Below are 230,686 nucleotides of genomic sequence, written 5' to 3' on the forward strand. Positions count from 1 at the left end.
AGGACCACAAAACGAAGTAACAATGGGTATGCTTTTAAAATATCGAATGAAAGAAGAATCAAAGTATACCGGAATAAAAAAAGGAATGGCGATATCTGTTGGTTGTGCTTATCGATACAGAGATGCAGTTATTCCTTATTTGCAATATGAATTAGCACGGTATGCCATCGGGATTTCCTACGATGTTAATCTTTCTGGATTACAAAAAGCAACTACCGGTCGTGGTGGCTTGGAAGTAACACTGCGTTTCTTTAACCCGGTTCCATTCTTATTCCAAAAGAAAGTAAAAGCCAGCTTCAGTTAGTTTCCACTAAATCACAAAACCAAAATCCTTTTGTTAAAGAATTAGAAATTTCTTCGTCCGATTTTTTTATTTCCAAAGGGCGGTATACTTTTTCACCAAATGAAAACAATTACTGGTTGTTTAAATAAAGGGCCATCGTAACAAAAGGTATGGTATTCCCCATTCTCACCGCAAGGATCAACGTCTGACGGAAGTGCATTTATAAATCCGGTATCTATTTCAACTCCCACATGCTGTTCTTTCAAAAGTGAATCATTGACACAACATGTGATCGTTTTAAAATTTAGGAAAAGGAATTCTTTGATTAACTCAGATGTATTTTTTTTCCACAAAGGAAACAAAGCTTTCAATCCCACTTTGGATAAGTTATTTTCACGATAACTTCTTAAATCTTCTAAAAAAATATCTCCAAAAATAACAGTGGTAACCCCCATTGCTTTGTATTTTAGTAGAACCGTTTCCATTTCTTTTTCATACTCCGAATTTGTACCTTCATTCACATACATCTTAACCAATGGTAAACCGATTGATGCTGCTTGCTCTTCCAACAGCGCTTCACGCACTCCATGCATCGAAATGCGTTTAAAGGTTTCATTGAGGGTGGTCAGCAATACAACCACTTCATACTTCTGTTCTAATCGAACTTTGTACAAAGCCAGAGCAGAGTCTTTCCCTCCGCTCCAGCAAAAGATGGCTTTTTCTTTTTTAGACAATTTTTAATGGTTTTTTATGTTCATCAATGGCGACAAAAGTAAAATCACCGGTAATGGCCTTTTCGCGAACATCCGAATACATTTGCTCCACAAATATTTCCACTTTTACTTTTAAGCTGGTATTGCCTAAGTAACTCACTTTTCCAATCAATTCAACAATTGTTCCCCCTGGAATCGGTTTTTTGAAATCGATTTTATCACTTGAAACCGTTACCATTTTCATTCGACTGAATCGAGTGGCTGTTATAAATGCAACCTCATCCATCATGTGCATGGCGGTACCACCAAACAAGGTATCGTAATGATTGGTCGTGTTCGGAAAAACAGCTTTAAAAATATGTGTCTCCGATTTTCTGATGCGTTCTTCTAAGTCTATCATTTGAAAAAGAAATTACCAGGGATTACTCCAACAGCAAAACTATCCAATAACGTAGCTGATGCATTGTATCGAATTACTTTTCCATTGCTTAAAAAATCTACTGCATCCGAGCCATAAAAATAATCCGTTGTTGGATCGATTCCAAAACCATAAAAACTTCTATTGATGATAGCGGTTGCTACTAGTGTTGAAGCGGAAGAGGGATGAGGAAAAACACTACCGTTATACGAATAATACAATACAGTTTTCGCATTATTGATTACCAGGTTAGAAGGTTGTGAGGTGGTGGATGCAAATGGCAAAGATAAATCAACAGCATTGGTAGCAGTATCAATTCTAACCAGCTTGCCCGGACTCATTAAAAAAGTATAGGTAGGATCCCACTTTCCACTGCATAACACCCATACTTTTCCGGATGCATCCATTTTAATACTTTTCGGATTTGCACCAACGTTAATATTAGAAGTGGCAGTATTTGTATTTGAATTAATAACCGTTACTACACTGTCGTTATCAAAACCGCCTCCACATGCAACATATACTTTGCTTCCCGCCAGCAACATTCCCTCTGCACCTTTTCCGGTTGGGATGGTTCCAGTGATTGTTTTTGTAGATAGGTCTACAATTTTAACCGCTCCGGCTACTCCACCGGATCCCCATTCAGAAACATATCCGTTGTTCGAATTAATTCCTAAAAAATAACGCGGATAAGTAAAACCGGAAACGACACCATTGGCTGCGAATGTTGTTCCATCTGCCACTTCAATTTTGCCGGCATTATTTACAACAATGTAGGCTTTCCCATTATAAATTTCCATCGATTGAACAATGTTTCCTAAAGGATAACTATTTTTTGCTTCAAAAATATCGTTTGAAACGGCTCCACTACTTCTGTTATAAAAACTAATTGTTCCTGTTCCACTTCCAAACGGACCTTCATTGGTTATAAAAACACCATTATTATAAGTTGTTTCAGCGGTTGTTGAATTCGTTGGTTCCGGCTCCGGATCGTCTTTTTTACAACCGGTAAATGCAATTGCTGTTGTGAATACACCGACATAAAAAAACAGTTTCGTTTTGTTCATCATTTTCATTTTTAAGGTTTGGTATTGATAAGTTGTTGCGTTCATTCTTATTCTTTGTTAGGTTGATTAAATTGCAAGGATAATCCTACTTGAAAATTAAATAAAGGCATTGCCCTGTATGCTAATATTTGATAGGTTTCTTGCCAAACATTATTTAATTGAGCATATATTTTTATTTTAGAGTTTGTCAATAAAAATGTTTGAGAAATAGAAACATTAGCAATTGTATAAGGCTGTAAATATTTAGAATTATCAGATAAGATATAACGATAACCGGTATAGAGTTGTGTATAGGTAAGCGAAGTGCCTTTATAACCAATTGTTACATTGCCTTGCGCATTTTGTATAGGAACATAAATAAGTTGTTTTCCTAGGCTTTCATCAACAGTCGAAGCAGCCTTTTCGTTGGTTGAAAGGACATAATTATAAAGTCCACCCATTTGAAAATTGAATTTATTCTTTTTGATATTGAGTTTTACTTTGTACTCTAATCCTCTCGACCAAACCTGCATTATGTTTTCGGGCGACCAGATACCATACATATTTGGCAACCAAATAATCCAATTCTCAATATTACGATTGAAGGCTGTAGCGCTTAATTCCCATGAAATAATTTTTGCTGCATAGATATGTTCCAACGTTGCTTCTTCACTCCATCCATTTTCAGCTTGCAGGTTCGGATTACCTCCTTGTGCCCAATACAAATCATTAAATGTTGGTATTCGATAGTGTTTTCCAGCATTTGCTTTGATATAAAAATATTTTAAGAACCGGCCTTTAAATCCAATGGATGGAGCAAATGGAATGTTTTTGTTTTCAACAAACTCCTGACGAGCACTCAGCACCACATTCCAAGAATTATTTTTTGTGTGGAGTTTGTAGCTGGCAAATACCGCTGAACGATTTTGGTGTGGATTGGCAATGTACTCTTCAGTAAATGCTTCACTGTATGCATTCGTAAGACCAATATTTAATAAATCAAATTTTGTAATGCTAAATCGTGCTTCTGCTTCTGTAATAAAATTTTTCGATCGGCTTTTCGAATCAACATCGATCGATGAGTCGGTAAAAAACAAATATTCATCAAAATAAGCTGCCCGTGCGAGAACTGTCAATTCATCGGTTGTTCTTTGCCAGTCGGCTGTAACTCGATAAAACTCATCTCTCTGATTCGACACATTGATATTTTGTGTCATCGATGGAGGTATATTTCGATCGTTGTTTTGATACCAAAAGTGAGTAGTGATTTTTTGTTTTTCGTTTATTTTAAAATAATTTTCTTGTAAAAAGCCGTATTCTTTCAACTCCGCATTACTTTGTTTTTGTTCAGGTTTGCCATATTGAGCAATATTGATAAATGGAAAATCATTTTTTGCATCATGGTTGAAAATCTTAATCGAAGCAATGAGTCGCTTTTTACTGACTTCAATATTCGCTTGTTGCTGTTTATCTGAAAAGCTACCAAAAGAAGTATTGGTAGAAACAGAAAGGCCTCTATTGAATTCGGAGCTACTGTTTACGTGTATACTTCCGCCAACGGCTCCGCTTCCCCACAATGCTCCTGCTCCGCCATATTGAATTTTGATGTCGCTGATAAAGTTTGTAGGAATGAGCGAGAGATCAATAATACCATTCATCGGGCTTTGCAAATTAAATCCATTCCAGAGCACAGCTGTATGACTCGCCCCTGAACCTCTAAAAGACGTGGTAGCTAAGCTTCCTAATCCATACGATTTAATAAAGAGTTGACTTTCGTTTGTAAGGAGGTCGGCTAAATTACTTGTGGAGTAGCGACTTAAAAAAGTGCTATCAAAGGTTTCTGTTTTGTTTGCATCTGCGAAAATAGTGATGCGGGAAGCCGACACCTCCACCACATTCAATTGCTTGGAAGTATCAACAGGGGTTTCTTGCGCATATCCGGCAAAGGATTGTGCAAGGAGTAACAACAGACAATTGATCTTAATTAAATTCATTATTAACGATTTATCCGCTTCAGGCGGATGATTATCGATAACAAACGGTAAAATTGTAAGGATAGAAAAATGTGAAATTATTCGTCTATTCTTCGCCTTTTCTCCGAAAGCTACAAATGTTATTTACTTTTTGGCAGGTCTCCTGACTCACTCTTTGTGCACCTTCCCATTCGCTTCATCGAACAGTGGTTTGTAGAACACGTTTTCCTTTCGGAAAGAGCTTACAGTTGCGGGAACAGTCCTTGATTTTAACAAGGTTCCCTTTTAATCCCCCGAATGCTCGAGGGAACCAAAAGTGATGCAAATGTAAAAAATAATTGGTACGAATAACGAATAAAACGAAAATAACAAATGGGTATTGGAAAAAAAAATTCATTCAATGATTAATTCAAAACCAACATTGTACAGTACATCTTTTTTGATAATGATAAAAACGAACAACAGAAATGCTAAATAAAAAATACCTTTGCTTTAAATTATGGAACATCACTTTATATACATCGCTTACAATAAACCTGCAGGAATTGTTTGTACCACTGAAAAAATAGAAGGCAATATCATTGATGCCATCAAGCACAAAGAAAATATTCTTCCTGTTGGTCGATTGGACAAAGACTCGGAAGGGTTAATATTGTTGACAAACAACGGAGCGATTATCAATAAAATAATCCATCCGGATTTTGAACATGAAAAAGAATATGTGGTAACGTTAAACATGCCATTGCGAAATCAGTTTTTAAAAGACATGGCTTCAGGAGTAACTATTGGAGAAGAAAAAACAAAGCCTTGCAAAATTAAAGCTGAACCAAACACAAAAAGAGTTTTTAGAATTGTATTAAAACAAGGCTTAAATCGACAAATCAGAAGAATGTGTAATGTATTCGACTACCAAGTAATAAAGTTGCAGAGAGTGCGGATAATGAATATAAAATTAGGAAAATTAAAAGTGGGTGAATGGCGTGAGTTGACAGAAGATGAAGTGAATGATTTATTTTTACAATTACATCCATAAGTTTATAAAAACAAAAACCCCTCTGAGAAAACTCAGAGGGGTTTTTGTTTAATTTATTTTCAACTTACTAGAAGTGGAAAGTAACTTTTAATGAAGCGTTACCAGTGTTTGAACCTTTGAAACCAAAAATGTTACCTTGGTTTAAGTCAGTATCAAAACCAAATTTAGAAGATCCAGAAGTTTCTGTTTCTACTTCACCTGTTGTAGGAGTTCCAGTTCCACCAGTAGTTTCAACTACTGATTTTCCTTTTCCTGTCATTTGGTAACCAATTCCCCAACCGTATTCAGCACCGATTGCAATTTTTGGGAAAATAAAATACTCAGCTCCGATGAAACCACGAACACCTAAACCGAAAGTCATTCCAGATTTAGTTGAAAGTTCACGAGAACCATCAGCAATAGCAGGGCCACTTAAAGCACCAGTTGTAGTATTCCATTGTGAAGAAGTTGGAGTTGCAGTTTGTCCAGCAGCTGTTGGATTTCCTGTCATTGTATTTCCGTACTCATATTTGTTAGATGAGCTAGAAATCCAAATCATCGCATCAGCACCATAGTACCCTTGCAAACGAGTTTTTCCTCTTCTCATTTCTTTACCAACACCAATTCCGATGTTTGTGTTTCTCATTTTAAACTTATCTTCTACCATTGGAGCAGTAGCAGGGAAAACTGGTGCAGTTGTATTTGCATCATCGTTAACCATGTTTTTGTAAGTTTGGTTAGTGAAACCTAAACGTACTAATACTCTGTATGCATTTTTATCATCGATGAATTTTTTTCCGATGATAGTTTGGTTACCATTTAACCAATTTACTCCTGGAGCAGCATTCGCTGTGTTTCCGTTGAATGCATTTCCTACAAATGTAAAGATAGGAGCTGCATCTAAAGAGATAGCCCAATCTTCTGCCTCAGGCAACATTGGTTCACCTTTTTTTGATGTTAAGTCTTGCGCAAAAGCACCTGTTACGCCAAGTGCTAAAGCAACCACTAGTACTGATTTTTTCATAGTTTTTGTTGTTTAGTTAAATTAAATTAGTTGATTTCAATTTTAAAATTCAGTGATACAAAGGTAAACATTATTTTTAATTCAACAACTTATTAACAATATCTTTGTTTTAAACACCAAATTGTTAATAAACCTAATCCCCCCATTCTTTATCTTCCAGTAATGGAACGAACTTAAACTCGCCATATTCAACCTTTTCAAAGGTTTTCGGACCCGTTTTTTTAATAAAAGTCATAATCTGCACCTTATCCCCCAAAGGAATAACCATAATCCCTCCTACCTTTAATTGATCCAACAGGGCATCCGGAATAATTGGCGCCCCGGCCGTAATGATAATCTTATCAAATGGGGCAAATATTGGCAATCCTTTATACCCATCTCCATAAAAGAACTTGGGATTATAACCAATAGTCGGCAAAAATGTTTTGGTGGTATCAAAAAGTGCTTTCTGACGCTCTATCGTATACACTTTTACTCCCATTTCCATCAAAACGCTGGTTTGATAGCCGGAGCCTGTTCCAATTTCCAACACCTTCTCCCCTTTCTTTAAATCCAACAACTCGGTTTGAAACGCTACAGTATGCGGGCGAGATATGGTTTGCCCGGAGCCTATCGGAAATGCAATGTCTTCATAAACACGTTCAATAAAAGAACTGTTTAAGAATAAATGTCGCGGAACAGCTTCAATTGCCTTTAACACCTCCGCATCTTCAATTCCTTTTTCTTTTAGAAGACTCGCCAACTGTCTTCTTAGTCCCTTATGCCTATATGTATCGTTTGTCATAATTATATCTAGGGCACGAAATTAACAATAGTCTACTTATAATTAAGAGTAATTTTTCAAGATGCAATTGTGGAAAAAAGTATTTTTGCCGTAAATCAAGGCATAAATGATAAAAATAGGCGTTTTAGGAGCGGGTCACCTCGGCAAAATACATATCCGATTATTAAAAGAAATAAACAGATTTGAACTGATTGGCTTTTATGATGCCAATCCTGAAGCAGCAAAAGAGGTCGAAAAAGAATTTGGAGTCAAAGCATTTCCTTCCATTGAAAGCTTGGTGGAACAGGTGGATGCACTCGATATTGTTACTCCTACCATTACCCATTACGATTGTGCTTCTAAAGCCATCAAAAACTCAAAACATATTTTTATAGAAAAGCCGGTAACCAACACCATTGAAGAGGCTAAGAGTTTAAAAGGATTAGCCAAAGAAGCGAATGTTCATGTTCAAGTAGGACATGTGGAGCGTTTCAACCCAGCCTTTATTGCAGCACGTGATTTTTGCTCCAACCCAATGTTTATTGAAACACATCGGTTGGCACAATTTAATCCGCGAGGAACGGATGTTTCGGTAGTACTCGATTTGATGATTCACGACATTGATATTATTTTAAGTGTTGTAAAATCCAATATCAAACGTATCAGCGCAAGCGGTGTAGCGGTAGTGAGTGAAAGTCCGGATATCGCCAATGCACGCATCGAATTTGACAATGGATGTGTTGCGAACCTTACCTCTAGCCGCATTTCATTGAAAAATATGCGCAAATCCCGCTTCTTTCAAAAAGATGCCTATATTTCAGTCGATTTTCTAGACAAAAAAGTAGATATTATTCGATTAAATGATGTAGAAGGTGAAGTTGATCCCTTGGCAGTAACCATCGATTTGGGCAAAGGCAAAGGATCCAAACAAATTCACTTCGAAAATCCAACTATTTTGCCAACCAACGCAATAAAAATGGAATTGGAAGCGTTTGCTGATTCAATAATCAGCAACACTACTCCGCTGGTGAGTATTGATGATGGTTATAAAGCCTTAGATGTTGCTTATAAAATCATCGAAAAAATGAAGTTAACAGCTAATTTTGTTGACGGACAGGGAGTACAAAATAATTAACGTATGAAATTACCTTACAAAGTTTCTTTTCCTATTTGCATTTCTGCGCTTTTGCTAATCAGCTCCTGCGAGCTATACAATCCATCAGAGCCGGTACCCGCATATATTCATATCGAGAGATTTACCCTAACTACCGATGAGTTTACCCAAGGCAGTAATTCGCATAAAATAACCGATGCTTGGGTGTATGTGGATGATCAACCCATCGGCTGTTTTGAACTTCCTGCGACCTTCCCGGTAATCTCCGAAGGGGTTCACAAAGTAAAGGTGATTCCGGGTATAAAAGTAAATGGTATTTCTGCCAGCAGAGCACAATATCCATTTTATAATAGATTCGAACAAGATGTTGATTTTAAAGTTGGTACAACAATCAATTTAAGCCCTACTACAACTTATAATGCATCCACTGATTTTGCATTTATAGAAGAATTTGAAGCAGGGGTCACTATTTCTGCATCCTCCAATTCGGATACGAATATGTACGATATTTCAGATGCTAATGTTTTTGAAGGGGCAAAATCCGGAATCGGCTATATTGACAACACCCGAACCTTTTTCGAATGTGTTACCAACAGCCCTTATGTATTGCCACACGGAAGCTCTCCTGTATTTTTAGAGTTCAATTACAAATCTAATTTCCAATTCACCGTAAGTGTTATTGCCATCGGAAGTGCTGGCCAAGCCATCTACCCGGTTCTTCATATTAATCCTACAACGGATTGGAATAAAATTTATGTTCATTTAACCCCTGTTGTCAGCGGTACCTATACCGCAGATAATTATAAAATTGTGTGGGGAATGGTGAACAATGTCGGACTCGATAGCGCTGCAGTAGTGCTTGATAACATAAAACTGATTTATTAGCAGAACGATTGTAAAGAGGACGTTTTATGAATAAAAAGCTACAAGTACTTAAATACCTTATTGCCGATATCTCAGCAGCCATGCTCGCATGGGCGCTGTTCTTTACATTCCGGAAAATTTACATTGAAACAGCCAAATTCGGCAAACCGGTTCCGCTCATTTACGATGAACAATATTATTGGGGACTCCTTTTCATTCCAGCTTTTTGGGTACTAATGTACTACCTTACAGGCACCTACAAAGAGATTTATCGCAAGTCGCGCTTAAAAGAAATCGGACAAACCTTTCTATTATCCATTATCGGGGTTTTAATCATCTTTTTTGCCCTACTATTGGATGATGCTATCGTTTCTTATAAAAACTATTATCAAAGCATTATCACACTCTTCCTACTTCATTTTGGCTTTACCGCCTTTTTTAGAGTTATTCTGTCCAGCATCACCAACTATCGAATCCATCACCGTATTATTGGCTTTAATACCTTGTTGGTTGGTAGCAACGAAAATGCACTGAAGCTTTTCAATGAAATGCAAAGCCAGTCCAAATCCTCCGGCTATAAATTTATTGGATTTGTGCATATTGATAACAAAAACGGCTTCTCGCAAGAGCTAAAAAAGACTTTACCTCACCTAGGCGAACTATCTGATTTAAAAAGAATTATAACCGACCACAAGATTGAAGAAGTGATTATCGCCATTGAATCTTTCGAACATGATAACATCGGTAAAATTATGAATGAATTGGATTATCAGGGACTCATCATAAAAGTGATTCCGGACATGTATGATATCCTTTCCGGTTCTGTAAAAATGACCTCCATTTTCGGAGCTCCCTTGATTGAAATTTCCCGTGAGATTATGCCAACCTGGGAGCAATCCTTAAAACGGATTATGGACATCACCATTTCATTGATTGTATTAACACTTTTCAGCTGGGTATACATTATTGTTGCCATTGCAGTGAAACTCTCATCTAAGGGTCCTATTTTTTATAGTCATGAGCGCATCGGATGGCATGGCAAACCCTTCCTTATTCACAAGTTCCGTTCCATGTATACGGATGCCGAAAAAGCAGGTCCGGCATTATCTAGTAAACTAGATCCACGGATAACTCCACTTGGCCGTTTTCTTCGAAAAGTACGTTTAGACGAAATCCCTCAGTTCTACAATGTTTTAATTGGCGAAATGAGTATTGTCGGGCCTCGCCCGGAACGCCAATTCTTTATCGACCAAATTGTTCAAAAAGCACCTCATTATAAGCATCTGCATAAAGTGCGTCCGGGAATTACTTCATGGGGACAAGTGAAGTACGGTTATGCCGAAAACGTGGATGAAATGGTGCAACGCTTAAAATACGACATCATCTACATCGAAAACATGTCGCTGGCCGTGGATTTAAAAATTCTAATCTATACAGCGCTAATCGTAATTCAAGGACGCGGGAAGTAATCAACTCCACCGAAATACGAATCTTTACGAAAAATACGAATTACTAAAGGTGAATAATTACTAAATTCGCGATGAATTCGCATTTCGTATTTTTCGTTTTTAAAATTCGAAAATCGTTGAAGTAATAATTAAAATTAGAAGCTATGAAGAACATCGCAGTAATCGGATCAGGAACAATGGGCAACGGGATTGCTCATACATTTGCACAATTTGGCTACAATGTAGCGTTGATTGATATTTCACAACCGGCATTGGACAAAGCAATGGCTACCATCGCTAAAAACTTAGACCGAATTGTTGCGAAAGGAACTATCACGGAAACAGACAAAGCCAACACCTTAAAGAACATTACCACCTTCACCGTTATGGCGGATGGTGTAAAAAGTGCTGATTTGGTTGTAGAAGCTGCTACCGAGAATGTAGAAATCAAATTAAATATTTTCCGTGAGTTGGATAAAATTTGTCCATCGAATACGATTTTAGCAAGTAATACCTCTTCTATCTCCATCACCAAGATTGGAGCTGTAACAAAACGTGCTGATAAAGTAATTGGGATGCATTTTATGAACCCCGTTCCGGTGATGAAATTGGTGGAGGTGATTCGTGGCTACTCTACTTCCGATGCTGTGACTTCACTCATCATGGAAACATCTAAAAAATTAAACAAAATACCTACCGAGGTAAACGATTATCCCGGCTTTGTAGCCAATAAAATATTAATGCCAATGATTAATGAAGCGATTATTACACTTCATGAAGGAACAGCTGGCGTTGAAGAAATTGACACCGTTATGAAATTAGGAATGGCTCATCCAATGGGGCCTTTGCAATTAGCTGATTTTATCGGATTGGATGTTTGTTTGTCTATCCTTAAAGTATTGCAAGATGGATATGGTAATCCGAAATATGCTCCTTGTCCGCTATTAGTAAACATGGTAACAGCAGGACATTTAGGAGTGAAATCCGGACAAGGTTTTTATTCTTGGGGACACGGCACCAAAGATTTGATTGTGGCTGATGGATTTAAGAAAAAAGAAATGGCTTAAGGGATTTTGATTGCGAAGCGTCATTGCGAGGAACGAAGCAATCTTGTCATATAGTTATTCGATTCAAAGTTTATTTCGAGAGAGATTGCTTCGTTCCTCGCAATGACGTAACAAACCTAAATTTAAAATCTACCTTACTAACTGTATAAACCCTTTTTTATCAATCGTTTTATTGATAAACTCGGAATAGTGAAATACGTAATAATAAACTCCTTCGGCACAATCGTTCCCTTTCAAATCTTTTCCATCCCATTTTGTTATATTGAAACTGGATTGAAACACCTTGGTTCCCCAACGATTATAGATGTCTACAATTTCCTCTACCAAATTTAAATTCGAGAGGTCAATGTAATCGTTTTGGTTGTCGCTGTTGGGAGAAAAGATGTTGGGAATGGTTGTATGATTCTGACTAATGGATTTCATTGTCAGAAAAATAAAGAAAGAGACAAGCGATATGTAAATATTTTTTTTCAATTACTTATTTATACTCGTCATGCCTAATTTTAGTTCGCATAAAAAAACCTCTGATTTTCATAAGAGGTCGTTCTCAAAAAATAAAATCCGTGAAAATCCGATTTTTCCGTGTCTCCCGATAGCTATCGGGATGCGTTCCATCTTAAAACTGCCCATCCTCAATCAGTTTAATGGCCATTTCAATATTTTTTTCGTCTCCATCAGCATCATAGTCGGATTTTAAACTGGAGTTAAAAACAAGTGCTACACCTTGCCACATGGCAGCAGAAAAGGAGCCACGCATGCATTTCACAATATCGTAGGTTGTTTTACCGGTTTCTCTGTCAATCAGCTTAATCAAAATTCTCCCTTGAGTGACGGTTAAGTTTTTGAGTTCGTCTTGAAATTCATTTTTCAAGTCTTTTTCCGCTTGTTTCATAAACGCCTTTCTACCGCTTTCGGTAGGAATGGTCGCCATCACTCTATCGTAATCTTTCAATTTAGCGGAGGCTAAAATAGCATACGGATACACTTTCTTGACATTGTATTTCAAGCGATCCCAGGCAGCTCTTTGTTTATAGTTTTTAAACACACGGTCGGCACTGCAAGTAACAACAGGCAATTTCCCATAAGGAATGGTGTCCCCATCATAATAAACGGTTTCTACTAAAACCCCTTTAATTTCCGGACTTGTTGATTTTGTTGGAAGCGTTGTTTGTGTCATCCCGATAAACGGGATAAAAAACAATAGAAAAAGTATAGAAACTTTTGTTGCCATCTGGCCTGTATTTGTTCTTATAACGAGTTCGTGAGTGAAAAGTTGCTTGTAATTTGTAAATAATTGTTAACTATTCTGCTCCCTATTATCAACAAATCGGCTAAACCTTAATAGCTCTATAGAACAAAACTATCGATTCGTTTTCCACTTCGAAACGCTCTTTTCTCCAGTGGTTTGTTGAGCTACAGATTTCACTGTACTCATCAATTTCGCTCCGAATAAGGCTGCAACAATTGCTTCATCTTCCTTTGTTTCCGAAAGCATTTCCGGAGAATAATGGTGCTTGATAAAATGTGTATCAAAATTACCGGACGTAAATGCCTTGTGCTTTAGAACAAATTTACAAAAACTCAAAGTGGTTTCAACACCGGTTATTTGATAATCATCAATGGCACGAATCATTCGATTAATGGCTTCTTCACGATCTTTTCCAAAGGTGACCAATTTTGCAATCATCGGGTCATAATAAATTGGAATATCCATTCCTTCTTCAAAACCATCATCCACACGCACACCCAATCCTTGCGGACGTTTATACGTAACCAATTTTCCGATATCCGGCAAAAAGTTGTTGGTTGGATCTTCAGCGTAAACGCGCACTTCAACGCTATGACCGGTTATTTTTAAATCTTCTTGCTTGAAAGATAATTTCTCACCACGAGCTACTTTAATTTGTTCTTTCACCAAATCCAGTCCGGTAATCATTTCAGTAACCGGATGTTCTACTTGTAAACGGGTATTCATCTCTAGGAAATAGAAATTTTTATTTTCATCCAATAAAAACTCTACTGTTCCGGCACCTACATAATCACAAGCTTTTCCAACATTCACCGCACATTCGCCCATGGCTTTGCGAATTTCAGGTGTCAATACCGAAGAAGGAGCTTCTTCAATCACTTTTTGATGACGTCTTTGAATAGAACATTCGCGTTCAAATAAATAAACGATATTTCCGTGTGTATCCCCTAAGATTTGAATTTCGATGTGACGTGGGCCGGCAACATAACGTTCAATGAATACAGAACCATCGCCAAAAGCGGAAGTTGCTTCACTCACGGCCAACTTCATTTGTTCTTCAAATTCTTCCACATTTTCAACAATGCGCATTCCTTTTCCACCACCACCGGCACTTGCTTTAATTAATAACGGGAAACCGGTTGCTACTGCCACTTCTTTTCCTTCTTTTACGCTAGTAATTGCTCCTTCAGAACCCGGTACCATCGGTATTTTATATTTTTTTGCTGCTGCTTTCGCAGAGAGTTTATCCCCCATGATGTTCATTGCTTCGGGTGACGGACCGATAAAGGTAATCCCGGCTTTTTTTACTTTTGCCGCAAACTCAGCGTTTTCTGAAAGAAAACCATATCCCGGATGAATACCATCCACGTTCAGTTGTTTGCAGATTTCGATAATTTTATCCCCTAACAAATAGGATTGATTGGAAGGAGGTGGACCAACGCATACGGCTTCATCCGCATATTTCACAAAAGGCGCATTTCTATCCGCTTCCGAAAAGATTGCAACTGTTTGAATACCCATTTCTTTGCAAGAACGCATCACACGCAATGCAATCTCTCCTCTGTTGGCTACTAATATTTTGTTCATAAAATGTTGATTAATAAATCGATGCTTTACCTGTCAAAAAAATATATTTGTGAAAGGCGATTGCTTCCATATTGAAGCAGTACAAACCTAATAAAAAAGTTTTTATTGCGCTGGAATATTTAAACTCAATATTAACAAAATATCATCCCCTAAATAACCGAATATGCTTAAAAAATCTACGCTTATTTTATTCATTGTTTTCGCTACTTTCAATGGTTTCGGACAAAAAAAAGGCACAAAACCTTCCTCAGCATCTAGTTTTGATACAAAAGCTGCTGAAATCGCGCTGGTAAAAGCCTTAAACAAAGTTCGCATTGAAAACAAACTGGATACCATTGAATATCATCCGGTATTAGGACAAGCAGCCGCTATTCAAAGTGCCGATATGGCAAAAAATGGAAAGGCACAATTGGAAAACAGTAAAGGAAAGTATAAAACTACAGCAAAACGTGTAACTGCTGTTGGAGGAACCAATAAAGCGCAAGAACTTGTGTTGGGAACAAGTATTGTTAAAGGAAAAACGTCCATGACCGCTCAGGAACTTGCGGATGCAGCCTTTTATAAATGGCGTGTTGGAAAACAAAATCAAGCAATTATCAAAAATGCCGACTTTATTTATGCCAGTCCATCTGTTACAATTGACGAATCCGGTAAAAAAGCTTACATCTCCATCGTTTTTGGAAGTTTCAACTCTTTTAATACCGGTGCGGATAAGAAAAAAGAACTGGCAGTTCCCTACTCTTCCAAAACTAAAAAGCTAAAAGAGCCGGAAGATAGAAGTTGCAACGCATGCAAAAAATTTAAAGACTGGGAAGGACTCGCTTCTGGATTGTATGTAGAGAACGGAAAAATCTATATCAAATATGCAAACCTGAAAGCACTTTCGAAATTCATCCGTAAATCAAAAGACGGCTTAGCTGTGGATATTGTGCAACGTTCACAATATGAAAACCCGGACTACAACATTGTTGACAACAACTTAATTTCAAAAGGAGTGCTTTTGAAAACGGTTACGATGAGCAAACTATACAGCAAAAACCGCGTGAAGGCTGTAAAAAAAGGAAACAGAGTAATCAAAGCAACAAAGCTGGATGTGCAATTGGGTGAATTGCCAAAGAAAATTACCGGTCCATACGAACTCAACTTGCTCATTGTGCAAGATGGAAAACTGTGCAAAGTGATTATGCCTTCCAAAATTGAAGCGGGTGATCAAGAATCCAATTCGCCATTAACCATGCTGTTAATGCCGGACAGTGCCGCTTATTTTAAGCCACCGTTTGAACCAAAATCAGAATCAACTTTGCTTACGTTTACTGTTCCGTTTGAAAAAAATAAATCGGATTACAAAGAAACCGATATGGAACCATTTTTATCAGCATTACAGGAACCCGACTTTTTAATTGAAGGTTTATATATCACCGCCTACTCTTCCATTGAAGGAGATGCCAAATCAAACGAAAAGCTTCAGAAAAAACGTGCTGAAAGTATTGTCAAAGCATTGTCGAAAATGCAAAAAGCTGGTGTAGTCACCAATGTAAAAACAACCGATTCGTGGAACCTTTTCCAAATGGAAGCCGAAGATGGGAAATACGACTATCTGGCTAAAATGACCAAAGAAAAAGCGATTGCTGAAATTAACGGGAAAGGTTTATCTGCAGAATTAGAGCCTATTTTAAGCAAGGAACGTTTTGCTCAAATCATTATGGATGTTACTTATGATATTACGGGAAATAAAGAAGAGAAATTTTCGGTAAGTAAGTTCAACCAATCCATGAAAAAGAATGATTTGAAACAATGTTTAAAAATTCAATATTACATCGGTAAACAAATGCGTCTTCAGAAATATTCGGCTGAAGCACCTTCTAAAATGAATATTCCGGTGGAAGCTAAAAATTCAGGTTTATTGAACAATCAAGTGGTATTGCGTTATATGTATAACAACAATGTTGCAACGGACGAAGACTATGTGGACATGAAAAAATTATCGACTTTGGATCCGAGCAACAATTACATCACCTTTAATACCATTTATTGTGCTGTGATGCTGGATAGCACCATTGGAGATACCAAAGCGCAAAATGAAATGCAAAAACGTATTGATGCCATGTATAAAACCGATGTGCCAAAAAAATATGTGGATGCATTAAACATCGAATGGCAATTCAAAATCATTGAAGCGATGGATTCTGCTGAAAACAGTGAATTGGTAACACAAGCATGTATTGAGAAAATCAAACAATTTTACAACATCAAAGAATCGTCATGGCAAAACAATTTGAAACTGGCGTATGTTTTTGCACGTTTCAAAGATTATAAATTTGCGGCTAGCTTATTGGCACCATTTATAGCAGAAGAAAGTGTAAACGAAAATGTATTGTTTGCTTATGCTTCTATCTGTGCTAAAATGCCTGAGTTGTATAAATCCAGAACATTTGTGCTGGCATTACAAAAAGCAGAAAAGAAAAATCACGACAGGTATTGTAAATTATTCGGAGCACCGAATATGACATTCCAGGTATTTGACAATCCGTTTGTAAAAGCAGATTACAAAAAGGCTGCATGCACGAAATAGACCAACAACCGGATTCACAATTACTATTGCAACTGGTAAGCATGAAAATGCCTTTTGGTAGATACAAGCATACTATTTTATGTGATTTGCCCGTTTCCTATTTGGAGTGGTTTCAACGCAAAGGTTTCCCGGAAGGTAAATTGGGAATGCTGTTGCAAACCATCTATGAAATCAAACTAAATGGCTTGGAAGGTTTACTAAAGCCGTTAAAGAATAAAAAACACTAACTTTATAGCATGAATAAGCGAATAAGTTTCTTTTTGGCAAGTGTATTTCTGGCAACGGCCACTTTAAGTGCGCAAGAAATGACAGAGGGTGAGCAACCGGATTCGTCTCAAAAGCAGCGTTCATTCAAAGTGGGACTTTACATCGGTTCGTATTTCGCCAATAAATATACAGCAGGAGCTTACGATGGATATGGCTTCGACTTGGAAGGAAAACGAATCAACGTTTTTGAAAACAGCTTGATGTACCAAAAAATAGTGATGCAATATGGCGGTGGATATGGACAAATTGATCAGATAGCACAAGCTTTGGGTGTTAACTCAACTGCCGACTGGTCGTTCACCAAAGATGATATGCCTACCAATATGCGTTACACTCCGTCTTTTTTATTGGGACTTCAATGTCGTTATTCGGTGGATAAAAAAAATGCCATCTCGCTTAATCTGAATGCAGCAAAACTAACCCTCTCTGGAAATTTTACAATTACAACACGTCCGCCATCCGGTTCTTCACAAATCAACAACAGTATTCAAACATTCGGGATCAAAGGCGGAGAACAACGATTGATGATTCAGATTGGATACAATCGTATTTTTGGCGACAATGAACGCGCTAATTTTTTTGCAGAAGGCGGCATCAACATGACGTATTCACAATTTGATAAAAATGAAATTCTAATCAATAATTTATACATCGATTTATTAGAATTTTACGACTATCAAGGTGTTCAAGCAGGATACATGCGTTTGCCAAGAGGAATGGGATTTGGTGCTTATGCTGGCATGGGAATAAATATCACCATGAGTGAAAAATTCACCATTCAATTAATGTATAGCCCATCGTACGAAGGAATTCGAATCGGAGATAATCCTAAATTAAAATGGCAGCATTCTGTTGGATTGCGTGCGTATTATAATTTCTAAAGTTTTTCCAAATATTTTTTTGATTTCACTTTGAAGAATTCATCTTCAATCATAAAATCTTTTCGACACGGAAGTTTAATGGCCAATTCAAAATAAATTTTTGCAAGCTTCTTCTGATCATTCTCATACAAGGCTTCCGCATAATAAAAATTAGCACCGACATCCGCAGGAAAATACTTTAATGTTTTTTTCATTATCAGCACCGCTTTGTCTTTATCGGGCCAAGTAAGGACTAATGGAATGTAGGGCGTTTTGTAATTCAAGCCGGCATCAAATTTCCAACCGCCACCATTGTTGTACATCGAATCGGTTTCAATCAACATTTTAGTATGGTACAACAGTTTTGCCATCACCCCATCATCTAAACTTTTAACAACGCCATTTATTTCGGCAGAAAGGGCAATTGCAGAAGTAAGTTCAAATCGAATTTTTCCATCTTTCGGAAATTTCTTCACCAATTCGTTTCCGAGCACAATTGTTTTTGCATAGGCCGATTTTTTTTCAGAATCACTGATATACACAAACCGTCCTTTAAAATTATAGCATTGCAAACAATATCCACCGGCAACTTGAAGGTGTTTGTTTTGTTTCACAAGCGATTCAAAAATAACAATCGCTTTATCAACATTAATTGAATTGGCCTGCAAACCTTTCGCATTCTCCGAGCGTGCATTAAAATAATGTATCCCTGTTTGCAGGTCATCCGTTGCTAATATAGCGACAAAGAGAACAACGAATAATTTCGGCATAAATAAAGGTGTTAATCCCAATTGGTTAAATAGTTCTTTGCTTTCTCTTTTTGATTTTCGTCTTCCAAATAAAACTCCTTTCGAGAAGGAAGTTTTGTTACCAATTGAAAGTATATTTTAGCATCAGCCTTCTCCCCATTTTCCAGTAATGCTTCTGCATAATAAAAATTATTTGAAATATCTGCAGGGTAATATTTCAAAGCATTCTGAAGTAATTTCTTGGCTTTGTCTTTATTGGGCCAAGAAAGTACCAAAGGTATATAAGGTGTTTTGTAGTGTAATATAGACATTACTTTCCATCCGGCACAACATCGGTACATCGAATCGGTTTGAATGAGCATATTGGTATGAAACAACATTTGGTTCAGCACCCCATTTTCCGCACTTTTGATGGCGCCTTCACTTTCCGCTAATAAGCCAATAGAAGTTATTAATTCGAAACGAATGCCGGCATTCTTCGGAAAAAGTTTTACTAGTTCCTTCCCTTTATTCACAGCGAGTTTATAAACTGCTTTTTTATCCGTTTCTTTTACATAAACGAACTGCCCTTTAAAATTCAATGATGCTAAGTAATAATAACCTGCCTTTTCCTTATCCGCACCCTTTTGTAAAGCTTGTTCAAAAATCGAAAGTGCTTTATCAATATTGTATGTATATGCTTGTAAACCGGATGCTTGTTCCGAACGAGCATTAAAATAGTCGATTCCTGTCTGAAGCGAAGGATCAGATACTGGGATGAAATAAAATAATATTGAAATTAGTTGCAACAAAATCGGAAATCGTTATGTGTTATTCGTAAATTGTTTTACTGTTTATAGTACATTTTATCTAGTAAAACTGCTTCGCCCATTGTCGGTACTTCCCGATTGGTCCATCGCCTTTTGCCAACGCTGGATAATCCATATATACTTTGTTCTCCCATATTTTAAAATCTTGCCCAACATCGTTCGCATAGCCTGAAAATGCTTTATTTAACAAAATTTTTGTCAACATTTTCTTCGGCAATAAAGCCAAAACAGGATGAATTTTTGAAGGTTTGAATTTTTTATTGACACTCATTCCTATTTTCAAATTAATGGTATGTTCATCAATCGGCATTGGAAAAACATATTGACGAGTTTTTAATTCCATTTCAGGTAAATCCACTTCTACAAATGAATAACCCAAGCCATGTACATGAATGTTTATTTCTGCTTTAATACCTTGCGTCCCTTTCCCGATAAACCCTTCAGGTGCGCGGTTAAATCCGTAGCTTGCATTGAGGTAAGCACCATCATCTTTTAATTCTTTGATGGTTGTAATGTTGCTGTATTTGTGTACAACTGAAAAATGACCAACATCTACACTATTTTCTGTCGTTTCTTGGGGATGAGATTTTAATATAAAATCGGTAGTTTTTATCTCTGTCCAATCTTCATCACTTACCACTGGAACTTCCCAAGCAGGAACTGCAGCTTGCTCGTGATGCCAATAAATAATAAAACCATTTTTTTCCTGAATGGGATATGTTTTTAAAATCGCTTTGGGAGGAGGCTTGGTTCCATAACCTGTTTTTGTGCATGTTCCTTTTGTATCAAAACAAAAATAGTGAAACGGGCAAACAATGGTTTCTCCTTCCACATGACCACCATGGGCAAAATGTCCACCTAGGTGCGGACAATATGCATCTACCAAACAGGCCTCACCGGTTTCTGTCCGAAACAAAACTAAATCTTTCCCGGCAATTTTTTTATTGATTAATTGCTTCGGAAGTAAATTGGTTGAATTTTCAATCACATACCAACTGTTCGGGTAAGGGAATAATTTTGCAGGCGTAGGCATTTGTTCCATAAACACTTATTTTAAGAAGTAGCTAAAATAAGAAATTTGCGGGATTAAAGCATTTTCATCAAATGGGCTGCAGACTAACGATAAATTATTTAGTTTGTTTTGAATATTTGGCTTTGTGCAAATCCAGTGCTTCTTCAATGGAATGAGAAACAGAAAGTTTTTTTCTTTTTTTGCCATATCCGCCAGCGTGCGATAATAGGAACTCAAAATTTCCAGTTCATCTTCTGATAAACCTTCCGCATCAATCAAACGGTTACTTGGTCCATCCAATGCTGCAACCAATTCATTCAACTTCAGGTGGATCGCTTTGGAATCTTTATTCTGCGTCCGTTGAATCAGAAATACCATCAAAAATGTAACGATGGTGGTGCCTGTATTGATAACCAATTGCCATGTATCGGAAAAATTAAAATACGGCCCAGTAATAATCCAGATTAAAATTATAGACAAAGCACCTAAAAATGCATAGGTGGAGCCACTGAATACAGATGCAAAATGCGCTATTTTTTCGAATATGCTGCTGTTTTTTTTTCGTTTCCATTGCTTCTATAATTATTATTTTGTTGCAGTTGTTTTCTTTTGTTTTCTATAATATTTTTTGAATGGCCATGAATATTTCAACGCTTCCATGTTCTGGTCAAAATTTCCCGCAGCACTTTCAATGCTTTTCACACTTTGATTTAGATTGTGGACGAGTGTTGTGTCATTCAACAAAACACCCATCGAACCTTTTCCTTGCTTTAGATTTTTTACCAATTCGGAAATATCTCCGGAGATAATGGCTGCAGTATCACTAGACATTTGCAATTTCACAATGGTTTGATTTACACGGGAAGAAAGCGTTGTATCCGTGATGAGAGCACCAATTGCCCCTTTACCATTTTTTATATCTGCTGTGATGCCAGATAGATTTCCGGTGATGGCAACACCTTGATTGCTCATCAGCTTAATATTTACAATTGCAGATTTTACATTTTCAGCAACCACTGTATCCATCAATACACTCCATAAACTATTTTTATTATTGATTTTATCAGTAATCGAACGAAGGTTACCGGAAATTACTTTGATGTTTTCGTTGGTAACATTTAGTGTTCGCATCATTTCATCCATCTCCAAGGGTTTCAGTGTTTTTAACACATCACCATCTTCTATTACTCCCGCTTCTTCTTTCACAGAGATGATGTTCACTAATTTATTTCCCATTAATCCATCTGTTCCCACACTTGCCAATGCATTCTTTTTGATAAATTGTTGTACATCGTCTTCAATCACCATCACCACATTTACAGAGGTATCCGTTATGATTTCAACTGACTCAACAGTACCCACATCAATACCACCAAAGCGTACATTGTTTCCTTTCATCAATCCGTTTACGTCATGAAACTGAGCGCTTACTCTGAATGTGGAACCAAACAGATTTTGTTTATTGCCAATCAAGTATAAAGCGGTTACCAATAAAGCAGTACCTGCAATTATAAATACACCCAAACGTACGTTTCTTAAATTCTCTGCTCCCATTATTCAAAAAAGTTTTTTATTTTTTTATCTGAAGATTTACTCAATGATTCATATGTTCCTTCGGAATAACAAACACCATCAATTAACATAACGATCCGATCCGCAACTACTTTCACACAATTCATATCGTGTGAGATAACAATAGAGGAAGTATTGTATTTTTTTGCCAGTTCACGCATCAAACTGCTAATTTCTCTCCCTGTTATCGGATCCAAACCGGTGGTTGGTTCATCGTATAAAATAATTTCCGGTTTTAAGATTAGCGTTCGTGCCAAGGCAATCCGTTTTCTCATCCCACCGGAAAGTTCTGATGGTCGCATATCAACTGTATGCGCTAATCCAACATTGGTCAATGCTTCCACGACTAACTCCTGTACCTGTTGTTTGGTTAAATTTTTTAGGTGGCGTCTCAAAGGGAATTCAAGATTTTCTCTAACTGTCATAGAATCGTACAACGCATTACTCTGAAACAAAAAACCAATTTTAACACGAATTTCATCCAATTCGGACTGACTTAATTTCGGAATACTTTTTCCCAATACATCGATTGATCCGGAATTTGGCTGAATCAATCCTATAATACATTTTATTAATACGGATTTTCCTGAACCGGATTTTCCAAGCACAACTACATTCTCACCCTTTTTCAACGTTAAATTAAAATCTTTGAGAACATGATTTTCGCCAAACGACTTAAAAAGATGATCCACAACAATAACAGCATCCTTCTCAGAAGAAGGTGTTATTGGTGCATCGTTTATTTTAGTCTCCGTCATTATGTTAAACTTAATAAATCGGTTATTTGAACTGCTAGTAAGTCGATTATAAAAACGAGCAAGGAAGAGATAACCACAGCAGCGTTTGCCGAACGCCCGACACCTTCTGTACCTTTATCCGAATAATAGCCTTTATAGCAACCGATTATTCCAATGGCAAATCCAAAGAAAAATGTTTTCGTAATGGATGGAATAATATCTCCGTAAGTAAGTGTATCAAACACTTGATTCCAATATAAATCCCAGCTTACAACACCATGAATGTTTGTTCCTAAATATCCGCCATATAAAGAAACCGCATCCGCCAAAATTCCAAGAATGGGTATCATAAACGTAGTTGCCATCACTCTTGTCGCAATCAAATATTTAAATGGGTTTGTGCCCGACACTTCCATTGCATCAATTTGTTCTGTTACCTTCATGGAGCCCAACTCCGCTCCTATTCCCGATCCAATTTTACCGGCACAAATCAATGCTGTTATTACAGGAGCAATTTCGCGAACCAGGGAAACAGATACCATTTTCGGAAGCCAACCTTCTGCACCAAATTCAACTAAAGTCGGCCGCGATTGAATCGTAATGACCAAGCCCATAATAAATGCGGTGATGGCGACTAAGGGCAACGACTTATAACCAATATAAAAACATTGGCGCAACAATTCGGCAAATTCATATCGGGGTTTAAATGCTTCGGCAAAAAACCGAAATATAAAACGTCCGATATCACCTACTTCATTAAAAAAACGTGTTATTGTTTTCGATTTCATCCTTAATCAATATCCAGTAAAATTAGGCTTTTTATATCCGTGAGCGAAATAAACAACCTTTACTTTTATATTTAAATGAAAAACCCAATCCTAAAAACGGATTGGGTAATAATTTCACAAAAAAAATATTTTATTATGCAATAACGAAGCAATTTTATTCATTATTAAGAAGCAATTTTACTCAAGCTTTCACCTTGGCTATTCTGTTCTTCCAGCGACCAACTTTCAGTAAAACTTGTTTCCAACCAACCTTTACCAGATTTTCTGAATAGTTGAACAGATAGACCATACACCGTTCGGAAATTATTTTCCAAATCAGCCACAGTCATTCTCGGAGTAATCGTTACCACTCCGGAATTCTGAATCGTTCTACACTCTCCCAATGTTCTCCCTGCATTTTGAATCATTTTATTGGTAGAAATGCCCGAAGAATTAATTGATTTAGTAAAAAACTCAAGTTTCAAATACGGGAACATCGAATGAAACGCTTCCTGTATAGACCCTATTTTACTATTATCGTTAATGATCATATTTATTTATTAAAAAGCGATTACTAAAATATCCACAATAATTGCAATCACTGCTGAATAAACGATTGCTTTCATCGGTGATACTGACAAAATAAGTGCTAAACAAATTGTTGACGGAAATACAACGGCAGCCAATTCTACCCAGCTATTTAAAATTCCAGATGCTGCAGCAATACCACCAAAAATGGACATTACCAATAAAACCATTGGAGTAATTCCAAAACGGTTAAATTCTGCTTTTTTCCAAAAATCGGAAGTGGATACATTTGTTGTTGATACTTCTTTTTTTAAAGAAATGTTCGACTGAGATGTTTTGTAGGTTGATTCCATAATTTTCTGTTTTTAAATGTTTATAATTTATCAGTTATCATTACGAGACAAAATTAGATGAACACGATTTTAAACTAAATGAGAGCCGTCAGATTCGGATATGATTATCGTCAGCATCCGAAATTCACCTGTTTAATGTGTATATTTACGGCAATAAATGAGCGAGTTGATGTCGAATGAAGCAAAAGCAATAAAAACAACGTATTTCAGCATTGTTGGAAATACCTTGTTGGCCATTATTAAATGGCTTACCGGCTATTTTGGGAACTCCTACGCCCTTATTGCTGATGCAATTGAATCAACAACCGACATTTTCTCTTCTATTTTGGTATTATTCGGTATCAAATATTCGAGTCGACCGGCAGACGAGAATCATCCCTATGGACATGGACGAATTGAACCCTTGATTACCTTTTTAGTGGTTGTATTCTTAATTACCTCCGCCAGCATCATTGCACATGATAGTATTTTAAATATTCAAACGCCACATGACCCACCTAAAGCATACACGTTAATTGTATTGGGCGTCATCATCATCTGGAAAGAAATTTCGTATCGTTTTGTGATTCAAAAAAGTAAGGAAACCAAAAGCTCCTCCTTAAAAGCCGATGCATGGCATCACCGGAGCGATGCGATTACCTCATTGGCTGCCTTTGTTGGGATTCTAGTTGCATTGCTACTTGGTAAAGGATATGAATCTGCAGATGATTGGGCGGCATTGCTCGCTTCCGGATTTATCTATTACAATAGTTATTTAATTTTCCGACCGGCATTGGGAGAAATAATGGATGAACATCAATACGATGATATACGGAACGATATCAAACTGGCCTCTCAGAAAGTTGCCGGAGTAATCGATATCGAAAAATGTTATGTCAGAAAAATAGGTATGAAGTTCTTCATTGACATCCACTTAACTGTTGATGGAAGTATTTCGGTAAAAGAAGGACATGCGATCTCACATGTATTAAAAGATCATTTAAAGTCAGAATTTCCTGAAATAGCGGATATTTTGATTCACATCGAACCCAACGATCACTAATTTCTCATATTGGCAAGTCGATCGTAATTCAGGATTGTGATCTTACCTCCTGATACTTCGATGTATTTTTCTTCTTTAAAATCGCTCAAAGTACGGATTACTGTTTCGGTTGCAGTACCTACTAAGTTTGCCAAATCTTCACGAGACACATTCATACTAAACACTTGCTCCCCTTCTTTTTTGTATTTATCGGATAATTTAACCAATGCTTCCGCCACACGTTTTCTTACAGAATTGTAAGCCAATTTCACCAGTTGCTTTTCGTTTTCACGTAAATTATTTGATAAAATTTCAATGAACCTGCGCGATACTTCAGCATTCTTATAAATCAATGCAAAAAAATCTTCTTTTGGAATCATGTACACTTCCGAATCTTCCAAAGCAGATGCGGATCCCGAATATTTCTCATCCTGCAGAAGTGATAAGTAACCAAAAAACTCGCCTTCTTTATGCAATTCAGTGATGAGTTCTTTCCCAAACTCGTTTGTTTGGTAGGTTTTCACTTTTCCTTTATTCACAAAATAAACGCCTTTCGGATAATTTCCTTCTTTGTAAATCTCATCCTTCTTTTTATAAATCCTTACATCTCTAGCTTCCGAGAGTTTTTTTAGAGAATCAATGCCTTTCGCTTCATTCATAAACTCATTGATTCCTTCAATATTTTTAGAAAACTCCTTTTTCAGAATTTCATTTTTTCTCAAACGGCTTTCAATGGCATTCATTAACTCCACATCGTCAAAAGGTTTTGTTAAATAATCATCTGCACCCATTTCCATTCCTTTTCTAAAATCGCTGCGTTCCGCTTTTGCTGTTAAAAAAATGAATGGGATACTAGCTGTTTCTTCGTTTTTCGACAACATGTGCAATGCGCCATGCCCATCCAAAACAGGCATCATAATATCACAAATAATTAAATCAGGCTTTTCCTTTTGTGCCAGCTCTACTCCTTCTTTTCCATTTTTAGCGGTAATCACATTGTATTTCGCCAGGGTAAGAATTTCGGCTGTGTTTTCACGAACATCGTTATTGTCCTCTATCAAAAGAATTTTTTTCTTTTCCATACTATTTAATTGTTTTCGTAAAATAATTTTATTGTAAAGATGGTCCCTTTATTTTCTTCACTCTCTATGGCGACTGAACCGTTCATTAATTGAGCGTATCTGGCGACAATACTTAACCCAAGACCTGTACCTTGTATATGGGTTGCATTATGCCCTCTAAAAAAACGTTCGAACAAATGTTTTTGATCTTCTTTGGAAATTCCTATTCCGGAATCCTGAACAGAAATAGCAATGGTAGCAGAATCGACAATGGATTTAATAGCAATTTCACCTCCTGAGGGTGAAAATTTAATCGCATTGGAAATCAAATTAAACATCACATTTTTCAACAATTTGCGATCTACCGAAACGAGTTCATTTCCATCATGCGCAAGTGTGATCACTTGACCATCTAATGCCATCACTTTCATTTCCGAAACAATTTCATCCAAAAACTGTCGCAAATTGGTTTCTTCCGGCATATTGTCTACCTTGCCTTCCTCCAGCTTGCTAAGCGAAAGAAAATCATTGAGAATATCCGTAAGATTATTGATGGAGTTTTTTATTTTAGAAACATGCTTTATCTGATTCTCTTTATCGTTTTGTTCGCCATATTTGGTAACAAGCGACAACGAAGACATCATTGTAGTTAAAGGTGTTCTAAATTCATGAGAAGCCATCGCCACAAAACGAGATTTTAATTCGTTCAACTCCCTTTCCTTTTCGAGGGCTGAATGCAAATCCTTTTTTGTTTTTTCTAACTCATGGATGGCTTCCTCTAAAATCAAGGTTCTGCTTTTTACTTGTTTTTCAAGTTCAACCGAATAGTTTTTAAGTTTATCTTCTGCTTGTCTTCTGGCGGTTATATCAATAATAAAAGCGATAACAAAACGACCTTCGGTGGATGTATACGGACTTAAACTAATCTGAATCGGAAATTCCGACCCATCTTTTTTTAAACCAAACAACTGCATATCCGCTCCCATAGACCGTGCATGAGGCTTTTCACTGTATTTATCTCGGTGTGCTTCGTGTTTGGAGGTTAAACTCCTGGGTACCAGCACTTCTATTTTTTTGCCAATCAGCTCGTCTTTTTCATACCCAAAAAGCGACTCAGCACTTGGGTTACAACGCGTAATCTCACCTTTATCATTCGCTACAATAATACCCTCGGTAGCGTATAAAAAAAGTGCTTCTATGCCTTCTTTCTCTTGCATTTTATTTATCTTCTCAGTTTGCATACTAAGTTACGGATTTTGGCGAAAACAAATGTAAAATCTTCACCAATGACAAAATATGACGAATGTCATATTCGACTCTGACCCGACTCAGTGGATTCAGGTTCATTTCATCTGAACTTTGTAGAATAAATTAATAAACGTAAAATGATGACACCAGAACAGAACCTTCACAATGCGATTGGGGAACTTGCTTATGCGATAGCAAAAGCAGATGGAGCCATTCAGAAAGAAGAAGCAAAGAAATTTCACGATATCGTTGCGGCTGAGTTACGTTGCAAAGACTACGATTTTGATGTCTCTGACATTATTTTTCAGATTTTACAAAAAGATAAATTTATTAGTTCAGAAACCGCCTATAACTGGGCGATAAAAGAAATAAAGCTCAACAGTCATTATTTAAGCCCTGAAATGAAAGAAACCTTCATCAAAGTAATTGAAAAGGTTGCAAAGGCATTTCCTCCGGTAACAAAAGACGAACAGAAAATAGTTGAACGATTTAAATTAGACATTGCACCGATTCAAGGTGATCCAGTATACTACAAAAAATAAAAAACAATGGACGCACTTACTATCAAACGGATTCTTATCCCTACAGACTTTTCTAAAACGGGTCTACTGGCTGTTGAACATGCTGCATTTATGGCGCGTATATACAAAGCAGAGCTGTATTTGATGCATGCTATTGAACTGTCAGAATCCGCTTTCAGCATTTATAACCCTGCCATTATCATTCGCGACATCACTGAAATTGAACGAATTGCGAATGACCAACTCAAGCGTTTGGCTGATAAATTAAAAAAAGAATATGCGATTAAAGTCAATACGACCTGCATCACCGGAAAACTAGTGACCGAAGTAGCAACCTTCATAAAAAAGAAAAAAATTGACATACTAGTAATGGGAACACATGGTGCCAGCGGGTTTAATGAGTTTTTTGTTGGAAGCAACACACATAAAATCGTTACCTTATCTACCTGTCCGGTTATCAGTGTTCAAACACATGCTAAGAAATTAGGATTTACAAAAATTTTGCTACCCATTGATGATGCATTTAAATCCAGACAAAAGGTAGATGCTACCATTTCTTTGGCTAAAAAATATGCTGCGAAGATTTACATCCTCGGATTATTGGATAAAGAGGGCGATGTTGATCCGAAAAAATTCAAAATTAAACTAGAAGCCATTGAGAAAAATATTGAAAAAGCGGGGCTTCCTTATGAAACAAAAATCACAAAAGGCGATAATTTAGCGGAAGCAGCCTTGAAACACTCGAAAAAGATCAAAGCCGATTTAATTATCGTTTTAAATGACCATGAATCACGAATCAATGGAAGATTCTTAGGAGTATTTGCAAAACAAATCGTGAACCATTCTAGAGTTCCCGTTTTGAGCTTATTACCACATTAATTTAGTATTACATCCTTATTACAAAATCGAATGACACAACAATCGTCTATATTTTTAGCTACCGATTATTCGGAGCAAGTAATAAGTGCAGAACACTATGCATTTGAATTTGCCAAAGAAACCAATTCTTTACTCACCATTATTCACGTCTATGATTTACCATTCAGCTTACCTTCAGAAGCTAACGCATACGTAAAGGAAACCGAACGAATCCGTAAACACGAATTACAAAAATTAAAATTGCATTGTGAAAAAATAATGCATGATATTGATATCAAACTAAATGAGGTAAAATGGGAATGTCTTGTTTTGGAAGGTGCAATTGGAAAAGAAATTTCAAAAGAAACAGAAAGAAGCAAGCCTGATTTGATTATTACCGGAACTCATGAAACAAAAGGCTTCATCTCATTTTTCGAAAACAGTCATACCTGGGAAATTATCAAAAAAACGAATGTTCCGATTTTGTCGGTTCCCCCCAAACACCCGATCAAAGAAATAAAAAAAATAGTGTTTGCAACGGAATTCAAAGATGGAGAAATACCAGGACTCAGCTATTTGGTAGATTTTGCAAGAGAATTTAATGCTGAAATTATTGTATTGCATATCAGCAATCATACAATTACGGATGAGTTTGAAAAAAACATCTTTGAACAATTCAGAACAGAAATATTTGAGGCGCTTGATTACGATAAATTATATTTACGCTTAATCCATTCAGATGATATTGTTGGAGGAATCAATGATTACTGCGATTCGGTGCAAGCGGATTGGTTGGCCATGTCGCATTCTAAACCGGCATTATTAAAACGATTATTTTTAGCAAAAAAAAGTGTTACAAAAGAATTGGTGTTACAATCCCATATACCACTTTTATCTTTACCAGACAGTTTCATTTCAGAGCAAGAAAAGACGATTGATTCAGTTATTGAAACGATTACATTTAATAAAAATACAGCTCAATAACATGGTTTGTTGTTAAGAAAATGAAAGAGAAGTTACTTTCGCTCATCGAAATCTCCAATTCAGTATGAAAAAACTTCCGATTATTATTTTATATGTTTCAGACCAAAGTATCAGTTCACAATTCTATCAGAAGATTTTGAATTGTGAACCGGTTTTAAATGTGCCGGGTATGACGGAGTTTATGCTAAATAATTCTATGAAACTGGGAATCATGCCGGAAAATGGAATCGCAAAGATTATTTGTCCCACCACACCACATCCTAAACGAGGAAATGGTATTCCACGTTGCGAACTCTATCTAATTGTAGAAAATCCTGAAGAAGCGCAGGAAAATGCCATCCGTTTTGGAGCCCGTGAAATTAGTAAAGCCTAACCAAGAGAATGGGGAGATGTTGTTGCCTACTGCTCCGACCCCGATGGTCACATTATTGCGTTTGCAAAATAATGTTGCCTAGATAAAAGGCAATTAAATGACTTGTATCATATCCATTAATGATATTCACCATATCATTTTTTGGTACGATGCACCATCTTTGCTACAAACAATAATGATATTCAATTATGGAAATACGTATAGATGACAGCATCAAGTTGTCCGAAATTCAAACTGAATTTAATAAGCACTTTCCTTTTCTAAAACTTGAATTTTTTGAGTACGACCCCACCGGGAAAGCGGTTTTCACGAAAGAAAACCTAATTAATGATACGCAACAGGCATTGAGTAAAATACGACACATTCATACTCCTGGACATATCAGCTTAAATGGGCATCAAAAAGTAAGCACCTTTGAACAACATTTCAGAGAAAATTTGGGTGTGAACATTCAGGTTTTTAGAAAATCTGCGAATGCATGGTTGCAAACCACTTCTACTGATGATTGGACGTTGGCGGAACAAAATAAAAAAGGAGAAGAAATGAATCATCCGGTTGACAATGCTACGCCAGAAGACTTTGAAGAGTATAATGAAATGAGATAATCAAAAAGTAAAAAACATTCTTCCCATGAAAACAATTCTTGTTCCAACTGATTTTTCAGATGCTGCCACCAACGCAGCTGAATATGCGGTAAATCTTGCGAAAGAAATCAATGCAAAAATTCTACTGTTGCACGTTTATCATGTTCCTGTTCCCATCACCGAATCTCCGATTATTGTTTTAACAGATGAGGAAATGCAGAAAGACAATGAGCGAACCTTAAAAAAACTGGCTTCTCATTTAAAAGGGCATTCCAAAGTGGAAATCACCTATAAAGCGGTAATGGGAATGGCTGTAGAAGAAATCGCTGAAGAAGAAAAAAATGCCAATCTCATTGTAATGGGCATGAAAGGTGCCGGAAAATTGAGTGAAATAGTTTTGGGAAGTATTGCCACAGCAACCTTGCGAAAAGCAAAAATCCCGACACTCATTATCCCTGAGCATACTAAATTCAGGGTGCCAAAAAGAATTGTGTTTGCATGCGATTACAGCTCAAAAACGGATTACAATACCATTGAACCGTTAAAAGAACTCGTAAAAAAGTTTGATTCAAAATTATTTGTGCTGAATGTAAAAAGCAATAAAGATGTAATTTCTGCTGATGAAGCAGGTGCAGGATTACGATTAGAAAACAAGCTGAATGAAACCAATCACATCTACCATTGTTCAGAGAATGAAAATTTAATTGATGGAATAAATGAATTCGTAAAGGAGAAAAAAGCTGAAATGATTGTCACCATTCCACATCGTCACAACCTATTAGAACGTTTATTTCACAAAAGCATCAGCAAAGAGATTGCATTTCATACGCATGTTCCATTGCTCACACTACCGGACAATCACCAATCCATGCCTGCTTATTTTTTATAATCGTCTAAAAAAAATTCATGAAAACAATCCTTGTACCAGTTGATTTTTCAGATAATTCAAAAAATGCCTTGGATTATGCCATCCCTTTAGCCAAAAAGCTAAACATGAAAATAATTTTACTGCATGCCTTTCATCCTTCCATGATGGAAGCATTGAAAGATTCATTAAAAGTAATTAATCATGAAGATATCATCGGGACGCCTGCGGATATGAAGCAGCTTCTAAACAATTGGAAGGAAGCTGTTTCCAAATCTGAACCCGGATTGAAATGCGAATCCATTTTTTTAGAAAGCAATCTTACTGATGAACTCAATGATTTGATTGATGATTATGCCATTGATTTTATTATTATGGGAACGAAAGGGGCTACAGGATTAAAATCGGTTTTTATTGGAAGCAATGCATTAAAAATTATTGACACCGCTATTTGTCCGGTTATGGCCATTCCTACTGATTTTAAATTTAAAGAATATACAACCATCGCTTTCGCGAGTGATTATCACGATAGCGACAAATTTTCAGTTCAGTTTATAGCCGAAATAGCGAAACCTTTTAATGCTTCATTGGAAGTGGTGCACATCGCGAATGAAGACATCAAGCCTCGTTTTGAAGAAGATTTACTCAGTAATTTTATGAGTGGAATTAAGAAAGAAGTTCGTTATGAGAAAATGAACTTTCATTTGATTGAAGGCGAAGAGGATATTAACACAGCTTTGAATGAATTTGTCTCTAAAAATGCAGTAGAGTTGCTTGCTGTTTCCACAGTGGATCGGTTGTTACATGGACCTTTATTTAACAGAGGGGTGGCTACCAATTTAGCGCATCACATACAAGTGCCATTATTGGTATTTCATGCGTTTGATGATGGAGATATCGATTTATTCGATTAATCTTCACTACATCATTCGTGTACGCTTCAACAAATACGGCATGAGCACTTGATCAAAGCCCAAGTTAATGTCGGCTTCTACAAAATCGATTTTGTATTGACCGCATTTCAGCATCAATTCCTTTTTGTATTCCGCCATTTGACTTAGGTAGGAGTCTTTAATTTCGTTGGGATGTAATTTAATTTCTTCACCGGTTTCCATATCCACAAAACGATACGGACGATTATCAAAATCAAATTCCATTTCTTTCTTTTTATCCACCACATGAAATAAAATGACTTCATGCTTTTTGTGTTTTAAATGTTGAAGTGCAGAAAACAATTCATCGGAATTTGCTTTCGAATCCATCATATCACTAAAAATCATTACTAAGGAGCGTTTGTGAATCCCTTCCGCTATTTCATGCAATGCATTTATTGCAGATGTTTTTTTATGAATATGAACATCATGCGGCTGGATTCTTTTCTCCAATTCGTGATACAACATCTTATGGTGCAAAGAGCTGGATTTTGCAGGAGTATGTACTTCTACCGTTTCCGAGAAAACGCTTAACCCAACAGCATCACGCTGTCGTTTCAACAATTCAATCATCGCAGAAGCACAATACACAGAAAAAGTAATTTTGTTTTGCTTCACCTCTTTTCCATCGGGAAGAGGAAAATACATGGAAGATGAATCATCAATGATTAGTTGACAACGTAAATTGGTTTCTTCTTCGTAACGTTTAATAAACAGTTTATCCGTCCGACCATATAATTTCCAATCGATATGTTTGGTGGACTCACCTTTATTGTATAAACGATGTTCGGCAAACTCAACACTAAAACCATGAAATGGACTTTTATGCAACCCTGTAATAAAACCTTCCACCACCTGTTTCGCAATGAGCTCCAGTTGGGTAAACGGACGGATGGGTTGTTGGTCTATTGAGTTCAAAGTGAAAAGTTAAGAGATTGGAAGGTTTAAAAGTTTGAAGGTTAAATTACGCTTAAAGTAAAACAGTAGGCTTATTACCTACTGTTAACTTTAAAACTATCTAAACGTATTAACTTAGAACTAAAGCAAAGCTTTCAACTTCGCATCCAAAACTGATTTTGGAACTGCTCCAACTTGTTTGTCAACAACTTCACCACCTTTAAAGAAAAGGATAGTAGGGATATTGCGGATACCAAACATTGCAGAAATGTTTGCGTTATTATCTACATTTACTTTACCAACTACTGCTGTATCAGCGTAGTCTTTTGATAATTCTTCAACTACAGGTCCTACCATACGGCATGGTCCACACCATTCTGCCCAAAAGTCTAATAATACCGGTTTTGTTGATTTTGCTACTAACTCCTCAAAGTTAGCGTCTGTGATTTCTAATGCCATCTTTTTATTATTTATTTGATTGATTAATGAATTACTTTCAATTGAACCCTAAAGATAAAATTGTATTTCTACATAGACAAACGATTTGCCAATTTGTTTTCTATGACAGGTTGTCATTTTGTTAATTTATGCAAAAAAGGTATCTTTAGGGAATAAATAAAAGCCACCATTCGTTAACTTCAACGTCTGGTATATAAACAATAGTATTCGTATATGACAATTGCTCCGAATTATAGAACATATCTCTTCCTTTTTTGTTTCCTTTCCTCTTTATTTGTTCATCAAGCCATACAGGCGCAGGCAAGAATTGAAGGTACCGTTACACACAATGGTAAACCACTTTCTGGAGCGGATGTAGTGATTATTAACAGTGCGGGGACCGAAAAAGCCTTTGTCACCAATTCAGCAGGAGCCTTCAGCTACAACTTCCCTCCAAACGAAGAATACGACATCTCCATTACAAAAGTAGGATTCACTGAATTTCAGATCATCTATTCCACGATGGGGCTAGACGGTGATGAAGCCAAAAAATTCAAGAGCTTATCAAAACCGGTTGCTGAATTATTTGAACTTCCAGCAGACCAAGCGAGCATTTCTAAATTGAATGCAATACTGAATAAGCCATTGTTAAGCTATTACTATAATTCAGAAGAAAAAAAGATGGACTCGGATGCGATTTTAGAGCAATCCTTATCCGAGAGTTTAACAAAAGTTGCAAAATTAGTTGGGACACAGTCGTCAACCATTGAAACGAATTATAAAAACGCGATTGCGAAAGGCGATGCCGCTGTTTTATCCAAAAACTACGAACTCGCAAAATCTTCCTATAACGAAGCGATTGCAGCAAAGCCAAGCGAGCAATACCCTAAAAACAAACTGACAGAAATTGACAAATTGATTGCGGATGCAGAAGCAAAAGGAAAAGCAGATGCTGCCGAGAAAGAACGTTTAGCAAAAGAAAAAGAATTAGCAGCTGCTGCAGCCAAGGAAAAAGCTGCAAAAGACAAAGCACTTGCGGAAGCTGCCGCCAAAGAAAAGGCGGAGAAAGACAAAGCACTTGCTGCTGAACAAACCGCTAAATTGGCTGCTGAACAAGCTGAAAAAGACCGCATTGCGAAAGAAAAAGCCGCTGCTGCAAAAGCAACGGCCGATGCCGCTGAAGCGGAACGTTTAGCGAAGGAAAAAGAAAAAGCAGATGCACTTGCGAAAGCAAAAGCGGAACAAGACAAAGCTGCGGCTGAACAAGCTGCGAAATTAGCTGCTGAGCAAGCTGAAAAAGACCGCATTGCGAAAGAAAAAGCCGCTGCTGCAAAAGCAACGGCCGATGCCGCTGAAGCGGAACGTTTAGCAAAGGAAAAAGAAAAAGCAGATGCTCTTGCCAAGGCAAAAGCGGAACAAGACAAAGCTGCGGCTGAACAAGCTGCGAAGTTAGCCGCTGAGCAAGCTGAAAAAGACCGATTAGCTAAAGAAAAAGCATTGGCGGATAAAGCCGCTGCGGATAAAGTGGAAGCAGAGCGATTAGCAATGGAAAAAGAAAAAGCAGATGCACTTGCCAAAGTAAAAGCGGAACAAGATAAAGCTGCGGCTGATCAAGCTGCGAAATTAGCAGCCGAACAAGCTGAAAAAGATCGATTGGCGAAAGAAAAAGCATTAGCTGAAAAAGCGGCTGCGGATAAAGCGGAAGCTGAACGTTTAGCAAAAGAAAAAGAAAAAGCGGATGCCATTGCGAAAGCAAAAGCGGATGCAGAAAAAGCAGCTGCAGACTTAGCAGAAAAAGAAAGATTGGCGAAGGAAGCCGAACTAAAAGCACTTCAAGCAAAATATGAGAGCGCATTGGCGAAAGGAGATTCTTGTGTAAAAGCGAAAAATTACGAATTGGCTAAAACAGCATATTTGAATGCGGGATCATTAAAACCAAAAGAGGAGACACCCGGAAATAAACTGAAAGAATTAGATGCGTTGATGGAGACAGAAAAACGCTCTCAATACACTAACGAATTGGCAAAAAAATATCCGCAAGGTGTAACTGAAGAAGTGAGTAAAGAAGGAAATGCGAAAGTGACTACACGCATAGTTGTAAAAGGTAATACAGGTGATAAATACGTAAGGAAAGAAACGAGTTTCGGAGCAGTGTATTATTTTAAAAATGATGTTACTATTACGGAAGCAGAGTATTTAAAAAATACAGAAGGGAAGAAATAGATTTTCTTAACGGTTTGCTCCTTTAATCTCAACACTCTTACTAAGCTGTCATCCCGTGCCACGACACGGGATCTCATGTCGCTACTTCTCCGTTATTTCAAATGACCAGTCAACTGCTAAATCTAGCAACTCGGAGTTCATTGTTTTAATTAGCTCAAACTTCCACTCTCGTTTCCATTCTTTTAATTGCTTTTCTCTTTTTATAGCGTCTATAATCTTATCAAATACTTCATAATATAAAAGTTCAGAAATATTATACTTCTTGGTAAAAGCTGAACCAGTTCCACTTTTGTGTTCAGCCATTCTTCTCTCTAAATCATTTGTTATACCAATGTATAAGACTGTTCTATTTTTGTTTGATAGTATATAAACGTATGCATTGTTAAGATTCATATTGATTTACTAATTGGCAGATCCCGTGTCGTGGCACGGGATGACGATTAGGAGAAAGAGTCTTCTCCGATAATAACAATTATGCTAATTCAACTTATACTCCAACCCATTCTCTTTCAACAAGTCCAGTAGATCGTTATTCGGATTGACTTTTATCTTTTTGGCCGGCATCACCACAGCAATATTTTCTTCGGTATCAAACACTCTGAATTGAAGTGTGCAATTGCGATTTTCCACAACACTGTTCTTCGCAATAATCTCATTTATTTTATTCATGAACTCTTCGTTCAATTCTTTTAATGAAACATTCACAGTTAAACTTCTCGCCATCTTATCACGCAACTCTGATAACAATTGAATGTTGCTTACTTTATATTCAAAGTTTCCTGAATTGCGGAAGCGTTCCGAAATTTTTCCTTTTACATACAGAAACAATCCGTTAACCATGTATTGTTTAAACTTCACATAATCCTCACCAAAAAAGGCCATTTCCGCTGATTCATTATAATCTTCAATCGTAATTTTCCCCCAAGGATTTCCGGTTTTAGTAACACCATTGTGAACATTAGTAACAATACCACCCAGCGTTAATTCCTTGTTTTTATTTTCTTCGATTTTTTTAATGTCGGCTAAGGTATGAGGACAAAAATTATCCATTTCTAACTTATAGGTATCCAAAGGATGTCCAGAAATAAAGAAACCCACAACATCCTTTTCATTTTTTAATTGTTCGAGGTTACTCCAGGCTTCACATACTGGAATCTTTGGTTCCGGCATATCTATCGCTGAGTCTTCGCCAAACAAGGATACTTGAGCAGAATTTTCTCCATCCTGATGTGAACTTCCGTAACGAATTACTTTCTCCAAGAAATTTCCATTGTCGTTTCCTTCCACATGAAAATAAGTTGCACGATGAATTCCGAATGAATCCAAACCACCTGCATTCGCTAAACTTTCAAATGTTTTTTTATTGGCTGCACGTAAATTGATTCTTCGCACAAAATCAAATACAGATTTGTAAGGACCATTTGCATTTCGTTCTTCCACAATCGAAATAACTGCTGCCTCCCCTACTCCTTTCACAGCGCCCATTCCAAAACGAATTTGTCCGCTCTTATTTACCGCAAACGCATACGCACTTTCATTCACATCCGGACCGAGAACAGGAACACCCATTCTGCGACACTCATCCATGAAGAAGGTGATTTTATCAATGTTGCTTAAGTTATGTGTTAAGACAGACGACATATACTCGCCTGGATAATGTGCTTTTAAATATGCTGTTTGAAATGCAACGAGTGCATAACAAGTAGAATGCGATTTATTGAAGGCGTATTGTGCAAACTTTTCCCAATCCACCCAAATTTTCTCTAGCTTATCAGCAGGCAAACCTTTTTCGGTTGCGCCATCCATAAACTTGCTCTTCATTTTATTGAGAGTGTAGATATCTTTCTTTCCCATTGCCTTTCGCAACACATCCGCATCACCTTTGGAAAAGCCTGCGAGTTTTTGCGAGAGCAACATTACTTGCTCTTGGTAAACGGTAATACCATACGTATCTGCAAGATATTCTTCCATCTCCGGTAAATCGTACGAGATGGTTTCTCTACCGTGCTTACGAGCAATGAAGTTCGGAATGTATTCAATCGGACCTGGACGATACAAAGCGTTCATGGCAATCAAATCCGCAAACTTATCAGGTTTTAAATTGATCAAATGTTTTTGCATTCCGGCACTTTCAAACTGGAATGTACCGTTGGTATCGCCACGTTGGTAAAGCTCTAAGGTTTTTACATCATCCAACGGAATGGAATCAATATCAATGGAAACGCCATGATTTTCTTTGATTAGTTTGAGTGCATCACGAATAATCGTCAATGTTTTTAAACCCAAGAAGTCCATTTTAATTACACCGGCATCTTCAATAACTCTTCCATCGTATTGTGTGATTAACAAATTCGATTCTTTAGAAGTGGAAACAGGAATAAGATCGGTTAAATCCATCGGAGCGATGATGATTCCCGCTGCGTGAATACCGGTACCACGCACAGAGCCTTCCAGAATCAATGCTTCTTTCAAAACTTTGGCTTGCATGTCGTCACCGGCAAGAATCGCACGTAATTTTTTTACGTCTTCTAAATCTTCCTTGGTGAGTCCTTCTTTTTCTTCTAAACTTGCTTCACCTGTCATCGGTGCTCTCAACACGCGTTTCAATTCGATGCCCGGTTTATCCGGAACCATTTTCGCAAGCATGTTTGATTCTTGTAATGGTAAATCCAATACACGTGCAACGTCTTTGATACTCATCTTCGCAGCCATTGTACCATAGGTTACAATTTGTGCTACTTGATTTTTTCCATATTTATCTACCACATAATCGATTACTTTTTGGCGACCTTCATCATCAAAATCTGTATCAATATCGGGCATCGACTTACGATCCGGATTTAAGAAACGCTCAAACAGTAAATTGTATTTAATAGGATCGATGTTGGTGATACCGATGCAAAAAGCAACAGCAGAGCCGGCAGCAGAACCACGGCCCGGACCAATCAATACTCCGATATCTCTTCCTGCTTTAATGAAATCGGCAACAATTAAGAAGTAACCTGCAAATCCCATCGTTTTGATGGTAAACAATTCGAAGTTCAAACGTTCTTCTACTTCAGGTGTAATATCGATGTACCGATTTTTTGCACCCATAAAAGTGATGTGATGCAAATAATCATCTTGTGTAGCAAACCCTTCCGGGATAACATAATTCGGAAGCATAATGTCTTGCTTCAATTTGAGCGGAGTAATTTTATCGACAATGTCGTTTGTATTATCAATCGCTTCGGGCAAGTCTGTAAACAGCTGCGTCATTTCAGCAGTTGTTTTAAAATAAAACTGATCGTTATAAAAAGCAAATCGTTTTCCTTTGAAGGAGTTGGAATCATCATCACCAAAATCCTTCATGGTAGGTGTACTTTGCTTTTCTCCGGTATTGATACACAATAAAATATCGTGGGCGTTCGAATCTTGTTGATCTACATAATGCGAATCGTTGGATGCAATAATTTTCACATTGTATTTTTTCGACCAACGCACAAGCACTTCATTTACTTTGTCTTGTTCCGGAATGCCGTGTCGTTGCAATTCGATATAATAATCTTCACCAAAAATATCGAACCACCATTTGAATTCTTTTTCCGCTTCATCTTCGCCCAGCTTCATAATTGCTTTCGGAACAGAGGCGCCTAAACAGCAGGTAGTCGCGATTAATCCTTTGTGGTATTGTAAAATTAATTCTTTATCGATGCGCGGATATTTTCCATACAACCCTTCCATATAGCCCAATGAGCAAAGCTTCACCAGATTTTTATATCCTTCTGCATTCTTGGCTAAAAACAACTGATGGTATCGAACATCTTTATCTTCCTTTGTAAATTGGCGTTTGTGGCGGTTTTCCACCACATAAAATTCGCAACCAACAATGGGTTTTATTTTATTTGGATTTTCGGGAGTATTGTGTTTGCCGGCTTCCGCAACAAATTTAAAAACACCAAACATGTTTCCATGATCGGTGATTGCTAGTGCACGCATGTTGTCGTTCACTGCTTTTTTATACATTGTTGAAATATCAGCAGCACCGTCTAGCAGCGAAAATTGAGTATGTACGTGTAAATGAGAAAAATTCATTTTATTGATTCAGTCGTTAACGAGTTAATGCGTTTTTTTGAAAACGTCCACTTATTTTTTGCATCAAAATGGGATTGTAAATTTACTCATTAAAAGAGTAAATTTCAGGAGGTGTTAATAAGATTGGAAAAGAAATGAACGTTTCAAAATTTCGAGCGAATTTCAGCTTCTTTTCGTTCTTCTTTTGTTTTCCTTTTAAAGAATTGTTTCCTTTTCAGAGAAGTGCATTTGCTGCAGGTATAAAGAAATACAAACTTATTCGGCCTCACACTGCATCCTCCACATTCTTGTCGCCTCGCATTTGGAAAGGCAGCCGCACCAACGCCCAGGTGCGTTCGCAGTGAGCAAAAATAGCCATAAGAAATACGCACCAACGATTTGTGCAATGTTAGCTGATGGAGTTCGCATTTTTTTCCTTGATCACTCTTCCAGTGAATTGGAATTTTGCAGGAAGAAAAAGCAATCGCTATCGTACAAATAAAAATTCGCAACATACAGAAATGGAGCAATCTAATTTTCTTTGATAACTTTCAACACCCTTGATTCACCTTTTTTAGTTATCAAGTGAACAAAATAAATTCCATTCGCACCATCGATGGAGATGTCCATTTTGCTAGTGGATTGGTATTTTTGTGTTTGAAGAGTTTGCCCCACTATATTGTGCACTTGTACCGTAACATCTTCCACAAACCGGCCCAATTCAATGGTCACATTTCCGATGGAAGGATTTGGATAATAACGTACCTGTTCAAAAGGATTATCTTCAGAAATTCCAACATTGTTGTAGATGCAGGCGCTCGGAATTTTGGCTACATAGATATCTTTTCTGCCTTCCGCAGTAATGGCTGACGAACCAAACGTGGCTGTTAACTCATAATATCCTGTTGTATAAATATTGCAATTTTCATCGATGGCAATTCCATTTCCTCGATCTTCAATAGAGCTTCCCGCCTGAATGCCCCATTGCCATTTACCGGTGGTATCAATTGCGGCTACATAAATCTGAACACTATCAGCAACATTGATGAGTGTATCCGCTGCCCCAAAACTGGCATCTCCTTTAAACTGGCCGGTTACAAAAAGTAAATCTTGTTTATTGGCAATGATTCTATTTCCTCGATCGGAGCCATTGGTAGAGCCGGCCTTTTTAGCCCAAACCCAGCTGCCAGCAGGAGTTAGTTTTGCAACAAAGATATCTCTCCCGTTTGGTCCACCATTATTGTTCACCGTATCTGTCCCAAACACCACAATATCGCGGAGCTCACCGGTAATATACACATCCTGATGTGCATCGATGGCAACCGAATTACCGCGATCATCCAGCAATCCACCGGCAGTGCGCAACCAAAGCAGGTTTCCACTGCTATCATATTTAATCACAAAGATATCACGACCACCATTGCTCGTTCCGGTGAAAGTTCCAAAAGGTTTTACACCGCGGAAACCACCGGTTACATAAAGATTTCCGGTAGTATCAATAGCAATTCGATTATCACGTTCACCATCTGTTGCTTCAAATGTTTTTACCCATTGAAAAATTCCTGCAGGAGAAACTTTTGCAACAAAACCTAAAGAGTCGTAAGGAGTAATGGGAACATTGATGGTTCCAAAAGTACCGACACCCATTCCAGCCGAATAAGGATTACTGATAAATCCGGTTAAATACACATTTCCTAATTTATCTGTCACCACATCGTACCCATGATCATCACTGCTGCTTCCAGCACCAATTAACCATTGACAGGTTCCATTCAAATCAAATTTCCCTAAAAATATTTCATCGCCACTACCTGGGAATGTGGCTCCTGTGCAGCTTCCAAAGCCGGTATTGTACCAGCAGGTTCCGGTCACATAAACAAAATCGTTTACATTATCTACACACATTCCGAGTGCACGTTCGTCCCATCCACCCATTGCACCTCTTACCCATTGCCAGGTTCCATTGCTATCAATTTTTGCTAAAAAACCTTCTTTTCCAAAATCCAACGGAGCAGCTTGAGCACCGAAACTAACATCACCGGACGATGTTCCACTGTTATAATATCCACAAACATATTGATTGCCATATCGGTCGATGTCAATATCCAACCTTTATCGGATCCGACTCCACCGGCACTGGAAACCCAGTCCCAATTTTGAGCAAAAGAGAGCTGTGATACAAGAAAAAATGCCAGAAATGCAAGTTTAAAAACTCGATGGCTTCTAAAAGCGATAGCGTAATTTTTTGTCATGGAGTAAATGTTTAGTGTTACCTATAAATCAAATTTAACAATTAAATAACACAAAACAAAAAGCCTCCAAACTTTCGTCAGGAGGCTTAATAAGGTTTTCGTTATCAGATTAGTACGGATTAAATACCGTAGTATCTTTACGTTCCATAGGGCGGAAACTTAAAACAGGGATATCGCTTTCGTTGATGATACGTTGTGCAACCGTTCCGATGAAAAATTCTTTCATACTCAACTCTGCTTTGGTCATAATCAAAATTAAATCCGCTTCTACTTCGTGTCCATAATCCATAATCATTTGAGGAATGTCAGAACCGCGTAATGTTTTGATTGTACAACGAACATCTTGATCCTTAACGTATTTCCAAACTTGGTTCGAATAAGAGATTAATTTATTCTCTGCTTCTTCATCTGTTTGTGTTAAAATGGAGATGATGCGGATATCTGCATTGAACAACTTCGCCAATTCAATCGCTTTATTTACTTTTTCACGTGTTTCTTTGGTTAAATCCAAAGGCAATAAAATGGTTTTGCAACCGTCACGGTGAACTTTACCGCGGATGGTAATTACAGGGTGTTTTGATTCACGCACCATTTTAAATGCGTTTTTACCGATAATTTTGCTTAATGATATTTTGGAAGATAACCCAATCATTACAAACATCGGGTTTAATACGTCTGCTACTTTATTGATTTCCTCGTACACATTGCCTTTACGAATCATCGCTTCTACGGGTTGTCCGGATTTTGCTGAAGCCTCTTTTGCTAACTCATCCAATTTTTTTGCACCAAAGGAGGATTTCCTTCATCAACACTCAACAATACAATTTTAGAGTTGGTTAATCGAGCTAAATTGTAGGTTTGGCCTAAGGCAATAATGGTTTGTTCTGTGGAATCAATTGGTACTAAAATGGAATTTGCAGGTGCAGACATGGTAGATTTTATTTTTTAATTTAGTTTGCAAAAGTACACAATTTACCCGAAGAATGAAATTTTAACCTTAAAATTATGGTTTTCATCTTCGTTTTTTGATAATCAATAGAATGGAAACGAGCATCTTGCGCATAAATCAAAAAAAAATTAAACACATAGACACATCGGAAAATAGGGAGCTAAAGCTCTACATGAGAGACACATATACTCTCTGTCCAAAGCTTGCTTGGGCTATCCAAATAAGCAGACTCCAACCCTATAAAAACTATGTATCTACGTGTTAAAACCTTTTTAGAAGGTTATATTTGAAGCCGAAAAGCCAAAAAAGTGCCCAATTTGTTTGTCAATTAAAGAAAAGTGTGTACTTTCGCCTTCCCAAAAATAGGTTTGGGAAATAATTATTAATAAAACTTAAAAAAATGCCAGCAAAAATTAGATTACAAAGACATGGTAAAAAAGCTGCGGCTTATTTCCACATTGTAATTGCGGATGGTCGTGCACCTCGAGACGGAAAGTTTATTGAGAAAATTGGTACGTACAACCCAACTACAAATCCAGCAACTATTAACCTTGACAATGCAAAAGCATTAGAGTGGTTAAACAAAGGTGCTCAACCAACAGATACATGTCGTGCTATCCTTTCTTACAAAGGTGTATTGTACATGAACCACTTAATGGGTGGAATTGCAAAAGGTGCATTAACGCAAGAACAAGCAGATGCAAAATATGCAAAATGGATTGCAGAAAAAGAATCAAAAGTGATTGGTAAAGTTGACAAATTAGCAAATGCTAAGAAAGATGCTTACAAAAACCGTATGATTGCTGAAGCTGCTTCTAAAGAAGCGAAAGCAGTTAAAATCGTAGCAAAAAACACTCCTGCAGTTGAAGAAGCAGCTCCAGCTGTTGAAGCAACTCCTGAAGCAGAAACGCCTCAAGCAGAAGCATAATTTTGATTTAAAATTATTAGAAAGTCCCTTGTTTCTCGACTTCGCTCGAAATGACAAGGGGCTTTTTCGTTGATTACAATCAAAAAAAATAAACACATAGAAACATAGAAAAAGAGAAGCTAAAGCTTTTGATAGAAACACATATCATCTATGTCCGAAGCTTGCTTCGGCTATACTATAAGTAAAACTTAAGCTTTAAAAACTATGTGTCTATGTGTTAAAAATTCATACAGCATAAGTTTCATTAGAATCTGATTCACCAAATGAGCGACAAAAACACCTACCCCATCGGAAAATTCGAATACGGCAAAACCTATTCAACATCCGACACAAAAAGCAATATCGAAGCAATCGAAGCGCTTCCAGCTTTGTTGAATAGCATTTCGAAACAATTGAAACCGGAACACTTAAAGAAAAGTTACCGTGAAGGTGGATGGAATGCACAACAGATCATTCATCACATTGCTGATAGTCATTCCAATGCTTTGATTCGTGTTAAACTGGCACTAACAGAGCATAACCCTGTTATCAAACCTTACAATCAAGATGCTTGGGCATTGCTTGCAGATGTGGAAAATACGCCTATTGACGTTTCGTTAAAAATGACGGAAGCGATTCATGCGCGATGGACAGCCATTTTGAAGTCGATGACGGAAGCTGATTTCAAGAAAAAATACATTCACCCCGAATACAATAAAGAATTTCAGTTGGATGAATTTGTTGCATTATATGCTTGGCATGGCAAACACCATTGTGGACAATTAAATGTAATTTTGAATCATGAATAAAAACGATTGTTTTAATTTGGGATATATTGCCAGAAGAGTTGGTAACCACGGAGAACTAGGCTTTGTATTGGATGTAGACGATACCAACCGATATAAAAAACTGGAATCTGTTTTTATTGAACTGAACAATTCGCTTGTCCCATTTTTCATCAAAAAAATTCAAATCAAAGGAAACAATGCAACCGTTTCGTTGGAAGGAATTGAGTCCATTGAACGTGCTGAAGAATTATTAAAAAAATCATTGTACTTACCATTAAGTGCCTTGCCTCCATTAAAAGGAAAAAAGTTTTATATCCATGAATTGGCCGGATATACTGCCATAGATAAAACTTTCGGAGAAATTGGAATCATTACGGAGGTTTTGGATTTTCCACATCAAACCATTTTACAAATCCGTCATGGAGAAAACGATATCTTAATTCCTGCCAAGGAAGAGTTTATCATCTCCATTCATCGCGATACAAAAAGGATTGAACTGGATGCTCCGGAAGGATTAATCGACATTTATATTTCCCAAAAAGAGGTGAACGAGTCGGAAAAAGAGACAGACGAAGGAAGTGATGTATGATGTATAATGGAGAAGGGAAGATGTAGAGTAGCTGAAATAACATATCAATATTTACCATTTGCCATCACACATTTTCCATTATCCATTTACCATTCTACATTTTCCATACCTAATCTATTGTTTTTCCGAAAAATAGTTTAACTTTATATATAGTAATAGTAAACGTTGAGTTCATCAAAGTGTTTTCTACTCCTTTATGTCGAATCAAACATTCGCTTTTAAACAGTTCAAAATAGTACAAGACAAGTGTGCTATGAAAGTAGGCACAGATGCTGTTTTATTAGGCTCCTGGGTAAATGCTTCCAACGCAAAAACCATTTTAGATATTGGCACAGGAACGGGCATCATTGCCTTGATGCTGGCACAAAAATCGTCTGCACGTATTGATGCAATTGACATCGACTTAAATGCATACATTCAGGCAACCGAAAATGTAAACAATTGTAACTGGAAAGATCGGATTGAAGTACATCACATTTCTTTACAACAATTTGCGAAAGAAAGTGATCATAAATACGATTTGATTGTGAGCAATCCTCCTTACTTTGTTGATTCTTCAAAAGCTTCAGAAGAATCGCGCACCAATGCTCGCCATACCGACCAACTTCCTTTTAAAGATTTATTGGATGGCGTATTGAAGTTATTAAGTCCAACCGGAAAATTTTATGTAATCCTACCCACGAAAGAAAGTGAGTTATTCAAAGAAGCAGCGGAAAAAAACAAATTGTTTTTGACCAAAGCAACCCGCATTATTACCCGCACCGATAAACCTGAAAAGAGAATGATGATGCGCTTTGAATTTATTCAACGTGCCTTTTCAGAAGATTCCATTACCATCGAAAAAGATGAGAGACATTCGTATACGGATGAATACAAGGAATTAACGAAGGATTATTATTTGGCATTCTAATAGGTGACTAAGTGACTAGGTGACTAGGGAACTGAGTGACTAGGTGACTAGGTGACTAAGGGTGAAGGGAAAGGATATCCGATTATAAGTATTTATTTACCGGCTAGATGGGGCAAACCTTGGATACATTTGCCGAATGAGACCACACAATAATCTAATCGTTTGGCAAGAATCCCTTCATTTAGTTAAAAACATTTACTTGCTATGCGCGAGCATACCTGACTCTGAAAAATTTGGATTAATATCACAATTGAAACGCGCTTCTGTTTCGGTTCCTGCTAATATTTCAGAAGGTGCTGCAAGAAACAGCAAAAAAGAATTCATTCAATTTCTCTATATTTCTTCTGGCTCATTAAGTGAAGTCGAAACGTTAACTACCATCGCAGTTGAGTTGAATTATATAAATGCAAAAGAGTTTGATAAAATAGAAAAACAAATGAATAAAATAAGCGCTCTTCTACAAGGTCTTATTAATAAATTAAAATCCGATACGCCCCCCAAAACCACCTAGTCACCTAGTTACCTAGTCACCTAGTCACTTTATACTTCTTTCTCCACAAACGTTACTCCCAGTGTTTCCAATTCTGCCAACACCGGTTCGTAAATTTCTTTTGAAGTAGGAATCGTTACTCCTCTTGCTTTTATTTTTCCTTGTAAAATTAGTTTTGATACAATTGCTAATGGCAAGCCTACCGTTTTTGCCATCGCAGTATAAGTTTGGTCTTCTCCTTTTACAACCAATGACGATGTAATTTTTTTAGTTTGTCCTTTCAATGAATATTCAAACTCATGTTGCATCACAATCATGTCTTTGTCGTTTTCCTTCAACAACCACTTTTCTTCCAATAAATCTTGTAAAATTTGAGCAGGAGTTGCATCCTTCAATCGAATTTTTCTATCTGTCATAATTTCCAACCATTCGATTTTTTTCAACGCTTCTGCATCCATTTCATTCCCCATAAAAGCAATCAACTTTTCTTTTACAGATTGTTTCCCTTGCGGTAAAAATGCTTCTAACAATTGTTTGTACGTCAACGAATCAGATGCTTCAATTTTATACGTATCATCTGTCAAGCCTAACTTAACAAATACATTCCACGCTTTGCAATACCCCGGCATCCGCAATGTTCCACGCAGCATAGTTGGAATATTTTCAATGTTATACAGTTTTCGATACGACAAAGAATCGCGATTCGCATACGCATCAAAATTTCCAAAACCTTCTACTACAACCGGACAAATTTGTGTAAACAATCGGTTGTAAGGAATGTATTTATATTCTCCGTTTTCAATAAACTGTGCAGTACCTTGTCCGGCTAAAATGACATTGCGCGGATTCCACGAGAATTTATATCCCCACGGATTATCATTGCTCTCCGGAGCAACCAAACCACCACAAAACGATTGAAAAGAAGTCAATTCACCACCTTGGGCATGAATGTGATCAATCACCTTCATGGCAGACGCGTGATCAATGCCCGGATCCAAACCAATTTCATTCATCAAAATAATTCCGGTCTCTTTTGCTTCTGCATCCAACTCTTTCATTTCCTTAGAAACATAAGAAGCTGTTGCTAAATGCTTTTTAAATTTCACACAATCTTTTGCCACATTCATGTGCATAAATGCTGGCAACATCGAGATCACAATGTCTGCGCGTTTAATTTCTTCCTCGCGCTGTTGATCATTATTGATATCAAACTGAATAGCACGTGCATTCGTATGCCCTGCTGTTTTTTGTTTTACCAAATCCAGCGAAACATCGCCAACGGTTACATTCCAATTTTCATTTACCGAATGTGAAAGTAAATAATGAATGAGTGATGAAGCGGAACGACCTGCTCCTATGACTAAAATATTTTGCATAAAAGTTTAAAAATTTTGCCAAAGATAGTAATTAACATCTTACTTTCTTCTCAACTGTCATCCCGTGCTACGACACGGGATCTGCTTATTACAGGGAGATGCCGTGTCGTAGCACGGCATGACGTTACGAAGGATAATATCACCTCAACAAATACCGAACATGATTTTGTATCCAGTTTAAATGCATAAACTCTCCGGGGGTGGTTGCTTTGTGCTTGCGTTGCTGTGCTTTTTTTACTAATTCTTCGAGCAACCTATTTTTATCAGAAGGCTGTTGCAGCAACAGAATGAACTCTTGAAATAAATCCAGCACATGCGCTTGCGTTAATACGTTTACCACGATCTTATCTTCGAGCAAATTCGCAGCTTTGGCAAATTGTTTTTTAAGAATTAACCATTTTAATTTCAACACCAAGGTATCCTCTAACGATGCCAGCGCATTCTCCGTTTTTCTTACTTTCTTAATATATTCCTCCACCTGGTTCATTAAGAAATCAATGTCCATTTTAAAGGTTTGCGGAAATGTATCGGAGATGATACGCGCCTTTTGAACATAGGCAAAAGGAAGATTTTCCAATTGATTGTTTTCCTTCAAAAAGGTGATAAACAAATTGTTGGTGGCATTCGCTTCTGCAAAACGACCAGTCATGCATTGCGCTGTGGTCAAATTAAAATACAGCGTTTCTGTTTTGTATACTTTCAATACCGAATCATTGTTGTTTACCAATGCCCATGAATCGTTCATAAAATGATAGGCTTCTTCAAATTCACAACGGTTGAAATGAAAAAACATGGTGATGTTATTGAAATGAAAATGCTGAAACTTGGTATAATTCACTTTATAACTCAGTAATGGTGTTTCGGAGTGTTTGGCAAATAACTTTTTAAAGGCTGTTAAATGCCTACTCACCACTTGCTGATAATGCAAATAATCTTGTGAGCCTAACTTATAATACAAGGAAATGTGGTGATAGCACATTAAAAAACGAGGGTATGCTTTATGTTTCTCAGCAAAATCTTTTATAAGAGCGAGTTCCGCTTTTGCGGCTTTTATCCCTTTCACAAAATTAATTTCGTATATTTTTCGAGACAAAACAATACAGCGGTTCATATCGTTTTGCAATACTGCAGCCTTTTCTAAACGCTCAAACAAAGGTTTATTTCGTTCCAACCGATTGAAGGATTGATTTAAAAAGATGAGCTGATCTAAAATATCCGGCAAGAGTTCAAAAATATTTTTTCGCCAACATTCCTTTTCTAATTCCAGTAATTCCTTGTAGGCGCCTTCTTTGTTGGTGGCGGATGTAATGTTTTTATTGCGAAATAAAATCAACTGTTCCGGTGTTAGCAGTTCTCCCGATTGGTTGTCGGAAGTCGATTTTAACAATTCATCATGGATTTTTTTACGGAGTTTGAAATACCTGTTTTCTAAAACACCGTATTCTGATTTATCTTTAGAAGATCCATATACCGAAGCAACAGCATCTGAATTTTTAAAATTCCGATTGGTACATGCTTGCAAAAAATGTATGAGTTTCAATCCTACAGGCGAATCTTTAAACTTAAAACTAAGCTCAGAAGCTTCTGTTTCATTCAGTTTTTTAAAGTCATCGTACAGTTTTTTATTCATACTTAAAATATATGTTCTAAAAATAGAAAATTAGAATCATATCTAAAATTAATGCTTTGTTTTTTTCTTACATTTGTTGCATGCAAAAACGTTTTCTTTTATTCAGTGGGTTTTCAGGAGCAATTGGTGTTGCCTTGGGCGCCATGGCTGCGCATTTCTTAAAGTCGAAATTGGAAACCGGCTTAATTACCGAAGCCAATTTACAAGCGTTTGAAACAGCTGCAAGATATCAACTCTATCATAGTTTGGCACTTTTTGCCATTGCCATATTTGTGGAGAAATTCAACGATAAATTGATTGCCAAAGCAGGTTATTGTTTTATGGCCGGCATTGTTTTGTTCTCGGGTTCTCTTTATCTATTAACGACCGCTAAACTCATGGGCCTTGGCGATATGCGTTGGCTGGGTCCGATTACTCCTATCGGAGGTTTATTCTTTATTACCGGCTGGGTATTGATTGCTTTTGCCGGAATGAAGAAGAACAAATAACACTTAACAATTATTTTTCTATATGACGAATTACGCTAAATACAAAGGAATGATGCGTAAAATAGCCGACATTCAATATGCTTCTGCTGTTTTAAACTGGGATCAAGAAACATATATGCCTCCCAAAGGCGCCACATTTCGCGCACAACAACTTTCTACATTAGCAGGGATTGGTCATGAATTAGCGACTTCCAAAGAACTGGGGGAAATTTTAAATGCACTATCGGCTGATGCTTCTCTTTCTGAAAAAGAAAAAAGAAATATTAAGCAGTCGTTGAAAAATTATAACGACAACCTCAAATACACAACAGCATTTGTTCAGGAATTGAGTCAAACCATCTCAGAAACATTTCAAGCTTGGCAAAAGGCAAAAGAAGAAAACAACTTTGAATTGTATGCACCTCATCTTGAAAAACTCGTAAAACTAAAACGGGAAGAATGCAAGCTACTAGGAACCTTTGCACATCCGTATGATGCGTTGTTGAATCAATATGAACCGGGAGCAAAAACGGCCGACTTAGAAACACTCTTTTCCGATGTTAGAAGCCAACTGGTTGCTTTTGTTAAGAAGATTGCAGAGAAGCCACAAAACAACGATGCCTTTATGTTTTTGACGTACGATAAAACCAAACAATGGGACTTGGGATTGGACTTGTTAAAACAAATGGGGTATGATTTTGAGGCGGGTCGACAAGATGCCTCTTCTCATCCGTTTACAACCAACTTCAGTTCGCAAGATGTGCGCGTTACTACCCGCATAAACGAAAACGATTTGAATGAAATGATTTGGAGTTGCATTCATGAAGGTGGGCATGCGTTATACGAGCAAGGACTTCCTGCTGAAGAATACGGTTTACCGTCCGGAGAATATGTTTCTTTGGGCATTCACGAATCACAATCGCGTTTGTGGGAAAATAACGTGGGGAGAAGTTTAGGTTATTGGAAAAGCAACTTTTCAAAACTACAAACGGCTTTCCCGAACAATTTAAAAACAGTCACCTTTGAAGACTTTTACAAAGCGATGAACATTGTAAAACCTTCTTTGATTCGGACATCCGCAGATGAATTGACTTATCATTTTCATGTATTGATTCGTTTTGAAATAGAAAAAGCCTTGATTGAAGGCACGATTGAGGTGAAAGACTTGCCCAATTATTGGAATGCCAAGTACAAAGAGTATTTAGGACTGGACGTGCCAAGCGATTCAAAAGGCGTTTTGCAGGACATTCATTGGAGTCATGGTAGCTTTGGCTACTTCCCTACTTATTCATTGGGTAGTTTTTATGCCGCACAGTTTTATGCACAAGCAAAAAAAGAGCTGAAAGGTTTAGAAACAGAAATTGAAAAAGGGAATATGAAACCGCTATTAGAGTGGTTGCGAGAGAAGGTTCACCGCCATGGTAAGTTTTATTCAGCCGAAGAACTATGCATTGCAATCACCGGGGAGAAATTGAATTTCAAATATTTTATGGATTACGCCACCAATAAGTATACAGCGCTTTACAATTTGTAAAGGACTATAAGCTGGTAGCCCAACTATTTATCAACAGGTTTTTCGATATTTTAATTCATATAAATACCGCAACTATTTGTTTGTCAAGAATTTAACATAATACCACAACTCCCCCTTTTAAAGTTAAAAAATATAATTCTAGCGAAAAAATCCCCTTTCATTCCCTATTTTTCTTAATTTTGGGCTTTCATTTTTAAAAAAAACACTAACACTAAAAAATCAGAAATGAACGAATTTGGAATTAAGGGAAAGAACTCAAGTATCGCTAGTTTAGGACTTGAAAACGTATCCGCAGCGTATTGGAATTTAAATGCAGCTGAATTAGTAGAAGAAACGATTGTGCGTGGCGAAGGAATGCTCACCGACTCAGGAGCATTAGCAGTAGATACTGGTGAATTTACCGGACGCTCACCAAAGGATAAATTTATTGTAGAAGATTCAAAAACAAAAGACACCATTTGGTGGGGCGATGTCAACTTTAAATTTGATGCGGCTAAATTTGATTCCCTTTACAACCGCGTTTGTGCTTATTTATCAGGAAAAGAAGTGTATGTGCGTGATTCATACGCTTGCGCTGATCCGAAATACCGTTTAAACATTCGCGTTGTAACCGAGTATCCTTGGTCAAACTTATTTGCAAACAACTTATTCTTGCGTCCTACGCATGATGAGATCATGAACTTTGAAGCAGAATGGACCATCATTTGTGCTCCCGGCTTCAGAGCCAACCCTGCTATTGACGGAACACGTCAACACAACTTCACCATTTTAAACATGACGAAAAAAGTTATTTTAATTGGTGGTTCTGGTTATACAGGCGAAATCAAAAAAGGAATTTTCTCATTATTGAATTATATTTTACCTCACGAAAAAGGAGTTTTATCCATGCATTGCTCTGCAAACATTGGTAAAGATGGTGATACCGCTATCTTCTTTGGTTTGTCAGGTACTGGAAAAACAACCTTATCTGCTGATCCAAACCGTGGTTTGATTGGTGATGATGAGCATGGCTGGAGCAACGAAGGCGTTTTCAACTTCGAAGGTGGTTGTTATGCAAAATGTGTGGATTTAACAAAAGAGAAAGAGCCTGAAATTTTCGGTGCAGTGAAATTTGGTGCGTTGTTAGAAAACATCGAATACTACGAAAACACCTCCACCGTTGATTTCTCTAATATTTCAAAAACAGAAAACACCCGCGTTGGTTACCCAATCAACTTCATTCAAAATGCTGTTGAACCGTCTGTAGGGAATGTTCCAAAAAACATTTTCTTCTTAACCTGCGATGCGTATGGTGTTTTACCTCCAATTTCGAAACTAACAACCGGACAAGCAATGTACCACTTCATTTCTGGATATACGGCTAAAGTTGCCGGAACGGAAATGGGAATTACAGAGCCTACATTAACTTTCTCGGCTTGTTTCGGAAAAGTATTTTTACCGTTACACCCTACAAAATATGCAGAGTTAATGGGTAAAAAATTAAAAGAAAACAAAGTAAACGTTTGGTTAATTAACACAGGATGGTCAGGTGGTTCATTTGGTGTTGGTAGCCGTATGAAATTATCATACACCCGTTCAATGATTACTGCAGCGTTAACCGGCAAATTGGATAGCATTAAATACGAAACACTTCCTGTATTCGGTTTACAAGTGCCAACGGAATGTCCGGATGTTCCTGCTGATATCTTGAACCCTCGTAAAACTTGGAAAGATAAAGATGCTTACGATGCTACAGCAAATAAATTAGCTGCATCGTTCAACAAAAACTTTGAGCAATACGCAAGTGCTGCAAACGAAGAAATTTTAGCTGCTGCCCCAAAAGCTGCAGTGAATGCTTAATCAGATTTCGTTTTTATTAAAAAAACAAGACTGATACGTCCTGAGAAATACTGGACAGAATGAACTACTCTGGTTACATTTAAATTATTTATAGAAAAGCCTTTCCGAAATGGGAAGGCTTTTTTATTTCCGTTTCTCTTCCCCTAATCACTTAGTTACTTAGTTACCTAGTCACCTAGTCACTTAGTTACCTAGTCACTTAGTTACCTAGTCACGTAGTTACTTAGGGCCTTTTTTCCTACCTTTGCACCCATGCATTTATTCTACACCCCTGATATCACAACAGACACTTATACCCTCAACGAAGAGGAAAGTAAACACTGTGTTCGAGTTTTACGCTTAAACGAAGGCGATAAAATTCAATTGATTGATGGAACAGGCGGATTGTATGAAGCAGAAATCATTGATAGCAATCCGAAACGCTGCTCCGTAAAAATCATTGACACGAAAAAAGAAGTAGGTAAACGCAATTGGCAGTTGCACATTGCCATTGCTCCGACCAAAAGCATGGATCGCCTTGAATGGTTTGTGGAAAAAGCAACCGAAATGGGCATTGATGAAGTATCGTTAATAAACTCTATAAATTCGGAACGCAACATTGTAAAGACCGAACGCATTCAAAAAGTGGCCATTTCGGCCATTAAACAAAGTTTAAAAGCCTATCTCCCAAAAATCAACGAAGTGGTTAACTTGAAAATTTTAATCGCTCAAGCGAAGAATTTTAAAGGAGAGAAGTTTATTGCGCATTGTCAGTCGACAGGATTACCGCACATGAAAACACGTTACACTCCAAAACAAAATGCATTGGTATTAATCGGACCCGAAGGAGATTTTACGATTGAAGAAGTAAAATTGGCGTTGGACAATGGGTTTAAAGAAATCAGTTTAGGGGAAAGCCGATTGAGAACCGAAACTGCTGCGTTGTATGCCTGTGCCGCGCTGAATGTAATAAACGAATAGCATCCTATCACTTAGTTACCTAGTTACCTAGTCACAAAAAAAAGATTGCTTCAGTTGTAAAAACGCCTTCGCAATGACGCTCCGTAATTTACTCAGTCACTTAGTTACTTAATCACCTAGTCACCCAAAAAGAGATTGCTTCGGTTGTAAAAACACCCTCGCAATGACGCTCCGTAAGTCACACAGTTACTTAGTCACCTAGTTACTTAGTTACTTAGTTACTTAGTTACTTAGTCACTTAGTCACTTAGTCACCCAGTCACCTAGTCACCTAGTCACTTACTTACGTCTCCGAAACTCCGAACAAATTATCGAAGTGGCAATGGCTGCATTTAAAGACTCTGCTTCTCCACTACCCTGTTTATAATGCGAGAACGATGGAATACTGATTTTATCTGTGATTAATTTTTGAACGTCTTCTGAAATTCCACGGGATTCATTCCCAATTACAATCAATCCTTCTGAAGATAATTTTTCTGAATAAATATTTTTGCCTTCTAGCAATGCTCCATATACTGGTTGTTTGTTAGTGGTTGTTTGTTGTTGGAGGAATGCTACTAAATCAACATAATGCACTTTTATCCGAGCAATTGACCCCATTGTAGCCTGTACCACTTTCGGATTAAATGCATCCACCGTTTCGGAGCTGCAAATAATGTTTTCAATTCCAAACCAATCGGCAATGCGGATGATTGTTCCTAAATTTCCCGGATCTTTAATATCATCCAGCAACAAGGTTAATTTTCCTTTTAAATCTTCTGCATTTAAAACATAGTTGGGTGTTTCACAAACAGCCAATACTTCATTGGCTTTGGTTAATACCGAAATACGCTCCAACTCATTTTCTTTTATTTCGAAGCGTTCAACCGTTGCAGGGATGACATTGTTTCTTAAAAAATCGGAGGTCGCATATACCTGCTTAACAACGATAGCCGATTGCATCAATTCGGGCACAATTTTAGCCCCTTCTGCTATGAACAAGCGGTGCTCTTCCCTGTACTTTTTTTGTTTTAAGGAATTGATGAAACTGATTTGGCTTTTGGAAAGCATATTTTATAGTTCTAAATAAAAAAAATTAAACACATAGGCACATAGTTTTAAAACTTAAAATAAATTACATAGAGGAAGCAAGCTTCCTTGAGATAGAGCTATGTGCTTCTATATAAAGCTTTAGCTTCTTATTTTCTATGTGTCTATGTGTTAAAAAAATGCGAATCACTATTGTTACGGACAAATGTAGTAATTTAGTAGCCTGAGTACAGTACATTTTTATCATTGAGCGTGAGCAGAACAACTATTCATAAAAAATTTATACTCATCGGATTAATTCCTTTGCTATTGTTTGCTTGCCGACCGGCTCGTAAGTTGCAACAAGGTGAATACTTGCTCCAAAAAAATCATGTCATCGATAAAGATACCAAAGTCGACAAGAGTGAAATTGAAGCTTATATCAAGCAAAACCCAATCGTAAAATCTTATTAATCTTTCGTTTTCATCTTTGGCTGCACAATTTAGCGAATGAAGATAAGATTAAACGTAAGCGGATTGTTTACGATAAAAAAATAGAAAATCGGAATAACCGTAGAATCGCACGAGGAAAAAAAGCAAAAAAAAATGATCGGCAATTGTTTGGCGAATGGCTGTTGAATGTGAGTGAACCACCGGTCATCTATGATTCGTTGTTGGCGAAAAAATCAGCAAAACAAATCAAATTATTCTTAAACAACAAAGGCTATTTCATCAGTGAAGTGACCGACTCGGTGGTATTTCGTAGAAGAAAACGCGCGAGTGTTTATTTCAAAATAAAAGCACAACCACCTTATCTGATTAATCAAGTGGAATATAAAATTCCGGATGAACTCTTAAATTATTACATCACTTCCGACACAGCCAACTGTCTTTTAAAATAAGGTAAAAACTACGATGTGGATGTGATGCAAAAAGAACGTGAGCGCATTTCAAACGAATTGAGTAATAACGGATATTTTCTGTTCACCAAGGATTATGTGTATTACGAAGTGGACAGCACATTGCCCAACAACAAAGTAAACATCACCTTGGGCATCAAAAATTATGCATACAAGTTTTCCGACTATTCCGACTCCATTGTAGAGCGCCCGCATCAGCGTTTTTACATTCGCAACATTTATTTGCAGCCCGATTTTGTTTCCAAGAAAATGGATTATGTAAAAAAAGATACCATCCGGATTGAATCGGGAACGGGACAGGAAATCCCCGACTCCGTAAAAAACAAAGAGGTGGATTATTATGTTTTACATACCAATGAGTTGAAATACAAAACAAAAGTTTTGCTCAACTGCGTGTTTTTACGAAAAGGAGAATTGTATCAATTGCAAAACGTGGACGATACGTACAAACGATTGTCGGAATTAAAATCATTCAAAACCATTAATATCTTTTTCAAACCTGCAGGTGGCGATTTCCTCGATTGCCATATTCAATTGAGCCCGATTCCGAAACAATCCTTTACCCTTGAAACGGAAGGTACCAACACCGGAAATGGCAACTTGGGAATTTCAGGAAGTATTGTCTATCAAAATCGAAACTTGCTGAAAGGTGCCGAAGTGTTTGAATTGCGCTTAAAAGGTGGTATTGAAGCACAAAAAACAGCCAATAGTAATTCGGCAAACATCAGTCCGACTTCCCAATTCAACACCATTGAATTCGGACCGGAAATGAACATTTACATTCCACGCTTTTTAGTTCCTTTTAATATCAAGGCATCCAAACGTTCGAACCCGAAAACTATTTTTACCACATCGTTTAACTATCAACAACGTCCTGATTTCACGCGTTACATTTATAACTTATCGTTTTCCTACACGTGGAAAGAAACCGCTAAAAAACGACATACAATTAGTCCGGTGGTGATCAACTTTGTAAAGGTGGATTTACAAACCAATTTCCTCGACAACATCAATGATTTGTATCTGATCAATAGTTTTACCGATCACATGGCAACCAGCACCCGTTATACGTTTACTTACAATGAGCAAAACATCAAAAAAGAAGAAAACTTCTCTTTCTTTCGAGCAAATGCTGAATCATCCGGAAATATTTTAAGAGGAATTTACAACACCACCAATGCCATCAGACCAAATACTTTTGAGCAAAACGACCAAGGCAGCTATACTTTGTTTGATGTTGCGTATTCGCAATACCTGAGAGTGGATGGTGACTTTCGGTATTATTTTAATTCCAACGAAATCAATAAAGTGGTTTTCAGAATTGCTGCTGGTATTGGTAAACCCTTAGCCAATTTCAAGGCATTGCCTTTTGAGCGCAGCTTCTTCAGTGGTGGAGCAAATGGAATTCGTGCTTGGCAAGCGCGTACCCTTGGACCGGGTTCTTACAATGATGGAGAAGAAATATCGTTCGGACAGATTGGCGATGGACAGTTGGAAGCCAATTTGGAATACCGTTTTAAAATGTTCAAAATGCTAAAAGGTGCCATTTTCTGGGATGCCGGCAATACATGGCTACAGAAAAAGGAGGCCGGTCGCCCGGGTGGTGATTTTCAATTCGATCGTTTTGCAAAGGAAATTGCCATTGGAACAGGTGTAGGTATTCGTGCCGATTTTAACTTCTTCATCATCCGTTTTGATACCGGTTTAAAAGTGAGAGATCCGAAGTTTACCGAAAACAATCGATGGGTGATTAAAAACTTGTTTGATGCCGAATGGAAACGCGTTTACCGAATTGACCATAGCAATCATAAATACGATTTCTTTACCTTCAATTTAGGGATTGGATACCCATTCTAACCTCACCCCGGCCCTCTCCTAGAAATAAGGAGAGGGTGTGGCTTCGAAAGATTGTCTTCTCCATTTCAAGAAAATAGTTTCAAAATCAATCATTTAAGCTTTAAAAAAATCATTTTAATCAATTCGTAAAATTTCTTAGCTTTGCCTTCCTAAAAAACTGGTTAATCAAAAATTAGGTTAATCGTTAATTGGATCAAACCCATTAACCTTTATCTATTAACCAATAACTTTTAATTAAACATTATGGCAGCTAAGAAAATTGAAGAACTGTTGGGCGCAAATGCAAGCTTGTTAACCCACACCTGCAAAACCATTTCAAAAGATAACATTCATTTACCGGGCAACGATTTTGTAGATCGTATCTTCCAACAAACCAACCGCAGTCCGCAAGTATTGCGCAGCTTACAACAGTTGTACGGAACAGGCCGTTTAGCCAACACCGGCTACATGAGTATTTTACCGGTAGATCAAGGAATTGAGCACAGTGCAGGCGCTTCTTTTGCTCCCAATCCAATTTATTTTGATTCAGAAAATATCGTAAAACTTGCCATCGAAGGTGGTTGTAACGCTGTTGCTTCTACGTATGGCGTTTTGGCTTCGGTGTCGCGCAAATACGCACATAAAATTCCATTCATCGTTAAAATCAATCACAACGAGTTTTTAACCTACCCGAATAAATTTGATCAAATTATGTTCGGTACGGTTGAAGAAGCTTGGAACATGGGCGCTGTAGCCGTTGGTGCAACCATCTATTTTGGTTCGCCTGAATCGGGTCGCCAAATTGTAGAAGTAGCACAAGCCTTCGCTAGAGCGCATGAATTGGGTATGGCAACCGTTTTATGGTGCTATACACGTAACAATGCATTTAAAAAAGACGGAGTAGATTACCATACTGCTGCCGATTTATCGTCACAAGCAAATCACTTGGGAGTAACGATTCAAGCAGATATCATCAAACAAAAATTATCGGATAAAAATGGCGGATACACAGCTATTAACTTCGGTAAAACACATCCAAAAGTATATTCTGAATTAACAACCGATAACCCGATTGACCTTTGCCGTTACCAAGTAGCTAATTGTTACATGGGTAGAATGGGATTAATCAATTCCGGTGGAGAATCAAAAGGTGCTTCCGATTTAGCCGAAGCAGTAACTACAGCGGTGATTAATAAACGTGCAGGCGGACAAGGTTTAATTTCAGGTAGAAAAGCATTCCAAAAACCGGTTAAAGAAGGTGTTGAGTTGTTGAATACAATTCAAGACGTTTATTTAGATAAGACGATTACTATTGCATAAATCAGTTGTTTGTTGTTGGTTATTGGTTGTTTAGAACAACCCTTCTCTCCAACAACTGACAACCAACAACTAAGAACAAAAAAATGAGTTGGTTCAAACGTAAAAAAGAAGGTATCTCTACATCCACAAAGGAGAAAAAAGAAACTCCGGAAGGATTGTGGTACAAATGCCCTTCTTGCAAAAAAATAACAAACACCACAGAGCATGAATTAAACCTGTTTGTTTGTCCGAATGAAGAATGCCAATACCACGAAAAAATTGGTTCTGCCGAATATTTTAAAATCATATTCGACAACAACGAATTTGTGGAATTGAACGAAAATCTTACTGCGGGTGACCCATTGGGTTTTGTGGATACAAAAAAATACACCGACCGATTGGTGGATACCGCAAAAAAGACACATTTGAAAGATGCGTTGAGAAGTGCACATGGCAAGGTAGATGGTGAAGATTTGGTGATTGCGTGTATGGACTTTAGCTTTATTGGTGGTTCGATGGGTTCGGTAGTAGGTGAAAAAATTGCAAGAGCTTGTGATTATTGCATCGAGAAACGCATTCCATTGATGATTATCTCCAAATCAGGAGGAGCACGTATGATGGAAGCAGCCTTTTCATTGATGCAAATGGCAAAAACATCCGCGAAGCTATCCTTGATGGCAGAGGCAAAAGTGCCGTATATTTCATTCTTGACCGACCCGACAACGGGAGGCGTTACCGCTTCGTATGCCATGTTAGGGGATTTAAACATTGCCGAGCCGGGAGCATTAATCGGTTTTGCCGGTCCGCGTGTTGTAAAAGAAACCATTGGAAAAGACTTACCAAAAGGCTTCCAAACCTCCGAATTTGTGTTGGAGCATGGCTTTTTGGATAAAATCGTGAACCGCAAGGATTTGAAAGCAAAATTAGCGCAGTTGTTACGAATGTTTAAGAACTAGTTTTTAAAGTGACTAGGTGACTAAGTGACTAGGTGACTAAGTAGTCTGGATACCTAGTTTATTCTTTTCTCCCTAGTTACCTAGTCACCTAGTCACTTAGTCACCTAATAACATGTCAATTACTACCCTAACACATTTTTCTAAAAAAATGCTTGTTAATAACGAAAATTATATATCTTTGCATTCCTTAAAAATAAAAACAAAAGACGAATACAATGTATTTAACATCAGAAATTAAAAAAGACATTTTCAAAAAGCACGGAAAATCTGAAAAAGATACCGGATCATCTGAAGGACAAATCGCTTTGTTCTCTCACAGAATTGACCACTTAACCGAGCATTTGAAATCCAACAAAAAAGATTTTGGAACTCAAAAATCTCTTATCGCATTAGTAGCTAAAAGACGTAGTTTATTAGATTACGTAAAAGCAAACGACATCGAAAGATACCGTGCTATCGTTAAGAAACTTGAATTAAGAAAATAATTTGAATTCTTAAGATAACCTTACGAAAGGCATTCTACTTTATAGTAGAATGCTTTTTGTGTATATAAACAATTCGAATTTTAGTATCAATAAATAATAGGTAGGTAAGAAAACAATAAATTAAAAAACAAAAAAACATGTCACAAATTGGAATTACACACACGTTCGCATTAGCTGATGGACGTGAGATTACACTCGAAACAGGAAAATTAGCAAAACAAGCTGACGGCTCTGTGGTAGTGAAAATGGGCAACACCATGTTGCTTGCAACCATTGTATCTAACAAAGATGCAAAAGAAGGAACAGACTTTTTACCATTGTCTGTTGATTATCAAGAAAAATTCGCGGCAGCAGGCCGTTTCCCAGGAGGATTTTTTAAACGTGAAGCAAGAATATCTGATTACGAAGTATTGATTTGCCGTTTAGTGGATCGTGCATTACGCCCACTCTTCCCTGCAGATTACCACTCCGACACACAAGTATTGATTTCATTAATTTCCGGTGATGTAAACACCATGCCGGATGCATTGGCTTGTTTGGCTGCATCTGCTGCCATCTCCGTTTCTGATATTCCATTTGATGGACCGGTATCTGAAGTACGTGTTGGTAAAGTTGATGGCAAATTGGTGATCAACCCTTCTGTAGAAGACAACGCAAAATCTACATTGGATATGATTATCGCTGCTTCTGCTAAAGATATCATGATGGTGGAAGGTGAAATGGATGAGATTTCTGAAGCAGAAATGTTGGAAGCAATTAAATTCGGACACGAAGCTATCAAAATACAAATCAATGCCATTAAGGAATTGGTTGCTAAAGTAGAAGCTGTAAAAGGTAAAATTGTTAAACGTGAATATTGCCACGAAACAAATGATGCTGAATTGAAAGAACGTGTTTACAAAGCACTTTACGACAAAGCATACGCAGTTGCAAAATCACAAAACCCAAATAAAAAAGAACGTGGTGCTGCTTTCAAAGCAGTTGTTACTGAATTTATTGATTCATTACCGGAAGAAGAAAAAGCAACAATCAATCAATCATTGGTAAAAAAATATTACCACGATGTTGAATACGATGCTGTTCGTAGATTCGTATTGGATGAACGTGCTCGTTTGGATGGTCGTAAAACCAACCAAATCCGCCCTATCTGGAGCGAAGTCGGTTATTTGCCTTCTGCTCACGGTTCTGCAGTATTCACACGCGGTGAAACACAATCGTTAACCACTGTAACCTTAGGAACTAAATTGGATTTACAATCCATCGACAGAGCCTTGTACCAAGGACAAAATAACTTTATGTTGCATTACAACTTCCCTGCATTTTCTACAGGTGAAGTAAAACCAAACCGTGGTCCAGGTAGACGTGAAGTTGGTCATGGTAACTTAGCTGAACGTGCTTTGAGAAAAGTACTTTCTCCTGAAAACCCATACACTGTTCGTGTTGTTTCTGATATCTTAGAATCAAACGGTTCGTCTTCCATGGCAACAGTTTGTGCCGGAACATTGGCATTGATGGATGCCGGTGTGAAAATCACAAAACCGGTTTCTGGTATTGCAATGGGATTGATTACCGATGATAAAGGTAAATATGCAATTCTTTCCGACATCTTAGGTGATGAAGATCACTTGGGTGATATGGACTTTAAAGTAACCGGAACAAAAGACGGTATCACTGCTTGTCAAATGGATTTGAAAGTAGATGGTTTACCGTATGAAGTAATGGCTGAAGCCTTACAACAAGCGAAAGAAGGACGTTTACACATCCTTGGAGAAATGGCGAAAACCATTACTGCTCCTCGTGAAGATTATAAAGAACATGCTCCTCGTATTGTGAAAATGACTGTTCCGAAAGAATTTATCGGAGCAATCATCGGACCTGGAGGAAAAATTATTCAAGAAATGCAACGCGAAACGGGTGCGACCATTGTTATCGAAGAAAAAGATGGAATGGGTCATATCGATATCGTTGCAGTTGACAAAGCAAAAATTGATGCTGTATTAACTAAAATCAAAGGCATTGTTGCTCAACCAGAAGTGGGTGAAGTATACGAAGGAAAAGTAAAATCAATTATGGCATTTGGTGCTTTCGTTGAATTTATGCCGGGTAAAGATGGTTTGTTACACATTTCTGAAGTAAATCATACACGCCTAGAAAGCATGGATGGCGTTCTGAAAGAAGGCGAAAAAATACAAGTGAAATTAATTGGTGTTGATCCGAAAACGGGTAAATTCAAATTGTCTCGCAAAGTATTATTGCCAAAGCCTGAAGCGGCTACTAATTAATTTCGAATTTCTAATGATGAAAGAACTCCTGTTGAAAAGCAGGAGTTTTTTTTTGTTTAAAATTCGTTTCTTTTTTAGGAGCAACTTCTCCTCGCTTCGCAATCAGCATTCGTCCCGCTTTACGCTACAAGTCCTCATTCCGCTGCGCTTCACTCCGGGCTTTTTATGTCGAAGCTATCGGGGGCTAATAACATTGTTATTAGCCCCGATTGTAATGAAGCTCCGCGCATGCGAGCGAAATGAAAAGCGGGTGAATGTTTATTATGGAAACATATGTGAATGCTCCTAATTAAAATAATTTTCCAGGAGCAACTTCTCCTCGCTTCGCAATCAGTATTCGTCCCGCTTTACGCTACAAGTCCTCATTTCGCTGCGCTTCATTCCGGGCTTTTCGCTACTCCCGATCCCGATAGCTATCGGGACTATCGGGACGGGGCTAAAAACAATATTATTAGCCCCGATTGCAATGAAGCTCCGCGTATGCGAGCGAAATGAAAAGCGGGTGAATGTTTATTATGGAAACATATGTGAATGCTCCTAATTAATTACAATAATTAACCAGGGCGTCATTGCGAGCCCGAGTATTCGGGAGAAGCAATCTTTTTTCAAGTGACTAGGTGACTAGGTGACTAAGCATTCGTTTACGATTAAAAACAAAATAAAAAAGAGTTGATTGCTCAACTCTTTTTTATCAAACATACATTTGAACGAATTATTCAAGTATAATTTTTTTACTTGTTAATTTCCCTTCGGAAAGAACTTGAATAATATAAATTCCCTTATTAAAATCTGTTAAATCAATTACAGATTTTGAATCTGAGGATGGAATGGTTTTCACTTTTTTACCCAAAGCATCATACACTTCAATTAATTCAAAACTTTTCGTTGATTCAACTGTAAAAATTCCAGTTCCCGGATTCGGATATACATAAATTGCTCCATCAACAGATAAATCAGGAATGGCTGACAACAACTCTACTCCGCTTGGAAGTGCTTCCCCTTGAGCAACAGCCGTCATTGTAATTTCCCCTGAAATCATATTTCGAACTGGTGTAATAATGTAATAAGCTGATTGTTGCGGACAACTTTGATTCCAAGTGGTTCTGGTAATTTTATATGTATGACCGTATAAAAATGTTCCTACAGGAGGATGTGGATACGTCCACCAATTTATTTGCGAAAAACTACCCGGTGTGGATGTAAATCCTTTGAAATCGTTCATCGGAAAATACCACCATGCATCTGTTCCGGTATTTGCATAATAAGGTGTTCCGGATGTATTCAATTCCTCAATTTTAAATTCGTAATAAAAGCCGGGAACAGAATATGCCGCAGTATTGTTGGCTGTTGCTTCAACCGTGAAATAAGACGGGTTGGCTGCATTAATGTATAAGTTAAAAGATGGACTATTATTAATCACATTCACCGTAACCGCATCTGTACCCACACAACCTGTTGAAAAGTTTGTTACAGAGCTTATATAGGTTGTAGTTGTTTCCGGACATACTGTAGTTGTGGTTCCGAAACCCATACTTCCACTCGGACCAAACCATTCATAAATTGGTAATTTACCTGGAGCAGCAGAAGTTAGGGTAACACAAGACCCGCTGCAGATGGTCACATCCGGACCGGCATTTACAGAAGGTAAACAATTAATACGAATCACTTTTGTTGTTTCTCTCCAGCCCACACAATCATTTTGTACCGCTAATTTAATGCGGTAATATTTACCACAAATAATTCCGGGATTTGCTGGAAACGTATAAGTTCCCGGAGTACCCGCATACCAACTGCTCCATGAACGACCACCGGCAGCAGGTGTTCCTGAACTATTTGTTGCTTCTACAATTTCCCAAAAATAATTATTAGAAGTGGATACCCCATCACTACCTGCAAAGGTTAATGGTGCCCCTGCACAAAAATTTGTTCCTCCTGCAATCGAAGGAATTAAATTGGGATCATTTGCATAATTGATTGTTAAGCTACCACACATAAACACTGCCGTTACAATGCTATTATTATAAACATGTGCGATGATGGTATTCGTGCCCGCAACAAGTTGGCTTACAGGAATTGTCAAATTAAAAGACACCACACCAGAGCTCATAAAACCTATTCCCATTGCTGTAAGATTATAGGTATGACCATTGATTGTAATTGAATCCAAATTATTATCAGCACAAGCAGAAAGATTTAACGTTGCACTTGTGGCAACACAATTCAATTTAGGAAAATTCATTTTGTATTGATAGTTACCAAGGGGTGTATAATCAATATAATTCGGAAATCCACTCGTATTATAATTGATGTATCCAAAAGCCGTTCCGGGTGTAGTAACAGTAAAAGGAGAAATATATGCATTACCACATCCGCCCAATGAATCTGTATTTGGGAACGCAAATGTTAAAGGAGTGGTCATATTATAAATACCAATATTATTTGAAACACCGGCATTCACAAACGAGGACGTTCCCGGAATTTTAACAGTCCAGGTATCATCAATTGAACCCACAGGCGCATTTAATCCACTGCTATTCAACACCCCGGTGGATAAGTTAATCACTTGAGTTGTTTGTGCTTGCAATAGTGATCCACTCAGCATAAACATACTTGCAAAAAATTTAAATTTCATACTTTTTAATCCTTAGTTTTAATTGGCCTACTCTTGTTTTATAAGCTTTTCGGCATCCGCTTTAAAAATCTATTTAATTTTTTTGCAAACATAGATTCATAAAAACGTTTTGTTGATACCGCAGAATAGCTTTTTGGCACAACCCTAAAATTCGATTCAGAAACTGTTTTTTTCAACACTCCCCTAGTCACCTAGTTACCTAGTCACCTAGTCACTTAGTCACTTAAAAAAAATTGCTTCGTACGTAAAAACTCCCTCGCATTGACTCCCTGTAAGTTTCCTCCTCACCCAATCCCCTAGTCACCTAGTCTACTTAAAAAAAATTGCTTCGTACGTAAAAACTCCCTCGCAATGACGCTCCGTAAGTTTCCTCCTCACCCAATCCCCTAGTCACTTAGTTACCTAGTCACTTAGTCACTTAAAAAAGATTGCTTCGTTCGTAAAAACTCCCTCGCAATGACGCCCTGTAAGTTTCCTCGCCACCCAATCACTTAGTCACCTAGTTACCTAGTCACTTAGTTACTTAGTTACTTAGTCACCTAGTCACCTAGTCACTTCCGTCAGGAAACGCTCCCAATCAGCATTTTAGCAAAAAACCCATCCATCGGCAAAAAAACCTCTTTTATCTTAAAAAAAATGTATTTTAGTTGAAACTTTTAGGAAACATTCACGTATAGTTATAGGTTTTAAATTATACCCAATTTTATTTATGAGACAACTCAAGATATCCAAACAGGTTACCAACCGTGAAACAGCGTCCCTCGACAAATACTTGCAGGAGATAGGGAAAGTAGATTTAATTACAGCAGATGAAGAGGTTGAGTTAGCCCGTAAAATACGTGCCGGAGACCAAGCAGCACTTGAAAAATTGACAAAAGCCAACTTACGTTTCGTAGTATCCGTATCCAAACAATATCAAAACCAAGGACTTAGTTTACCCGATTTAATTAACGAAGGAAACTTAGGTTTGATTAAAGCAGCACAGCGTTTTGATGAAACCCGCGGTTTTAAATTCATTTCCTATGCCGTATGGTGGATTCGTCAATCCATTCTTCAAGCATTAGCAGAACAATCCCGTATTGTACGTTTACCTTTAAATAAAATTGGTTCCATCAACAAGATCAACAAAACCTTTTCCAAATTGGAGCAGGAATATGAGCGTGAACCGAGTCCGGCTGAAATTGCAGGAATGTTAGAGATTACCGAGCAAGAAGTAAAAGAGTCGATGAAAAACACCGGCCGCCATGTTTCCATGGATGCGCCATTAACGACAGGTGACGACAATGCCGGCAGCATGTACGATGTGATGCAAGCCGATGACAGCCCGAGCCCCGAAAATGGTTTATTAAACGAATCTTTACGCAGAGAAATTGAACGTGCCTTGCATACCTTAACTTCCCGCGAAGCAGATGTAGTGCGTTTGTATTTCGGATTAAGTGGAGAGCATGCCATGACCTTAGAAGAGATTGGTGAAAAGTTTGACCTGACCCGCGAACGAGTTCGTCAAATCAAAGAAAAAGCCATTCGTAGATTAAAACATACGTCCAGAAGCAAAATTTTGAAAACGTATTTAGGATAGTGATTTGTGATTGATTAAAATTTTAAAAAGAGAGTTCCGAAAGGGACTCTTTTTTTTGAAAAGAAGAAATTAATTTATACGAATAAAATGTTCGTATAACTTACCAAAATGGGGAAATTGGCGAATATTTAGTTCGTGTATATACAAGTTAGCGGTCATTGCGCTGGACAGAACCAAGTATATTAATAAAGACATAACCATGAAAACAATCTGTAAATTAATTGTGATGTTTTTATTTTTTACGACTCCGGTCGTAGCTCAAAATTTAATTCCTAACCCGAGTTTTGAAGACACGTTACGTTGCCCGACAAATATGGGATATCCTTGCCCAGCTACAAATTTAGGATCTTTTGATGCAATTTATTACTGGACAAATCCAGCTTGTATAAGCTCACCAGAAATATTCAATTCCTGCATAAATGACGGCTGGATTGGAGTGCCGAATAATTTTCCAGGATATCAGTTAGCCCGAACTGGAAATAGTTATGCGGGTTTATATGCAGGTTTATTTCCTTCTTCTTCTTATCCTTCGACTGCGGAATATATTTGTTCTCCGTTGACTTCTCCCCTTATTGCGGGCAATATTTACACGGTCAAGTTTTATGTTTCTTGCGGACGTTCGATGAATTTGCCAGCGACCGTTACAGGAACGAACGGCATAGGAGCATTTTTGTCCGAAGGTTTTCCCGACACCACGGGCTCAACAAATGCTACCAGACTTTATTTCCCAGCACAGATAAATAACCCAACGACCAACCAAATTACAGATACAATAAATTGGGTTTTAGTTTCCGATACAATGACAGCTGTTGGCGGAGAAGATCATATCACAATAGGTACTTTTTTGTCTGACTCTTTATTAAGTGGAGATGGTGCTTATCTGTATGTTGATGACGTTTCGGTTGAATCTGGAAATAGCTTGGGAATAAACAGCTACATGGGTCATAACCAAGACAAAGTATTTGTTAGTCCGAATCCTTCTCCAGGTTTGTTTGTATTCAAGAGCAAAACAGTCAGACTAAAAAATATTAAAGTTTATAATATTCTAGGAAAAATTATCTATCAAAGAGATGTTGATGGCTATGAAATTGAAATAGATTTAACAAATATCTCGCCTGGACTTTTTGAAGTTCAAATAACAAATGAAAATGAAACGACTATGACTGAAAAAATTATAGTACAATAACATATGACCAAGTAGGATAAACAACGAACCGCTAACACAGGCTACACGCAATGCGGAGTTTGTGCAAGTTGCAAATACAATTTTAAAGGTGCGCTTCGCGCAAATAGTTTTGTATTTGCAATATAGTTCAGTACATTTAATAAAGGTTTTCGCTCAAGACAGTTTTGTGGTTATTTATTCCGCACTGCGTGTAGCCTGAAAACGTTATAAACAATTGCCGCAGACAACCAAACAGACGAATAGTTTAGACAATGACAAAAATTAATTATTTCTTTATTATCTCCGTGACATTTTTGTTTGTTCATTGCGCCAATCCAACAACTAAAGAAGTTCAATCTGAAAAATCAAATATGACTGACACATTATTCTTTCATGAAGACGACTACGGCATGATTGAACTTACTCCAAAAGAGAATATTGAAGATTTAAAAAATGAGTCTGATACGATAAATGCCAAAGCTGAAAAGAATTTTGACGGCCATGGTTATAAGGACATTTATGTAATTAAAGACGATCGCGTTAAACTTGAGATTCGTAAAATTAACCCGGGCGACTTAGAGCAAATTATTAATAAAACTGGTTTTAAAAAGGCGAATGTTGTAACGACAGGTTATGGACAAACATATCGTGAAGTGCAAAAAAGTACCTTTGGTTTCGGCAGCGACTATTCAGTAATTTATTTTAGCGTAAAAGCCGGAAATGTTGACAAAATTTGGCTTACAAATCCAAATAGCATGAATAAGGAGAAAATCATTTCTTGTCTACAGGAAATCGGACAAAAATGGAATCTTGTTTTAATGGACTGGTTTCAGACAAGGATAGTTAATCTGGCCGACAAAAATGATATTGACAAATATCTTACCAGTCAAGAATAGCAAGACAAATATTAGTCAACTTTGAAATCAGGCTTCGCAATTATGAAAATCAAACGAGCGAAATGCGTGGGAACGTTATAACCATTTTATGAAGACAACAATTTACATCATTTTGGCAATTTTAATGACCAAAACTGTCTCAGGACAAACTGATCCGACATCGCTTTGGATATTTCGCATGGACCAAAATGCGACAGAAAATTTTCTTTATAATAAGTTCCAAGGCAATGATGAAGGGTTCCCTATTTCGACCGGACTTTTTTCAAAAAACGACACAATTAAATATCAATCGGGACAAATATTCAGGACATGCGAAGTAGTGGAAAATAAGTTAAGCGGACAGTATAAAGTTTATTATCCTTCAGGACAACTCTACTTGTTGAGTATTTATAAAAACAATATTCTCACAGATTCCAGCATTATATACAACGACAAGGGTAAAATAGAATCTATTATAAAATATATCTCGCCTACTATAGAACAACAAGTATACTTTGACAGCAATAATAAACAAAAGCGAATCGACAATATCGAAATCGTGCCCACAACGAGTGTGACATTTAAATCGGGTTATGTTCATACAAACACAGACAAATCAGTAAAGACAGAATATTTCAATCCCGAAGGACAAAAAATAACCAAGAAAGAGTACTTCAAATTATATCCAAACGAAAAGGAATAAAAACGGCTTATGGTAAAGGCTACACGCAATGCGGAGTTTGTGCATGTTGCAAATGCATTTTTTCAGCGGCAGAATATCATACATGAAAGCACCACTTTACATATTTAGTTTTTTGTTTATAATGCAAATTGTAAGCTGCGACTATTTAACTACAAAAATCTGTGGAGAACCGAAAGGGAAGAAAAAGGTTTTCATCGACTCCATAAATGTAATTTATAAGAATCGATTAGTCATTAAAGCTGTTCCATGCTATCCTGGCTATATTCAGGCAAACTTAAAGGCAGATGTTTCAAAAGAAACCTTAGACAGTATTCAAATTGTTTGCAGACCATATCAATGGAATGAATTTTTAGTGTATGATAAAAAAGGAAATCTTATTCGAGGAAATGTTACATCTATGTAAACATTTAACTAATTCCTTATCTTTATGAAGTGTCAAGGACTTTAAAATTCATTTTCTATCTCCTCTACCCCACAAAACTCCATTAACAAAAGTCTCAATAAAATGACTTGCTCTAACATCTAAATTCCCAGTCAGCTAGCTGTCCAACTAAGAATATAGGCAATTGACTTCGTTTTTAGTATCTTTACAAGTATAAGTCCTTAAGAAAATGAAAATTTACTTCGCTCTTCTAATTGCTTTCTTCATAAGTATTACTTCTGTTGAATGTAAAGCACAATGGCCATTGGTGTATCAGGACAATGCAGCTCAATTTTATGATGCAGCTTTTCCTACCGATTATACCGGTTATGTTGCCGCTGCAGATACTGGTGGAACCGTTATTTTGCGGACAAATGATGGTGGTGCTACCTGGAACAAAAGATATATTCCTGCTTTGGGATTTATTAATCGGATTGTAATGATTGACAGCCTCAAAGGTTATTTGATTAGAGGTGGTGTACCGGGAAAACTACTTAGAACAACAGATGGATTTACCACATTCACCGGAGCAAATCTGGATACTTCTTTTAGTGTGCAGTCACTTTGCCTTTTAAACGATTCTACCGGCTTTTACTTGAACAATGCTGCACGATTGCGGAGGTTTGAAAATTATGGCGCCTCCATTTTCCATATAATTGATACCTTAATTGATGGTCAAAATTTACAGTTTATGAGTCCGACTTTTGGTTTTATGGACACGGGAACTGGATTATTAAAAACCACGGATGCCGGAGCAACCTGGATTTTTGCAAATACCAATCTCGGTTTCTTTTGTTCCACGTTTAATTTTGCTGATACTTTAAAAGGATATTTTTCGGATGCCACTGCCATTTCAACAACCCATGATGGAGGACTTACATTTCCACTCAACTATAATTTCGCAAATGCTTATAACATCACATCGAACGGTAATTTTTGCATCGCAGCAAATGATACCGGTGCTGTTGCCTATACGCTCAATAGCGGTGCTACCTGGCAAATACAATCTACCGGAATTAACTTGGTAGTTGCAGAACCATATAAAGTGGTGATGACTCCAAGTAACCGTTGTTTTATATTCAGTCAGTTTTGTGGAGAAATCAGAAAACAAGGAGAAACATTCACATCGGGAATTAATGAAACAGATCAAAACAATATGGTTTCCATTTACCCGAATCCATTCAGTTCAGAAGCGACTATTTATTTTGAAAAACACCAAAAGAATACCACTATCAAAATTATTGATTTGCTTGGGAAAGAAATTCAAACACAAACCTTCACTGGAAAAGTGTTGAAAATAGACAGAGGAATGATGCAAGCAGGTATGTATTGTATTCAAATTACGGATGAGCATAAAAAGGTAATCAACAAAAAAATAATCCTGCAATAAACTATTTGTCGGGCAGATCTTGCAAATAACAATTGGTTTATGAAACGAATCATTTTCCTCCTCCTCTTCTCCAACACACTCCATGCGCAAAACGCGGAGGTTGATAAACTCATGGAAGGAGAATTGAAAATGACCTATCCCAGCATTTATTTTGTACACAACTCCACCGACTACGCAGCCATGCCCTACCCTGCTGATTCCTGTTTTAAATACATTGCCGGTCATATCAAATACCTCAACAGCATTGTGATTTGGAAGGATAGCAGTGAAACGGAATTTCTGACGGAATCCCGAATAAAAAAATTAAAACTGGATTTGAATAAATACACGGCTTATGGAAATGTGGACATTGTTTCAATGAAAAACGAACAAAAAATTTCTCAGCGGACCATCCGAAAGGCAGCTAACGAAAAACAAAAGCAACACCTCTTATCGTTTAACAGTGTGTTGGATGTGAGTGGCGCTATTCGTAAACGAAAAAGATGGAGACGCACCCATGTGGAAGGACGAATCTTTTGTTTGGAATGCTGGCAACGGGGCGTATTTTTTCGTAAAAAAGTAAAGAAGAAAGAATAGTCTACTTGCCTTACTTTATTGGCTTTACAATTACGGTATCTTTTTTTGCTGAATTCGAATGTCGCGGGTTTTTAGAATTATTGCGTGGCCATTCTTTGTCTACATTCCCACCGGTAACTAAATTAAAGCAGGAAGCAGTGCTCAACAAGAACAGTGCACATAAAATTACAACTCCCAACATTCCAACCGTTTTTATCATACACAAATATCGCTCGGTAAAATTTCAAACCTGTTTCATAATTAAAGAGATTGCTTGCATAATTCACACAAGAGGAATGCTGGTCTGCATCCCTTTTTTCCGTACTTTTAATCATCAATCCATCACTATGAAACGTTTATTTCTCATCCTTTTATTTATCGCAACATCCATTGGGGTATTCGCGCAAAAAATGGACTGTTCAAAATTCAGAGATGGGAAATTTAAAACGGAAGAAAAATATGGTCTGCCACAAACAACCATCATCCGAAAAGGAGAATTTCAAAAAGAAAAAGTAAAAGGCGAAAGAGGCTATTACGAGTTTATCGTAAAGTGGGTTGACGATTGCACGTATACGCTCACTCCTACTCCAAAAACATTGGCAAAAACACCTACTTCTCCAAAAGATGCGGTGCTCACAGTAACGATTATCGAAGTAAAAGAAAACTCCTATGTACAAACCACATCGTCCAACTACTCTACATTAAAATTGACCTTAGAAATTTTTAAAGTAAAATGAAAAAGCACCTCTATATTTTCGTATTGTTATTCGGATTTCTATCCGGAACGGCAAACGCTCAAACAATCGATACAATAATCAATGTTGGCAATGGACAACAAATGCATTTTACAATCATTAAAGGAACAAATCCTCCTATTCTCTTTGAATCCGGATTAGGCAATGGCGGGGATGTTTGGAAAGGTATTACCAAAGAGATTGCAGAAGTTACAGGTGCAACGGTCATTACCTATGATCGATTGAGTTATGGAGAAAAGCCTGAAAACTATCAGATTGGTTTTGAAAACGAACTAAAGGCATTGGAAACCGGACTTTCAAAACTGGGGTATGCAAATAAAAACATGATGTCGGTTTCACATTCGCTGGGTGGGATGTATCAATCCTATTATGCTTCCCGCCATCCGAAAGAAGTAAAAGCTGCGGTATTCATTGATGATGCGAATGTATGTTCATTAACCGCTTATTTTAAAATGATCAATACACCTCCAGCTAATGATGTCGACAAATACATTGCTGAAATTTTGGAAGTCGTTCGCAAGAACCCAATGCCGGTAAATATTCCATTAATCGATATTGTTGCTGTAGGACATACGGATGAAAATGGAGACATGGATACGGTTTGGCAAAACTGCCATGCACAATTTGTTGCTGCATCACCGGAGCGAAAACTACTATTAGCTTATGGTGTTGGACATGCCATATTTGTTGACAACCCAACACTTGTCATCAATGCCATTATTACGCAGTATGCAAATTATGTTGTCCCAAAACAAAAAGCAATTTTATTAGAAAGAGCAAATACGTTGGCGTTGAAGATGGCAAACGAAAACAAAAAGAATGAGATTAAATGTGGACAATCAGAAGATGATTTAACAACCTGGGGCTACTCCTTTCTTGAAAAGAATGAAACAGAAAAAGCCATTGAAGTCTTTAAATTAAATGTCCTTCTAAATCCCGAAGGCTGGAACACCTACGATTGTTTAGGTGAAGCGTATTTAAAGGCAGGAAAAAAGGATTTAGCCATCTTAAATTATAAAAAATCGCTGGAGCTTAATCCTAAAAATGAGAATGCAACAAAAGTATTGATGGAACTCCAAAAATAGGTTTTAGCACATTTCATTTACATTAGGAAACATCAGCTTTCTCGCTGCTACGACCACTGATGAATGTCAGTTCCCGCCATTCAGATTCTCCGATTTTTCAAACACATTTTTTCGTACTTTTGTACTCATAAAATTACATTTTCCATCAACCATTATACATATTACATTTCTATGAGCCATCTAATTGCCCCTTCCATTCTATCTGCCGATTTTGCCAACATCCAACGCGATGTGGAAATGATTAATAAAAGTGAAGCAGATTGGTTTCATGTGGACATTATGGATGGGATGTTTGTTCCGAACATTTCATTTGGCTTCCCGGTAATCAAAGCCATTAAAAAACATGCTACCAAACCGTTGGACGTGCATTTGATGATCAACGACCCTGACAGATATTTACAAACGTTTAAAGAAGCCGGAGCGGATGTTTTGACCGTTCATTTGGAAGCTTGTAACCATTTGCACAGAACAATTCAGGGGATTAAAGCGTTAGGTATGAAAGCCGGTGTTGCGATTAACCCGCATACCTCTGCTAATTTATTGATGGACATTATTGCAGATATTGATTTAGTATGTGTGATGAGTGTTAATCCAGGGTTTGGCGGACAGAAATTTATTGAAAATACGTATCATAAAATTCAAACATTAAAAGAAATGATTCGTGCCACCAAGTCGAAAGCCTTGATTGAAATTGATGGTGGTGTGGACATGAACAACTATAAAAAACTGATTGAATACGGTGCTGATGTGCTGGTAGCAGGAAATACAGTATTTTCATCGGCTGACCCAAGCAAAACTATTGGGGAGTTGAAGAAAGTATAATCGCCACAGACCTTGCCTACCGGCAGGCAGGTTCACGGATCAAAAATTTGAAAAAATGAATTCATCAGATTAAATCCGCGTAATGCGGATTTATTTTTAGAAAAAGAAACAATTAAATTATTACCCATAGTTTTCATTAAAAATCAGAGTAATTCTTTTAACAAATAAAAAATCTGTGAATCTGTGGCAAAAATTAACAATGTGTCAATAAAACCATTGCAGAATTGAAAAAAGGAGAATCGCCACAGATTCACAGATCAAAAATTAAAAAAATGAATTAATCAGATTAAATCCGCTTAAGCGAATTATTTATTGAAAAGAAATAAAAATAGATCCACCGATTTCATAAAAAAATCATAGAGCTTATTTTAATAAAAAATCTGTGAATCTGTGGCAAAAACCAACACCGTGTCAAAAAAAGTAATCGTAATAGGAGCCGGATTTGCCGGTTTATCAGCCGCCACCACCTTAGCACAACAAGGCTTCGATGTTACCCTTCTTGAAAAAAATAAAGAATTGGGTGGTCGTGCCCGCAAACTGGAAATAGACGGATTTACCTTTGATATGGGTCCAAGCTGGTATTGGATGCCCGATGTTTTTGAAAACTACTTTTCACAATTCAACACTACTGTTGCTCAACAGTACGATTTAATCCGATTAGACCCTTCGTATGCCGTATTCTTCAGCAAGGAAGAAGTGATGCGCATCCCTGCCAACCTCGATGAATTTTATCAACTGTTTGAAAAGCACGAACCGGGAAGCAGCATCCAGCTGAAAAAGTTTCTGGAGGAGGCCAAATACAAATACGAAGTGAGCATGAGCGACTTCGTTCACAAACCGAGCTTGAGTATTTTTGAATTTGTCGACTTACGCATTTTAAACGCTGCACTCAAAATGGATTTGTTTAAATCCATCAGCAAATACATTCACAAACATTTTAAAAATCAACAATTGATTCAATTGTTGGAATTCCCTGTTTTGTTTTTGGGCGCTAAACCCAACGAAACACCGGCTTTGTACAGCATGATGAATTATGCCGACATTGTTTTAGGAACTTGGTATCCAATGGGTGGCATGTTTAAAATTGTGGAAGCAATGGTGAATGTTGCAAAACAGCAAGGTGTGAAAATTAAATCAGGAGAAGTTGTTTCGAAAATAAATGTAGAAAACGGGCGTGCGAAAAGTGTTGTCTCCAATGGCATTACACACGAAGCCGATGTGGTTATTGCATCAGCCGATTATCACCACGTTGAACAAAAACTATTGGAAGAAAAATACCGTAATTACTCTGAGAGTTATTGGAAGTCGCGTAAAATGGCACCTTCCTGCCTGATGTATTATTTAGGCATTGATAAAAAAATTGAAGGATTGGAGCATCATAATTTATTTTTTGATACCCCTTTTGATTTGCATGCAGAAGAAATTTACGACCGACCACAATGGCCAACACAACCACTCTTCTACTCTACTTGCGCCTCCAAAACAGATCGCACGGTAGCACCCGAGGGAAAAGAAAATTTAGTACTTTTAATACCGATAGCAGTCGATATCGAAGATACCGAAGCCATTCGCGAAAAGTATTTTAATATCATGATGGACCGGTTGGAGCATTTAACCGGACAATCCATCAAACAACATGTGATTGTAAAAAAGAGTTATGCCATCAACGACTTTAAAGCAGATTACAACTCGTTTGGCGGTAATGCTTATGGATTGGCAAATATTTTAAAACAAACAGCGATTTTAAAACCATCGCTAAAGAATAAAAAGGTACAGAATTTGTATTACGCGGGGCAATTAACCGTTCCGGGGCCGGGAGTGCCACCGAGTATTATTTCGGGACAAGTGGCAGCGAGTGAAGTGATTAAGTTACTAGGTGACTAGGTGACTAGGTAACTAAGTGACTAAGTAATTAGGTGATTGTTCATTAGAAACGTCATTGCGAGTCACGCTTTTTAGCGTGATGTGGCAATCTCAATTAAAAAGGAAACTGGGTTAGATTGAAAGAAAAAAAGTAATAAAGAAAATGAATTTATACAACGAAGTCTCTTACAAATGCAGCAAGCTGGTTACCAACAGCTACAGCACTTCCTTTTCCTTAGGGGTAAGTTTGTTGCATAAAGATTTTGTGTTGCCGATACATGCCATTTATGGTTTTGTACGTTTTGCCGATGAAATTGTAGATAGTTTCCATACGAGCGACAAACGCGCTTTGCTCGATCGTTTTACGAAAGATACACACGATGCCATCAAGGACAAGATCAGCTTGAATCCGATTTTACAGAGCTTTCAGGATACCGTTAACAAATACAACATCGACATCGAACTTATCAATACATTTCTGAGAAGTATGGAAATGGATTTGGATAAAAACGCTTATAACCAAGCGGGTTATGAAGAATACATTTTAGGTTCAGCAGAAGTAGTTGGCTTGATGTGTTTGAAAATATTTGTAGAAGGAGACGAAAAAGAATACCAACGTTTAAAGCACGATGCGATGAAATTGGGTTCTGCATTTCAGAAAATCAATTTCCTGCGCGACTTAAAAGCCGATGTGCATACCTTGGGCAGAGCCTATTTCCCGGGATTCGACCCCAACAATTTTAATGCAGCAACTAAAAAAGAAATTGAAGCGGATATCCAAAAAGATTTCGATGCCGGCTTAAGAGGCATCAAAGAACTTCCGCGCAAAGCCCGATTGGGTGTTTATTTGGCGTACATCTATTACATCTCCTTATTCAAAAAAATACAAAATACACCACCCGAAAAAGTAATGCATTCTCGTATCCGTATTTCGGATTCAAAAAAATACATGCTGTTTATGGGCTCGTATTTTAAGCATCAACTCAACATCATTAAATAATGAAGCAGCTGATCTTTCTCTTTTTATTTTTTATTGGCACCACTACCTTCGCACAAACCATCACTACAGATGCGCTTAGAAGAAGTTACCAGCAAGTGAGCACCGACAGCGCAACCTGTGCTAAACTCTATAAAAAAATTTCCTCGTCTACCGATTCCGATAATATACAAATAGCCTATCGCGGAGCCATCACCGCCTCCATGGCCAATCATTCGAAAGATAAAAAGGAGAAACTAAATTTATTCAACACCGGCAAAAAGTTGTTAGAACAATCCATTGCGAGCGATAGCGCCAACATCGAAACGCGTTTTTTACGCTTCACCATTCAATGCAACGCTCCCAAAGCATTGAACTATAACAAGCAGTTGAAAGCCGACAAAGACTTTATTATAAAGCAGTATACAAACGTTAGCAACCTCGCTGTAAAACGCATGATTTCCTCTTTTGCCCAACAATGCAGTGCCTTATCTGAAACCGAAAAACAAAAACTGAAATAAATGACGAGCGAACAAAAAGATAAACGCCTTTTTGTAGCTACAATCATTCTTGTAGTTTTTCATGCTGTTGGAATTATCGGTATCCAGTCCGATTACAAAGCATTGTTTTTAATGTGTACGCCTTTCAACTTATTATTAAGCATTGGTTTGTTATTCTGGAACCATACCGACTACTCTAAATCGTTTTACATTTTTGTATTGCTCACCTTTTTAACCGGCTATTTTATTGAAGTAGCAGGAGTAAAAACCGGAATCATATTCGGACAGTATGCCTATGGCAAAACCTTAGGATTTAAACTCCTGGATGTGCCTATAATCATTGGCGTTAATTGGCTCATGCTCATTTACTGTATCGGTGTTATTTCCAACAAACTTCAGGTTTCGGCATTGGTAAAAAGTATTTTTGGAGCAGCGGCATTAACCACCCTCGACTTTTTTATTGAAGCGGTTGCCATCCGATACGATTTTTGGAAATGGGCGAACTACACACCACCCGTTCAAAATTTTGTTGCTTGGTTCATTGTTTCATTTGTATTGTTATTTCTATTTCATTCGCTTTCATTCAACAAAACAAACAAATTGGCGCAAGGATTATTTTTAATACAATTGGTCTTTTTTATCCTCTTATCGGTTTTGTAAATGCAGTATTACTACTTACTCATATTAGCCTTTACCCTCTCCTACCCGCTTTTCAAAAGTTTTGAAACGAAGATTCAATTCTACAAAAAGTGGTATGCGTTAATGCCGGCCATCACCATTGCAGCCGTACTATTTATTGCCTGGGACATTTGGTTTACAAGCATGGGCATGTGGTATTTCAACCACAACTATGTTACAGGAATGTTTCTTGTCAATCTTCCCATTGAAGAATGGTTGTTCTTTTTTATCACACCATTTTCTTGTGTATTTATTTATGAAGTATTGAACTATTTCATCAAACAAAATGTATTCGCCAAATCCTCCAAACTGATTTCGAGCATCCTGATTATTGGTTTGTTTGCCATTGCATTTTTGAACATCGAAAAAATGTATACCGCCTTTACATTTATCGCGTTGGCATCCTTTCTGATTTACCATCAATTCATTAATAAATCAGCGTATTTGCCACGATTTTACCTTACCTGGCTCATTTGTATGATTCCTTTCCTCATTGTGAATGGATTACTTACAGCAATTCCAATTATTACCTATAACAAACTGCACATCTTAAATATTCGTATATACACCATACCGATTGAAGACATGTTCTACGGAATGCTCAACATTCTTTTGGTGATTAGTATTTATGAATATTTAAAACAAAGAAAAAAATGAAATACGAAGTATTCACACATCCATTAAAAAGTCAATTCATCACGTGTAAACGAATTATCCCACTCTTTTTTTTAATTATAATGTCTAACCTACTCTTTTCTCAGGCTCCTACTTCCTCCGAACTTTACAATTTTAACGCATCCAGAAACAAAACAACCACCCGCGGCTTACAATTTTTAGGTGGGTTGGCTGTTGCAAACATGGGCGTGAGCGGTTATATGTATTACAACACCAAAGGCGTTGAAAAATCCTTCCACGAAATGAATGTGATGTGGAATGGGGTGAATACGGTTATCGCTGTTGTGAGTCTCTTGCCGAAAGATAGAAACGATTTGAATCTGGCAAAAACACTGAGCTGGCAAAGCAATACTGAAGCCACATACATTGGAGCAGCAGCATTGGACTTATTGTATTCAACAGCCGGACTCTATCTCACCGAACGCGCCAAGAATGATTTTGCGCAACACGACCGATTCAAAGGCTGGGGAAATTCATTGATATACAATGGTGGTGTATTATTTTTATTTGACACTGGCATGTATATTGCACATAAACGCAACGGAAAAAAATTAAATAAAATGATGGATAAAATTAATATTTCAACAGGTGGTGCAGGCATAAAACTCACCTTGCACATTTAGTTTTATTTAATATCTTTATTGTAAGAAACAAAAACAGAAAACAGCTTTCATATTTAACGCAATCAAATACAAAAACAAATGAATAAAAAAATCATCGGATTACTTGGATTAGCAATTGCTTTGAGCACAACAGCTGTTGCGCAAACAGCAACAACTGGAGCAGCAAAACCGAAAACTGCTGCAGCACCAAAATTAACAGACAAAGATATTTTGATGTGTGATAAAAACTGGCAAGTGGTATCCGTTGAAGAATGGGGTGTGGTAACAAAACCACCTGCAGAAATCAACAAAACCGACATGTTGAAATTAACACAAGATGGAAAGTTTGAGCTCATCATGTTTGGAAAGAAAAAATCGGGTACATGGACAAAATCCGGACAAAATATTTATTTCACGGATACTGAAACAAAAACAAAATTTTATTACAAAGTGATCGTTGCGGAAGCCGGGAAACTAAAAGTGGATCATTACAGCGATGAGCAAGGGCATTCGATATTTGAGTACGAGGTAAAATAAGTTCAACGTTGAAAAGTCCAAAGTTGGAAAGTTTTTAAGTTCAACTTTCAACGTTGGACTTTTTAACTTGGGACTAATCCCGTAGTAATCTTCGCACTCAACAAACACAGCGGAATACTTGGTCCGGGATGCACACTTCCACCGCAGAAATACAATCCTTTAATTTCTTTTGCAAAATTTGCATGACGCATAAATGCAGCGAACTTATTGTTGGATGCGTTTCCATAAATCGCTCCAAACGCACTTGATGTGCGAGCTTCCACCACACGCGGATCTAAAATCAACTCACACTCAATCATCGGACGAATATCTGTTTTCAACAAACGATTCACTTTTTTAATCATGGCCTCACGTGCTTGATTGACCAATGCATCCCAATCTTGTCCGCTATTGTTGGGTGTATTGATGAATGCAAACCAGTTTTCACAACACGGAGGCGCATCTGTAGGTGTATGTTTAGAAGTGATGTTCACATAAATAGTTGGATCGTCATACACCGTTTTTTTAGAAAAGATGGAATCAAATTCTTCTTCATAGTTTTTACCAAACAGAATGTTATGCAATCCCAATTCTTTAAAATTGTGTTTGATGCCCCAATAAAAGATAATGCCGGAAGAGGATTTCGGCTGATTTAATGTTTTGGCTGGCTTCTTGGCATTCGGTAAAAGTTTTTGATAACTGTTATACACATCCATGTTGCTGATCACCACATCAAAATTAAAATTACCGTTATCTGTTCTTACTCCTTTCACCTTTTGGTTCTCGGTAAGTATTTCACGAACCGGAGTTGAAAAATGAAAGGTGACACCAATATCCTTAGCGAGTTTCACGAGCGATTCGGTGATGCTATACATACCACCAATCGGATAAAACGCACCTTTTTCGATTTCCACATGCGAAATCACATTCAAGGTAGCAGGCGCCAAATAAGGGCTAGAGCCATTGTAAGTGGAATACCGATTTAAAATCTGCACCAATTTCGGATCTTTAAATGCTTTTTGATTCGCGCCATTCATCGTATCGAACGCACCAATTTTTCCGAAGTTCAACAAACCTTTCACCACTCTTTTGGTCATGAAATTTTTGAACTTATGTAAGGAATTATGAAGGAACACTTCCGCAGTCAACTCATACATCTCCTCCGTTTTATTCAAATACTTTAGAATATCATCTTTTGAATCGCTCATTTTTTCTGCCATCTTCTCGGCATACTTTTCTTTGCCATGATAACCATCTACAATGGTTCCATCTTCAAAAAAATAGCGGTAAACCGGATCTAACGGAATGTAATTAAAATGTTCGCGGGGATTTTTTCCGGAAAGTAAAAACAATTCATCCACGTATTCCGGCATGGTGAAAACAGAAGGTCCCATATCAAAACGATATCCTTTGTTGGATTCGGAAGATAATTTTCCACCCGGAAATGCATTTGCTTCATAAACGGTTACAGCAAATCCTTTGTTTCGCATGCGGATAGCAGCAGCAATGCCGGATATTCCGGCACCAATAACAGCACATGATTTTATTGTTTGATTCATTTAATTGAGCTTCAAAAGTACAGGATTTTTCTCTATGAACAATGATACATAGGAACGCAGATTTTTTATGATTTTTATGTTTTTAAAATTATGATTTAAAAAGGAAAAATTTTATGATATTTATCATTATGTCTAGTTACAAATAGATACAGCATAATTTATCTGCAAAACAATTCACAAAAAAATCATAATTTACCATAACCATCTTAATTAATCAGTGTTCCTAACTGGATGCCGATAAACATTCTCAATAAAACTTTGTATATAAGTTAGAAAGGACTATTTTTGCTTTCCTTTTTTTAAGGACAACTAATTTGCACTTAATCGAATATGATTCACATTGGAAAACAGCCGTTAACGGCAAACGATTTTTACAAAATACTATATACGGGAGAACAAATAGAACTTGATGCTGCAGCGCTTGCAAAAGTGAATGAAAGCCACGAATTCTTAAAATCATTTTCCAAAAACAAACTCATTTATGGGATCAATACCGGTTTTGGGCCCATGGCACAATACAAAATAAGTGAGCAAAATCAACTCGACCTGCAATACAACTTGATACGCAGTCACTGTACCGGTGCGGGGAACAAGCTTTCTGACATCAATGTAAAATCGGCTATGATTTGCCGATTGAGTTCCTTGATGCAAGGTTATTCCGGAATCAATTCGGAAGTCGTGATTTTATTAAAAGACCTCATCAACAAAAACGTTTATCCACAGATATTTGAACACGGTGGTGTGGGAGCCAGCGGAGATTTAGTGCAATTGGCACATTTGGCATTGAATTTAATCGGAGAAGGAGAAGTCACTTACAAAGGTGAATTGCGCCCTACGGCTGATGTTTACAAAGAAGTGGGTGTAAAACCCATCACCGTTCATTTGCGTGAAGGCTTGGCCTTGATTAACGGAACATCAGTAATGACAGGCATTGCAATGGTTAATTTATTGCATGCAAAACAATTATTAAACTGGGGTGTTTCTTCTTCCATGTTAATTATCGAAATGGTTGAATCGTATAGCGACCATTTTTCAAAAGAATTGCACAGCGTAAAACCACATATCGGACAACGTGCCATTGCCAATGCCATGAACAATGCCATGAGCAGCAGTTTGTTAATTCGCAAGCGTGAAGAACATTTGTTCGACAACGACAAACATGCGGAAGTAGATGTGTTTAAAGAAAAGGTACAAGAATATTATTCCATTCGTTGTGTTCCACAAATATTAGGTCCGGTTTGGGATACCATCATTTACAGTCAAACGGTTTTAGAGAATGAAGTCAATTCGGTAAACGACAATCCGATTATCGATAAAGCGAACAACAACATTTTTCATGGCGGAAATTTCCACGGTGATTATGTTGCGTTGGAAATGGATAAATTAAAAATTGCAATCACGAAGTTGACAATGCTTGCAGAGCGTCAGTTGAACTTTTTGATGAATGATAAATTGAATGGAAAATTGCCTCCGTTTGTGAATCTTGGAAAATTAGGATTGAATTTAGGAATGCAGGCCGCACAATTTACAGCGACATCCACCACTGCAGAAAATCAAATGTTGTCGAATCCGATGTATATTCATAGCATTCCAAACAACAACGACAATCAAGACATTGTAAGTATGGGAACCAATGCAGCAACCATTACAGCGAAAGTGATTGAAAATGCGTATCAAGTGTTGGCGATTGAATTATTGAGTGCTGTACAGGCAGTGGATGCATTAAAATTTGAGAAAAAATTATCGACTGAAGGACAAAACACTTACAAACAAATTCGTGCAATTGTTCCGCGTTTTGAAGATGATACGATTCTTTACAAGAAACTATTGAAAGTGAAAGAACATTTGCAAGCAACGAATACAGCATTGGTAAATTAAAATACGTCAGTTCGATTATTTCTGAAGCGAAAGCGAAAGAAATGGTTCGAGAACAGATTGTTTATATAACATTTCTCGATACATCACGCAAAAAGGCGTGACACTCGAAATGACAACAAAAAAAAAAAATCAACAACTAAAAAATTATGAAATACGCATTAGTAACAGGAGGTTCAAGAGGAATTGGTCGTGCAATTTGTGTAAAACTTGCAGAAGCAGGTCATTACGTAATTATTAACTACACCTCTAAGCAAGACGAAGCAGAAAACACATTAAAAATGGTTCGTGAAAAAGGTGCAGATGGAGAGATCATGAAATTTGATGTTGCTAATCAAGCAGATGTTGATGCTGTTTTAGGTGGATGGATTGAGAAAAACCCGGATAAAACAATCGAGATATTAGTAAACAATGCAGGTATCCGCAAAGATCAATTGTTGATGTGGATGAGCAATGCAGAATGGAATGGCGTAATGGACATCAGCCTAGGCGGCTGGTACAATGTTACCCGCTTAATCATCAAAGGGATGTTGGTAAAAAAATACGGACGCGTGGTGAGTGTTGTTTCTTTGTCCGGATTAAAAGGATTACCGGGTCAAACCAACTATTCTGCCGCAAAAGCAGCTGTAATTGGTGCAACTAAAGCATTATCTCAGGAAGTTGGAAGAAGAGGCGTAACGGCAAATTGTGTTGCTCCCGGATTCATCAAAACGGACATGACAGAAGGAATCAACGAAAAAGACTATAAACAATTAATTCCTTTAAATCGTTTTGGAACAGCTGAAGAAGTTGCCGATGCTGTTGACTTTTTAGCTTCTGAAAAGGCCTCCTATATCACCGGACAAGTTTTGTCCATCAATGGTGGTTTATACAGCTAAAATCAATTTTTTATTCCCATCCGTACCAGCACGGATAAACGTTACGCGGTAGCACTGATTTTTAAGCATTTGCCTAAAAATACATGTTGGTACATTCAAAAAATTGACTATTTTTGACTTCTTTTTTGAGAAAATATGAATAATAGAGTTGTTATTACGGGATTAGGAATTTGGAGTTGTTTAGGGACAACCCTGGACGAGGTAAAAGACTCCTTACGTGCCGGTAAATCAGGCATCGGAATGGACATGGAACGTAAAGCCTGGGGATATCGCTCCGGTCTAACCGGTATTGTGGCGAAACCCGAACTAAAAGGAATTCTTGACAGAAGAGCCCGTATTGGACTTTCTGAAGAAGCAGAATACGCGTACATGGCGACTTTGGAAGCCATGAAAAATGCGAAGATGGACATGAGCTGGGTGGAGAAAAATGAAGTGGGCATCCTTTACGGAAATGATAGTTCTGCTAAAGCAGTAAGTGAAGCAATCGATACCATTCGCATCAAAAAAGACACGACCTTATTGGGTTCCGGTTCCATCTTTCAATCGATGAACTGTACCGTAACCATGAACCTTTCAACGATTTTCAAACTCAAAGGAATCAACTTTACCATCAGTGCTGCTTGTGCAAGTGGCTCCCACTCTATCGGTTTGGGTTACCTGATGATTAAATGGGGATTACAAAAACATATTATTTGCGGTGGTGCACAAGAGGTAAATCCTTTTGCATTCGGCAGTTTTGACGGATTGAGTGCATTTTCTATCCGTGAAAATGAACCCTCCAAAGCATCTCGTCCGTTTGACAAAGACCGTGATGGTTTGATTCCAAGCGGTGGAGCAGCAACCTTAATTTTGGAAAGCTACGAAAGCGCCATGGAACGTGGTGCTCCGATTTTAGCAGAAGTAGTTGGTTATGGATTTTCTTCCAACGGAGAACATATCTCCAACTCCAACGTGGACGGGCAAGTACGCTCTTTAAACATGGCGTTGAATGATGCCGGATTAACTGCAAAAGACATTGATTACATCAACGCACATGCAACCTCAACCCCTGGTGGAGATTTAGCAGAAGCAACAGCCATTGATACCGTATTTGGAGAAAGCAAACCTTTGGTAAGTTCTACTAAATCGATGACTGGGCACGAATGTTGGATGGCTGGAGCCAGTGAAATTGTTTATTCCATGCTGATGATGCAAAATAACTTTGTTGCTCCCAACATCAACTTTGAAAACCCTGATGAGGCCTCAGCAAAATTAAATATTGCGAAAACCACTACAGAAAAAAATATTGATGTATTTTTGTCCAACTCGTTTGGATTTGGTGGTACGAACTCATCCTTAATCATTAAAAAAATTAAATAATTAAATATTACTCCTCAATGACACAAGCAGAAATTATAGAAAGAATTAACGCCTTTTTAGTGGACGAATTTGAAGTAGATGCTGACAAAATTAATCCGGATGCAAACCTTCGTGAAACATTAGGTTTGGATAGTTTAGATTATGTGGATTTAGTAGTTATTATCGAAAGTAATTTCGGATTTAAAGTAGTTGCAGAAGATTTTATCAATATCCATACATTCCAAAATTTTTACGATTACGTAAATCGTAAAGTGGCTGAAAAAGCAACAGCATAATAGTTGTTTGTCCCGATAGCTATCGGGATTTGTTGTTAGTTATTGGTAATTATCCTCTAACAACCAGCAACTAAAAACCAACAACCAACATGGCAAAGTGGGAAGGAAAATCCAAAGGAACAGTATTAGGCCATAAGATATTTGTATTTATTTTAAATCATTTAGGGCTTCGACTCGCGTACATCGTACTAAGGTTTGTAGCCCTTTATTATTTTCTGTTCGCCCGCAAATCCAACAAAAGCATCTTCTATTTTTACCACGATGTTTTAAAATACAAACGCTTTACCACCCGCTTAAAAATTTACAAAAATTATTATGTATTCGGACAAACCATTCTCGACAAAGTAGCTTTACTTGCCGGAGTGAAAACCAAATTCACCATCAACCACGATGGAGGCAAAAATCTAGATAAGATTGCAGAAATGGGCAAAGGTGGCATTTTAGTGAGTGCACATATCGGAAATTGGGAAATAGCCGGACAATTATTAAACCGCTTGAACACCACCTTTAACATTTTGATGTACGAAAACGAAAGTGCCAACATCAAAGAATACATGGATGGTGTTCAGAAAAAAAAGAATGTGAACATTATCGCCATCAAAGATGGCGAAATGGGACATTTGATTGAACTTCACAATGCGTTTAGCAAAAACGAATTGGTGGTGATGCATGGCGACCGTTTCCGCGATGGTGTACAAACCATTGAAGCCAACTTTTTAGGTAAAACAGCGAAGTTTCCTGCCGGTCCGTTCATCATGGCTGCCAAATTCGGAGTTCCGCTTTCAGTTGTATTTGCTGTAAAAGAAAGTGCTACCCACTATCACTTTTTTGCCTCCGACCCGATTCAAGTGAAACGCACCCGCGATCCCAAACAAACCGAATTAGCCGTTCAAGAATTACTTCGTAAGTATTTAGATGAAGTAGAAAAAATGGTGGTTCGCTACCCGGAACAATGGTTTAACTATTATGCTTTCTGGAAAGATCAGGAATAATTTTTTTTATTCGAAGAACAACTATCTCACCACAATCGCACCTTGCTCCGAAGAATTTGTGGAGTGATAATCACAATAAAAATAATAGGTTCCAACAGTATTGAACGTATACGTATACGAATTTCCACTGCTTATTTTTCCGCTGCTAAAAATACCACTGCTGGATGTTACCGAGTGATTTGAATTGTCTTTATTGATAAACGTAACTGTTGTGCCTGAATCCACTTGTAATTGCCCCGGATTATACGCTTTGTATTCCAACCAAATTTCATTCGGTCCGGGAGTTCCTTTTTCCTCTTTCTTGCAACTGATCCAGATGGTTAGAACCACTATTCCGATAAAAAGTAACCGTGTTTTCAATGTCGTATTTGTTTGAATATCCAAACAAATGTATGAAATATTTGTTCATGCTTATACGTGTAGAAATCAGCTTGTTTTATGGTTTTTTATGCCTGTAATTTTACTATTTTTACCATTCAACGAAAAAACCTATGCAAAAACAATACGATGTGATTATTGCAGGTGGTGGTCTGGCCGGACTTACACTATCTATCCAATTAAAACGAGCGAACCCTGATGTTTCCATTCTGATTATGGAATACCGTGATAGCATTGCTCCGGTTGCCGCACACAAAGTAGGTGAATCGACTGTTGAATTAGCAACTCACTATTTCCGTGAAGTACTGGGACTAAAAGACTATTTAGAAGAATTTGAATTACCGAAACACGGTCTACGCTTTTTCTTTCATACAGACGACAAACAAGATATTTCCGAACGTGTTGAATTGGGGCCTCGCTTAAAACTACCAACACCAAGCCATCAGCTGGATAGAGGAACCTTTGAAAACTATTTAGAAAAACACACCAAAGAACTGGGCACCGAATTTATGTTGAGTGCCCGCGTGAAAGATGTGGAATTTGATGAAGCTGGACATACTGTTATTTTCAATCACAACGAAGAGGAAAAGCGTTTAAAAGCACGCTGGGTAGTAGATGCAACCAGTCGTTTCAGCCTATTAAAACGAAAATTAAAATTTGAAAAAGAAGCACCTCATAATGTAAATGCCGTTTGGTATCGTGTGAAAGGGGTTGTGGATATTGATGATTGGAGTGAGAACAAAGAATGGAAAAACTTCTTAGCGCCTAAATTACGCTACTTGAGTACAGTGCATTTTATTGACAAAGGATATTGGTTATGGGTGATTCCATTGGGTTCAAAAAACACCAGCATTGGAATTGTGGCAGATGAAGATTTACATCCGTTCAACACCATCAACACATATGAAAAAGCGGTTGAATGGGTGAAGAAAAATGAGCCATTGGCTGCGAAATATGTTTGTCCGCCTAAAGAAGAACTCATGGACTTCCGCATCTTAAAGCATTTTGCACACAACAGCGGCAGAATGTATTCAAAAGAACGTTGGGCCTGCACCGGTGAAGCCGGAGCATTCTTAGATCCTTTCTATTCTCCCGGAAGTGATTTCATCTCCATGAACAATACTTGGTTGTCCGATTTAATTTTACGTGACAAAGCCGGTGAAGATATCTCCTTGCGTACCGAAGTCTATGAAACCATGCATTTAAGATGGTTTGAGAGCTGGCTTCCACTCTATCAGGATAAATATAAATTGATGGGAAATACTCAGATCATGGTTTTCAAAATTTTCTGGGATTGGGCGATTTACTGGTCGGTTCCTTGTGTTTTGTTTACCAACAAAGGGTACACCGATTTAAAAGTGTTGCGTGATTTGTTTGTTTCAGAAAACGGTATTGGAACAAAATTCCAGGCATTGAATAAAATCATGCAGGATTTATTTTTACAATGGTTGCCACATGAACATGCAACATTCACCAATCGTTACATCGACCCGTTTGATTTGATGTACATGCGTCAATTTCAGGAAGGAATCGAATTTCAACATGGAAGTCAAAAAGCATTGCTTGAAAAAATCACTTCAAACATGGGAATGATTGAAAAGATTGCAGCTGAAATGTTCCGACATATCAGTCACCAAGTGAAAGGAACACCGTTGGACATGAACGTAAATCCGTATACGATTAGTTTAACGAAAACGGTTGATACCACAAGCGAAATGGCCTTACCGGTAGATGCAGCAATCAAAAAAGATGTGAATGTGATGTGGTTTTACGATAAAAAATAAGACGTAGGCTCATGCAAAACGCTGTTTTAGAAAAGATGGAAAAGATTAAAACACTTTTTCAGGAATCAAAAGAACAGGCTTTACAAACAAATGACCTTGCGACTTTTATTATTGAACTGGACAAGGTTGAAAATGAATTTCGTTCGGTCGCTTATGAAGCAGCAGCAATGGCGTTTGCAGAACAGGATCTTCTTGCAGAGAACACGTTAACAAACTGGAACTTGTTTTGTAAAAAATCGGAAGCTACTTACGAAGTTCAATTGCATGTGGGGTTAGGTTGGGCATTGGCAAAGGAAAACAAAGAAACAAGTGCATTATTTAATTCTTTGGATCCGTTTATGGTTCCGCGTGTTTTAGATGGAATGGGTTATTATGATGGTGTTTTCAGACAAAGAGCAACCATCAAAAATTTGAAAAATTCTGATAAATTTGATTCATCAGATTTAAATCATTACGATCAAGGAGTAGGAAGAAGTATTTGGTATTTAGCGGCAGGAAATCCAACAAAATGCAGCGAAATTATCAATACCTTTCCGTCTGAACGGAGGGTTGATTTGTGGAGAGGAATTGGCATTGCAAGCGTATATGTGGGTGGATGTGAAGATGCCACACTGCTTGAACTAAAAAAAACAGCAAAGGAATATTCCATTGCATTAACAGTTGGAGCAGCATTGGCAATAAAAAGCAGAGTAGAATCCAATTCCGTTACAAATGATACAGAACGTGCTTGTAAATTGTTGCTTCAATCAAACGCGAACGAACTGGTAGACAAATTAAATACGATTAGAAAAGAAGCGCCAGGAATCGCATACAATAAGTGGTTAGCTACAATTGAACAACACTGCATTTGATTAAATAATTCTATATTCAGCACATGAAAAAAGAAGAACTTCCACAAGACGAATCAGCATTGGCTTCCATGACCAGGGAATTGATGTATGTGAAAGATAAAGAAGGAAAATACACCACCGATTTAAGTACCGGCTGGGAAGTAAAAAAACAAGCATTGGACAATGCCTGGGACGATATCAAAGAACGCACGGAAGAAGCTCGCTTGGCTGTAAAGAACGGAGAAAAGAGCCCGATTTATTATTTCATGGAATTGCGCATCATGGATTTTCCTGTATTAACAGGCTATACCGGCTTCTGGACATTCACCATAAAACGACACATGAAACCAAATGTCTTTAAATCGTTAAGTGAAAAAAAGTTAGCGATTTATGCTAAAGCATTTGAGATTACGGTGGAAGAATTGAAAAATTTTAAAGGGTAACTGGCAATTATATCAATAGGCAGTAAACAATTAACCAAATTTAAAAAGTAAAGAACATAATAACCGTCATTGCGAGGAACGAAGCAATCTTTCACAGATAGTTAATCAACTCCTATTCATCTAAGATTGCTTCGTCCCTCGCAATGACGTACCAAATAAAAGTTATAATCCCAAAAGGATTTGGAACGTAAAATTATGGAGAAAGAATTTAAACATATACAAGCAGCACATTGCGAAAATGGCGTAGCAACAAGTTTATTGCGTTATCATGGATTGGATTTCATGACTGAGCCTTTGGCATTCGGGATGGGCTCAGGAATATTTTATTTGCACATTCCTTTTTTAACCATCAGCAATGGTCCGGCAATCACTTACAGAAGTATGCCCGGCTGGATCTTCAGTCGCACCTGCAAATCCTTAGGTGTAAAAGTACATCGTGAAAAATTCAGTAGTGAAGAAGCGGCAGTAAAATTTTTAGATAAAAAAGTAAAGGAAGGCGTTCCTGTTGGTTGTCAGGTTGGTGTTTTCAACCTTCCCTATTTCCCACCGGAATATCGTTTCCATTTCAATGCACACAATTTAATTGTTTACGGAAAAGAAAACGGAAACTATTTAATCAGCGACCCGGTGATGGAAACCGTAACACACCTTTCAGAAGAGGATATGCTAAAAGTTCGTTTTGCAAAAGGTCCCTTGGCTCCGAAAGGACATGTGTACTTTCCCGAACAAGTAGGAATTGTTACAGAGGAAATGATTCGCAATGGCATTATCAAAGGCATCAAACGCAGTTCACGTGACATGCTGCATATCCCCGGAAATATTGGTGGTGTAGCGGGAATTAAATATACCGCAAAAAAAATCAGAATCTGGAGAGATAAGTTAGGCCCAAGAAAAGCGGGTTTGTATCTAGGACAAATTGTGCGTATGCAAGAAGAAATTGGTACCGGTGGCGGAGGCTTCCGCTTTTTGTTTGCTGCATTTTTAGAGCAAGCACATCAGTATGTGAAACAAGATCAATTGTTACAAATCTCAGAAGATTTCACCAAAGCAGGTGATTTATGGAGAGCAAGTGCTGTGAATATGGGACGTATCTACAAAGGAAGATTGAATGAACAAAAAGATTTTGAAGAAAGTGCAGATTTATTAATGCAGATTTCCGATATCGAAAAACAAGCGTTTATTAAGTTGTCGAAAATAAAATTGGATTAGATTCTTACTATGCTAAGTCTCTTCAATCAAATAAAAATTAGCCACAGATTCACAGATTTTAAAATAAAAATTTTGGCTGATTTTGTTGGTTAATAAAAACTGATTGTGGACATAAAAATCTGCCTAAATTATAAACACATATAAATAATCTGCGAATCTGTGGCAAAAAAGACAAAACAATATCGAGAACTAGACTTCTTATGAATTCACAAACAGCTAAAAACTTTTCAGTATTTAAAGGCATTACAAAGCAAAAAAGCAAAAAATTGATTTCGGATTACCTTTTTAAACCCTTATATCAATTTTAGATTCTTTTGTCTTTTCTATCTTTGGCAAAAGAATTGCAAACCCCAACCAAACCAAAAATAATAATTATGAAAAAAGTAGTATTCGCATTAATCGCAGTAACATGTATGTTGTCTGCAACTGCACAAAAAAAAAAAATACGATAAACTGTATTATAAAAACATCCTTCTGGAAACAAGCGAAGTAACTATTTCGGTTGACAATGCTGTTTCAACAGACGGAGAAACAAAATTCAAATTAAAAATTACCAACAAAACGGCTGATTACATCATGTTCAAACCGGAAGAATGTAAATTCGTTGTCAACGGTAAAGAATCCAAACCATCAGAAAAACCAAAAACAATTGAACCCAATTCATCCGATTGGTTGATTGTAAATTTGAAAGGTGCTGGCTACAACAATGTAAGAAATTACAGCTTTGAAATTGGTGGATTATACAAAGTATCGACCAATGGAACTGTTGTTCCTGCAGCAGATTTCAGACTACCTGCAACAAAGAATGATTTCAAAGCCGGAAATTTCAGTTTAAACATGTCGAAGCTGACAAAAGAATCCGGTAAAACAGAAGCGAAATTTGATTGTGCATACAATGGTGATAAAGTAGCGATTGTATTCCCAAGCAAAATTGGATTAAAAATGCCTGATGGCAACGAATATGCATCGGTACAACCGAAAGGATTACTTGCTAAAAAAGGTCCGATTTTGATGACCAAAGGACAAATCGAAACCATTTCTGGAAACTGGGAACGCATGGAAGGTGGAAAAGCCATGGACATGCAAAAAGTAGAAATGTTCATTAAATGGAATGAAACATTTACAGAAGTAAGTCCGGAAAAATTAAAAAATGAAACCTTAACGTTTGAATTTGACGAAGCATTGACAGAAGCAAAAAAATAAATTGATGTGATGTTATAAAAAAAGCAGCTCTGAATTTTCGGAGCTGCTTTTTTTATTGGACATGTTTGACATCGAATTAGAAAATGGCTTATTAAAAATTTAATGTTAATTTTGGTATCACAATTGTTAAAACAATCGATATGAAAAAACACATCCTTTCTATCTTACTCATTCTTTGCATTTCATCATCGGCTTTCTCTCAGAAAAAAGAAAAAGTAATTAAGTACGAGAAAACCTTTTACAAAGATCAAACGATTGAAAACATGGATGTAAAAATCACCATTGATGATGCGGTGGCTACTCCTACCGGTATAAAATTCAAGATTACAATCATCAACAAATCCGGTGATTACATTATCTTCAAACCTTCCGAATGTGAATTCAGTATCAAAGGCAGCAAAGTAAAACCCATTGAAAAATGGCTGGTGATTCGTCCGGGCGATAGAGACTGGAGAATTGTTGACATCAAAGGCAATTATGTGGTACCGGAAAATTTTGAATTCTTAATGGCTGGACTTTATAAAGTAACAATCGATGCAGCCGGCAATGTAACTCCGGATTTTAAATTACCTCCTGCCAACAATGAATTTAAAACAGGCGAATTTTCAGTTGTTTTGGATGGCTTTAAAAAGAGACCGCAAAGACAGATGCTAAATTTAAAGTGTCATACAACGGTGATAAAATTGGAATTATTGAAACCAATAAAATCGCTACAAAAATGCCGGACGGGAAAGAGTTTGCTAATTATTTAAACGACAAACCCATCATTTTCGACAAAGGAAATAAAGATGATTTTAAGGTAGCATGGAAAGATATTCCAATTGACTCGGGAGATATGCAAAAAGTAGATATGACCATTATTTGGCGAGAAGCATTTAAAGAAGTAACGCCTTTAAAAATTCCGACAATCAATTTAACCATCCTTTTTGATAAAGAAACGAGCATGGCGAAAGGCCGATAATTTGTATGAAAAAAATTCTAGTTGTTTATTATACTCAAACCGGTCAGCTTCATAAAGCTTTAAAATCAACACTTGCACCCTTAGAAAAAGAGGCTGTTTCCATTGATTACTTGCAAATTGAACCTACAAAAGCATATCCCTACCCATGGAGTTACATGGACTTTTTTGATGTTTTTCCAGAAACCGTTCATGGGATTCCCACCGAATTAAAACCCTTTTCCATTGATCCAACCATTCATTACGATTTAGTGGTTATTGCATATCAACCTTGGTTTTTATCCATTTGCATACCCATCAATACCTTTTTGCAAACCGAAGAAGCAAAAAAATTATTGAAGGACAAACCGGTTGTAACGGTTTTGGCTTGCAGAAATATGTGGCTAAACGGACAGGAGAAAATGAAAGTGCATTTGAAAAATTTAGAGGCAAAATTGGTGGGAAACATCACCTTTGTTGATAAAGCGTCTAATTTGGTGAGCTTAGTTACTGTTTTGGCCTTTGTTTTAGGCGGTGTAAAGGAAAAATACATGGGCATTTTTCCGAAATATGGCGTATCGGATAAAGATTTGGAGGAATTGGCCCCTAAATTCGGAGCAATCCTTTTAAAACACTTGAAAAGCGGAGACTATGAAACCCAACAACAAGAATTGGTTGATGCAGGTGCTATCAATATTAAATCGAATTTATTGCTGATGGAAGGGCGAGGAAGAGATTTATTCCCGCTCTACGCCAATTATATTTCTAAAAAAGGCACATCCGGAAGTGCCGCGAGAAGAACCAGAGTTCGGATATTCGGCATTGTGTTGCCGACAGCCATTTTACTTCTTTCGCCTATCATCACCATCATATCCCGATTGGCACCCATCCTATTTCCTCAAAAAATAAAAAAACAAGTCGATTACTACTCCCAAAACACACTCCGCTAGTCGTTTAGTTATTTTTTCTGATTATCCAACATCAGCAATTTTATTTGAAAATAATGGCTCAAAGTACCCTCTAAATTGATAAATTACCTTATTTTTGCGTTTGCACGAAATTTTGAACATTATAGGACTATTTCTGTTCATTACTATAAACTAAACAAACGCATTTAATACAATTTATGGATAGATCAGTTTACATTAATCGTATTGCCAAATTTCTACCCGGCAATCCGATTAGTAATGAAGAGATGGAAGATTACCTGGGTGTTGTGGATGGAAGAAAATCACGTTCGAAGGCGATTATTTTACGTAACAATAAAATAAAAACGCGTTACTATGCACGTGATAAGGAAGGCAATAGCACTCATACCAATGCCGAACTTACAGCAGAGGCGATTAAAGCATTATGCACCAATGGATTTACCTTGGATCAGATCGAACTGCTAACAAGCGGTACCACTTCACCCGACCAATTATTACCTGCTCACGGGGTAATGGTTCATGGTTTACTAAAAACAAAACCAATTGAAGCAATTTCATTTTCCGGCTCTTGTTGTTCGGGAATGAATGCCTTGAAATACGCATACATGTCGGTGTTAACCGGCAACTCCAACAATGCCGTTTCTACCGGATCTGAAAAACTATCGACTTGGATGTCGTCACAAACATTTGAAGAAGAAGCACAAAAATTAAAAGAAGTAGAAGAAAATCCAATCATTGCTTTTGAAAAAGAATTTTTACGTTGGATGCTTTCGGATGGTGCAGCAGCAACACTGCTGAGCAACAAACCCAATCCGGATGGATTGTCATTAAAAATTGAATGGATTGAAATCTGTTCATTTGCAAACGAAGTAGAAGCATGTATGTATGTGGGCGGAGAAAAAGATGCAGAAGGAAACCTACATGGTTATAGCGAATTTACACCCAAAGAATGGTTGGAAAAATCAATCTTTGCGATGAAACAAGATGCTCGTTTATTAGACAAACACATTGCACAGTTAGGAACAAAAAAATACGTTGAGCTATTCAAAAAACACAATGTGGATCCACAAAGCATTGACTGGTTTTTACCACATATTTCATCTGAATATTTCCGTTCAAAAGTAGATGATGAAATGAAAAAATACGGTGTGGAATTACCGCAAGAAAAATGGTTTGTTAATTTAACATCCGTTGGTAACATCGGTGCAGCATCCATTTTTATTGCTATTGAAGAATTAATGAATTCAGGAAAATTAAAAAAAGGACAAAAAATAGCGATTACTGTTCCTGAAAGTGCTCGCTTCTCATACGCTAACGCATTATTTACCGTAGTATAAATGACACAAGTAATCGAAACTCCAATTATTGAAGGCGCTGCAGTATCTGCACTACTACCTCAAAAACCACCCATGGAAATGGTGGATAAATTGTGGTTTCATGATGATACCTACTCCATTTCAGGATTATTAATCCGTGAAGACAATGTCTTCTGTAAAAACGGAGTATTGTGTGAACCGGGATTGATGGAAAACATCGCACAAACTGCCGGTTTACGATTAGGCTACATTTTTCAATTACTTCAAGCAAACGGTGAAGCCATTAAACCTCCTTTGGGATATATTGGTGGAATCAAAAACTTAGTGATTCATCAACTACCTCCTGTTGGTGCTGAATTAAAAACTGAAATATTTGTTCAAGCGGTTGTATTTGAAGTTACGCTCATCTCCGCAAAAAGCTCTGTCAATGGCGTTCCTGTTGCCAGCTGCGAAATGAAAATATTTTTGAAAAAAGATTAGTCATTCGCCTTCGCACAGGTCGACAAAAAATAAGTAATGGCTACCACTGCAGCAATTGAAGTATTCAATCTCCGAAAAACATACAAAGACGCTGCAATTCCTGCAGTCGATAATCTCACATTTTCAATTGAACAAGGAAGTATCTTCGGATTGCTGGGCCCAAACGGTGCAGGAAAAACAACTACCATTTCCATTCTTTGTGGATTAATAAAAGCCAGCAGCGGTGAAGCAACGGTTCTCGGTTTATCCTTAAACAAACAAATACAACAAATCAAACAAATCATTGGTGTCGTGCCGCAGGAAATCGCGCTCTATCCTACGCTAACTGCATACGAAAACTTACGGTATATTGGAAACATGTACGGTTTAAGTGGGAAAAACTTGCGCACTAAAATTCAAGAAAACCTCGAAGTAGTTGGATTAGCATCACATGCCAATCATCGCATCGAAACGTTTTCAGGTGGAATGAAACGCAGAATCAATTTAGTAGCCGGCATTTTGCATTCTCCAAAAATTTTATTTTTAGATGAACCTACCGTGGGTGTTGATGTGCAGTCGAGAAACTTAATTACCGAACATTTACACTTGTTAAATAAAAAGGGATGCACCATCATTTATACATCCCACTTGATGGAAGAAGCGGAAAATTTATGCTCCGAAATTGCCATTATTGATCACGGACAAATCATTGCCTCCGGAAAACCGAAAGCCGTGATTAAAGAACATGAAACAGAAAATTTAGAACAGTTGTTTTTAAAGTTGACAGGAAAAATGTTGCGCGATTAATGTTAAGACTCTATTCAACCATACAAAAAGAAATGTTAATCCTCCTGCGCGACAAAGGAGGCTTACTCATCATGTTTATTATGCCCATGGCCATGATTACGTTGATGGCGCTTATTCAGGATGCCCCTTTCCGCGACTATCAGGAAATGAAAATCCCTTTATTATTGGTGAATAACGACAAAGGAAACCTGGGAAGTACGATTGATAGCAATTTACGTGAATCCAAAATTTTTGAAATCACCAAACAAACGCTCACCACGGAAGAAGTAAAACAAAAAGTGAAAGCGGGTGATTTCAACATTGCGATTATTGTTCCTAATAAAGCAAGTGATTTACTCAATTCGAAAGTACAACACTTTGTTTCCACCAAATTAAACGAAGCCGGCTTAACCGACTCATCAGAAATAAATGCGGAGAACATTGCTGCAGAATTAAACCTAGAAATTTTATTTTCACCCGACACAAAAAAATCTTTCAAAGCTTCTATTTTAAGCACATTAAAGCAATCAACATCAAAAATTGAAACACAAACCTTACTCACCCTTTTTAACAAAGAATTGAAACAAGGAGTTGACGAAAACGGGAAGCAGGAAAAGATGAAAGACTTTGTCAGCTTTAAAGAAGTAAACACTGTTGAAACCAAAGAAGAAGAACTAAAACTGAATTCGGTACAGCACAATGTGCCGGCATGGACCATCTTCGGAATGTTTTTTATTGTGATTTCCATGTCGGGCAGCATTATTAAAGAACGTGACGAAGGAAGTTATACCCGAATCTTAACTATGCCGGGATCCTACATCACCGTATTAATTGGAAAAATCTGCGCCTACCTGCTTATTTGTTTGATTCAATGTGTATTGATGTTGATGGTTGGGTTATACATTCTTCCTCAATTAGGATTGCCGGTATTAATTATCGGCAATAGTATTTTTGCCATCACCATTGTTGCTATTTCGGCAGGCTTAGCAGCTACAGGCTATGGAATTTTAATCGGTACCATTTTTAAAACGCACCAGCAAGCATCCACTTTTGGAGCCGTATCCGTGGTTATTTTGGCCGCTTTGGGTGGCATATGGGTTCCAGTATTTGTAATGCCCGAATATCTTCGCTTGATGTCGGAATTTTCACCTTTGTACTGGGGATTAAGTGCATTTCATAAATTGTTCCTCAATGGTGGCGATGTTCAAAGCATTGTTCCACACGCAACCAAGCTCATTGTCTTCTGTTTTGCAACCCTCGGTATCGCTTATTTTTACAATAAGAATCATCATAAATAACACTAATATTTATCATGAAAACTTGCTCTACAAATTGATATATTTTTAATACATTCGCATTGATAAAAACAGATGGAAACCTTGTCACATAAGAAAAAAACAACTCCTCAACAACTCACCAATTCTACCATTGTTCCGGTACGATTTAGTGAAGTGGATGCCTTGGGAATTGTATGGCATGGTCATTACCTGAAATTTTTTGAAGATGGTAGAGAAGCATTTGGAAGACAATATGAATTAGGATATTTGGATGTTTACAAAAACAACTTTGCCACTCCGCTTGTTAAGATAAATGTAGATTTTAAAAAGATTGTGAAATATGGTGATCATGTAAAAATTGTTACCACATACATTCATTCTCCTGCAGCTAAAATCATTTTCAAGTATGCCATCTACCGTGAATCGGATGGTGAATTGGTAGCTACCGGTGAATCGACACAAGTTTTTATGAACCTGCAGCACGAATTACATATTGTAGTTCCCGAGTTTTTTGAGAATTGGAAACAGAAAAACTTGGAAATCGAATGATTACTATTCGCAAGATGTCCTCTCTTCCAATCCCGATAGCTATTGGGACGAAATGACAAACAAGGAAGCTTGTGATTGAAATGACAAAGTATTAAAAGAAGTAGAAATTGAAATTAGAATCTTACATAGTTGCCGATAATATCATTTCTCCTTTAGGCTTTACAAGTTCCGAAAATTTTGAACAACTGAAGCTAAAGAATACGGGTGTTCAACGCCTGGAAAACTCTGCGCTTTCTGCTGAACCTGTTTGTGCCGCAGTGATTGACACTCAGCAATTAAATTCGGAATTTCAAAAACTGAATACAAAAGCAGAATTCACCCGCTTGGAAAAAATGGTTTTGCTATCCATCAATGATTGCCTAAAACAAAATCCCAACATCGATATCACCAATAAAAAAACACTCCTCATCCTTTCAACTACCAAAGGGAATATCGACCTTTTAGATCCTTCACTCGCTTCTAAATTCGATAAAAAAAGAGTGTATCTCTGGGAAACAGCGAACGTTATTGCACACCACTTTAACAACCCGAATAAACCACTTATCGTTTCAAATGCTTGTATCTCCGGTGTATTGGCGATCATTTTAGGAAAACGATTATTGGAAACCAATCAATACGATACAATCATTGTGAGCGGGGTTGATATTTTAACACAGTTTGTTGTCTCCGGATTTCAATCCTTCAAAGCCATTAGCAATGAAGTTGCAAAACCATACGATGCAAAACGTGATGGAATTTCTCTTGGAGAAGGCTGCGGAACAGTTGTGCTTTCAAACACAACACCAACAACTAACAACCAACAACTAATAACAGTTTCAGGTGGCGCCAGCTCAAACGATGCAAATCACATTTCCGGACCATCACGCACTGGAGATGGATTGTTCATTGCCATTGATAAGACATTAAAAGAATCAAACATAAAAGCATCTGACGTGAGTTATATCTCCGGACACGGCACAGCAACACTTTACAACGATGATATGGAATCATTGGCCATCACCGATGCTGAATTGGCTAACGTTCCCATGAATAGCTTAAAAAGTTATTTTGGCCATACATTAGGTGCAGCAGGATTAATTGAATCCATTATCGGTATTCATTCGATGCGCGCAAATACCTTGATTGGCACGTATAACTTTTCTGAATTGGGTGTCACCAAACCAATTAACATTATTAAACACACAACTGCAGCCGAAATAAACAATTGTTTAAAAACCGCTGCGGGCTTTGGCGGATGCAATGCTGCCGTGTTTTTTCAAAAAGTACAAAACAACTAATGGAGCAAAAAAATTATATCACATCCTATTGTTCCATTAAAAACGGAAAGGTGAATGTAAACGGAAACGAAACATTTTCGGAAGCATCACTTCCTGCCGGAGAGTTTCTAAAAGCTGCCTACAAACATTTTCAACTCAATTATCCGAAGTTTTATAAAATGGATGCTTTGTGCAAATTGGCCTTTGTTGCTTCCGACATTTTGATAAAAGCGAACCCACTTGTTACAAAATACACTGCTGAAGATGTGTCCATTATCATCGCAAATGCGGCTTCTTCTTTGGAAATAGATACGGAGCACCAGCACACCATTTCCGACAAAAACAACTATTTCCCTAGTCCTGCTGTATTTGTATACACTTTACCCAATATTTTGATTGGAGAAATAGCCATAAGAAATTGCATAAAAGGAGAGAATACTTTCTTTATTTTTGATAAATTTGATGCCGATTTCATGAGTTCGTATACAAACACACTTTTGAATGGGAATAAAGCAAAATGTTGCATTACCGGCTGGGTCGATTTTTATGAAAACAGCTACGAAGCATTTTTATATACAATTGAAAAACAAGCAGACGGATTAAACATTGAACACAACTCAGTACAATTAAACAAATTATACAACAACTAAACAAAACAACTAAAATGGATGCATTAATTGATCAACTTAAAGGTGAAATTATTGAACAGTTAAATTTAGAAGATTTAAAAAAAGAAGACATCGATGCGGATGCTCCTCTTTTTGGAGAAGGACTTGGTTTGGATTCAATTGATGCTTTGGAGCTAATTGTACTTTTAGAAAAAAATCACGGAATTAAAGTTGCAAACCCTGCTGACGGAAAAAAGATTTTCCAATCGATCCGCACAATGGCGCAATTTATTCAAGACAATAAGAAGTAACTAGGTGACTAAGTGACTAGGTGACTAGGTGACTAGGTGATTAGGTGACTAGGTGACTAGGTGACTAGTTGACTAGTTGATTAGGTAACTAAGTGACTAGGTGATTAGGTGACTAGGTGATTAGGTGATTAGGTGATTTAGAAAGATACTGAAGTCATTTATTAGTTGTTAGGTTTTATTTGAATTTAAATATGTCTTCGAAAATCTACATTACAGGTATGGGGGTGATTTCTGCCATTGGAAACAATGTTGCGGAGTCGCTGGCTTCATTGGAGCAACTCAAATCCGGTATTGGAACATTGGAAAATGTGCGTTCGCGTCATAAAGACAATGTTCCGGTTGGAGAAGTTAAATCCACGAATGAACAACTTACAGCGATGGCGGGATTAACTCCCGACAAACAAAGTACTCGCACTGCCCTACTCGGCTTAATTGCAGCACAAGAAGCTGTACAATCTGCAGGAATAAAAAACATCAGAGAATTCAGAACCGGAATCATTTCTGCTACCAGTGTTGGTGGAATGGGAATGACCGAAGACTTATGGCTGGACTATTTGAATCCGGAAAAAACCGGTGACTGGCTTAAATACATTGAAGCACACGAATGTGGCGACAGTACCGAATTTATTGCTGACAACTTGGGCGTTAAAGATTATTTATCGACCATCTCTACTGCATGCTCCTCCTCTGCTAATTCCATCATGCTGGGTGCACGTTTAATTAAACATGGTTTACTTGATCGCGTTATCGTTGGTGGAACCGATTCTATGTCGCGCTTTACCATCAATGGTTTTATGACGTTGATGATTTTAGATAAAGAACACTGCAAACCTTTTGATGCCAACCGTCAAGGCTTAAACCTAGGCGAAGGTGCCGGATTCATTGTAATTGAATCTGAAAAAGCTGCTGCAGGAAAAGAAATTTTAGCTGAACTTTCCGGATACGGAAATTCAAACGATGCTTATCATCAAACCGCTTCTTCCCCTGATGGAGCAGGTGCTTACTTGGCGATGGAAAAAGCATTTAAAGTAAGCGGATTAAAACCAAGTGATATTGATTACATCAATGCACATGGTACCGGAACCGCAATCAATGACATGTCGGAAGGCACTGCCATCGACAGATTGTTTAATAAAAATGTGCCGAGCATCAGCTCCACAAAAGCATACACCGGACATACATTGGGCGCTTGCGCGGCCATAGAAGCCGTTTTTTCTGTTTTGGCAATCCAGCACAATGTGATTTTCCCGAACATGAATTACAAAACACCAATGGAAGAATTGAGTTTTAAACCAACAACTCAATTGGATAGAAGTAAAAAAATAACTCATGTTTTATCCAACTCTTTTGGATTTGGAGGAAACACATCCGCATTAATATTCTCGAGACATCAATAAAATGGAAGGATATATCAATGGCATGGGAATTATTTCTCCTCAAAAAACATTTGAGGCTACCGACTTTTTATCGGAAGTAGTGGAACATAATTCAAAATACCTTTCTTGTATCGAACCTTCTTACAAAGAATTTTTAAATCCTACGCTTGCACGAAGAATGGCACGCATCATCAAGATGAGTATTGCCGCTTCTACCGTTTGCTTTAAAGATGCGAAGGTTGAAATGCCGGATGCTATCATGACAGGAACAGCATTGGGATGTTTAGAAGATACCGAAAAGTTTTTATGGGCCATCATTCACAACGATGAACAATTCCTTACTCCTACCTCATTCATACAATCTACTCACAACACCGTAAGTGCTCAAATTGCATTGCAACTAAAATGCATGAACTACAATTTCACGTATGTGCACAAAGGATTTTCTTTTGAAAGTGCAGTTTTGGATGCATTGATGACATTGGCAGAAGGCGAAGCAAAAAATATTTTAATTGGCGGTCATGATGAAATGACCGAAAAATACTATCGTGTTTGTGATCGTATTGGATACTGGAAAAAAGAAGAATCGGTTCCGACCATGGAACTCATCAACAGCAAAACCAATGGCAGCATTGCCGGTGAAGGTGCTGCATTTTTTATTTTAAGCAAAGAACAATCAGAAACTTCGTATGCAAAGTTAAGAGGCATCAAAACCATTTACAAACCGGAAAACAATGAGGAAATTGAACAGAAAGTAACGGAGTTGTTGACTGCAAATGGTTTAACGGCAAACGATATTGATGTGGTAGTGTATGGCATTAACGGTGATGCTCGCTTTGATAAAACCTATTACCATCTGAAAGACAATTTATTCAAAAGCAGCACATCTACCTATTTCAAACACCTATGCGGTGAATACCAAACAGCAGGAAGTTTTGCAATGTGGCTGGCCTCAAAAATTATAAAAACACAATCCATTCCAAGTGCAACTTTAATTGGAGAAAACAAAACCAAACAAATTAAAAACGTACTTATCTACAATACATTCCTGGATGCCGATCATTCGGTGTATTTGCTTTCACAATGCTAAACTTTAAAATAGCGAGTCTTTGTTTTGTTATCGAATGTATAACAATCGGTTTGCTGTATTACTTCATAGGCATCAGTCTTTGGTGGTTTCTGCTTCCAATCTTCAGTTTTAAAGCATTGATTATTTATGGCTCGGCTACCATCCAATCCAATTTTTATACAAAAGCTCATTGCAACGCTGTTACGGATGAAAAATTAATCGCCTTGACTTTTGATGACGGTCCGAATGCCGTTTATACACCCAAAATTTTATCCATCTTAGAAGAGTTCAACGTTCCTGCTACCTTTTTTGTAATCGGAAAAAATATTCTCGGGAATGAAAGCATCATCAAAAAGATAGATGCAGCCGGACATACCATCGGGAACCACACCTTTTCACATTCCTTTTTTATTGATTTTAAAAGTAAAGCGGGATTTATAGATGAATTGAATACTACATCCGATGCGATTTACAACATCATCCGTAAACGAGTGAAGTTCTTTCGTCCGCCTTACGGAGTTACTACTCCCAATCTTGCACGAGCATCAAAAGCATTGAATTACGAAATTATCGGATGGAATATACGCTCCTTAGATACAACCAAGGATAGCGAAGAGATAATCGCGCAACGGGTGATTTCACAAGTTAAACCGGGCGCTATCATCCTGTTTCATGATACTTCGGAAAAAACAACCCAAGTATTAAAACAAACACTTAATTTTGCAAAAGAAAATGGCTTCAAAATTGTAAGTGTGGAGGAGCTTTTGAAACTTAAAGGGTATGGGTAATTAACAAATACACACCCCTGGCCCCTCTCAAGAGGGGATTTGATTTGAGTATTGAATATGAATTTTGCATTTAACTAGCTTTATAGTTAGATGAGAGAAACAAAAATATAAGCACAATGCATTCCCCTCTAGAGAGGGGTAAGGGGTGTGTCGCAAATGTAAATTGAAAATGAAAAACATATTACTAATACAATTCTTATTCATCACCTTCTTCGTTTCCGCACAAGTGCCTGCCGGCTATAAACCGGTGAAAGACACCACTGCATTCAAACAAAAAATGGAAGCGCAATCCAAATTGATTACGACTTTGGAAAGTGATTTTACGCAAGAAAAATATCTAAGTGTGATGTCCGAAAAAATCATCAGCAAAGGGCATTTTCATTTCAAAAAAGTGAACATGTTGCGCTGGGAATACAATGACCCGTACAAATATCTGATCGCCATCAATAAAGATAAAATGTTTATCAAGGACAATGGGAAAGTGAGTAAATACGACATCAATTCCAATAAAATGTTCAAGAGCATTAATGAAATGATGGTCAATACTGTTCAAGGAAACCTCTTAAACAACAAGGATTACAAAGCGAAATTTTATGAGAATGAAAAATTTTATCTTTTAGAATTATCCCCATTACAAAAAGGCGCAAAGGATTTTTTAAAAGTGATTCAATTGTACATCAACAAAACCGATTATGCGGTGGATAAAGTAAAAATGATTGAACCAAGTGACGATTATACCAGCATTGATTTTACCAATCGCAAAACCAACCAGCCGATAGCGGATGAAAAATTTAGTATTAAGTAGTTTCATCGCAGTTCTTTTTAGTGCTTGTCACTTTGGTCATTATGGGAAATTAAACGTCCTGGAAGACCGCAAGTGGAGAGTTGAAGATAAAAAATCAATTTTCGGAGACAATTTCAATTCCTTCCTTTTCAAAACCAATATCACTGTTTACGGCAAAGATTATAGTGGCTTGTTGGTTACAAAACAAATGTCGCCACAAGACTATCGCGTGATTTTCACTACAGAATTAGGAATGAAATTATTTGATTTTGAATTTAAGGATACTGCCTTTACGCTGCATTATTGTGTTCCGCAATTCAATAAACCAAAGCTGTTGAAAGTAATTCAAAAAGACATTGAAACATTACTCATGAATGAAAATGCGACAAAATCATATGTCCGATTGCGAGACCCGAAAAATAACAATAACGTATATAAATGTGCTCAAGAAAGCTTCCACAATTATTATTTTTATGAGGAAAATCCATCTCATTTAGTAAAAATCGAACATGCTAAAAAAAGAAGAAAAAAGACTACCTTTACACTCTCAAATTATCAAAACGATTTTCCTAATGCAATTGTGATTCAACATCACGATATAAAATTGAAAATCGAACTGAATTTGTTAAAGAAATAAACACGAAAATGCTACTAAACGACTTCTTTAAAATTAAGGATATACAAAATGGGGATAAATACATTATCAGCATTGAAATGAATCCGAAACACGACATTTACAATGGACATTTTCCGGGAAACCCTATTACACCCGGAGTATGTTTAACGCAAATGGTGAAAGAAACCGTGGAGCATATCACCAATAAAAAACTTCAAATGGTGAAAGGCGACAATCTGAAATTTACGGCCATTTTAAATCCGGAAGTAAATGGAAATGTCACCATGAGCTTAACCATCAAAACCAAAGAAGATGGGCTTTTGCAAGCCGATAGCCTTATTTCTGCCGAAACAACCAACTTCTTCACGTTTAAAGGTCATTTTAAGGAGATTTAAGCTTAAAATCATTCTATTTTACTGTCCCAAAAACCAATAAAAATGCTATTTTTGTAGCTTATAAAATTTGCCTCCTTTTGAGGCAATTTTTTTGTTTACACGCTATAAGAATTATGTCGGTTATAATTGATTACGAGTTATATAGAAAAAAGATAGATGCACTAAACTGTTGTGTGATTATCCCTACCTATAATAATCAACAAACCATCGCTCAAGTGATTACCGATGTGCTTAAATTCACGAACAACATCATTGTTGTGAATGACGGAGCAACGGATGCTACCCACGAACTATTAAAAGCATTTACCACCATTCAAATCATTTCCTATTCTCCGAACCGTGGAAAAGGAATTGCTCTGCGAACCGGTATTAAAGCTGCACAGGAAAAAAACTATCGGTATGCCATCACCATTGATAGTGACGGTCAACATTTTGCTGACGATATCCCCGTATTTATTGATAAGATTGAAGAAACACCCGATGCATTGTTAATTGGAGCGCGCAACCTGAATCAGGAAAACATGCCGAAAAAGAACACCTTCGGCAATAAGTTTTCTAATTTTTGGTTCATGCTTTTTACCGGCATCAATCTCCCGGATACTCAATCTGGATATCGCCTCTACCCTATTCAAAAAATGAAAGGTGCACGTTATTTCACTTCCAAATATGAATTTGAAATTGAAGTAAGTGTGAAAGCAGCCTGGCGTGGTATCCCAGTTTTGCCTGTTCCCATTAAAGTCTTTTATGCGGAAGGTGAAAAACGCATCAGTCATTTTCGACCTGGAAAAGATTTTACACGTATCAGCTTGCTGAATACGTATTTGTTTTTTCCGGCAATGCTCTGGTACAAACCCATTCGGATTATTAAGCATTTGAGCATCGCCAATATCAAAGCGGTCGTTAAAAAATATTTTCTCGACACCAACGAATCCGTGATGCGCAAATCTTTAGGTGTTGCATTTGGCGTGTTTATGGGAATTATACCTATTTGGGGATTTCAATTTGTAACAGCATTGGTATTGGCACATTTTATGAAACTCAACAAAGCCATAGTTGGATTGGCAGCACAAATTAGTGTGCCGCCCATGATTCCAATATTGTTGTTTGGTAGTTTGCGAACCGGACAATGGCTATTGGGAAGAGACATGAGTGAAACCATTGAAACCAATCAACTCACGCTTGAAACAACCAAACAATTGTTGCATGAATATTTATTCAGCGGAAAAGTATTGCAGCATTTGTACGAATACTTATTGGGAAGTATGGTGTTTGCAGTAATCATGGCTATTGCGTTTGGGCTGATTACGTATGTTTTATTGAAGATTTTTGGTAAAAAAGAATTAGCAGTAGAGAGTAAACAAAAATAAAACCAAAGTAGATTATAAACATCTCCCGATAGCAATCGGGAGCGAGGAACGAAGCAATCTTTCACGATGAGCAGAATGGCAACCGATCAAAAGAGATTGCTTCGTTCCTCGCAATGACGTACTAAAAAAAAGTTATTCGTTAAGAAGAAGAAACTAAATGGGAATTATATTTACATCCATCTATCGCTTGCTTAAAAAAAGAAGAATTCTTTTCTTCCTTTTATTATTTGGCGCGTTAGGGTTTGTAGGTTTCTTTGCTTCCAAAATAAAAATGGAAGAAGACATCACCAAGATGATGCCTACTGATGCCAAGATTGAACGCCTAAACACCTTCTTCAAAAACTCAAAATTTCTGGATCGATTAGTCGTTACTGTTTCCCTTTCCGATTCTACTGCAACTCCCAACCCTGATCGATTAATTGAATTCTCCGACAGCTTAATTGCATCGCTTCAAGGCATCGACTCTTCGCTCATCAAAGAAATTACCTATAAAGTGAACGATGATGTGATGTACGATGTCTACAATACCTTTATCGATAATCTGCCCATCTTCCTGGAAGAAAAGGATTATCAAACCTTAGATCATCTCATTACTTCTGAGAAACTGGACACGACCTTAGAAAGAAATTACAAAACCCTGCTTTCACCAACCAGCTTGGTGATGAAAAAAAACATTCTTAGAGATCCTATCGGAATAACTCCGTATGCTCTAAAACGGATGCAAACCTTGCAATTTGATGATAATTTTGAATTGGAAAACGGTTGCATCTTTACAAAAGATAAAAAGCATTTATTATTCTTTATCACTCCCACTCCTAAGTCGTCCGAAACAGCTAAAAACGCTATTCTTTTAGCGAAACTGGATACCGTGCTTGCCAACAACATTTCGAAATACAAAGGCTTGCATGCTGAATATTTTGGCGGTGTTGCTGTGGCTGTGGGCAATGCCAAACAAATCAAAAGTGATGTTATTCTTACTCTTTCCATCACGCTTGTCGGATTATTTCTGTTCATCAGTTTATTCTTCAAACGCATCGAAGTATTCTTTGTGATTTTTATTCCCGTTGCATTTGGTGGCGCATTCTCATTGGCAATGCTTTACCTTCTGAAAGGAGAAATTTCTGCCATTGCTTTGGGTGCCGGCTCCATCATTCTGGGAATAGCAATGGATTATACCATTCACTTCTATACCCATTTCAAACATCTCAACTCAGCCGAAGAAACCGTTAAAGACCTTTCTTTCCCGCTTACACTGGGAAGCACCACCACCATTGGAGCGTTGTTAAGTTTATATTTTGTAAAGTCGGAAGCCTTACAAGATTTTGGAATGTTTGCAGCCTTCAGCTTGATGGGTGCTGCTTTATTTACGCTTATCATCTTTCCGCATTTTATGCGAAAGAAGAAGGCATCCGCTTCTCCAGAAAATCACAAACCCAACTTCATCGAAAGAATTGCTGCCTATAAATTCGAGAACAACAAACTCTTAATCTGGTTCATCATCCTCGTTTCAGCAGTCTCTGTATATACTTCACAGCGTGTCAGTTTCGAAGGCGACATGATGAGCTTCAACTACATGGATCCTGAACTGGCAAAAGCGGAACAGAATTTAAATTCCATCAGCAATGTTTCCTTACGTAGCGTTTATCTCGTTTCCAGCGGAAAAAACTTAGACGAAGCATTAACACATAGCGAAAAAAACATCCCTCTTTTAAATCAACTGGAAAAAGAGAATATATTAAAAAAGTACTCAACCATTTCTACGATCTTGTTATCCAAACAAGAACAAGAAAAACGTATCAAACGCTGGAAAGACTATTGGACAAGCGACAAGAAAGAAAAGCTGAAAGCAGATTTAATCAGTAAAAGCGAAAAATATAAATTCAAAGAAAATGCATTCTCCGCTTTTTATGAAATGCTTAACAAAGACTTTTCCACCATTGATGCAAGTGCATTTAGTGGTTTAAAGTCGAGTATGCTCGATAACTACATCACTGAAAAACCGGATGAAACTACCGTTGTCACCGTTATTAAAACAACAGCAGAAAACGAAGATCAAGTGGTGAATGCGTTTAAAGAAACGGAACATCTAATTGTATTCGATAAAAAATTCCTGACAAATCGCTTCATCGAAATTATCAAAAACAACTTCAATCTGATTCTTACCATCTCATCACTGTTGGTATTAATCATGCTCATCATTTCCTACGGACGCTTTGAACTGGCATTGATTACTTACATCCCAATGGTGTTGAGCTGGCTCTGCATCCTTGGAATTATGGGTGCTTTTGATATTAAATTCAACATCATCAACATCATCATCTCTACTTTCATTTTTGGTTTGGGTGACGATTATGCCATCTTTATTACCGATGCGTTGATGAATGAATACAAAACCGGACAAAAAAATCTGGCATCGTATAAAACAGGAATTTTTATTTCTGCTACCACCACCATGATTGGAATTGGAGTGTTGATTTTTGCTTCTCATCCTGCTTTAAAATCCATCGGATTAATCACCATCATCGGAATGTTTTCGGTATTGATTATTTCGAATACCATCCAACCGGCTTTGTTTAAATTTTTAATTACAAATCGTACCGAACAAAAACGTGTGCCTTTCACTTTACTCAGTTTATTGCAATCTGTATTTGCATTTGCATGGTTCACCTTCGGCTGCTTTACACTCATCCCATTGGGATTCATCATCGTCAAACTATTGCCTATTCCAAAAAAGATTCGATTAAAGATTTTCCACAACTTACGATATGCCTATACCAAATCGATGATTTATGTAAACGTGCATGTTCGCAAACGCATCATCAACGACTTAAATGAAAAGCTCAACAAACCTGCAATCGTTATTGCTAACCACCATTCGGTGATTGATTCTTTGTTGATGCAATCGCTCAATCCAAAACTCATATTAATGGTGAACGATTGGGTATGGGATTCGCCATTCATGGGACCGATTGTTCGCTTGGGAGGTTTTATTCCAAAAGCTGCTGGCTACGAAGAAAACTTAGATAAAATAAGAGGTCTGATCAATGATGGATATTCTCTTGGAATTTTCCCGGAAGGCTCCCGCTCCGAAACAGTTAAAATCGGCCGATTCCATAAAGGTGCGTTTTACATTGCAGAAAAATTAAATGTCGATATTGTTCCGATTGTATTTCATGGCAATGCCTTTGTGCAAGGGAAAGACGATAGCTTTTTATTAAAACCGGGAACGGTTACTGTGAAATACCTGCCTCGTATTGATGCGAATGACAAATCGTTTGGTGATACCTACAGCGATAAAACAAAAAACATTAGCAAATACTTTAAAGCAGAATACGCTAAAATAAGAGCAGAGGTTGAAACGGTGGATTATTTCTTCAACCGATTAACGAAAAACTATATTTATAAAGGTCCGGTTTTAGAATGGTACATGCGTATCAAAGTAAAGTTGGAAGACAACTACCAATTGTTCGAATCCCTTTTACCAAAAAAAGGAACCATCACGGATATTGGCTGTGGCTATGGATTCTTGCCATACATGCTGGCCTACATGAGTGAAGATCGCGTGGTGATTGGAACGGATTACGATGAAGATAAAATCATTGTCGCCAACAATTGTTTTTCGAAAACAAAAAACATTTCCTTTTTTGCTGCCGATGCCACCGAATGTGAATTACCAAAAAGTGATGCATTTATTTTAAGTGATATCTTGCATTACCTTCCGGTAATTGAACAAGAAAAATTATTGATAAAATGTATGGATAGCTTGAATGCAGGCGGCATGATTTTATTACGGGATGCAGATTCCAGCTTAAAAGGCAGACATTGGGGCACGCGCTACACCGAGTTTGTTTCCACAAATGTGGGATTCAACAAAACAAAAAATAAATTAGAATTTGTATCTTCAAACTTTATTTTAGAAGTGGTAAAAAAACATGGTTTCAATTATCATAAAATTGATAACACCAAACTCACTTCGAACATAACCTACATTATTAAAAAATAACAGCAAATTATGTCACAATACGATGTTGTAATTATTGGCAGTGGATTAGGCGGACTGGAAAGTGCATTCATTCTTAGTAAAGAAGGATATAAAGTGTTGGTGCTGGAAAAAAACCGACAATTGGGAGGCAGCTTACAAATTTTTGTTCGCGATAAAGCCATCTTTGATACCGGCATCCACTACCTCGGTGGCTTGAATGACGGACAAAACTTAAATCAAAGTTTTAAATACTTTGACATCATGGACAAACTGCATCTCCAAAAAATGGACATGGATGGGTTTGATCGAATTAGTTTTGATGGCGACCCAACAGAATACAAACATGCACAAGGTTATGATAATTTTGTTGAACAACTTTCACAACAATTTCCGGGAGAAAGAGCAGCGCTGCAAAATTACGTTAAACAAATTCAGGAAGTATGCGATTACTTCCCGCTCTACCAGCTAAGAGCTGATGAAGCACCAATTATCGGTACCAAATACCTCGACATTAGCGCAAAAGGATTTATTGAAAGCATCACATCCAATACAAAACTTCAAAGTGTATTGGGAGGTTCTAACCCACTTTATGCCGGTGATGGCTCTAAAACGCCATTGTATGTGCATGCATTGGTGGTGAACACCTATATCGAAAGCTCTTATAAATGTGTGGATGGTGGTGCGCAAATTGAACGCCTGCTCACCAAAAATATCAAAGCAATGGGTGGCGAAATTCGGAATTATTCGGAAGTCGCTAAAATTGTTGAAAAAGATGGCGTGATTACCCACGTTGAATTAAAAGATGGTGAAAAAATTGAAGGAAAAAATTTCATTTCCAACATTCATCCCGCATCAACCATGGATATGCTGGAATCCGATAAAATAAAAAAAGCATACCGCAACCGAATCCAAGGATTAGAAAATTCTTCTTCCGCTTTTATCCTCGACATTGTTTTAAAACCAAATACGTTTGAGTATAAAAATCACAATTATTACCATTATAAAAGAAATGATGTTTGGACCGGAATGTACCAGGTGGGGGATGCTTGGCCGGATGGATATTGTGCATTTATACCCAAAACATCAAAATCAGACACATATGCAGATAGCATGACGCTATTGAGCTACATGCAATACGATGATGTTAAAAAATGGGCAAATACTTTTGCTACCATTCCGAAACACCGCGATAGCAGAGGACAAGAGTATGAAGATTTTAAAACACGTAAAGCTGAACAACTGATTGATGAAATAGCAAAAAAGTTTCCGAATATTCGAAGCTGCATTCATTCCTACACTTCTTCCACTCCACTCACGTACCGTGATTACATTGGTGCACGCGATGGTGGTTTGTATGGAATTGCAAAAGACTATCACGATCCAATCCGAACATTTATTTCGCCCATCACTAAAATTCCGAATTTGTTTTTTACCGGACAAAACTTAAACATGCATGGAGTATTAGGAGTAACAGTAGGCGCTATTCGCACCTGTGGTGTGTTTGTAGGTCAAGATTATTTATTAAACAAAATCAATAAAGCCTAACTAAACTTTAAACCGATGAAATTACTTTTTGTAAAATATGTATTTGCCCTTCTTCCATTCTTTTTTGTAATGGATAATACAGCATGGAAAGTAAAATCATCGTCTATCACCTTCAAAATTAAAAATGCCGGGGTGTCTGTTGATGGTTCATTTACAGGCTTAGTAGCAGATATAAAATTCAATCCTTTAAAACCGGAAGAAGCGGTAATCACTGCAAGTGTAAATTCAAAAACAATAAACACCGACAACAGCATGCGCGATGAACACCTTCGCAAAGCCGAATATTTTGATGTCGAAAAATTTCCAAAAATCACACTTCAATCTGTTAAAATTGAAAAAACAGGACCCATCACTTACAAAGGACTGTTTAAATTAACCATGAAAGGTGTCACCAAAGAAGTGATTATCCCGTTCAACTTTATGAAAATTCCTGAAAAAACCGAATTTAAAGGAAGCTTCTCCATCAACCGAAGAGACTATGGTGTTGGAGGAAATAGTATTTCGTTATCGGATAATGCAACCATCAACTTATCCATTATTGTAACAGAATAATTCTTAAAATCATTCAATAAAAACTTTACCTTTGTTCTATACTCGGGTGGCAAACCTGCCTACCGGCAGGCAGGACTGGCAGACATATAAATGATATAAATAAAATAATAATTTAAACTATACTTGGGTGGCGAAACTGGCAGACGTGTACGCTTGAGGGGCGTATGTCGAAAGACGTGGGGGTTCGACTCCCCTCCCAAGTACTTAATAAAAATCACAAGTGGTGAACCTTCCTGCCCACAAGTAGAACTGGCTGACGTGTACGCTTGAGAGGCGTACCTGCCTGCCGGCAAGGCAGGTGTCGAAAGACGTGGGGGTTCGACTCCCCTCCCGAGTACTTTTTTTTCTTCTCTCCTTTCTAATTTATCTTCTAAAATCAGCAATTCTTATTGGCGAATACATTCTTTATGTTTTTGTATTTTGATATAATTTTTGTCAAAAAAATGACTTCAAAATTTCAACGGCCAAAAAGTGGCCGTGAAGATATTTATAATTGCACATTCGATTAAAGCAGCAAATAGGGTAAAAATACCCTATTAAAAAAATGGGGTATTTATACCCTATAATTTGAATTTAATTTAGTTGATATTAGCACCCTTACAAATTTCCCAAAATCGATCATAAATAATTTTCAAAATATTCCTAAAATAAAAACAAATGAAAAAACTTGTATCCGTTTTCCTGGGACTGCTCATTAGCACTTCCATTTACTCACAGACAGGAACAACATGTACCACCTCTTTGACATTGCCTTATGAGGATCCATCTTCAGAAATATTATTAAGTCAACAGCAAATAAGCCAATGGTATTTATTCACTTCAGAAAACACCAAAGTAGGAATTGGTTTATTAAATAAAATAAATCCTACTTCTGACAAAGTAATTAAAATGACACTTTGGGGAGGAACTTGCGGAACCTTAACAATAGTCGGAAGCGATACACTTTCTGATCCAAGCGACTCAGTTTTAAGAATTACCGCTCCTTCTATACTTTCAAATACTGTTTATTATTTACAAATAAATAAAATATCGACTACAGATATAATTGAATATAAACTAGGTATAGACTTTTTACTAGCACCACCATTGTGTTCAAATTGCAATTTAGCCGTATTGAATTCCTGTGATATGATTTGTAATGGAAGCTTCGAAGCGTATTCACCAACATTTCCGCCTCAACATAGCACAACGACTTTAAATTACATGAGTTATGCTTGTGGCTGGGGAAACCCATCTTATGATCCATCAACCTTATCTTCTGGAAGTACACCAGATTATTTTACGACTTTATCACCCCCGCCCTCCACAAGTTTTGCTAATTCGGTACATGTGCCAAATAATCAATTTGGAACCGAAACTACATTTCAAGGTACAGCTTATGCCGGTTTTTTTGCGAAAGCTAATTCCATTTCAACAACTGATTTTTGGCATGAATACATTTATCAGACATTGCGTTGTCCGCTTGATAGCGGAGTAACCTACAATGTACGATTTTATGTTAGCTTATCTGATAATTCTCTTTTGGCAACTAATTCAATCGGAGCAGCCTTCGTAGATAATTTTAACATTACTGTCAACGCAGGGAATGCGGGATTATTATTAGATAATACAGGTGCAGCTCCACAACCCCCAAATATTGTAAATACTACCTTTATTTCGGATACAAGCACTTGGACACTGATAACAGGGACTTATACAGCTAATGGTACGGAGGAGAATATTGTAATTGGAAATTTCGGCAATACTTCGATCACTCTTGGTTCTGGCTCAAGCCCTTCAGCATATTATTATCTCGATTCGGTTTCGGTTATTCCTGTTGATAGTATTTTTTCACTTGTTTCTGATGCCGATTCTACAATTTGTGATGGGGAGTCCGTTACAATTCAATCCCAAGTATTAGATTCCTTGAATGTCGATTATTATTACTGGACTTCAATTCCTATTGATACAAGCTTGATTGGTCAGGATTCAATGAGTATAATAACAGTTTCTCCTCATGATACTACGATCTATTACTCTACGATTGTTGTCGGCTCTTGCGATTGTACATTTCATGATACGATTCAAATAAATGTTGTGCCTTTACCTTCAAAACCATTGATTGATGGCGATTCATTAGTTTGTGTAGCAAGTACTTCAATACCCTATACAATTACAAATTATGACAGTACTTTGACATATTCGGTCACTGTCATTCCCGTAGGTGCTGGAGGAACAGCCTCAGCTGTTGATAGTCTTGGAGTATTTACGGTCGTCTATAATGATTTGCTTGGTGATACTTTACTGATAACGGTTATGGATTCTATGGGGTGTGATAGTTTTGCAGTATTTATTGTTAAGCCATGTTGTGTGTATGGAGATACAACTTTTGTAAACGATTCCGCATCACACATGATTGCGTATTACGGAACCTCAGTAATTAGCAATCAAAGTTTTTCTATCAATGGAACATTTACAATTGATCAAAATATGACTTGGAGCACCGATAGCGTAAAACTTGGAATGGATGCTATTATTGATATCCTACCAGGCGATACGTTATACATAACTAACGCTTCATTATTGTCAGCATGCGATATCATGTGGGATAGAATTCGAGTTCAATTTGGTTCACTTTTGCGGGTAGACAAAAATTCAGTAATTGAAGATGCAAAAATTGCAATCTATTCTGTTGCAGGTGGAAGATATATTTTGAATGGAGCTAGATTAAACAGAAATTTGAAACACATGGAACTAACTCCCTATACTGCAGCATCTCATACGGGAACAATCAGAGACACAAAATTTACGTGTCAACCAATTATTGGCTCGATTGCAACATTAAATCCTCCATTCGCTGGCGATAGAACCCATACTGGAATTGAGATTAACAGCGTATTGAGTGTTCAAGTTGGTTTAATCGGTTCTTCAAACCTAAACACATTTAAAAATATGAATTTAGGAATTCTAGCAACAAAAAGTTCTGTTAAAGTTTTGAATAACGATTTCAAAGACATGAATTTAGGAACGGTTCCATACTCAGGTATCGCTGCTATTAAAGTTATTGGCTATCCTTTGTTTCCATATTTTCCAAGAACCTTAACTGTTGGTGATGGAACCAGCGCAGGCTTGAATACATTTAAAAATTGTCATAATGGTATTTTATCTGAACAAAACATGAACGTAGTAGTTGACAGCAATGATTTTAAGCAAATTACACAAAAATGTGTGTTTATTAAAAACAGCAGAAGAACGAATACAGTTATTATTAGAGAAAATGATTTTTCCTCCTCTTTAATAGGAATCCATTGCTTAACCAATACAATCTGTAATACAAGTATTCGCGATAATAAAATACACAATATGAATAATTTTTCGAGAGGTATTTGGATACAGGAAATAAGTTCTTCAGGTGTTGGGGCATTTTACAGCGTGTATCATAATACGATAAAAACTGTTGAATATGGAATACAAGCTGAGAATTTAAATAAAGTGAATATTGACATGAACGATATAGAAACGGAACCTTATGCTTTACCAATTCTCCGTTCTGTCGGGATTCAAGTTTCAGGAAGTTATGGTGCACGTATTACTTCCAATAAAGTGAAAATTGTTCCATTGTCGTATGCAACAAAAAATGGAGGAATTGAAGCAAACATATCTCCTTTAAGCTATATCTATTGCAATACAGTGAAAGACATGGGATTCGGGATTAAATGTTCTGGTACAATGCCAAGTGATGTTTTTAACAATATTATCAACAATGATTTTTATGGCTTATGGCTGGCGAATAGTGGGTTTATCGGAAAACAAGATAATCCAACTATTGCAGGGCAACCAAGCTATAACAGATGGTCAAATATTCCAGTGACAGGTTCTAGCACTACAAGTAAAAGAACTTTTACATCTTTAAGTTCAATAGGTGATACAATTATTTATCGAATTGGAGCTTTTCCAAGCAGCTTAAATGCCTTATACAATCCAAATCCCACACTGGCTATTGGAGCTACACCTTTTACTTTAACTCCTACAACAAGCGGAACGTCATTTGCCCCTGCCTGTCCGGCTTTTCTATCTGAGAAGTTATTAAAAAGAGCACAAGATATAGCAGTTGAAAACATTAGTTTTCCTGGTAATGATTTAAACAGCAAATGGTTGAGCAAGCATGGGTTACTTGTAAACATACAAAATGACAGCATAGATGTAAGCGCAGACCCTATTTTGCAATCATTTGTAAATTTGTCGGCAACAGAAAATTTAGGCAAACTAATTGAGCTCAATGCCACAATTAGTGATCCTGATAAATACAACACGGCAGATATGACTAGTGCTCAGGCTATCAGTAATAGCATTTCACCAACAAATGATATTGAAACTAATCAAAAATTAATCAACGATATTGTTATCAATAATTATTTGGATAACATTACATATACTGCGTCTCAAATAGGCGATTTAAGAGTCCTGGCTAACAAATGTCCGTTTACTGATGGTGTTGGTGTTTATCAAGCACGTGTTTTATTATCGGAAGTAGATTCATTGGGCACATTCTATTACAATCCTTGTGAAACAGGAGAAGAAGTAAGAACGATGTCCTTTGCAAACAATGATATGGTTTCAGATGAAAATACTTCTATATTGATTTATCCAAATCCCGCGTCAAATCAACTCACAATTAATTATAAAGTTGAAGATACTGATGAAGCAGTTTTTGAGATTTACAATTTAATCGGTGAAAAAGTAATGATTCAAGTATTGAATGCAAGCAAAAATGAACAAACAATATCCGTTTCGTTATTAAATTCGGGTGTTTATTTTTACAAATACAGTATTAATGGCAGAAATGTGAAGGCCAGTAAGCTTGTTATTGTTAAATAAGACCGCTTAATAAGTAATTTAAACCCTTTGCGCATTATTGCGTAAAGGGTTTTATCTTTGTATAAATGTCAGGAATTAGGTTATATATTGTTTTTGTATTGTTTTCTCTAAGAATGGTTTCTCAAGTGAATCTTGTGCCTAATCCATCTTTTGAAGATACACTTCTTTGTCCAACTTCCATAAGTCAAATATACAATTCTGCTGGATGGGTTAACCCATCCACTTCATTAAACTCAACACCTGATTATTTTAATATATGTAATACGACTATTGTTAGTGTTCCAACAAATGGATTTGGCTTTCAAAATGCAAAAAATGGAAATGCCTATGCAGGTTTTTACGCTTACAACAAAGGCTTTCCAAACACCTATGAGTATATTGAAACAATGTTGTCGGACACTTTAAAAAAGGATTCAACATATTGCGTTTCATTCTATCTCAGTTTATCAGAACCATCAGCTTATTGCACAAACAATATAGGCGTTTATTTTTCAAACACTTTGGTTACAACTCCAACGAATATAATATTGGCTTCGCCTCAATTAATAAATACTACGGTTACTTTAACAGATAAGATTGAATGGATGAAGGTTGAATGGCAGTATATTGCTATTGGTGGAGAAAAATATATTACAATTGGAAACTTCAATAGTACTTTTACATCTGACACAATAAATGTTGGTGGAGTATGGGATTTTGCCTCGTATTATTACATAGACGATGTTTTTATTGGTGATTGCCTAAATAATAATTCAACAGTTAATATCACAATTCCTAATGTATTTACTCCTAACAATGATGATGTTAATGATAATTTTCAAATAACATCATCTAATCTAAAAATATTAAATTGCAAAATTTATAATCGTTGGGGAATATTGGTAGGAGAACTAAAAGATATAAATGATATGTGGGACGGCAGAACAACAGCAGGCATAGAATGTTCCGATGGTGTATATTTTTACATTCTCACAGCTAAAGGCATAGATGACAAAGAGTACAACCAAAGAGGTTTTGTACAATTAATAAAATGAAATTATTGATTCCTTTCTAATTTATATTCTAAAATCAGCAACCCTTTCCTTTTCTTTTTGTTACTTTTATATACCAATAAAATAAATGATGGAATATAGAAGACTAGGAAAACTAGGGTTACAAGTAAGCGCCTTTTACAAAGGGCTCGCTTTATAAAGATAAAATGAAAAAAATAATTTTCACACTTCTGCTTTTTGCTTTCTGCTTGTATGCTGAATCTCAAAACTTAATTCCGAATCCCAGTTTCGAAATTTACGACACTTGTCCATACAACCCTAGCCAAATTAACTTTGCACCCCCCTGGTTTTCTGCAAACACTGGCACACCTGATTACTTTAATTCATGCAACTCAAGCTTTTTTAATGTACCAAATAACTTCCTAGGCTACCAAACAGCGAAAAGTGGATTAGGTTATTGTGGATTAACATTCTATAACAATACAACGGCTGCTAATTTAAGAGAGTATATTGAAATCCAACTAAGTGACACACTTATTACTGGTGTTACTTATTGTGTAAGTTTTTACGTATCACTAGCAAATGTATCTCGATATGCCACAAGTAATATTTCAGCATACTTTAGCAATTCCATTTTAACTAACGCTACACAAAATTATATTAATGTTATTCCACAAATTCAAAATGACACAAATAACATTGTTACTGATACAGTAAATTGGTTTTTAGTTTGGGATACATATGTTGCTGTTGGAGGGGAAAAATATTTTACAATTGGTAATTTTGAAACAAACATAAATTCAAAAATTGATTCTATCGTAGGCAATTTTCAACCAGATGCCTACTATTATGTTGATGACATAAGCGTTATTGATTGTGATTCATTAGTTGGAATACCTGAACTTCCTAAAAAATCAAGCTTTCTTGTTTACCCAAATCCAAACATGGGTACAATGGAAGTATCATATTCTTTAAATGTGAATGAAACTGGCAGTTTTGAAATATATGAGATCTCTGGCAAAAAAGTTACAACCTTTTCTTTAAACAATAATGAGACTAAATTGAAAATTGAAAACAGCCAATTATCTGCAGGAGTATATTATTACAACATCCGAATTAATAACCAAATTATACAAACAGAGAAATTGATACTAGTAAAATAACATCAACAGTAACTTCCTAATAGCTTTTCGACCTTTTTCTTCTCTCCTTCCAATTTATATTCTAAAACCAACAACTATTTCCTTTTCTTTTTGTTACTTTTATATACCAATTAAATAAATGATGGAATATAGAAGACTAGGAAAATCAGGATTACAAGTAAGCGCTTTGTCCTTTGGATCATGGGTGACCTTCGCTCACCAAATTGAAAACAATGTAGCGGAAGAATGCATGAAAGTGGCATACGACAATGGCATCAACTTTTTTGACAATGCCGAAGCTTATGCCGGTGGAAAGTCGGAAGTTGTGATGGGTAACATTCTAAAAAAAATGAACTGGGACCGCTCTACTTATGTTGTTTCCAGTAAAGTTTTTTGGGGAGGAAAACTTCCCAACCAAATGGGGTTGAGCAAAAAACACATCGTAGAAGCCTGTAACAATGCACTCAAACGTTTGCAAGTAGACTACTTGGATTTATATTTTTGTCACCGCCCGGATAAAAACACACCCATCGAAGAATCCGTCCGCGCCATGGATACCTTGATTCAACAAGGGAAAATTTTATACTGGGGAACCAGCGAATGGAGCGCTCAGGAAATTATGGAAGCGTATAGCATCGCGCGTCAATACGGACTCACTCCCCCTACCATGGAGCAGCCACAATACAACATGTTTCACCGCGAAAAATTTGAAGTGGAATTTAATAAACTCTATTCTGAAATCGGTTTAGGAACAACAATCTGGTCGCCACTTGCATCCGGACTTCTTACCGGAAAATACAACAACGAAATTCCGAAAGACACCCGTTTCGAATTAGCAAACATGGAATGGCTAAAAAAAGAAGCACTCGGAGAAGAAGGCAAAGAAAAAATTGAAAAGGCTAGAATATTAGCAACACTCGCAAAAGAATTGGATACGAACCTGCCGCGCTTAGCATTGGCATGGTGCTTAAAAAATAAAAATGTAAGTACGGTTATCACCGGTGCCTCCAAAGTAGAACAACTAAAAGATAATTTACAGGCGTTAGAAGTAGTCGAAAAACTAACCGAAGAAGTGCTACTTTCGATTGAAACCATTCTGAACAATAAACCCAAACACCCCGCCTATTAATCATGAGTGGATTATTCAAAGATCTCAAAGTGGTTGAATTGGCGAATGTTTTAGCCGGACCCGCTGTTGGACTATTTTTTTCAGAACTGGGTGCGAAGGTGATCAAAGTTGAAAATAAATCAACCAACGGTGATGTAACGCGCAGCTGGAAATTGCCTTCTGAAAATGTTCAATCGAAAAGCTCTGCGTATTATGCAGCGGTCAACTGGAACAAAGCAACAGTGTTTGCTGATTTTAAAAATACTTCTGAAAAATTAAAAATTCATGCACTCATAAAAACAGCTGATGTTGTGATTGCAAATTATAAAAAAGGAGACGATGTAAAACTGGGCATGGATTACAATACGCTCAAAAAATTAAACCCGAAACTCATCTATGGACAGATTTCCGGATTTGGTGAAAACAGCAGCCGAACCGCATTTGATTTGGTATTGCAAGCGGAAACCGGTTTTATGTTTATGAACGGAACAACAACCAGCGGTCCTATAAAAATGCCGGTTGCACTGATTGATATTCTTGCTGCACACCAATTAAAAGAAGGGATTTTGGTGGCACTCCTCAACAAATTAAAAACAGGAAAAGGTGCAAAAGTATCGGTTTCACTATACGATGCGGCCATTGCATCGCTTGCCAACCAAGCAACCAACTGGCTGATGGCGAAACACAATCCGCAACCCATCGGTTCGTTGCATCCGAACATTGCACCTTATGGAGAATTGTTTTCCACGGCCGACAAAAAATTAATTGTATTAGCAGTTGGAAACGACAAACAATTTAAACAACTCTGTTCGGTTTTAAAATCAGAAAAATTAATCACCGACAAAAAATTTTCTACGAATAGCCAACGTGTAAAAAACAGAACAGCTTTGTTTGAAATTTTAAAAAAGGAAATAAAAAAACACAAGGCAACCGAATTGATGAAGCAATTTATTCAGAAAGATATTCCGGCAGGAAGAATAAAATCGGTGAAGGAAGCACTGGAAGAAAAACCGGCTAAACAACTTTTATTGAAAGAAAACACTGTATTGAACGGCCGTTCAATCAGAGTAAAATCTAACATCTTTAAGATAACTAATTAATTTACAATAACTTAACAAACTATTAAAAAAAGCATAATTTGGTTTATTTAGATAATTTACTTAAATTTGCGAATCTATAAAGTGCAAAAGAACATGTTAAAAAAGCTACTCATTTTTTTACTGATCATCTCTCCTATTGTTGCATCTGCACAATACAAAAATTCAAGTAAAAAAAAATCCAGTGTCCGCACCGGAAATTCTTTTGCTAAAAGAAAAAAACCTCGTCCAGAGTTTATTATCGGCATTGGCGCATCCAACTTTTTAGGAGAATTAGGTGGAGCAAATCAAATCGGTACTTTTTTTGTCCGCGACTTAGAATTCAAAGCAACTCGTCCATCCGCTCAGGTTGCCATTCGTTATAAATTTCACAACCGTTTTGCTGTAAAAGGTGGATATTATTATCAATTATTAAGTGGTAATGATAAACTTACCAAGGAACCTTTTAGAAACAACCGTAACTTACATTTCAGATCCAGTGTTCATGAGATTTCCGGACAAATGGAATTCTTCATTACTAAAGAACAACAAGGGGCGCGCTATCAAATCAAAAATGCAAAAGGTGTAAAGAATTATAACTTTCAAGCGTATGCATTTGTGGGTGTTGGTGGTATTTTCTACAATCCACAAGCAAGATACCGTGGTGCATGGGTAAACTTACAACCACTTGGTACCGAAGGTCAAGGCTTACCGGGCGGACCAAAAGCTTACTCCAGATTTTCTGTGGTAATTCCTTATGGTATTGGTGTGAAAGATGCGATTAACAAAGAATGGTCAATTGGTTTGGAAATCGGAATTCGCAAAACCTTCACCGATTATATGGATGATGTGAGTGGTGTTTATTATGATAACGATGCTATCAGAGCTGCAAAAGGTGATATGGCTGCTGATTTAGCAGATCCTTCATTGCTAAACATGCCTGAAGAATTGGGCGGCAATGCAAATGGTGGTTGGCAAAGTGCACCGGGTGAAGTAAGAGGTCACTCGAATCGTAAAGATGCATACATGTTCATTAATGTTACCGTTTCTTATAAAATCCCTGCAAAACGCAGAACGCGTTCTAAATTCTAAACTTCTGGAAACAAACGTTTCGATAATCATAAAAGAGCCTCAAACATCGCAAGAGTTTGAGGCTTATTATTTACTGCGCTACGAAGTACTTCGTAAACCATGGAATCAACCGGTTGGTAGCGAAAAGGACAATTTCGAAGACTCTTCCGTTCACATCATGGCCTGCGATCAAAACAACAACATTTTAGGGGTTTGTCGCTTGCAATACAACTCTCCTTCCGAAGCGCAATTGCGTTTTATGGGAGTGAGAGAAAACACACAAGGCTTAGGCATTGGCAAATTACTCATCGCCTATGCGGAAGAAAAAGCAAAACAACAAGGCGCAACAAAAATGATTTTGCAAGCCCGCGAAATTGCAGTTGACTTTTATAAAAAATGTGGCTATCAAATCGTTGAGAAAAGCTTTTTGATGTGGAATGAAATCCAACATTATTTAATGGAGAAACCATTATAACCCTATGCCAAAAACAAAAATAGCAATCCTTGGAATTGGCGCAGTTGGTGGCTACTTCGGTGGATTGCTTGCTGAAAAATATCTGCATTCTGAAAATGTAGAAATCATTTTTATTGCCCGCGAAAGAAGTGCAAAGATCATCAAAGAGAAAGGGTTAAAAATCATTACCCCACAAAACGAGAAAATCGTTTTCCCTCATCTTGTTTCAAACGATCCTAAAGAAATTGGAAAAATTGATTATTTAATCTGTTGCGTTAAAAGTTATGATTTGGCTGAAAGCATTCTCCAACTGAAAGAATGCATCCACCCCAACACCATAATTCTTCCATTGCTAAATGGCGTTGATGCAAAATCTATTATTCATTCGATTTTGCCAGACGCAATTGTTTGGGATGGCTGTGTATATATTATTTCAAGACTTACCGAACCCGGAGTGATTACCGAAGGAGGAAAAATTCACAGTTTATATTTTGGCTCCAATGAACATCCTGCTGCATTAAACGACTTTTTAAACCTTTTAAAAAATGCAGGAATTGATGCACACCTTTCTGAAAATAGTCAAGAAACCATTTGGGAAAAATTCATCTTTATCTCGGTTGTTGCCAGTATCACCAGCTACCTAAACAAAGCCATTGGTCCGGTTTTAGAAAACGAGGAACACAAAGCACTTACCCATCGCCTACTGAATGAACTCATAGCGGTTGCAACAGCCTCAAAAATTGTTTTACCAAAAACGATTTTTGAAAAAACAATGGCCACCATGGAGCGAATGCCTTATGAAACAACTTCGTCCATGCACAGTGATTTTCTAAAAGGAGGAAAAACGGAATATCGGTCGCTTACCGAATATGTTGTGAAACTTGGAGCCAAGGTAAATGTTAAAACACCTGAATACGAAAGGATCGTGAGTGCTTTAAAAGATAAGACTACATCTTATTCTTAATCAATTTGAATAGTGCTTTCGCAGATGCCTCATCAATTTGTAAGGCCATTTTTATTTCTTTCCCGTAATAATCAAACGCTAATTTTTCTCCTGCAATCGCCCAATAGGAATTGTTCAAATTTTCAAAAAAAGAATTTTCTTTGGTTTCAACAATTCGAAAGTCCTTTATAAAATCAAATTCATAAACAAGTATTTTCCCTCGTCCTCTCACGTCCCGTTTGTAAAACAATTTTCGTTCACGCAATTTAATTTTCTCCACACCAAACGCACGCCACATCACCGCTTTGTATATTTTATATTCAAAATACGCCCAAAATCCTAACCACACCATAATCGCAACACGTGTTTGTTCATCCGGAATTAAAAAATATTCTACAAAAACAACAATCCCACCCAAGGTCCACAAGGCAAACCACAAAAACAACATCCGATTCTTCATCTTGTCAACAGATGAAAGAATAACAATGCTGGTTTCGTTGTCAATCTTTTTAATACTTATTTTATCACCAATATATTCCATATAACGAGTTCAAATGATAGACAAAATTATCAATTAATTCTATATTTGTTCTACTAAACAAATGAATTCTTAAATTGTTAGTAGAGACCATGTCGAAAAAAGCAGAAACCAACGAATTAGGATTCGGAACAAAAACATCCAAACAAAAATCCCGATTAATCAATAAAGATGGCTCCTTCAATGTGGACCGAATCGAGGTTTCCAAATGGGGTTCTCTCAGCATCTATCATGCGCTAGTGTCCATGTCGTGGAGAAAATTCAACACCATCGTTTTCATATATTTCATTTTCATCAATTTAATTTTTGCCACCATATATTATTTCACCGGCATTGAAGGTTTAAAAGGTGTAGAAGCCACCACCGAAGCAGATAAGTTTTTAGAAGCTTTTTATTTTAGTACACAAACCTTTAGTACCGTTGGATTCGGACGCATATCACCCGTTGGAAACCTCACCAGCTCCATAGCAGCCATTGAATCGTTGGTTGGTTTACTTGGTTTTGCCTTGGCGACCGGTTTGCTTTACGGGCGTTTTTCTCGTCCTGTTGCCCATCTCATGTTTAGCAAAAATGCCATTATTGCTCCTTTTAAGGAAGGAAAAGCTTTTCAGTTTCGTCTGGCAAACAAAATGCGTAACAGTCAAATTTCAGATATGAACTGCAGAGTAACCGTTGCCAAACTTGAAAATGAAAACGGACAACTCATCAGACGATTCAGACCGCTCGAATTGGAATTAAAAAACATTATTTTCTTTCCGATGACATGGACCATCAATCACCCAATTGATGAAAACAGTCCGCTATTTGGAATGACTGCCAATGATATGAAAGAAGCAGATGTAGAATTTATGATTTCGTTAAACGGATTCGATGATACGTTCTCACAAAATGTATTCACACGCTATTCGTATACCCACGAAGAAATTATTTACGGAGCGAAATGGATAAGTGTTTTTAGTACAAACGAAAACGGTCAAACCTCTCAGGATCTAAACAAACTGAGTGAGTTTGAAAAATATCAGTTCTAATTTTTCACCATTTTCTTTACTTCCACTTGATTGTTCGTCACAAAACGAATGAAATAGATTCCGGAAGAAAGGTTTGTGACATCAATATCCAACAAACTGTTTGAACCAATCACTTCCTGTTGATTCAACACTTCCTTGCCATTTACATCTACAACGTGAATTGAAACAGCTGTATTTTCATGACCATAAAATTTCACGGCAATTTTATTTTCAGCAGGTTGAGGATACAGTGTTTCCACCAAACCGGTAGTTGCGGCAAGTTGTTGCACACCTGTTGTAATCACACAGGGATTGGTCGCGAATTTCGACAACATACGCACATAGGCAGCTTGGGTGTAGATTCCGGCTTCGGAGATGGTCCATGAATTAACCGGCCAACTGGTATTAAAATCTTTCCATGATTTTTGAATCGGCTGATTTTTGGGCGGATCCAAACTTTCAGCTACACACATCGCATTGTTTGCTGCGCTACCACAGCCACTCGGACAACAACCATCCCAATCATACGAAGGATTTACTCCGCCCGGAATAAAGCCCGGAGCCGGTCCATATGTTGAAACACCAACTTCATCCCACAAAGCACTTCCGTCATGAAACCAGCTATGATAAAAAGAAGTAACAGAGTTTTCTGCACCAAATTTCGACATGTTACTCAAATAGGTTTTTGAATTGGGATTGACACCATGAAAATAATGTAAGAAGCCCGAAGCAGCATTGGTATAGTTGGTTGCATTTCCCGCATCAAAATTATACCGATTCATGGCAAGAAACATATTCGCTTGCTTCGATTTTGTTTGATTGCTGTTCCACGTATAATTGCCATCGTTCAAATACGCACGATACGCATCGGTGCTGTTGGTGTATGCTGGAAGATTATCCGCATTCCAGACACTTAACGAATTGGTATACGCTGCATTAATTGCATTACGAACCGAAACCGTAGCTCCTGGCAAAGCTGCATAATACAAACACATATCTTGTTCAGGGCCTTCAAAAGGATACGCAAATGTCCACATCAATAAATGGATATTATTGTAATTGGCATCTACAAATGTTCGATAGGTAGTGTTACCGGTTAATGCATATAAATATACTGCTGCTCCAAATTTTCTGCACAAGGTTCCGTAGGCATCCAACTCTTGTTCACCTGCAGCTAAAACGCCTGAATTGTAAAAGGTCACACTCGGGTTAGCGTTTGCCCATGTCCATGCATTTATCGCAGCTGTTTGTAAAGTTGTTCCATAGGTGGTCATTCCAATGGCATTGTATTGTTTGGCTGCTAATGCAAAAATACCTGCGGCAGATAATGTTGCTGAAGTATTGGCAGGACCATATCTTCTGGCTGTGCCATCAGCCGAAGGCGGACTCGCACCTCCACCACCAATCACACTTAATACAGAACCATCTGAATTTTGCATTTTTAATAACCAATCCAATTCATACTTCACCTCATCTAAAATATCCGGAATACTATTTCCTGACTCCGGAATGTTGTAATCATCGGCCCAAACACTTGGTCTTTCTTCATACGCCAAGAGCATATCGCACAAGGTGCTCCAGGTAAAATTTACATATTTGTTGTAGTCGCCCGCATCGTACCAGCCACCGGAAAGATTTTTAGACGTTCCAACTGTTGGTGATGAATACAATCGACAATCCAAATCTTGCTGAGTTCCTAAATGACTCGCTCCATCTACATAACCGGTATCGACAAAGGGATAGGATTTAGCAAAGCCACAACGCTGATAATAAAACATGCGCATACTAATTTTTAATACATCATTGTACACACAATCGTTGATTTCAAATCGATACGATCCAACATTGTTTGTTGGATCAAATACATAATAACTACCCGGTGCTACCACCGATGAAAAATCGAACCAATAAACAACATCACCGGATTGTGCATGTGTTGCACCGCTGTTCCAAACAGTGATTGCTCCAGAAAAAACAATTGCATCGGTTATCCAGTTTCGAACTTGATAGGTTGTGCCGGGAGCAAAAGAAAAAGCAGAATTATACCCAATTTGCGGATCACTGATGACCGCTATTTTTTGATCGGTGGTTTTATAACCGAATTGATCAATTTTTATAAACTGAGTAATGGTTGCCGGAACTGCCACTGCAAAAAGTGATACAACAAAAAAGCAGATACTCAAACTGAGGTGTTTAGTAGATTTTCCCATAGTAGTTTTATTATATAATCAAAAATAGACCAAATTACTTGCAAATACAACAAAAGCCGATTGGAGTCGGCTTCTGTTGCATGGATGTATTACTAACTTTAAAATTGGGGGTTACACAATTACTGAAATCACAATCTTAGAAAAAATGGTGATGCAGATTTTTTTTGTTTGTTGCATGCGAGAGAGATTTTGATTTAATCAAATATAGTAGCTCATGTGCAGCAAATGCAAGTGCAAAAAACTTGTTTTATTTGCAGTCGGAGAAAAGTAAAAAAGAACAAATCTCTTTTATATCAATAGAAACAGACTGATTATCATTATTTTTCAGGAACCAGATATTTCCCGAATTTATCGGTGGTAATTTTGGGTAATTGCTTTTTGTTTTCGAAATAATCGTATCCGGCTTTGATATTTTTCCAAAATTCGAGGTGTTTCGCATTTTTTTCTGCCAAGAAACTCATTCCACTGGCATTCAGACGTGTCGGAAAAATATGAACTGGAATTGTTTGTTGTCCGTTGTTTCTTGCTTCCACAGCTAAAACATACACTTCTTTAATGTAGGTATCTGTAAGAGGCATACAGCCAATCGTAACGCAACTACCATGAATCATGATATCACCACCCAAGTTTCCTTTCCCGATTAGTTTATCGCTGGCATTGGGATAGTTAATTCCTAAGGATAAATGATAACTGCTATACGGATTAAATACCGCTACATTATAAAACCCTTCCGGCACCTGTCCGTCACCCTGCTGGCGTTTGGGGCCTAATTCTCCAGAAGAAGCACAAATGGCATAGGTTTTAAATAATTTAAATTCCTTTTCTCCCAGCGATTTCAACCACACCTCCAGCACTTTCTCCTCTTTAAACACTCGGATAAACAGTTCAAAATTTTCCTTGATGTCCTTCTTTTTCAATTCTGCTTTTAAGCCTTCCCATTTTTCAGTATAAGCAGATTTTACACGAGTTGCTTTTTGCTGTGTTACTTTAAATGATTGGGCTGTGGCCGTATATGAAATTAGTAAAGCGATTAAAAATGAAAGACCTTTTTGCATATTGTTAATTTTTTAGTTGATAACGTATTTCAAACGAGCAATATTTCGGCCAAAAACACATTAATTTTGTCTAAATTAAGCATTGAAATGAAAAAAGCACTTACTCTTTTAAAAAATAAATACCTGATTACTGTTGTTCTTTTAACGGTTTGGGTTGTTTTTTTTGACAAAAACGATCTGCGCACACAATTGGAATTCAGAAAAGAGGTAAAAAAATTAGAAGAAGAACGAAATTACTTTGCAAAAGAAATAAATAGCATTACCTCCAGCCTGAAAGAATTATATACCAATCCGAAAACACTTGAAAAATTTGCGCGTGAAGAATATTTAATGAAACGCGACAATGAAGATATCTTTGTAATTGTAGAAGAGCAACAAAAATAAAAAGCCTACAAGTATATTTTGTAAATCGATATTATAAAAATTATCAAGGCACCAATAAATATTGTACCGAATAGAATATCATTTAATTTCAATCTCATAAAAACGTCCCTACTTTACAATTAATCGTTTACTATATATTTTATTGTTGCTAGATGCAGTAATCAAATAAGCTCCTTTCGGTAAATTCCCATCTTGATTAATTGCAACAAGCTCATTGTTTGATTTTGTGATTATGACTTTCGTAAATAATTCTTTTCCGAGCACATCTCTTAAAACCACCAATACTTCTTGTTCACCGAATTGATTTAATTCCAAATATGAAATAGCACTTTCATCTAAAGGGTTAGGGAACAAATTAATGGACGACTCTCCATTAGGATGGTATTCAACCGGAACAATATTTGAATGAGAAACAAAACCATTGTAATCGGTTTGAGCTAAGCGATAATACGATAATCCTTCATACGGACTTCTATCCATATCAAAGTAATTGATGATGGAAGTACTATTTCCGGCACCATCTACTTGGAATAAATCTTCAAAAATTTGTGCATCCTTGCTCTTTTGAATGGTAAAATAATCATTGTTGGTCTCAGAAGCAGTTGTCCAAGTGACTTCCACTTTATCCGCATTCAAATGTGCATCAAAACTGAGCAACTCCATTGGAAGTGCCGTTGCACAATTTACTGTTGCTGTACCACCGGTGGTAATTGAAAAGGTGTTCCCTCCACCACCGTATTGATTGATTAATATATAATAACATTGACCTGCCGTAACGGCTAAATCTTGCACCCATTGGTTTCCGGCTGCGCCTTCCGTTAAATCAGTAGCTGGAGCATTATTGGCTGAGTTAATTCCGGTATTATCAGAACCACCAACAGCTGCATAAGAGCATCTTATTGGTGCAGTTGTAGTAGAAATCGGACAGGTTGGATTTGGCCCCCACATTCCCCAGTCCATGTCGTTACTCCCTCCATTTGGATTTAAAGTAAATTGAAAAGTTCCTGTGGTAGAAAAACAGACACTGTACCAATAGGATCTATTAGTTGACTCATTACTTGTCAAGCAGCCTCTGTTTCCGACAACCAACTCAGCATCATTCGAACCATTGGCGCATGTTCCGGTAACACCTCCACTGCATAAAGCAACCTGGGAAGTACAATCTCCTTGAGAAAATGCAAGATTAATTGATAATAAAGCAATGGGGATTAAGAATAGTTTTTTCATGATTATTGTTCCTGCTCTTTAATTTCACATGGAGCACAAGCCTTCATCACAAACAAGTCAACAACATACCCTCTATCGGTCAAATCTTTTCTAAAGTCTGCTTCCAAAACCGTTTCGTTTGAATAAAACTCGAAACAATCTGTTACATCATTAAAATGAGGAAGAATTTAAATTTTTCTTGAAGTGTAAACGCTATTTCTTTCGCTTTCACGAAATTGTCAACCCCACCTAATTTAATGGTATATAAAAACCCATTATCAAAGCGTTGTATCGTACTCTCCTCTTGAGAAAAGGAGTTTAAAAAATAAAAAACAAAATAAAAACAGGAGTAGTGGTTTTTTCATAAAATTCTGTAAATCCAAAATCAATCTTTAGACGAAATTACATCAAAAAGGTTGCGCAAAACAATAAACTGAGGTGAATTATCACTATTCGTATGTTAAAAACTCTTGAACCCTGAGAAAAACAAGAAAAACCTATTTTACAATCAACTTTTTGTAAAAAAACTGATTCTTCGAAGTGGCTGTAACATAGTAAACTCCGGAAGCGAGTCTGCTACATGGGGCTATTGAATATCTTTCTTGAGACGCATTTTTAATACGAATCGTTGTTGAGCCACAATCTTTTCCCAAGGCATCATTAATCACAATTTTCATTTCATCTTCACGACCAGAAATTAAGACGTCAATCAGTGTTCCATCTGAAGGGTTCTGTAGTAATTCGAAGGAAGTAGCATTTTCATCCGCAAAAATCACTTTCTCCAAATGTGAATACGAATGATTTCCATCAAAATCTGTTTGTTTCAAACGATAAAAGGACATGCCATCGAAAGGGGTATTATCTTTCGTTGAATAATTTAAGACAGAGGTACTGTTTCCTGCACCATTTAAAGTGACAAAAGGAATATAATTGATGCCATCCAGCGTCTTCTCAATAGTAAAATAATCGTTGGATGATTCTGATGCAGTTGTCCATTCAACACAAACCTCATTCCCACAGGCGATTGCAGAAAAATTAAGCAGTTCAATCGGCAAAGGGCTAACGGCATTATCAAGCGTTCCGATTGTATAATAACCATCACCAAAGGTATTATAAACCAAACCGGAAAACGTAATTCTATCACCTGAAAGTGTAGGAACAATCGCTGACTCTGTCCAGCTGCCTGAAAGTCCCGATCGATATAGTAATTTATAATTTGAGGCAGTAGAAGCTGATGGGGATCCCATCCCTCCATCACTGATATCAAAGGTTAAATTAACGGTTTCATCTGTGCCACCAATATGCGTAAAATCGAGATACCAAATTCGCTCCCAACGACCAACCCACGAACCGGCACTCATTCCACCGATATCTGAAAAATTCATTCCGTTTGCACCTGATTGATGGCCATAAACTAAATATTCATTGTTTTCAAAAGTAACACCACCTTGTGTTGCTTCTAAACCTCCACTAACAGAAGAAGAAGAAGTTGTATTTATTGCTGTTGCAGATGCCTCTCTTCCAATTCCTGCAACCTCAAAATCATAATTTCCATTTGCAGGAGTGTCTCCAGCATATTTATCGTTTGCGACTGTTAATCCATATTTTGCAGCCAAATGGCTATTCAATATATGAATCTGCGCATTGTTTAAATTATAATTATACACAAGCACCTCAGCAATATAACCTTTCATGCCACCAAGAGCCGGCTGATAGTGGTGACCGATTTGAGGAACCGGAGGCACATAATTAGCATCAGCAGAAGACACGGTAGTTTCTAAAGTTCCATCCACAAAAAGATCGTACACTTTTGTAGCACCCGGAATTTGTCGATAGTTTATAATTTGATAAGAAGCGGTATTCACAGTGGACGTGCTAACTGGCCCTCCAAGACCACCTCCGCCACCATCTCTTTTCTGGAAGCCATACCTATTGGTATTGCTAACTTTAAAACTGCATAATTCATTCGCCTCTGCCCCTGGCAATCCTCTATCAATAATATAATCTCCGGCACCATCACCTTGAGTTCCTGCAACAAATGAAGTGTCTTTAAATACAACGATATAAGTATAACCCACATTGTTAGCTATTCCAGGAAAAGCAGTAGCAGTAATAAAGGTTGTTCCAACAAATCTCAATGCAGGTAAACCATTTACTGCATTCGTAATATATCTTGGTTTCCTTGCAGCCGTAAGCTGAATTGCATTATTTGCTAATCCCGATTGATCATTCCATTGTTGAACCAAATTTGTATTGGAAGCAAGTGTTGTTCCTGCATCATTAAATACAGCAACATCTGCTTTAACCCAAAATCTAATTTGATTCACAGAGGTTGTATTCGTTCCAACACCTGCAGGACCTGTTTGAGAATAAACAACGGAAAAAAACGGATAAATTGAGACAACAAACGAAAGGAATAATCTATTAATCATACAGGTCGGAGCTTCAATTTCTTAGGATTACATAGACGAAAAAAAACAATAAAGGTTACCGAATTCAGGGTCTATCTTAATTTTTATCCCGTAAACTCACCAAACACTCCGCGCATAGTATCCGCAATCTCCCCTAAAGTAGCATAATTTTCAGCCGCTTCTAAGATAGTTGGCATAAGGTTAACGTCTGCCTTTGCATCCGACTCTAATTTCGAAAGGATTGCTTTTACTTTCTCATTGTCCCGCTCCGACTTCACCTTGTTTATTTTGTCGATTTGCAACTGACGGATGGAATCATCTACCGTAAAAATATCTTTTAATGGCGCTTCTTCGCTGGTGAATTTATTTACACCAACGATAATCTTTTCTCCGGTTTGAATATCATTTTGGTATTTATAAGCCGATGCAGCAATTTCATTTTGCATATATCCTTGCTCAATTGCTGCCACAGAACCTCCCATCGCATCAATTTTGTGAATATAATCCCATGCCGCAGCCTCTACTTCATTGGTCAACGCTTCCACAAAATAAGAACCTGCCAGCGGATCTACTGTTTCGGTAATACCACTTTCATACCCCACAATTTGCTGTGTTCTTAGGGCGATTCTAGCTGCTTCCTCCGTTGGTAAAGCAATTGCTTCATCAAATCCATTGGTATGCAAACTTTGGGTCCCGCCCAATACAGCCGACATCGCCTGAATGGTTACCCTTGGAATGTTATTTTGTGGCTGTTGAGCTGTTAAGGTTGAACCACCTGTTTGAGTATGAAAACGCAACATCTGTGCACGCGGGTCGGTTGCTCCCAATTCCTTGGTGATTTTTGCCCACATTCTACGAGCTGCCCTGAACTTCGCCACTTCCTCAAACATGTTGTTATGGGCATTAAAGAAAAACGAAAGTCGCTTTGCAAAAACATTGATATCCAACCCTTTATCTATTGCTGCTTTAAGATATGCTTTACCATTTGCAAGGGTAAAAGCCAACTCCTGAACAGCCGTTGAACCCGCCTCACGGATATGGTATCCGGAAATAGAAATGGTATTCCATTTTGGAACCTCTTTGCTGCAATATTCAAAAATATCGGTGATGATGCGCATGCTCGGTTTCGGAGGATAAATATAGGTTCCGCGTGCTGCATATTCTTTTAAAATATCATTTTGAATGGTTCCTGAAATTTTCTTTAAATCAGCACCCTGCTTTTTGGCCAAAGCGATATACATTGACAACAAAATAGAAGCCGTTGAATTGATGGTCATGGAAGTGGTAATGTTCTCCAACTTAATTCCATCAAACAAAATCTCAATATCTCTTAACGAATCAATTGCAACACCGGCTTTACCAACTTCACCATCTGCAAAATCATGACTGCTGTCATACCCAATTTGAGTTGGCAAATCAAAGGCAACAGACAATCCGGTGGTACCGTTGTTCAACAAATAGTGATAACGCTTGTTCGACTCTTCAGCTGTTGAAAATCCTGCATATTGACGCATTGTCCACAACTTACTGCGGTACATGGTTGGCTGCACACCTCTTGTAAAAGGAAATTCACCCGGTTGCTCTTCCGGCACCTCCAATTTAGAGTATACCCGTTTGATTTCAATTCCTGAATCCGTTAAAAACTTGTCTTTGCGTTCTTTTTCTTCCATAAAAAATATGTTGATTCGTTAATTAGGTGAATTAAGTTAATTTGGTTCTACCCATTTCCCTAATTCACCTATTCAACTTATTTAACTTAAAATTCTTTCCCAATCTCCTTTTTAATAAAATCGATGGCCGCTTTTGTTGGTAATTCCGACAATTGGGAAGACACACCCACAATCGCCTGCGCCAATTCCATTGCTGAAGATTGCGCTGTTGTTCGGGTAGCTGCCACATTAATTAATTTAATGGTTTCTTCTTTTGCTTTTACAACAGCATCCCACGACTTGGTACTCATGTAAATCTGTTGTGATAAATTGTGTTCAAATTCGGTACGCACCGCTTTTAATATTTCACTTTGAAAATCTTGCGCCCCTCCTGTTTTGTTCATTCGCATCACCATACTCGTTGGATTGATGCGCTCTAAAAACAAAATTACGCGCTCATACGCTTGCAAACGAATGGGTGTAATGACGGTTTGATTCGCCAATTTTAAATCGACCGTGCGTTTTCTGTTTTCATGGTCCAAAAAGTTTTTTACCAGATAATAAGCCGTTAAAAACACAATGGCCGAAGGCAAAAGTATTTTATAATTTCAAAAAGTGGATCCATAGTTCTTTTGTTTATAAGGTTATGTATTCATGAATAATGCTGAAATCTGATTAAGATACAGCCAATTCTTTGACTTCATAAATTGTATGGCTTAATTCATTTTCAAAGGCTAAATATCGCATTTTTTTAGAGAATAAGTAAATCAAAAGAGATATTCATTCATGCATCCTGACTATCATTATTTTAATTAAACTTGCACCACTAAAAACCAAGAGCTATGTATAGAAAAATTGAAGATTTTATCACCGATTGGGGATACGAAAGTAAAGGAACACTGAACCTTTTTAAGCACATCACCAACGATGGCTTAAACAAAAAAGATCATGAAAATGTGAGAAGTATTGCCGTTTTGGCTTGGCACATCACCATCACCCTAAATGAAATGCTCAACAAGGCAGGATTAATGGTAACCGGTCCGGATGAACACAGCAAACCTCCAGCAACCATTACAGAAATAATCGAGGCTTACCAACAATCGGCAAAATCTGTTACTGAGCAGGTTCAAAAACAGTGGACAGATGCATCGTTATTGGAAGAAAAAAACATGTATGGGGAGAACTGGAAAAATGGAGTTACACTTTCTGTTTTAATAAAACACCAAGCGCACCACCGTGGGCAATTGACGGTATTGATGCGTCAAGCAGGGTTGATGGTTCCGGGATTGTACGGACCGGCTAAAGAAGATTGGGCAAAATACAATTTGCCAACAGCCGACTAAGACACAACCATCTACGAGAAATGCGTCTTTACAAAAAAAAGCCATGAAAAAAATAGTACTACTTGTCTTCATTTTGATTGCCACAAAAGCAATTTCCCAGGAACATTGGGAGGATAATTTTTGGCGAGAAGAAGGCAAAAAAAGATATGCGAAAACCTTGACGATGGCTGGATTATACACCGCATTTTACGACAATGGCAAAATCAAATGGCAAGGAAAATGTTTGGAGAATGGCACCCCGGATAGTGTTTGGGTGTATTTTGATAAGGAAGGCAATAAATTGTGGGAAGGAGAATATACCGGGAATTATTATGAGTACAAAAAATATTTTGATTACGATTCAGAAGATAATTATAAGCAAATTCCTCGCTGGGATACTTCAATTATTGGGAATTATCAAAATGGATTAAAAAATGGAGAATGGCAAGAGTATGATTATAACGGTAAATACATAAAGAAAAAAGGTCAATTTGTGAATGGCGAACCTACAGGTATTTGGCTAGAATTTGAAGAACATACAAAACAAACGATTGAAAGGAAAGTGACGAAGTGTGCCGAATATAATTATGCTACCCAAACGCGAATATTATTTAAAAGAGACAGTATTAACGGGAGTACCCATATTGATTCATTAAATTATGCATCTCAATATGGTTTAACAGGACATGGGCGTCAAAACAACTACCATACAAATGATGCAATAAATCTCTGTTTCCTTGGCACCTTCCAATACATTAATTTTTCTTCACTTAACAACTACTTTCATCAACCTAATTATAATAAAATTGATAGTCCATTAAAGTCTGTAGGCATAGAACTTTCAGCAAGGGCAATAGAAAGAATGTATTGGTCTTTCTATGCAAATTGGACACCAGCGGTGTCTTTACAAGCAAATGACTCAATCAGACTACGACTGTCTGGTTCTTCATATACATTAAATTTAGGCATTGATCTATTTTATAAAAATGAATTTTTAGATTTATCTCCAACTGTTGGATTGGGATTTCAGCAGCTTAAATTAAAAGTATTAAAGACTCAAAATCCTGACTCAACGGCATTTGCATTTAATGAAGGCGATTATAGGGTGTATCGAAACTCTGCCCCTACTTTAAATGCAATGCTCAATTTTCGTATGAATTTAGGTGTTTTCTCGTTCAATATTTCGGGCGGCTATCTACTTGATTGCTCGAGTTCTAAATGGCGATATAATGGCAAACTACTGAGCAATTCTCCCAAAACATCGCTCTCTTCACCATTTGTGATTGCCAGCATTGGTTTTCATCTATACAATGGTGATAGTAGTGATGAATAATTTAACATTAAAAAACAACCACTTATCTCATTTATTCGCTTGCATAACACAATTTTAGTAGATTTGTGTTCTCTAAACGCTAATTAATTATTATGAGCAAATTATCTGATAGAATAAAGAACCTAGCAGAATCACAAACCTTAGCAATGGCGAAAAAAAGTCGCGAATTGCAAGCGCAAGGAAAAGACATCATCAGCTTGAGTATTGGGGAACCCGATTTCAATACACCGGACTTTATCAAAGAAGCTGCAAAAAAAGCAATCGATAATAATATCACTCGCTACTCACCCGTTGCCGGTTATCCCGATTTACGGAAAGCGATTTCAGAAAAATTTAAACGAGATAACAATCTGAACTATGCACCCGACCAAATCATTGTTTCTACTGGAGCAAAACAGTCGATTGCAAATATCATTCTCAGCTTAGTTAATCCGGGTGAAGAAGTGATTGTTCCCATCCCATATTGGGTGAGCTATATCGAAACGATTAAATTAGCAGAAGGTATTCCCGTTACAATCCCTACTTCTGTTGAATCCAATTTTAAAATTTCTCCGGAGCAACTCAAAAAAGCGATTACCTCTAAAACAAAAATGATTGTGTTCAGCACCCCTTGCAATCCAAGTGGTTCTGTCTATAATAAAGAAGAATTAAAAGCATTGGCTGAGGTTGTCATTCAATACCCCGACATCTACATCATCTCTGATGAAATATATGAATACATCAATTTCATTGGCAAACACGAAAGCATTGCGCAATTTGATTTTATTTACGACCGCGTTATTACGGTAAATGGTGTATCAAAAGGGTATGCCATGACCGGATGGAGAATTGGATATATCGGTGCTCCGAAATGGATTGCCGATGCCTGCGAAAAAATGCAAGGTCAATTTACTTCAGGAACGTCCTCTATTTCTCAAATGGCTGCATTGGAAGCTGTGAAAGCTGATCCGAAAGTGAGTTACGAAATGAGAGACGCATTCAAAAACCGAAGAGACATTGTTTTAAATCTTTTAAAAGAAATTCCGGGCTTAAAAACAACCACTCCGGATGGTGCTTTTTATATTTTCTTCGACATCTCTTCCTACTTTGGTAAGTCGTATAAGAGTTACACGATTAAAAACTCACACGATTTAAGTATGTTCTTGTTAGAGGAAGGAAACATCGCATTGGTTTCAGGTGATGCTTTTGGTGATGACAATTGTATTCGTTTTTCGTATGCTGCTGCTGAAAAAACATTAATTGAAGCGGTGAAAAGAATCAAAGATACCTTGGTAAAATTAGCGTAAACCAACCTATTCTTAAGAAACAAAAGAACAATAATGAATTCGATTCAGGATACATTCAAAGCATTTAACAAACTCAATGTGCTCATCATTGGAGATGTGATGATTGATGCGTATATGTGGGGAAATGTGAATCGCATTTCACCCGAAGCACCTGTTCCCATTGTTGCCATCCATAAAAAAGAAAACCGTTTGGGTGGTGCAGCCAATGTTGCACTAAATATTCAGGCAATGGGTGCCAACCCCATCCTTTGCTCCGTAATCGGAGAGGATGATGGAGCCAAAGTTTTCTTAGATTTACTTAAAGGCAACAAACTTTCGAATAAAGGAATTATCAAAAGTAAAAGACGCATCACGACTGTTAAAACAAGAGTGATCAGTAGCAACCATCAAATGTTGCGTGTGGATGAAGAAATTGAAAGCAACATTGATACAAAAGAAAACACCGCTTTGTTTTCTGAAATAAAAAAACTCGTTGCTAGCGAAAAAATCAATGTGATTATTTTTGAAGATTACGACAAAGGTACCATCACTCCGGATTTAATTAAAAATGTGGTTGCATTGGCGAAACAAAAAGGCATTCCGACTGTTGTAGATCCAAAGAAAAAGAACTTCATGGCGTACACCGGAGTTACTTTATTTAAACCAAATTTGAAGGAATTGAAAGAAGGGTTGAAAATGGATTTTGATCATACCAACATCAAAGAATTAGACAAAGTAGTCGCTGGTTTTATCAAAAAACAAAACATTACAACCGCATTGATTACACTTTCAGAAAAAGGAGTGTATATCCACAGTGCAAAATCAAAAAACCTCGTACCTGCTCATATTCGTAACATTTCGGATGTTTCCGGTGCCGGTGATACCGTTGTGAGTATAGCTGCACTTTGTTTAGCATCTAAACTTTCTCCGGTTACTACAGCTACGTTGGCCAACTTAGCAGGAGGTTTGGTTTGTGAAAAAGTAGGCGTTGTGCCCATCGATAAAAAACAGTTGCTGCAAGAAGCGTTGAAACTAAAATTATAAAAAGTTGGCAATAGTTAAATAAATCAATAAGCGAAGCTTATAAATCATATAAAAAATCAAAGCACAAAGAAAAAATCATTTTTTATCCTGAAGATCATAAAAATCTGCGTTCCAATTTAAAGCATACTAGTGAACAAATTAACTAATTAACCAGTGAGCCAATCAGTAACCCCATACAAAGATTTAACTACAAGCAAAAAAGAACAGGTTGCGACCATGTTCAACAACATTGCTCCGAAATACGATTTCCTGAATCAATTACTTTCATTAGGCATTCATAAAGGATGGAGAAGAAAAGCAGTTGGTTTATTAAAAGAAGTTCACCCTAAAACCATTTTAGACATCGCAACAGGCACCGGTGATTTTGCGATTGAAGCAATGAAGTTGAATCCCGACAAAGTAGTTGGTGTAGATATTTCAGAAGGAATGCTCAAATTTGGTGTTGAAAAAATTAACAAACTGGGATTACAAAATAAAATCGAATTGAAGTTAGGTGATTCAGAAAACCTACCCTTTGAAAACAATTCGTTTGATGCCATTACCGTAGGTTTCGGGGTACGTAACTTTGAAAATCTGGAAAAAGGAATTCACGATATTTATCGTGTATTGAATAAAAACGGAATGGTAGCCATCCTTGAATTTTCAAAACCCAAAGCGTTTCCAATAAAACAAATCTATCATTTTTATTTCCGCTACATTACTCCTGCAATCGGAAAGATATTTTCAAAAGACAGTTCTGCTTACACCTATTTACCGGAATCCGTAAAAGCATTTCCGGATGGTGAAGACTTTTTAGCTGTTCTAAAAAAAGCCGGATTCAAAGATACAAAGGCTATTCCGGTATCATTTGGAATCGCATCGATATATATTGCAAAAAAATAAAATAAAGACCCTATTTTTACGTTCATATTAAGCAAAATTGAAATCGATTTTAAAATATAGTTTTATTCTCACCTTGGCGCTGAGCACCTTTTGTGCTGTTGCGCAAGACCACCGTGGAAATCTGCCAACGTATTATAAAAAACGGATGAATTTTGGATTTACGATTGGTGTCAACCGCGCCAATTTTATTATTCACGAAGCGCCACATTTCGAACGTTTTGATACACTTAAAAGTGTAGTATCCATACCTAAATTTGGTTTTAACCTCGGCATCGTCTCCGAATTAATGTTACACCAATACATCACCCTTCGTTTTGTACCTAATTTATCTTTTGCTGAACGTAACCTCCAATATTCATTCGAAGGATTCGATACCATCGTCAGAAAAAAAACCATTGAATCTACCTTTTTAAATTTTCCGTTGGATTTAAAATTACGTTCAAAACGGCTTGGCAACTTTGGTGCATATATTTTAGCGGGTGGTAGCTATAGCTTAGATTTGGCATCCAAAAGAAAAGCCGTTAACAGCACCGACCCTAACGAACAAATTGTAAAACTCAAACGCGATGATTTTGGCTACGAAATTGGTGCCGGAGCAGAGTTTTATCTGGAATACTTTAAGTTTGCAATTGAAGGCAAATTGAGCATTGGAACCAGAGACTTATTAATAAAAGACAATACCATTTATTCCAACTCCATCAATAAATTGAACTCAAAAGTATTTTTGATTTCAATTACGTTTGAAGGATAAAGTACCACAGGTTTTTAACCTGTGTATGAATAAAAAAATGAAAAATAAATTAAAAAAGACAGATTAAAAACCTGTCATACATTGCACGATAAACACGTGCCTGACAACAATGAAAAACGAACTCAACTTAGTCCTTTCTCCGGAAGAGGCTACCAACGATAGTGTAATAAAATCAATCGCTGCAAAGCAATTACACCTTCCCGAATCCAACATTACTTTTATTAAAATCCTTAAACGTTCGATTGACGCACGTTCCCGCAACATAAAAATCAATTTAAAGATTGAGGTCTATGTGAACGAACAAATGCCTGAACGTCCGAATTACAAAATCAACTATTCCAATGTTTCTTCCCAAACGCCAGTGATTGTTATTGGAGCCGGACCAGCAGGATTGTTCGCGGCACTCGAATTGATTGAAAAGGGAATGAAACCCATCGTAATTGAAAGAGGGAAAACAGTTAAAGATAGAAGACGTGATTTAGCCGCCATCAACAAAGAAGGAACCGTAAATCCACATTCGAATTATTGTTTCGGAGAAGGTGGCGCCGGCACCTACAGTGATGGCAAGCTGTATACCCGCTCCACAAAACGTGGAGATATAACAAAAGTTTTGGAATTGTTCGTGGCGCATGGAGCTGATGATACTATCTTAATTGAAGCGCATCCACACATCGGCACCAACAAACTTCCGAAAATTATTGAAGCGATGCGCCAAACCATAATCGACAATGGTGGCGAAGTGCATTTCAACACACATGTGATTGATTTGATTGTAAAAAACAACTCGATAAAAGGAGTCGTTTGCAAACAACTAGAAACAGCTACAAAAACTGAATTTATTGCCGATTCAGTCATCTTAGCTACTGGTCACAGTGCCAGAGATATTTTTGAATTACTCCATTCTAAAAACATTTTAATTGAAGGAAAAACATTTGCCATGGGTGTTCGCGTAGAACATCCACAAGCGTTGATCGACTCCTTGCAATACCATTGCACTTTAAATGAAGTGGCAAAAAAACGTGATTTTCTCCCAGCATCTTCATACAGCTTGGTGCATCAAGCCATGGGAAGAGGCGTGTACTCCTTTTGTATGTGTCCCGGTGGAATTATTGCTCCTTGCGCCACTGAACCGGGTGAAGTAGTTACTAACGGTTGGTCGCCTTCCAAACGAAACAATCCGTTTGCGAATTCCGGTATTGTGGTAACCATTGAACCCGAAGATTATAAAAAGTTTGAATCACAAGGGCCATTAGCAGGCTTGCGTTATCAGCAAGCCTTGGAACAAATGGCTTATACAGCAGGAGGAAGCAACGGACAAGTTGCTCCGGCACAACGATTACAAGATTTTGTGAACGGAAAACTATCACCACTCCTACCCGATGTTTCGTATCAACCCGGAATTCAATCGGCACCGTTGCATGAATTGCTTCCAACAGAAATTGGGAAACGATTGCAATTAGGGTTTGCCGAATTTGGAAAAAAAATGCGCGGTTATTTAAGCAATGATGCTGTGATTGTGGGTGTAGAATCTCGTACATCTTCCCCTGTAAGAATTCCTCGAGACAAAGAAACATTGGAGCATCCTCAAATCAAAGGATTGTATCCTTGTGGAGAAGGCGCTGGTTATGCGGGAGGAATTGTATCCGCAGCCATTGATGGACAAAAATGTGCAAATGCCATTGCATCCCTAAAATAAAGTACCTTTGTAGCCTCTAAAAAACAATAAAATACAATTACAACAAAATAGATTCCCATGAAATTCATCATTCAACTCATCATCGTCACGCTGGCTGTTCTTATTTCATCGTACATACTTCCCGGTGTTAGCATTGACGGAAACAACTTTTTAACAGCATTGGTAGTTGCTGCTGTGTTATCATTTTTAAATGCGGTTGTAAAACCAATTATGATTATTCTAACCATCCCGGTAACCATCTTTACATTCGGCTTTTTTTTATTGGTCATCAATGCATTGATGATTTTATTGGCAGCCAAGATTGTTGATGGTTTCCATGTAGAAGGTTTTTGGTATGCACTTTTATTCAGCTTCATTTTATCGCTCGTTACTTCGCTTTTAGAAGGCGTAAAAAAACGTGACGAACACGAAGGGAATATATAGTTGGGAGTTATTAGTTATTAGTTATTAGTAACGTCAGTTCGAGCGGAGTCGAGAACAGTTTATTGTTATTTTAAGATTAAAAAAAATATCATGATACAAGTAGGAACATACAACGAGTTGGAAGTAGCGAAAGAATTAGACTTTGGAATTTATTTCCGTGAAGGAGATGTAGAAATTTTAATGCCTACAAAATGGGTTCCGCAAGGAACAAAAATTGGAGATGTATTGAATGTTTTTGTATTCAGAGATTCGGATGATCGTTTGATTGCCACTACTTTAAAGCCGTTGGCTACTGCCGACACTTTTGCATTTTTAGAAGTAAAACAAGTAAATGAAATCGGGGCGTTTTTAGATTGGGGAATGGACAAAGACTTATTAGTTCCTTTTCGAGAACAGGCACAACGCATGGAACCCGGTAAGAGTTATGTGGTATTTGTTTACCTCGATGAAGAAACCGACCGATTGGTTGGATCCACAAAATTAAGCAGATTCATTATCAGAGAAGATGTAGATGTTCAGGAAGGCGACATCGTTGATTTGTTGATTTATTCAGAAACAGACCTTGGCTTCAATGCTATTGTAAACGACCTGTATACCGGTTTGATTTATAAAAATGAAATCTATGAAGCGATCCGTGTAGGGGATAAAATGCAAGGGTTTGTAAAACGAGTGCGGGAAGATGAAAAAATTGATTTGAGCTTACAAAAAAGTGGCTACGAATTGGTTGATGATGTAAAATGGAGAATCTTAAAATTGATAAAAGAAGAAAACGGATTTTAGCGTTGAATGATAATAGCACACCTGAAGAAATTAAAGCGAAACTTCAGATTAGCAAGAAAGCATTTAAGAAAGCCATTGGTGCGCTTTATAGAGAACGCTTGGTGAAGCTGACAGAAAAGGAGTCGAACTAATCTAAATTAGTTCGACCCTACAAAAATCAAATTATTATCCTCCGAATTGTTTTCCGAAAATAATCCCCCATTTTACTAAAAGGTAACCATTTCCTGCACCGGATATTTTCACACCTGGCATTGCGCCAATTTCAATACCATACCCAACACCAACCTTACTGTATCTGTAGGTTTCATAACCAATATTAAAACCTATTTTCGACATTTCAACATTTCCATCCAATACATATTGATGAACCAATTCATTGCTGGAACCAAAGTTCTCAGTCATATACACATCTTCCAATTTACTACTGGTTGCAATAAGAACATTTCCATAAAAACGTTGAAAGAACTTTGATCTTCTTAATCCTAATCCTTCAACGTCAATTTCTACATCCTCAATTTTACCGTAGGTAGGTCCTACAGACACCCACGAATAATTCATATAGGTGGTCATCCCCGACTGTGTTTGAAAAGTGCCGGATTGAGGTAAATAAGCATCTTGAACATCTACTCCCTGAGGGATCGTCATGTGACTGAATCCTTTTTTAAAACCGGCTTGAACTCCGAATATCTTATTGTATTTCGCATCTACTTTTGTGTAATAAGTGGTTTTACCATGCGATTTAAGATTAATACGAATTTTCCCTTCAGCCTCTTTCTGAAAAAAGTATCCGACAGTAGCATCAGCATTTCTTGATTTTTGAGGTTTGTAAATCGAAGACCCTTGGATATTTTCAGAAGAAGAATACTCCGCCAAATTATCTAAATATTGATAGTCGTAATTCAAACCAACATACAGTCCGTTCAAATACAACTTTCCGCCCAACCCACCGGAGAATGTCATTCTTGAGCTTGAAATTAAAATATCCCAAACAGCAAGTTTAGCTTGTATAAATTTTATATCTGTATTTTCTCTAGTTAAACTATATTTAACAGGATCGGTTTGTGCAGAAGAGAACAAATGCACCGTTAGAAAAAGTGTGAAAAATATTTTTTTCATATTACAAAGTATTGAAGTATAAAATGAGTTTTTATGAATTATGTTATCTAACGTTATGGACAAGCAACATTTCCTTGAATCGAATAATCAAGTCCGGTAATCCATGAATGTGCAGTACCTCCGCAAATAGTAGCATGATATACACCACCAACTTGTGTGATATATACATTCCTGCAGAAATCAAGCTCAACGTTCCTAATGAAAAATCACTGAACGACACCGTTGCTTCCGTCACACCTGGAACAGAGTTCGTGATGGAGTATGCTACAGATAAATCTGGTGAAGTATTGCCAAGTTGAATTGTATAAGATCCTGAAGAATATGAACCTGACAATGTGAAATTACTACCTGATAAACCACAACTGGAGCCTACAGCGGCAAAATTGCTTGCCCCAATACTTACTGTATTCGCTACTGGAGTACAAGTAGGTGTCGGAACGTTACATGGCGCGCAAGGGCCGCCACAATCAATTCCGGTCTCATCCGTATCTTGATTGCCATTATAACATTGCACAGGATATTTTGCAAGTGTTTCGTTAGAGTCCAACTCTCTCAAATCCTGCTTTCTTTTACAAGCAGAAACAGAAACAATAATCAATAATAGGATTGCCAGTTTTTTCATGTTTAATTTATTTAGTTTAATCAAATATACCTTTTTATTGTAAGAACTTTACAAAAATCGGATTATCAAACATTAATTTTGATAAAATGTAATTTATCATACAATGCGATTGACTAAGGGTTTTCGACTCCGCTCGAACTGACACCCTAAAAGCATTCATTTTACTGATGATGATACGGTTCATTCTTTAAAATGGTCATTCCGCGATACAATTGTTCAACAAAAAACAATCTCACCATTTGATGAAAAGGTCATTTTGGACAATGCGATTTTCCCATTGGCTCTTTTATAAACTGCATCTGAAAAGCCGTAAGGACCGCCCACAACCAACACCAAATTTTTAATACCTGAATTCATTTGTTGCTGCAAAAAGCCAGAAAACTCAACCGAATTGTATTCTTTACCGTTTTCATCTAATAGAATCAACTTATCCGAACTTTCCAGTTCTTTAAACAACAACTCCCCTTCCCGCTCTTTTTGTTGTTCGATGCTTAACGCTTTTGTGTTTTTTAAGGCAGGAATGACCAAAATTTCAAACGGCACATAATGTTTCAATCGCTTTTCGTAAGCCGATATCCCTGTTATCAGATAATCTTCCTCCGTTTTACCATTCAGAATGAGCGTAATTTTCATATTTCGTTTGTTTATCAATGCAAAAAAACTATATTTTTGTGGTATAGCAAACAAAACATTGATTTAATTCAAAAATGGCTTAATAATTGCATCCTTGTTGCTAAATAATAAAACAAAATGAAAATTAAATCTGCTTTCCTTTTATTCATCGTTACAGTATCTTCCTTTGCATTTACAGTGGATGTGATTGACGACATTGCAGCGGCCATTCGTTCAGGTAATCCAAAAAACATATCCAAGTTTTTTATTGACAACATCGATTTAAAAGTAATTGAACAAGAAGATGTGTACAGCAAACAACAAGCAGAAATGATCTTGAAAGACTTTTTCACAAAACATGCTGTGAAATCCTATACCGTTGCGCATAAAAGTCAGCCCAAAGCCGGATCACAATACGTGATCGGAACGCTGGAAACTGCCAATGGTAAATTCAGAACGTACTTCTTATTAAAAACCACAGGCGCTCAAACATTAATTCAACAATTTAGAATTGAAACGGAGAATGAGTAAACCACTAAATCCTGAACGCCTTTACCATTTTAATATCCAAAAATTTATTCAATCCGCTTTAGCGGAAGATACCGGTGATGGAGATCATACCTCTTTGGCGTGCATCCCTTCATCCGCAAAAGGCAAAGCACATTTATTGGTAAAAGAAAACGGTATTCTTGCCGGAGTCGAATTAGCTGTAGAAATTTTTAAAACAGTCGACAAGTCTTTAAAAGTAAACGTTTTCATCAAAGACGGTAGTAAAATTAAAGTGGGCGACATTGTGCTCACAGTTTCCGGAAAATCACAATCTATTTTATTGGCTGAGCGATTGGTATTAAACTGTATGCAACGCATGAGTGGCATTGCCACAAAAACCAATCACTTGGTGCAATTGTGCAAAGGCAGCAAAACGAAAGTAATTGATACCCGCAAAACAACACCGAATATCCGAGGATTGGAGAAATGGGCCGTGGTGCTAGGTGGTGGCGCCAACCATCGCATCGGATTGTATGATATGATTTTAATAAAAGACAACCATATTGATTATGCTGGTGGAATTAAACAAGCCATTGATGCATCAAAAAAATATTTAAAAGCAAAAAACAAAAAATTAAAAATTGAAGTTGAAGCGCGTAATCTGGCGGAAGTAAAAGAAATTTTATCCATTGGCGGTATCCATCGAATTATGTTGGATAATTTTTCAATAGCCGACATTAAAAAAGCGGTGAAATTGATTGATGGCAAATATGAAACCGAAGCTTCCGGTGGAATCACAGAGAAAAATATTGGAAGTTATGCAAAATGTGGGGTTGACTTTATTTCGGTAGGTGCATTAACACATCACATTAAAAGTTTAGATTTGAGTTTAAAAGCAATTTAGAATGCAACGCAAACATATAAAGCGTTTAATCAAAATATCTCCGATTCACAAATTCATCAAAGCGAGTCGGAAGATTGTATTACCCGGTTTTGAAGGATTATCCCTGTATATTGTCAGCAAATTTTTTTTCAAAGGAATCAAAGATGGAGCATTAAACATGCGCGCAACGTCCCTTTCCTTCAGCTTCTTTCTGGCCATCTTCCCTACCATCATCTTTTTGTTTACCCTTATTCCTTACATCCCGATTGATAATTTCCAGGATTATCTGTTTAATCTCTTGCAAAAAATTATGCCATCGGCCGCCTTTGAAGCGACAGAAGAAACCATTGCCGACATTATTAGTAATCAGCGAAGCGGATTATTATCATTCGGTTTTTTAACTGCACTTTATTTTTCTACCAATGGTTTTAATGCCATGATTAATGCGTTTAATGAAACCTATCATGATATTGAAACCAGAAATCCATTGCAACAGCGACTGGCCTCTTTTTACATGCTTTTTTTAACGGTGATTTTATTGTCGACTTCCATTACCATTTTAATTTTCGGGGAATTCGGCTTAAATAAAATTGAAATGAATAACAATGGACTGTATTATGTCTTATCCTTCCTGAAATGGTTAGTTTTAGGAATGTTGTGTTATGCGATTATCTCGTTTAACTATTTCTTAGGACCAAAAAGGAAACAAGGCTGGCGGTTTTTCTCTGCAGGATCGATGTTTGCAACGGTATTAATCATACTTGCTACAGTAATCTTTACCTATTACGTAAATAACTTTGGGAATTACAATAAGCTCTATGGCTCCATTGGAACATTGATTGTGATCTTGATGATGATTTACATCAATTCACTTATTTTGTTGTTGGGATTTGATTTAAATGCCAGCATTCGAAGTGCAAAAAAACACCAAGATACATACCTGAAGCAAATACGTCATTAAATAACGTCTCGCTTATCGTTATTGGTATCCATGTTCCGTTTCTCCGCTTTCCTCCGCATACGGATATTCATAAACTCCACAAACAAGGAGAATGCAATGGAGATGTAAATGAATTTTTTATCCACATGTTCATGAAACGCTTCCAGAATCAACACTGCACCAATCATCAATAAAAATGCGAGCGCCAATACTTTAATGGTTGGATTATCATTGATAAAATCACTTACTCTTCCTGAGAAAATAATCATGATGATCATGGCAATAATTACAGCAAAAATCATAATTAAGAGATTGGTGACAAGTCCTACCGCTGTAAGAATCGAATCAAAGGAAAATACGATGTCAATCAAAACGATTTGCATCACAATGGCATTAAAACTTACTCGTTTTACATTCATTTGCTCGTCATCATAACCTTGAATTTTATTGTGCAATTCCATCGTGGTTTTATATAGCAAAAACACACCACCGGCAAATAAAATCAAGTCTCTACCCGTAACACCAAAACTGCCGATATGAAAAAGTGCATCTTTTAATTGTACAATCCAGGAAATACTAAAAAGCAATGCCACACGCATTACCAACGCCATCATTAAGCCAATTGCTCTTGCTTTGCCTTGCTTTGCTTTAGGCAGTTTTCCGGCTATAATGGAGATAAAAATGATGTTGTCTATCCCTAAAACAATCTCTAATACGGATAATGTAAGCAAACTGATGAGCGATGCAACCGAAAAAAGCTCATTAAAATCCTGGGCTAAATGCATAGAAAACTAATTTTTTACAAAAGTACATAGAATTTTCAGAATGATTTGAAAAATTTTACACTTGATTTTCAATAACTTATAAATTATTTTAGTACTATGTGATACAAGGTACTACTTTTTGTATATATCTTTGCAATGTCATTAAGAGGGTTTGACGAAACCCAAAAATGAACCTTGATAGCTACAAGGAAAACGAACTAACTTTTAATACTATTAACCATGAATATAGAAAACACAAAAGCGCAAATGAAAAAAGGCGTACTTGAGTTTTGTATTTTATCGGTGCTTTCAGGAGGAGAAAATTATCCCTCAGAAATTATCGCAAAAATGAAAGAAGCAAAACTCATTGTCGTAGAAGGCACCTTATACCCGCTGCTCATGCGCCTTAAAAACGATGGCTTACTGAGCTACCGATGGGAAGAGTCCACTTCCGGACCTCCTCGCAAATACTACAAGCTCACTCCGGTAGGTGAACAATTTTTAAAAGAATTGGAAATGACCTGGAACGAATTGGTAGAAGCAGTAAACAAAACAATACAAAAAAATTAAACTTGGGATTAAACAGTTGCTCCATAGGAGTCCCTTCGGGAAAAAAAACAACAAAATCACAAACTAAAAAACGAAGACAATGAACAAAACGATAACAATGAACTTAAGCGGCATCATCTTTCACATCGAAGAAGACGCCTATGAAATGCTTAACAAATACCTCAGCACCATTAAAGGCTATTTCCACGATTCGGAAGGAAGAGATGAAATTATGAATGATATCGAATCACGCATTGCCGAAATGTTGCAGGAAAAAGTAAGCACCACCAAACAAGCGGTTCTTAAAATGGATGTGGAAAGTGTTATCTCCGTTATGGGAAAACCCGAAGATTTTGCAGGTGAAAGCGCAGAGAACGCCAAAAATGAATCTAAAACTGAAGCCAATGCTCCGTTTGAAGGAAACAAAAGAAGAAGAGTGTTCCGCGACCCAGATGACGCTGTTGTAAGTGGTGTTTGTTCAGGGATTTCAAACTATTTCGACTTGGATCCCATCTGGCTTAGAGGTGCATTTGCAATCAGTTTCTTCGTGTTTGGCTCTGGACTTATCCTATACATTATCCTTTGGATGATTATCCCTAAAGCAAAAACCACTGCAGAAAAATTGGAAATGCGTGGAGAAAAGGTAGACATCAACAATATTGGGAAAACGGTAAATGAAGAGTTTGAAGAATTCAAACAACGTGTCGATAAATTCGGAAAAGAGATGGGCTCGAAAGAAAACAGACAACGGGTTAGAACTTCTACCGAAAAATTGGCCGATTTCCTGAGTGATGTTTTCAAAAATATTTTTCAAATCTTAGGAAAAATATTCTCTGTCATCTTCATCGTGTTTGCTGTATTCATGATTGTGCTTTTACTTGGATCGTTATTCGGAAGAAACTTTATTCATGTGAGTACAAACGGATCGGATTTCTCCTACTCCATTTACGACATGATGCACAGTGTTTTTCCAAATGATTTACCGATTGAGTACGCGGTTATCGGATTGGTTTTATTTCTTGGGTTACCTTTATTATCCATAATTTATGGAGGAGTACGTCACTTATTTGGCATCAAACAAAAAAATAAAATTGTCAGCTATACCACCAGCATCTTATGGTTAACCGGATTGGCATTTATCATCTACGTGATTTATCAAGTGAGTGATGATTTTAAAGAAGATGCAACCAGCAAACAAAACATTGAATTGGTGTCTATCAAATCGGATACGCTCTACCTAACTGCCAAAAATATTGATAAATATGGTATAAATGATGATGATGAAGGATACGATTCAAGAATATTAATTGACAACTGGACCTTGTTGAAGAAAAACGGAAAAACCACCAGTTTAGGTTACCCAAAATTTGACATCGTAATGAACGAAAACGATAGCATCGAACTGGTTGCAATTAAATCAGCTTCCGGATATGATAAAAAAGAAGCTTTGTATCGTGCAAAACACATCTCCTACAGCATTTATCAAAAAGATTCCTTGATTGAATTAAATCCGGAGTTTGATATTGAAGAAGGTGATAAATGGAGAAATCAAAACCTTCGTTTGGTATTAAAAATTCCTGTAGGAACAGTTGTTTTTCTTTCTCCTTCTTTAAAACACATTATTTATGATATCGATAATGTAACCGACACTTACGATAAAGAAATGTTGAACAGAAGATGGAAGATGACGAACAGAGGATTGGAATGCATCGACTGTGATGGTTTAGAAGAGGACATGGAACACCTTCATAAGGTTCCTTCCGTTTTGGCACCACCATCCGTTCCCGAAGTACCATAAAAAATAAAAAAATAAAATATGCTGTAACTTTTAGAATAGATATTCGTCCAGTTACTAAAATATACCAATACCAACCTATTGGTAGATCAAACAAACTAAAATATAAACAACATCCCTACAGTCATGAACTATTTAAAAACACAAACCTCATCAAGAATGAGTATAAAGCTCACAACATTAATTGTTGCTTTATTTATCAGCACACTATCTGCAGTTGCAGGAAATGGCACCGGAATCAGTGAAGCCATCAGCAAACAACTTAGCATTCCAAAAGAATTGAAAAGCAACAAGCTGAATGAAAAAGTAAACGTTCAATTTAAAATTGCTGAAGATGGAAAAGCAACGATTATGAACGTTGAAACCAACAATCCGGAATTAAAGAAATATGTGATGAAACAGTTTCCAAAAATTGATTTCAACTCCTATTCCGCAAAACCCGAAGCAATTTATTTTGTTGACATCAACTTTAAAGTGCTTTAATTAACTGTATTTCCTAAAGGGGTATAAATTCGTGCAAAGACTTTAGTCCAGGAGAATGAGTTCGTAGCATTTCTCATTCTCCACCCCTTTTCTTTATAAAGCGATAAGAAATTCTCTTATCGCTTTTTTTTATTTATATTTGTTAAAACACATCTCATGAAGCAACTGACAGCAGTATTCTCTTTTCTTTTCATTTCAATGATTTGCTATTCACAGGATACCATCCTCAAACGCAATTCTGAAAAAATACTCGCAAAAGTTATCGAAATTACACCCACTGAAATAAAATACAAGAAAACTGCGTTCTTAGATGGACCAACCTATATCGATAAAAATCAGAGATCCAAATGATTGTCTATTCCAAATGGCATAAAAGAACTCTTTGAAGCGGAACCGTTAAAAGAAGTTGTACAAATCAACAACGACTATTATGGCAACAACTCGTTTTCCAACAATCACATTGAAGATTTTAGAATACATTATCGCTATCAAAACCGAACCATCAATCAACCTCAAATGCAAAAGATTTTGATGAATACAAAGGACAAAGAAATCATGCGATTGGTCGCAAAATCAAAAGAAGCTCGAAAAGTAGAATTCATCAGTTTCGCTGCTATCCCATTCGGAATTGCCGCTTTAGTGGTTGTTTCCTCCAATAATTTTGGGAACACCGTTTCCGGTCAAAACACAACATTTGCTGTTGGTGGATTATGCCTAGCTGCTGCCATCACCTGCCCTATTGTTTCGGGAATAAAAAGAAAGCAAAAAGTGAAATACAACAGTGAAGCGATTGAACTTTACAATCAGAAATATTAATATGAAAAAAATAATTGCCTTCCTTTTTTGCCTGTTCACCATCGGATCATTTGCTCAGGATACCATTTTCAAAAGAAGCGCTGAAATTATTCTCGCAAAAATATTGGAAATCACTCCTTCTGAAGTGAAATACAAAAAGTTCGAGTTTCAGGATGGGCCTACCTATATCGAAATCAAATCAAAGATTCAAAAAATTCATTTCTCCAATGGGATGAAAGAAACGTTTGAAGCAGTTCCTGAAACGAAAACAGCCATCAGCATTTCAAAGAGCAACGAATATTACCCAGAAAAGCCTGTCGAATCAAACAAAATAGATGTATGGAGCGCCAATCGATTTACTCAGAACAATAGAACCATTAGAGAAAACGACTTGCATATCATCTTATTAAAAACAAAAGACAAAAAAATAATTAATTTGGTGGGTGCTGCAAAGGATGCAAAAAAAATGCAATACATCGGCTTTGCCGCTATTCCAATCGGAATTGCATCGTATGGATTAATGTGGGCCAGCTTATTAAACAGCACACCTTCATCTGGTGCGTTTGGAATTAAAATGGAACCTCGCTATCTTGCAGGAAGTGCGGTTTGTTTAATCGCAGCAGTTGCTTGCCCAATTGCCTCGGGCTCTTTTAAAAAGAAACGAAATGTCTGCAACCGTGCTGCGGTAAAATTGTATAATGAGAAGTATTAAAGCTCAAATTATCAAGCACATACACGTAGAAATCCCTTTTTCCACAAAATCTGAAAACACCCCAATTTTACTATTACAAATACTTATATTTGTGATTATAGATTTTATACCCCTTTTTATGTCAAACGAAGAAACAATGGCATCCGGTAAAGCAAAAGTTACTGAATACATTAAAATAGTATTAAACGATTATCGCATTGCGAATGAAAGTCGTGAAGCCAGCCTAATGGGCAGACGTGAAGTATTAACCGGAAAGGCCAAGTTCGGAATTTTTGGTGATGGTAAAGAAGTCGCACAATTGGCCATGGCAAAAGTGTTTCAAAACGGTGATTTCCGTTCCGGCTATTACCGCGATCAAACCTTTATGTTTGCTACCGGAAACCTTACATTACAAGAATGGTTTGCAGGATTGTACGGACATACCGATGCTGATGCTGAACCGATGAGTGCAGGTAGACAAATGGGTGGACACTTTGGAACACGCAGCTTGAACGCGGATGGTACATGGAAAGATTTAACGAAGATGAAAAACTCTTCTCCTGATATTTCTCCTACAGGCGGACAAATGCCACGCTTACTTGGATTAGCAATGGCCTCCAAACATTTTAAATTAAATCCCGAATTACAAAAAGAACAATTTCACCACTTATCAAACAAAGGAAATGAAATTGCTTTCGGAACAATTGGTGATGCAAGTACTTCTGAAGGGTTATTTTGGGAAACAATCAATGCAGCAGGTGTGATGCAAATTCCAATGCTGGTTTCTGTTTGGGATGATGGACATGGTATTTCTGTTCCAAAAAAATACCAAACAACAAAAGAAAGTATTTCTGAAATATTAAAAGGATTCCAGCGCGAAGAAGGTGGAGTTGGCTATGAAATTTTCAAAACCAAAGGATGGGATTATGCACACCTTTGCGAAACCTACGAAAAAGCTAGTAAAGTTTGTAGAGAACAACACGTTCCGGTTTTAGTGCATGTAGAAGAAGTAACACAACCACAAGGTCACAGTACTTCCGGCTCTCACGAACGCTATAAATCAAAAGACCGCTTGCAATGGGAATCGGATTTCGATGGAATTAAAAAATTACGTGAATGGATTTTGGCAAACAAACTTTCTACGGAAAATGAATTGGTAGAAATTGAAGAGAACGCTAAAAAAGTGGTGCGTGAAGCAAAAGCGGCTGCTTGGAATGCGTATTTAAATCCAATCAAAGCGGAATTAAAAGAAGTGAGTTTAATGATGGATGCCGTTGCAGCACAATCGACCAATGCGGCATTTATCACAAAAATTAAAAACGACCTCTACTCGATTCTTGAACCGATTCGAAAAGATATTATTGTTGCTGCAAAAAGTGTGTTGCGCTTAACACGCAACGAAAACATTGCTGCTAAAAAACAACTCTCCGATTGGATCAACGAATCGAAATTGGCGAACTACGACCGTTACAGCTCCTACTTGCATAGCGAATCAGAGATGAGTGCATTAAAAGTGAAACCGGTAAAAGCAGAATTTTCCGGTGAAGCAAAAATGGTAGACGGCCGTGAATTATTAAGAGAAAATTTCAGCACCATCCTTTCTAAATATCCGGAAGTATTAATTTTTGGTGAAGACTCCGGAAAAATCGGAGGTGTGAATCAAGGATTGGAAGGCTTGCAAGATAAGTTTGGTGAAATCAGAGTGTTCGATACCGGTATCCGTGAAGCGACCATCATGGGACAAGCCATCGGTTTAGCAATGCGTGGATTACGCCCGATTGCTGAAATTCAATACCTGGATTATCTTTTATATGCATTGCAAATCATGAGCGATGATTTAGCAACCATACAATACCGTACAAAAGGTGCACAAAAAGCACCGGTAATTATCCGTACACGCGGACATCGTTTGGAAGGGATTTGGCATAGCGGTTCTCCAATGGGAATGATTATCAATTCCATTCGTGGAATTCATGTTTGTGTTCCCCGCAACATGCAACAAGCTGCTGGATTTTACAACACTTTGCTTACTGCTGATGAACCTGCATTGGTGATTGAACCATTAAACGGTTACCGTTTAAAAGAACAACTACCAACCAACTTAGGAGAATATAAAATTCCATTAGGTGTTGTAGAAACCATCAACGAAGGTGCTGATGTAACATTAGTAACCTACGGTTCTTGTTGCAGAATCGCAATGGAAGCGGTAAAACAATTAGCGGAAGCGGATATCTCTGTGGAAGTAATCGATGTGCAAACCTTATTGCCATTCGATTTAAATCACATGATTGTGGAGTCGGTGAAGAAAACAAATCGTTTGGTTGTGTTGGATGAAGATGTTCCGGGTGGAGCGAGTGCTTACATCTTACAAAAAGTATTAGAAGAACAAGGTGCTTATCAACATTTGGATTCTGAACCTCGCACCTTGGCAGCAAAAGATCACCGTCCGGCTTATGGCTCTGACGGAGATTATTTTTCTAAGCCGAGTGCCGATGATGTATTCGATACCATTTATGAATTAATGCACGAAAGTAATCCGGACAAATTCCCGAGAATTTATTAACTATTCGGCCACAGATTCACAGAAAAATTAATGCAATAAAAAATCTGCGAATTTGTGGCTTTTTCTATTAATCCAAGCCATCTCCTTGAAAAAAACAACCGAAGCGGATTCAAAATACCAAGCACTCGAGAAAATGAGTGTGCGTGAATTACTTTCCAACATCAATAAGGAAGACCAAACCGTGCCCTTGGCCATCCAAAAAGAAATTCCAAAGATTGAAAAATTAGTGAATGCCATTGTGAAACAAATGAAACAAGGCGGACGCTTATTTTACATGGGAGCAGGTACCAGCGGCAGACTGGGAATTGTGGATGCAAGTGAATGTCCGCCTACCTACGGTGTGCCTCAAGGTATGGTGATTGGAATAATTGCGGGTGGCGACAAAGCAATTCGAAAAGCAGTTGAGTTTGCAGAAGATGATACACAACAAGGTTGGAAAGATTTACAATCCTATAAAATTAACAAAAAAGATGTGGTGATCGGAATTGCTGCATCGGGCTCAACGCCTTATGTAATTGGAGCATTGGAAGCTTGCAACAAAAAAAATATTACAACCGCATGCATCGTTTGCAACAAAGGAAGTAACGTAGCAAAGGTTGCAAAACATAAAATTGAAGTGGTGGTTGGCCCTGAATTTGTTACAGGAAGTACACGCATGAAATCCGGCACTGCTCAAAAATTGACCCTGAATATGATTTCTACTTCCGTCATGATTAAACTCGGTAAAGTAAAAGGGAATAAAATGGTGGACATGCAACTGAGCAACAACAAGCTCGTTGACAGAGGAACAAACATGGTAGCCAAAGAATTAAAGGTTTCCTATAAAAAAGCCAACGAACTGCTATTGAAATATGGTAGCGTAAGAAAGGCTGTCGACAATTTTAGAAAGAAACAATAGACAAGTAAAAAAATTATAAGAGCCGTCATTGCGAGGAACGAAGCAATCTATCTCTATTAGAAGTACAGCCATCATTGGCATGAGATTGCTTCGTTCCTCGCAATGACGTACAAAAATGAACTCTTTTCGTAACCATGCACGCAATAGAACCTTTTTATAACTGGCGACATTTATACATCGCATCCGAAGATGAGCGATCGCCTTTCTATGAGCGCGAGTACAGCGAATTTGAATACACCAATGCCATCTACAATTATTTAATTCACCCACAATGGGACGACATTGATTCTCCTACCCTGTACATAAAAATATTATGCGTTGATTACGATCAAAACTTTGCAATCATCGAATTAATTGGTGAATGGAACGATGCAATCAATAACGACATCATGCTTTTAAAAAGAGACATCATCGAACTCATCATGCAATACGGTGTCAATAAATTTATTTTAATCGGAGAAAATGTATTGAACTTCCACGCCTCTGATGATTGTTATTACGAAGAATGGTTTGATGAAGTTGAAGATGGATGGATTGCATTTTTAAATTTTAGAAAACATGTGATGGAAGAATTTCAACGTGCAAACATTGATTATTTTATTGTCTCCGGTGGACAACTCAATGATATCGGTTGGCGCACTTCCACACCTGCACAGCTCTTTGAGAAAGTTGAACATTTTGTACAAAAACGAATCGGGTAATGAAACAGAATTTTCTTTTCTTTCTTTTATTTTTTATTGCCCTGAATTCAACAGCTCAAGTGGCTGTTAAAAATATCGACACCTTAGAATTTCAAATCGGCTATCCGAATAAACATACAACCGCACTCCAACAGCTTCAATCCTACCCTTCTCCCAGATACCAAGCCAACACTTCGTTTATCCGACTCTTCAATTGGATGAACTCAAAGTTTATGGCAGGAGCCGGACAACCTTCCGTAAAAGAAGCAGAAGTAATCAAAGAGGCAATTCGCATTCAAGAGGAATTGATTTTAAATTGGAACTATTTTATCACCATCCAAAATTCAGGAATGGCTTCCAACAAAATGGCTTTTAACAACCCCAGCAATATGCTAAAACCTTATGTGGAGCTTGCAAACAAATACCCGCAAATTCCTCTTGCCGTTACTACCTTCTGGATGCAACTCTCACCTGCTAAAATGGGTTTCACGCAAAAAACACCCTACATCCTCAAAAAAGATTTTCCGGCATCGTTTTACATCAAAGATGCAGCAGGAAAAATGGAACGAAAAATCATCAATTTCGCTGCACCCGATTCCATCTTTATCAAAGACGGACAGCTACAAAAAATCTGCCTTCAAAATATTCTCACACATTTAACCCGCCCCATCAACATCATTAACGAAAATGGAGAAGAACCTCCGGGCGCACAACATATGAATATCACAAAAAAAGACAAAGATGTACTTGCCGATAAAAATAAATCCGGGATAAGTGATTGGAACATCTATGCTTCCAAAAAGAAAACTCATATGCGGAATTTATACTCCAATCAGTTTATGAAATTGCCGGAACTGAAAAATACCTGGTTCACCATTTACAATGTTGAAGGTGGTCCGATTAACCGCTTCGACTGGTCTACCAGCAAAACATCGTGCAGTTCTATAAAAGGAAATTATTATTCCACTCCCGATTTTTATCCTCGTACTCCCAACAATTGGAAAACCTGGAAAGGTGCTTGGCATGGCTGGAAATGGATCAACGATGGACGTACAATCGAAATCAAAAATGGAGACCGATTCTTTTCACCCTATGTTGCAGCGGGTTGGTCGTTCAATCCTGAAAACGATATTCGTCCTGCACAATGGTTGGGCTTATTAAAATGTTTATCCGTTGTTGGGGCTGAATTTTATTATACCGGGTATTTCAATTTAAAAAAACCGTATACCCAACCTCAGGATTATGTTTGGCAGGCTGCTATGCCGGCTTATGCGCAAGCGGTTTCCACGCATTATGCGGATGTATTTTTTAAAGGCAATGTTTTATTCGACCATCAACACGAACCCATTGTAACGTATCCGGTTAACGATCCTGATGTGCTGGTGACCGTTCGAAAACACGATACAAAAGAAAAATACATCATTGCAGCAACCGTTCAACCTTCGTCCAATACAGAAAACTTTCCTGTTCAGAAAAATATACAATTGACGATTGCTGGTGATCAAATCAAAATAAAAGCAAGGCGACAAGGAAGTGTGTATGTCTATGATAAATCGGTGGAGCCTGCTTTGTTTTACCAACTCGATCGTTGGCATCAATACGAACATCCTGAGCGCTGGAGAAAAGAATGGATCTGTGAAGCGGAAGTGGCAGACACCGCCTCATCGGACCAAACGAAAATGATTCGCTCCGTTTATTTAAAATCCAATTCAGGAATGGATTGCTCCTTAGCTGAATCGTATATTCAGATGAATCAGCAAGACTGGACAGAATATTCTTTTTCTAAAAGAGATGCAAACCGCTTGGGTAAAAATCTGGTGCTAATGATTTATGCAAAGTGTAGCAATCAAATCCGATTAAATGTAACGATCTTTGGAAATGATTATATAATTGCTTCAAAAAAAACGGATAACTGGGAATGGATTGTATTTCCTTTTGAAATCAATTCAGAAAAAACACTTACCGAAAAAATTCGCATTTTCTCTTTAACAGAAGGTGTTTTGATTGATAAGATCATCATTACAAATTCTAATAAGATTCCTGATTTAAAAGATTATTGATTAGTTAGTAAGTACAACAATCTTCCTTAAAAGTCGTTCTTTATCTGTTTTGATTTCAACAAGATAAATCCCCTCCGTTCCAAAAAATTTATTTTTGCTAACAACTGTCATATTTTGGTTAATATTCTCCAGAGTATAAACTTTCCTTCCAAGATAGTCGTATATATTTAAGTCTATTATGTTTCGATTACTTAAAACAATATTCATGTCCTGAGAAACAGGGTTCGGAAAAATTTGCATCTCTGTATGTACATCTAATTTATCCTGTTCAGTGTATAAATACCCTGGACAACCATGTGTACCGAATCTGGCAACAAAAACATCATATAGGCCGTTTGCATCTATTGTGTCGCCACAATACTCTACCGCTGCAGCGAATGTAAGACCAACAGTATAATACATACCGATTGAATCTTTAAAAATAAATGAAGGATACTCTGCTGCATTTGTGGTTGTATTTGTCCCTGAAAGAAAGACATTTTTAATTACTCCATTGGTATCATAATTAGCGACAAAAAAGTCGCCTCGTGATATATTCAAGTTGACAACAGGACCGCTTGTAGTAGTAATTTCAGTCGTGTAAGAAGCAGCAGTGGCATCCCGTATTATTCCCATTACACTAACTTCATTGTCAGAAAGTGCAATTCCTAAGCCAGAACCGTAATAAGAATATTGGTTCCCAACTCCCCATTGTAAAACTCCGGCAGAATTGAATTTCAAAGTAAAGTAACCTCCTAAATTCAAATTTGCAACTGAAGCATCTGCACTATTTATTGACATTGGTGCTGTTGAGCTTAAATTTCTGTGAAATCCTGTAACATAACTTGTACCCAAAGAATCAGTAACAATATTATATCCCAAAGAACCTAAACTCGAAAAATGATCCCTTGCTGCCCACTTCGGAACACCAAGACTATCGTATTTCATAATAAAAAATTAGAACCGTAATGTACATATGAACCTGGAATTACAACTTGAACGCTCAAGTCTGGTGAATAAAAAGTGGAAGTGTGTTCATAACCTCCTGTAATGTATACGTTTCCATATTTATCAACATCAAAGTCCGCACAATCAACAGGATTTGAACTAGGCAACTCAATCGGAGCTCTCCATTTTATTGCACCATTGTCATCAAGACGCATTATAAAAAAATTGGAAGACGACATCGTGTGGATAGGTGAATCGGTTCCGCCATTTACATACCACTGTCCACCTGAAGTAAAATAACTCCCAACAACTATCATATCCCCATTTCTGTCAACTCTAACTTTCTGAGGGTTTGAATTAGTAAAAACAGCACTCCAAAGCAATGTTCCTGATGAATCTAACTTCGCTATGTATCCGTTGTTGTAAGTGGGCACATAACACTCCGCAATTTTCGTAGAATCACCATCGGGCGTATAAAAATATGCACTTGAATGTCCATGTCCAACGATATAAATATTACCGTCTTTGTCTGTTGTGACAGAATTTATTTTTGATTTTATATAATAAGTATTATAATTAGGGTCTCTTGTAACACAAGTCCATTTTAATTCTCCTTCATTATTATATTTAGCAAGAAAAGAACCACCAAGAGCAGTTCGAGGTGGACTAATTCCCAATCTATCTGTAAAAATTGTTTGAAAACCAGTTCCGCATATCAAATAACCATTTTTCGTGGGAATGGCTTCCCCTAACTGAGGATTATAATAACCAGAATGGGTACAATCAATTTCATCAAGACTATATGACCAGCATGAATCGATTTGGGCAAAATAAATTTGCGGCAATAAAATCATACAAATACTCAAAATTCTCATAAAAACCATAACACGAATGTTTAGTAGGCTACAAATATACATATTCCAATTCGTCATTTTCCGTATATTTGCACCACAATTTTAAACCTGATTTCAATCTATTATTCATAATTTATAATTCATTTTATTATGCCAAAAGGAATTTACACTGTTCCCGCTCCGGTGAACGAACCCATCAAAAGTTATGCTTCTGGAAGTCCTGAAAGAAAAGAACTTCAAGCCATGTTAAAAGAATTGCGTTCAAAAGAAATCGATATCCCCATGTATATCGGTGGAAAAGAAGTTCGCAGCAACGATAAAATTCGCCTTGCTCCGCCTCACGACCACAAACATACCTTAGGGCATTTTCATAAAAGTACCAAAGAGCATGTAACACAAGCCATCAATACGGCTTTAGCAGCGAAACCACAATGGGAAGCCTTGGCTTGGGAACACCGCGCGAGCATCTTCTTAAAAGCTGCTGAATTGATTGCTGGTCCGTACCGTGCTAAATTAAATGCTGCAACCATGTTGGGGCAATCAAAAAATGCGTTTCAAGCGGAGATTGATTCAGCATGTGAGATTATTGATTTCCTTCGATTCAACGTTTTATACATGACCGAGATTTACAAACAACAACCGCCTGTTGCAGGCAGTGAATTTGGTGTTTGGAACCGCGTTGAACAGCGACCGTTGGAAGGATTTTTATATGCCTTAACTCCGTTTAACTTTACTGCGATTGCAGGAAACTTACCTTCTTCTTGCGCCATGATGGGCAATGTGGTGGTTTGGAAACCGTCCAACACACAAGTGTATGCGGCCAATGTTTTGATGGAAATATTTATGAAAGCTGGCGTTCCTGATGGTGTTATCAACTTGATTTATCCAAGCGGTCCGGATGCAGCGGATGTTATTTTCGCGCATCCTGATTTTGCAGGTATCCACTTCACAGGTTCTACCGAAGTATTTCAAAACATTTGGAAAACTATCGGAAACAACATTCATAAATACAAAACCTATCCGCGTATTGTTGGAGAAACTGGTGGAAAAGATTTTATTCTTGCTCATAAATCTGCAGATGCAAAAATCTTAGCGACCTCTATCAGTCGCGGTGCATTTGAATACCAAGGACAAAAATGTTCAGCATGTTCCAGAGCCTATGTTCCTTCTAACCTTTGGGAAGAAGTAAAAGGATTGTTGCAAGCTGATTTGAAATCCTTTAAAATGGGACCTACCGAAGATTTTACCAACTTTATCAATGCAGTGATTGATGAAAAATCATTTGATAAATTAACCAAATACATTGATGCTGCAAAGACTGATAAGAATGTAGAAATTATTGCCGGAGGAAATTATGATAAATCAAAAGGTTGGTTCATTGAGCCAACGATCATTGTTACCAAAGATCCAAAATATGTAACCATGTGCGAAGAATTATTCGGACCGGTATTAACATTACATGTTTACGATGCAGAGAAGTTTGACGATGTATTGAAAGTGGTAGATACCACCTCTATTTATGCATTAACAGGTGCAATTATCGCACAAGACCGTTATGCGATTGAACATGCAACAAAAGCATTGCGCAATTCTGCCGGAAACTTTTACATCAACGATAAATGTACCGGTGCGGTAGTGGGACAACAACCATTTGGAGGAGCAAGAGGTTCCGGAACAAATGATAAAGCCGGAGCAATGGTAAATTTATTGCGTTGGGTTTCTCCACGTACCATCAAAGAAACATTCGTTCCGCCTACAGATTATAGATATCCGTTTTTACAAGCGGATTAGTTTTCAATTTAATCGGAACATTAGATTAACAAAAAAACGTCTCAATTATGAGGCGTTTTTTTGTTTCTAATCACTAATAATTACTACATTAGATGTATCCAAATTTGGTTCACTTTTTGGATACCAAATAAAAAACAAACATTATGCGAAAAATCAGTTTATTATTTATCGTTTGCTTTACGCTTATCTTATCTGATAAAGCCTTAGCACAATCCGATGCAGCCATTACCAAAATCATTCAAAACGGAGCACGTATTGAATTAACTGTTGCTGCTTCAAAGGCATTTTATGTCGGTGGCAATGTTTACGTTCTACATGTAGGCAAAAAAGATTTTTCGTTGAGTAAACAAAACAACAGAGATGGAAAAGGTTCCATTACTTTTTATATTCCAACTGAAGAATTTAATGCCTTAACAGAAGGAGATTATGTATGGATGAGTTATGGCAACAAATTCAAAAAAGCTCCGGATCCTACCGTTGACCCTGCAACCTTTTGTAAAAAGAATCCAAAAAAATGCTGGGCCTTGGGTAAATTCAGCAAACAATTAAGTGGTAACTAATATCCTATTTTTCCATTTCACATACTTCATTCAAATGATAAAAAAATACACATCGGCTCTCGTTTTACTTTTCGCAATTAGCATCCAACTATCCACCGTTAGTGCACAAACAACACCGGATCCGGGTTTGCCGGGAACGTTTGCGGTGAGTTATGCATCCTACGACTTAGGTGATTTGGCTTTTACAGATCCTTCATTTCCGAATCCGATGGAAGTGAGAGGTTCTATCCACTACCCTACTTTATTGAGTTCCGGACCATTTCCGGTTTTAGTTTTTTTACATGGTCGTCATTCTACCTGCTATCAAACCAGTAACCCATCAAATACAGCTTTGGATTGGCCTTGCATTCCGGGTGATCAATCCATCACCAGCTTTCAAGGGTATGATTACCTTGGACAACAAATGGCGAGTCATGGTTACATCGTCATCTCCATTTCTGCCAATGCCATCAATGCAGATGATAATAGTTTAGCCGACAGAGGAATGCCTGCTCGTGCAGCTTTAACTCAACACCATTTGGATTTGTGGAATACCTGGAATACAACCGGTGGTGCTCCATTCGGAACTACTTTTGTGGGTGCATTGGATTTACAAAATGTTGGAACCATGGGACATTCTCGCGGTGGTGAAGGTGTTGTTGCTCATGCTTTATTGAATCGTTCATTGGGAAGTCCATACGGTATCAAAGCGGTATTACCTTTAGCACCGGTTGACTTTGGTCGTAGAATTTTAAACGATATGCCTTTGATGAACATTGCACCGTATTGTGATGGCGATGTTTCCGATTTACAAGGCGTTCATTTTTATGACGATATCCGATACAACGATTTAACCGATGAATCACCGAAACATTCATTATTGGTGATGGGTGCCAATCATAATTTTTACAATACCGTTTGGACTCCCGGTTCTTATATTGCAGGAACATCCGATGATTGGGACGATAGTTTTGGTTCAGGCGATATTCATTGCGGTACTGCCGGTTCGGCAAGCAAACGTTTAACGCCTGCTGAACAACAAGCAATGCTGGTAACGTATGCGAGTGCATTTTTCAGAGTGTATATCGGAAATGAAACTGTATTTGCGCCCATCTTAAATGCGGATGATATTGTGCCTCCGGTTTCCTCTACCCTCGATACTGGCGAAGTATTTATGTCGTACCACGCTCCCATCACCGAGCGTATGGACATCAACCGTCAGTTGACAGAATCTGCTGAAATCACGAATACCTTAACAGGTGCTGTGAGTGCCGTGAGCATGGTGAAATTTGACATTTGTTCGGACGACCTTGCAGAGATTAATTGCAGCGTAAGTTCTATAAACGACAAAGAACCACATAGCGGAACAGGAAGCACACTAGGAATGCCACAATTGGGATTGCGCTGGAATGCACCAACCGATTTGTATCAAAACATTATTCCAGTAGTGAATCAAAACTTTACGATTTACCAAAACTTACAGTTTCGTGCAGGAGTTGACTTTTCGGAAGCAACTGCAGGTCAATACCAATATTTTTCCATTCAATTGATTGATGCGAGCGGTGCGATCAGCACCAAGCAAGTGCAAGATTATACACAAGCATTGTATTATCCTCCCGGAACAAACTTTTTTGAATTGCCGAAAGTATGTTTCAACACCATCAAAATTCCGTTAACGGATTTCACCGGTATTGATTTAACACAAGTTGAAAAAATTGTTTTCTTGTTTGATCAACGTCCTGCGGGATCCATCTACATTACCGATTTAACCTTAAGCGGACTTACTCCTATTACAACTTCTGTTTCTCACAACTTCCCTGCTTCTGTGGTTGCGGTATTTCCAAACCCGGCTAACAATAGTATTAATGTAAAATTGGGAAGTGAATTCAAAGAAATTACAGCCTTGAATTTGATGGATGTGCAGGGAAAATTGATTTATCATCTGGAAAACATTTCTCAGGAACTCATCACGATTGATTTGAGTGCTTTTGAAAAAGGCATTTACATCTTAAATGTAGTGAGTACCAAGGATGCGAAGAACTATAAAATTGTGAAGCAATAAACATGAAACTGGAACACCGCAAACAAAAAGTTGTTTCATTATCCCGATTTATTGCTCGTCTTTTACGTTATTCTGTATTTGCAGCAGGCCTAATTGTTATCTCTGTTTCTATTGGCGTTTTCGGATACCATTACCTTGCCAACTTGAGCTGGTTAGACAGTTTTCACATGGCTTGCTTAATTTTAACGGGAATGGGACCGATTGCAGAAATGCAAACTTCCGGAGCTAAAATGTTCGATTCGTTTTATGCCTTGTACAGCGGTGTTGCCTTCCTCAGTATCACAGCAGTATTCTTCGCTCCAATTGTGCATCGTATCATGCATATTTTGCATGTGGATGATGAGCGTTAAGAATGTTATTTTTTACAATTTAAATTTTACCGGAAATTGTAATCCTTTGGCTGGTATACAACTTGATTTGTTGATTTGTTTGAGCTGCGCTTCATATTGATCCAACACCTTCAATGCTTCTTCTTCAAACCCATAACCGAGTTTTTTGATTATTTGTCTATTGACGATTGAACAATTTGAATCTATGTCGTAGGTAATAATAATTGTTCCTTCTATTTTTTTTTGTTTTGCTACATCTGGATAATGGATATAATATTGTATATAAGTAGGATATTGATTCTCCAATTTGCTGATTTTACTTGTGTCTAATTGGGTGTTTTGCCCGCTAACAGAGGAAGTCATAAACAGTATAAGTGCAACTACAATTGTTTCAAATAATCTAATTTTCATTTTTATATCTTATTTACCTTAATATTTACGGGTTTTACATTCTTGTGAATTTCTAATTATATTCAAACTTTCAAAGTTACAATACGAAGCAAGACATCAATTTTTTTCACCGTCTATTGTTGGTTCAAATTGCTGACCTTTGTTTTAATATATTTTGTTCTTCCACCACTAAAACTAAGTATTCCAAGTTGATGCTTGTGTTCGATTTCTTTCCCTTTGTGCATAAATTTTTCACCCCGTTTATTCCAAGTATAATAAGTGTGATTTACTATTTGTCCTGTAGCATCATATTCTATTTCGTATTTAATTTTACCATTTTTATAATATTCTCTGGTGAATCCGAAACGTTCATTGTTTTTGTATTCTGCAGTCAGTGAAATTTGTCCATTTTTATACCAATAAGTTACAATACCATTTATCAATCCATTTTTGTAATTTACTGCAGCTTGTTTTGCTTGGTTTCGAAAATACGATTCTGAAACCCCTGTGAAGAGGCTATCTTTATAATACACAAAACAATCACGGACTTCTAAGTCCTTCCAATCAACTTGAGACTGAACTTTTAAACTTGGAAAAAAAATGATAAACAGGATTATTAGTTGTCTCATATAAATTGATTCTAATATTTTGCAGATCGCAGTTATTATTTATCTCCCCAAGCCTTTTTCATTGTCTTGACAAAAACAAATGGTTTAAATCTAAATTGGATCACGTGTGTGTTGATTGGCAAGGCGTAATTATTGTCGAGGCGAATATTGTAGCCATACGACAATTCAAAAACGTCAAGAAAATAATGTACCCCAATAGATGGTCTTATTACGTTGTTTATTGTCTTTAGGTCGTTGTAGGCAATATAGTCCGCTCCAAAAATAAATCCCCAATAATTAAATTCCCAGTCCCAGAGTTCGAAAGAATATTTATTTGAAATTTTAGGTCCGAAAATAAATTTCTTACCAACTTGAAATTCAGCGGACAGATCCGTTGCAATTAAAATGGATCTATCCCATATCACACTTGTCTTTCCTTTGTGGTATAACCTATCCGTAACAAAACCATAACCCAATTCAAAACTGGTCCTATTAAATGCACTAACACCATAATTTAGTCCCCAAACATAATTGTTTTTTCGTTCGCTTTTTTGTCCGAATAAATTTTGAGAAATTAAAATTCCCAATGCAAAAATGAATATGGACGATTTGAAGTATTTCATCAGAGGTTAATGCAGTTTGTGCACGGGTGTTGTGTTATTCATTCAGATTTCTCAGGCAAGCAACCAAAATCGCCAGCCTCCCCAAAAACTCAAATAATTTTCTCTAAAGGTTTGCAATTTGTCGGCACTTCCTAAATTATTTGTTTTTGCATACTTATTGAATTCATACTCCGAATTAAACTCCAACATTTTTTTTGTTCTCATATCGTAAATGAAATAGGAGTTTTTGTAGTCATAAAACCAACTGTCTAAATTACCAATAAGTTTATCATCAACTACTGTAAACTTTGTCATTTCAACTACAATAGTGTCAGTGGTTTTAATTTCTTCAACATAACCATATTCTGTCCAGTTCGTATTATCAACGATTAGTCCATGCCCAATTGGGATTCTTGGTCCGTCTCCAAAACCATGAAAACCCCAATAACTAAAAAGATAAAAAAGAAGTCCTAATGAGAAAATGAGTCCGCTGATAGACCAGAGCCTTCGTTTATTAGTTGATACTCTCTCAAACCAACTATTAGGTCGAAATTTTCCAATTAATTTAAAAGTCCAGAGAGTCAGAAGTGCGTAGATTTAACTTAAAATTCCGATTTTTATTAATGATCCGATAAAACCAATTAAAACTTCCATTTTCTTTGTACAATGGTATTAACCTTCTATTATCTGATGACTACGAATTAATTTAAATGAAAACGCGCTAACCTTCTTTCAGTATAATTCGGACTAGAAGCAAAAAAGGGAAGTGTTTCAACTACAACCCCGATATTCCTTGCATATCTCTTATTTCTATATCTTGGATTTCCGGCAGATGTCCAGCCAGGGTACATGGAATAGAATTCTTTGGCATTTGACGTTGAAAATGTTCCAGCAGGAGTAGTTACAGTTAGATTCTGATCAGCCATTTGTGTTATGATTTGACAAACGGTATCAGTTGATCCAGTTATGGTGTATTCGGTTGCGAAAATAGTTGAAAAGTCTTGATAGGAAAATAAGATTCTCCCATTAGAATTTACAATATAGTGCAAAGAGTCTCTCTGAAACGAAATGTCATAGGAACCTGGAAAATACGGCATCGGCTTAACAACTTTCAGGTAGATTTTACTATTGATAATCGTATCCTTTTCAACATAGCAACTGTCAAAGATATTAAGGGACGTAGCATTACCGGCAGCATCTATGTTAAATTTTTCGTAAACCCAATAGTTGCCAACTTTCAATTGTGAAAAATTTAGATACGCTGTAGCTGTGGTTGGTGTGGTTGGAGGGGGTAGTGGTTCTAAGTTGTTGTCCTTTTTGCAGGAATAAATCAGAACTGTCATCAGGGCAGCCAATAAAAAAAGCATTTTCTGCTTCATCGTTGTAAAATTTTAAGTTTCTACATAAACGAACTTTTCTTTGTTTTATTGTGAAATGGGCATTATTACCAACCGCTAAAAGCCTCGCCTAGAAAACAAACCGTGTTAAGCATTGACACTGCTGATCATTTGGCTTAAAGCCTAAAATTGGCAAACGGGTTTTATAAATGAATCCTATTTAGTTTGCTGAAGCTTGAATAACTTCCCAATCAATTGTATTTACATCTTTATATTTTTCAACCTTAAATTCAACGTTCACATCTGAAAGAGGTGAAAAAACTTCGTGAATGGTATATTGCTTACTGCCTAATTCTATTTTTGCATCGCTGTAATAAGTTACTTTAACAACCGCGTCCTTGTATGTAACTTCTGGCGATGTGTTTTTAATGACGCCATGAACATTGATTGTATCTCCCACAAAACCACTCATACACATTTCACCAGCCTCCAAAAAGGTTGACGATTGTCTTCGCTGGATTTTCTCAACAGTTAAACCATTTTCCAAAGGCACATCAGAACCACTATCATTACTAAAATTACAAGAAGCAAGAAGGGTTAATCCAATAATAAAAAAGGTAGTATTTATCATTTTCTTAATATGCATTTTTCCTTTGGATAACAATGTCCCAATAGCGTTTAAACTTTTCATGATTTATGAATTAAGGTTTATGAACAAATTTAGCTCTAATAGCAAAAGGAAGTTGTTAGCTATTCGTTATTGCCTTGTTAACGACTTGTTAATGGTATAATTTGGGATTTGGAATAGGTCTTCTATTTTTCTACAATCACAAATTCCGTTCTACGGTTTTTGGCTCTGCCAGCTTCTGTTGCATTGTCAGCAATTGGGTTGGAAGCTCCGTATCCTTTAAAATTTAACAAACGGCTTTCTGCTATTCCTTTTGAAATCAACAAATCGCGTACACTAAATGCACGGTCGGTGGACAAAGCTAAATTGGATTTCGCATCTCCTACATTATCGGTATGTCCGCGTACCTCAATTTTTAAAGTTGGGTTGGCTTTCAAAAATTCTGCAAATTCATTAATTACAACAGCCGAACTCGGATCTAAATCTGCTGAATTGGTTTTATAATAGATGTTGTTCAGCAAATAGGTCTTTCCAACTTTAATGGTATCTACCGCCATGTCTACTTTCTTTGGCTTCGAATTGATAATTGAATCTTTCTTGATCAACTGAGAACTAAATGCATAGTTTTCTTTTTTAACCGTCAAGATTAAATCACTCTTCGCTTTTGTATTCACCACCACTGCATAATTTCCGGTAACGGTATCTACCATGCCTTCGGTGACTTTATTCGTAACAGCATCCTTCACTTCTACTTTAAATCCGGTTGGACTCCCCTGTCCGAAGTCCTGAATTTTTCCTTTGAAGAACGCTACTTCATCGGGGCGTGCTTCTTTATATAATTCAAACGAATAAATATCATATTTCCCTACCGACTTCCCATTTGCACGAGACGGTTCGTTGGATGCGAAGTAACCAAGATGTCCGTCTGTACTAACAAAAAAGCCTAAGTCGTCACGTGGTGTATTGATAGGAATCCCAATATTTTTGGGTTCGCCCCATTTTCCATCTTCACCTTTTTCGAAAAGAAAATATCAAATCCTCCTACTCCGGGATGTCCGTCAGAAGAAAAATAAATGGTTTGAAAATCAGAATGGATAAACGCTGATTTTTCATCAAAGTTGGTATTGATCACCGGTCCTAAGTTTTCAGGTTTACTCCAGATGCCGGTATTCACATCTTTTACAGTTACATATAAATCAACGCCTCCTCTTCCACCTTTTCGGTCGCTGGCGAAGTATAAGGTTTTACCATCGGAGGCAATGGTTGGTTGTGAATCCCAATAAACAGGATCGTTAATGCCTTCAACTTTTCTGGCTTCGGTCCATTCACCATTGATATTATCAGACGTATAAATATCAAAATTTAAAACCGCTCCACCTTCATCTTTTCCTCTGGTAAAGAAAATGTGTTTGTTGTCAATCGACATGGTTGCTCCGCCTTCCGCCCCATCTTTATTGAATGGATAAGGCATACGTTGACCTTTATTAAATTCACCGGAAGTTTTACTACGTGTTGCATAACTGAATAATTCCAACTCCTTATCCGTTTCATACACCACATCTTTATTCACATAGGGTTGTTTACGAGTAAAGAGCATCATTTCGTCATCCGATGAGATGATGGGTAAATATTCATCTTTTTCAGTACAGATGCCATTCACCGGTTTCGGGTCGAATGGAACTTTGTTTTTAAAAAGGTCGCTATACACTTTTGCATAACGCACCATGTCTCTGGCTTGTTTTAAAAGTGCATCGTAGTCTTTGTTGAATTTCTTTTCATCATCATCTTTAAAATCGATGTATTGTTTCATGTACTTTACCACATCGTCATAATTTTCATCTTCCCAAGCGATGAATCCTAAATAGTAGTATGGATCAGAATGGTATTTCGGACAAATTTCAATTACCTTTTTGAGATAAGGTTCAACCGGTTTGTATTTTTCTTCGTTGATGCTAAGGGTGCGGATACGTTCAGAAGCAAAAGCGAAGTTCGCATCTACATAATCCGGTTCCAACACCATTGCTTCTTTGAGGAAAGCAAGACGTTCTTCTTTTTTATACTTTTTATCAATTCCTTGCTCGTATAATTTTTTTGCTTTTTTATTGTCAATTTCCTGACATTTCGTTTCGTCTTGGGCGTAGGCAGGAAGAGCTAAAACAAATAAAAACAGACCAATTAACTTTTGTATCGGAGACATAGCTGATAAATTTATTTCATTACAATTTTTCGAATTCCGTAACGCTCTCTGGTTGTACCAGCCACACCCACCCATGTATTGCAATCCAATGAGTAAAATGAACCAGGATACATTATTGGCTCATTCTTATCACGATATACACTTGTATTTTTTTCCAAAACATTCCCAGACACATCTATTTTCAATACCTTCATGTGAAGATAATTAGCGCCACCTAAACCTTCAGGAGATTGCTCATTGTACATAACAACTAAATTTCCGTTACACAAACTAGAATAATAGTTGTCGATTTGGAACATATGCAGATTATTTCGTGATACAACGATTTCTTTTTTCCATAAATGCTTACCACTTTCCGAAATGTAAATACAAAAAAGTTTATAATCATGCCTTTGTTCCATACTCTCGAGGTATTCTTTACCCAGCAAGAAGAAGCTACCATCTGGTTGAAAGTGAAGATCAATTATTTGCGGCTTACTTCTGGGCAGTTCACCGATTTTACCCAAGACACCCAAGTCAGTATCTGTAACTATAGAAGCAGACATTTTTTCTGTATCAAAAATTTCGTGAATCATGTTGGATTTCTTAGATACTTTATCAAAGCCAAAAGCAAAAAGATGAAGCTTTCCTTTACTTAAAGTAACGGTAAAATTATTGTAATTTATCTCTCTGTCAAATTTCAGAACAGCCTGACTACTTTCACCTTTTTGGGTATTAAATTTAAAAACACTGTATGTAAACTTCCTGGTCTTTTTGTCTGTCCACTGTAATTCAGGAAGAAGCTCACGGCTTAGTAACAAAACATCCCCTTTATTGTCAACAAATATATTATTGATTTCTGATAGCCATTTTATACTTACATCCAACGGTATCTTTTTTTCGTTCAGCTTATTCATTTTAATATCATAATACAACCATTGATGTGAATTATCTGACTCTCGTTTTATGACATTAAATCCAGTGCTATCAGCCGACTGGAAAATCGTAAATTTTGGATACTCTCCATCATCTGGAATACTTGCAGTACAAAGGACAGAAGGAACACCAACAGCTTGGCAATTGGAATCGTAAAGCTGACCAGTAAGATCCATTGTTCCATTTTTTTTGTTGTAGCAGACTTCAAGAAACGTCATTGTTCCTCTATAAAATAGCAGATATGCAGTTTGATCCTTTTCAGAATAATAACTCACAGAAACTGGAGGATGTTTAAAAGGAACTTTAACGTCTGTAAGGATTTCGCGTTTGAGCGTTTTTATATTGAATGCTTCTATCTGAAATTTTTCCCAGCCCCAATTAAAAACATAACAGCGATCACCATGTGTTCCTACCACATCATTAAATAAAAATGGAGCAGTTTGTTGCAACTCCTCACCTGCTGAAATTACAACTTCTTGTGCTTTCAATCCATTATCCATAACGGTTGAAAACAACAAAAGCACTAATATTCTATAAAAATTCATATTACTATTTTTATAACGTCTTGAGACAAAAAAGATACAAGTCTACCAAAACAAACCCACTTCGACTCCGCTCAGTGTGACGGCACAGTCCCCATAACTCTCGATAGACGTTAACAAGTAAAGTATTCCCCGAATGCCCAACTTATAACCCAGAACTCCTAACTTATAACTTATAACTCATAACCTACAGTTACTGCAATTTCTTATCCGACTCCGCTTTCGCATTAATCAAAACTTGATCTGCTTTTTTATTTGCTTCATCTAAGATGGCTTGCGCTTGTTTATCTACTTCTTTTTTAGCAGCCGGTGCAGCAGCCTTGGCCGTCATTTTCGCAACCGGATTTTTGATTGTTTCGATGTTTTTATCGATAGCAGCATATCCTTCTACTTTTGCTTTATCAGCAGCAACTTTCGCATCTGCTTTTATTTTATCAGCTTGCGCTTGCGCATCCTTCATAATCTTTTCTGCTTCTTCACGTGCTTTCTCTTTGGCCATGTCAACACCCTGACCAATAATCTCTTTCACTTGTTCTTTCGCACCTTGCTCGGTATTAAACAAATCTGTTTTTAAAGTTGGTTTAGCAACTGTTCCACCAAACAAGGCTTTTATTTTCACTTTATCACCCAATTTCACATTTGTTCCTGCTTGTGCGTTGAGTTGAGCCAACAAACTTCCGGCAGCAGCATTTGCTTGAGAACCAAATTCATCACGAGGGATTTCTAATTTCCATGTATAATCGATGGTTTGATCAAACCCTGTTGAACCTTTTACGCTTCCGGTAATTTTTCCAGATTTGATTGGCATCTCTTCTACAAACAAACGACCATCTTTAAATGCATACGTTGCATTTACATTTTCGAAGGTTAATTTTTTATACTTCTCTTGTTTCAATGCGTCCGCCAATTTATTGATTGGTTCAAATCCTTCCACAGTAACACTATTCGTAATCAACTTCCCACCACCGGTTAAGGTATTCATGATCGGTTCCATGTGCTGATCCAAGAGTGTTGTGAATTTCAATTTTGTACCGAATTTACCTTTTGAGTATTTCGCAATCGGAGCTAACTTTTCAACCGTATTAAACATTTTTACTGTTTTCGGAATATCAAAGTTGGCGATATCGGCATCAAAATCAACTGTTGGTTTCTTTGGATTTTGTGTATTGTACACACCGCTCAAGGCCATGGTACCTTCTACTTCATCCAAAGTCAATTTTAAATTGTCTAAGGTCATTTTGCTGTCTTTAATCGCAACACCACCTGTTACTTTGGTGATGGTTAAATTATCGTACAACAACTTCGCGATGTTTGCATTCAAACGCACATCTAAGTTTGATGGCACTTCCGCAACTGTCATAGCCGCAGTATCCGCAGGTGTAGCAGCTGCCGGAGCAGTTGTATCAGAACTACTCATCAATTCATTTACATCTAACAAGGTAGAGTTTAAATTAAATGTTCCTTTCAACAACGAATCTTTCAAAGCATATTGCAAGAAATTTTCGATTTTACCATCCATTTGAATATCGCTCTTTCCAACTACGGCATCAAACTTTGTTAAGTCAACCGTTTTAGGATTAAACTCTAAATACATCGCAGAAATTTTTGTTGGGTAGTTCAACGATTTTGTTTGGTAGTTCATATCCAAAATAGTCAACTTTCCTTCTGCATGAAAATCTTCATACTTCTCTTGTTCAATTGAACTCATGCGGCCTTTCATTTTCACATCCGCAGTAATCATCCCGTTTAAGTCGTCACCTTTTTCCATTGGTACCACATCTTTCATGCTCGCCAAATTGATTTTCGCCAATACCGCTGCATTGATGTTCGCATCCGAAACCGGAGTAGACACATGCATGGTGGCGTCAATAGGGTTACCGCCTAACTCCACATGAAATTTATTTAAGTCGATTACGGTTGCATCCGGTTCACCCGTTTTATTATCAACTAATAAATCAACTTGAATGTTGGTTGCAGACTTTGGCAAAGAAGGATATTGGAACATCGCATCTTTGATCAACAACTTACAACCGAAGGCTGGCATTTTTGTATCGTTATAAATTCCTTTAGCAAAACCATCCAACGACAAAGACCCTGATGTTTTCACGTCTTTGAAATCGGCAGTATACACTCCGGGAACAAGCGACAAGATGTTTTTAAATTCGGTTTGGTTGGCTTTGAATTTCAAGTCCATGTCCATATCGTCTTTCGGCATGGCGAAGAAACCATCCAATCCCAATGTCAATTCATTCAATGAAAATTCATTCTCTTTAAAAGTAAATTTGAAGTTCGGCATGTCTGCATCTAAATCAGCTTTGATACGTGTTTTCACTTTATTCATATATGCCACACCACCATAATTCATTGTGAATCGTTCAATTTCGGTTAATGTTTCCAACACAAAATTATCGGACGTAAAATCACCGCTCAAGGTATGCGTCATGTTATACAACTCGGTATAAAATCCCATGGATGCATCGTCATAAACGATGTAAGCATTTTTAATTTCAAATTTTTCCAAGCCCATTTTGAAAGGAGCAGCTTTGGTTGTATCCACCACACCGGTAGTTGTATCAACACTTGGTTTGGTAATGTCCCAATTTGCTTTTCCATCTTTCAACACCAATGCATGAATGCGCGACTGATCGATGGAGATGGTATGAATTTCATATTTATCACCATTGATAACGCTCATTAAATTTAATCCAACGGTTAAGTTTTTAGCATACAACAAGGTATCGCCCTCAAAATCTCCGATGTTTGCAACGCTCACACTGTCAACCGAAAGGGTGAAATCAGGAAAAGAGCTCAGCAAGGTTAAATCGAATTCACCAAAATTCACTTTTGCATTTAATTCCTGATTGGCAGTATCTTTTACAAATTGCACAATTTGCTTTTTGAATAAAAACGGAGCCGCAATAATCAGAATGATTAATAATAAGAACGTGATTCCGGTCCATTTAAGGATTCTTCTCAATAAACTTTTTTTCTTTTTTGGTTCTGTTGTCATAGTGATGTTTTTTATTATTTTTCTATCAACCGCAATGATTATTGTTTGTCATTTCGATTTGTCACCCTGAGCGGAGTCGAAGGGCGAGAAATCTTTACATTTAATAATATAATTATTTTTTATAAAATTTATTTTATCGTTGCGACAAAAATAGATTCCTCCACTTCGGTCGGAATGACATGCTAAAAATGCCTCTGCGTATTATTTCTTAATAAATGATCCACCAAAACCAATGCAGCCATTGCTTCCACAATCGGCACAGCACGTGGCAATACACAAGGATCATGCCTTCCTTTTCCCATCATTTCCACCGCTTCTCCATTGGCATTTACAGTGTTTTGTTTTTGCATAATGGTGGCTACCGGCTTAAATGCAACTCTGAAATAAATATCATCTCCGTTACTGATTCCACCTTGTATTCCTCCTGAATGATTGCTGGTTGTATGTATGTTGCCATTTTCTGAAACAAAAGCATCGTTATGTTGTGAGCCATTCATCTTCACACCTTCAAATCCACTTCCATATTCAAAACCTTTTACTGCATTGATGCTCAACATTGCTTTTCCAATATCGGCATGAAGCTTATCAAATACAGGTTCCCCTAATCCAACCGGTGTTCCTTTGATAATACAGGAAATCACGCCTCCAATGGTATCTCCTGCTTTGCGAACTTGTTCAATTTTTTGAATCATTGTATCAGCAATAAGGGCATCCGGACAACGAACGATGTTCGAGTCGGTTTTGGATAAATCCAAATCGTGATAATCCTTCAAAAGTTTAATATCACCTACTTGAGAAGTGTAGGCTTGAATTGAAATTCCGTTTTGTTTTAAAATGAGTTTTGCAATGGCACCCGCCACCACTCTGCTCACGGTTTCACGTGCCGAAGATCTGCCGCCACCACGATGATCACGCATGCCGTATTTGGCATCGTAGGTATAATCCGCATGAGACGGACGATACACATCCACATTGTGTTCGTAATCTTTTGATTTTTGATTTTCGTTGCGAATAATAAATCCAATGGGCGTTCCCATGGATTTACCTTCGTAAACTCCCGAAAGAAATTCAACGGTATCGCTTTCTTTACGCTGAGTAACAATATGTGATTGCCCCGGACGTCTTCTATCCAATTCCGATTGAATAAAATCAAGGTCGATTTGTAAACCTGCCGGACAACCATCAATGATGCCACCCAAAGCATCGCCATGCGATTCTCCAAAAGTGGTTAATGTAAAGAGTTTTCCGAAAGTATTGCCTGCCATAAAAAGTGTTAGTAAACAGACAAATTTAATGAAATATCGGGAGGTATCTCAGAGATTATTGGTAAATAATTTTGCGAATTTCGGTGCCATTTTCTCCACTCACTTTCACAAAATAAACGCCCTTATTAAAAGGTGTTAAATCCACTTTTTGAGAATAAGCACCAGTGAACTTGGAAAGCACTTCCGTATAAACATTTCTTCCCAAAACATCCATAATTGCTATGGTCATGGTTTGTACCGAAGCTTGGTTAAACGCTAACTGAATAGTGCCGTTTGAAGGATTCGGGAAAACAGAAAAATCGGTGATTGCATATTCTTCAATTGCATTTGAATTACACACCGGTGGAGCTGTATACATCTTATTAATACTACAACTATCCGCAGAAAATGCTGCAGATACAAAGCAAGAAGAACCATTGGATGGCAATCCGCTAAGGGTATAACTAACTGGACTTACAAACGGTGCAGTAAAGGTTTGACTACCACCACAACTTCCAAAGATGGTTAATGTTCCTGTAGATGGTGAATTGTAAAACACCACCGAACCGGAAACCGAATAGGAATTATCGGTGCTGTCGCATGCAGTCGGACTAGCACTTAAGCTTCCGAAGGAACAACCGGAACCACAATTGGTACTTCCTGTGCCAGCGGTTTGCTCAAGGTGAATGTTTCCTGTTGCATTCGCATAGTTGGAAATCATACAAATATAAAAATCACCGGGAGCGGCTGTGGGCAAGCTGATGTTTACCAAATTACTACCGGAATAATCACAACCCAAAATGTTTGCGGCCGTTAGTTCAGAATAACAGATTCCAGCCAAACTGCCGAATGGTCCCCAATACACATAATCAATATCAATCGGTGCTGGCACCGTTCCAAAATCCAATCCCGAACCGGTTATCGTAATGCCTCCCGGTGAACCCACTTCGATAGAAATCCATGTTGGATTATCGGCTGCTCCTACACATCCATAATCCGGACCAGCTTCTGCAGCTATCCCAGTGGGTGCGTCTGAATCAAAAGCTATCCCAGAGCAAAAAGGCACAGGTGTTAGACAACTGTCTTGTGCTTTTAAAACATTCGAACTAATAAAGAAAGAAACGGCAATTAAGAAAACTAATTTTTTCATATCCGGGAATAATTATTCTATAAATATACTTCTTTCCGATGAATTGTTGTTCACCGAAAAGAAGCAATTTTAAAACAAGGTCCTAGAACTTATAAATCAAGGAGATATCATTAATAATTCCTGTACTTTGATTAAAATCGAAAACGGAAACGTTATAATTTTTTGTACTAGCCGAAGTGGTTTCTGTAATCTGTTTATTCTGAAAGGTCATGTCAGCTCCTACTTGAGCAGAAATGGAAAACCGTTTAGAGATGGGATATTTTGCTCCAAAAAACGGACTAATCCCTACCGAATAGGCTTTGGTTGTTGTTTTTGATACAATATCCGCTTGAAATGTTTGCGCTTCTACCCAGGCATTCGGACCAAGTGTTGTATCCCTCACAAGTGTTTTATTTTGTTTATACGCCCGACTTTGTGAATACCCTAAGATTACATCAGCTCCGTAAAACCATTTTAACTTGTGTTTTCCAAAAAGTCGTTCGTAACCAATGTTTACATGCGGACTCACATACGCGGGGGTGACTGTGGTTTGTTTGATTAATACAGTATCGGTTTGCAAAATAATGGCATCTCCCCAATAATTCGGGTAATACGTATCGTTGCGAACCATATCGGCCATAACGGAAAAACGGAGTGCCGATTTACAACTCAGATTGCGCTTGTAAGTGGCTGAAAATCTTGTTGCTTGGGTTTCTCCCGAATTCAGCAGAAGTCTGAAAACGGGTGCTGTATTGATGCTGATTTCATTCCGCTTAAACGCTGGAACCTCGGTTGACTTTTTTGTTGAATCGGTTAATTCTTGTGCATTTGCGCCTGTAACGATGACAAATAACGATAGCACGATAGAAGATTTCTTCATTGCTTTACATTTTAGGGTGAATAATAATTGGTAAAATGTAATTTTCTGCGATCTATAAAATGAAGTTTAGGGGTTTTATGTCTAAGTCGTAAAGATTATAAAAAGGTTGCCTTTTTAGATAAAATACTTGAAAATACTCGTCTATTTAGTATCTTTCAGTCCTAATTACAACGCATGAAGATTCTGATTAAAAATATAAAAACACTTGTTCAAACAGAAGAGGAACCGAAAGTAAATGTTTCGGGTGCTGCCATGAAAAACTTAAACTGCATTGATAACGCATGGTTAGCTATTGAAGAGGATAAAATTGCTGGATTTGGAAAAATGGATGATTGGGAAGGGATTTCGGATTGGACCAATTTAACAATCATTGATGCGAGTGATAAAATAGTGATGCCAAGTTATTGCGACAGTCATACACATATTGTTTATGCAGGCAGTCGCGAGGGAGAATTTGTTGATCGCATCAGCGGACTCACCTACGAATAAATATTTGAACGTGGTGGTGGAATTTTAAATTCCGCTAAAAAATTACACGATGCATCCGAAGAAGAATTGATTGAAAGTGCATTAAAACGCTTAAATGAAATAATGTGGCAAGGTACCGGAGCTGTTGAAATTAAAAGCGGATACGGATTAAGTACCGAAGCAGAATTAAAAATGTTGCGCGTCATCAAAAAATTAAAATCACTTTCACCACTTACTATCAAAGCGACATTCCTGGGTGCACATGCTGTTCCAACCGAATACAAAAATGACAAACGCAAATACATTGACCTGCTCATTCATGAGATGATGCCAAAAATTGCGGAAGAAACGTTAGCAGATTATTGTGATGTATTTTGCGAACAAAATTATTTTACAAAAGAAGAAACGATTGAAATATTAACGGCTGCGAAAAAATTCGGAATGACTCCAAAAGTACATGCTGAGCAATTGAGCAATTTTGGTGGCGTATTAGCGGGTGTTGAAGTAGGCGCCATCAGTGTGGATCATTTAGAATTTGTGGGCGACAAAGAAATTGAAGCCTTAAAAAATTCGAAAACAATGCCGACCATTTTACCTGGCGCTGCTTTCTTTTTAAGTTTACCCTTACCACCGGCACGCAAAATGATGGATGCAGGATTACCGGTTGCTGTGGCAAGTGATTACAACCCGGGAAGCAGTCCGAGTGGCAACATGAATTTTATGCTTTCACTATGCTGTGTTCAATACAAAATGACACCAGAAGAAGCAATCAATGCAACAACCATCAATTCAGCGTATGCCATGGATTTGAGTAAAACACATGGAAGCATCGCTATTGGTAAACAAGCAAACGTATTTATAACAAAGGAAATTCCGAGCTATGCATTTATTCCGTATTCGTTTGGAAGCAATTTGGTGGAGAGTGTGATTGTAGGTGGGAAGGTGATTAGTCGTGACTAGGTAACTAGGTGACTAAGTGACTAGGTAAAGGGTGATAAAGTGATAAAGGATAAAGTTATAGGGTAATTAAATTAAGTATTGACAAGTAAACTATGTAAACTAATGAATCAATTAATCGAATGTGTTCCTAACTTCTCAGAAGGGAACGACATGAACATTATCAAGCAGATTACGAATGAAATTGAATCTGTAGAAGGAGTAAAACTATTAAATGTTGATCCGGGCAAGGCAACCAACAGAACGGTTGTGACTTTTGTTGGAAACCCTCAAGCAGTTATTGATGCAGCTTTCTTAGCGATTAAAAAAGCGGCTGAGCTAATTGATATGAGCAAACACAAAGGTGAACATCCGCGCATGGGCGCTACTGATGTTTGTCCGCTTATCCCTATTGCCGGCATTTCCATGGAAGAAACTGCCGAGTATGCTAAAAAATTAGGTGCGAGAGTGGGAAATGAATTACATATTCCTGTTTACTTATATGAAGCTGCACAGGCAGATAAAAAACGAAATAACCTTTCGGTGATTCGTGCGGGAGAATATGAAGGATTTTTCAAGAAAATAAAATTACCGGAATGGAAACCCGATTTCGGTCCGACTGAACATTCTGTAAAATCAGGATCTACCGTAATTGGTGCACGCGACTTCTTAGTAGCGTACAACGTGAATTTGAATACCACTTCTACACGCAGAGCCAACTCCATCGCCTTTGATGTGCGGGAAGCAGGACGTGTAAAACGTGAAGGAAATCCTGTAACTGGAAAAATTGTTACTGATGAAAAAGGAAATCCGGTAAACATTCCTGGATCATTAAAATCAGTGAAAGCAATTGGTTGGTATATTGAAGAATATGGTATTGCTCAAATCTCCATGAACTTAACCAACATCAACATTACCTCCGTTCATAAAGCTTTTGATGAAGTGTGCACCAAAGCAACAGAACGCGGTATCCGAGTTACAGGTTCTGAGTTGGTAGGATTGGTTCCACTCAAATCAATGTTGGATGCCGGAAAATATTTTCTGGAAAAACAAAATCGATCGATAGGTGTATCCGAAAAAGAACTGATTAAGATTGCTGTAAAATCTCTGGGATTGGATGAACTATCTCCTTTCAAACCGGAAGAGCGCATCATCGAATATTTATTAAAAGACGATTCGAAAGCCCGTTTGATAAAAATGGATTTAGTTGCCTTTGCTGATGAAACCGCAAGTGAAAGTCCGGCTCCCGGTGGTGGCTCCATCTCCGCCTACATTGGCGCATTGGGCATTTCATTGGGAACAATGGTTGCCAATCTTTCTTCTCACAAACCGGGTTGGGATGATCGTTGGAAAGAATTTTCAGACTGGGCTGAAAAAGGTCAGTTGTATAAAAATGAATTGTTGAAAATGGTGGATGAAGACACCAATGCTTTCAATAAAATTATGGCAGCCTTTGGATTACCAAAAGGTACCGATGAAGAGAAAAAAGCAAGAACACAAGCGATTCAAGATGCGACCAAATACGCGACAGAAGTGCCATTCAAAGTAATGCAATTGTGCTACGATTCAATGGAAGTCATCAAAGCGATGGCTGAAGTAGGAAATCCAAATTCTGTTACCGATGCCGGTGTGGGTGCCTTGTGTGCTCGTTCCGCTGTTATGGGTGCTTTTTTAAATGTGAAGATTAATGCAGCAGGATTAACAGATAAAACCTTTGCAGAGAAACTAATTGCGGAAGGCAACGTATTAGAAAAGAAAACGAATGAGTTGGAGACAGAGATATTGAAAATCGTGAATGGTAAAATATAAGTAACTAGGTGACTAGGTAACTAGGTGATTGAGTAGGATATCTTTTAGCCAATTACTTTACCCTTTTACCTAGTTACCTAGTCACTTAGTCACCTAGTCACTTAGTCACTTAGTTACTATATATGGGAATTGCATTAGAAATTAAAAAACAAATACGGAAGCATCCCACCTTCCGTAGGTTTTTCTATTCCTTTACATTCCGACTGCTTCTCCTCGACATCAAAAAAAATCAACTCCTGCTTGTTTTTTGGTTAATCTTTTTTGGAATCATCACCAACAGTGTTGCTCCAAGATATGGTGTTGCATATTTATTTTGGGGGCCGGAGTATTTTGACAAAATGAGTTTTTACTCCTACCTCATCTCCGGCTTTGCCTGTGGTGGATTTATCATGGCCTACAACATTGCCAGTTATATTAAAAACGGATTTCGTTTCCCCTTTTTGGCAACACTCAAAAATCCCTTTATGAAGTATTGTTTAAACAACTTCATCATTCCATTAACCTTTACCCTACTCTATTGCTCAAAAATATTTTCGTTTCTGATGGATGAAGGAAATTATTCAATCGTACATATCCTTTGGTTCATTACCGCATTTATTCTTGGAAATTTATTGTTCATCTTTTTAGCCTTTACGTATTTCTTCCGCACCAATAAGGACATTACCAAATTGTATGGAATTCAAATTTCGGAACCGTTAACGAATAAAGAATTTAAAGGCAAACCACATTCCGGTGAACGAAATCCTTATTTGATAAAGGAATCTCGTGATTGGTATGTAGAAACTTATATGAGCGGACTTTTTCGGAGAAGACTTGTGCGCTCCGTTCGTCACTATAAAAAAGAAATGCTGAAAGCAGTTTTAAAACAAAATCACAAAGCAGCATTTTCATTTCAGATTTTAACCATTGTGAGTTTGATTTTACTTGGACTATTCTCAAAAGCTTCCGTTTTTGAAATCCCTGCCAGTGCCAGCTTGTTCTTGTTGTTCACCATGTTTATCATGTTGTTCAGCTCTTTCTACACCTGGTTTAGAGGATGGTCGACCGTTTTATTCATTGTGTTTTTGTTAGCATTTAACACCTTGCATAAAGTCGATTTTCTGTCGACTGAAAACAGAGCGTATGGCTTGAACTATAATACAGTGAAGGCTTCTTACAACTATGACAATTTTAAAGCCATTGATAAAAATTACGATAACCTCACTGCAGATATCAATGCAACACTGAACATTTTAAACAAATGGAAGGTTAAAAACACCGACCTCGCTCATCCGGAGAAAAAACCGAAATTGGTGTTGATCAATGTTAGTGGTGGTGGAATTCGTTCCTCGCTTTGGACTTTATACACATTGCAAATTGCAGACAGTTTATTGAATGGGAAACTCATCAGTCAAACACAACTCATCACCGGATCTTCCGGAGGAATGGTTGGAGCAGCCTATTTCAGAGAACTGTCGTTATTAAAAATGCAGCGGAAAATTCCTTCATCTTATGATAAGCTGTATTGCAATAACATGTCGAAAGACATCTTAAATCCGATTGCATTTACAGTGGCCACCAGCGAATGGTTGTTCCCATTAAAGAGTTTTAAAGTAGATGACAATACGTATGCGTATGACAGAGGGTACGCGTTTGAACAAAAATTAGAAGAAAACACATTCGGCATTTTCAACAAACGTTTGGTCGCCTATAAAAAGCCCGAAGCAGAAGCCTATATACCCATGATGGTGTTTGCTCCTTCAATTGTGAATGATGGCAGGAAAATGCTCATCTCACCACAAGGAATTTCGTATTTGACACAAAATGCAAAAACTGAAAAAACGCAATTCAACAAATTATTTGATGCGATTGAGTATTCCCGTTTTTTCCAACAGCAAAGTGCCGAACAAACAAAGTTCACGAGTGTATTGCGCATGAGTGCGACCTTCCCTTATATCTCTCCGGTTGTTTCATTACCGAGTGAACCACGCATTGAAATCATGGATGCTGGGTTGCGCGATAATTACGGCTTGGAAACCAGCTTGCGTTTTGTAAAAGCATTTAACGATTGGATTGCAGAAAACACCAGCGGAATTTTAATTATTCAAATACGCGACCGACATAAAAATGTTCCAATTGATGAAAATCCGAAACAAACATTGGGACAAGCGTTAACACGACCAATGGGTAGCTTTTACGGGCATTTGTTTGAAGTACAGGATTACAATCAGAATCAACAGATTCAAATGGCAGATTTATGGTGCAAATCACAAATTGATATTGTGGATTTACAATTAAGAAACGAATTGAACGACCGGATTTCATTGAGCTGGCACTTGACCAACAAAGAGAAAAAGAAAGTGTTTAATTCCATTAACCTTCCTGAAAATCAAGAAGCAATTCAGAAAATCGTTGATTTGTTGAAATAATCAACGTTTAAGACTGCTTTCAAAAAACTAAATTTTAATTTTTTATGATTTTCTTTGTCGCCATTCGTCCGTTCTGACGAATAGTTATAAAATACATGCCCGCTGAAAATTCTGAAAGATCAACGAAGCTTGTGTTTTCTTTATAACCTATTTCTTTTCCAGTAAAATCAGATATCGTAATTGACATCGGCTCCAAACTATTGTTTGATGCAATGCTAACGCGATTAGGTGTTGGATTCGGAAAAACAATAAAATCGTTTGCATTGTTTTCAAATTCTTCCACCCCGATCAAAGTGGTGCAGGGAACAAAACCAACTGAGCTATCCCATAAATCAGATTGAAGCGTGCGTAAACCACATTGGCTTCCATTTGGTGTTGCTTTTATTTCCAAATAACAATCCGTTGCACTTGCATACGATGGCCATGTTTCGAGGCTACCACCATTCGGATCACCCGTATTTGCAAAATTCACCCAGTAGTTCAACATGGCTGTTTGAACAGAATCATCTTGCGCGCTAAAAAGCGGACCAGTTCCTAACAATGCATCTTCCCAGGTATTGAACACATAAAACAATTCCATTCCATGATAACTTCCATAAGGTGCAAGCGCAGCGATGGAATGTTTATGTGTAAAAAAATAGCGATACACCGGTTCCGTTTGATTTTGACTGACACATTGCGCTACTCGTCTGGTTGGTGATGTAAACTGCGCATCGGTTAATATACCAATGTATGATGCACGTGCATCTGTGGTAGTACTTCCGGGAGGATACAATAAAGTAGCTTGAGGCTGCAAAGGAACAGGAACAATGGTGTCGATTAAAGCGGTGACCATAAAAGGAAATACAGTAGGCGGTGCAGAAAGACTCATTTCTTCAGAATTAGAGCCGATCATGAGTGGCACATGATTAAAGTTACCACTTTGAAAACTACCCAGCGGGTAATCCATAAACACAACACTGTCTAACACTGATAACCAATTCATACCAACCGCTCCACCGCTTAACGGAGGAGTTTCAGACGACACCAGTGAATCACTGGAGAGTGTACGCATGTAGTTTATTTTTTGAATATCCGTTCCAACGGTGGTGAAATCATTCACAAACGCAACACCATCTGCTTTTACAGCATTGTAATCACCAATAACTGGAACTGCACTTTGGATGCAGGCACGTTGAAATAAACCTGCAGCTAATGGAGATGTGAGCAGGTTTCCTACGTTTAATCCACCGGCACTTTCACCGAATATCATCACTTTGGTGCTATCACCGCCAAAATTGGAAATATTATTTTTCACCCAGGTCAATGCTAAAATCTGATCCAAAATGGCATAATTTCCAGATACACCGTTGGGATTTTCGGGCTCCAAACCGGGATGTACCAAAAAGCCCAATGGGCCGAGTCGATATTGAAGTGTTACCACCACAGCATTTCCACGTTCTGCTAAATTTTTACCGAAAAACATTTCTGTTCCTCCATTCACTTCACTCGCACTTCCTTGTTGATTTCCTCCACCATGAATAAACACCATCACCGGTAAATTACCTGTAACAAGTTGAGGAGTCCAAACATTTAAATACAAACAATCTTCATTTCCGATGATGGTATCGCCAGTGCCACCGGTTTCAAAGTTTTTCTGTGGGCAAACAGGAGCAAAATTCGTGGTGGTCAGCACCCCTGCCCAGTTATCCGGATTTAAAGGAGCTCTCCATCGCAATGAATCAATCGGTGGTTTTGCAAATGGAATTCCTAAAAACTGATAAGTCGAGCCATTGAGTGCCCCTTGTATTTGGCCAAACTGTGTGTTTACAATCTGACCGAATACCGAAAAGGATATTATTGTTAAACTAAAAAAGGAGAGAAGTAGTTTTCTATTCATAATGCCTGTTTATGTGATACCCGATTTGACGAAGCGGAATTGTAAAAGTTTAATCTACCTTTTAGATTTATGATAATTTATGTGATGCTAAACAAATATAAGGAATCGTGTGTCATTTGATTAAGGGAATCAATAAATTCAGGTTCTTATCGTCAGCAAAAAGTTGTAATAAAAAAACGCCCCATCGATTTGATGAGGCGTTTTGAAAATCTCTGTAAACTTTTATCTTAAATCTTCTATCGAGATTCCTTTATGTGCTTTGGTATCAAACACAAACTCTGTATCCACGATTGGAGTGCTACCTGCAAATGTTTTGATGGTATACGTTTGTGTGGTTCCATCTTTCATAAACATTTTTACACTGGTAATCTGTTTTTTGTTTTTATCAATGTATAGTTTAATCGTATGAAATTTTTTCTTGTCGGGGTTTGTAGGAAACAAACTAATAATTTGTGTTGTCGCATCTTCGCTTTCAAATTTATATTTGAAGCCTTTTTCATAAATGGTAAAAATATTGGAAGGATTCACCGCATCGTCTCCTCCTACTTCCATATCTTTTATTTGTACTTCGTTGGCATCTTTAATATAATCCCAAACGGTTTTACCATCACAATAAATTTCGTGTCCGGGGATCTCTAATTTGTATTTAGAACCTTTCGTTTGAATTTTACCGCTTTGTGAATCTTTGGATTTATCCTTTTTTTCGATCACCCAGGTAAATTCTGCTTTGATGGTGGTATATGCTTTCGTTTTAGCACTTAATTCGTCCAGTACTTTCTTTGCTTTTGGATCTTGGTCTTGTGCAATTGCATTAAAACTTCCAATCGCTAAAAGGGCAATAATGGTTAATTTTTTAGTAAACATAATAATTAGAGTATTAGTTGTTATCCGTCTTGTTCAAAAACTGTTCCAAAGATAACATATCTTTTATAAGTACTTCTCTGGCTTTCGAACCTTCAAATGGGCCAATGATTCCAGCGGACTCCAACTGGTCAACGATACGCCCTGCTCGGTTATAGCCGAGCTTGAGTCTACGTTGCAACAATGACGCGGAACCTTGTTGTGTCGACACCACAATTTCGGCTGCCTGGTTGAATAAAGAATCCCGTTCTGATGGATCATCCATTTTTCCGCTTCCTTCTCCATTTTCATCCACATATTCGGGCAACAAGAAAGCAGTTGGGTAGCTACGCTGACTGCCAATAAAATCACAGATTTTGTCTACTTCAGGGGTATCAACAAACGCACATTGCAAGCGAATCAGGTCGTTACCGGTAGAAAGCAACATATCACCTCTACCAATTAATTGATCCGCTCCACCTGAATCTAAAATGGTGCGGGAATCGATTTTTGATGTAACACGGAAAGCAATACGTGCCGGGAAGTTGGCTTTAATGGTTCCGGTGATGATGTTTACTGAAGGACGTTGCGTAGCAATGATCAAGTGAATACCAATAGCGCGAGCCAACTGAGCCAAACGAGCAATCGGGGTTTCCACTTCTTTTCCTGCCGTCATGATCAAATCAGCAAACTCATCTACTACCAATACGATATAAGGCAAAAACTTATGTCCGTTGTTCGGATTTAATTTTCGTGCAATGAACTTGGTATTGTATTCTTTCAAGTTACGTACTTGGGCTTCTTTGAGCAAATCGTAACGTTGATCCATTTCAATACACAAGGAATTGAGTGTATGAATTACTTTTTTTGTATCCGTGATGATTGCTTCGGCACTATCCGGAAGCTTTGCTAAGAAGTGACGTTCGATTTTGTTGAACAAGGTCAACTCCACTTTTTTAGGATCCACCAAAACAAATTTAATTTGCGAAGGATGTTTTTTGTATAACAATGAAACCAACACTGCATTTAATCCAACCGATTTACCTTGTCCGGTTGCCCCTGCCATCAACAAGTGTGGCATTTTAGCAAGGTCGGTAATAAATGTTTCGTTGCTTATGGTTTTACCAAGTGCAATGGGTAAATCCATGGTTGTGTTTTGGAATTTTTCAGAAGCGATGAGGGCACGCATCGGGACCATCTCCGGATTTAAGTTGGGCACTTCGATACCAACCGTTCCTTTTCCGGGAATAGGTGCGATGATACGAATTCCCAATGCAGAAAGCGATAAAGCGATGTCGTCTTCTAAGTTTTTAATTTTAGAAATGCGGACACCAGCTGCAGGAATGATTTCGTAAAGCGTAACAGTCGGACCAACGGTTGCTTTGATTTTATCAATTTCAATTCCGTAGTCGCTCAATGTTTTAAGAATTCTATCTTTATTCGCATTCAACTCTTCGGTGTTGATGACGATGTCTTTCGAGCCACCATAATTTTCCAACAAATCGAGCGGAGGAAACTGATAGGTTCCCAAATCCAATGTTGGATCGTATTCACCTACTTGGTCCACTAGAGCGGCAGCAATTTGTTCCGGAGAAAGTTCTTGTTCTTTCTCATCAATTTTTTCAACGGTAAATTGTACACCATTATCATCTGTAGAAAGTACAATAGATTCTTCAATCGGCTTAACCACCTCTTCTATGATGTCGTGCTTTTCTTCATTGGTGATTTCTAATTCTTGAACAACCGGTTTTTCTTCTTCCACAGGTTCAACTTCCTCGATGGGCTCTTCTTTAAATGAATTTACAGGAAGTTCTTTTTCTTCTTCAATGGGTTCCGCTTCGCCCTCATCCGTGATTGGATCTTTTTTACTCAGATCAAATGAGATGTTAAATACTGCAACCAAGTAAACGAGCAACACAAAAAACAACAACACACCCGTACCAACAAAACCAATGATGGCATTTAATTGATTGCTGATGGTGAATCCGAATGCACCACCTAAATAGAAAAAGGCATCATGAAAAACATATCCCAGTGCAACAGAAACAAAAATCAAAAAGATAAAACTATTGATGTATGTTTTTTTCAGATTGAGAATTTCCAAATTGAAGGTGATACGGATTCCGGTAAGTAAAGCCAAGAAAGAAAAAAATAGGAAGCGACACCAAACCATTTATGAATAAACACATGAGAAATCAATGCTCCGAATTTCCCAAGCCAGTTCGTCACCACCACATCAGCAGCAAATAAATTTCCAAGTACTTTATCCTGATCGGCTTTCCAGGTAAATAAAAAAGAGGTAAAAGCAATAGCCGTATAAACAGAAAGCAATAAGAGTGATAGTCCAAGAATCTTTTGAAAACGTTCGCTGCGAGCAAATGCAAAGTAGGCGTCTATTTTTTCAGAAAGCGGAACTTTATTTGGATTATCGGCAGGTTTCTCTTTTTTGGCTTTCGGCTCTTTGGGTGTTTTACCGTCTACCACCTCTTCCTTTTCCCTGAATGTATTTTTAATTGTATTTTTTTTCGGCTCTGCCATTTTGTAGTTGAAAATTGGAACATTAAAAATTGAAAAATTGCCATCGTTAAGATACGGCCATAATGATTCAATTATTCCTTCAAAATTACTAAATGGCTATGGGGTAACTCATGGCAAGTCAAAATCTTATAAACGGGGAATTGTTAATAGTTAATTAGGGAATATTCATGCAGAAGGATATAAAAAATGGTTAATCGGATTTCCCAATTAACCATTTTTCATTCACTAATTTCGTCTACTACTTACCACCCATCATCGACTTCTGAAGTTCTTCCAAGGTTGTTTCTTTGTATCCTTCTTTTGCTAATTCAAATTTTGAATCCGGCACAGCTGTTTTTTCGATGCTTTTTGTGGTGAAGGTCATTTTAATTCCACCTTGTGAAATGTTGTATTCCAGAGGGAAACCTTTCAATCCTTCGAAGGTTGTTTTGGTTTCATTGGCAGGGATTTCATCCGTATAAAAAACAGTAAATGTATCTTCTTTTCCTTCCTTGGTTTTAACCGTTACCTCAGCTTTTTTGCATTTATATCCTGCAATTACTTTCGTCTCATCCAAGTATTTGATTGTGGTAGCAGGAGCCGATTCTTTTTCTTTTTTTAAATCCGCTTCATTCATTTTAATTAGGTATTTCTGTCCCATAATGTCCATGGTCATCATTACCGATTTCGTTTTATTATCGATTAATGTGGAAGTACTTTGCAAAGCTGTTTGCATATCCACTCTGCGTTTTTCACCTTTAATAAACACCATTGATTCTGCACCTTTCAGCATTGCGAGCGCTTCAGGAGGCAAACCGGAATTTTCAAAAGAGATGGTGTATACTACAATGCCTTCAAAATCCTTTTGAGCATTTGCAGTTATAATAGTTAAAAGGGCAATAGAAATTGCCAAGAACATTTTTTTCATGCTATTAAAATAGAGGGATTATTGTAATTGTTCGAACAGGGTATTCATTTCTTCGGCAGAAACCGGCTTGTATTCAACAGGAAGTTCGAATGTAGCATCATCAATTTCTTCCTTTTTTACTGATTTAGCAGTAAATTTCATTTCTAGTCCGAATTTTTTCATTTGATATTCCATCAATACTCCGTCTATCATGTAAAAAGGAGTTGCAAAATTCGGATTATCAATTTTCAGTTCGTTGGTATAAAAAATATCAAACTCGGTTTCTAACTCATCGTGCATTTTCACATGCGCACTCTGACATTTATAACCAGCAATCATTTTAGTTTGTTTGGTTGGAGTTAAATCAAACTTGTAGGCTTCGTTTTCTTTTTGAATTTCAGCAGCATTTAAAACCAACGACAATTTTTTATTTAAAAGCTTAACTAACTGTGTCAATGTTTTTTTCTCAGGGTCAGTAATAAAGGAAGTACTAAAAAGTCCCATTCCTGCGCTCATTTCAGCGCAAGCTTTATTGTTTTTAAACTTCATACTCATTTTACTGGGAGCAAGCGTTGCCATTGGGTTGGCTTGGTCAACAACAGAAGCGGTATATTCAATCGTTCCTTCATCAGCAGCCTTTCCATTATCACCTCCACACGAGCTTATAATCAGTAACAATAAAATTCCAAAAACACAATCAATTATTCTATTTTTCATCAAAATAACCTAGGAGTAGTTTATGCCCTATTCTTAATTAAACAAGCAATTTTTGCCGATTAAGTTGCTAAAGATAACGATAAAATAATAATAGCAAAAAAATTGCTTTTTTATCCGATTCCTAATACCCGAGTGTTTTGAGCATTGATTTAAAACTTTGCTCTTTGGCAAACAAATGCGTATGAATTTCTCCGTCTTCATCTCTGTCGATAATCACATGTTTGGGAGCCGGAATCAAACAATGTTGAATTCCACCATATCCACCTAACGATTCCTGATAGGCTCCTGTATGAAAGAACCCTAAATACAATGGTTCCTTTTGTTTTTCTTGCACAATCGGCATATATACCTGATTCAGATGCGATTCCGCATTGTAATAATCTTCACTATCACAGGTTAATCCACCCAAGTTAACACGCTGGTAGTCCTTATCCCAATGGTTAACAGCCAACAAGATAAACTTTTGTTTAATGCCCCAAGTATCAGGTAAGGTAGTAATAAAAGAACTGTCAATCATATACCATAACTCATTGTCGTTCTGCTTCTTAATATCCACGATCGAATACAAAGCTGCACCACTTTCACCTACAGTAAAACTACCAAATTCGGTAAAAATATGCGGTTCATCTACATCCCGTTCATCGCAAATGTTTTTAATCTTTTGAATGATTTCGTCTGCCATATAGCCATAATCGTAATTGAAACTCAAGGAAGTACGGATTGGAAATCCGCCACCAATATCCAATGAATCCAAAGAAGGACATACTTTTTTCAAATCGCAGTAAACATTGATGCATTTTGTTAGTTCCGACCAGTAGTAAGTAGTGTCTTTAATTCCGGTGTTAATAAAGAAATGGAGCATTTTCAACTCGCATTTGTTACTATTCTTAATGCTTTTATGATAATAATCGATAATGTCAGCTTGACGGATACCTAGTCGAGATGTATAAAATTCGAATTTCGGTTCTTCATCTGTTGCTACACGAATACCAATTTTGAACTTATTTTTGCAAAGCTTTTCAAGCAAAGGAAGTTCATTGATATTATCCAGAATAGGAATAGAGTTCACAAAACCATCGTTTACCAATTCACTGATGTATTTCAGATAATTGGGACGTTTGTATCCATTATTGATGATATAGGTATCTTTTGTGATTTTACCTGAATCGTATAAAGACCTTACTAATGGCACATCAAAGGCGGAAGACGTCTCTAAATGGATGTCATTTTTAAGCACTTCTTCCAACACAAATTGAAAGTGAGAGCTCTTGGTACAATAACAATATGTATATTTGCCTTTGTAATCGGCTTTAGCCATTGCCACATTGAATATCTTTTTGGCTTTTTGGATTTGAGAGCTGATCTTAGGCAGATAGGAAATCTTAAGAGGCGTTCCGTATTGTTTGATGATGTCCATCAAAGGAATATCATTAAAATATAGATTATCATCTTCAACGCTAAAGCCTTCCTGAGGAAAGTCGAAGGTTTGTTGAATCAAATCGCGATAGGTATTTTCCATTTGTTAGTGTTTAAAATTCAATTGTTTAGAATAAAATACAAAAGTAAGTAACTTACATTGATAATTTATGACCAAAGTAAGTAATTTAAATAAACAAATGGTTAAGAATCTGTCAAACCAAGAATAAAAACTTAATAATGCCATATATAAAGCAAATCAAATGAAAAATTTAAAGTTTATAGAGGTAAAATCCGAAATCGGGGCCGGAACCCGAGGCGCAAGCATGGGTGTTGATGCAATAAAGATTGCTGCATTGGATTATGGAAGTAATATGTTCAAACAAATTGAATCCATCGACATTAAGGTTGAAAACCAATTGTTGTTTGAGCCACCAAAAACACCTTATGCAAAGCGTATTGGGGGTATTTTATCTATTTATGAGCGTTTGGCGAACCAAATTTCACAAACCCTGAAGAAGAATAGCTTTCCAATTGTATTGGCCGGGGATCACAGCACTGCCGGTGGAACCATTGCCGGAATCAAAATGGCCTACCCTAAAAGCAAGTTGGGTGTCATCTGGATTGATGCCCATGCCGATATTCATAGTCCGTACACTTCCCCATCCGGAAACATGCACGGAATGCCTATTGCTGTTTCGTTGAACGAAGACAACATGGCAAGTAAGATGAATAAACCCGACAAAGACACCATCGAATTGTGGAACAAGTTGAAGAAAGTGGGTGGAATTGCTCCCAAAATTAGCTATAACGATATCGTATATATAGGTGTGAGAGATGTTGAACCGGAAGAAACCTACTTACTTAAAAAGCATAAAGTGAAGACCTTCACCACTGCCGAAGTGAAGCGCAATGGGGTTGAAAAGATTGCCCGTGATGCCCTGGCTCACCTTTCAAGCTGTAACTTAATTTATGTTTCGTTTGATGTAGACAGTATGGATTCTTCCATTTCGAAAGGAACAGGAACTCCCGTTCGTAACGGAATCACGGAGAAGGAAGCAGGAAGTTTATGCGTTCGCTTGATTCAAAATGAGAAAGTATGTTGTTTTGAAATCTGTGAAGTAAACCCTACTCTGGATAAAGAAAACCTAATGGCTGAAAATACATTTGAGATTTTACAAAAGGTTGTGAGTCAGTTGACTTACTAAGTGACTAAGTGACTAGGTGACTAAGAGACTAGGTAACTAAGTGGAAAGGGGAATTAGATTAAAATCTGGTTCTCCTTTTCATTTATAGAAAATAAAATCCCATCGACCTCAGCTCCTACTTTACATTTTATGAGGTTTAATTCTTACTTTTGCGCACGATGAATTTAGAACAACAACTTACGGAGAAAACAGCGGAAGCTTTACAATCGCTTTATGGCGCTTCGTCTGATAAAATAGCATTTGAACAAACCAACACTGATTTTACCGGTGACTTAACCTTGGTAGTATTCAACTTTTTGAAAATCTCCAAGAAAAAACCGGAAGATACCGCCCATGATCTTGGCAACTACTTAAAAGCCAATGTTCCCGAAATCGCTGATTTTAACGTAGTAAAAGGTTTTTTGAATCTGGTGATTGCTGATTCGTTTTGGCTAAACTACTTTAAAACCATCAACAGCAAATCGTTGATTCAACCCGTTCCTGCTGATGCACCAACAGTTATGGTGGAATATTCTTCCCCGAATACAAATAAACCGTTGCACTTAGGACATGTCCGCAATATCCTTTTGGGATACTCGGTTTCCAAAATTTTGAGCGCTGCAGGTAACAAAGTACATAAAACAAATGTGGTGAACGACCGCGGGATTCATATTTGCAAGAGTATGTTGGCCTGGAAAAAATTCGGAAACGGAGAAACACCTCAATCGTCTGGCATGAAGGGCGATCACTTGGTTGGGAAATATTATGTGGAGTTTGATAAAAACTACAAATTGGAAGTAGAAAGTCTAAAGTCACAAGGAATAAGTGAGGAAGACGCAAAAAAGAATGCACCCTTAATGCTTGAAGCACAAGCGATGTTGTTAAAATGGGAAGCAAACGATACAGAAGTACGCGACTTGTGGAAAATGATGAATGGCTGGGTATACGATGGTTTTGCACAATCCTACAAAAGATTAGGAGTGGATTTCGACAGCACCTATTATGAAAGCAATACCTACCTTTTGGGGAAGGAAATTATTGATACCGGATTAGAAAAAGGGGTTTTCAAAACACGTCCCGACAAGTCCATCTACATTGATTTGAGTGCTGATGGTTTAGATGAAAAAACTTTGTTGCGTTCGGATGGCACTTCGGTGTATATGACACAAGATTTGGGAACTGCTCTTCAACGTCAGCAAGCGGTGAACTTTGAAAAAATGATTTACACCGTTGGAAACGAACAGGATTATCATTTCAAAGTATTGTTTTTAATCTTAAAAAAATTAGGCTATGCCTGGTCGAATGGCTTATACCATCTTTCATACGGAATGGTGGAATTACCTGAAGGCAAAATGAAATCGCGGGAAGGAACCGTAGTGGATGCAGATGATTTGATGCAGGAGATGATTGATACCGCAACCAAAACAACCAAAGAGTTAGGGAAAGTAGAAGGTTTATCGGAAGCAGAAGCCAACCAATTGTATGATACTATCGGGATGGGAGCATTAAAATACTTCATGCTCAAAATTGATCCGAAAAAGAAAATGTTGTTCAACCCTGCTGAATCAATCGACTTTAATGGAAACACTGCACCTTTCATCCAATTTAACTATGTGAGAATTCAAGCCTTGTTGCGTAAAGCAAGAGAAGGTTGGGATTTTGAACACTTGGATGTGTTTACACACAACATCGCACTTCTACCAAAAGAAAAAGCGCTGATTATCAAATTACATTCGTTTGATGCGGTATTGAAACAAGCAGCCAATGAATTGAGTCCGGCTGTAATTGCAAACTACACTTACGATTTAGCAAAAGAATTCAGTCAGTATTATCACGATACACCTATCTTAAAAGAAGAGCAAAAAGATTTAATTCTATTCCGTTTGCAATTAGCAAAAACAATTGGTATTGCAATTAAAAATGCAATGGGATTGTTAGGAATTGAAGTTCCTGAGCGAATGTAGCTTGCTTTATTAAATGAATAATAAAATATCTATTTTATTTCTAGGTTCAATATTGTTTCTCAATTGCAACACAATTAGAAACAAACGATTATTAAAGATAATAGCCGACTTTTATTAAAAACGCACGCTCTTTTAATGAAAGAAAGTAAACTCTTTCTTACCGAATCTTCCCAAAATAATTTTTCGGAAAGTGTTTATGATTACATCAAAAATCTTAAATAGTATAATTTCTATGATGGAAGAGAAAAGCCCATTCTCTTAGAACCAATTTTAATAAATCCAGAACATTCAAAAGCAATAGTACCTATCCTTGAAAGAACTATGGATTTGGCGGGCAAGCGAGTTGAATATATAAAATATATTTCCGCTAAAAAGATGGATCTTACATGGACCTTCAAATTAAAAGAAGGCTTTACCCATAGTTTTAGTTACGAATCCAACAGTTATCCAACATTATCAGATAGTTCATTAAGTGCTAAGTTCGTGAGAAATTTTCTTCTGAGTGGAGAAATCGAGCACAAGAAAAAGAACAACGAGGAACTTTTTAGATCACAATGGTATGCATTTAATTAACCTAGGAAATTATCCTACTTCACTGCATCGTAAATCACCGAATGAATTTTCCCTCTGATTCCTGATTTGGCAAGTTTGTTATCATCTGCATCGGGATACACTCTGTTGGATAAGAAAATATAAATGATTCCTGTTTGTGGATCTGCCCAAGCCAATGTGCCTGTAAATCCGGCATGTCCAAAACTCATATACGAAACAGCTTTGCAAACCGGACTGTCTTTATCGGGGTTCATCTCGGGTTTATCAAAACCAATCGCTCTCCGATTTTGATTGTCGATGCAATATTGACACTCGGTAAATTTAAAAAGGGTAGTTGAGTCGATGTAGCGCTTCCCTCCATATGTTCCATAGTTCATAAACAGTTGCATCATCACTGCTAAGTCGTTAGAGTTGGAAAACAATCCAGCATGACCGCCTACTCCACCCAACATCGCTGCACCTTGATCATGCACATCGCCATGTACTTGTTGCTTTCTGAATTTTGCATCAAATTCTGTAGGCACAATTCTGTTTAATTCGAAACGTGATAAAGGTTTATAACCCATTGTGGTTAATCCCAGAGGCGCATAAAATGAATTTTGAACGTAGATGTTCAATGCAGAGCTGGTTTCTTTTTCAATGATTTTTTTCAAAAAATAATACCCCAAATCGCTGTACAAATATTTACCTGCATCTTTCACCGGTGATTCGATGATGCGTTTGTAAATCGTGTCTTCGTAATTTTTATTGATGTATAAATCATTTGCAACTCGTTTATAAAAAACATCATTCGGAGTTTTGTTGTAAATACCTTCCTTGTATGTTCCATCTTTGTTTACCGTTTTCATCCAAAATGGAATCCAATCTTTTAATCCGGCTTGATGAGTCATCATCTCGCGAAGATTGATGTTTTGTTTGTTGCTCCCTTCCAGTTCAGGCATGTAATAACACAATGGATTATCCAAATTCACTTTCCCTTCATCCATTAACTTCATCAATGAAGTTGTTGATGCCGCAATTTTGGTAATGGATGCAATGTCATACAAATCGGTATTCTTAACTTTTATCTTTGTGTCGTAGGTATGATGACCAAATGATTTTTGATAAATGACGTTTCCATTTTTTGCAACCAACACTTGGCAACCCGGAAAACTTTGTCTTTAATGCCATTCATTGCAATGCTATCAATCTTCGCGAGCTTCCGGGAATCAATCCCCAATGCCTCTGGAATGGTGTATTTGAAACGCACTTGATGCGTGTTGATTCCCATCCCTACTTTAAAATAAGAACTCGCAGTTACGGGTAATTTTCCACTTGCTCCTACTCCACCAAATATCAATTGAGCCGAATACGATTCACTGTAATCGCTGTTTTCATAACTCATAATCACTGCATCAGCAAATTGAATACTATCTAACTTTGCAAGGATATACGGATTAGCAGCTACATTCACAATAACATTATGTTCCTTAATAAGTGCTTTCAACATCTCCAATACTTGTGGTGTTAAACCAAATGCTTTGTCCGGTTTATTATTGGTGTTATTGATGTGAACAATAATTGGATTATAATTTTTCAATTGAGCCAATAACGAATCAAATGCCGGAGCTTTTGCATCTTTGTCAATTCCAAAATGTTTAATAGATGCATAGTTGGAAAGCGTTTGTTGAAAAATGCTTAACCCTTTATAACCCAGTGATACCGATGCAATTTTGGAGGAATCCAGATTTTGTAAAGGAAGAATATCATTTTTATTTTGCAACAAGGTTAATGATGCTTCCGTTAATTTACGATTAATCATTTCTGCATGAGGTGTATTCAAATCTTCATACAAATTTTTCAATTTCACTTTTGAATAATGATTTAATCCTGCCCATTGTTTGGTCAATAAAATTTTCATGCAACGTTTATCAATCTCTTCCTGAGTAATCTCACCACGTTCGATTGCTTTTTTAATTTCAGTCATTGCCGTTGGAACATCTTCTGCGAACAATAACACATCATTTCCCGCCAACAAGGCTTTCAATTCTACTTCACCCGGTTTATAGAATTTACTCACCCCTTTCATGTTTAAGGCATCTGTAAAAATCAATCCTTTAAATCCAAGTGTATCTTTTAATAATCCGGTCACAATCTTTTTTGTGAGTGTAGATGCTTGATTGGGTGTAGTATCCAACGATGGAATACTTAAGTGCGCCACCATCATGCTTCCCAAACCTTCTTTGATTAATTCTTTAAACGGATACAATTCCAATGTATCCAGGCGTTCGCGAGAAGATTTAATGGTTGGCAACGTTTTATGCGAATCGCTATCCGTATCACCATGACCGGGAAAATGTTTGCCGCAAGCCAACACGTGGTTGTCTTGCATCCCTTTCATATACATCAACGCCTTACGGGTAACATTCATTTTGTTTTCACCAAACGAACGATTCCCGATCACAGGATTTAACGGATTATTATTGATATCGATGTCCGGAGCAAAATTTACATGCATCCCTACACGTTTTGTTTGGCGAGCAATTTCAACACCCATTTGATAAATCAATGAATCGTTTTGAATAGCTCCCAATGTCATTTGACGCGGAAATTTTGTGGTACTGTCTAAGCGCATGGCTAATCCCCATTCGGCATCCATCGAAATCAACAAAGGAACTTTGGAACACGACTGGTAACAATTTGCCTGAATGGCTTGACGTACAGGCCCGCCTTGAAAAAAGATTAATCCACCAATTTTATATTTATCAACTAATTCTTTAATCTCTTTCACATGTGCATTGTCTTTGTTCGAATAGGCAGCAACCATAAACAATTGTGCAAGTCGTTCATCCGGACTCAATGCTTTAAAAACAGAGTCTGCCCAGCGTGTATCTTTTAAATAAAATGGAGGATCCTGAATTTCAACAGCAGTTTTGTTGACCGTTGTTTTCGGAATAAAGCTCAGAGAAATGAGTATGAGAAAGGAAAATATAGCGAGGATGACGTTTTTCATTAACAAAAAATAGATTGAATGAGATGTATGGCAATTATTGTGCTAAGTTAAGTTGTAAGATAACGGTATCCATTTGAGAACAGTATACTTTTCAACGAAAGGATGTTAATGACATCTTTTAAAACTGAATCACTAAAAGAATCGTTATTGCAAGGCATGAAGCAATCTCACAAGAATGGATAAACAGTCAGCTACAGGAAGATCCCGTGCCGGAGCGTGGTCCCAATATCTATCTGGAGATGTTTTAGTGTGAGTGATGTTTGTTAAGACAACAGTGTTAAAAACATCTTACCATTACCAAGATCAGCTATTAATCATTCCTTAATTTTGTTGTCACCCTGAGCGGAGTCGAAGGGCGTAAATTTGCACTATGTACAAGAAACTCTTCAACATAATGGTTTTGATGATCAGTGTACTGACTCTTAACCTGATTACAGGTTTCATTACGGATTACATTGTTCATTATAACATCGACATCAACCCCTATAAATTCACAGGGATTGCAATGTTGACTTTGGTTTTTATTCTTGTCCCTGCTTTTAGTTATCTCAAACCGAAAGTAGAACTATTGGTAGCTCGTGTGCTGGTTTCGGGGAGCAATTCGTTTGGCAAAAATTTAGGTTTACTACTCTCCTTTGCGGTTGTATTTGGGATCCTTTTTCTAATTTACCTCCATCAATGGTTCGATATCAATTTCTGGGAAGTGTTGAAAACTAAACTAAAAGGTTAAACACCTGCAATTACTTACCAACAAAGCACTTACAACGGCTTTAGTCATAAGCACTTCTCAATCCTTTATTCACCTGTTTTTATTCAATTATTAGTATTATTTTTGTGGGAATACGTACACTTATGCCAGACATTATTCATCTTTTACCCGATTCGGTAGCCAACCAGATTGCTGCAGGGGAAGTGGTTCAACGACCTGCTTCCGCTGTGAAGGAATTGATGGAAAATGCATTGGATGCTGGCGGTACAAAGATTAAGCTGATTGTAAAAGATGCCGGCAAAACACTTATTCAAGTGATTGACAATGGCTGTGGAATGAGTGAAACCGATGCACGCATGAGTTTTGAACGACATGCTACTTCCAAAATAAAAAAAGCAGATGACCTGTTTGCCATTCGTACGATGGGTTTCCGGGGAGAAGCATTGGCATCTATTGCCGCCATTGCTCAAGTAGAACTAAAAACAAAACGTACCGGTGAAGAAACCGGTGTTCAAATTGATATTGAAGGCAGCGAAGTAAAACGACAAGAAACGGTTAATTGCCCCGAAGGAACATCCATCTCTGTTAAAAATTTATTTTTTAATGTTCCTGCTCGCAGAAATTTCTTAAAAACCGATTCCGTAGAATTGCGCCATATCATTGATGAGTTTCATCGTGTGAGCATCCCGAATCCTGAAATTGCATTTAGCCTACATCATAACAATACCGAAATTTTTCATTTAGAAGCCGGCTCTCTGAAACAACGGTTGATGGGCATATTTGGGAATTCGTATAATTCCCGACTTGTTCCAGTGGAAGAAAACACCGGCATTGTTAAAATTAAAGGATTTGTAATCAAACCTGATTTTGCAAAAAAAACGAGAGGCGAACAATTCTTCTTTTTGAATAAACGGTTTATCAAAAACGGTTATTTACATCATGCGGTGCAATCCGCCTTTGAGCAATTGTTACCGAGTGATAGTTTTGCCTCTTATTTCTTAATGCTTGATGTCGATCCTAAATCCATCGATATCAATATTCATCCGACAAAAACGGAAGTAAAATTTGAAGATGAAAAAGCGATTTATGCTTTTTTACGTTCGGCTGTAAAAAAATCATTGGGACAATTTAACATTTCTCCAAGTTTGGATTTCGACCAAGAAGCGCATTTGTACAACATGCCACTTAAGCCGGTTGATGGGATTTACAAACAACCGACCATCAAAGTGGATGAGAACTACAATCCATTTAAAACCGAACAAAAAGAAACCCAAGAACGTGAACTTTCTAATAAAACCAATTGGGAGAAACTTTATAGCAGGCATGTAGACAACCAATTAGAATTTGAGATAAAGAAAGAAGAAGAAACACAACAGACCATTAATACGGATTGGGACAACGATTTACACGAAAGCAATAAAAAATCGACCTACCAATTGCACAACAAATACATTTTAACCCATATCAAAACCGGTTTTATGGTGATTGATCAGCAAGGGGCACACGAACGTATTTTGTATGAGCGCATTTTGGAAGGGTTTGAAAAACATAAGTCGGCCACCCAGCAAGAGCTGTTTCCGAAAACGATTGAATTGAACACCCCGGACTTTGAGTTGGTAAAAGAATTACAGCCAGAAATTCAGGGAATGGGCTTTGATATCAGTGAATTTGGCAAAAACACATTTGTCATCCATGGAGTTCCTGCCGATACGTCAGCATATGATTCGGTAAAATTATTGGAAGGATTATTGGAGAACTACAAACAAAATTTATTGGAATTAAAATCCGACAAACGTGAAAATTTAGCCCGTGCAATGGCAAGAAATACTGCTATCAAATCGGGAAAAGCATTAACACAAGAGGAAATGCAAAACATCATTGATGAGTTGTTTGCTTGTCAAATGCCTTATAGCACGCCAAGCGGAAAACCAACCATCACCACTTTTTCGAGTGAGGATTTGGATAAGCGGTTTAAGAAGTAGAGAATAGTTAATTGAGAAATTGAAAATAGTTTATTGGGGAATACCCAAATTTACACCGAAAGGGTTCCTTCAGGTTAAATTAATAATGATTCGTAATTAGTAACCATGTCTTACCAACAATATCGTCCGAATAGTTTTAGATCATTACCAGTGATAGTTAAAAATCTGTTAATTATCAATGGTCTGTTTTTTCTTGCGACAGAATTATTCAAAGGTCAAAACAGTATAGATTTGGCTGATTATTTAGGCTTACACTACTTTACATCTGAATTATTTAAACCCTATCAATTTGTAACCTACATGTTTATGCATGGAGGCATTTTCCATATTTTGTTTAACATGTTTGCATTATTCATGTTTGGTAATGTGTTGGAAAATTTATGGGGACCAAAACGTTTTCTTATTTTTTACATGGTTACCGGTATTGGTGCGGCTTTGATTTACCTCGGTTATCAGGCATTTGAATATCATCAAATTCAAGTCGCCATTCAGGGTCTCTTAAACAATACTACTCCAGAAGAATACCTTTCCGTAGTGAAAAATCATTTTTCCGATTTATATGACATTCCAGAAAATCGACCAATTTTTGAAAGTTTCATAAATGAATGGTCTAAAAATATTGGGAATCAAAGTTTTTCAGAAAAAGCAATAAGTGACATGTCTCAATTTATCACTTTCAAACAAAATATTCCTATGGTTGGTGCATCAGGGGCTATCTTTGGAATTTTAGTTGCATTTGGAATGCTATTTCCAAATACGGAGTTAATGCTAATGTTTGTTCCCATTCCAATAAAAGCAAAATATGCTGTTGTTATATATGCTGTAGCTGAATTGTTTTTTGGTGTTGCTCGATTTTCAGGAGACAACATTGCACATTTCGCGCATTTAGGTGGCGCGTTGTTTGGATTCATTTTAGTGAAATATTGGCAAAAAAAGAACAAGCATTTTTATTAATTATGGCAAATCCAGTATTCGAAGAGCTAAAAAATAAAATAAAGAGTGGTAATCCAATTACCCGATTGATCATTATTAATATTGCTGTCTTTCTATTCTTTATTTTATTACAAATTATTTATGATGCAACCGACAAAAGCAGTTCGTCTAGTTTTTTCATACAAACATTTGTAGAAAGCATCTCCTTCCCTCTCAATACAAATGCTCTTTTTCATAGTCCATGGTCATTGATTACTAGCATGTTTAGTCATGCAGAAATTTTACATTTATTTTGGAACATGATTACTTTATATTGGTTTGGGAAAATTTTATCCGATTACACATCCGAAAAAAAAATTATTCCATTGTATATTTTAGGAGGAATCAGTGGTGCCATTGTTACATTTCTTATAGTAAACACAATTCCTGCATTAGCTGTTTACCAATCAAAATTCATAATGGGGGCATCCGCAAGTGTCACTGCGATTATAATCGCCTCAGCGACACTTGTTCCTAATGTGAAAATAAATCTCCTTTTTATTGGACCTGTTAAACTTCTGTATGTTGCTTTATTCGTAATATTTATTGACATTCTCAATATTTCAATGCAAGCATCATTAGTCGGGAACCTTTCCCACCTGGGTGGTGCATTGATGGGATTTTTATTTATTGTTCAGTATAAAAAAGGAGTAGACATGTCAAAAGGTATTACAAAATTTTTGGATTGGCTTTCGGGATTGTTTAAATCCGGCCCCAAAAGTAAAATGAATGTTGCCTACAAACGAAAAGTTTCGGATGAAGAATACAATTACAATAAAAAGATGGAGCAAGATACCATCGATAAAATTTTAGATAAAATTTCAAAATCCGGTTACGATAGTTTATCAAAAACCGAAAAAGAAATTTTATTTAAAGCAAGCGAAAAAAACAGATAATATCAAGCAGAAGGAATCAAGTATCAAGACAAAAAAATGTATCTTTTGCCAGGAATTTCATTATAAAATAAATCCTAAATCCCGATAGCTATCGGGAAGCTTTGATTCGGAATCCGTAAATGGAGGAACAAAAAAAAATACAAGAAGAAAAGAAAAAAAGAAAAGGCAAACGCTATTTCTTTAATCGCATCGCCATGTTCTGCAACCATTTGGCGGTGATCGCTCTTCTTGTCTCCTACGCTGCTCCACATGTTAGTCCGGAAAAATTCTGGCTCATTGCTTTTTTCGGTATCCTTTATCCTATTTTTCTCATCATCAATTTTTTGTTTGTGATTTATTGGGCCTTACAAATAAAAAAACGGGCGCTTTATTCTTTCTTAGTGATAATTGTTGGGTTCTCCAGCTTGCACAGTTATGTTCAACTCACCTTTAATCATACACCCAGCGGTTCTAAAAAGCTAATTACGGTGATGTCGTACAATGTAAAAGTATTCGATTTGTATAACTGGAGCAGTAATGATCAAACACGTAACAATATGTTTGAGTTAATAAATATAGAAGCACCTGGTATTGCTTGCTTTCAGGAATATTATCACCGCGACAGCAGTAAATATGCCAACACAGATTCGCTTTTAAAACATGTTAACTTTAAATATTACCATATTGAATACACCAGTAATATACCACCAAAACAACATTTTGGCATTGCTACATTTAGTAATTATCCCATCCTCCATAAAGGGAAAGTGGATTTCGGATACAAAAGCAACAATGTTTGCATCTATACAGATTTATTAATTGCGAAAGATACGGTACGTGTATACAATATGCATTTACAATCCATTGCCTTTTCAAAAGATGATTATAAATACATTGACGATTTACAGAATGATGTAGAAACGGAAGACATCGAACATTCCAAAAGTATTATCAATCGACTAAAACGCGCTTATATCAAACGCGCTAAACAAGCCGAATTAATTCATGCCAGCATTGCATCCAGCCCGTATCCGGTTATTGTTTGCGGAGATTTTAATGATACACCGGCTTCCTACGCCAAAAACAAAATTGCTACAGATTTAGAGGATGCCTTTGTTGAAAGTGGAAATGGTTTCGGAAGAAGCTATATTGGAAAATTTCCTTCATTTAGAATTGATTATATTCTTCATAGTAAAGAATTTGAATCCTACCATTTCCGAACCATCAAGGAAGAATATTCAGATCACTATCCGATTGTTTGTTATTTGGAGAAGGAATAAGCTCGATTACAATCAACTATTTCGCTGCCTTCTTCTTCACCTTCTTCAACGAAAGTAAATTCATCGAATTGGAGGTCAACCCCGAAATATTATTCTGCACTAAACGTACTACTTGATCGTAGTACAAAGGAACAACAGGTGCATTGTCAATTAACAACTGATCCATTTGTTGGTAATAATCATAACGGATAGAATCGTTTAATTCGGATTGTGAGCGTTCATACAACAAATCAAATTGTGGGTTTTTATAGTGGGTGTAGTTAAAGCCTTTCGGACTCCAATTTTTACTATAGAAGAGAGATAAAAAATTCTCCTCATCGGGATAATCACAAACCCACGACTTGCGGAAGAAATTCAATTTAGAATTTGCAATCGCATCACCTAACACAGTTGATTTTTGTACGTCAATACGAATGTTGATTCCAAACTCTGCCAATTGTGATTGAATGTATTCTGCTAACTCTAAATATTGCTCGGTGGTAGAAAGAGTAATGTCCGGCAATCCTTTTCCATCAGGGAAGCCGGCAAGAAACAACAACTCTTTTACTTTATCCGGATTGTAATCGTATCCTTTAACTTTCGAACTGTTAAAAGAAGGTAATCCAGGAGGAATAAAACCTGCAGTTGCTGGAGTTCCTAAATTTTTGCGCAAATACATCACCATCTTTTTCCGGTCGAAACCATAATTTATTGCTTGTCGGATTGCTTTAATTTTTAATGGCGACTTTTTAAATTGAGGAAGATTTTCATCAATCAAGAAACCCAAATAATCTGTTTTTAAATACGGTTGGGTTTGCATTTTAAAGGCGGTCTTATATTTCTCTTTCAACTCCCCTTCTACTGTAAATACTTCATCCGTGTTTATTGCATCAATTCCGGAAACCATATCAATAGAGCCTTCTAAAAATTCTAAGAATGAAGTTTCTTTATCTTTTATGAACGAAATAGAAACCGCATCCAAATAAGGCAAACGTTTACCATTTTCAAATTCAAAATAATTTTCATTTTTAACAAAAACCAATTTAGAACCTTCGTTCCACATTTTAAATTTAAACGGGCCGGTTCCTACAGGGTTTCTTCTAAAGTCTTCGCCATAGCGTTCCACAACTTCCTGCGGAATCACCGAAAAATATTTCATGGTTAAGATTCCCAAAAATGGTGTAAAAGGTTTATCCAAATGAATAATGAAAGTGGAATCGTTTGGAGCTTCGAAGGGCCTGCGATCGTTCACATAGGTCAACAAAGTGGTTGCTTTCGAAACTTTTGGGTCTTGCAATCGAGTGAAGCTGTACACAAAATCTTTAGCCACCACTTTTCTGCCTTTTCCGTTTTCAAAATATTCGTTATCGTGGAAAGTGACATCCGTATGCAAATGAAAAACATAGGTCATTCCATCATTTAAAATTTCCCAGGATTTTGCAATGGAAGGATGAATTTTTAGCGCATCGTCCATCTCCACCAATCCATTGTACAATTGATTTACTGCCAGAATATTCTCAAAATTATAGGCGGAAGCGGGATCCAACGAACTCACCCCGGCCATATCATTGTATTTGAACACAGTTCTTGTATCTGTTTTTTTCTCATCTGACGAGCAAGACACAGCAAAAACAAACAAGGATAGATACAAAAGTGGCTTTTTCATAATTTTTAGTTATTCAAGAGGTGACGATACATCGATGGTATTTTATCACAGTTCAAGTTTAAGAAAACCTTTTGCGTAAAAACGGGACAGCGCTTGGCACTTATTAACAGTTTTTTGAACAAATGAGCGATTCGCTATCTGCATGAAAAAACAACCTCTTTCGTTCAACCAGCTTATAAAACGAAGGCAAAATCTCCATTTTATTGGTATTATTAGTAACTTCGCGTTCTTAAATGAAAAAAGTCGCATTTCATACATTGGGTTGTAAACTCAACTTTTCGGAAACGAGTACCATTGCTCGTTTATTCGAAGAGCAGGGTTATCAAAAGGTTGATTTTAAGCAACCTAGCGATGTCTACGTAATTAATACATGCTCCGTTACAGCAAATGCCGACAAAGAATGCAAACAAATCGTAAAATCGGCATTGAGCATTTCTCCTGAGGCGTATGTGGTGGTAGTGGGTTGTTATGCACAACTTAAACCAGAAGAAATTTCCAATATTGAAGGGGTTGATTTGGTTTTGGGTGCGTCCGAAAAATTCAAATTATTAAATTACCTGACCGATTTAACCAAAAAATCGAAAGCAGAAATATACAGTTGTGAAATTGAAGAGGCCAACTTTTTTGTTGACTCCTACTCTTTTGGCGACCGAACCCGTGTATTTTTAAAAGTACAAGACGGTTGTGATTACAATTGTTCATTTTGTACGATTCCACTTGCGCGTGGGAACAGCAGAAGTGATAGTATTGCAAATGCGGTTAAAAACGCAAACGATATTGCCAAACAAGATGTGAAGGAGATTGTATTAACAGGCGTAAATCTTGGCGATTTTGGGAATAATGCATCAAAAGAAGGTAACCGCAAACAGGAAACATTTTTAGATTTGGTTCAAGAATTGGACAAAGTAGAAGGAATTGAACGTTTCAGAATCTCCTCCATTGAGCCCAACTTATTAAAAGACGAAACCATCGAATTTGTTTCAAAGTCTAAACGCTTTGTTCCTCATTTCCATATTCCATTGCAATCGGGAAGCAATAAAATGCTCAAAGCGATGCGTAGAAGATACTTGCGGGAACTGTATAATGATCGCGTAACAAAGATAAAAGCATTGATGCCACACTGCTGCATAGGTGTGGATGTAATTGTGGGTTTTCCGGGCGAAACCGATGAAGACTTTTTAGATACCTACAATTTCTTAAACGAATTGCCGATTTCTTATCTGCATGTATTTACGTATTCTGAACGAGACAATACGGATGCAATTCACTTACCCAACGTTGTTCCGGTTGCTATCCGCAAAAAACGAAACAAAATGTTGCGCATTTTATCTGCAAAAAAACTTCGCTATTTTTATGAGCAACATTTAGGTCAAACACGCACTGTTTTATTTGAATCCGATAATAAAGATGGCTTTATGCATGGTTTTACCGACAACTATGTAAAAGTAAAAATACCCTACAATACTGACTTCATCAATCAACTCAAAAAAGTTGAATTAAAAGAATTGGATGCAGACGGTTCTGTTTTAGTGACTATGTCGGAATTAACATTCGCCTAATCTTTTCCTTTTATTTATACTTTTTAGTTTAAATTTGCTTTTATCAATTAAACGAAATTGAAAGAATCAATTACCATACTTCATCATCTTGATCTGAAAACCGCTGAAGTCCGTTTTAGGAGTGATGGCATCGTTAACTTGCATATTAAATCTAACCAAACACTTACTGGTGAAGATACAAAAGCCATGGTAGCATATATTGGTAAAGTGGGTAATGGTCAAAAACTTCTTCTTTTAATTACCACAGGTGAATACAGTTTGGCGGACAAAGACGCGAGAGAATTTGGGGCAAGCAAAGCAGGTAATGAATACACCTTAGCAGCTGCAATTGTAGTAAAAAGTTTAGCTCAAAAATTAATAGGGAATGCCTATATTAAAGTAAACAAACCAATTGCTCCAAATGCACTTTTTACTGTCGAACAAAAAGCAATAGAATGGTTAAAAACATTTATGAAATAATAATCACATGAGCGAAAAAACGATTATAAAATCAATTAATAATGCTTCTTCGATCGTTTCATTGCGTAGTGATGGCATTATCCAAATTGAAATAAAAGCGAACAATACACTGCAATTAATTGACGGAAAACAAATGGTGAATGCTTTTGCTGAGCTCGGTGGTGGTAAAAAATTCCCACTCCTTTTTATTGCAGGCGATTTTGCGTTGGCAAGTCCGGACGCCCGAAAATACGCTTCCGGTGCTGAAGCGAACCAATATACCTTAGCAAGTGTTTTGTTGTAAAAAATAGCGTTCAAAAACTTATGGGAAATGCCTACATCACATTCAACAAACCCATTACACCAACAAAAATTATGACCAGCGAAGTTGAAGCTGTAAAATGGCTAAAAACATTTTTATAGAATTTATTATAATCATTTTTTGTCAAAAATCAAGTCTCTGTTAAAACTTTTAAAAACTTTAATTTTTTTAACACAAAACCCTCCTACCCCCTTATTTTAAAGGAATTGTTATTAACAGCGATTTCACATCACAAATAGCCCAAGGCATTAAAGTATATTTGAGCATAAATCTTATAATCCTATAAAAAGATGCTTACTCGAATCTCTTTAATCAATTCCAAAGGTTACGGCAAAGCCGAAATGAAACTCGACAATTGTGATTCTATCCAATTGGTTGGACCCAACAACATTGGTAAGTCAACGCTGATTTATGCGTTAAACTTCCTGTTTGTGGTTGACGGACAGAAAATGTCGTTCAGTGGACAGCGTAAAGGTGATAAAGAAACCATTCATCACTACTTCCCTACCCACAACAAGAGTTTCTTGATTTTCGAAATCAATAAAATGGGTTACTACTGTATTTTGGTTAAACGAAATACAGATGGTGAATTGGAATACTATAAAATCGAAAGCGATTACAATGAAGATTTCTTCTTTGAAATGGAAGGAACGCATCAACGTTTATTAAGCTTTGACGAAGTAATCGAAAACTTAAACAAACGCGGTGTTATGCACAGCAAGTTTGCAACTAAATCTGATGTATTTAACGCTGTTTACCACCGTGGAACAAAAAACAATGCGGTTGTTTGGCTAGAAGACACTGTAAAAGCAGACGGATTAAGCAACAACTTCTCGAAAGTATACCGCTACTTAATTAACTCTAAATTAATCACCAACAAAACATTAAAAGAATCGTTGATTATTGCGGATAACCGCGAAAATGAAGGATTAAACTTTTCTCAGAAAAACAAAAAAGACATTACCGATTTACTTCGCATCAACGAAGAAATTAAAAGCATCAAAGCGGTTCGTACCGACTTCCTTGATTTCCGTGAATTGGTGAAAGTTCACAATTCAAAAACAACCATCGTGAGTGAATTGCTGTATGCATTCAACACGGCCTACACTGCTGCAATTCCTGAATTGGAAATCTCTTCAGTTGAACGCGGAAGACATATTGCAGCTATCCACAATGAGATTAACGAAATTCTAAAACCGAAAGAATTAAACTTCGCTTCTTACATCGGTGAAAAAAATGCTGAAATCAAAAACAAAACCACTTACTTGAACGAAAAGCAAGTGGAATTGCATGAAATCAACAAATATGAAACCATCGAATTCTTGAAAGAATCCATGAAAAATTTGGATCAAGAACGTAAAGAAATAGAAAACAGAATCACGACCATTGAAAGTCAAAAGCTTTCGAGCAAACATTTAGAGTTCCGTCTAGAAAAAGTGAACGATAAAATTGCATCTGTTGAAAATCAAATCAACAACTACAACAACTTATTGATTCATAAAATTTCGGATGACGAAAAAACGAAACAATTACTGAATGCTATCCTTTCGGAGCAGGTATTGAGTTTACCAAGCAAACAAATCAAAAAACAAATCAAAAAAGTTTCTGATAAACTGATGAACATTTTTGATGGTGAAATTGACATTTCAAAAGGCTTGGAGTTAACTGAATTCCGATCAGTAAAAGAATTAAAAGACGAATTAAAAGTTTTACTTGCTGAGAAAAAACAAACTGAAGAGCTTCTAAAAACTGTTGTTGACAAAGAAAAAACTGATTTTAAATTAAAAAGTATTCTTGGTGAACTTGAGGTGATCAAGGAAAAAATCAAGGGCATTGAAACTAAACCACAACTAGAAAGAGCAATCAAAGGCATTGTGGATGAAATCAAAGGTTTCAATGAAGAGAAAAAAGAATTGGAAGTACAATTAAATGATTTGGTAAAAGAAATTGCTTCTAAACAAATCATGTTGGATAAATTGAATGAGGAAAAACGCAACCTTGAACTTCGTGTGAAAGAATTGAAAGACCGCAAAATGGAAATGGAATCCATTGAAGTGGAACCGCGTGAGTATGAAACCAACGACAATTTAGATTACATCTATTCAAAAATTCAAATCCACCAAAAAGATCGTCACGACATCAAAGCAAACAAAGACGTGGCATTTGAAGGATTGAAATACCGATTGAGAAGTAGCATCGCTGACGAAATCGAATTCATCAATTTTGTGGAAGAGGAAATTGCTTGTTTAAGCGATAAAGAAAGAAGTATTGATGGCTTGTTATCAAGTATTTCAACTCAATTTGCAAACCCAGCATTTACATTATTGAAACGTTACGAAGAGTTCAAACAATTCGTATACGACAAGTTCAATACGAAATTGGCAACAACTCGTATCTCTAACATCGAATCCCTGAAAATTGATTTGATTGACAACGAGCGCATCATGGGTGAGTTGAAAGCAATTAGCTCTATTCAGGAATTTAATGGACAAATGAGTTTTGATTTTGATCAATCAGAAAACTTAAAAATCCTAAACACCTATTTAGATACAGGTAAAAAAGTTCATTTTGATGAATTGTTCAACATCGAATTGTTGTTGGAAATCAAAGGAACAGAAAAACGTGTGGATTTGGCTAACCAAGTTGAATCGGATGGAACAGACAGAATGATTCGTTTGGTAATCATCATGGCAATCATCAACCGTTTGGCAATTACTGACGAACAAAACAAGATTACCTTATTTATTGATGAGGTTGCAACGATAGATAAACAAAACCGTCCGGAGCTTGTGAAATTCTGTAATGCGCACAACTTTATTCCAATTTTTGCTGCACCGGATGCAGTAGAAGGATTCAACAAATACTATTTCATCTACCCTTCAAAAGGAAAAATCAATATCAACGAAAAACAAAATGCGGTGATCGTTGAAAGAAATGGTGTTGTAGAAAAAGTTGTAGGCAAAAAGAACTTAAAGAACTTAAACTAAGCAATTAATAGTTTTATAAAATGAAGGCAGAACCAAAAACCATACTCCGCTTTTTATTGGAACATTACGATGTGATTGCTGAATTGTTTGAAACACAATCAAAAGAAGGCATCATAAAGTATGAAGTATTGAATCAATTGGTAGCGAAACACGAGAGTGACATTCGCCCGCAATTGATTGAATACAAGATTTTGAGTCCGGTAAACGACAACTACGAAATTCGTACTGTATATTACAACTTGATTGAGTTCGTGTTGAGCGAGTTCAAACCAATGTTGCCGGAAACAATTGAAAAGTATCATACTTCTATTGCTGAACTGTTCCGCAAAATCAGAGAAAACATCAATGGCGACAAAGTAACGTTGAGCCAACGCTTGAACGACTTAGCTATTGAGGTTCGATCGTTCTACGAAATGGTGGAACGTAACACTCAAAGTTTATTGCAGGAAACACGCGAGTTAAAAGCGAACGTTAAGAAAATTGATTACCGAGAAAAAATTGTTCGTGCTTCTCGCTGGATTGACGAATACATTATTCCGTTGAACAAAATTTTGGACATCAACCATTCCACTTCTGTTGCAAACAAGTTGTATGAGATTTCAGAATATTCAAATAAATATCGTTTGAATTTTGATGATGAGAATGCTCGTATTCAGTTCGAAAAGCTTTATTTTCAATTAATCCAAGTGAATGATAATTTATTACGTCAATCTAAAATTTTGACAAATGAATTATTACCATTGATTGAACGTATCAGAACCGAGTCGATTATTTTAACAGGCTGGATTACCTATTTAAAAAATCCATACAAACGCAAAGCACCGCGATTACTTAAACGTAAAGAAATTTCTGTTTATTCAAAAGATACATTTTACAATGCTTCTGAGATTTTTGAGCAATTCAAAAACGAAACCGATGTTTATTTTGAAGACGAAGAAAATGAATCAGAAAAATGGATTTTTGACAAAGAACATTATACAAAGAAATTAAAAGACAATTTACCTGTCCACAACTTCTTTAACTGGTGCAACAAAACATTAAAAGAAGATTATAAAAAAGTAGAGATTGAAAAATTCTTCGCTTTGACCACATTAGCTTTTGATGAAGACATTGAGCGTGAATATGGCGCAAAACCAGAATTTGACAAAATCAAAATTAACGACTTAACATTAACAGTTCCGAAAGTAACTATCAATCAACAACCTCTAATAATCGATACACAAGATGGAATTTCCTAACCACCACCGCCAAATCGTAGAAGATCTTATGTCGGGCAAATTTATGTTGCCAAACGAACGTACGTATCAAACTGTAAAAGATAACGAACAATCGTATACGTACTTCTTCAAAGCGTCATTCAACTATGAATTGCGTTTAACACAAGATTACGCATATCTGGTTTCAGAAGAGTCTGCAGAGATGTTGTCGCGTGATATCTGTATTTTCATTTCTTTGTTGAGTTATGAATTGGACAGAGATGGCAAAAACTTCTTGGAAAGAATTCAATTTTCGGAATTTGAAATGGAAGAAATCGAAAACTATTTCACAAACTCCTCTTACATTGATTTAATTTTATCGAACAAACAGCTGAAAGATGCTGATTCTCGTAAGAATTTCATCAACACGCTCAACAGAAGAAACATCATCGAAAAAACAGGTGATAATCGTTTTGTATTTACATCTGCTCATAAATTCTTTATGGATTTTGCAACAGACATTGTGAAATACGAAAATGCTGAGAAAGAAGAATAGGTAGAAATAACTAACAAAAACGAATATACGAATCTAAGTGTAAGGATAATTCTTAGCAGAATCCATTCCCCTCTAGAGAGGGGCCAGGGGTGTGTAGAGAATCATAATCTCAAAACAAATTATAATTAGGGGCAATTTGCCCCTTTTTTTCTAAACAAAAATGGCTAAGAAAAAAGCTGCTGAAATAACTTATAAAAGCAAAATCTACAAGCTCGAATACCTTGTAGGCATGCATTACTTTGAAGTACCTCCTGATATTATCGACCAACTTGGTGGTAAATTCAAAATGCGATTATTGTGCACAATCAATGGTAAACTTACTTTTCAAGGTGGGTTGGTTGCTTTAGGAAATGGAAGCGGTTATATCAGCATTAATATGTCGCGCTTGAAAAAATTAGGCTTGAAGTTCAAAGATGAAGTAACCGTTTCTTTAAAAAAAGACGATAGCGAATATGGCATGACATTATCCGATGAGCTGAAAGAACTTTTAGAACAAGATGAAGAAGGCATGAGACGATTTAAAATGCTTACTCCCGGGAAGCAACGTTACATTATCCATTATGTCAACACCGTTAAAAACTCCCAACTGCGCATCGACAGAGCCATTCTGCTTATCACCAACCTCAAAAAAACGAAAGAAGGCAAGGAATCCTTCAGAGCTATGCTCGGATTGGAGTGAGGAGTTATAAGTTATAAGTTATGAGTTATGAGTTATGAGTTGTTAGTTGTGAGTTGTGAGTTGTGAGTTGTTAGTTGTTAGTTGTTAGTTGTTAGTTGTTGTTGTTGTTGTTGTTGTTGGTTGTTAGTTGTTGGTTGTTAGTTGTTGGTTGTTAGTTGTTGGTTGTTAGTTGTTGGTTGTTAGTTGTTGGTTAAAGCAATCGAGTCCAGAGCTAATTGTCTTATTTATTGATCATTTTATATTATTAACGAAAACGCAGCTTGTTTGAGTCCATATTCGTAAATTGCAGCATTATTTCACAACTTATAAATCATCACTCATAACCATATATGTATCCATCCCTCTATTACGCATTTAAAGATTTATTCGGACTCGATTGGCCAGGTTTAAAAATGGTTCAAATGTTCGGTTTTTTTGTTGCTATCGCGTTTTTAGTCGCTGCTTATTTCTGGACCCAAGAACTAAAACGTAAAGAGTCTGAAGGCTTATTAAAACCAACAACAAAAAAGGTGTTGAAAGGTGAAAAATCAACCACTTCCGAATTGTTTTTTCAGGATTACTCGGCTTTCTAATCGGTTACAAACTTCTTTTCGTTGCTTTAAATTTTTCAGCTTTTACAGAAGATACCTAGGGCTTTACTTTCTACCAAAGGAAATTTTATCGGGGGAATACTTTTCGCTATTGGTTCCGTTTATCTTAAATACCGCGAAAAAGAAAAAACGAAATTAGATAAACCCAGATGGGAAGAAGAACAGATGCATCCGCATCAGCATGTGGGGAACATGACATTAATTGCTGCATTTGCAGGGTTGCTGGGAGCTAAAATTTTTCACAACCTCGAAAACTGGAGTACATTTGTTGCTGATCCAATGGGCGCATTGCTCTCTTTTGACGGCTTAACAATGTATGGAGGATTGATTTTGGCATCCATCGCCTTAATCTGGTATGGAAAGAAAAACGGTATCCCTACACCACACTTAATTGATTCTTCCGCTCCATCCATTATGGTTGGTTATGCTGTTGGACGAATTGGTTGTCACATGGCTGGTGATGGCGATTGGGGAATTGGAAACTTAAACCCAAAACCAAGCTGGTTAAGTTGGGCGCCAGACTGGGTTTGGAGTTATGATTATCCTCACAACGTGGTAAATGATGGTGTTGAAATTTTAAATTGTACAACCGATAAATATTGTAACCACTTAGTTCCAGCTGTTTACCCTACTCCATTTTATGAAACATTGATGTGTTTGTTTTTATTTGCAATTTTATGGAGCATCCGTAAACGTATTAAAACCCCTGGTGTATTGTTTTCGATTTACTTAATATTTAATGGGATAGAACGTTTCTTTATCGAAAAAATTCGCGTGAATACCTTGTATGATGTGAACGGATTTAAGTTTACTCAAGCCGAATTAATTTCAACCATTCTTTTTATTGTAGGAATTATCGGTATATTTTATTTCAAAAAGTTGGAGAAGAAATCTCAGATTATTGGCTCTTAACTAAAACAATGAGAAAAGTATTTTTATCTCTGGTTTTTTCTTTGAAAGCTGAGGGGGCGGTCTTAGTTTGGTTCAGGTTCAGAAAAAATTGATAGAAATTTAATGGATTGGAATAAGGCAAGCCAAATCTTGGCGACAACTTTTTGCTTGTAGAGATGTTCTTGGCGGTTTTGTGAAAGGGGGGCCCTGTTCGATTCAAGTGGTATTCATAAACGAAGGAGATAATACGATCTATTCTGTATCCTTCTCGTAAGTTCGCTCGGTGATGTTTTGCCCGTCTTTGTAAAAATACAATCCTCCCCAGGTATATTCCTCCTTTTTGTATTCATACTCTTCATTGTTGATTGTTACCATGATGATGGTAATTTTCAAACGATCTTTCTGAATAATCTTCTCTACTTTATTTTTAGTTGCGGGCTTATAGTCTACCACAGGTTGCGCAACCACCGGTTTTGGCTTTGGTGGCTCGGGCGTTACCTCCGGCTGTTTTACAACAACGGGTTCAGGATTACTCGGTGGTAAAGTCTGAACAACTGGTTTTGGTGGTTCAGGCTTTGGATTGGGTGTTGGCTCCTTAGGTTTTGGTTTTGCATTCTCCTTATCCTTCTTTTGCGCTTCAGTAGCCGTTTGCGTATAATCTTTGTCGAAATCAAAATCCCCAACCATTCCACTGTATTTAATACGGCCGACAGGTTGTGAATAAGTAACTACTTTATCTTCCGGTTGCATTTCCAATCCAACATCCGCCACAAATTTTGCAAAATCTTCATTTTCTCTTCCGTTGGGAACCACCGTATTGATAATGACCTGCTTTGTAATGTGTCCGGGTTTTGTAAATGTAAAAAGGAAATCAGACCCCAATTCTAAATCAATATAGTATTTCCCCTTGCTAGGATCAATAATTCTATAAGGTTTTCCATCGCGGGTAATCGTTATCAACGAATTCTCTAATCCACCTTGTTGAACTGAAAACTTCAGCTTAACGCTAAAGGTTGGTTCTTGAGCAAACGAAACAATAGAAAAACACATCAGCACAAGGCCAATATAAAACCGAGCTCTCCAGGGAGAACTTGTGATGATGGGGGTGTTTTTCATAATCTGTATCAAAATTAATCAAATAAAAGCAGTGGTTAAACGTATAATCGATAGTGTTTTAAACGTAACTTTGTGAATAAACTATACATTTTATGCCTCCTAACTTACAAACACTCTGCCAAGAAGTATGCGCTTTATCAAAAGAAGTGGGCATTTTTATCAAATCGGAGCGCAATAAGTTCTCTTCCGATAAAATTGAAATCAAAGGAAAAAACGACCTTGTTTCCTACGTAGATAAAACTTCTGAAAAGCTGATTGTAGAAAAACTATCTCAATTATTGCCTGAATCGGGATTTATTGCTGAAGAAGGCACTTCTTCTAAAAAAGGTGAACAGTACAATTGGGTGATCGACCCGTTGGATGGGACAACTAACTTTATCCATGGCATTCCTTGTTATGCGATCAGCATTGCATTAATGCGAAATAATGAGTTGGTGATGGGCGTTGTTTACGAAATCAACTTTGACGAATGTTTTTATGCCTGGGAAGGCAGCAAAGCGTATCTCAATGGCAACGAAATTCACGTTTCTGCTACTTCAAAACTGGCTGATTCGCTGCTCGCCACAGGCTTTCCCTATTACGATTACAACCGCATGGACGAATACATGGAGGTATTTAAACATTTTATGAAAAACACCCATGGACTGCGCAGATTAGGTTCTGCTGCTACCGATTTAGCCTACGTAGCTTGTGGTCGATTTGAAGGATTTTATGAATACAGCTTACAACCATGGGATGTTGCCGCTGGTGCATTTATTGTGCAACAAGCCGGTGGAAAAGTAACCGATTTTAAAGGCGAAGAAAATTATATCTTTGGAAGAGAAATTGTAGCCGGAAATGCGGCTTGTTTTGATGAATTTTAGACGTAGTAAAGCATTACTTTAAATAACAATGACCGAAAAACAAAAACCAAAAAATGCCTGGGAGTTCGTTAAAGTGTATTTTCCCGATGTATGGCAATATGTAATCGTGATTATCGTCATGATATTGGCTGCCATTTTTATTTTATAAATTACAGACCACCAACCTCTGCGTATCTTTTTATCAATTCAAGCATTATCAGTTAAACTATAAACTTGATAAAATGAAATCAAAGATTCACAAAATCCTTAAATTAAATTTTAAGAATATGAGTAAAAAATTACTGCTCCTACTCTTCCTCTTTCAAATAGGATTTCTAAATGCTGAAACAAAAATTATTCATGTTTTTGTCGCCTTGTGTGATAATGACAGTCAGGGTATAGTTCCTGTTCCAAAAAAAATTGGAAATGGAAATGATCCTGATAATAATTTGTACTGGGGCTGCGGTTACGGAGTTCGAACCTTTTTTAAAAATGCTGCTGAATGGAAATTGGTTTCCAAACGAAAAGCAGTCTCCCCAATTATTCTAGAGCGTTGTATTTTTAAACACATTACACAAGATGCTTACATTATAGCGGATGGTTACAAAGGCGATAAAATAAAAACCTGTAACGAAAATTTCTTTAATTCTGCTTCCGGAAATGTAACTGACACCATTATGGTGAAAGGGAAAGTCCTAAACTTTAATGCTGCACAACTTGTCTGCTATGTTGGTCATGATGGTTTAATGGATTTCACTTTAGATACCTATCCAACAAAAAAGGGAAGTGATAAAAAAGATGTCATCATCTTAGCGTGTGCAAGTAAAAGTTATTACAAAGAAGGAATTAAAGCAGCTGGCGCAAATCCATTGTTGTGGACAACCAACTTAATGTGTCCGGAAGCCTACACCTTAAAAGCGGCTATTGATGGGTGGTTAAATAATGAAACAGGGACACAGATTCACCTGAGAGCTGCAGAAGCATACAATCAATATCTGAAATGTGGCATGAAAGGCGCGAAGAATTTATTTGCAACAGGATTTTAATTATCTCTTCTTTATCAGCCACAATCCGATAAAAGTGATTAATCCATTCAGGATAATCATTTCAAATCCGAATTTATAACCGTTGAATAATTCTTTTGAAAACGTATTTAAGGTGTAACAAATTACAGGCGAAAGGATACAGATGAAAGGAACCCACTTATCTTTCACTTGCAACTTTGTAAATAATCCAAATGCGTATAATCCGAGCAATGGCCCATACGTATATCCTGCCCAGGTGAATAATTCTGTAATAACTGCATCATCATTAATTAGCTTGAAGATAATAATCACGACAAACAAAATACTGGCAAAAGCGATGTGAACGCGGTGACGAATTTTTGTTTTTTCTTCTTCGGTTTTGGATGTATCTTCTTTTAAGCCTAAAAAATCCAAACAAAAAACACTCGTTAAAGCGGTTAATGCACCATCTGCACTTGGATAAGCAGCAGAGATTAAACCCAGAATAAAGAAAATGCCGCTTACCGTTCCGAAATGATGTAGCGCAATTGTTGGAAAAACATTATCCGAAATAATCTTCCCTTTCTCATTCATCATCAATGGGACACTTTCCTGATGAGCATAGATGTACAACAAAGCACCTAAAACCAAAAACAAAATATTTACAATTAATAAAATTCCGCTAAAGGTTAAAACGTTTTTCTGTGCATCTCCCAAGGTTTTACAGCTGATATTTTTTTGCATCATCTCCTGATCTAATCCTGTCATGGCAATGGCGATGGACATTCCACCAAAAAATTGTTTCGGAAAAAACGATTTTGCTTGCCAATCGTCAAAAAACGTTTTTGAATATTCACTTTCAGAAATGCGATGAACCATATCCGAAACACTTAGATTCAAATCCTGCATGATGAAAACAATCGATAATACAACCGATACAATCATGAATGTCGTTTGCAACGTATCCGTATAAACAATTGTTTTCACACCACCTTGATAGGTGTATAACAAAATCAACAGCATAAATACGGCAACAGTAACAAAAAAGGGCACGCCCATGTCGTCAAATACAAATTCTTGCAATACGTTCACAACGATGTACATTCGAAAAGCTGCACCTACCACTCTTGAGAAAATAAAAAAGAAGGCTCCAGTTTTATAAGAGGAATTGCCAAACCGACCTTTTAAATAGCTGTAAATGGAGGTTAAATTCAACCGGTAATATAAAGGTAACAATACATAGGCAATCACAACATAACCAACCAGATAGCCCAATACTACTTGCAAATAGCCGAATTGAGACGTTCCAACAGCGCCCGGAACGGAGATAAACGTCACTCCTGAAAGGGAGGCACCAATCATTCCATAGGCAACCAAATACCATTTTGAGGAACGATTACCAACATAATAACTTTCGTTGTTTGCTCCTTTGGATGTCCACCAAGTAACATAAAACAGTAATAGTGAATAGGCTAATACACAAATTAAGATGAGTGATGATGACATTTTACCTGGAATTATTAAAAATTAGTTCTATAACAAAGAAAAAGGAATAAAGCCCTACTTCCACCTCATTCATTTTTTGTATATTAACAAAGTTTTTCACATAACGAACCAATGAACTCAAGGCGTTTATTTTTAGCATCCACCCTACTGCTGCTTGCAGTTGTATCTCCGCTTTTAAACTCCTCCTTCAAAAATGCAACAAACGATAGCAATGGATTAACTGTTGAAAAATTAAAAACCAAATCCGGCTATACTTATACCCTGTTTCATCAAAATAATTTAAAACTGGATATTACGTTAAAGCGCCCTGACAAAAAGGATCAAACTGTTTTACTTTGTATTGCCGGTGCCTTTACGAATTTACAAAACTTAAGTGTTGACGGCCTTTATATTGAAAAAGGGATGGTGGTAAACAAAGATAAAATCAATCATTCCATTGGAGGTGCGCTGAAAATCATCAATGGCGTAAGTGAAATATTTCCAACAAACAAAGGAGCACTATTAACCGATGCGTATATCAAGAGTCTTGTTGCACAAAAAGGTTCGTTATTTCAACAAATTCAATTGATTGAAAAAGGTGTAGGAGCGAAATACAAAGATGTAAAACTCTTTCAAAGAAGAGCAATCGTAAAACTCAAAGGAAACAAAACTGCAATTATTGAATCGTATGAGCATATTACACTTTCAGCCTTTACTAAAGATTTAGTTGAATTGGGAGCGCTTGATGCATTGTACACAGATATGGGTGCTTGGGACGAAGGATGGTATAAAACCTCAGAAAATACTGTAGTTACTATAGGAAGAATGAAAACACAAACCGACAAACAATGTAATTGGGTGGTGTTTAAAACAAAATAAAGTATGTGTGGAATAACGGGAATAGTAGCATTCAATGAGAAAGGGAAAACCTACTTGAACAAAGTAAGTGCGGCCACCTACTCATTGTTGAAGCGTGGACCAGATGGAGAAGGATTGTACTTCGATAAAAATGTGGCATTGGGTCACAGACGACTATCAATTATTGACACCTCCAATGCTGCGGCACAACCCTTTACGGATGAATCAAAAAGATATACCATCGTTTTTAACGGAGAGATATTCAATTACAAACAACTGCGTTTGCAGCTTGAGAGCAAAGGAATAAAATTCAAATCCAACAGTGATACAGAAGTATTGTTACAACTCTATATCTCCGACAAAGAAAAATGTTTGGAGCAATTGGATGGAGAATTTGCCTTTGCAATTTATGATTCAAGTTCGGAGAAACTCTTTTTAGCGCGCGACCGATTTGGAATAAAACCGTTGTACTATTACAAAGATGAAAATCGATTTGTTTTCGGGTCAGAACTCAAAGCGTTAATGGCGTTTGAAATACCAAAAGTAATTGACAAAACATCCTTACAACTCTACTTTCATCTAAACTATATTCCAAGCCCCTATTCCATTTTTGAGCATGTAAAAAAACTGAAAGCCGGCACATTTTTAGATTTAGATTCGACAGGAAAAATTGAAGAAAAAAAATATTATTCCATTCCATACACAAGTGAATTGAAGAATATTCCTTCCTACGAATCTGCTCAAAAAACATTTAAACATTTGTTAGAATCATCTGTTCAACAACGCATGATTGCAGATGTGCCTTTGGGAACATTTTTGAGTGGTGGAATTGATTCATCTATTATTACAGCTATTGCAGCACAAAACACACAACATTTAAATTCATTTTCGATTGGTTTTAAAGATGAACCACTTTTTGATGAAACTTCGTTTGCAATTTTACTTGCTAAAAAGTACAAAACCAATCATACTGTTTTTGAATTAAGCAATGCCGATTTGTTTGCAAACCTTCAAGAATTACTGGATTACACAGATGAACCATTTGCTGATTCTTCAGCGTTAGCCGTGAACATTTTGAGCATGCATACCAAAAAGCATGTTACCGTAGCGCTTTCTGGAGATGGAGCAGATGAGCTTTTTGCAGGGTACAACAAACATGCGGCCGAACTCAAAGCGCGGAAAGGCGGATTAAAAGCTACGCTTGTAAAATCATCCCATTCACTTTTAAAACAACTTCCAAAATCGCGGAACAGCAAAACAGGAAACAAAATTCGACAACTTGAAAAATTTGCTGAAGGAATGAAAATGAGTCCGCAGGAACGCTACTGGCAATGGGCCAAATGGTCAGGCTATACAGCAGATCAACTATTTTCAAAAAAATATAATCAAGCGATTTCAGATACGGATTACGAAAAAAGAAAATCATCTATCCTGAATTCTATTTCTGCTGATTACAATTCGGTATTACTCACCGACATGCAATTGGTTTTAGAAAATGACATGCTTGTAAAAGTGGATCGCATGAGCATGGCCAGAAGCTTGGAGGTTCGCGTTCCCTTTTTAGACCATCATTTGGTTAATTTTGCTTTTTCTCTTCCGGTTGACTATAAAATTGATGGTACAACACGTAAAAAAATTGTGAGAGACACGTTTAAGGACCTACTTCCTCCTGAACTATTGTTGCGAAGGAAACAAGGCTTTGAAGTACCTCTTTTAAAATGGTTTAAAACGGATTTAAAATCAATGATTACAAATGAATTATTAGAAGATAAATTCATTGAAGAACAAGGAATATTTAATGGCGAAGAAATAAAAAGATTAAAAATGCAATTATTCTCAAACAATCCGAATGATGCTGTAGAAAAAGTATGGGCATTGATTGTATTTCAATATTGGTGGAAAAAAATATGACAAAAGTATTACGCATTATCAACCGGTTTAATCTAGGTGGCCCTACCTACAATGTGGCGTATCTAAGTAAATACATGTCGAATGAATTTGAAACACTTTTAGTAGGTGGTGCAAAAGACGACACAGAAGAAAGCTCCGATTTTATTGTCAACAACTTAGGACTCAAACCAATTATTGTTGAGGAGATGTTGCGCGAAATTGACCTCAAAAATGATTACACCGCCTACAAAAAAATAAAAAAAATTATTGAAGAGTTCAAACCCGATATTGTTCATACGCATGCTTCTAAAGCAGGAACACTAGGCCGACTGGCAGCTTCTTCCAGCGGTGTGCCTATTATCATTCATACATTTCATGGACATGTATTTCATTCCTATTTTGGAAAATTAAAAACATTGTTTTATAAAACTATTGAACGTTATCTTGCAAAAAAATCAACCGTTATCATTGCAATTAGCGAGATACAAAAACAAGAATTGGTAGAGGTTCATAAAATTTGCAGAGCCGATAAAGTGAAAGTTATTCCTTTAGGATTTGATCTTTCAAAATTTCAAGAGCGCTTGACTGAAAAGAGAGATACGTTTCGCAAACAATACAATCTGGATGAAGATGAAATTGCCATATCAATTATCGGTCGACTTGTTCCGATAAAAAATCATTCACTTTTTTTAGAAGCAGTAGAAATTGTTTCAGAACAAACATCTAAAAAATTACGTGCATTTATTATTGGTGATGGAGAAGAACGTAAAGGAATTGAAGCAAAAGCAACTGAGCTTGGAATTTCATTTGTAGACGGAACCACCTCCAACAAAAAGGCACTATTAACCTTCACCTCTTGGATTAAGGAAATTGACATAGCCCTTGCCGGGAGCGATATTATTACATTAACCTCCTTCAATGAAGGGACACCGGTAAGTTTGATAGAGGCTCAAGCATCAAATAAACCTATTGTTACCACAAATGTGGGTGGTATTGAAAATGTGGTGATTCCGAATGAAACTGCATTCTTATGTGAAAACAATAATTTGCCTCAATTTTCGGAAGCCTTATTAAAACTCATTGAAAATGAATCCATTCGAGCAAATATGTCGCAAAAAGGGTGGGTTCATGTCAAAGAAAAATTTCATTATACGCGCTTGGTAAGCGATATGGAGACTTTATATAAATCCTTAACAAAAAAAAGCTAATCTCCCATAAAACTGGCTATTAAGAGTCCTCTCTAGATATATTCTCCAACAAAAACAAGCCATTCACCGCAAAATTCTTTTAAAATTGAAAGTCAGTCGGGGTTTCGTAATATTTTTTAACTTTGTATGTTAAAATACTTAAGACTATATGCGTAAACTGCTCTATTTGTTTGGATTATCGTTATTTTTCACCAGTTGTGGATGGATAAATCCCAGCATCATGCTGAAAACCGGAAAAGATTACAAATACGCCCAAAATCCTGATTCAACAAAAGCTTTAGACTATAAAATATCTGCAAATGACATTTTGGAATTTAGCATGTATTCAAATGATGGTTTTAAATTGGTGGATTTAACCTCTTTAAATTCAGCCAATATGGGATATCGCTTTGAGTCTAATATTCAGTATTTGGTTGAATCGGATGGTAGTGCAAAATTGCCTGTTTTAGGAAGGATAAAACTAAGTGGTTATACCATTAGAGAGGCTGAAACATTGCTTGAGGAAAAATATGCTAGTTTTTATGTTCGTCCATATGTGATTATGTCCGTTTCAAATAAACGAGTAATTGTATTTCCGGGCAGTGCAGGAGATGCCAAGGTTATTCCATTAGTGAATAACAACACCACTTTGATTGAAGCGTTGGCGCTTGCTGGAGGTATTGCAGACGATGGAAAGGCCAGAATGGTTAAACTTATTCGTGAAACACCGGATAAAAAGCACGATGTTTTCTTAATTGATTTATCTCAGATTGAAGGGATTAAACAAGGGACGATGGTGCTCCAAGCCAACGACATTATTTATGTTGAACCTAGAAAAAAATATGCAAGCCGCTTCATCCAGGAAGCTGCACCAATCGTGAGCATCCTTACCAGCATATTCATTCTTATAACCTACACACAGCGAATTTCTAATTAGTTCGTTCAAAATATTATTTGAAGTAAATGCTACAGGAAGATATCTCCAAAACAAACGATAATTTTGAACGTTACAAAGAACGTATTTCGAATTTCAGTGGTGAATTCGAATTGGGACTATTTTTATACATCTCCAGAAAAAGTCTAGTTTGGATTGCAATGTTTTTTATTTTGGCTTTTACTGCAGCCAAATTATACCTGCGCTACACAGCTCCATTATACCAAGCATCTAGCATTATTCAGGTTCAAACAAACAATCAAGCCAATCAATTATTAAACATTGATAACCTGAGTACTCAAGAAAACTCAAATGGGTTAGCAGAAGCCGTAGAGTTATTGCGTTCAAAAGTTTTTGTTAAAAGAGTATTATCCAAACTTCCACTTGAAGTAGGGTATTATTCAGAAGGGACGCTTTTAAACAACGAGCTTTATACAGGCAGTCCGTTTAATGTTGAAGTCAGAAGAAAAGACAACGCGATTGTTGGGACTAAAATATATATTGATTTTAATAGCAGTAGCAGAGGCGTTGTAAACTTCTCGGTAGATGGTCAATCCTACTCAGAAAATTACACAACTGATAAATGGTTGCATTTCCCTCAGTTCGACCTACGCGTTTTTATTACCAATTATCCGGAAATTCAAAAACAGCAAAACACGAACAAAGAAAATGTTTATTATTTTACGGTAAATGATACGAATGCGCTTGTAAATAAATATTACCCGTTTTTAGAAGTGAAACTTTTAAATGAAGATGCCAAAACCATTTCTATTT

At 37.1% G+C, this 230,686-nt stretch carries 206 protein-coding genes, 1 tRNA gene, 8 pseudogenes and 1 riboswitch (2 of these 216 cut by a window edge); of the genes and pseudogenes, 144 read left to right on the forward strand and 71 right to left on the reverse strand.

Features of this window, described 5'->3' with window-relative positions:
- Window positions 1–304 carry the 3' portion of a type IX secretion system membrane protein PorP/SprF gene (locus tag IPP64_08750; protein MBL0329488.1) on the forward strand. The gene continues 521 nt to the left of window position 1, outside the view, so 304 of the gene's 825 nt are visible here — the last part of the coding sequence; its start codon lies beyond the left edge, outside the window; its stop codon occupies window positions 302–304.
- Here the strand turns inward: IPP64_08750 and IPP64_08755 are convergent.
- From IPP64_08755 to IPP64_08770, 4 genes and pseudogenes are all read right to left on the reverse strand, one after another.
- Window positions 297–1,017: pseudogene (locus tag IPP64_08755) on the reverse strand (diphthine--ammonia ligase). The gene IPP64_08750 and the pseudogene IPP64_08755 overlap by 8 nt on opposite strands.
- The gene (locus IPP64_08760) at window positions 1,010–1,393 is read right to left on the reverse strand and encodes an acyl-CoA thioesterase (protein ID MBL0329489.1); all 384 of its coding nucleotides are present in this window, start codon (window positions 1,391–1,393) and stop codon (window positions 1,010–1,012) included. The pseudogene IPP64_08755 and the gene IPP64_08760 overlap by 8 nt, the downstream one beginning before the upstream one ends.
- Window positions 1,393–2,526: a hypothetical protein gene (locus tag IPP64_08765; GenBank protein ID MBL0329490.1), complete on the reverse strand. Its 1,134-nt coding sequence runs from the start codon at window positions 2,524–2,526 to the stop codon at window positions 1,393–1,395. The genes IPP64_08760 and IPP64_08765 overlap by 1 nt, the downstream gene beginning before the upstream one ends.
- Window positions 2,527–2,528: 2 nt before the next feature.
- The gene (locus IPP64_08770; protein MBL0329491.1) at window positions 2,529–4,454 is read right to left on the reverse strand and encodes a TonB-dependent receptor plug domain-containing protein; all 1,926 of its coding nucleotides are present in this window, start codon (window positions 4,452–4,454) and stop codon (window positions 2,529–2,531) included.
- 114 nt (window positions 4,455–4,568) lie between these two features.
- Window positions 4,569–4,763, reverse strand: a riboswitch (cobalamin riboswitch).
- A 169-nt stretch (window positions 4,764–4,932) separates the two neighbouring features.
- Between IPP64_08770 and IPP64_08775 the strand changes: the two genes are divergently transcribed.
- Window positions 4,933–5,466: a pseudouridine synthase gene (locus IPP64_08775; GenBank protein ID MBL0329492.1), complete on the forward strand. Its 534-nt coding sequence runs from the start codon at window positions 4,933–4,935 to the stop codon at window positions 5,464–5,466.
- Between the two features lie 67 nt (window positions 5,467–5,533).
- Here the strand turns inward: IPP64_08775 and IPP64_08780 are convergent, their stop codons facing one another.
- Both IPP64_08780 and IPP64_08785 read right to left on the reverse strand, forming a co-directional pair.
- Window positions 5,534–6,469 carry a hypothetical protein gene (locus IPP64_08780; protein ID MBL0329493.1) on the reverse strand — a complete coding sequence of 312 codons (936 nt, stop codon included), beginning with the start codon at window positions 6,467–6,469 and terminating at the stop codon, window positions 5,534–5,536.
- A 133-nt stretch (window positions 6,470–6,602) separates the two neighbouring features.
- Entirely contained in the window at window positions 6,603–7,253 is a 651-nt protein-coding gene (locus tag IPP64_08785) for a protein-L-isoaspartate(D-aspartate) O-methyltransferase (protein MBL0329494.1), read from the reverse strand.
- A 106-nt stretch (window positions 7,254–7,359) separates the two neighbouring features.
- On the opposite strand from IPP64_08785, the gene IPP64_08790 reads away from it, so the two are divergent.
- The 4 genes from IPP64_08790 to IPP64_08805 all read left to right on the forward strand — a co-directional run bounded on the left by IPP64_08790 (window position 7,360) and on the right by IPP64_08805 (window position 11,725).
- Window positions 7,360–8,367, forward strand: coding sequence for a Gfo/Idh/MocA family oxidoreductase (locus tag IPP64_08790; GenBank protein ID MBL0329495.1), 1,008 nt, complete (start codon window positions 7,360–7,362; stop codon window positions 8,365–8,367).
- Between the two features lie 3 nt (window positions 8,368–8,370).
- Window positions 8,371–9,231 carry a hypothetical protein gene (locus IPP64_08795; GenBank protein ID MBL0329496.1) on the forward strand — a complete coding sequence of 287 codons (861 nt, stop codon included), beginning with the start codon at window positions 8,371–8,373 and terminating at the stop codon, window positions 9,229–9,231.
- A 26-nt stretch (window positions 9,232–9,257) separates the two neighbouring features.
- A complete protein-coding gene (locus IPP64_08800) occupies window positions 9,258–10,679 on the forward strand; it encodes a sugar transferase (GenBank protein MBL0329497.1) in 1,422 nt (473 codons plus the stop codon).
- 143 nt (window positions 10,680–10,822) lie between these two features.
- The gene (locus IPP64_08805; GenBank protein MBL0329498.1) at window positions 10,823–11,725 is read left to right on the forward strand and encodes a 3-hydroxybutyryl-CoA dehydrogenase; all 903 of its coding nucleotides are present in this window, start codon (window positions 10,823–10,825) and stop codon (window positions 11,723–11,725) included.
- Between the two features lie 129 nt (window positions 11,726–11,854).
- On the opposite strand, the gene IPP64_08810 is transcribed toward IPP64_08805, so the two are convergent.
- The 3 genes from IPP64_08810 to accC form a co-directional block, all read right to left on the reverse strand.
- Window positions 11,855–12,148 carry a gliding motility-associated C-terminal domain-containing protein gene (locus IPP64_08810; GenBank protein MBL0329499.1) on the reverse strand — a complete coding sequence of 98 codons (294 nt, stop codon included), beginning with the start codon at window positions 12,146–12,148 and terminating at the stop codon, window positions 11,855–11,857.
- A 193-nt stretch (window positions 12,149–12,341) separates the two neighbouring features.
- Window positions 12,342–12,956: a DUF4294 domain-containing protein gene (locus tag IPP64_08815; GenBank protein ID MBL0329500.1), complete on the reverse strand. Its 615-nt coding sequence runs from the start codon at window positions 12,954–12,956 to the stop codon at window positions 12,342–12,344.
- A gap of 129 nt (window positions 12,957–13,085) precedes the next feature.
- The gene (gene accC / locus IPP64_08820; protein MBL0329501.1) at window positions 13,086–14,561 is read right to left on the reverse strand and encodes an acetyl-CoA carboxylase biotin carboxylase subunit; all 1,476 of its coding nucleotides are present in this window, start codon (window positions 14,559–14,561) and stop codon (window positions 13,086–13,088) included.
- A 163-nt stretch (window positions 14,562–14,724) separates the two neighbouring features.
- Here accC and IPP64_08825 point away from each other — a divergent pair, with 163 nt between their 5' ends.
- From IPP64_08825 to IPP64_08835, 3 genes are read left to right on the forward strand one after another with little or no spacing between them, the layout of a single operon-like run.
- On the forward strand, window positions 14,725–17,133 hold the full coding sequence (locus IPP64_08825) for a hypothetical protein (GenBank protein MBL0329502.1): 2,409 nt from the start codon (window positions 14,725–14,727) through the stop codon (window positions 17,131–17,133).
- The gene (locus IPP64_08830; GenBank protein MBL0329503.1) at window positions 17,121–17,360 is read left to right on the forward strand and encodes a DUF3820 family protein; all 240 of its coding nucleotides are present in this window, start codon (window positions 17,121–17,123) and stop codon (window positions 17,358–17,360) included. Before IPP64_08825 ends, IPP64_08830 begins: the two co-directional genes overlap by 13 nt.
- Window positions 17,361–17,369: 9 nt before the next feature.
- Window positions 17,370–18,281 (forward strand): hypothetical protein, encoded by a 912-nt coding sequence (locus IPP64_08835; GenBank protein ID MBL0329504.1) that lies wholly within the window; start codon window positions 17,370–17,372, stop codon window positions 18,279–18,281.
- On the opposite strand, the gene IPP64_08840 is transcribed toward IPP64_08835, so the two are convergent.
- The 9 genes and pseudogenes from IPP64_08840 to IPP64_08880 all read right to left on the reverse strand — a co-directional run bounded on the left by IPP64_08840 (window position 18,278) and on the right by IPP64_08880 (window position 24,787).
- Window positions 18,278–19,030 (reverse strand): hypothetical protein, encoded by a 753-nt coding sequence (locus tag IPP64_08840; protein MBL0329505.1) that lies wholly within the window; start codon window positions 19,028–19,030, stop codon window positions 18,278–18,280. The genes IPP64_08835 and IPP64_08840 overlap by 4 nt on opposite strands.
- An 11-nt stretch (window positions 19,031–19,041) precedes the next feature.
- Window positions 19,042–19,797 (reverse strand): hypothetical protein, encoded by a 756-nt coding sequence (locus tag IPP64_08845; GenBank protein ID MBL0329506.1) that lies wholly within the window; start codon window positions 19,795–19,797, stop codon window positions 19,042–19,044.
- A gap of 61 nt (window positions 19,798–19,858) precedes the next feature.
- The gene (locus IPP64_08850; protein ID MBL0329507.1) at window positions 19,859–20,860 is read right to left on the reverse strand and encodes a Rieske 2Fe-2S domain-containing protein; all 1,002 of its coding nucleotides are present in this window, start codon (window positions 20,858–20,860) and stop codon (window positions 19,859–19,861) included.
- Between the two features lie 85 nt (window positions 20,861–20,945).
- Window positions 20,946–21,376: pseudogene (locus tag IPP64_08855) on the reverse strand (low affinity iron permease family protein).
- 39 nt (window positions 21,377–21,415) lie between these two features.
- Window positions 21,416–22,384 carry an MCE family protein gene (locus IPP64_08860; GenBank protein ID MBL0329508.1) on the reverse strand — a complete coding sequence of 323 codons (969 nt, stop codon included), beginning with the start codon at window positions 22,382–22,384 and terminating at the stop codon, window positions 21,416–21,418.
- Window positions 22,384–23,160 carry an ATP-binding cassette domain-containing protein gene (locus tag IPP64_08865; GenBank protein MBL0329509.1) on the reverse strand — a complete coding sequence of 259 codons (777 nt, stop codon included), beginning with the start codon at window positions 23,158–23,160 and terminating at the stop codon, window positions 22,384–22,386. Before IPP64_08865 ends, IPP64_08860 begins: the two co-directional genes overlap by 1 nt.
- Window positions 23,160–23,927 (reverse strand): ABC transporter permease, encoded by a 768-nt coding sequence (locus IPP64_08870; protein ID MBL0329510.1) that lies wholly within the window; start codon window positions 23,925–23,927, stop codon window positions 23,160–23,162. Before IPP64_08870 ends, IPP64_08865 begins: the two co-directional genes overlap by 1 nt.
- Window positions 23,928–24,091: 164 nt before the next feature.
- A complete protein-coding gene (locus IPP64_08875) occupies window positions 24,092–24,457 on the reverse strand; it encodes a hypothetical protein (GenBank protein ID MBL0329511.1) in 366 nt (121 codons plus the stop codon).
- Window positions 24,458–24,466: 9 nt separating this feature from the next.
- Complete coding sequence (locus IPP64_08880; GenBank protein MBL0329512.1) at window positions 24,467–24,787, reverse strand: hypothetical protein; 321 nt, start codon at window positions 24,785–24,787, stop codon at window positions 24,467–24,469.
- A 169-nt stretch (window positions 24,788–24,956) separates the two neighbouring features.
- On the opposite strand from IPP64_08880, the gene IPP64_08885 reads away from it, so the two are divergent.
- A complete protein-coding gene (locus IPP64_08885; GenBank protein ID MBL0329513.1) occupies window positions 24,957–25,829 on the forward strand; it encodes a cation transporter in 873 nt (290 codons plus the stop codon).
- Here the strand turns inward: IPP64_08885 and IPP64_08890 are convergent.
- Complete coding sequence (locus IPP64_08890; protein ID MBL0329514.1) at window positions 25,826–26,890, reverse strand: response regulator; 1,065 nt, start codon at window positions 26,888–26,890, stop codon at window positions 25,826–25,828. The genes IPP64_08885 and IPP64_08890 overlap by 4 nt on opposite strands.
- A gap of 5 nt (window positions 26,891–26,895) precedes the next feature.
- A complete protein-coding gene (locus tag IPP64_08895) occupies window positions 26,896–28,110 on the reverse strand; it encodes a PAS domain S-box protein (GenBank protein ID MBL0329515.1) in 1,215 nt (404 codons plus the stop codon).
- Between the two features lie 144 nt (window positions 28,111–28,254).
- On the opposite strand from IPP64_08895, the gene IPP64_08900 reads away from it, so the two are divergent.
- The 7 genes and pseudogenes from IPP64_08900 (at window position 28,255) to IPP64_08930 (ending at window position 33,216) form a co-directional block, all read left to right on the forward strand.
- Window positions 28,255–28,659 carry a hypothetical protein gene (locus IPP64_08900; GenBank protein ID MBL0329516.1) on the forward strand — a complete coding sequence of 135 codons (405 nt, stop codon included), beginning with the start codon at window positions 28,255–28,257 and terminating at the stop codon, window positions 28,657–28,659.
- Window positions 28,660–28,665: 6 nt separating this feature from the next.
- The gene (locus IPP64_08905) at window positions 28,666–29,517 is read left to right on the forward strand and encodes a universal stress protein (GenBank protein ID MBL0329517.1); all 852 of its coding nucleotides are present in this window, start codon (window positions 28,666–28,668) and stop codon (window positions 29,515–29,517) included.
- A 30-nt stretch (window positions 29,518–29,547) separates the two neighbouring features.
- Entirely contained in the window at window positions 29,548–30,480 is a 933-nt protein-coding gene (locus IPP64_08910) for a universal stress protein (GenBank protein MBL0329518.1), read from the forward strand.
- A gap of 64 nt (window positions 30,481–30,544) precedes the next feature.
- Window positions 30,545–30,925 (forward strand): annotated as a pseudogene (locus tag IPP64_08915) (lactoylglutathione lyase).
- Between the two features lie 116 nt (window positions 30,926–31,041).
- Entirely contained in the window at window positions 31,042–31,458 is a 417-nt protein-coding gene (locus tag IPP64_08920; protein ID MBL0329519.1) for a hypothetical protein, read from the forward strand.
- 25 nt (window positions 31,459–31,483) lie between these two features.
- Window positions 31,484–32,326: a universal stress protein gene (locus IPP64_08925; protein ID MBL0329520.1), complete on the forward strand. Its 843-nt coding sequence runs from the start codon at window positions 31,484–31,486 to the stop codon at window positions 32,324–32,326.
- Between the two features lie 17 nt (window positions 32,327–32,343).
- Window positions 32,344–33,216, forward strand: coding sequence for a universal stress protein (locus IPP64_08930; protein MBL0329521.1), 873 nt, complete (start codon window positions 32,344–32,346; stop codon window positions 33,214–33,216).
- A gap of 6 nt (window positions 33,217–33,222) precedes the next feature.
- On the opposite strand, the gene IPP64_08935 is transcribed toward IPP64_08930, so the two are convergent.
- The gene (locus tag IPP64_08935; GenBank protein MBL0329522.1) at window positions 33,223–34,152 is read right to left on the reverse strand and encodes a DUF58 domain-containing protein; all 930 of its coding nucleotides are present in this window, start codon (window positions 34,150–34,152) and stop codon (window positions 33,223–33,225) included.
- A gap of 120 nt (window positions 34,153–34,272) precedes the next feature.
- Complete coding sequence (trxA, locus tag IPP64_08940; GenBank protein MBL0329523.1) at window positions 34,273–34,590, reverse strand: thioredoxin; 318 nt, start codon at window positions 34,588–34,590, stop codon at window positions 34,273–34,275.
- A 213-nt stretch (window positions 34,591–34,803) separates the two neighbouring features.
- On the opposite strand from trxA, the gene IPP64_08945 reads away from it, so the two are divergent.
- Complete coding sequence (locus tag IPP64_08945; GenBank protein ID MBL0329524.1) at window positions 34,804–36,792, forward strand: carboxypeptidase regulatory-like domain-containing protein; 1,989 nt, start codon at window positions 34,804–34,806, stop codon at window positions 36,790–36,792.
- Window positions 36,793–36,873: 81 nt separating this feature from the next.
- On the opposite strand, the gene IPP64_08950 is transcribed toward IPP64_08945, so the two are convergent.
- From IPP64_08950 to IPP64_08970, 5 genes are all read right to left on the reverse strand, one after another.
- A complete protein-coding gene (locus IPP64_08950; protein ID MBL0329525.1) occupies window positions 36,874–37,185 on the reverse strand; it encodes a GIY-YIG nuclease family protein in 312 nt (103 codons plus the stop codon).
- Window positions 37,186–37,269: 84 nt separating this feature from the next.
- Window positions 37,270–40,866 carry a DNA polymerase III subunit alpha gene (gene dnaE / locus IPP64_08955; GenBank protein MBL0329526.1) on the reverse strand — a complete coding sequence of 1,199 codons (3,597 nt, stop codon included), beginning with the start codon at window positions 40,864–40,866 and terminating at the stop codon, window positions 37,270–37,272.
- A gap of 510 nt (window positions 40,867–41,376) precedes the next feature.
- A complete protein-coding gene (locus IPP64_08960) occupies window positions 41,377–42,954 on the reverse strand; it encodes a T9SS type A sorting domain-containing protein (GenBank protein ID MBL0329527.1) in 1,578 nt (525 codons plus the stop codon).
- Window positions 42,955–43,206: 252 nt separating this feature from the next.
- The gene (locus IPP64_08965; GenBank protein MBL0329528.1) at window positions 43,207–43,872 is read right to left on the reverse strand and encodes a universal stress protein; all 666 of its coding nucleotides are present in this window, start codon (window positions 43,870–43,872) and stop codon (window positions 43,207–43,209) included.
- Window positions 43,860–44,027 carry a hypothetical protein gene (locus IPP64_08970; protein MBL0329529.1) on the reverse strand — a complete coding sequence of 56 codons (168 nt, stop codon included), beginning with the start codon at window positions 44,025–44,027 and terminating at the stop codon, window positions 43,860–43,862. The genes IPP64_08965 and IPP64_08970 overlap by 13 nt, the downstream gene beginning before the upstream one ends.
- Before the next feature lie 419 nt (window positions 44,028–44,446).
- On the opposite strand from IPP64_08970, the gene IPP64_08975 reads away from it, so the two are divergent.
- The 5 genes from IPP64_08975 (at window position 44,447) to IPP64_08995 (ending at window position 47,751) form a co-directional block, all read left to right on the forward strand.
- The gene (locus IPP64_08975; GenBank protein MBL0329530.1) at window positions 44,447–44,974 is read left to right on the forward strand and encodes a 30S ribosomal protein S16; all 528 of its coding nucleotides are present in this window, start codon (window positions 44,447–44,449) and stop codon (window positions 44,972–44,974) included.
- Window positions 44,975–45,237: 263 nt separating this feature from the next.
- Entirely contained in the window at window positions 45,238–45,762 is a 525-nt protein-coding gene (locus tag IPP64_08980) for a putative metal-dependent hydrolase (protein MBL0329531.1), read from the forward strand.
- Complete coding sequence (rimM, locus tag IPP64_08985; GenBank protein ID MBL0329532.1) at window positions 45,755–46,330, forward strand: 16S rRNA processing protein RimM; 576 nt, start codon at window positions 45,755–45,757, stop codon at window positions 46,328–46,330. Before IPP64_08980 ends, rimM begins: the two co-directional genes overlap by 8 nt.
- A 196-nt stretch (window positions 46,331–46,526) precedes the next feature.
- Window positions 46,527–47,240 (forward strand): methyltransferase, encoded by a 714-nt coding sequence (locus IPP64_08990; GenBank protein MBL0329533.1) that lies wholly within the window; start codon window positions 46,527–46,529, stop codon window positions 47,238–47,240.
- A gap of 136 nt (window positions 47,241–47,376) precedes the next feature.
- Window positions 47,377–47,751: a four helix bundle protein gene (locus IPP64_08995; protein ID MBL0329534.1), complete on the forward strand. Its 375-nt coding sequence runs from the start codon at window positions 47,377–47,379 to the stop codon at window positions 47,749–47,751.
- Between the two features lie 29 nt (window positions 47,752–47,780).
- Here the strand turns inward: IPP64_08995 and IPP64_09000 are convergent, their stop codons facing one another.
- Window positions 47,781–49,106, reverse strand: a complete 1,326-nt coding sequence (locus IPP64_09000) for a saccharopine dehydrogenase NADP-binding domain-containing protein (protein MBL0329535.1) — start codon at window positions 49,104–49,106, stop codon at window positions 47,781–47,783.
- 139 nt (window positions 49,107–49,245) lie between these two features.
- Window positions 49,246–50,736 carry a hypothetical protein gene (locus IPP64_09005; GenBank protein ID MBL0329536.1) on the reverse strand — a complete coding sequence of 497 codons (1,491 nt, stop codon included), beginning with the start codon at window positions 50,734–50,736 and terminating at the stop codon, window positions 49,246–49,248.
- A gap of 80 nt (window positions 50,737–50,816) precedes the next feature.
- On the opposite strand from IPP64_09005, the gene IPP64_09010 reads away from it, so the two are divergent.
- The 4 genes from IPP64_09010 to IPP64_09025 all read left to right on the forward strand — a co-directional run bounded on the left by IPP64_09010 (window position 50,817) and on the right by IPP64_09025 (window position 55,536).
- Complete coding sequence (locus IPP64_09010) at window positions 50,817–51,224, forward strand: DUF423 domain-containing protein (GenBank protein ID MBL0329537.1); 408 nt, start codon at window positions 50,817–50,819, stop codon at window positions 51,222–51,224.
- Window positions 51,225–51,246: 22 nt separating this feature from the next.
- Window positions 51,247–52,737 carry a carboxypeptidase M32 gene (locus tag IPP64_09015; GenBank protein ID MBL0329538.1) on the forward strand — a complete coding sequence of 497 codons (1,491 nt, stop codon included), beginning with the start codon at window positions 51,247–51,249 and terminating at the stop codon, window positions 52,735–52,737.
- 225 nt (window positions 52,738–52,962) lie between these two features.
- Complete coding sequence (gene pckA / locus IPP64_09020) at window positions 52,963–54,576, forward strand: phosphoenolpyruvate carboxykinase (ATP) (protein MBL0329539.1); 1,614 nt, start codon at window positions 52,963–52,965, stop codon at window positions 54,574–54,576.
- A gap of 252 nt (window positions 54,577–54,828) precedes the next feature.
- A complete protein-coding gene (locus tag IPP64_09025) occupies window positions 54,829–55,536 on the forward strand; it encodes a 16S rRNA (uracil(1498)-N(3))-methyltransferase (protein MBL0329540.1) in 708 nt (235 codons plus the stop codon).
- Between the two features lie 278 nt (window positions 55,537–55,814).
- Here IPP64_09025 and IPP64_09030 read toward each other — a convergent pair whose 3' ends face one another.
- Entirely contained in the window at window positions 55,815–56,585 is a 771-nt protein-coding gene (locus IPP64_09030) for an RNA methyltransferase (protein ID MBL0329541.1), read from the reverse strand.
- A 231-nt stretch (window positions 56,586–56,816) separates the two neighbouring features.
- Here IPP64_09030 and IPP64_09035 point away from each other — a divergent pair, with 231 nt between their 5' ends.
- The 7 genes from IPP64_09035 to pnp all read left to right on the forward strand — a co-directional run bounded on the left by IPP64_09035 (window position 56,817) and on the right by pnp (window position 64,321).
- Window positions 56,817–57,017 carry a hypothetical protein gene (locus tag IPP64_09035; protein ID MBL0329542.1) on the forward strand — a complete coding sequence of 67 codons (201 nt, stop codon included), beginning with the start codon at window positions 56,817–56,819 and terminating at the stop codon, window positions 57,015–57,017.
- Window positions 57,018–57,160: 143 nt separating this feature from the next.
- Window positions 57,161–57,445, forward strand: coding sequence for a hypothetical protein (locus tag IPP64_09040; protein MBL0329543.1), 285 nt, complete (start codon window positions 57,161–57,163; stop codon window positions 57,443–57,445).
- 24 nt (window positions 57,446–57,469) lie between these two features.
- Window positions 57,470–59,320 carry a BamA/TamA family outer membrane protein gene (locus IPP64_09045; GenBank protein MBL0329544.1) on the forward strand — a complete coding sequence of 617 codons (1,851 nt, stop codon included), beginning with the start codon at window positions 57,470–57,472 and terminating at the stop codon, window positions 59,318–59,320.
- Window positions 59,321–59,563: 243 nt separating this feature from the next.
- Window positions 59,564–60,619: a class I fructose-bisphosphate aldolase gene (locus IPP64_09050; GenBank protein ID MBL0329545.1), complete on the forward strand. Its 1,056-nt coding sequence runs from the start codon at window positions 59,564–59,566 to the stop codon at window positions 60,617–60,619.
- An 83-nt stretch (window positions 60,620–60,702) separates the two neighbouring features.
- Window positions 60,703–61,554 carry an acetyl-CoA carboxylase carboxyltransferase subunit beta gene (locus IPP64_09055; GenBank protein MBL0329546.1) on the forward strand — a complete coding sequence of 284 codons (852 nt, stop codon included), beginning with the start codon at window positions 60,703–60,705 and terminating at the stop codon, window positions 61,552–61,554.
- A 215-nt stretch (window positions 61,555–61,769) separates the two neighbouring features.
- Complete coding sequence (gene rpsO, locus IPP64_09060; protein ID MBL0329547.1) at window positions 61,770–62,039, forward strand: 30S ribosomal protein S15; 270 nt, start codon at window positions 61,770–61,772, stop codon at window positions 62,037–62,039.
- Between the two features lie 137 nt (window positions 62,040–62,176).
- Window positions 62,177–64,321, forward strand: a complete 2,145-nt coding sequence (gene pnp, locus IPP64_09065) for a polyribonucleotide nucleotidyltransferase (protein ID MBL0329548.1) — start codon at window positions 62,177–62,179, stop codon at window positions 64,319–64,321.
- 712 nt (window positions 64,322–65,033) lie between these two features.
- Here pnp and IPP64_09070 read toward each other — a convergent pair.
- Window positions 65,034–66,953: a T9SS type A sorting domain-containing protein gene (locus IPP64_09070; protein MBL0329549.1), complete on the reverse strand. Its 1,920-nt coding sequence runs from the start codon at window positions 66,951–66,953 to the stop codon at window positions 65,034–65,036.
- Between the two features lie 709 nt (window positions 66,954–67,662).
- On the opposite strand from IPP64_09070, the gene IPP64_09075 reads away from it, so the two are divergent.
- From IPP64_09075 to IPP64_09105, 7 genes are all read left to right on the forward strand, one after another.
- Complete coding sequence (locus IPP64_09075) at window positions 67,663–68,532, forward strand: sigma-70 family RNA polymerase sigma factor (protein ID MBL0329550.1); 870 nt, start codon at window positions 67,663–67,665, stop codon at window positions 68,530–68,532.
- Between the two features lie 199 nt (window positions 68,533–68,731).
- A complete protein-coding gene (locus IPP64_09080; protein MBL0329551.1) occupies window positions 68,732–69,718 on the forward strand; it encodes a T9SS type A sorting domain-containing protein in 987 nt (328 codons plus the stop codon).
- A 251-nt stretch (window positions 69,719–69,969) separates the two neighbouring features.
- Complete coding sequence (locus tag IPP64_09085; protein MBL0329552.1) at window positions 69,970–70,593, forward strand: hypothetical protein; 624 nt, start codon at window positions 69,970–69,972, stop codon at window positions 70,591–70,593.
- 88 nt (window positions 70,594–70,681) lie between these two features.
- Window positions 70,682–71,275 (forward strand): hypothetical protein, encoded by a 594-nt coding sequence (locus tag IPP64_09090; protein ID MBL0329553.1) that lies wholly within the window; start codon window positions 70,682–70,684, stop codon window positions 71,273–71,275.
- 121 nt (window positions 71,276–71,396) lie between these two features.
- The gene (locus IPP64_09095) at window positions 71,397–71,678 is read left to right on the forward strand and encodes a hypothetical protein (GenBank protein ID MBL0329554.1); all 282 of its coding nucleotides are present in this window, start codon (window positions 71,397–71,399) and stop codon (window positions 71,676–71,678) included.
- 208 nt (window positions 71,679–71,886) lie between these two features.
- Window positions 71,887–73,086 carry a T9SS type A sorting domain-containing protein gene (locus tag IPP64_09100; protein ID MBL0329555.1) on the forward strand — a complete coding sequence of 400 codons (1,200 nt, stop codon included), beginning with the start codon at window positions 71,887–71,889 and terminating at the stop codon, window positions 73,084–73,086.
- Window positions 73,087–73,125: 39 nt separating this feature from the next.
- Window positions 73,126–73,662, forward strand: a complete 537-nt coding sequence (locus tag IPP64_09105; GenBank protein MBL0329556.1) for a hypothetical protein — start codon at window positions 73,126–73,128, stop codon at window positions 73,660–73,662.
- 10 nt (window positions 73,663–73,672) lie between these two features.
- Here IPP64_09105 and IPP64_09110 read toward each other — a convergent pair whose 3' ends face one another.
- A complete protein-coding gene (locus IPP64_09110) occupies window positions 73,673–73,843 on the reverse strand; it encodes a hypothetical protein (protein ID MBL0329557.1) in 171 nt (56 codons plus the stop codon).
- A gap of 145 nt (window positions 73,844–73,988) precedes the next feature.
- Here IPP64_09110 and IPP64_09115 point away from each other — a divergent pair, with 145 nt between their 5' ends.
- The 10 genes from IPP64_09115 (at window position 73,989) to IPP64_09160 (ending at window position 82,134) form a co-directional block, all read left to right on the forward strand.
- Entirely contained in the window at window positions 73,989–74,378 is a 390-nt protein-coding gene (locus IPP64_09115) for a hypothetical protein (protein ID MBL0329558.1), read from the forward strand.
- Window positions 74,379–74,719: 341 nt separating this feature from the next.
- Window positions 74,720–75,481, forward strand: a complete 762-nt coding sequence (locus tag IPP64_09120; protein ID MBL0329559.1) for a tetratricopeptide repeat protein — start codon at window positions 74,720–74,722, stop codon at window positions 75,479–75,481.
- A 171-nt stretch (window positions 75,482–75,652) separates the two neighbouring features.
- Entirely contained in the window at window positions 75,653–76,303 is a 651-nt protein-coding gene (locus IPP64_09125; GenBank protein ID MBL0329560.1) for a ribulose-phosphate 3-epimerase, read from the forward strand.
- Between the two features lie 408 nt (window positions 76,304–76,711).
- On the forward strand, window positions 76,712–78,187 hold the full coding sequence (gene crtI / locus IPP64_09130; protein MBL0329561.1) for a phytoene desaturase: 1,476 nt from the start codon (window positions 76,712–76,714) through the stop codon (window positions 78,185–78,187).
- 142 nt (window positions 78,188–78,329) lie between these two features.
- Window positions 78,330–79,166, forward strand: a complete 837-nt coding sequence (locus IPP64_09135; protein ID MBL0329562.1) for a phytoene/squalene synthase family protein — start codon at window positions 78,330–78,332, stop codon at window positions 79,164–79,166.
- The gene (locus tag IPP64_09140) at window positions 79,166–79,663 is read left to right on the forward strand and encodes a hypothetical protein (GenBank protein MBL0329563.1); all 498 of its coding nucleotides are present in this window, start codon (window positions 79,166–79,168) and stop codon (window positions 79,661–79,663) included. Before IPP64_09135 ends, IPP64_09140 begins: the two co-directional genes overlap by 1 nt.
- Window positions 79,664–80,302, forward strand: coding sequence for a carotenoid biosynthesis protein (locus tag IPP64_09145; GenBank protein MBL0329564.1), 639 nt, complete (start codon window positions 79,664–79,666; stop codon window positions 80,300–80,302).
- Window positions 80,303–80,977, forward strand: a complete 675-nt coding sequence (locus IPP64_09150) for a lycopene cyclase domain-containing protein (GenBank protein ID MBL0329565.1) — start codon at window positions 80,303–80,305, stop codon at window positions 80,975–80,977.
- Window positions 80,974–81,618, forward strand: coding sequence for a hypothetical protein (locus IPP64_09155; GenBank protein MBL0329566.1), 645 nt, complete (start codon window positions 80,974–80,976; stop codon window positions 81,616–81,618). Before IPP64_09150 ends, IPP64_09155 begins: the two co-directional genes overlap by 4 nt.
- Window positions 81,619–81,696: 78 nt before the next feature.
- Window positions 81,697–82,134 carry a hypothetical protein gene (locus IPP64_09160; protein MBL0329567.1) on the forward strand — a complete coding sequence of 146 codons (438 nt, stop codon included), beginning with the start codon at window positions 81,697–81,699 and terminating at the stop codon, window positions 82,132–82,134.
- A gap of 62 nt (window positions 82,135–82,196) precedes the next feature.
- Here the strand turns inward: IPP64_09160 and crtI (IPP64_09165) are convergent, their stop codons facing one another.
- Entirely contained in the window at window positions 82,197–83,672 is a 1,476-nt protein-coding gene (crtI, locus tag IPP64_09165; protein ID MBL0329568.1) for a phytoene desaturase, read from the reverse strand.
- A gap of 330 nt (window positions 83,673–84,002) precedes the next feature.
- On the opposite strand from crtI (IPP64_09165), the gene IPP64_09170 reads away from it, so the two are divergent.
- The 5 genes from IPP64_09170 to IPP64_09190 all read left to right on the forward strand — a co-directional run bounded on the left by IPP64_09170 (window position 84,003) and on the right by IPP64_09190 (window position 89,051).
- Window positions 84,003–85,550, forward strand: a complete 1,548-nt coding sequence (locus IPP64_09170) for an aromatic amino acid lyase (protein MBL0329569.1) — start codon at window positions 84,003–84,005, stop codon at window positions 85,548–85,550.
- Window positions 85,551–85,696: 146 nt separating this feature from the next.
- On the forward strand, window positions 85,697–86,425 hold the full coding sequence (gene fabG / locus IPP64_09175; protein MBL0329570.1) for a 3-oxoacyl-ACP reductase FabG: 729 nt from the start codon (window positions 85,697–85,699) through the stop codon (window positions 86,423–86,425).
- Between the two features lie 135 nt (window positions 86,426–86,560).
- Complete coding sequence (locus tag IPP64_09180) at window positions 86,561–87,784, forward strand: beta-ketoacyl-[acyl-carrier-protein] synthase family protein (protein ID MBL0329571.1); 1,224 nt, start codon at window positions 86,561–86,563, stop codon at window positions 87,782–87,784.
- Window positions 87,785–87,801: 17 nt separating this feature from the next.
- The gene (locus IPP64_09185) at window positions 87,802–88,059 is read left to right on the forward strand and encodes an acyl carrier protein (protein ID MBL0329572.1); all 258 of its coding nucleotides are present in this window, start codon (window positions 87,802–87,804) and stop codon (window positions 88,057–88,059) included.
- Window positions 88,060–88,148: 89 nt separating this feature from the next.
- On the forward strand, window positions 88,149–89,051 hold the full coding sequence (locus IPP64_09190) for a lipid A biosynthesis acyltransferase (GenBank protein ID MBL0329573.1): 903 nt from the start codon (window positions 88,149–88,151) through the stop codon (window positions 89,049–89,051).
- Window positions 89,052–89,072: 21 nt separating this feature from the next.
- Here the strand turns inward: IPP64_09190 and IPP64_09195 are convergent, their stop codons facing one another.
- Window positions 89,073–89,411, reverse strand: a complete 339-nt coding sequence (locus IPP64_09195) for a cupredoxin domain-containing protein (GenBank protein ID MBL0329574.1) — start codon at window positions 89,409–89,411, stop codon at window positions 89,073–89,075.
- Between the two features lie 131 nt (window positions 89,412–89,542).
- On the opposite strand from IPP64_09195, the gene IPP64_09200 reads away from it, so the two are divergent.
- From IPP64_09200 to IPP64_09370, 35 genes are all read left to right on the forward strand, one after another.
- Window positions 89,543–91,213: an NAD(P)/FAD-dependent oxidoreductase gene (locus IPP64_09200; GenBank protein ID MBL0329575.1), complete on the forward strand. Its 1,671-nt coding sequence runs from the start codon at window positions 89,543–89,545 to the stop codon at window positions 91,211–91,213.
- 35 nt (window positions 91,214–91,248) lie between these two features.
- Entirely contained in the window at window positions 91,249–92,064 is an 816-nt protein-coding gene (locus IPP64_09205) for a DUF1702 family protein (protein MBL0329576.1), read from the forward strand.
- A gap of 23 nt (window positions 92,065–92,087) precedes the next feature.
- Window positions 92,088–92,486: a hypothetical protein gene (locus IPP64_09210; protein MBL0329577.1), complete on the forward strand. Its 399-nt coding sequence runs from the start codon at window positions 92,088–92,090 to the stop codon at window positions 92,484–92,486.
- Window positions 92,487–92,681: 195 nt separating this feature from the next.
- The gene (locus tag IPP64_09215) at window positions 92,682–93,695 is read left to right on the forward strand and encodes a BtrH N-terminal domain-containing protein (protein MBL0329578.1); all 1,014 of its coding nucleotides are present in this window, start codon (window positions 92,682–92,684) and stop codon (window positions 93,693–93,695) included.
- A 576-nt stretch (window positions 93,696–94,271) separates the two neighbouring features.
- The gene (locus IPP64_09220; protein MBL0329579.1) at window positions 94,272–94,898 is read left to right on the forward strand and encodes a hypothetical protein; all 627 of its coding nucleotides are present in this window, start codon (window positions 94,272–94,274) and stop codon (window positions 94,896–94,898) included.
- 140 nt (window positions 94,899–95,038) lie between these two features.
- Window positions 95,039–95,650 (forward strand): hypothetical protein, encoded by a 612-nt coding sequence (locus IPP64_09225; GenBank protein ID MBL0329580.1) that lies wholly within the window; start codon window positions 95,039–95,041, stop codon window positions 95,648–95,650.
- Complete coding sequence (locus IPP64_09230) at window positions 95,617–95,859, forward strand: hypothetical protein (GenBank protein ID MBL0329581.1); 243 nt, start codon at window positions 95,617–95,619, stop codon at window positions 95,857–95,859. The genes IPP64_09225 and IPP64_09230 overlap by 34 nt, the downstream gene beginning before the upstream one ends.
- 5 nt (window positions 95,860–95,864) lie before the next feature.
- Window positions 95,865–96,785: a dialkylresorcinol condensing enzyme DarA gene (locus IPP64_09235; protein MBL0329582.1), complete on the forward strand. Its 921-nt coding sequence runs from the start codon at window positions 95,865–95,867 to the stop codon at window positions 96,783–96,785.
- 176 nt (window positions 96,786–96,961) lie between these two features.
- Window positions 96,962–98,101: a beta-ketoacyl-ACP synthase III gene (locus IPP64_09240; protein ID MBL0329583.1), complete on the forward strand. Its 1,140-nt coding sequence runs from the start codon at window positions 96,962–96,964 to the stop codon at window positions 98,099–98,101.
- A complete protein-coding gene (locus tag IPP64_09245) occupies window positions 98,102–98,560 on the forward strand; it encodes a hydroxymyristoyl-ACP dehydratase (GenBank protein ID MBL0329584.1) in 459 nt (152 codons plus the stop codon).
- Window positions 98,561–98,596: 36 nt separating this feature from the next.
- Entirely contained in the window at window positions 98,597–99,346 is a 750-nt protein-coding gene (locus IPP64_09250) for an ABC transporter ATP-binding protein (protein MBL0329585.1), read from the forward strand.
- Window positions 99,346–100,623: an ABC transporter permease gene (locus IPP64_09255; protein MBL0329586.1), complete on the forward strand. Its 1,278-nt coding sequence runs from the start codon at window positions 99,346–99,348 to the stop codon at window positions 100,621–100,623. Before IPP64_09250 ends, IPP64_09255 begins: the two co-directional genes overlap by 1 nt.
- Window positions 100,624–100,704: 81 nt before the next feature.
- Entirely contained in the window at window positions 100,705–101,151 is a 447-nt protein-coding gene (locus tag IPP64_09260; protein MBL0329587.1) for an acyl-CoA thioesterase, read from the forward strand.
- A gap of 107 nt (window positions 101,152–101,258) precedes the next feature.
- Window positions 101,259–102,428, forward strand: a complete 1,170-nt coding sequence (locus IPP64_09265) for a beta-ketoacyl synthase (GenBank protein MBL0329588.1) — start codon at window positions 101,259–101,261, stop codon at window positions 102,426–102,428.
- A complete protein-coding gene (locus tag IPP64_09270; GenBank protein ID MBL0329589.1) occupies window positions 102,428–103,057 on the forward strand; it encodes a 3-oxoacyl-ACP synthase in 630 nt (209 codons plus the stop codon). Before IPP64_09265 ends, IPP64_09270 begins: the two co-directional genes overlap by 1 nt.
- A 14-nt stretch (window positions 103,058–103,071) precedes the next feature.
- Window positions 103,072–103,326 carry an acyl carrier protein gene (locus IPP64_09275; protein MBL0329590.1) on the forward strand — a complete coding sequence of 85 codons (255 nt, stop codon included), beginning with the start codon at window positions 103,072–103,074 and terminating at the stop codon, window positions 103,324–103,326.
- A gap of 191 nt (window positions 103,327–103,517) precedes the next feature.
- Complete coding sequence (locus IPP64_09280) at window positions 103,518–104,723, forward strand: beta-ketoacyl-[acyl-carrier-protein] synthase family protein (GenBank protein MBL0329591.1); 1,206 nt, start codon at window positions 103,518–103,520, stop codon at window positions 104,721–104,723.
- Window position 104,724: 1 nt separating this feature from the next.
- Entirely contained in the window at window positions 104,725–105,792 is a 1,068-nt protein-coding gene (locus IPP64_09285) for a beta-ketoacyl synthase chain length factor (protein ID MBL0329592.1), read from the forward strand.
- The gene (locus tag IPP64_09290; GenBank protein MBL0329593.1) at window positions 105,786–106,559 is read left to right on the forward strand and encodes a polysaccharide deacetylase family protein; all 774 of its coding nucleotides are present in this window, start codon (window positions 105,786–105,788) and stop codon (window positions 106,557–106,559) included. The genes IPP64_09285 and IPP64_09290 overlap by 7 nt, the downstream gene beginning before the upstream one ends.
- A gap of 169 nt (window positions 106,560–106,728) precedes the next feature.
- Window positions 106,729–107,364: an outer membrane lipoprotein carrier protein LolA gene (locus tag IPP64_09295; protein MBL0329594.1), complete on the forward strand. Its 636-nt coding sequence runs from the start codon at window positions 106,729–106,731 to the stop codon at window positions 107,362–107,364.
- Window positions 107,342–107,980 (forward strand): hypothetical protein, encoded by a 639-nt coding sequence (locus IPP64_09300; GenBank protein ID MBL0329595.1) that lies wholly within the window; start codon window positions 107,342–107,344, stop codon window positions 107,978–107,980. The genes IPP64_09295 and IPP64_09300 overlap by 23 nt, the downstream gene beginning before the upstream one ends.
- A gap of 8 nt (window positions 107,981–107,988) precedes the next feature.
- Window positions 107,989–108,354 (forward strand): 3-hydroxyacyl-ACP dehydratase, encoded by a 366-nt coding sequence (locus IPP64_09305; GenBank protein ID MBL0329596.1) that lies wholly within the window; start codon window positions 107,989–107,991, stop codon window positions 108,352–108,354.
- A 113-nt stretch (window positions 108,355–108,467) separates the two neighbouring features.
- Complete coding sequence (locus IPP64_09310; protein ID MBL0329597.1) at window positions 108,468–109,721, forward strand: DUF2062 domain-containing protein; 1,254 nt, start codon at window positions 108,468–108,470, stop codon at window positions 109,719–109,721.
- Between the two features lie 157 nt (window positions 109,722–109,878).
- A complete protein-coding gene (locus IPP64_09315; protein MBL0329598.1) occupies window positions 109,879–113,724 on the forward strand; it encodes a 1-acyl-sn-glycerol-3-phosphate acyltransferase in 3,846 nt (1,281 codons plus the stop codon).
- A 9-nt stretch (window positions 113,725–113,733) separates the two neighbouring features.
- The gene (locus tag IPP64_09320; GenBank protein ID MBL0329599.1) at window positions 113,734–115,248 is read left to right on the forward strand and encodes an NAD(P)/FAD-dependent oxidoreductase; all 1,515 of its coding nucleotides are present in this window, start codon (window positions 113,734–113,736) and stop codon (window positions 115,246–115,248) included.
- Window positions 115,249–115,263: 15 nt separating this feature from the next.
- Window positions 115,264–115,800 carry a YceI family protein gene (locus IPP64_09325; GenBank protein MBL0329600.1) on the forward strand — a complete coding sequence of 179 codons (537 nt, stop codon included), beginning with the start codon at window positions 115,264–115,266 and terminating at the stop codon, window positions 115,798–115,800.
- A gap of 121 nt (window positions 115,801–115,921) precedes the next feature.
- A tRNA-Leu gene (locus tag IPP64_09330) sits at window positions 115,922–116,003 on the forward strand.
- Between the two features lie 454 nt (window positions 116,004–116,457).
- Window positions 116,458–120,657, forward strand: a complete 4,200-nt coding sequence (locus IPP64_09335) for a T9SS type A sorting domain-containing protein (protein ID MBL0329601.1) — start codon at window positions 116,458–116,460, stop codon at window positions 120,655–120,657.
- A 65-nt stretch (window positions 120,658–120,722) separates the two neighbouring features.
- A complete protein-coding gene (locus IPP64_09340; protein MBL0329602.1) occupies window positions 120,723–121,691 on the forward strand; it encodes a gliding motility-associated C-terminal domain-containing protein in 969 nt (322 codons plus the stop codon).
- Window positions 121,692–121,855: 164 nt separating this feature from the next.
- The gene (locus tag IPP64_09345; GenBank protein ID MBL0329603.1) at window positions 121,856–122,812 is read left to right on the forward strand and encodes a T9SS type A sorting domain-containing protein; all 957 of its coding nucleotides are present in this window, start codon (window positions 121,856–121,858) and stop codon (window positions 122,810–122,812) included.
- 121 nt (window positions 122,813–122,933) lie between these two features.
- Window positions 122,934–123,920 carry an aldo/keto reductase gene (locus tag IPP64_09350; GenBank protein MBL0329604.1) on the forward strand — a complete coding sequence of 329 codons (987 nt, stop codon included), beginning with the start codon at window positions 122,934–122,936 and terminating at the stop codon, window positions 123,918–123,920.
- Between the two features lie 2 nt (window positions 123,921–123,922).
- Entirely contained in the window at window positions 123,923–124,999 is a 1,077-nt protein-coding gene (locus IPP64_09355; protein ID MBL0329605.1) for a CoA transferase, read from the forward strand.
- 93 nt (window positions 125,000–125,092) lie between these two features.
- Window positions 125,093–126,067 (forward strand): hypothetical protein, encoded by a 975-nt coding sequence (locus IPP64_09360; protein MBL0329606.1) that lies wholly within the window; start codon window positions 125,093–125,095, stop codon window positions 126,065–126,067.
- A gap of 22 nt (window positions 126,068–126,089) precedes the next feature.
- The gene (locus tag IPP64_09365; protein MBL0329607.1) at window positions 126,090–126,521 is read left to right on the forward strand and encodes a GNAT family N-acetyltransferase; all 432 of its coding nucleotides are present in this window, start codon (window positions 126,090–126,092) and stop codon (window positions 126,519–126,521) included.
- A 4-nt stretch (window positions 126,522–126,525) separates the two neighbouring features.
- Window positions 126,526–127,464: a 2-dehydropantoate 2-reductase gene (locus IPP64_09370; protein MBL0329608.1), complete on the forward strand. Its 939-nt coding sequence runs from the start codon at window positions 126,526–126,528 to the stop codon at window positions 127,462–127,464.
- Here IPP64_09370 and IPP64_09375 read toward each other — a convergent pair.
- Window positions 127,448–127,984 (reverse strand): hypothetical protein, encoded by a 537-nt coding sequence (locus IPP64_09375; GenBank protein ID MBL0329609.1) that lies wholly within the window; start codon window positions 127,982–127,984, stop codon window positions 127,448–127,450. The genes IPP64_09370 and IPP64_09375 overlap by 17 nt on opposite strands.
- 89 nt (window positions 127,985–128,073) lie before the next feature.
- Here IPP64_09375 and IPP64_09380 point away from each other — a divergent pair, with 89 nt between their 5' ends.
- Window positions 128,074–129,009, forward strand: a complete 936-nt coding sequence (locus tag IPP64_09380) for a hypothetical protein (GenBank protein ID MBL0329610.1) — start codon at window positions 128,074–128,076, stop codon at window positions 129,007–129,009.
- Here IPP64_09380 and IPP64_09385 read toward each other — a convergent pair.
- On the reverse strand, window positions 129,006–131,198 hold the full coding sequence (locus tag IPP64_09385) for a glycoside hydrolase family 9 protein (protein ID MBL0329611.1): 2,193 nt from the start codon (window positions 131,196–131,198) through the stop codon (window positions 129,006–129,008). The two genes, IPP64_09380 and IPP64_09385, sit on opposite strands and share 4 nt — an antisense overlap.
- A gap of 317 nt (window positions 131,199–131,515) precedes the next feature.
- Window positions 131,516–132,253: a hypothetical protein gene (locus IPP64_09390; GenBank protein MBL0329612.1), complete on the reverse strand. Its 738-nt coding sequence runs from the start codon at window positions 132,251–132,253 to the stop codon at window positions 131,516–131,518.
- Between the two features lie 87 nt (window positions 132,254–132,340).
- Between IPP64_09390 and IPP64_09395 the strand changes: the two genes are divergently transcribed.
- A complete protein-coding gene (locus tag IPP64_09395; protein MBL0329613.1) occupies window positions 132,341–132,637 on the forward strand; it encodes a septum formation initiator family protein in 297 nt (98 codons plus the stop codon).
- Window positions 132,638–132,745: 108 nt separating this feature from the next.
- Here the strand turns inward: IPP64_09395 and IPP64_09400 are convergent, their stop codons facing one another.
- From IPP64_09400 to IPP64_09415, 4 genes are all read right to left on the reverse strand, one after another.
- Window positions 132,746–133,864: a T9SS type A sorting domain-containing protein gene (locus IPP64_09400; GenBank protein MBL0329614.1), complete on the reverse strand. Its 1,119-nt coding sequence runs from the start codon at window positions 133,862–133,864 to the stop codon at window positions 132,746–132,748.
- 476 nt (window positions 133,865–134,340) lie between these two features.
- The gene (locus IPP64_09405; protein MBL0329615.1) at window positions 134,341–136,275 is read right to left on the reverse strand and encodes a T9SS type A sorting domain-containing protein; all 1,935 of its coding nucleotides are present in this window, start codon (window positions 136,273–136,275) and stop codon (window positions 134,341–134,343) included.
- An 83-nt stretch (window positions 136,276–136,358) separates the two neighbouring features.
- On the reverse strand, window positions 136,359–137,924 hold the full coding sequence (locus IPP64_09410; protein MBL0329616.1) for a methylmalonyl-CoA mutase family protein: 1,566 nt from the start codon (window positions 137,922–137,924) through the stop codon (window positions 136,359–136,361).
- 86 nt (window positions 137,925–138,010) lie between these two features.
- On the reverse strand, window positions 138,011–138,496 hold the full coding sequence (locus IPP64_09415) for a hypothetical protein (GenBank protein ID MBL0329617.1): 486 nt from the start codon (window positions 138,494–138,496) through the stop codon (window positions 138,011–138,013).
- A 249-nt stretch (window positions 138,497–138,745) separates the two neighbouring features.
- Between IPP64_09415 and IPP64_09420 the strand changes: the two genes are divergently transcribed.
- From IPP64_09420 to IPP64_09460, 9 genes and pseudogenes are all read left to right on the forward strand, one after another.
- Entirely contained in the window at window positions 138,746–139,246 is a 501-nt protein-coding gene (locus IPP64_09420) for a DinB family protein (GenBank protein ID MBL0329618.1), read from the forward strand.
- Between the two features lie 43 nt (window positions 139,247–139,289).
- Window positions 139,290–140,558: a hypothetical protein gene (locus IPP64_09425; protein ID MBL0329619.1), complete on the forward strand. Its 1,269-nt coding sequence runs from the start codon at window positions 139,290–139,292 to the stop codon at window positions 140,556–140,558.
- Between the two features lie 92 nt (window positions 140,559–140,650).
- Window positions 140,651–141,844 (forward strand): pyridoxal phosphate-dependent aminotransferase, encoded by a 1,194-nt coding sequence (locus tag IPP64_09430; protein ID MBL0329620.1) that lies wholly within the window; start codon window positions 140,651–140,653, stop codon window positions 141,842–141,844.
- Window positions 141,845–141,877: 33 nt separating this feature from the next.
- Window positions 141,878–142,867, forward strand: a complete 990-nt coding sequence (locus tag IPP64_09435) for a D-glycero-beta-D-manno-heptose-7-phosphate kinase (GenBank protein ID MBL0329621.1) — start codon at window positions 141,878–141,880, stop codon at window positions 142,865–142,867.
- Window positions 142,868–143,083: 216 nt separating this feature from the next.
- A complete protein-coding gene (gene ubiE / locus IPP64_09440; protein MBL0329622.1) occupies window positions 143,084–143,749 on the forward strand; it encodes a bifunctional demethylmenaquinone methyltransferase/2-methoxy-6-polyprenyl-1,4-benzoquinol methylase UbiE in 666 nt (221 codons plus the stop codon).
- Window positions 143,750–143,786: 37 nt separating this feature from the next.
- Complete coding sequence (locus IPP64_09445) at window positions 143,787–144,500, forward strand: PorT family protein (GenBank protein ID MBL0329623.1); 714 nt, start codon at window positions 143,787–143,789, stop codon at window positions 144,498–144,500.
- A gap of 109 nt (window positions 144,501–144,609) precedes the next feature.
- A complete protein-coding gene (locus IPP64_09450; protein MBL0329624.1) occupies window positions 144,610–146,196 on the forward strand; it encodes an FAD-binding protein in 1,587 nt (528 codons plus the stop codon).
- A gap of 57 nt (window positions 146,197–146,253) precedes the next feature.
- A complete protein-coding gene (locus IPP64_09455; protein MBL0329625.1) occupies window positions 146,254–146,619 on the forward strand; it encodes a phage holin family protein in 366 nt (121 codons plus the stop codon).
- Between the two features lie 87 nt (window positions 146,620–146,706).
- Window positions 146,707–147,530, forward strand: a pseudogene (locus tag IPP64_09460) (GntR family transcriptional regulator).
- A gap of 34 nt (window positions 147,531–147,564) precedes the next feature.
- Here the strand turns inward: IPP64_09460 and IPP64_09465 are convergent.
- The 3 genes and pseudogenes from IPP64_09465 to rlmH all read right to left on the reverse strand — a co-directional run bounded on the left by IPP64_09465 (window position 147,565) and on the right by rlmH (window position 149,770).
- Window positions 147,565–148,515, reverse strand: a complete 951-nt coding sequence (locus tag IPP64_09465) for a hypothetical protein (protein ID MBL0329626.1) — start codon at window positions 148,513–148,515, stop codon at window positions 147,565–147,567.
- Between the two features lie 43 nt (window positions 148,516–148,558).
- Window positions 148,559–149,137 carry a hypothetical protein gene (locus IPP64_09470; protein ID MBL0329627.1) on the reverse strand — a complete coding sequence of 193 codons (579 nt, stop codon included), beginning with the start codon at window positions 149,135–149,137 and terminating at the stop codon, window positions 148,559–148,561.
- A 161-nt stretch (window positions 149,138–149,298) separates the two neighbouring features.
- Window positions 149,299–149,770: pseudogene (rlmH, locus tag IPP64_09475) on the reverse strand (23S rRNA (pseudouridine(1915)-N(3))-methyltransferase RlmH).
- 117 nt (window positions 149,771–149,887) lie between these two features.
- Here rlmH and IPP64_09480 point away from each other — a divergent pair.
- From IPP64_09480 to IPP64_09490, 3 genes are read left to right on the forward strand one after another with little or no spacing between them, the layout of a single operon-like run.
- Window positions 149,888–150,280: a DUF4783 domain-containing protein gene (locus IPP64_09480; protein ID MBL0329628.1), complete on the forward strand. Its 393-nt coding sequence runs from the start codon at window positions 149,888–149,890 to the stop codon at window positions 150,278–150,280.
- Window positions 150,273–151,142, forward strand: coding sequence for a carboxylating nicotinate-nucleotide diphosphorylase (nadC, locus tag IPP64_09485; protein ID MBL0329629.1), 870 nt, complete (start codon window positions 150,273–150,275; stop codon window positions 151,140–151,142). Before IPP64_09480 ends, nadC begins: the two co-directional genes overlap by 8 nt.
- Before the next feature lies 1 nt (window position 151,143).
- Complete coding sequence (locus IPP64_09490) at window positions 151,144–152,082, forward strand: YihY/virulence factor BrkB family protein (GenBank protein ID MBL0329630.1); 939 nt, start codon at window positions 151,144–151,146, stop codon at window positions 152,080–152,082.
- Here the strand turns inward: IPP64_09490 and IPP64_09495 are convergent.
- Window positions 152,079–152,846: a TerC family protein gene (locus IPP64_09495; GenBank protein ID MBL0329631.1), complete on the reverse strand. Its 768-nt coding sequence runs from the start codon at window positions 152,844–152,846 to the stop codon at window positions 152,079–152,081. The genes IPP64_09490 and IPP64_09495 overlap by 4 nt on opposite strands.
- Before the next feature lie 219 nt (window positions 152,847–153,065).
- Here IPP64_09495 and IPP64_09500 point away from each other — a divergent pair, with 219 nt between their 5' ends.
- The 10 genes from IPP64_09500 to IPP64_09545 all read left to right on the forward strand — a co-directional run bounded on the left by IPP64_09500 (window position 153,066) and on the right by IPP64_09545 (window position 163,339).
- Complete coding sequence (locus tag IPP64_09500; GenBank protein MBL0329632.1) at window positions 153,066–153,395, forward strand: PadR family transcriptional regulator; 330 nt, start codon at window positions 153,066–153,068, stop codon at window positions 153,393–153,395.
- 79 nt (window positions 153,396–153,474) lie between these two features.
- Window positions 153,475–155,172: a PspC domain-containing protein gene (locus IPP64_09505; GenBank protein MBL0329633.1), complete on the forward strand. Its 1,698-nt coding sequence runs from the start codon at window positions 153,475–153,477 to the stop codon at window positions 155,170–155,172.
- Window positions 155,173–155,328: 156 nt separating this feature from the next.
- Window positions 155,329–155,652, forward strand: coding sequence for a hypothetical protein (locus IPP64_09510; GenBank protein ID MBL0329634.1), 324 nt, complete (start codon window positions 155,329–155,331; stop codon window positions 155,650–155,652).
- A gap of 156 nt (window positions 155,653–155,808) precedes the next feature.
- Entirely contained in the window at window positions 155,809–156,003 is a 195-nt protein-coding gene (locus tag IPP64_09515) for a hypothetical protein (GenBank protein ID MBL0329635.1), read from the forward strand.
- A complete protein-coding gene (locus IPP64_09520; protein MBL0329636.1) occupies window positions 156,004–156,468 on the forward strand; it encodes a hypothetical protein in 465 nt (154 codons plus the stop codon). It abuts the gene before it with no gap.
- Between the two features lies 1 nt (window position 156,469).
- Window positions 156,470–157,159, forward strand: a complete 690-nt coding sequence (locus IPP64_09525; protein MBL0329637.1) for a hypothetical protein — start codon at window positions 156,470–156,472, stop codon at window positions 157,157–157,159.
- A gap of 136 nt (window positions 157,160–157,295) precedes the next feature.
- Window positions 157,296–159,701 carry a transketolase gene (locus IPP64_09530; protein ID MBL0329638.1) on the forward strand — a complete coding sequence of 802 codons (2,406 nt, stop codon included), beginning with the start codon at window positions 157,296–157,298 and terminating at the stop codon, window positions 159,699–159,701.
- Between the two features lie 79 nt (window positions 159,702–159,780).
- Window positions 159,781–160,599, forward strand: a complete 819-nt coding sequence (murQ, locus tag IPP64_09535; GenBank protein MBL0329639.1) for an N-acetylmuramic acid 6-phosphate etherase — start codon at window positions 159,781–159,783, stop codon at window positions 160,597–160,599.
- Window positions 160,600–160,733: 134 nt separating this feature from the next.
- The gene (locus IPP64_09540) at window positions 160,734–161,300 is read left to right on the forward strand and encodes a hypothetical protein (protein ID MBL0329640.1); all 567 of its coding nucleotides are present in this window, start codon (window positions 160,734–160,736) and stop codon (window positions 161,298–161,300) included.
- Window positions 161,300–163,339, forward strand: coding sequence for a hypothetical protein (locus IPP64_09545; GenBank protein ID MBL0329641.1), 2,040 nt, complete (start codon window positions 161,300–161,302; stop codon window positions 163,337–163,339). The genes IPP64_09540 and IPP64_09545 overlap by 1 nt, the downstream gene beginning before the upstream one ends.
- Here the strand turns inward: IPP64_09545 and IPP64_09550 are convergent, their stop codons facing one another.
- Window positions 163,340–164,266 (reverse strand): T9SS type A sorting domain-containing protein, encoded by a 927-nt coding sequence (locus IPP64_09550; GenBank protein MBL0329642.1) that lies wholly within the window; start codon window positions 164,264–164,266, stop codon window positions 163,340–163,342.
- Window positions 164,263–165,150, reverse strand: coding sequence for an SBBP repeat-containing protein (locus IPP64_09555; protein ID MBL0329643.1), 888 nt, complete (start codon window positions 165,148–165,150; stop codon window positions 164,263–164,265). Before IPP64_09555 ends, IPP64_09550 begins: the two co-directional genes overlap by 4 nt.
- Window positions 165,151–165,270: 120 nt before the next feature.
- Here IPP64_09555 and pruA point away from each other — a divergent pair, with 120 nt between their 5' ends.
- From pruA to IPP64_09575, 4 genes are all read left to right on the forward strand, one after another.
- The gene (gene pruA / locus IPP64_09560; protein MBL0329644.1) at window positions 165,271–166,911 is read left to right on the forward strand and encodes an L-glutamate gamma-semialdehyde dehydrogenase; all 1,641 of its coding nucleotides are present in this window, start codon (window positions 165,271–165,273) and stop codon (window positions 166,909–166,911) included.
- Between the two features lie 143 nt (window positions 166,912–167,054).
- Window positions 167,055–167,471: a hypothetical protein gene (locus IPP64_09565; GenBank protein ID MBL0329645.1), complete on the forward strand. Its 417-nt coding sequence runs from the start codon at window positions 167,055–167,057 to the stop codon at window positions 167,469–167,471.
- A 34-nt stretch (window positions 167,472–167,505) separates the two neighbouring features.
- Window positions 167,506–169,512 carry a T9SS type A sorting domain-containing protein gene (locus IPP64_09570; protein ID MBL0329646.1) on the forward strand — a complete coding sequence of 669 codons (2,007 nt, stop codon included), beginning with the start codon at window positions 167,506–167,508 and terminating at the stop codon, window positions 169,510–169,512.
- 2 nt (window positions 169,513–169,514) lie between these two features.
- Window positions 169,515–169,862 carry a hypothetical protein gene (locus IPP64_09575; protein MBL0329647.1) on the forward strand — a complete coding sequence of 116 codons (348 nt, stop codon included), beginning with the start codon at window positions 169,515–169,517 and terminating at the stop codon, window positions 169,860–169,862.
- A 12-nt stretch (window positions 169,863–169,874) separates the two neighbouring features.
- Here IPP64_09575 and IPP64_09580 read toward each other — a convergent pair whose 3' ends face one another.
- The 13 genes from IPP64_09580 to IPP64_09640 all read right to left on the reverse strand — a co-directional run bounded on the left by IPP64_09580 (window position 169,875) and on the right by IPP64_09640 (window position 183,323).
- Window positions 169,875–170,252 (reverse strand): TonB family protein, encoded by a 378-nt coding sequence (locus IPP64_09580; protein ID MBL0329648.1) that lies wholly within the window; start codon window positions 170,250–170,252, stop codon window positions 169,875–169,877.
- Window positions 170,253–170,365: 113 nt separating this feature from the next.
- Window positions 170,366–170,860 (reverse strand): hypothetical protein, encoded by a 495-nt coding sequence (locus tag IPP64_09585; protein ID MBL0329649.1) that lies wholly within the window; start codon window positions 170,858–170,860, stop codon window positions 170,366–170,368.
- 35 nt (window positions 170,861–170,895) lie between these two features.
- Entirely contained in the window at window positions 170,896–171,462 is a 567-nt protein-coding gene (locus tag IPP64_09590) for a hypothetical protein (GenBank protein MBL0329650.1), read from the reverse strand.
- Between the two features lie 51 nt (window positions 171,463–171,513).
- Window positions 171,514–171,756 carry a hypothetical protein gene (locus tag IPP64_09595; GenBank protein ID MBL0329651.1) on the reverse strand — a complete coding sequence of 81 codons (243 nt, stop codon included), beginning with the start codon at window positions 171,754–171,756 and terminating at the stop codon, window positions 171,514–171,516.
- Between the two features lie 386 nt (window positions 171,757–172,142).
- On the reverse strand, window positions 172,143–172,820 hold the full coding sequence (locus tag IPP64_09600) for a hypothetical protein (protein MBL0329652.1): 678 nt from the start codon (window positions 172,818–172,820) through the stop codon (window positions 172,143–172,145).
- A gap of 178 nt (window positions 172,821–172,998) precedes the next feature.
- Entirely contained in the window at window positions 172,999–173,469 is a 471-nt protein-coding gene (locus IPP64_09605; protein MBL0329653.1) for a hypothetical protein, read from the reverse strand.
- Window positions 173,470–173,591: 122 nt separating this feature from the next.
- Window positions 173,592–174,152: an OmpA family protein gene (locus IPP64_09610; GenBank protein ID MBL0329654.1), complete on the reverse strand. Its 561-nt coding sequence runs from the start codon at window positions 174,150–174,152 to the stop codon at window positions 173,592–173,594.
- 197 nt (window positions 174,153–174,349) lie between these two features.
- The gene (locus IPP64_09615; GenBank protein MBL0329655.1) at window positions 174,350–175,603 is read right to left on the reverse strand and encodes a PD40 domain-containing protein; all 1,254 of its coding nucleotides are present in this window, start codon (window positions 175,601–175,603) and stop codon (window positions 174,350–174,352) included.
- A gap of 11 nt (window positions 175,604–175,614) precedes the next feature.
- The gene (locus IPP64_09620) at window positions 175,615–177,063 is read right to left on the reverse strand and encodes a hypothetical protein (GenBank protein ID MBL0329656.1); all 1,449 of its coding nucleotides are present in this window, start codon (window positions 177,061–177,063) and stop codon (window positions 175,615–175,617) included.
- A gap of 190 nt (window positions 177,064–177,253) precedes the next feature.
- Window positions 177,254–180,070 (reverse strand): membrane assembly protein AsmA, encoded by a 2,817-nt coding sequence (locus IPP64_09625; GenBank protein ID MBL0329657.1) that lies wholly within the window; start codon window positions 180,068–180,070, stop codon window positions 177,254–177,256.
- 182 nt (window positions 180,071–180,252) lie between these two features.
- Window positions 180,253–181,335, reverse strand: coding sequence for a chorismate synthase (gene aroC, locus IPP64_09630; GenBank protein MBL0329658.1), 1,083 nt, complete (start codon window positions 181,333–181,335; stop codon window positions 180,253–180,255).
- A gap of 55 nt (window positions 181,336–181,390) precedes the next feature.
- Window positions 181,391–182,464, reverse strand: coding sequence for a T9SS type A sorting domain-containing protein (locus IPP64_09635; protein MBL0329659.1), 1,074 nt, complete (start codon window positions 182,462–182,464; stop codon window positions 181,391–181,393).
- 82 nt (window positions 182,465–182,546) lie between these two features.
- Entirely contained in the window at window positions 182,547–183,323 is a 777-nt protein-coding gene (locus IPP64_09640) for a hypothetical protein (GenBank protein ID MBL0329660.1), read from the reverse strand.
- A 174-nt stretch (window positions 183,324–183,497) separates the two neighbouring features.
- Here IPP64_09640 and IPP64_09645 point away from each other — a divergent pair.
- The 3 genes and pseudogenes from IPP64_09645 to IPP64_09655 all read left to right on the forward strand — a co-directional run bounded on the left by IPP64_09645 (window position 183,498) and on the right by IPP64_09655 (window position 188,944).
- Window positions 183,498–184,751, forward strand: a pseudogene (locus tag IPP64_09645) (imidazolonepropionase).
- A gap of 102 nt (window positions 184,752–184,853) precedes the next feature.
- Complete coding sequence (gene ftcD / locus IPP64_09650; protein MBL0329661.1) at window positions 184,854–186,536, forward strand: glutamate formimidoyltransferase; 1,683 nt, start codon at window positions 184,854–184,856, stop codon at window positions 186,534–186,536.
- A gap of 122 nt (window positions 186,537–186,658) precedes the next feature.
- Window positions 186,659–188,944 (forward strand): patatin-like phospholipase family protein, encoded by a 2,286-nt coding sequence (locus IPP64_09655; protein ID MBL0329662.1) that lies wholly within the window; start codon window positions 186,659–186,661, stop codon window positions 188,942–188,944.
- Between the two features lie 34 nt (window positions 188,945–188,978).
- Here the strand turns inward: IPP64_09655 and IPP64_09660 are convergent, their stop codons facing one another.
- From IPP64_09660 to IPP64_09685, 6 genes and pseudogenes are all read right to left on the reverse strand, one after another.
- On the reverse strand, window positions 188,979–190,823 hold the full coding sequence (locus tag IPP64_09660; protein ID MBL0329663.1) for a carboxylesterase family protein: 1,845 nt from the start codon (window positions 190,821–190,823) through the stop codon (window positions 188,979–188,981).
- Between the two features lie 222 nt (window positions 190,824–191,045).
- Entirely contained in the window at window positions 191,046–191,687 is a 642-nt protein-coding gene (locus IPP64_09665; protein MBL0329664.1) for an outer membrane lipoprotein carrier protein LolA, read from the reverse strand.
- A 13-nt stretch (window positions 191,688–191,700) separates the two neighbouring features.
- Window positions 191,701–194,201 (reverse strand): annotated as a pseudogene (locus IPP64_09670) (DNA translocase FtsK 4TM domain-containing protein).
- Window positions 194,202–194,439: 238 nt separating this feature from the next.
- Window positions 194,440–195,108, reverse strand: coding sequence for a DUF4412 domain-containing protein (locus tag IPP64_09675; GenBank protein MBL0329665.1), 669 nt, complete (start codon window positions 195,106–195,108; stop codon window positions 194,440–194,442).
- An 18-nt stretch (window positions 195,109–195,126) separates the two neighbouring features.
- Window positions 195,127–195,804, reverse strand: a complete 678-nt coding sequence (locus tag IPP64_09680) for a hypothetical protein (protein ID MBL0329666.1) — start codon at window positions 195,802–195,804, stop codon at window positions 195,127–195,129.
- A gap of 121 nt (window positions 195,805–195,925) precedes the next feature.
- Window positions 195,926–197,323: an arginine decarboxylase gene (locus IPP64_09685; protein MBL0329667.1), complete on the reverse strand. Its 1,398-nt coding sequence runs from the start codon at window positions 197,321–197,323 to the stop codon at window positions 195,926–195,928.
- A gap of 160 nt (window positions 197,324–197,483) precedes the next feature.
- Between IPP64_09685 and rocF the strand changes: the two genes are divergently transcribed.
- Window positions 197,484–198,428: an arginase gene (gene rocF, locus IPP64_09690; GenBank protein MBL0329668.1), complete on the forward strand. Its 945-nt coding sequence runs from the start codon at window positions 197,484–197,486 to the stop codon at window positions 198,426–198,428.
- 158 nt (window positions 198,429–198,586) lie between these two features.
- Entirely contained in the window at window positions 198,587–200,371 is a 1,785-nt protein-coding gene (locus IPP64_09695; protein ID MBL0329669.1) for an arginine--tRNA ligase, read from the forward strand.
- A gap of 587 nt (window positions 200,372–200,958) precedes the next feature.
- Here the strand turns inward: IPP64_09695 and IPP64_09700 are convergent.
- Window positions 200,959–202,059 carry a serine hydrolase gene (locus tag IPP64_09700; GenBank protein MBL0329670.1) on the reverse strand — a complete coding sequence of 367 codons (1,101 nt, stop codon included), beginning with the start codon at window positions 202,057–202,059 and terminating at the stop codon, window positions 200,959–200,961.
- Window positions 201,987–203,915: a glycoside hydrolase family 3 C-terminal domain-containing protein gene (locus IPP64_09705; GenBank protein MBL0329671.1), complete on the reverse strand. Its 1,929-nt coding sequence runs from the start codon at window positions 203,913–203,915 to the stop codon at window positions 201,987–201,989. The genes IPP64_09700 and IPP64_09705 overlap by 73 nt, the downstream gene beginning before the upstream one ends.
- 370 nt (window positions 203,916–204,285) lie before the next feature.
- Here IPP64_09705 and IPP64_09710 point away from each other — a divergent pair, with 370 nt between their 5' ends.
- The 5 genes from IPP64_09710 to IPP64_09730 all read left to right on the forward strand — a co-directional run bounded on the left by IPP64_09710 (window position 204,286) and on the right by IPP64_09730 (window position 209,733).
- Entirely contained in the window at window positions 204,286–204,645 is a 360-nt protein-coding gene (locus IPP64_09710) for a hypothetical protein (GenBank protein ID MBL0329672.1), read from the forward strand.
- 122 nt (window positions 204,646–204,767) lie between these two features.
- A complete protein-coding gene (gene mutL / locus IPP64_09715) occupies window positions 204,768–206,606 on the forward strand; it encodes a DNA mismatch repair endonuclease MutL (GenBank protein MBL0329673.1) in 1,839 nt (612 codons plus the stop codon).
- A 105-nt stretch (window positions 206,607–206,711) separates the two neighbouring features.
- Complete coding sequence (locus IPP64_09720) at window positions 206,712–207,560, forward strand: rhomboid family intramembrane serine protease (GenBank protein MBL0329674.1); 849 nt, start codon at window positions 206,712–206,714, stop codon at window positions 207,558–207,560.
- On the forward strand, window positions 207,530–208,474 hold the full coding sequence (locus tag IPP64_09725; GenBank protein ID MBL0329675.1) for a rhomboid family intramembrane serine protease: 945 nt from the start codon (window positions 207,530–207,532) through the stop codon (window positions 208,472–208,474). Before IPP64_09720 ends, IPP64_09725 begins: the two co-directional genes overlap by 31 nt.
- 119 nt (window positions 208,475–208,593) lie before the next feature.
- The gene (locus tag IPP64_09730) at window positions 208,594–209,733 is read left to right on the forward strand and encodes an endonuclease/exonuclease/phosphatase family protein (GenBank protein MBL0329676.1); all 1,140 of its coding nucleotides are present in this window, start codon (window positions 208,594–208,596) and stop codon (window positions 209,731–209,733) included.
- Window positions 209,734–209,749: 16 nt separating this feature from the next.
- Here the strand turns inward: IPP64_09730 and IPP64_09735 are convergent, their stop codons facing one another.
- The gene (locus IPP64_09735; GenBank protein MBL0329677.1) at window positions 209,750–211,378 is read right to left on the reverse strand and encodes an ABC transporter substrate-binding protein; all 1,629 of its coding nucleotides are present in this window, start codon (window positions 211,376–211,378) and stop codon (window positions 209,750–209,752) included.
- Between the two features lie 233 nt (window positions 211,379–211,611).
- Between IPP64_09735 and mtaB the strand changes: the two genes are divergently transcribed.
- The 8 genes and pseudogenes from mtaB to IPP64_09775 all read left to right on the forward strand — a co-directional run bounded on the left by mtaB (window position 211,612) and on the right by IPP64_09775 (window position 220,617).
- On the forward strand, window positions 211,612–212,937 hold the full coding sequence (gene mtaB, locus IPP64_09740; protein MBL0329678.1) for a tRNA (N(6)-L-threonylcarbamoyladenosine(37)-C(2))-methylthiotransferase MtaB: 1,326 nt from the start codon (window positions 211,612–211,614) through the stop codon (window positions 212,935–212,937).
- Between the two features lie 57 nt (window positions 212,938–212,994).
- The gene (locus IPP64_09745; protein MBL0329679.1) at window positions 212,995–213,396 is read left to right on the forward strand and encodes a hypothetical protein; all 402 of its coding nucleotides are present in this window, start codon (window positions 212,995–212,997) and stop codon (window positions 213,394–213,396) included.
- A 7-nt stretch (window positions 213,397–213,403) separates the two neighbouring features.
- Window positions 213,404–213,679 (forward strand): hypothetical protein, encoded by a 276-nt coding sequence (locus IPP64_09750; GenBank protein MBL0329680.1) that lies wholly within the window; start codon window positions 213,404–213,406, stop codon window positions 213,677–213,679.
- Between the two features lie 308 nt (window positions 213,680–213,987).
- Entirely contained in the window at window positions 213,988–216,684 is a 2,697-nt protein-coding gene (locus IPP64_09755) for a hypothetical protein (GenBank protein ID MBL0329681.1), read from the forward strand.
- Between the two features lie 20 nt (window positions 216,685–216,704).
- Window positions 216,705–217,922, forward strand: coding sequence for a hypothetical protein (locus IPP64_09760; GenBank protein ID MBL0329682.1), 1,218 nt, complete (start codon window positions 216,705–216,707; stop codon window positions 217,920–217,922).
- Window positions 217,909–218,436, forward strand: coding sequence for a hypothetical protein (locus IPP64_09765; GenBank protein ID MBL0329683.1), 528 nt, complete (start codon window positions 217,909–217,911; stop codon window positions 218,434–218,436). The genes IPP64_09760 and IPP64_09765 overlap by 14 nt, the downstream gene beginning before the upstream one ends.
- A gap of 160 nt (window positions 218,437–218,596) precedes the next feature.
- Window positions 218,597–219,115: a DUF1905 domain-containing protein gene (locus tag IPP64_09770; protein MBL0329684.1), complete on the forward strand. Its 519-nt coding sequence runs from the start codon at window positions 218,597–218,599 to the stop codon at window positions 219,113–219,115.
- A gap of 329 nt (window positions 219,116–219,444) precedes the next feature.
- A pseudogene (locus tag IPP64_09775) lies at window positions 219,445–220,617 on the forward strand (prolipoprotein diacylglyceryl transferase).
- Window positions 220,618–220,848: 231 nt separating this feature from the next.
- Here the strand turns inward: IPP64_09775 and IPP64_09780 are convergent.
- Entirely contained in the window at window positions 220,849–221,712 is an 864-nt protein-coding gene (locus IPP64_09780; protein ID MBL0329685.1) for a hypothetical protein, read from the reverse strand.
- A 92-nt stretch (window positions 221,713–221,804) separates the two neighbouring features.
- Here IPP64_09780 and IPP64_09785 point away from each other — a divergent pair, with 92 nt between their 5' ends.
- Together IPP64_09785 and IPP64_09790 are read left to right on the forward strand one after the other, a co-directional pair.
- Window positions 221,805–222,575, forward strand: a complete 771-nt coding sequence (locus tag IPP64_09785; GenBank protein MBL0329686.1) for an inositol monophosphatase — start codon at window positions 221,805–221,807, stop codon at window positions 222,573–222,575.
- A 266-nt stretch (window positions 222,576–222,841) separates the two neighbouring features.
- A complete protein-coding gene (locus tag IPP64_09790; GenBank protein MBL0329687.1) occupies window positions 222,842–223,600 on the forward strand; it encodes a hypothetical protein in 759 nt (252 codons plus the stop codon).
- On the opposite strand, the gene IPP64_09795 is transcribed toward IPP64_09790, so the two are convergent.
- Window positions 223,601–225,064, reverse strand: coding sequence for a sodium:solute symporter (locus tag IPP64_09795; protein MBL0329688.1), 1,464 nt, complete (start codon window positions 225,062–225,064; stop codon window positions 223,601–223,603).
- A gap of 111 nt (window positions 225,065–225,175) precedes the next feature.
- Between IPP64_09795 and IPP64_09800 the strand changes: the two genes are divergently transcribed.
- The 5 genes from IPP64_09800 to IPP64_09820 form a co-directional block, all read left to right on the forward strand.
- Complete coding sequence (locus IPP64_09800) at window positions 225,176–225,922, forward strand: hypothetical protein (GenBank protein ID MBL0329689.1); 747 nt, start codon at window positions 225,176–225,178, stop codon at window positions 225,920–225,922.
- Between the two features lie 3 nt (window positions 225,923–225,925).
- Window positions 225,926–227,812 (forward strand): asparagine synthase (glutamine-hydrolyzing), encoded by a 1,887-nt coding sequence (gene asnB / locus IPP64_09805; protein MBL0329690.1) that lies wholly within the window; start codon window positions 225,926–225,928, stop codon window positions 227,810–227,812.
- Window positions 227,809–228,999: a glycosyltransferase gene (locus tag IPP64_09810; GenBank protein ID MBL0329691.1), complete on the forward strand. Its 1,191-nt coding sequence runs from the start codon at window positions 227,809–227,811 to the stop codon at window positions 228,997–228,999. Before asnB ends, IPP64_09810 begins: the two co-directional genes overlap by 4 nt.
- 148 nt (window positions 229,000–229,147) lie before the next feature.
- Entirely contained in the window at window positions 229,148–229,915 is a 768-nt protein-coding gene (locus IPP64_09815) for a polysaccharide biosynthesis/export family protein (protein MBL0329692.1), read from the forward strand.
- 26 nt (window positions 229,916–229,941) lie between these two features.
- On the forward strand, window positions 229,942–230,686 hold the 5' portion of the coding sequence (locus IPP64_09820; GenBank protein MBL0329693.1) for a hypothetical protein. Its footprint extends 512 nt past the window's final position; only the first 745 of its 1,257 coding nucleotides appear in the window; the start codon lies at window positions 229,942–229,944; the stop codon falls past the right edge of the window.

It is taken from the genome of Bacteroidota bacterium, from assembly GCA_016722565.1.
In the GTDB taxonomy this organism is placed as follows: Bacteria; Bacteroidota; Bacteroidia; order 2-12-FULL-35-15; family 2-12-FULL-35-15; genus 2-12-FULL-35-15.

What these genes read in the sequence shown, in the direction of transcription:
- IPP64_08765 (MBL0329490.1), bottom strand. Translation starts at nt 2,526, where the DNA reads ATGAACGCAACAACTTATCAATACCAAACCTTAAAAATGAAAATGATG.
- IPP64_08770 (MBL0329491.1), bottom strand. Translation starts at nt 4,454, where the DNA reads ATGAATTTAATTAAGATCAATTGTCTGTTGTTACTCCTTGCACAATCC.
- IPP64_08775 (MBL0329492.1), top strand. Translation starts at nt 4,933, where the DNA reads ATGGAACATCACTTTATATACATCGCTTACAATAAACCTGCAGGAATT.
- IPP64_08780 (MBL0329493.1), bottom strand. Translation starts at nt 6,469, where the DNA reads ATGAAAAAATCAGTACTAGTGGTTGCTTTAGCACTTGGCGTAACAGGT.
- IPP64_08785 (MBL0329494.1), bottom strand. Translation starts at nt 7,253, where the DNA reads ATGACAAACGATACATATAGGCATAAGGGACTAAGAAGACAGTTGGCG.
- IPP64_08790 (MBL0329495.1), top strand. Translation starts at nt 7,360, where the DNA reads ATGATAAAAATAGGCGTTTTAGGAGCGGGTCACCTCGGCAAAATACAT.
- IPP64_08795 (MBL0329496.1), top strand. Translation starts at nt 8,371, where the DNA reads ATGAAATTACCTTACAAAGTTTCTTTTCCTATTTGCATTTCTGCGCTT.
- IPP64_08800 (MBL0329497.1), top strand. Translation starts at nt 9,258, where the DNA reads ATGAATAAAAAGCTACAAGTACTTAAATACCTTATTGCCGATATCTCA.
- IPP64_08805 (MBL0329498.1), top strand. Translation starts at nt 10,823, where the DNA reads ATGAAGAACATCGCAGTAATCGGATCAGGAACAATGGGCAACGGGATT.
- IPP64_08810 (MBL0329499.1), bottom strand. Translation starts at nt 12,148, where the DNA reads ATGAAATCCATTAGTCAGAATCATACAACCATTCCCAACATCTTTTCT.
- IPP64_08815 (MBL0329500.1), bottom strand. Translation starts at nt 12,956, where the DNA reads ATGGCAACAAAAGTTTCTATACTTTTTCTATTGTTTTTTATCCCGTTT.
- accC (MBL0329501.1), bottom strand. Translation starts at nt 14,561, where the DNA reads ATGAACAAAATATTAGTAGCCAACAGAGGAGAGATTGCATTGCGTGTG.
- IPP64_08825 (MBL0329502.1), top strand. Translation starts at nt 14,725, where the DNA reads ATGCTTAAAAAATCTACGCTTATTTTATTCATTGTTTTCGCTACTTTC.
- IPP64_08830 (MBL0329503.1), top strand. Translation starts at nt 17,121, where the DNA reads ATGCACGAAATAGACCAACAACCGGATTCACAATTACTATTGCAACTG.
- IPP64_08835 (MBL0329504.1), top strand. Translation starts at nt 17,370, where the DNA reads ATGAATAAGCGAATAAGTTTCTTTTTGGCAAGTGTATTTCTGGCAACG.
- IPP64_08840 (MBL0329505.1), bottom strand. Translation starts at nt 19,030, where the DNA reads ATGCCGAAATTATTCGTTGTTCTCTTTGTCGCTATATTAGCAACGGAT.
- IPP64_08850 (MBL0329507.1), bottom strand. Translation starts at nt 20,860, where the DNA reads ATGGAACAAATGCCTACGCCTGCAAAATTATTCCCTTACCCGAACAGT.
- IPP64_08860 (MBL0329508.1), bottom strand. Translation starts at nt 22,384, where the DNA reads ATGGGAGCAGAGAATTTAAGAAACGTACGTTTGGGTGTATTTATAATT.
- IPP64_08865 (MBL0329509.1), bottom strand. Translation starts at nt 23,160, where the DNA reads ATGACGGAGACTAAAATAAACGATGCACCAATAACACCTTCTTCTGAG.
- IPP64_08870 (MBL0329510.1), bottom strand. Translation starts at nt 23,927, where the DNA reads ATGAAATCGAAAACAATAACACGTTTTTTTAATGAAGTAGGTGATATC.
- IPP64_08875 (MBL0329511.1), bottom strand. Translation starts at nt 24,457, where the DNA reads ATGATCATTAACGATAATAGTAAAATAGGGTCTATACAGGAAGCGTTT.
- IPP64_08880 (MBL0329512.1), bottom strand. Translation starts at nt 24,787, where the DNA reads ATGGAATCAACCTACAAAACATCTCAGTCGAACATTTCTTTAAAAAAA.
- IPP64_08885 (MBL0329513.1), top strand. Translation starts at nt 24,957, where the DNA reads ATGTCGAATGAAGCAAAAGCAATAAAAACAACGTATTTCAGCATTGTT.
- IPP64_08890 (MBL0329514.1), bottom strand. Translation starts at nt 26,890, where the DNA reads ATGGAAAAGAAAAAAATTCTTTTGATAGAGGACAATAACGATGTTCGT.
- IPP64_08895 (MBL0329515.1), bottom strand. Translation starts at nt 28,110, where the DNA reads ATGCAAACTGAGAAGATAAATAAAATGCAAGAGAAAGAAGGCATAGAA.
- IPP64_08900 (MBL0329516.1), top strand. Translation starts at nt 28,255, where the DNA reads ATGATGACACCAGAACAGAACCTTCACAATGCGATTGGGGAACTTGCT.
- IPP64_08905 (MBL0329517.1), top strand. Translation starts at nt 28,666, where the DNA reads ATGGACGCACTTACTATCAAACGGATTCTTATCCCTACAGACTTTTCT.
- IPP64_08910 (MBL0329518.1), top strand. Translation starts at nt 29,548, where the DNA reads ATGACACAACAATCGTCTATATTTTTAGCTACCGATTATTCGGAGCAA.
- IPP64_08920 (MBL0329519.1), top strand. Translation starts at nt 31,042, where the DNA reads ATGGAAATACGTATAGATGACAGCATCAAGTTGTCCGAAATTCAAACT.
- IPP64_08925 (MBL0329520.1), top strand. Translation starts at nt 31,484, where the DNA reads ATGAAAACAATTCTTGTTCCAACTGATTTTTCAGATGCTGCCACCAAC.
- IPP64_08930 (MBL0329521.1), top strand. Translation starts at nt 32,344, where the DNA reads ATGAAAACAATCCTTGTACCAGTTGATTTTTCAGATAATTCAAAAAAT.
- trxA (MBL0329523.1), bottom strand. Translation starts at nt 34,590, where the DNA reads ATGGCATTAGAAATCACAGACGCTAACTTTGAGGAGTTAGTAGCAAAA.
- IPP64_08945 (MBL0329524.1), top strand. Translation starts at nt 34,804, where the DNA reads ATGACAATTGCTCCGAATTATAGAACATATCTCTTCCTTTTTTGTTTC.
- IPP64_08950 (MBL0329525.1), bottom strand. Translation starts at nt 37,185, where the DNA reads ATGAATCTTAACAATGCATACGTTTATATACTATCAAACAAAAATAGA.
- dnaE (MBL0329526.1), bottom strand. Translation starts at nt 40,866, where the DNA reads ATGAATTTTTCTCATTTACACGTACATACTCAATTTTCGCTGCTAGAC.
- IPP64_08970 (MBL0329529.1), bottom strand. Translation starts at nt 44,027, where the DNA reads ATGTCTGCACCTGCAAATTCCATTTTAGTACCAATTGATTCCACAGAA.
- IPP64_08975 (MBL0329530.1), top strand. Translation starts at nt 44,447, where the DNA reads ATGCCAGCAAAAATTAGATTACAAAGACATGGTAAAAAAGCTGCGGCT.
- IPP64_08980 (MBL0329531.1), top strand. Translation starts at nt 45,238, where the DNA reads ATGAGCGACAAAAACACCTACCCCATCGGAAAATTCGAATACGGCAAA.
- rimM (MBL0329532.1), top strand. Translation starts at nt 45,755, where the DNA reads ATGAATAAAAACGATTGTTTTAATTTGGGATATATTGCCAGAAGAGTT.
- IPP64_08990 (MBL0329533.1), top strand. Translation starts at nt 46,527, where the DNA reads ATGTCGAATCAAACATTCGCTTTTAAACAGTTCAAAATAGTACAAGAC.
- IPP64_08995 (MBL0329534.1), top strand. Translation starts at nt 47,377, where the DNA reads ATGAGACCACACAATAATCTAATCGTTTGGCAAGAATCCCTTCATTTA.
- IPP64_09000 (MBL0329535.1), bottom strand. Translation starts at nt 49,106, where the DNA reads ATGCAAAATATTTTAGTCATAGGAGCAGGTCGTTCCGCTTCATCACTC.
- IPP64_09005 (MBL0329536.1), bottom strand. Translation starts at nt 50,736, where the DNA reads ATGAATAAAAAACTGTACGATGACTTTAAAAAACTGAATGAAACAGAA.
- IPP64_09010 (MBL0329537.1), top strand. Translation starts at nt 50,817, where the DNA reads ATGCAAAAACGTTTTCTTTTATTCAGTGGGTTTTCAGGAGCAATTGGT.
- IPP64_09015 (MBL0329538.1), top strand. Translation starts at nt 51,247, where the DNA reads ATGACGAATTACGCTAAATACAAAGGAATGATGCGTAAAATAGCCGAC.
- pckA (MBL0329539.1), top strand. Translation starts at nt 52,963, where the DNA reads ATGAACGAATTTGGAATTAAGGGAAAGAACTCAAGTATCGCTAGTTTA.
- IPP64_09025 (MBL0329540.1), top strand. Translation starts at nt 54,829, where the DNA reads ATGCATTTATTCTACACCCCTGATATCACAACAGACACTTATACCCTC.
- IPP64_09030 (MBL0329541.1), bottom strand. Translation starts at nt 56,585, where the DNA reads ATGCTTTCCAAAAGCCAAATCAGTTTCATCAATTCCTTAAAACAAAAA.
- IPP64_09045 (MBL0329544.1), top strand. Translation starts at nt 57,470, where the DNA reads ATGCAAAAAGAACGTGAGCGCATTTCAAACGAATTGAGTAATAACGGA.
- IPP64_09050 (MBL0329545.1), top strand. Translation starts at nt 59,564, where the DNA reads ATGGCAGCTAAGAAAATTGAAGAACTGTTGGGCGCAAATGCAAGCTTG.
- IPP64_09055 (MBL0329546.1), top strand. Translation starts at nt 60,703, where the DNA reads ATGAGTTGGTTCAAACGTAAAAAAGAAGGTATCTCTACATCCACAAAG.
- rpsO (MBL0329547.1), top strand. Translation starts at nt 61,770, where the DNA reads ATGTATTTAACATCAGAAATTAAAAAAGACATTTTCAAAAAGCACGGA.
- pnp (MBL0329548.1), top strand. Translation starts at nt 62,177, where the DNA reads ATGTCACAAATTGGAATTACACACACGTTCGCATTAGCTGATGGACGT.
- IPP64_09070 (MBL0329549.1), bottom strand. Translation starts at nt 66,953, where the DNA reads ATGAAATTTAAATTTTTTGCAAGTATGTTTATGCTGAGTGGATCACTA.
- IPP64_09075 (MBL0329550.1), top strand. Translation starts at nt 67,663, where the DNA reads ATGAGACAACTCAAGATATCCAAACAGGTTACCAACCGTGAAACAGCG.
- IPP64_09080 (MBL0329551.1), top strand. Translation starts at nt 68,732, where the DNA reads ATGAAAACAATCTGTAAATTAATTGTGATGTTTTTATTTTTTACGACT.
- IPP64_09085 (MBL0329552.1), top strand. Translation starts at nt 69,970, where the DNA reads ATGACAAAAATTAATTATTTCTTTATTATCTCCGTGACATTTTTGTTT.
- IPP64_09090 (MBL0329553.1), top strand. Translation starts at nt 70,682, where the DNA reads ATGAAGACAACAATTTACATCATTTTGGCAATTTTAATGACCAAAACT.
- IPP64_09095 (MBL0329554.1), top strand. Translation starts at nt 71,397, where the DNA reads ATGCAAATTGTAAGCTGCGACTATTTAACTACAAAAATCTGTGGAGAA.
- IPP64_09100 (MBL0329555.1), top strand. Translation starts at nt 71,887, where the DNA reads ATGAAAATTTACTTCGCTCTTCTAATTGCTTTCTTCATAAGTATTACT.
- IPP64_09105 (MBL0329556.1), top strand. Translation starts at nt 73,126, where the DNA reads ATGAAACGAATCATTTTCCTCCTCCTCTTCTCCAACACACTCCATGCG.
- IPP64_09110 (MBL0329557.1), bottom strand. Translation starts at nt 73,843, where the DNA reads ATGTTGGGAGTTGTAATTTTATGTGCACTGTTCTTGTTGAGCACTGCT.
- IPP64_09115 (MBL0329558.1), top strand. Translation starts at nt 73,989, where the DNA reads ATGAAACGTTTATTTCTCATCCTTTTATTTATCGCAACATCCATTGGG.
- IPP64_09120 (MBL0329559.1), top strand. Translation starts at nt 74,720, where the DNA reads ATGATGTCGGTTTCACATTCGCTGGGTGGGATGTATCAATCCTATTAT.
- IPP64_09125 (MBL0329560.1), top strand. Translation starts at nt 75,653, where the DNA reads ATGAGCCATCTAATTGCCCCTTCCATTCTATCTGCCGATTTTGCCAAC.
- IPP64_09135 (MBL0329562.1), top strand. Translation starts at nt 78,330, where the DNA reads ATGAATTTATACAACGAAGTCTCTTACAAATGCAGCAAGCTGGTTACC.
- IPP64_09140 (MBL0329563.1), top strand. Translation starts at nt 79,166, where the DNA reads ATGAAGCAGCTGATCTTTCTCTTTTTATTTTTTATTGGCACCACTACC.
- IPP64_09145 (MBL0329564.1), top strand. Translation starts at nt 79,664, where the DNA reads ATGACGAGCGAACAAAAAGATAAACGCCTTTTTGTAGCTACAATCATT.
- IPP64_09150 (MBL0329565.1), top strand. Translation starts at nt 80,303, where the DNA reads ATGCAGTATTACTACTTACTCATATTAGCCTTTACCCTCTCCTACCCG.
- IPP64_09155 (MBL0329566.1), top strand. Translation starts at nt 80,974, where the DNA reads ATGAAATACGAAGTATTCACACATCCATTAAAAAGTCAATTCATCACG.
- IPP64_09160 (MBL0329567.1), top strand. Translation starts at nt 81,697, where the DNA reads ATGAATAAAAAAATCATCGGATTACTTGGATTAGCAATTGCTTTGAGC.
- crtI (MBL0329568.1), bottom strand. Translation starts at nt 83,672, where the DNA reads ATGAATCAAACAATAAAATCATGTGCTGTTATTGGTGCCGGAATATCC.
- IPP64_09170 (MBL0329569.1), top strand. Translation starts at nt 84,003, where the DNA reads ATGATTCACATTGGAAAACAGCCGTTAACGGCAAACGATTTTTACAAA.
- fabG (MBL0329570.1), top strand. Translation starts at nt 85,697, where the DNA reads ATGAAATACGCATTAGTAACAGGAGGTTCAAGAGGAATTGGTCGTGCA.
- IPP64_09180 (MBL0329571.1), top strand. Translation starts at nt 86,561, where the DNA reads ATGAATAATAGAGTTGTTATTACGGGATTAGGAATTTGGAGTTGTTTA.
- IPP64_09185 (MBL0329572.1), top strand. Translation starts at nt 87,802, where the DNA reads ATGACACAAGCAGAAATTATAGAAAGAATTAACGCCTTTTTAGTGGAC.
- IPP64_09190 (MBL0329573.1), top strand. Translation starts at nt 88,149, where the DNA reads ATGGCAAAGTGGGAAGGAAAATCCAAAGGAACAGTATTAGGCCATAAG.
- IPP64_09200 (MBL0329575.1), top strand. Translation starts at nt 89,543, where the DNA reads ATGCAAAAACAATACGATGTGATTATTGCAGGTGGTGGTCTGGCCGGA.
- IPP64_09205 (MBL0329576.1), top strand. Translation starts at nt 91,249, where the DNA reads ATGGAAAAGATTAAAACACTTTTTCAGGAATCAAAAGAACAGGCTTTA.
- IPP64_09210 (MBL0329577.1), top strand. Translation starts at nt 92,088, where the DNA reads ATGAAAAAAGAAGAACTTCCACAAGACGAATCAGCATTGGCTTCCATG.
- IPP64_09215 (MBL0329578.1), top strand. Translation starts at nt 92,682, where the DNA reads ATGGAGAAAGAATTTAAACATATACAAGCAGCACATTGCGAAAATGGC.
- IPP64_09220 (MBL0329579.1), top strand. Translation starts at nt 94,272, where the DNA reads ATGTTCAAACCGGAAGAATGTAAATTCGTTGTCAACGGTAAAGAATCC.
- IPP64_09225 (MBL0329580.1), top strand. Translation starts at nt 95,039, where the DNA reads ATGAAAAAACACATCCTTTCTATCTTACTCATTCTTTGCATTTCATCA.
- IPP64_09230 (MBL0329581.1), top strand. Translation starts at nt 95,617, where the DNA reads ATGCCGGACGGGAAAGAGTTTGCTAATTATTTAAACGACAAACCCATC.
- IPP64_09235 (MBL0329582.1), top strand. Translation starts at nt 95,865, where the DNA reads ATGAAAAAAATTCTAGTTGTTTATTATACTCAAACCGGTCAGCTTCAT.
- IPP64_09240 (MBL0329583.1), top strand. Translation starts at nt 96,962, where the DNA reads ATGGATAGATCAGTTTACATTAATCGTATTGCCAAATTTCTACCCGGC.
- IPP64_09245 (MBL0329584.1), top strand. Translation starts at nt 98,102, where the DNA reads ATGACACAAGTAATCGAAACTCCAATTATTGAAGGCGCTGCAGTATCT.
- IPP64_09250 (MBL0329585.1), top strand. Translation starts at nt 98,597, where the DNA reads ATGGCTACCACTGCAGCAATTGAAGTATTCAATCTCCGAAAAACATAC.
- IPP64_09255 (MBL0329586.1), top strand. Translation starts at nt 99,346, where the DNA reads ATGTTAAGACTCTATTCAACCATACAAAAAGAAATGTTAATCCTCCTG.
- IPP64_09270 (MBL0329589.1), top strand. Translation starts at nt 102,428, where the DNA reads ATGGAGCAAAAAAATTATATCACATCCTATTGTTCCATTAAAAACGGA.
- IPP64_09275 (MBL0329590.1), top strand. Translation starts at nt 103,072, where the DNA reads ATGGATGCATTAATTGATCAACTTAAAGGTGAAATTATTGAACAGTTA.
- IPP64_09280 (MBL0329591.1), top strand. Translation starts at nt 103,518, where the DNA reads ATGTCTTCGAAAATCTACATTACAGGTATGGGGGTGATTTCTGCCATT.
- IPP64_09285 (MBL0329592.1), top strand. Translation starts at nt 104,725, where the DNA reads ATGGAAGGATATATCAATGGCATGGGAATTATTTCTCCTCAAAAAACA.
- IPP64_09290 (MBL0329593.1), top strand. Translation starts at nt 105,786, where the DNA reads ATGCTAAACTTTAAAATAGCGAGTCTTTGTTTTGTTATCGAATGTATA.
- IPP64_09295 (MBL0329594.1), top strand. Translation starts at nt 106,729, where the DNA reads ATGAAAAACATATTACTAATACAATTCTTATTCATCACCTTCTTCGTT.
- IPP64_09300 (MBL0329595.1), top strand. Translation starts at nt 107,342, where the DNA reads ATGAAAAATTTAGTATTAAGTAGTTTCATCGCAGTTCTTTTTAGTGCT.
- IPP64_09305 (MBL0329596.1), top strand. Translation starts at nt 107,989, where the DNA reads ATGCTACTAAACGACTTCTTTAAAATTAAGGATATACAAAATGGGGAT.
- IPP64_09310 (MBL0329597.1), top strand. Translation starts at nt 108,468, where the DNA reads ATGTCGGTTATAATTGATTACGAGTTATATAGAAAAAAGATAGATGCA.
- IPP64_09315 (MBL0329598.1), top strand. Translation starts at nt 109,879, where the DNA reads ATGGGAATTATATTTACATCCATCTATCGCTTGCTTAAAAAAAGAAGA.
- IPP64_09320 (MBL0329599.1), top strand. Translation starts at nt 113,734, where the DNA reads ATGTCACAATACGATGTTGTAATTATTGGCAGTGGATTAGGCGGACTG.
- IPP64_09325 (MBL0329600.1), top strand. Translation starts at nt 115,264, where the DNA reads ATGAAATTACTTTTTGTAAAATATGTATTTGCCCTTCTTCCATTCTTT.
- IPP64_09335 (MBL0329601.1), top strand. Translation starts at nt 116,458, where the DNA reads ATGAAAAAACTTGTATCCGTTTTCCTGGGACTGCTCATTAGCACTTCC.
- IPP64_09340 (MBL0329602.1), top strand. Translation starts at nt 120,723, where the DNA reads ATGTCAGGAATTAGGTTATATATTGTTTTTGTATTGTTTTCTCTAAGA.
- IPP64_09345 (MBL0329603.1), top strand. Translation starts at nt 121,856, where the DNA reads ATGAAAAAAATAATTTTCACACTTCTGCTTTTTGCTTTCTGCTTGTAT.
- IPP64_09350 (MBL0329604.1), top strand. Translation starts at nt 122,934, where the DNA reads ATGGAATATAGAAGACTAGGAAAATCAGGATTACAAGTAAGCGCTTTG.
- IPP64_09355 (MBL0329605.1), top strand. Translation starts at nt 123,923, where the DNA reads ATGAGTGGATTATTCAAAGATCTCAAAGTGGTTGAATTGGCGAATGTT.
- IPP64_09360 (MBL0329606.1), top strand. Translation starts at nt 125,093, where the DNA reads ATGTTAAAAAAGCTACTCATTTTTTTACTGATCATCTCTCCTATTGTT.
- IPP64_09370 (MBL0329608.1), top strand. Translation starts at nt 126,526, where the DNA reads ATGCCAAAAACAAAAATAGCAATCCTTGGAATTGGCGCAGTTGGTGGC.
- IPP64_09375 (MBL0329609.1), bottom strand. Translation starts at nt 127,984, where the DNA reads ATGGAATATATTGGTGATAAAATAAGTATTAAAAAGATTGACAACGAA.
- IPP64_09380 (MBL0329610.1), top strand. Translation starts at nt 128,074, where the DNA reads ATGTCGAAAAAAGCAGAAACCAACGAATTAGGATTCGGAACAAAAACA.
- IPP64_09385 (MBL0329611.1), bottom strand. Translation starts at nt 131,198, where the DNA reads ATGGGAAAATCTACTAAACACCTCAGTTTGAGTATCTGCTTTTTTGTT.
- IPP64_09390 (MBL0329612.1), bottom strand. Translation starts at nt 132,253, where the DNA reads ATGCAAAAAGGTCTTTCATTTTTAATCGCTTTACTAATTTCATATACG.
- IPP64_09395 (MBL0329613.1), top strand. Translation starts at nt 132,341, where the DNA reads ATGAAAAAAGCACTTACTCTTTTAAAAAATAAATACCTGATTACTGTT.
- IPP64_09400 (MBL0329614.1), bottom strand. Translation starts at nt 133,864, where the DNA reads ATGAAAAAACTATTCTTAATCCCCATTGCTTTATTATCAATTAATCTT.
- IPP64_09405 (MBL0329615.1), bottom strand. Translation starts at nt 136,275, where the DNA reads ATGATTAATAGATTATTCCTTTCGTTTGTTGTCTCAATTTATCCGTTT.
- IPP64_09410 (MBL0329616.1), bottom strand. Translation starts at nt 137,924, where the DNA reads ATGGAAGAAAAAGAACGCAAAGACAAGTTTTTAACGGATTCAGGAATT.
- IPP64_09420 (MBL0329618.1), top strand. Translation starts at nt 138,746, where the DNA reads ATGTATAGAAAAATTGAAGATTTTATCACCGATTGGGGATACGAAAGT.
- IPP64_09425 (MBL0329619.1), top strand. Translation starts at nt 139,290, where the DNA reads ATGAAAAAAATAGTACTACTTGTCTTCATTTTGATTGCCACAAAAGCA.
- IPP64_09430 (MBL0329620.1), top strand. Translation starts at nt 140,651, where the DNA reads ATGAGCAAATTATCTGATAGAATAAAGAACCTAGCAGAATCACAAACC.
- IPP64_09435 (MBL0329621.1), top strand. Translation starts at nt 141,878, where the DNA reads ATGAATTCGATTCAGGATACATTCAAAGCATTTAACAAACTCAATGTG.
- ubiE (MBL0329622.1), top strand. Translation starts at nt 143,084, where the DNA reads ATGTTCAACAACATTGCTCCGAAATACGATTTCCTGAATCAATTACTT.
- IPP64_09450 (MBL0329624.1), top strand. Translation starts at nt 144,610, where the DNA reads ATGAAAAACGAACTCAACTTAGTCCTTTCTCCGGAAGAGGCTACCAAC.
- IPP64_09455 (MBL0329625.1), top strand. Translation starts at nt 146,254, where the DNA reads ATGAAATTCATCATTCAACTCATCATCGTCACGCTGGCTGTTCTTATT.
- IPP64_09465 (MBL0329626.1), bottom strand. Translation starts at nt 148,515, where the DNA reads ATGAAAAAAATATTTTTCACACTTTTTCTAACGGTGCATTTGTTCTCT.
- IPP64_09470 (MBL0329627.1), bottom strand. Translation starts at nt 149,137, where the DNA reads ATGAAAAAACTGGCAATCCTATTATTGATTATTGTTTCTGTTTCTGCT.
- IPP64_09480 (MBL0329628.1), top strand. Translation starts at nt 149,888, where the DNA reads ATGAAAATTAAATCTGCTTTCCTTTTATTCATCGTTACAGTATCTTCC.
- nadC (MBL0329629.1), top strand. Translation starts at nt 150,273, where the DNA reads ATGAGTAAACCACTAAATCCTGAACGCCTTTACCATTTTAATATCCAA.
- IPP64_09490 (MBL0329630.1), top strand. Translation starts at nt 151,144, where the DNA reads ATGCAACGCAAACATATAAAGCGTTTAATCAAAATATCTCCGATTCAC.
- IPP64_09495 (MBL0329631.1), bottom strand. Translation starts at nt 152,846, where the DNA reads ATGCATTTAGCCCAGGATTTTAATGAGCTTTTTTCGGTTGCATCGCTC.
- IPP64_09500 (MBL0329632.1), top strand. Translation starts at nt 153,066, where the DNA reads ATGAATATAGAAAACACAAAAGCGCAAATGAAAAAAGGCGTACTTGAG.
- IPP64_09505 (MBL0329633.1), top strand. Translation starts at nt 153,475, where the DNA reads ATGAACAAAACGATAACAATGAACTTAAGCGGCATCATCTTTCACATC.
- IPP64_09510 (MBL0329634.1), top strand. Translation starts at nt 155,329, where the DNA reads ATGAGTATAAAGCTCACAACATTAATTGTTGCTTTATTTATCAGCACA.
- IPP64_09515 (MBL0329635.1), top strand. Translation starts at nt 155,809, where the DNA reads ATGAAGCAACTGACAGCAGTATTCTCTTTTCTTTTCATTTCAATGATT.
- IPP64_09525 (MBL0329637.1), top strand. Translation starts at nt 156,470, where the DNA reads ATGAAAAAAATAATTGCCTTCCTTTTTTGCCTGTTCACCATCGGATCA.
- IPP64_09530 (MBL0329638.1), top strand. Translation starts at nt 157,296, where the DNA reads ATGGCATCCGGTAAAGCAAAAGTTACTGAATACATTAAAATAGTATTA.
- IPP64_09540 (MBL0329640.1), top strand. Translation starts at nt 160,734, where the DNA reads ATGCACGCAATAGAACCTTTTTATAACTGGCGACATTTATACATCGCA.
- IPP64_09545 (MBL0329641.1), top strand. Translation starts at nt 161,300, where the DNA reads ATGAAACAGAATTTTCTTTTCTTTCTTTTATTTTTTATTGCCCTGAAT.
- IPP64_09550 (MBL0329642.1), bottom strand. Translation starts at nt 164,266, where the DNA reads ATGAAATACGATAGTCTTGGTGTTCCGAAGTGGGCAGCAAGGGATCAT.
- IPP64_09555 (MBL0329643.1), bottom strand. Translation starts at nt 165,150, where the DNA reads ATGGTTTTTATGAGAATTTTGAGTATTTGTATGATTTTATTGCCGCAA.
- pruA (MBL0329644.1), top strand. Translation starts at nt 165,271, where the DNA reads ATGCCAAAAGGAATTTACACTGTTCCCGCTCCGGTGAACGAACCCATC.
- IPP64_09565 (MBL0329645.1), top strand. Translation starts at nt 167,055, where the DNA reads ATGCGAAAAATCAGTTTATTATTTATCGTTTGCTTTACGCTTATCTTA.
- IPP64_09570 (MBL0329646.1), top strand. Translation starts at nt 167,506, where the DNA reads ATGATAAAAAAATACACATCGGCTCTCGTTTTACTTTTCGCAATTAGC.
- IPP64_09575 (MBL0329647.1), top strand. Translation starts at nt 169,515, where the DNA reads ATGAAACTGGAACACCGCAAACAAAAAGTTGTTTCATTATCCCGATTT.
- IPP64_09580 (MBL0329648.1), bottom strand. Translation starts at nt 170,252, where the DNA reads ATGAAAATTAGATTATTTGAAACAATTGTAGTTGCACTTATACTGTTT.
- IPP64_09585 (MBL0329649.1), bottom strand. Translation starts at nt 170,860, where the DNA reads ATGAGACAACTAATAATCCTGTTTATCATTTTTTTTCCAAGTTTAAAA.
- IPP64_09590 (MBL0329650.1), bottom strand. Translation starts at nt 171,462, where the DNA reads ATGAAATACTTCAAATCGTCCATATTCATTTTTGCATTGGGAATTTTA.
- IPP64_09595 (MBL0329651.1), bottom strand. Translation starts at nt 171,756, where the DNA reads ATGACAAAGTTTACAGTAGTTGATGATAAACTTATTGGTAATTTAGAC.
- IPP64_09600 (MBL0329652.1), bottom strand. Translation starts at nt 172,820, where the DNA reads ATGAAGCAGAAAATGCTTTTTTTATTGGCTGCCCTGATGACAGTTCTG.
- IPP64_09605 (MBL0329653.1), bottom strand. Translation starts at nt 173,469, where the DNA reads ATGAAAAGTTTAAACGCTATTGGGACATTGTTATCCAAAGGAAAAATG.
- IPP64_09615 (MBL0329655.1), bottom strand. Translation starts at nt 175,603, where the DNA reads ATGTCTCCGATACAAAAGTTAATTGGTCTGTTTTTATTTGTTTTAGCT.
- IPP64_09620 (MBL0329656.1), bottom strand. Translation starts at nt 177,063, where the DNA reads ATGAATTTTTATAGAATATTAGTGCTTTTGTTGTTTTCAACCGTTATG.
- IPP64_09625 (MBL0329657.1), bottom strand. Translation starts at nt 180,070, where the DNA reads ATGACAACAGAACCAAAAAAGAAAAAAAGTTTATTGAGAAGAATCCTT.
- aroC (MBL0329658.1), bottom strand. Translation starts at nt 181,335, where the DNA reads ATGGCAGGCAATACTTTCGGAAAACTCTTTACATTAACCACTTTTGGA.
- IPP64_09635 (MBL0329659.1), bottom strand. Translation starts at nt 182,464, where the DNA reads ATGAAAAAATTAGTTTTCTTAATTGCCGTTTCTTTCTTTATTAGTTCG.
- IPP64_09640 (MBL0329660.1), bottom strand. Translation starts at nt 183,323, where the DNA reads ATGAAGAAATCTTCTATCGTGCTATCGTTATTTGTCATCGTTACAGGC.
- ftcD (MBL0329661.1), top strand. Translation starts at nt 184,854, where the DNA reads ATGAATCAATTAATCGAATGTGTTCCTAACTTCTCAGAAGGGAACGAC.
- IPP64_09655 (MBL0329662.1), top strand. Translation starts at nt 186,659, where the DNA reads ATGGGAATTGCATTAGAAATTAAAAAACAAATACGGAAGCATCCCACC.
- IPP64_09660 (MBL0329663.1), bottom strand. Translation starts at nt 190,823, where the DNA reads ATGAATAGAAAACTACTTCTCTCCTTTTTTAGTTTAACAATAATATCC.
- IPP64_09665 (MBL0329664.1), bottom strand. Translation starts at nt 191,687, where the DNA reads ATGTTTACTAAAAAATTAACCATTATTGCCCTTTTAGCGATTGGAAGT.
- IPP64_09675 (MBL0329665.1), bottom strand. Translation starts at nt 195,108, where the DNA reads ATGAAAAAAATGTTCTTGGCAATTTCTATTGCCCTTTTAACTATTATA.
- IPP64_09680 (MBL0329666.1), bottom strand. Translation starts at nt 195,804, where the DNA reads ATGAAAAATAGAATAATTGATTGTGTTTTTGGAATTTTATTGTTACTG.
- IPP64_09685 (MBL0329667.1), bottom strand. Translation starts at nt 197,323, where the DNA reads ATGGAAAATACCTATCGCGATTTGATTCAACAAACCTTCGACTTTCCT.
- rocF (MBL0329668.1), top strand. Translation starts at nt 197,484, where the DNA reads ATGAAAAATTTAAAGTTTATAGAGGTAAAATCCGAAATCGGGGCCGGA.
- IPP64_09695 (MBL0329669.1), top strand. Translation starts at nt 198,587, where the DNA reads ATGAATTTAGAACAACAACTTACGGAGAAAACAGCGGAAGCTTTACAA.
- IPP64_09705 (MBL0329671.1), bottom strand. Translation starts at nt 203,915, where the DNA reads ATGAAAAACGTCATCCTCGCTATATTTTCCTTTCTCATACTCATTTCT.
- IPP64_09710 (MBL0329672.1), top strand. Translation starts at nt 204,286, where the DNA reads ATGTACAAGAAACTCTTCAACATAATGGTTTTGATGATCAGTGTACTG.
- mutL (MBL0329673.1), top strand. Translation starts at nt 204,768, where the DNA reads ATGCCAGACATTATTCATCTTTTACCCGATTCGGTAGCCAACCAGATT.
- IPP64_09720 (MBL0329674.1), top strand. Translation starts at nt 206,712, where the DNA reads ATGTCTTACCAACAATATCGTCCGAATAGTTTTAGATCATTACCAGTG.
- IPP64_09730 (MBL0329676.1), top strand. Translation starts at nt 208,594, where the DNA reads ATGGAGGAACAAAAAAAAATACAAGAAGAAAAGAAAAAAAGAAAAGGC.
- IPP64_09735 (MBL0329677.1), bottom strand. Translation starts at nt 211,378, where the DNA reads ATGAAAAAGCCACTTTTGTATCTATCCTTGTTTGTTTTTGCTGTGTCT.
- mtaB (MBL0329678.1), top strand. Translation starts at nt 211,612, where the DNA reads ATGAAAAAAGTCGCATTTCATACATTGGGTTGTAAACTCAACTTTTCG.
- IPP64_09750 (MBL0329680.1), top strand. Translation starts at nt 213,404, where the DNA reads ATGAGCGAAAAAACGATTATAAAATCAATTAATAATGCTTCTTCGATC.
- IPP64_09755 (MBL0329681.1), top strand. Translation starts at nt 213,988, where the DNA reads ATGCTTACTCGAATCTCTTTAATCAATTCCAAAGGTTACGGCAAAGCC.
- IPP64_09760 (MBL0329682.1), top strand. Translation starts at nt 216,705, where the DNA reads ATGAAGGCAGAACCAAAAACCATACTCCGCTTTTTATTGGAACATTAC.
- IPP64_09765 (MBL0329683.1), top strand. Translation starts at nt 217,909, where the DNA reads ATGGAATTTCCTAACCACCACCGCCAAATCGTAGAAGATCTTATGTCG.
- IPP64_09770 (MBL0329684.1), top strand. Translation starts at nt 218,597, where the DNA reads ATGGCTAAGAAAAAAGCTGCTGAAATAACTTATAAAAGCAAAATCTAC.
- IPP64_09780 (MBL0329685.1), bottom strand. Translation starts at nt 221,712, where the DNA reads ATGAAAAACACCCCCATCATCACAAGTTCTCCCTGGAGAGCTCGGTTT.
- IPP64_09785 (MBL0329686.1), top strand. Translation starts at nt 221,805, where the DNA reads ATGCCTCCTAACTTACAAACACTCTGCCAAGAAGTATGCGCTTTATCA.
- IPP64_09790 (MBL0329687.1), top strand. Translation starts at nt 222,842, where the DNA reads ATGAGTAAAAAATTACTGCTCCTACTCTTCCTCTTTCAAATAGGATTT.
- IPP64_09795 (MBL0329688.1), bottom strand. Translation starts at nt 225,064, where the DNA reads ATGTCATCATCACTCATCTTAATTTGTGTATTAGCCTATTCACTATTA.
- IPP64_09800 (MBL0329689.1), top strand. Translation starts at nt 225,176, where the DNA reads ATGAACTCAAGGCGTTTATTTTTAGCATCCACCCTACTGCTGCTTGCA.
- asnB (MBL0329690.1), top strand. Translation starts at nt 225,926, where the DNA reads ATGTGTGGAATAACGGGAATAGTAGCATTCAATGAGAAAGGGAAAACC.
- IPP64_09810 (MBL0329691.1), top strand. Translation starts at nt 227,809, where the DNA reads ATGACAAAAGTATTACGCATTATCAACCGGTTTAATCTAGGTGGCCCT.
- IPP64_09815 (MBL0329692.1), top strand. Translation starts at nt 229,148, where the DNA reads ATGCGTAAACTGCTCTATTTGTTTGGATTATCGTTATTTTTCACCAGT.